Genomic DNA, 230,686 nt, shown 5'->3' with positions numbered 1-230,686 from the left:
AAATTGTTAATAACGCTCAAGCAAACCTGTCTCAAATACTAAATTCAGAAGCAAATATTCATAAACTAATCTATCACCATGTCAGTGACACAGTGATGGTAAAAGGTAAAGGGATATATCTTTACGATGCAGAAGGAAATCGCTATATTGATTGTGCATCTGCAACCTTTAATTTGTCTTGAGGATATGGTCATTCAGGAGTTCTGCAAGCAGTTCAAGAGCAAGCTGAAAAATTAGTTCATGTCACTTCAACATTTGAAACTGATCCCATTAACACCGTTGTCAGAAAGTTATTAGCAGAAAAAGCAGGAGTTATTATTACTGACGCTTTTGGGGATTCACTTAATAATACACTATGTAATGGATCTCAGTGATAACAATCAACAGTCATGTATTGCCGCCTCAACTTTAGAACTGCATGGGAAGTTGCTAGAGAATATCCATTGGTAGGTTTAACATCAAGTAGGAGATAGTATGATTCTTGCAGGTGATATTGGTGCAACAAATAGCCGCTTGGCAGTGTTTAACGACAACCTTGAAGTCGTCGAACAGCATATTTATAAAAGCCAAGAGTACAAAAGTTTCCAGGATATAGTTCGCAAATTCCTGGAAACTCACAAGTACAGTATTAAAACAGCTTGTTTTGGCATACCTGGTCCAGTCAGGGAGGGTAAATGCAAGTTAACGAATGTACCCTGGGAAGTCGTTGATGCTACTTTACTATCTGAAGTAGTTGGCAGTCCCGTTGCTTTGCTTAACGATGCCGAAGCCAATGCTTATGGGTTGGAAACATTGCGGGATGATGAGTTAGTAACATTGAACGTAGGTAGCAAAATACCGGGGGGGAATCGATCTGTCGTTGCAGTTGGTACTAGCTTAGGAGAAGCTTTGCTTATAGATGTAGAAGGTAGATTGCATGCACTGGGGACAGAAGGTGGTAGCGCCGACTTTGGTCCATTTGATGAATTACAGTGGGAATTGATTCGTTATACCCAACAAAAATACAAACGGGTAAGCTATGAAATAATTCTCGGCGGTCAAGGTTTAGTGCAGATTTATGATTTTCTGCGCGACACTGGGAGCGGAGTTAGTCCCTTATGGCTAGAACAAGAGATGCAGGTTGGAGACAAAGCCGCAGCCATCAATAATGCAGCGCAGGGCGGTCAATGCGAGTTATGTGTGCAAGCACTGGAATTATTCGTATCTATTTTAGCCGCCGAATGTGGAAATGCTGCTGTGAAGTATTTCAGCACAGGGGGTATCTACCTTGGTGGCGGCATGGCCCCCAACATTCTCAAATATCTGCAACTACCCTTATTTGTGGAAAATTTTGTTAATAAAGACAAGATGCGTGAGTTTTTAACAGCTATCCCTGTATATGTAATTCTCAATCAATATACAGCTTTGCAGGGAGCAGCTTGGTATGCAAAAAGAAGTATCTCTGGACACTAATTTATGAAGATGATGGGTTGGGTCATCACAGATAAGTGATGGCACAATCCTTGTTCTTAATAACCCCTAACTCAGAAACTTCATAGACGTGTTAGCCCAATGGAAAAGCAATGTCCACATAATGGGTAACTTCTGATATTGACTGAACACTCCTCGTGTTTTTATCTTTGAACCACTCATTGTATTTAAATAATGGAAATCTGGAATCATAACACAGTCAAGGAAAGTATTATTGATTTTGCCTCTGTCGATACAGAGTTACAGTCAAAAGAGCAAACATTAACTTTCTTAAAAAATGAAAATAGCAGCACCAAAAGCTCAGTTAATCAAGAGGAGATTCGCAGCATAGACCAAGAATATATGAGTTGGGGAGATACAGTTCACTATCAAAAAAACCCAATTATTGTGAGTGGTTGTCAGGGAGGTTTATTATTTGATGAGAATAACAACACCTATCTGGATACAGGGATGTGGCACTCAAGTTGTAATTTTGGGTATCGCAATCCTCAGATTGAATCAGCATTGCTTAAACAAATGACTACACTTCCACAAGCTTGTGGAGATTTTCTACATCGGGAAAAACTATTAATTGCGAAAGAAGTAGTTGATGCTATTTATCAAAGAACCGGGGTAAAAGGTCGCGTATCTTTTAATGTTGGCGGTTCTTTAGTTGTAGAAGATGCCTTAAAAATTGTCCGCAAAAATACCGGAAAAAATAAAGTAGCTGTCATGATGGGAGCGTATCATGGACGTTCTCTCGGCACTCTGTCTATTTCCAGCAGTCATCGTTATCGACAGTATTATAACGAATTTCCAGACCGAGCAATTATGTTTCCCTTTGCCAATTGTTCCCAGTGTTTCTATGAAAAAAACAGAGAAACCTGTGAAATATATTGCGCTCGCATGATCAACAAAGCATTTTCTAATGAATACTATGGTATTGCCAGTTCTAACAGTACAGAGATTGGTGCAATCTTAGTTGAACCTTGTCAAGGCAGAGGTTACACCATTCCACCTAAAGATTTTTATCGTAGCTTTATTGAAGAGGCTAAAGAACGAGGCATTTTAGTAATTGCCGATGAAATTCAAGTCAGTATGTATCGCACAGGTAAGTTATTTGCTTTTGAACATTTTGGTTTTGTCCCAGATATTATTACCCTCAGTAAATCTTTTACTAACGGTTTAAGTCCAGTCAGTCTAGTTTGGGCTAGAGAAGATTTAGTGAATCCAGAAGTGTTTACTCCCGGACACGCGCACAGCAATTTTGCTAATCATCCTTTAGGAACAGCAGCGGCCTTGGGTACTTGGCGTTACATGATGGCTCAAGACTACGAAACATCAGTACCAGAAAAAGGCGCTTACTTTCTGGAAAAACTGCGACAGTTACAAGCACGACATTCCTTTGTTTATAGTGTGGATGGTTTAGGACTGCTGCTGAATATGGTTTTTGCCGATGAACAGGGTATACCATATCAGAACTCTGCACAAATGGCAGCAGCGATCGCCCAAGACAACGACTTTACAAGCCAGGGAAAAAACTGGCGGATGATCCTGCAAACTGGAGGATACGACCTCAACACCCTCAAATTTGCACCATACCTAGATATTACCTATTTAGAAATTGACCTCACCATTGATGTTCTCGATCAAGTATTGAAAAAACTGGGATCAATGCTTTCTAATTCTACAGTCGTATCAGGAGGTGTCAAATAGACCTCTCCGAAAATATGGTAGAGACTTTCCGCCGGAACGTCTCTACAAGGGTTTCAAATCACGCACATTTAATTACCGGAGGTGTCAAATGAAAGCCGCAGTCCTATACGGACCCAATCAAGTAGAAATCCGCGATGTCCCTACACCGAGTCCGACTCAAGGGGGAGAAGTGATTGCAGATGTGGGATTCGTCGGAGTTTGTAAGACAGATCAACAACTAACAGCAGCAGGTTTAGACAAAGAACTGATTCTGGGTCATGAGGTTGTCTGTCAACTCCCCCAAGAACCAGGTTATTTTGCCCTTAACAATGAGATTTCCTGCGGTCAGTGTAGCTATTGCCAAGAAGGACTCACCAGCCACTGCCAGAATTTGCAGGAACTAGGTGTCAACTCTCATGGGGGATACGCCCAGAAGATGTGCGTCCCCAAAAATTCCTTACACCCCTTTGCTTTCGGTAATCCCACCTTGGGAGTGCTAATCGAACCTTTAAGTTGTGCGGTTCGCGGTGTGAACAGAATTTTGGCTGCTGCTAACTTGCTCTCAGTTTCACGACCAAAAATTTTGGTAATTGGCGGTGGAATGTCAGGAGCTTTAATGAGTTACTTGTTAACTAATTCTCTCAACTTTGACGCAGAAATTAAGCTGTACGATATTACAAAAACATCAATTCCTTGGGCGGTGAAATTGGGGATTGAACGAGTAGAAGAACCAGAACAAGATACAGCACATTTAGTCATTGAGTGTTCAGGTTCACCAGGTGGTCTGGCCACAGCCCTGCAAGTGGTACGTAAAGCTGGTATAGTCTGTATCTATGGTGTACCCAAGGCAGGAATTGCTTTACCTATTTCCCCACATGAATTATTTATGCGGGAGATTGCGGTCATCACATCCTTTGCTGGTGCTACAGAGCAGACTATGGGCAAAGCGATCAATTACATTCAGAATGATGAAGCATTCTTTGAGCAATTGTTAGGCCGAGTCATCCCTCTAGAGAAACTTCCCGATGAACTGACATCTTGGAGTCCGCAACCCGGCACACGTACTGTTGTAGATATGGGCGCTTAAAGGAAATTCTCATGCAAGATGTAGCGGTAATCTTTGATATGGACGGTTTGCTGATTAACAGCGAGCCTTTTTGGTGCAACGCCGAAGTAGAGGTGTTAAATGAATTGGGAGTACCATTGCAACTCAGTATGTGCAATCAAACAATGGGATTGCGTGTTGATGAGGTAGTCAGCTATTGGTATGCCAAATTTCCTTGGACAGCGGTAAGTCAGTCTGAGGTAGCGGAAAGGATTGTTCATCGTGTCAGCGAACTTGTGGCAACCACCGGACAGCCCATGCCTGGTGCAGTTGAAATTATACAATTATGCCAGCAGATGCACTTGCCTTTGGCATTGGCGACCTCATCACCCATCCTTCTGATTGAGGCAGTGCTAAATAGACTAGGTTTGCAAGATGTATTCGATGTTGTCAGTTCTGCACAAACAGAGGAATTTGGTAAACCCCACCCGGCGGTGTATCTGACAACTGCCCATCGCCTTGGTGTGCAACCGCAAAAGTGTGTGGCGTTTGAAGACTCAATTCGCGGCATCGTCAGTGCTAAGGCCGCTTCCATGCGATGTATTGCTGTGCCAGCAGTAGAAGACAGAAAAGATCCCCGATTTGCGATCGCAGATGTCACCCTCGATTCACTGGCACAGATCAACGAGTCATGGCTGAAGGAGTTTCTCACCTGAATCTGTTGGAGTCAAGCAAATGCAAGCAAAAATCACAGGAAAGTCATGCTAACCATGCAAGCGGCGGTCTGGTACGGCCCAGGACGTGAGAATTTTCGATGGGAACAAGTGAACCTACCTGATCTCAATCCTGGGGAAGTTCTCATCAAAGTCCAAAAGTGTTTCTTTTCTGCCATGCACGTGCGTGCTGTCTTAGTCGGTCATCCCAAACACCAGCCACCGGAAATTTTTGGGCGGATGCTGGCCGGAGATGTTGTAGCTGTGGGGGCTGATGTCACTAGCATCAAAGCAGGAATGCGCGTGACAATTAATCCAGAGCGTCCTTGTGGGGAATGCTTCTATTGTCAGCTAAGAGAATGGGGGCATTGTCTCAATCCGACAACTTTAGCATCAGGCGGTATGGCTGAGTATGTGAGCGTTCCCGCTACCCTGGTGGATGGGATCTTGGAACTGCCTCCAGAGATTGCCTATGAAGAAGGCGCTTATGCCGAAACACTGGCCTGCATATTGCAAGCTATGGACTTGTCCAATATTGCCGCTTCGGATTGTGTCGTTATCGTTGGAGATGGAAGTGTGGGGTTGACATTTGTGCAACTAGCCCGACTCCAAAATGCCGCCAAGATTATTTTTGCTGGCAAACATGATGATTCCCTACAACAGGGATTAGCTTTGGGAGCATTCCGCACTGTTAATGTCAAGCATGAGTCTCTAAGAGACGTAGTGATGCAAGAGACTCACGGCTATGGTGCTGATGTAGTGATTGAAGCAGTTGGTTCTAGTGAAACTTATGAACAGTCAATGACGCTACTACGCTGCGGTGGTACGGCAGTTGGTTTTGGGGGAACACCACCCGGAACAAAGTTTACAGGTGATCCCAATTTGATTCATTACCGTTCGCTGAAGATTTATGGCAGCTATCGATATAATCCTGATCACTTCCGCAGGGCGCTGGATCTGATTTGTACAAAACAAATTGATCTCGGTCCGATCATCACACATTACGTCCCATTCTCCAAATTGACAACTGATGCGGTTGATATCTCTCAACAACCAGATTGCAGAGCGTTGGTAATTGATTTTGCTCAAGAGTTATGATTGTGGCACATGATATTGGTACAACTAAATTTTAAATATAGGTTCAAACATTATTGCAGCACCAGGAGAAGCATACACAATGTCAGATGAAAATTATTTAGCAGCGGAAAATAACCATTCTACTACGTTTGAAATTCCCCCTTTGGCTCAAACAATAGCTGCTGAATTTAGTAGTTTACCTCAAGTATTAGCCATTGTCTTAGCAGGTTCTCAAACTGCTTTAGTTGCAGATGAATTATCTGATTTAGATTTTTATATTTATATCTCAGAGGAAATTTCCGTCGAAATTAGATCTGCAATTGCTCAACAATTTGCCTCGCGTTTTGAAATTAACAACCAGTTTTGGGAAACTGGTGACGAGTGGATAGATAGACAATCAGGATGCGGTGTAGATATTATGTATCGAAACCCGAATTGGATTGAAGAGCAGCTAAATTCAATTTTAGTCAAACATCAGCCCAATATAGGATATACAACTTGTTTTTTGTTTAATGTTTTGCATTCTCAAATCTTATTTGATAGAACCGGGTGGTTTGAGCATCTACTCTCTGTTGCTAAACAACCCTACCCCAATGCCTTGAGAAAAGCAATCATTGCTAAAAACTATCCTATTTTACGAAAAAATATTTCATCATACTGTCATCAGATAGAGTTAGCAGTTGAACGCCAAGACTGGATCAGTATTAACCATCGAATCACTGCTTTATTAGCAAGTTATTTCGATATTGTTTTTGCTGTTAATTATGTTCCTCATCCGGGGGAAAAACGTTTGCTAGAGTATGTGAAAAAGCTGTGCAGAAAGTATCCAAAAAATCTTGCAGAACACTTTCAAAACTTACAGGTTGCGACTGCCTCTAATTCTTCTTCCATACTCCTAAACCGCCAAATTAATACGTTGATTGATGGTCTAGATGAGTTATTAATAGCAGAGGGATTACTGACAGAAGACGGTGAATTAGTCTAAATTAGGCATTTCTAACTATCTTTATGAAGCTGATAAACTTTTAATTTTCAGACCGCCTACCTGACAATAGTTATAATTCTAGGTAATATGCAAGTTGAATATAAAACAGCTTATATTACTCGTCAATAATTCCTTATATTGAGCAAAACCTAAATGACAACGAACAATCAAGAAGTATTAGAGAACGAGAAAAAACCGACAACATTATCAGTAGAAATTATTCCATTTCTCTTGTTGATTATCGCTTTATTCGCTTTATCAATAACAGGAATCTTAGTCAAATTTTCCCTGAGCGAAATGAGTATAAATGTAACACTATTCAATCGCTCTTGGATAGCCGCTGTCGTATTTGCGTTGTGGAATGGGATTTATCAATTACGCACTCAATTATCAGAAGAACCAGTCATACCACAGCAACGTTACCAAATTCGCGATTATGCACTTTTACTAGGAGCATCTCTAGCTTATATGTTAGGTCGCCTCCTTTGGACTTGGTCTCTGACTCAAACCAGTATCGCTAATGCTAATGTGTTGGGTGGTTTAAGCCCAGTATTTACTACATTAGGAGGCTGGTTGTTATTCAAACAGCTTTTTGACCGAAAATTTCTGTTCGGAATGCTTCTGGCAATACTAGGAGCAGCAGTCTTAGGATTTGATGACTTCTTAGTCTCTAATAACGGTCTTCTTGGTGACTTTGCTGCTCTTGGGTGTGCGGTATTATATGCAACCACCTATTTAATTTTAGAATATTTACGAAGCAAATTTTCAGTAGAAACTGTACTTATGTGGCGCTGCTTGGTTGGGGCTGTATTGACGTTACCACTCGTACAGATATATGAAGATCAATTCTTCCCAACTTCTTTATCAGGCTGGTTAATTGTATTTTCCCTAGCTATTGTTTGTGAAGCTTTAGGTCATGGGTTGACAGTATACAGTCTCAAAAGCTTTTCCTCCACCTTTGTGCTGATAGTGTTTTTACTTGATCCAGTCATTGCTGCAATTCTGGCTTGGATACTCTTTTCCGAGAATTTAACTTTTTTAAACTTGGTGGGTTTTACTGTGATTATAGGAGGTATTTATTTAGCCAAAACTGGCAAAGGTGCAGACAAGAAATCTAGTGCAAATATTTCAGCAGAAGAAACTAATGTAACTCCAGCCAACTAAAAGTTAAAAGCATTAATTACTCCCGTTCTACTTAATTAATTAAACAAAATGGATAGACGGACTTTCCTCAAGAACTCCCTCTTCATGGGTATTGTGATCTGTCCTGGTGAAAAACTCCCACAACAGTTAGAAATCAGTGAGGCTCAAGTCAAAGAGTTGTTGACTGTCAAATCTACTAATGCTGCCACATCTATATTTCCACAGAGTGTGGCATCCGGGGAGCCACAGATGCAGGGGATTACTCTATGGACTCGCATAGGTTCATCAAAACCTGGTTTGATTCAGGTTGGTTTTGAGATTTCTACAGATATTGATTTTGGGGCGATCACTTTACAAGGTGTTTCACAAACAGATGCGTCACAAGATTACACTCTCAAAGCTGTTGTCAATTCTCCCCATCTCCAACCTTCTACCACCTACTACTACCGATTCATTTACCAAGGAATAGCCAGCAGAACAGGTCGTTTTCAGACGCTACCTGCTGTCAAAACTGAAGTCAACCAAGTTCGCTTTGCGTATATCTCCTGCCAGGACTACACTAACGGCTACTACAATGCCCATCGCTTTTTGGCAGAAGAGGACATTGATTTTGTAGTATTTTTGGGCGATTATATCTACGAAAGTGTAGGAGACACCAGTTTCCAAAGAGGCATTCGTTCCCTGCAATTACCCAGCGGTCAACCAGTTGCTACTACATTAGAAGACTATAGATACCTTTATCAAACCTACAACAGCGATCCCAATTTGCAAAAGCTGCGAGAGCGTTTTGCCTTTATCAATATTTGGGATGACCATGAGTTTGCTGGGGATTGCTTTGGGACCAATACTCCTGATCAAGTTCCCTTTCATAAATCAAATCTGCGTCAATGGGCAACTCAAGCCTGGATTGAACACATCCCCACTAGCATTAATTTCCAGGCTGATCAGGAGCCACTAGCTGATGTGCAAATCTATCGCACCTTCAAATTTGGCAACTTATTAGAACTGGTAATGACGGATGAACGTCTCTATCGAGATGGTCCTCCCTCTGACAAGCTTGAAGAGCAGCAGCAGCGGTATCTTAAACAAAACCGATACATGATTCCAGACTGTCCCGAACGGAATTATCCCCACAGAACTATGCTGGGAACTACACAGCGTCAGTGGTTCTTTGATAAAATCCTCGATTCTGCTGCTACTTGGAAAATCTGGGGAAATGAAGTCATGACCATGCAACTCAAGTATTTATCAGCATTGACCACAAAGCTTTTAGGGCAATCAACTCCAGATTTGTTTATGTCCTTCGATCAGTGGGATGGTTATCCGGCTGAACGGAATCTAATTTTTCAAACAATCAAAGAGGCTGGCGTGAAAAACTTTGTCACGATTACTGGTGATTTTCACACTTTTGTCACTGGGTATCAGAAAGTGAACTTTGATGACCCCCAGGAGGAGCCGATAGGGGTGGAGTTCCTAGTTGGCTCAATGGCTTCTTCTAACTTCGCAGAGGCTGATAATTCCAGTTCCCAGCAGATAAACCCACCAATTGAAGTGATGACTCAAATGCTCACAGCTAGTAATCCTCACATTCAATATTTTAACTCCACAACCCACGGTTACAATGTCGTTGAAGTGACACCAGAAGCCCTAAGTTGCACATTGAAAGCAGTCAGCGACATTACAACACCAGGGGGAACAATCTCAATTCTGAAAGTTTTTCGAGTACCTCTTGATCAAGTGTTAATTGAAGACTTAACGCCAGCTTAAAAGTTGCAGATTGATTTAGTTATACATCACACTTGTCTGTATTGGTGTCAATAAATTTATATTATACCAACACACCGTACCAACGCTTCAGGAATTTAACCAAATAATTACCCAGTATGTTAAGCCGTGGTGGGACGCATATAGTCTTGTCAAAAATTAGTTTAGCAAATGCTCAGACAAATAAGCTTGACTGGATTTAATTTTTAAAATTCTAGCGGGCAAGATGCCCGCACCAACTATTTGAATTAAATTGGGATAATCAAATAAATATTGGTTCAGGGGTGGGGCTTCTGTCGGATTTTCCTAAAACATAGCATAATATTCAAAATATCCTAGCAACCTAGCTTTCTTGAGCATCAGTGAGAAATCCACACCCTAAATTATGAAAGCATCGCGCTAGGATGTAATACAGTTAACGGCATAGTTTCAGGCGATTCAGTTCCTATGGACATTTCCCCCATCAAGGCTGTACAAGCCCCCTATTACGGCGATAACTTCTACCGGACACCGCCGCCAGATCTACCTTCCCTACTATTGAAGGAGCGAATTGTCTATCTGGGTATGCCACTGGTGCCTGCTGTCACGGAATTGATCGTCGCCGAATTGCTATTTTTACAATCCGACGACCCCGAAAAGCCAATTAAAATCTACATCAACTCAACTGGCACTTCTGGTTACAGTGGCGAACCTATCGGTTTTGAAACCGAAGCCTTCGCCATCTATGACACCATGAAATACATCAAGCCCCCCATCCACACCATCTGCATCGGTTCGGCGATGGGTATGGCAGCAATGCTTCTCAGTGCTGGTACCAAGGGCTGTCGTGCTAGCTTGCCCAACTCCAACATTATCCTGCATCAGCCCAAAAGCTACGCCCAAGGCCAAGCAACGGATATTCAAATTCGGGCTAGAGAAGTTTTGGCAAACAAAGTATCAATGGTTGATATTCTGTCTCACACCACTGGTCAGCAGGTAGAAAAAATTACCAAAGATATGGATCGTCTCTTCTACATGACTCCTTACCAAGCCAAGGAATACGGTCTGATCGATCGCGTGTTTGAAAAAGAAGAACTGGCCAATCCCCCACTCCCCACTAGTGTGCTTTAAGCAGGTGACAGGTGACAGGTGACAGGTGACAGAAAGCAAGCAAAACTTATTTATCCTTTCTTCTACTATTCCCTGTTCCCTTTTCCCTGTTCCCTTAACTAATTAAAACTGGAGTCGTAAAAATGCCTATAGGCGTTCCTAAAGTTCCTTACCGGATGCCCGGAGGACAGTATACAGATTGGATTAGCATTTATGACCGCCTGTACCGGGAAAGAATTATTTTCTTGGGACGGGATGTAGATGACGAAATTGCTAACCAAATTATTGCCGTCATGCTTTATTTGGATTCTGATGATCCAGGTAAAGACATTTATTTATACATCAATTCCCCTGGGGGAATGGTGACATCTGGGTTGGCGATTTATGACACCATGCAACACATCAAATCTGATGTTGTCACCATTTGCGTTGGTTTAGCTGCTTCAATGGGATCTTTCTTGTTAACAGCTGGTGCTAAAGGCAAACGCATGGCTCTACCTCACTCCCGGATCATGATTCACCAACCTTCTGGTGGTACTCGCGGACAAGCTTCTGATATCGAAATCGAAGCCAGAGAAATTCTGCGAATTCGTAGTCAGCTAAATCAGATTTATGCTGATAACACTGGTCAAGCTTTGGCCAAAATTGAAAAAGACATGGATCGTGATTTTTTCATGTCTGCTCAAGAAGCCAAAGAATATGGTTTAATTGACCGTGTGATTGAAGAACGCATCTAAAAAGGGAAAAATAAATTCAAAATTCAAAGTTGAAAATTCAAAAATAGGAATTCTTCATTTTGAATTTTTAATTTTGAATTTTGAATTGGAGTAAAGCAACATGGATATCGGAGATTGCTACCGTTTATTGGGGTTAAGATCAGGGGCCTCTTTTGCTGAAATCAAAGCGTCTTACCGCCGACTGGTACAGCAATATCATCCCGATATCAACCCAGATGATGAAAAATCTAAAGAAAAATTTATTGCCTTGACTGAGGCTTACAAACTCTTACAAACGGTAGTACCGCCAGAGGAAATAGCCCCCAAATCACATAGTTCATTTACTTCATCAACTTCTGTGGGTAGTTACACTGAGGCAACACCCCAACAGTCAGCATCAACAACGACAGTGATGCCACATCCACCGACAGTAGAGGATATAGAACAACGCTTAAAATGGAAAACTTATGAGCAGTTGCAACGGTTTCTGCAAGCAAAACGTTTTCCTCAAGCGATCGCTCTAGTTGAGGCTTTAGCAGCTAGATTACCAGGAGATATGGAAGTACGACAATGGCAAGCCATATCTTATCAAATCTGGGGAAGGGCGCTAATTAATGAAAAACAAATGCCAAAAGCGAGAATCTATCTTAAAAAGGCTATAAAAACAGATCCCCATAATAAAGCTCTGTTTAACGAAGTCCAGCGAGATTTTGAGCGTTTAGGGATTAAATTTTAAAGTTTGATTGTCTCTTCATCAAAAATTTAATAATTAAGTAATTTTACACAAACCTTGACCGAGGATTTATTTAAGTGTTATTACTATGGCTATCGTGTAAACTTACAGGTTAGGCTAAAATCATGTTGTGTTACAGCACAACGTTGAATAGTAAGGCGGGTCTGTAATGTTTTACCGTCTGTTCTTAAATTCTACTCTGGCGTTAGCAAGTGTGTTCACAGTTCAACACGCTGCCCTAGCTCAAAGTGTAGACGTTCCTTTTATTGGAACTGTTCCCGTCCAGGCCACCTTTACCGAGATTATTTTCCCTCCCTTAGAACCCGTAATAGTCGGTGGTTCTAATGGTATACCAAGCAAGTTTGAACCACAAACTCCGGCTACTGTGACGGTGCAAACCAGCACAAATGCCACAATTACCGTTTCTGCTCCTGTGCTTGTTTCTGGGGCTAGTCAAGACCCTCCAGGGACAATCAAAATAGGGTATGTCAGATTTGGTTCTACTACTGTTAGTAGTGATGTTGGGGGCGGAAATGGGTCTTTACCTGCGGGGACAAACGATTTAGAGGTGAGTATGTTGGTAGAACGTCCCACGGCATTTTTAGCTGGAGATTATACTTACACAGTCACTTTAACGATTACTCCATAATTTTTTTTAATTTTTGTTTCTGTTCCTATTTTTTTGTGCCTCGGTGTCAGTCTACTTTTTACCCAAGGATGTATCTTATGATTCGTCGTTCTTTATTAACTGCTGCTTTGATAATCGCGGGTAGTGCTGCTATTGTACCCAAAGCAATGGCTCAAAGTGTTGATGTTCCTTTTACCGGCAGTGTGGGTGGTGTTTGCAACGTTGGTCAGGTTACTCCTGGTTTACTGGGAACGAACAGCCCAAACAATCCAACAAGTCTGGCAGCAATGTTACCAGGAGGATCATTCGGTCAATTTTCCGTTAGTTGTAACCAACAAGCTCTGGTGAGTACATCTGTGCCAGTACAGACTGGAGGACCTGGATTCATACCTATGTTTTCTGGCAGTTTTGTTAATTCACCTTATGGATCTTCCAACGCAAACTCTGGCGGAACTTCCAGTTCCCATTCTATTCCTCCCGGTGGACCTACAACTTTTTCTGTAGATATGTACGTTGATAAAGGTGGTATTCCTCTCACACCTGGTAACTACAGTTATGTAACCACAGTGAGCATTACACCCTTTTAACAACTATCTGGAAACTATCTAGTTAATCAGAATAGTTGCTAAATATCTTGCCGCTATGGGTTTAATCTGTAAGCGGCAGGGTGTTTTATCATCGCTCAGAGAGTGATATATCTACCGTTATAGGAATATTAAATGATTTATGGTTATTTGTTAGCAGCTGCATTGATACAGTTTGTATGTAGCGTTGTTATAACTCTCAAGACAATGGCTCAAAGTATTGACGTTCCTTTTAGTGGAACAGTAGGTGGTTCTTGTACTCTAGGTTTAGTGACTCCAGGTGTTTTGACATTATCAGGTGAACTGCTTGCTCCATCAGCTTTTAAAACGCTTGATCTTGGTGAAGTATATGCTAACTGTAATCAACCTGCAAGCTTAATTGTCTCTCAACCTATACAAACTGTTGGACTTGCTTTCACACCTGTGAAGTCTTGGGCGGGAGTTTACTCATCGGCTTTAAACACTACCACAAATTCCGATCTTGGTTCTTCTCCTTTAGCACTTCCGTCTGATGGTACTAACACCCTCTTGATGGTTGATATGTATGTAGACAAGGGCAGCCCTCTAGAGGAAGGAACTTACGGTTACAAGGTGAGTATAACTATTATACCTTGAAAAAAACTGCATGAGATTTACCTTTCCCTACAATCAATATGCTTTATAAATCTTGGCTTTCTCAAGCTGCTGTCACCTTAACGTTATCTGCACTATCTTTATTTCCCAGTTCAGCTACAGCACAAGTTAGCGTTTCTCCCCTAATTATTGAATCCAAAGCTGAAAGGGGACAGGCGCAAGCAATGATTACGGTTACAAATACCAGTAATGTTCCTACTCGTGTGCGTGTCTACGCTGAACCTTTTACCTATAGTCGTGATGCTGGGTTTGAGGTTTTATCATCTACTCCCACTGATTTAACAAAATATCTGCAATTTTCCCCCCGTGAATTAACTATCAAACCGGGAGAAAGTCGCAGAGTCAGGTTAATTAGTCGGTTAGCTCCTAATTTACCAGATGGGGAATATCGAGCAGTAATTTTTAATGAAAGTCTGAATGAGACTAAAAATAGTGAGGGTAATAGTGTAGCTTTAGTGGCGCGAATTGGTGTAACTTTCTATGTGAGAAAAGGCAATCTTTCCCCTAAACTAACTGCATCTGGTGCAAGTTTTAATCAAGAACAAAAACAAATTCAACTCCTCGTTACTAATAGTGGTCAAGCTACTGCACGTCCTGGGGTAAATTGGACTTTAAAACGTGGAGAAAGCGTTATTAAAACTGGAAAATTAGATCCTGCTTCTGTGGTGGCAGATAGCGAGCGGAATTTATTATTAAAATATCCCAGTAAAGATGATCCTGTGCCAACTCCTGGAGAATATCAACTAAGTGGTGATTTAATCTGGGGAGATGATAAAAATGCCAGTAAGTTGCCATTTAATGTAAATATTACTATACCTACTATCACACCTAGCTCCGAGAATAGACTAACTCCACCAGTAAATAGAAGATAAGTAAAAATTGAGGAGTCAGGAGTCAGAAGAAATATATTTATAGGACTTATATCAATTTTCATTGAGCTTGCACAGAATTGAAAATCTTAAAATTCAGATATAGCAATAGTTTGAACCTGTCTTAATTATGTGCATCTTCAAAGTAAAAAAAATATCTCTCAAACCCTCTTACCTTCGTGTCCTTTGTGTCCTACCCTGCGGGAACTGCTGAGTGCTACGCACCGCTACGCGAACGCAGAACGTGGTTCATTCTTCCGTAACTTCTGCGTCAGTCCTGATTTATCAGGAATTAACAAATTTGAGTTGATATAATCACAGAATATGCAACAGCATCTATGGCATAAAATAAGTATTTGTCTGTTTGCTGCTATCCCAATTATTTGCCAAATTATTACAATACCAGCGCAAGCAGATAGCCCTGTCACCCCTAATTCAGAAACAACTCAATCACCTGATAAAAAAGCTGATAATATCACAGAATTTGTAGTTTTTCCTGTGGGTTTAAATGTCGGTAAACGCACGGTTAAATCTGGGTTTTTGGTGCGAGGTAAAGAAGATGGTGCAGAAGCGGTTGATTTTGCCCATTGGCTATTACCTTATGATGCTGTTATTGAAGCTTTAAAATTAAATGTTACTACCTTAGAAGATGGTCAATTAGAAGTTAAATCACCTGGGTTAGTCACACGCATAGATCTGAAAAAATTTAGAACTGATGCAGAATTAGGATTAGTGCTAACAATTGAAGATTTACAATCTATATTTGGGGTAAAAGCTGAATTTAATATTAATGAATATGCGATTATTTTAGATGTTCCTTGGGAAAATAAATCGACTGAAAATTTAGCAGAAGTTGAAAATTTAATTTTCTTAGAAGGTTTACCAAGAATCAAAAATGAAAATATTAATATATCAGCAATAGAACAAAAAGTAAATATTAGTGGTAGTGATAGACAATTAACTAATTACAGGGGTGAGTTAATAACTGTTGGTAGTGCTTTTGGTGGTTCTTGGTTTTTACGGACAAATCAAAGAGATTTAACTGATCAACAAACTTGGAATATCTCAGACGCGCAATTTTTTAGACCGTCTAATTCAACAGATTATTTTGTTGGTTCTCAGCGCAGTTTTTGGCAAAGTCAGGGAGATTTTTGGGGTTTTACCTACATTAACAGACAAGGTTTTATACCTCCTCAAACTTTTGGTGGTGGTTTGGTAGATGCTCGTCAACGGTTACAAGCTTCTGCAATTGGACGTACCATAGCAGGTAAAGCTGAACCAGGTACGTTAGCGCGGTTAGTACAGGGTTTTGGTGATAGAGTAATTGCGGAAATTTTAGTTGATTCTTCTGGTATTTATCGCTTTGAAAATATTAAAAATAATAATCAATTTGGTAGTAATAATTATCGAGTTTTATTATATCCTCAAGGAAGATTAACCGCCCAACCAGAAATCCAAGCAGCCAGTTTTACGAATGTGCTGGGACAAATACCCGCAGGTACTTCGGCGTTTATCGCTTCCGCTGGAATGAAAAGAGAATCTTCAGGAAACGGAAGTTTGTTAGGAAACTTTTCTGATTTTCAGGGGGGAATTGCTGGTCGTTGGGGGTTATCAGAAAGTTTAACCGTTGGTTTAGGTGGGGTGTATGAAGACTCTCCCAAAGCTTTGGCAGAATTATTCTATCGTCCCACTAATATACCTGTACAAGTAGCATTGTTTGCACTTTCAGGCGAGGATGGAAATGTCAATGCAGATATTCGCTATGAACCATTTTCTAGTTTGAATCTAACATTTAATAGCGATCGCTTTTCTCAACGTTCTCAAATGAATTGGCAAATATTGCCCAATTTGAGTTTATTCGCTTTGAATGATTCCCGTGATGCTACATCTGGGGGATTGCAAATGAACTACAGTGGTAAGAATTTTTCTACCTTTGGTCGTGTTAGCTTTGATAGTAAAGATCGCATACGCTGGAATTTGCTACAACGTCTCGGTCAATTAGAACTAACACAGCGCGGAAATGAAATTGGTACTTTATCAGAATTTACTTATAAAGTATCACAAAACAAGTGGTTTGATTCAGGGAACTCGTTATTATTAAGTTATGAAACCAACAGTCAAAATCGTAGTGATAAGTTGTTAAATGTTGGTTGGCGTTATCGTTCTGGGGAAAGAGCAAATGATGGTAATTATCTTTGGGAATTTCAATTAGGTTATGGACTTGGTTCTCAAGGTGATGGAATTATTGCTTCTTTAGGGACAACAATTTTACCAGGTTTATCATTGCGTGGACGTTATCAAGGTGTATCAGTAACTTCTGATCAATCAACTTTTAGTTTAGATTTAGTATCTAGTCTCAGTTTACAACGAGGTATTAAACCCGGTGATAGACGTTCTGAATACTTCCGCAGTCAAGGAGGTTTATTAATTCAACCTTTTTTTGATAAAAATAATAATGGTAAACGAGATAGTGGGGAAGAATTTTATACTAAAGATGCGGAAACACTGGTAATAGTTAATAATCGTGCCATTAAATCTTTTTTACCAGATATTCGGAGCGATAGGATTTTATTACGTCTTGCACCAGGAAAATACCGTTTAGACCTTGACCCCGCAGGATTTCCCCCCGACTGGCAAGCTACAATTGAAGCATTAGCAGTAGATGTCATTCCTGGTAGTTATACTCCTGTGATGATTCCGCTGATTCTCTCCTACACAGTATCAGGAGTTGTCACTGATGCCCAAGGTAATGCTGTTGCAGGTGCGAGAGTAGAAGCCATAGAAACAACCCAGGGAATTAGGCGTTTTTCTGTTACTAATGGTGCTGGAGTTTATTATTTAGAAACTTTACCCCAAGGAAATTATCAACTAGAAATTAATGGTAAATCAGCTGGTAATTTAACATTAGACGCAGCATCTGAACCATTCCAAGAACTAAATCTGCAATTTTCTGCTAATTAATACCTTATTTCTGAGCATGAATATAATCGACAAAGTAAAATTTAGGAATCAGCCAAAGTTTCAACCAAGAATAAATTCCCATTCCTAAAAGTGCTGTAATTATTAATGGTAAGCCTATCTGAATACGCAAATTATCAGGAAGGACAGCAACCCCAGATACAGCAATCACAAAATAGGACAAAAGAGCAATTTGCAAACGTTGGAAATTTTTCAGAGCATTACGACAACTACTACAATGCTGGGTATGTTGTTTGTAACGATCCAACATGACGAGACGATTATCATTGATTTTGGTTTCTGGATGACTAATTCCTACCTCATTCCAAGGTAGCTGACCTTGACAATATTTATCAAACCAAGTCCGAAACTCAATTACCAAACGATCCGCGCTTGTAGGTAGTTTATAGGCAGTTTTCCAGCTTTCTTTTAATTGTTTTTGCTGAAGTAAATGTTCTTGCTGATTTAGCAACATCATATCTCCATCAAGAACTAGATTCCTAGTTCTGATATGTGACCACCAACGGGGTGTAAAACCATGAAGTGTTTTAGCAAAGTTGCGGGGAAATTGAGCAACTATTCTACATTTACCTGGAGACACAGGAATACAATAAGTGATTAATCCCAGTTGTTTATCTGAATTGGGAATACTAATTGCATATTCCAAGCGACAGGGTGGTTCAAAGGTAATTGTAGTTGGAAAACGCCCAGACGTATTTGCTTCAATTAAAACTGGAGTTGATTTACTGATATTGATAGGTATAGGTTGTGCATTCTCTCTCTTACCTTGTACCCCATGATGAGAAAAAGGAACATGACTGGGATCTGCTACATTTTCTATTAATGTTTGCCAATCGTATTCTAAATCACGCACATAGGAAGACCAGACAAAACCTTTGTTAGCATCTATTTGTGGTGATAAAGGTAGGGGTGTAGTTGCGGCTTGTTCTGCTGTTTTAGCATCAGGCCAGACCCAAAGCAAATCATTTGCTTCCCGCACTGGTAGAGAAAGGACACAGAAATTTTGTTGATTTTTAGCGACAAGTTCAGGATTTTCAGCTTGGGGAATATGAGTACAGATACCTTGGTCATCAAATTGCCAACCATGATAACTACACATCAAATTCCCTGTCTTATCGTCAACACGACCCTCGCTTAAGGGTGCTAGACGGTGAGGACACTGATCTAAAAATACCCGGTAATTCTCAGATGATCTAGGCTTCCAGATCACTAGTCTAATTCCTAATAAAGTTACGGGAACTGGACGCTGTGGATCAAGGTCTTCAATAGGTGAGAGAGGATACCAGTGCTGAAAAAAGTTAAATTCGGCTTGCATTCCACTTCTTTTAATAACTCAGTAAACCAGGGTGTGAGAAAAATTATTGTATGTCTCAATCTGCAATCACTGTAACCGTTAAATTGTTCGCTGCCTATCAAGAGGCTTATGGTCTTACGGAACTAATGCTGGAATTTCCTCATGGTACACCAGTAAAAGCGGTGTGCGATCGCTTCATCTCCGAACATCCACAACTGGGCAAATGGCGTGATGTTACCCGCTTTGGCATTAATCTGATCTTTGTCGAACCAGACACACCTCTAAAAAACGGCGATGAAGTCGTACTCATTCCACCCGTTAGCGGTGGTTGAGGAGGTAGGGTGCAGGGGAGCAGAGGTGCAGAGGAGAACATTCTTTTCCTAGTCCCCAGTCCCCATTCTCCAATATCCGACAAAAATAGTCGGGTATGTTTGACGTGTATTTTTGATCGTGCTAGAGTAATCCAAAGTTGACGGATATACGGGGAAAGCTAGTTTATGACTCAGGCAAAACCTGCGGCACGCTGCGCGAACGCAAACCTAAATAAAGCCAACACTTCTATATTGAAAGCATTGAAGTGTAAAGAATGTGGCGCGGAATACGAACTAAAAGCCAGTCATGTTTGTGAGTTATGCTTCGGTCCATTGGAAGTAAAGTATGACTATGATGTTTTGCGTCAGTCTGTAAGTCGAGAAACTATTGAAGCTGGCCCCAACTCAATTTGGCGTTACCGTCACTTTTTACCCGTTGCTACCGAAAATTATATAGATGTAGGAACGGGGATGACTCCCCTGGTGCGTTCCCACCGTCTTGCCCGTCGTCTGGGTTTAAATAAACTTTATATTAAAAATGATGCCGTCAATATGCCCACCCTGAGCTTTAAGGATCGGGTAGTGTCTGTGGCACTCAGCAGAGCGAGAGAATTAGGTTTTACTACAGTTTCCTGTGCTAGTACTGGCAACTTGGCAAATTCAACCGCTGCGATCGCTGCTCATGCTGGTTTAGATTGTTGTGTATTCATTCCCGCAGACTTAGAAGCAGGTAAAATCCTGGGGAGCTTAATCTACAGTCCAACCCTGATGGCTGTAAAAGGCAATTACGATCAAGTTAACCGTCTTTGCTCAGAAGTTGCGAATACACACGGTTGGGGTTTTGTCAATATTAATCTTCGTCCTTATTACTCCGAAGGTTCTAAAACACTAGGCTTTGAAGTAGCTGAACAGCTAGGCTGGGAACTACCTGATCATATAGTTGCACCTCTAGCTTCTGGCTCTCTGTTCACCAAGATTTATAAAGGGTTTCAAGAATTTACAGAAGTTGGTTTAGTGGAAGGTAAAAAAGTCCGTTTCAGCGGCGCTCAAGCTGAAGGCTGTTCTCCCATCGCTGAAGCATTCAGAGAAAACCGGGATTTTATTAAACCAGTCAAACCAAATACAATTGCTAAATCTATCGCTATTGGCAACCCGGCAGATGGGCTTTATGCTGTGGAAATTGCTAAAAAAACCAACGGTAATATTGAATCTGTCAATGATGCAGAAATTATCGAAGGAATCAAACTTCTAGCAGAAACTGAAGGTATTTTCACTGAAACCGCAGGTGGTACAACCGTTGCAGTTCTGAAAAAATTAGTAGAAGCTGGCAAAATTGATCCAGATGAAACCACAGTGGTTTACATCACCGGTAATGGTTTGAAAACCCAAGAAGCAATTCAAGGTTACGTTGGCGAACCTTTGACTATTGATGCTAAACTCGATAGTTTTGAAAGGGCGCTAGAAAGATCCCGCACACTTGATCGCCTAGAATGGCAACAAGTTCTTGTTTAGTCGATGTCATTGGTAAATTAAAAATTAACCACTGACTGTAGGGGTTTAGCATTGCTCACAGGTGTCAACTTAAGTTCAAATCCTTACCATATCTCGTATCTCGTTATCTCGTTCCCAGTCTCTGGCTGGGAATGCCATTACAGAGGCTCTGCCTCTGCTTTAATAGAAGGCAGAGCCTTCTAGAATTCATTCCCATACAGAGTATGGGAACGAGGAGAACGAGAAGAGTGAAATCCTCTTTTTACAAGGCTTTTACGTTAAGTTGACTCCAATGAGCATTGCTAAAGCCCTACCAACTCTCAACTGAAAACTAAAAATTAATCTTTAGACTATGGCCGTCACAGTTTTAGTTCCCACTGCTCTGCAAAAATTTACAAATAACCAACCTACTCTAGAATGTAGTGGTAACAACATTTCTGAGTTATTCGATTCTTTAGAGCAAGCTTGTCCAGGTATTAAATCGCGTTTATGTGATGAGGAGGGCAAACCAAGACGCTTCTTAAACTTATACGTTAATAGCGAGGACATCCGCTTTTTAGAAGGCACAGAAACAGCATTGAAAGATGGTGATGAAGTTAGCATTGTTCCAGCTGTAGCAGGTGGTTAAGATCAGTAGTCATATTATTTATTACTAATTAGGACTTACGCAAATGTCAAACTCAATGTCTCTTGTAAGGTTCCTCAGATATTGAAAATCTGTGATTGTTACCGAATTATCGAGTGTGACGCACCTTACTAATATGTTAGTTGCGTAAGTCCTGACTAATCATTAAAACAGCAAGGGGAGAGGGAGATTAGGATCTGGAAAGAAGCGATCCAACATTAAATTTCCCCATCCTCTTGTTTTCTACTAAGCTGTAAGTAATGCCTTTAACTCTTCAGTTTTTAATCTTGGACCGTAGGATGTAACAACCTTAGAAGCTGCGGTGGATGCTAATTTTCCGGCTGCTTCATAGCTCATACCGTGGGTAATTCCATAAAGGAAAGCTCCTGCATACATATCTCCTGCACCCACTGTATCTACAGCTTTGACTTGAGGTGCAGCAATTTCAATTAATTTTTCACCGTCAAATACTACAGAACCCTTGGAACCGCGAGTAATAGCAAATCTATTACTCAGAATTTTTAATTTGTCTACAGCTACCTGAAAATCTTCTGTTTCTGCTAGACCTAATGCTTCACTTTCGTTAGCAAAAATGAAATCTAAGCCAGTTCCGATCATGTCTAATAAACCATCTTTAAAAAATTTCACCATGTTGTAATCAGACAGAGACATGGTGGTTTTTACTCCCGTATTTTGAGCTATTTCTCTAGCTTTGATGGCTGCTTCTTTTCCGGTGGGAGATGTGACTAAATAGCCTTCGAGATATAAATATTCTGAATCTGCGATCGCTTCTGGTACTAATTCTTGAGGAGAAAATTCTCCAGTAATTCCCAAAAATGTATTCATGGTACGATCAGCATCAGGAGTTACTAACACCAAACATTTACCTGTAATTCCTGATTGGCGATGGCCATTTTCTAAGTTTGTGTCTACCTGACAAGTGAGTAAATCTTGAATGTAAAAGTCTCCAAATTCATCATTAGCTACTTTACAGGAATAAAAAGTTTTTCCTCCTAGTTGACTAATAGCCACTATTGTGTTTGCTGCTGAACCTCCACAACTCTTATGACAATGAAGATTTTTGAGATTTTCTAAAATATGATTCTGACTTTCTTCATCTAGAAGTGTCATTACACCTTTCTCAATGTTTAACTTTTCTAGTAACTCTGGAGATACTTCATATTCTATATCTACCAAGGCATTACCCACACCATAAACATCATATTTCTTACCCATTTTTCTGTCCTAGAATAATTTCTGTCTGACTCGAATAGAATTGATAATAACAGATATGCAACAGTTCCGAAAAATGCTGATTTATTCCTTGTTGTCTGCGTATGTTTGAGCTTAATTATTCTTAAATTTCTATAAAATCGAGATTCAGATTAAACTGATTTTTGATAGCTTGCGTGGCGTAGCCACACAAACCTCATTAGACTCTTGCCTTTTGCCTCTTGCCTGCCTACACAAGTATATTTAGTAATCAAGCCGGAGTAACTATATTATTTATTATTTGAGTAAAATTTCGGTAAAAGTGAAAATTTTCAAAACGAATAGCTCGGCGCTGGTATGTCAAAATGAAAATGACTGACTATCCCAAGGTGAGCGACTCGCTCAAACAGCTAGATAAAGGATTGACCTGAGCAATGGCAGAAGAAACCAATCATAATCAAGCGGGAGAAGTGGCTCCCAGCACTGTTGATCAACAGGCTCCCAGTGTTGCTGAAGAAAACGCTCCTAGCCGCGACGAACCAGTAGCGTCAAGCCTACCTACAGCTAACACACCAGACCCCAAAGCCGCAAACCCAGCAGTTAACCCCAATGCTGCTGCACCTGCTCAAGAAAAACCAGCTGCTGCTGCTAAACCTGCGGCCAAGAAAGAAAAACCTCCTGCTGTGGAAGATAAACCGTTTGAAGAGTTTATCCAGCAAGAATATTTACCAGCTTTGCAAAAAGCGATCGCTCAGGAAGGAGTTCCAGATGTACAGTTGACTTTTGCCAAGCAGAAGTATCCCCTTGTTGGTTTTAACTCAGCCGAAGAATGCTGGCAAATTATTGGCAGTTGGCAAAACGGACAGCGCCAGTTTAATGTCTATTTCCCCGATGCAGATATTCAAGGCCAAAAGGGATTTTCCTGTAATGAAGGCAAAAAACCCAGCACCCTGGAGTCGTTCTTAATAGATGAGCGCAAAATTACCCTTGATTTGCTGGTATCGCGCCTAGTTTACCGTTTAAACGGTCAAAAATGGCTGGGTAGAAACTAGTAATTGGTCATTGGTTTCGTACAAGTGCCTTTTGTTGCTACAACTCATGAAAATGGTAGGTAACGGCTCCAGTGATGGGGTCGTTGTCTATTCGCACATAACCTGATTTCATCATTTCTTTTAGCACCTTTTCCACTTCTGCAAAACCTGCACCAGTGGCCTTCACACCTTGAGTTACAGTTAAATAACCACCCTTGCTTTCTGCGGCTTCCAGCAATTGAACCATTAGTTGGTTGCCCGTGGGGCGGTAAACTTGAGAATTGACAACGGGTTGATTGAGTGGTAAACCCAAAGGTGATAAACCTGCTTTTAGGCGTAAATTTTGTTCATATTCGTCCACCATTCCCGGAATCAGCAATAAATCTACAAACTGGCCTATGTAAAATAACCCGAAAGTACAAAACCATAATAAACCAGTTCCTATCTTGCCATTGTATAAGCGGTGCAAGCCGCCAATACCCAAGAAACCAGCGACACACAATATATAAGAAGCAACAAGACGGTCTTTAGTGGGCTTGTTTTGTGTATTCATAATTCTTTGTAATCTGTGTGTTATATTATATATTTCTTTTTTTCATTTAAGCTAATTAGTACCCATCTTACTTCAACATTTAACGTTAAGTGTGGGATTGATAATCTTAGCTGACTACCAATTTTCAACTTGTGATTCCGTAAGCACCAAAGATTTGTTGCAACTCTTAACGTTTTTTTTGCCTTTTTTTGCCTTTTTCCCGCCAACACCTTGGTACACTGGATTTCATACAAATGTAATTATTGTCCTCAATTGCACCTTGTGAGAGCATAAGCTTTAGCTGTCTGGTGTACTCAAAATTAAGAAAAACATTCATGGCAATCAAGACATGGTAGATTCCCTCAAAAAACCAGGCTTTGAAGAAATGCGTCCTGGGGTTAAAGTACCCTCCAGGGAAACCCTTTTAACACCCCGGTTTTACACAACAGATTTTGATGAAATGGCGCGGATGGATATCTCCGTCAACGAAGACGAGTTAATGGCCATCCTCGAAGAATTTCGGGTTGACTACAACCGCCATCACTTTGTTCGGGATGCCGAATTTGAACAATCCTGGGATCATATTGATGGGGAAACTCGCCAATTGTTCATTGAATTTCTGGAACGTTCCTGTACAGCGGAGTTTTCCGGCTTTTTACTGTACAAAGAACTCGGCCGCCGCTTAAAAGATAAAAGCCCTGTATTGGCAGAATGTTTTAACCTGATGTCACGGGATGAAGCGCGTCATGCTGGCTTTTTGAACAAGGCAATGTCAGACTTTGATCTGTCTCTAGATTTAGGGTTTTTGACCAAGAGCCGCAGTTATACCTTCTTTAAGCCCAAATTCATCTTCTACGCGACTTATCTCTCTGAGAAAATTGGTTATTGGCGTTATATCACCATTTATCGTCATTTAGAATCCCATCCTGAAGACCGGATTTACCCAATTTTCCGCTTCTTTGAGAATTGGTGTCAGGATGAAAACCGCCACGGTGACTTCTTTGATGCCATCATGAGAGCGCAGCCCCAAATGCTGAATGATTGGAAGGCTAAACTATGGAGTCGGTTCTTCTTATTGTCAGTGTTTGCGACCATGTATCTCAACGACATCCAGCGTAAGGATTTCTACGCTTCCCTTGGCTTGGATGCACGTGAATATGACATTTATGTGATTAAGAAGACCAACGAAACAGCAGGACGAGTCTTCCCACTCATGCTAGATGTTGATAATCCAGAGTTTTATCAGCGGTTAGATGTTTGTGTCAAAAATAACGAAAAATTGACCGCAATTTCTAACTCTAATACTCCCAAATTCCTGCAATTCTTCCAAAAACTGCCAATTTATGTTTCTCATGGTTGGCAATTATTAAGACTGTACCTGATGAAACCCATTGATGCGGTTGCTGCTCACGGTCAAGCTCGGTAATTTAGTCTAATTTTATGAAAGCTTGAGTGGTTCTGTTGTGTACAGAGCCACTTTTTTTGTTTGCTTAAGTATATTTAGGGAGCAAATTCCAGAAAATTAGCGTCAAAAATTGTATATTAACTAAAGATTTAGGTTTAATCCCCATGTTTAAAGGTTTTGGGAGGAAACTACCACTCCTACTGAGTTTTTGTTTATTTAATAGCTTTTTACCTGCTGCTGCTGTTGATGTTTGTTCAACTGAAACTGCTAAAGGAGACTATAAAATAGCTGAACGCTATGACAGAGATAGAGACAGAAGATATGATGACCGGGGTGGGGATAGAGGGAGTGATGGCCGTGCTGGAAGAGATGGCCGCAGTGGACAAAACCAGACTATTTCTGCTGATGGTTCACCAGTAAACCTTGACCTATCGGGTACAAATGGTGAAGATGGGGAAGATGGAGAAAACGCTTCTCGTCCCAGATGTGGTAAAGACTACAGTGAAAAGGAAAACAGGGATATTAATGCTTCTGACGGTGGTAATGGTGGTGCTGGTGGTAAAGGTGGTGAAGGGGGAAATGGCGGTTCTCTCACAGTTTATTACAGCAATTTGGCAGATTTAAAGAAAATTTTTATCCGTGCAATTGGGGGAGAAGGTGGACGTGGTGGCCGGGGTGGTCAAGGAACCGCTGGTTGTAACTGTCCTCGCAGGAGTTGGGAAGTAAAAACCTGCAAAGGAACTCCTGGTACTCCTGATCATAAGTGTACTAATAAAGTTTATCGGTGTTATGACGGGAGGAATGGAAGTGATGGGAGTAATGGCCGGGATGGTCAACGCGGACGTTTAGGAACTTTAAGTATTATTAATAGTAAAGAACCATTGGTAGATGATGCACCTACTCGGAAAGTGGCAATTTCTCAATTAATAAATCAACAATTCAATCTTTCTAAAAATAAATGGCTACAGCGTCAAGGCGCAGTTTCTTTATTAGCGGCTGGTTCTGTTATTGCTGATGAATATCGCGAATTTGATCGGCGTTTAGAAGGAACTTTTAAATTAATTTGGCAAGAAAAACAGCCTATTGCTAACTTTGCTGATCAGAATGTAACCCTGAGTTTAAATGATAATCAACAAGTAGAAATTGCCTTTCCTGAAGATATGTGGGTTGATGGTAGTGCCAAGATTCAGGATAAATTAACAGAGTTTACAGTTAACTATGCAATTCCTCAAAAAGATGTGACACGGTTAGCAGTATCAGAGTTTGCTGGTGCGGGACAAGACCTGAATTTAAAAATAGTTGATTTAGCAGGAAGGTCTGATTTAATCAATACTCAGTTTAAAGTAAAATATCGGGCAAGGGATAACTTTTCTGGTATTTCTGACTATCAAACTTTTTATGAAGGGGAAATTCCCGCTACATTGATAACTCGTGAATATAATCGTTTTATCCTGGCTTTAGGTAAGCTCAAAATACCGAGTGATGCCCTTAGTTCTAGTACAAATGTTGAGATTGAATTAGTAGCAATACGTTCTTTAGGTGGACGTTCTGCACAACAAACTCTGAGGTGGCAAGGTGCGATTCGCAGGAGTAAATAGGGCTTGCTGAATTAATCTCAAAACATGACAGGGAAAAAGTTTTAGCTTTTTTGATTTTTTAAAAGTGCAAAGTTTTTTGGGGAAAGAACTTCAAAACTGTACATTTTTATCTGACGGAGAGGAAAATTTATCTCTACTAGACACTTGAAACTGTTCCCTGTTCCCTGTTCCCTGTTCCCTATCCTCACAGATAACTTTTTCAGCAAACCCTAAATAATTAATAATCAACTTTTAGAAGATTTACCTTGCTCTACAAGCATTTGTGAGAGAATATATCCGGTTAAATCTAGCAATTGATCCAGAAAAACACCGATAATAGCAATGTAGAGTAAGGAATCAATTATGTATCTGGAATTACCGGCTTTATAGCCATTCCATATCAGAAAGCCTAGTCCTTTAGAACCTGCAAGCATTTCTGTGGCAATGACTGTAAACCAGGCTATCCAAAGACCAATTCTCAGAGCCTTAAATATATAATGGATAGCGACGCGAAAATTGTTATCCTGTTTGCGAAATTGTTGGATACCTGTGGCTGTTTCCACAATTATTGCCCACAGGACACCAATAAAAACTACAAAGATAGCTGCGGTTTCGTTTTCTTTAAATAGAATCAGAGCAATGGGTAAAAATGCTATAGAAGGAATGCTATTTGGGATTTGGAATAACCGAGTAAATAGCTGATAAACTATACCATTGATACCAATGACAAAGCCGATGAATATACCCAAAACAGCGGCGGGAATATAACCTACAAATAACCTTTGCAGGGTAGCCAAGATGTCCAATAATATACTATTTTCCATTCCTCAGTTATGATTTGAAACGTCTGGGGAATCCTCAAGCAATAATACTCAATAGCTGCGGAAAGGAAAAAGAAAAAGCAGATGTAAACATCTAACTAACTAAAATTTATCATAAAATAACATTCTCATTTATAAATTAAATAATTTTTCAAGAATTCAATTTTGTTCCCTCTGCATCCTGAGTGATTAAGGATGAAATTGTATCATTTAAATTTCATCCTTTTCGCTGAATTATTTCCCCAGATTCCGTTTCATTTGTTCTAACTCATCTTGAGTTTCCCAACGGCGAAACTGTTCTTCTAGGTCGTCAAACTTGCTAGAATAACTACTAGGTGGAGTTTGCCAAGCATTGGTTTCTAGACGCTGCTGGGTTTGAGCTTTTGCGCGTGCTGTTTGAGCTTCTGCTGCTTTGGCTTGTACCTCCTGACGACGCTGTTGGATTTTGTGTAGTAGTTCTTGGGATTGGGTAATACGTTCCTTTAAACCCTGCATCTGTCCCCATTTTTGATTTCCTTCGCGCAGGAGTGTGGCTTCCCTTGCTTGCGCTGGAGCGGCTAAATCTTCTCTACCAGCGGCTTTTGCTTTTTGTACACGGATATGCCAACGTTGTATTTCTTGCGCGGTGGAGAGAATTTCGTCTTGCGATCGCTTCTCCTGTAATTGTAACTCTGCAATCAGTTTTAGTGTATCTTCTTCTTGCTCCCGCAGCTGTTCTAACAGCATTTCTAACTCCAGCTGGGGGTTATTTCGCAAGAATTCTTCTAAACGCTCTTCTAAAAACCGGCTTAAATCATCAAATAAACCCACTGTGAGAACTCCAAAGTTTGGGTGTATAACTATTTTATTGTAATAATTATTATCGACAGTGGCACTTCTGGTTAATTATCAACTAGTTCTTTATAAATCATTATTTTCAACCTCTTACCACAATTCAGAAAATAATTACCTTAATTTTTCCATTTGCAACTTTGTATCATCACACGATACATAACGGTTAATTTTACATTTTTACCTAGATTTAGTAGCAGTGTCAGCTAGTGCAGTATCAAGGGATTCCTTTTAACCTTAATTAATAATATAGAATTACATCTACTAGCGATAATTGAGATATGCGTTATCAAGTGAAGTTGAATAAAATAGATAAAGTCTATGCTATTTGGTGTCCTGCTTTACCTGGATGCTGGACAGTAGGTGATACGGAACAGGAAGCATTAGATAAGATTAAATATGTAATTCAAGACTACTTAGAAGGACTTGAGGAAATTACTAAAACTACAGAATTCTACTATATAGAACTGTAATTAAATTGCTAGAAATATTTTGTTTTTAACTTTTAAATCTCTTAAATTGGTGTCAACCAATAGGTAACACCCCTAACAGTTTTATCCTTTAAACCAAATTTCGGTAAACTCCCTTCATCCCAACCGAGATAAGTCCAATGAGGAAGATCATTTTCTACAGTTTGAAACCAACCATTTTGATTTAAGGCTTGTCTCTGTGCAGGATTGGATACTCTTAAATCAAGTGCTAAACCCCAAAGATGTTGTGAAGTTCCTGGGGGTGCAACGACACCGAGAATTTTTGTTTCTTTTCCTTGTTGTACCTGTTCTAAAGTTCGACTATTAGCGTATTTTTGCCAAAATCTTAAGTTGGTAGCAAAACTGCGTGTACAATCACCAGAATATCCCGATTTTAGAGAAATATTGACTATATTTCTAGCTTTGTTAAAAGCATCTGCTGCTACTTTTTGTAAGAAACATTCCGTAGTACCTTCTACTAAAGTTACTCGCATATTACTCTGGAATTCCTGTGTTTCTTGTTCGTTGTCTAAAATAACTTTTGGTGGTAGTATAACTCCAGGTTGTTGATTTATCAATACTGCTCCATAGGCACGTAGTAAGATATATTCATAGGTATTAGGTTGGGGAAGATTGGATATTTGATGAGTAACAGTGGCTAAAAAACGCTGTTTTTCATCTACTTGTTGATTGGGAATAAAGGGTATAGATGGTGTTGTGTTAATGTTATTTATTGTGGCAGAATTTTGTAATGGTTGATTGTAGTTGATGTCATTGCTACCAACTAGGGTAAAAAATAGGAAGATAATAATGGTAATAAAAGTTATTTTTCTGAAGCGGCGTTTTAGTTTAGAATTGCGTTTCATTGAACAATCACTTATTAGGACAACTTTGATTTAATCATATTACAAAATTCTATGAATTTAGAGAAAGTGGGTAGATGAGTATTTTCATATTCTATCCTGTCCAATAGTTGTTCTAAGTAAAATAACTTAATTACATCACCAGGATTTCTTTTAGAGTAATTAATATTTTTCGCTCTAAATAGTTCTTTTAAATACGCCTCATGAAATTGGGCATGAGTGTTAAAATTTTGATATTGTCCCATCAATTCAGGACAATCTATGGAAACATCATAATAACGAGTATATTCTAGCAAGGGATTATCATGTGGGTTTCTTGTATATATTTTGCGATTTCCTAAAAACCAAGTTTCTAAACAACGATTTTGGATAATAATTACAAGTTCGATATTACCCATTGCTGGTCTTTCGTCTTTGATAAAATCGTAAATTTCTTACTGATCTTAAAGAATATTCATCTATATATAGATCGGCTGTGTTGAATCCATTTGTAAATTGATTGAAAATAACTTTATTCAAATGATTTTCAACTGGTGCAATAAGTTCTTCTGCCCTTAATATTTTAATTACACTTTCAAAAGGTGATAATTTAGGTAATTATTTTTTGCTAAATAAAAATTTATTACTATTTCTTTCAATAACTAATTCATCATCTTTATATAAAAATTCGCGGATAATAATTGGTCTATCTTTTACAGTCAATGTTTTATTCTCATCCTGGAAAAAAGACTTTTCTATTTTTTTATTTTCAAACTCACCTGACCATTTATAATTATTTCCATCTATATTAAAGTGTAATTCCCATTCCACACCATTTAATGAATCACCATTAGCTATTTTTTAAAATTTAAGATGGATTTGATAATTTGAGTTTTTCCTACACCTGAAATACCAACTAAAAGCGTTAAATCAGAAAAAGTAATTGGTTCTAATTGCCACTCTAGTTCATGGTTATAATAGCTTAGTTGATTAATTTTCATAATTTCAGTTTGTTGTACATATAAAAGATATTATCTTATTTTATCGGATTTTATATTAACATTCCAGAAGTACATCCTGTAAATCCTTAAATCCTGGAAATCCTGATTCTGACAATTAACCAAAATATACGCTAAAATACTTACTGTAACTAGCTTTTTTAACTTTTAAATTTAAATTCCTAACTGCTTATGACCATGCACAATGCTATAGAATTCCAAGACGCTTATGATGTAATCGTCGTCGGTGCAGGTCACTCCGGTTGCGAAGCAGCTTTAGCTACTGCCCGCCTCGGTTGTCGGACTCTGCTATTAACCCTTAATCTAGATAAAATCGCTTGGCAACCTTGTAACCCCGCAGTCGGTGGACCCGCTAAATCCCAATTAACCCATGAAGTAGACGCTTTAGGTGGGGAAATTGGTAAAGTTGCAGACCGCACCTACTTACAAAAACGTATCCTCAACTCTTCACGGGGTCCAGCAGTTTGGGCATTACGGGCGCAAACAGATAAGCGCGAATATGCAGCAGTAATGAAAGGAATTGTCGAAAATCAAGAAAATTTGACAATTCGGGAAAGTATGGTGACAGATTTAGTCTTAGGCGCTAATGATGAAATAATTGGCGTTGAGACTTATTTCGGTGTAGCGTTTGAATGCAAAACTGTAATTTTAACAACGGGTACATTTTTAGGTGGTAAGATTTGGGTCGGTAACAAATCTATGGACGCTGGACGAGCGGGGGAATTTGCAGCAGTTGGTTTAACGGAAACTCTCAACCGCTTGGGTTTTGAAACCGGGAGATTAAAAACCGGCACACCTGCACGGGTAGATAAGCGGTCTGTAGATTACAGTAAAATGGAAATCCAGCCGGGGGATGAAAAAGTCCGCTGGTTTAGTTTTGACCCCCAAGCATGGGTAAAACGGGAACAAATACCCTGTTACATGACCCGCACCACTAAAGAAACCCATCGTTTAATTCAAGAAAATTTGCACCTGTCCCCTGTGTATGGGGGTTGGGTAGAAGCAAAAGGACCCCGTTATTGTCCCAGTATTGAAGATAAGATAGTCCGCTTTGTTGATAAAGAAAGTCACCAAATCTTTATTGAACCAGAAGGGCGAGATATACCAGAATTATACATCCAAGGTTTTTCCACAGGTTTACCAGAAAATCTGCAATTGCTGATGCTGCGGAGTCTTCCGGGTCTGGAAAACTGCGTGATGTTGCGTCCTGCCTATGCTGTAGAGTACGATTATTTACCCGCAACCCAGTGTTATCCGACATTGATGACGAAGAAGATAGCCGGGTTATTCTGTGCGGGACAAATTAACGGAACCACCGGTTATGAAGAAGCTGCTGCTCAAGGTTTGGTAGCGGGTGTGAATGCAGCGCGATATGTGCGGGGTGAGGAAATGATTATTTTCCCCCGTGAACAAAGTTACATCGGGACTTTGGTTGATGATTTGTGTACCAAAGATTTACGTGAACCTTACCGAATGCTCACAAGTAGGTCAGAGTATCGCTTATTACTACGTTCCGATAATGCTGATCAACGCTTGACACCCTTGGGGCGGGAAATTGGTTTAATTGATGACAGACGTTGGGATTTGTTTACCAGCAAACAAGAGCAAATTGTTGCAGAAAAAGAACGTCTGCATTCTACTAGAATAAAAGAACATGACGACATAGGGAGAGCGATCGCCCAAGACACCCAACAAGCAATCAAAGGCTCAATTACTCTTGCTGACTTGTTGCGTCGTCCAGGAATACACTATGTTGACTTAGAAAGATACGCACTAGGTAACATCAGCCTCAAGCAAGCGGAAAAAGAAGGGGCAGAAATTGATATTAAATATTCTGGCTATCTAGCAAGACAGCAAAACCAAATTGAGCAAATAGCCCGTCAAGCAAATCGTCCCTTACCTGCTAATTTAGATTATGCAGCAATTGATACCCTTTCCAAAGAAGCTAGAGAAAAGCTAGGGAAAGTAAAACCCTTAACAATTGGTCAAGCAGCCCGCATTGGCGGAGTTAACCCTGCGGATATCAATGCCTTGTTAATTTATTTAGAAATCCGTAAAACCAAGGAGCAGCCTCAATTTCCGCTATTGGCAGATACAAAAACTAATTGAAGATGAGTATAGTATAGGGTGGGGGATCAGTATGATAGATGACATAGTTATTTTGAAGTGACATCATCAATCATTTACAAATCACAGTAGAATTTAATACCATTGCTAAATCAATCAATCTCCTCTGAGATGAGTGATGAGCAGTGTGATTTCAAAAACTTGATTTCCCAGCAACAGGGGTGTCCTTTCCCCGTCCTAGCAGCCACAAAGAAGATGTCTATGATACCAGAAGCCAGCACCCATCTAATTATTTCCGAAGCAATAGAGGACTTCATCCCTAACGAAGCCTTGTCGATAGAGACTTACGCTGAAGGCTTGATAGATGATCTCTTCACCGATATCGACAACATTCTGGATGGTGGTAGAAAGCGCCCTGCCAAAACTATCAGGACAGAATATGTACCCATGCAAGCAGTGGCAGTGAAGATGCAAGAAGTTGTATTGCCACAGACAGTACACCGAGCAGTTCAGGCGATTTCGCCAATCCAAAAGCAGCAAACGAGTACACTGGTATTCAATCCTCCCTCTGTGACTGCAATTAGGAAAAGGAATCAGAAAAACAGCGGTGGTTTGGGCAATCTGCTCATGCTAGGTTCAACCTTAAGCGTGGCGATGGTTGGCACAATCTACCTAGCAGAACCGGGATTATTTAATAATATTACTGCCAAATTCACTCCGCAGACACTACCAACAGATCAGCAACAATCACCTGTACTTGTACAACCAGACCCCCAGGCAGAGTTGGTTAATTATATGCTGGAAGCCTTGGCAGTTATAGACCAGCAAAGACCCAGTAATGATCAAAGGTCTCCTAAATCTGAGTTCCGTGATGTCAATCTGAACCAAACAAACTCTTTGACTTCACCCATTAACCAACCTGTTGGGACTTTACCCCTACCAGTCGCGGCTAACAATGCCCCACCTGCTCCCAGTCGGGTAACAAATGTTGTGGAGCGCATATATATCCCTGTTTATCAAGCGCCTCCATCTATACGCCCATTACCAGAAGTTTTGCCAATGTCGGTGCAGGTATCCCCACCTGAATTTGTGAAAGATTCCCCCAGGAATGTGCAATCAGCAACCAAGCCCATCCCAGAAAAAATTTCCTCAGCAACTGTGAAGCAGGCAGCTACTTCTCAGTCACCCCGCTTAACACCACCAAAACTACCTGCGGCTACAGCACCAGCACCATTACCGAAGCCAGAATCAGTACCAACTACTACCCAGCAAGTGTATTTACCTGCCTATTCGGCCGAGTTAGAAGGATTGCTAGAGCTAGGTAACAAATCTGCGGCTTTGTTTAAAATTGATAGTGTGACTCGCCGGATTAACCTGGGAGAGAATATCGGTGCTAGTGGTTGGACTCTAGTGGAGGTAAGTAACGGTGAGGCGATTATCCGCCGTAATGGTGAGGTTCGCTCAATTTATGCAGGTCAGAAGTTGTGACAGGTGACAGGAGGCAGGAGGCAGGAGTAAAACCTTCTTGATACTTGATAGCGCAGCGTGGCGGTAGCCATTTTTTGATTTAAATTTTGTACTTCATTTGCAATCTGCCGTGGTTTGTAATTCCCGCATCTGTGCAAAAGTTGCTAAACTCTCTCACCCTGTTACCTGCTTCCTGCACCCCGGTTTTCTTAATTATAAGTCTAAAAGCCGACACAGTATGGCTGTTGGTTTAGGTAGCTAGTACCGCTTCGCGGAAGTAAAAAGTCAAAAAGCTGATAGATAGATTGAGCTTTTCAAAGATTCAGGACTTACGCAAAACAAAACGGAAGTAGGGGTAATTCATGAATTACCCCTACGCAAGAATCAGGTTTTGAGTTCTATCTTGCGTAAGTCCTAAGATTTTAAATAGCTGCTCTATTTACGCCTTAGTGTAGTGGTGCGATGCTCTTAATTAACTTAAATGAGTGTCTATATAAAATCTCCTATAGGAATCCGGTTTTGTTTATGAATTTTTCGTTGAGGCAGGGAATATGCAATAAGAAATATGCAATAAGAAATATGCAATAGGATAGATGTGTACGCAATCTGTTCAAAAATCAAATAGGAGTCCTATATTTTTCAACCGTGAATTTACATAAAATCTTGAACAATTAAAAACTCATAATTGAGAGTAAAATTAGTAAAATTACCATTTTCCATAATTACATAATCTAGATATAGTGGGAGCATCCCAATTTGGCAAAAACATCGCCAATTGTCATTCTGTATCCCTTACGGGAGCCGGAGGCATTGCGTAACGGAGTGAAGCATTGTGCTAACGCCACACTTAGTTTTGCTGTTAAGTCATAGTCTCCCGAAAGATACGCTTCATACCCTGCAGAAAGCAAGCTACACCATGACAGTAAACAGTGAACTTACACGTTTGGGATACTCCCAGAGTAAGATTTATTCAAAAATTAGGCAATTAAAATTTAAGTTAGAGTTGAAGTATGTTAGTCAAAACTTTAACTGAAAGCACAAAAAATTCATAAAAAATAAAAATCAATCAATTTTATCAGCCATGTCAAATTATCGTTCATCCTTGAATTCTTCCATTAACGATTCCAAACAACAGGCATTGAAAAAACATTGTTGCAATGTCATGGAAGTGTTAGTGGCAGAGGAAGTTGAAAAACAAATACAAGCCTTACCTGTGAAAGTTTCTCAGCACATCAAACAACCAGAAGTTGTTGCTTATGCTTTAAATCGGTTACCTGGACTGTATGCAACTAGTAAAAGAGGGTTCCAAAGGCAATGGCATCACGCAAAAACAGAGTTGTCTCCGAAAATTACCATGGCCGTGCGTCAAGGAATTGTAGCTGTACAAAGAGATCCTCTGCGTGTTAACGATCCTCTCAATTTCCAAGAAGACCAGGCAGCTTCAGCTATTGAAGCTTTGGAAAAACTCAAAGTTTTGCTGCAATGTGAAGACCTGTCGTGGGAGCAGTTACCTGATGCAGTTGAGCAAAAACTGCTCAATCTTTCGAGAGGGAAGACAGCCTGGAATAGAACCGTTGCTTCAAACCAGGACACATTTGACTGGAATAACAATCGACATTAATTTACGGCATCACCAGTCAGCATCCTGCTAAGGCTTATTAACACTGGCCTCCAGAGTTTTTACCTGAGTTTGTAATTCTTCTACTACTTGTAAATGAGATCGCTCTAGTAAATAACCAGCACCAATAAAGCTACCAGTTAACACAGTAACCACCCCCACTAACATACTAGTCAACAATTTAACTTGAGAGCGAAGTTGTTTGACTTCGTAAATCCGATATTGCTCCTGGGAAAAAAAATTTAAGTTGGTATCTTGATTTTCTACTACAATTTCTAATTTTGGGGTTTCTATCCTTTTAAACTCAATTTGGCTTTGCAACCAATCAGTGATCAATTTAGGACAATTCTTTTTAAACCATTGCCAAGCAATGATTCTGAACGCAGGTTTAGATATTTTGGAAATCAATTTCAGGCTTCTCTTGAGAGTCCGAGACTGAAACCTTTGGTTAATCAAATTAGTTGCCCCAGCATCATAGAGACAATTCAAGATTAACTTAACTGTTGCTTCCTCTCTGTAAATCAAATTTTCCAATAAGAGAAGAACATCTTGCATCAGTTGCTCTTCTCTTTCGGCTTCTGTTGGCAATTTTGTTAAATCACTTGATGATGGCAATTGTTTAGACATATTTATTGTATAAATTCTTAATTTTTCATTAGTGCTTTCCTTTAAGTATACTGGCATCAGAAAGTATTTGCTAATTTCTGGATACGTTAAGATTCAATTTCTTCACAATGGATTAATAAACGTTCCATACCTTCCGCTAAAGAAATCAACTCTTGCCAAGAAGAACCACTGACTAGATTTTGAGCGTGTGCTAAACGGTTTCGCAAATGTTCAGCGGATTTGAGAAAGCGTTCACCAGAGCGTTTTGACTTTAACCCCAATTTATCAAACAGTTCTGGTTGATTTAATACTAATTCGCGCTTATCGCAAAATTGCAGATAATCTAATAAATCTGTAGCTTCATTTCTTTGTTGACTCTCACACCATAACTTTTGAGCAGCTTCTAAGCGGTCAGGTTTGAGGATTTTTTGCCATGAATCTTGGGGATAATAAAGCCGCACCAGTCGTAACAAATTCATTTCCAGCAACGTCACCAACCCAAACAGCAGCATCCGTACTGGTGCTTTCTGCAAATCACCACAGGTAATAATGCCACTGACTTGATTACAGTCTAATACAAATAATCTGGATTTTTGTGGCAGAATGGGTAACAACTTCATCAAGGGTGTAGAAATGGCAATAAGTTCTTGAGGATGAAACACTCGTTGATAGTCGCGGCATTTTCCAGATTGATTTTTTATTAAAGTAGAACGTTCTACATAACCCGTGATAGTACCTTCTGTTTCCACCCCGACGACATCAAAATCCTGTAACTCCATCCAATCTGTTACTTCGGTGATATCTGCATCAGCTTTTACAGCTTTCAGAGGTTCGGCTACATATTCTATGGTGATACTGTTCTCAAATAAGCTGCGTAAATCTTGAGAACGGGACTTTAGCTGTTTCATTTGCCGTTAACAATAATACTTGAAGCTAGTATTTCATGAAAGTCTACATTTTGACTGTCCTCTATAGCACTGATAAGTAGGGGTCTAGCATTGCTAAACCCTTACAAAAAAATGTAATCCTCTCAACTTATAGCAATGAACAAGGCGCTTAGGACATTCTTAAAAGCTCAGATTCAGTGATGAAAATGGTTCTACTTTTGCCTTTTGCCTTTTACTATAAATTCTCTCAGAAGTCGAAAATCTTATTGTTCACTAATTATTTTGACTCCTGACCACTTACGATTATTCAAAAACCACAGTTTTATTACCATAGACCAAAACGCGATTTTGTAAATGCGATCGCACCGCCCTAGCTAATACAACCCGTTCTAAATCTTTACCTTTTCTAATCAAATCATCCACATTATCTCGGTGACTGACTCTGACTACATCCTGTTCAATAATTGGACCACAATCTAAATCCGCCGTCGCATAATGTGCAGTAGCACCAATAATTTTTACTCCTCTTTCAAAAGCCCGATGATAGGGATTAGCACCAATAAATGCAGGTAAAAATGAGTGATGAATATTGATTATTTGCGGAAAATGTTGAATAAAATTGGCGCTGACAATCTGCATGTATTTGGCCAATACCACTAAATCAATATTGTATTGACGCAGTAATTCTAATTGTTTAATTTCCTGTTCTAGTTTATTATCTTTAGTGATTGGAATATGATGATATTCAATCCCAAATTGTGCTGCTACTTCCTGTAAATGGGGATGATTACTAATAATTAGGGAAATTTCTGCATGAAATTCTTTTGCTTTGTGTCGCCAGATTAAATCAAATAAACAATGGTCTTGACGACTTACCCAAATAGCAATGCGGGGAACAGTATCAGAAAAGTGTAATTCCCATGTAGCGCCTAAAGGTTGTGCAATAGCATTAAAAGCCTGTCCAATTAAATCTTTTGGTAAATTAAAACCTTCTAACAGCCATTCTATGCGGGTGAGAAATAACCCAGCTTCAAAATCTGTATGTTGGTCAGCGTCAATAATATTACCACCATTAGCATAAATAAAATTAGCAAATTTGGCGACTAATCCCCGTTGATCAGGACAAGAAATAAGTAAAGTGGCTGTTTGTTTGATCATATTTGTATCATGTAGATATTGTTTATTGTCCATTAGTTGGAGTAGGTTCTGGCAGTCCCGGTAAAGGTTGTGATTGACTATTTTCACCAGCTTCTTTACCTGCTTCTTTCCACTCGGATAATTCCCTATTTACAGCATTAGCGAAATCTTTAGAAACTAACAAAACCTGGGTATTTTCCTGGTTATTTCCATTGTTGGTATCATTCGGGTCAACTTGGGCATATAAGAAACTATTGTTAAAATTAGGCTTACCTAAAATTAATTTATGATTTTGCTGATTTTTGAGTTGAATATCAATAGTTGCTTGGGGTTGATCTAAACCAAATTCACTCAGTTGATTAGGTGGAGTTGATACGGTTTTTTCACTTTTTCCTTTAACCAACAAATCCATTAAGTAAGAAATAATGGCATCATTAGCAGGTTCAGAAATTGGCGATTTAATTACCCATTTTGGCGGTTCTGGTTTACCGCTACGTTCTAGATTTAATGTTGTATCCTTAGTCTTGACAGATAAAGATTGAACATCATCAGCAGAAAAAGAGAAAATTTGCTGCTGATTTTTTTTAACTTCTTCTCGCTGCGTTGAACCTCTAATTTCATGAAAGTAGACAAAACCACCCAAGCCCAAGGCTAAAAGTATCAAAATTAAAGTTGTACGTTTCATGAATCAGTTATCAGTGGTAATTGGTAAAGATAAAAGTGATTACCCAGTCCCCAGTCCCCAGTCCCCAGTCCCCAGTCCCCAGTACCTATCTTCTTTTCCACCAAATAATAGCGCCTGTTGTCAAAGCAATGAAAGGTAAAAGCAACAAGGAAGAAATACTTAATAAATTGGCTTTTGCGGTTGACATGGTGATGCGGCGATTTTTCGGTTCTTTGGGACGAATTGAAAGGGGTTGTTGATCTTGCTGACTCAACCAAGTTACTGAGTTGAGAAATACGTCTCCATTTAATTGTTGCTGGAATAAGCCATCCCTGGCAAAATCTGAGTTTCCTAACACCACTAACCGGGATTCTTTGGTTTTGTTTTGAGAATTTTCCTCAGTTGGAGAAGCGGTAGGAGTTGGGGAAGCAGTAGGAGTTGGGGAAGTTGTAGGAGTTGGGGAAGCAGTAGGAGTTGGGAAAGTTGTAGGAGTTGGGGAAGTTGTAGGAGTTGGGGAAGTTGTAGGAGTTGGGGAAGCAGTAGGAGTTGGGGAAGTTGTAGGAGTTGGGGAAGTTGTAGGAGTTGGGGAAGCAGTAGGAGTTGGGGAAGCAGTAGGAGTTGGGGATGGTAACTTTCTTTTTAATGCTACGCCTAAAGTTAGCGGTCCTTTCAAATCTTGACCTTCATTAAACTCTAACTTTTCGCTTTGCTGGTTACTTTCTGCCCAACTACTAGGATATGATTTAGTTCTGAGTAGAGGAGTAGATTCGATATCAGGAACTGGGTTAATTAGTATAGGACGTGCGAGGGGATAAAAAGAAATTCCATTGCCAAAATCTTTAGTGATGGGATGTTGTCCATATTCTCTAACTAAAGGTGCAGCAGGTCCTAATCCTGAACTTACCTCAGAAATATCAACAGCTAAACGATTATCTAATTTTACACCCCAATCTTTGAGCAAGTTATCAATTTTTGGATCAATATTGGGGTCAATCATTAACATTAAGTTACCGCCACTATTAAGATAATCTTGCAAGGCTTTAACTTCGCCGTCAAATAATGCTCGTTTTGGTCCAGCAACAACGACAACAGCAGCATCTTCAGGAAGTTTTGTTTGTTCTGTTAAATTGAGAGGTAATGCTGTGAAATTTTTGTCTGTTAATCCTTGTACTGCTTGGGAAATAGAATTTTTAGCAGATGTAATTTCTAGTTCACCGTGACCTTGAAGAAAGTAAACTTTGGCGGTAGTATTGCTAATGATTTGTTGCAAACGGCTAGTTAATCTAACTTCTGATAGACGTTCATTTTCGCGGATTGTCTGTACTAATTGGCGTTTATTATCAAATTCTAGGTAAACTTCACCAAAATCTTTGACACCAAATTTTTCTGCTAATCCTGGTCTGGTTTGGGGGTCGATATATTCAAATTTAAAGTTGGGACTTTGACGACGATAATTTTCTAGTAATTCTTGGTCTAGAAGATTTTCTTCTCTGGTAAATAACCAGACTGTTGCAGGTTTTGGTAAGTTACGCAGTAATTCCTTAGATTGGGGTGCGAGGGTAAATAATTGAGTTTCTGTTAAATCTAGGCGTAACTGGTAGCGTGTACCTAAAAAGTTGATTAATCCTAATATTGTTAATACTGCTAAAGTAGCAACTAAGGCGTTAGTTGTAGATTGGGTAGACCGTTTACTCCAAAACTGACTTTGCTGGGTTTTAAGTCCGATCCAAACAACGCAAATTAGAAAACCAGAAATTATAAATGCTAAAGGTAATATACCCCATTTTTCGGAAATTAAACCGACTGTTAAACCAAGGGTTAATAAGAATAGTCCAAACAAAAATAGCAGGTTGGCAAATTTTTTTTTAGATATTTTTTTCATTATTGGTAATTGGTAATTGGTAATTGGTAATGGGTAATTGGTAATTAATACCAATTTTATGTGAGGCTGCACAGAATGATGACATCAATTTAATCATCCATCTTTATCTGTGTTTATCTGCGTTTATCTGTGGTCAATTATTCTTGATATCTTATTTTATGCAACTTCATATCAATTTGGTATAAGGGGTAATTGGTAATGGGTGAGCAAAAAAAATTGACTAATGACTATTGACTATTGACGTTGAAAACGGAGTGCATCAATTGATTGGGCTGTAAGAAAGATGCCTAATATAATGTAACTGGCAAATAAAATTAAGGCGCTGCTGTCAAAAATACCTTGAATTAAAGTGTTGTAATGTTTGAGTAGGGATAGATGACCTATAGCTTGTCCTATGGGGCCGGGAATAACTTTAGAGATGGAGTCAATCAATAACAGTAAGACCACAACACCAAAGGTGAGAACGGCTGATAAAAGTGTGCTGTCTGTTAATGAGGAAATGAACATTCCTAAAGATAAAATTGCTGCTGCAAGTAAGATTAAACCTAAATGACCAACAATGGGAATGATGGGGGACATGGGAGGATTTGATCCGCTAATGGCGATGGCTTCAAAACCTAGTAATGGTAAAACCATTGTAATAAAAAACGTTAGCACTCCTAATAATTTACCGACGGCTACAGCCCAGTTAGTAACTGGTGATGTAGCTAATAATTCTAATGTTCCCCGTTTGCGTTCTTCGGCATAAAGTCCCATTGAAAGTATGGGCAGGATAAACAATAATAACCAACTGATGCGATCTAAAAATGCGCGGACAAATTCATAGGGTACATCTATTGGTGGAACGGGAATTCCAAATTGCTGCCCTTGAACATCATAAGCAGCAATTGTGGGTAAAATTCCACCGGGTCCGAGTAGAATCATCACCAGAAATAAACCAGAAATAAACCAAAAGATGCCAGCTATACCATAAGCCAAAGGTGATACAAAATAACTTTGTAATTCCCGGCGATAAATGGCAATAATGTTAGCGATGACGATACCCATTTATGCGTTTTCTCCTTCTGTTTCTGCTGTGTCTGTTTCCGGTTGTAAATTCTTTTCTTCTGTGGTCAGTTGCAAAAATACATCTTCTAAACTGGCGCTAACACGTCGCATTTCATATAAATCAAATCCTCCCCGAATCAAAGCGGCAGCAATATCTTTTCCTGGTTCTGTTCCTGGTTCGGATATGACGCGCAGATGGGGGCGGTTTTGATAACTTGTCGGCATTGATTCTACCAAAATCACGCCCGATACATTTTGTAATACCTGTTTGGCCAGCGCCGCTTCTCCTGTGATTTCTAACTCATAACCAGAACCTCCTGTCAACTGGGTCATTAAATTTTCTGGTGTATTGATGGCTACAACTTTACCGCGATTGATGATGGCTACACGGCTACAAGTCATGCTCACTTCTGGGAGAATGTGGGTAGAAAGGATAATTGTGTGGGTTCCGGCTAGACTTTTGATCAGGTTTCGCACGTCAATAATTTGTCGGGGGTCTAGTCCTACGGTGGGTTCATCCAGGATAATGGCTGGGGGATCGTGTACTATGGCTTGGGCAATGCCGACTCTTTGCCGATAACCTTTGGAAAGCTTGCGAATAATGACTTTGCGTTTTTCTTGCAAGTTGCAGCGTTGCATAGCTGCTTCAACTTTTTGCCGGCGATCGCCAGCGGATACCCCTTTAATTCGGGCTACAAAATGCAGAAATCCCTCAACGGTCATTTCGGGGTATAAAGGCGGTGTTTCCGGTAAATAGCCGATTTTCTGGCGGATAGCGAGGGAATTTTCATGGACATCATACCCGGCTATTTTGGCTTTGCCATTGGTTGCTGGTAGATAGCCGGCTAAAATCCGCATAGTTGTGGTTTTACCCGCACCGTTTGGACCTAAGAAACCTAAGATTTCTCCTGGTTCTACGCTAAAGGTGACATCGGTTATCGCTGCGGTAGAACCATATATTTTACTGAGATGTTCAACTTCTATCATTTGGATGTGATTTGTGTGATATGTATGAGCGATCGCATTTAGATAACATAATAAGATCCCCGACTTCTTTTTTATCTTGTCGATAAATTCTAGATTGATGTCAGAAGTCGGGGGTCTGGCTTGCTTATATAGTTATAGCTGTGAAATTAAATATCACAAAAAAATAAAATTTGTATGTAAATACCTTAATACATCATTATTTGTAACCATGTATTAATTTTTATTGTCTATAACTAGTATCAATATTGACTTGGTATTCACTGTATGGTTATGCTACTAATAGAAAAAATTCCACAGTGTCACTACCAAGATTTATCTAATTATGTCAGTAGCTAACTCACTCGAAAATTTGAGAAACATTGACACACTCAAAAAACTATTTTGTAGTCAATTAAATTACGAAAGAGTTAATCAAACCCTTTCCCCTCGTCAACTAAATGAAACAGTTATCAACGAACTAGCAGAAGAACCATTATTATTAGCATCAGCACGAATTAACAACGATTTTCATATTATTTATAGTCGCCTTAAATCAGAAAATTTATCCAGACAAAGTGAAAGAAAAGTAGTTGATGAACTCACCAAAAAACATCCTTATACATTATTTGTATTTTCTAATCAATCACAATCTCGCTGGCATTTTCTCAATGTTAAATACGACAACACCTTACAAAAAACATTGCGCCTTTGCTTCTTAGCGACTTTGCGCGAAACCAAAAACAACCTAAAATTGAAAGAGGTAAAAAATATCTGCGTCCATCTGCGTTGAATAATTACCGCTTGTACCTCACATAATTCATAATTCATAATTGAGGAGGGGTTTAACAATGTGCTTTACCCCTACCCATAACAACAAGAAAATACCACTTTGCGCCTTTGCTGCTTTGCGACTTTGCGCGAAACACCAGACCTAAAGACAAATTATGAATCACGAATGATATAATAAAACAGATAGAAACAATATAAAGTAAAAAATCATGCAAAAAGCATTACACATATATACCCTAGAAGAATATCTAGAACTATAAAAAACCAGCGAAATAAAACATGAATATATTTCCTCGTTCTCATACTCTTCTGTATGGGAATGAATTTTAGAAGGCTCAAATTTCTATTAAAACAGAGGCAGAGCCTCTATAATAGCATTCCCAGTCTCTGACTGGGAACGAGAAAACTAGAAACCATAAAGCACCTCAAAAATAGACAATCATCACTCCACAGAGTACAATCAATTATGAATTATAAATTATGAATTATGAATTATTATGCTTGTACATTACTCGAAGGACAACCTGAAGTCTAAATTAGTCTGAAAGAGTGTAGAGAAACGCAATATTGGTTGGAAATGTTAATTGAATCAGAAACAGTACCACCTCGAAAGTTTAACCTTCTCCTGCAAGAAGCAGTTGAAATTGGGAAAATTTTAGTTGCTTCCATCAACAAACTCAAACAAAAACCAAAATTATAATGTATAAATTATGAATTATGACTTCTGAATTATTATGGTTGTTGCGACACTCCACGTAAATTCTGTCACAGGTAATGATACTAATACTGGTTCTCGGTTGAGTCCGTTCAAAACTATCACCCGTGCCTTAAAAGCCACCACCGCACCGGGAATTATTCAGTTAGCACCAGGGACTTACAGCACTGCAACGGGTGAGGTTTTTCCCTTAATCATTCCTGGGGAAATGTTACTGGTTGGTAATGAATCTAACAAAGGTCAGGAAATTATTATTTCTGGGAGTGGTGAATATCAAAGTCCCAGCTTTGGTATGCAAAATATCACCTTGTTATTATTAGGTGATGCCAGTATCTTAGGTGTAACTGTTACCAACCCTATCAATAAAGGTACGGGGATTTGGATTGAATCCACAGCCCCAACTTTAGCTAATAATACTTTCAGTAAATGTGGAAGGGAAGGAATATTTACCAGCGGTAACGCCAAACCTGCAATTTTAGATAATGTGTTTGTACAAAATGTTGCCAGTGGGTTAATGATGGCACGTTATAGCAAAGGGGAAGTGTTGCGGAATGTGTTTGAAAATAACCCCGTAGGGATAGCTATGAGCGATTTTGCAGCGCCTTTAGTAGCAAATAACAAACTGATCAAGAACCGATTAGCAGTGGGTATTTCTCGTGATGCTAGTCCGGTATTACGACGAAATCTGATTTGTCAAAATACGCAAGGTGGTTTGTTGATCAATGGTAATGCGGTTCCTGATTTGGGCAAACCCCAAGATCCGGCTGATAATATTTTTCGTGATCACAAAGATTTCGATCTTCAAAATTTATCATCTCAACAGGTGACTTCTGTAGGAAATCAGTTGAATCCTGCTCAGGTTAAGGGCGTGGTAAAATTTATTGCCGCTACAGCCGATACTCCTAGCCAAGTCATCAGTACCAGTTTTTCAGACTTAGATGGACATTGGGCAACGGCTTTTGTTGAAGCATTAGTGAATAAAGGTTTTATCAGTGGTTTCCCTGATGGCACTTTTCAACCAGCTACACCAATTACCCGCGCTCAATATGCTGCTTTAATTACCAAGACTTTTCAACTATCTGCTAGTAATAAACTCGATAGATTTAAAGATGTAAAAACTGATTTTTGGGCGGCTTCAGCCATTGCTAGTGCGGCTGATGGAGGCTTTTTGAGTGGCTTTCCTGATGGTACTTTTAGGCCAGGACAAAATTTAACCAAGGTGCAGGCAATAGTATCAATTGTCAATGGCTTAAAATTCAGTGGTAGTAATCCTAATGGGTTAAATGTGTATAGCGATCGCGCCCAAATTCCCAGTTATGCCATTAATGCGGTGACACTTGCTACCCAAAAACTGCTAATTATCAATTATCCCCAACTAGAACTATTAGAACCGTTACGAGAAATTACTCGTGCAGAGGTAGCAGCATTAATTTATCAGGCTTTAGTTGCCAGAGGCCAAGCAGAAGTTATTCCCTCTCTCTATATCGTCAAACCAGATACAGAAATTCCCTCATTTTCTGATTTAGTAGGACATTGGGCAGAACCATTTATTCGGGCTTTAGTGAGTATGAATTTAACTCAGGGTTTTGCTGATGGGAGTTACCAACCAGATAAACCCATGACTCGCGCCCAATATACGGCTTTAATAGCGGCTGCTTTTAACCCCACACCCAAACGCCCAGTAACTGAGTTTACAGATGTCCCAGGCGATTTTTGGGCAGCTAAAGCCATTCAAATAGCCGCTAGTGGTGGTTTTGTGGGAGGATTTAGCGATCGCACTTTTCGCCCCCATCAAAACGTGCAGAGAATACAGGTGATTGTTTCCCTAGTCAACGGACTGGGACTACCAGCCGCTAATAGTGATTTGTTAATTGCTTACACTGATAGAAAGTCTATTCCTGAATATGCCAGAACAGCGATCGCAACTGCCATCCAACAAAATATTATTATCAATTATCCAGACCCCAAGCTGCTTGCACCCACCAGAGATGCCACACGCGCCGAAGTTGCAGCTATGATTTATCAGGCATTAGTCGTCCTCAAACGGGTTAAACCTATTTAGTCATTAGTCAGTAGTCACTTGTCATTAGTCATCAGATTATTAACCTCTCCCTGCCCCCTGTTCCCTGTTAAGAGTTCCCTGTTCCCTGTTCCCTGTTCCCATTTAGTCATTAGTCAGTAGTCACTTGTCATTAGTCATCAGATTATTAACCTCTCCCTGCCCCCTGTTCCCTGTTAAGAGTTCCCTGTTCCCTGTCCCCAGCATTTAATGGTCACTTTGTCCAGAGCTTAAGTTCTACTATATTATTTTGCATAATGGCGATTGACAAGTAGAATGAAAAACACTAACTAACAAATTTGCGGCTTGTGGAAAAAACTTTCATGTAGCTAAAAAGACGTTAAGCTAGATGCGATGGGTGAAACATTTATACCTATTGCCTGGAAATAAAATCCCATGCTAACAACACCCCCAAACCCCTACGCCGAATTGGCCGTCAACTTATTAGTTCATTATAGTTTTGACCTCAATGGGTACAGTGCCAGTGAGTTAATTAACCATTGGCGCAGAGAGTACCCGATTGATTGGCTACATTTAGCAGTTATTGAAGCTTTGTATCAAGGAAGATATAAGGCGATATCAGTACAACAAATATTAACCTTTTGGCAACGGCGAGGGCAGGTGGTTTATCATTTCAACATGGAATTTGAGCGGATGATTTGCAGCAAATTTCCAGAAAGCTTAACCAAAACATCTCCACCCGTTCTACCATCAATACCGCAAGCAACCCGACTTGAGTCTGCACCTGCAAAGAATACTCAAATATTAACTGCTCAAGTTGGCAATTATTACCCAGAGAGTCACAGTCACACTGCATCCCGATATCTAGCAAATGGAGAGCAACAACAGGTGCGTGTGTTAACATCTCCCTCGTTTAAAGTTGCAGCGGATATCAGCAAGAGAAAGTTAGCAGCATCCGTGAGTGAAAAGCTGATGACTCAGGGGAGTTTATCCACAGCGACAGAACTACCCCAATTAATGCCAGCAAATGCCAATAATCCCCCAATTGGGCAATTTACTCCCCAAAGGAGCGATCGCTCTGAGTCGTTTACATCTAAACTCAAAGCAATGACCAGTGAACAGGCAGAAGTTGCTGTGTAGGGAACAGGGAACAGGGAACAGGGAACAGGGAACAGGGGAAGCAGGGGAGCAGGGGAGCAGGGGAGCAGAGGAGAAATATGATCTTGCTCTTGCCTTTTACATGAGTGCCAATGCCCTATTAATTAACCTGCTGAATAATGGCTCTCAAACCCTTGCTATTCAAGAGTTGAACCATTTCACTGGCATTATCTTGACTGCTAAAAACTCCTACTTGCATCACTCTGCGACCTTGTGAGACTTTAGAAAAAGCATCAGGGGCTATAGAACGCACTAATTCCTGTTGTGTGTTGCTGGTAACTGGCACTATGACGCGATAACGTACACCAGACCTAGTAGTTGTATAACCTCTGGGTGCTGTCACTATTCGGGAATTGTTAACAGTTGTCCGTGTCGGGAGGGATGCTTGAGGCGCAGTAAACTCAATTACTCCCGGTTCAACTCGCACATAATTTAATTGTGGTGTGTCTTGTGTTTGCCAGGTGCTTGGTTGGGAAGTATTGCTGGGTAAAGAACCCTGTACGTTAACATTAGTAGCTGGTAGCTGTGGTAATGGACTATTTGGGCGTGTATTTCTGCCCCTGGATAGGATCATAGCCGACGGGTTAAAAGTTTTGGGAATGCTGGGAGCCGCAAAAACAATTTCTGGTTCTTTAGGAACTTCCTGTACAGATATAAAAGTGGGTGTAGAATTCCTGACAATTGGTGCTGTTCTACCGCTAGTATCTACATTACCGATAATGCGATTTTTATTGAGGTTATTGCCGACAGCATAAATTACTTGCTTGGCAGCTTTGGCGTTAATATCAGAACGACGATTATTGCGAAATTCGTTCCCACCAGGTTCTCTGCTACTACCTAAATCTGGCGTAGCTTGGGCAATGATCACCAAACCATCTTCTTGACTGCCTTGAATAAGATTATTCCGCAAAATTGGGCTGGTATTGGCTTGAGCTACAATCCCGGATCTGTTGTCTAAAATTTGATTACCAACAATTACAGGAGCAGCGTTTTGGGCGATGTTAATGCCAAAACCAGTGCGTTGCAAGAGATTTTCCCGAATTTCCGCACGAGAATCACCAGAAATTGTAATTCCATTAGCACCATTGCCCTGAAAATAATTTTTGCTCACCGTCGGAGTAGCATTACCAGTGATGGAAATTCCGTCTTGAGTACTGCTAGTAAAAGTATTTTCCTCAACTACTGTATTCGTAGATTCAATCCATAAACCATAACCACGACTGTTGGTGTTAGTGACTGTAACACCGCTTAAACTAGCTTGATTTGCACCAACAATAGCCACATTTTGACGGCCAAAGCTGCGACTGAGGTATTCACCACCGCCTAAAATATTCACACCTCTGCCTTTGTTGCCAGGGTCTCCTTGAATAGCTACACCCTGTTTGAGGATTAAGGGAAATACTTCACCTGTGTTGGGGCTGTATGTAGCAGGAGAAAGCATAATGACAGTATTTGGTTGTGCTAGTTGCAAAGCTTGGGTAATTGTCTTCAAAGGAGCTATTTCACTACCATTCCCATTTTGATCATTGCCGAGACTGGGGTTGACAAACAGGAGGTGAACCTGAGAAATTGTTCTCTCATTGTTGAGTTTCTGTTCTGTTCTGATGGTAATCTGAGCAATGGCACTGCTAAAATTTGTCTCTAAAAGTGCTATACTTCCTATTCCCAAAGCAACGCTCACACTCAATATTGAGGATGGCAAAACTGAAAGTTTCAGTAGGTAGGCACAAATTAGCTTTGTTGACAGGATATCTACTATACGCTTATGAAACCATTGAAGGGGAGACATGAACTTTATATAACTCCTGAAAAACACCAGTGAATTTTTAACGCTCAACCAATCATGTCGATAATATTCTCATATTTTCACCAATTGGCTATTTTTCATACAGCTTAATTAGTAAATTTTTAACAAAAAACCGCTAAGATGCACATATTATTTAATAGGCTGGAGGTTTGTGTGAGACTACAAGCAGGGTTATTTTAATGGTCGAAGCCCACAGCCAAAAACAACAAATACAACAAGTGGTTTATCGCATTTTAGACGCAAATTTAGACCGCGCTCGCGAAGGGCTGCGAATTATTGAAGAATGGTGTCGCTTTGGACTCAATGATGCCCAGTTAGCTGAAACCTGTAAGCACCTACGTCAAGAAGTAAGTAACTGGCATTCGGCACAAATTAGGGCGGCACGAGATACACCAGGTGATCCTGGTACTGTTTTAACCCATCCCCAAGAAGAACAACGAAGTTCGATCACATCTTTATTACAAGCTAACTTTTGCCGTGTCCAAGAAGCTTTGAGGGTGTTGGAGGAATATGGCAAGCTTCATGATGCCAATATGGGGAAAGTTTTTAAGCAAATGCGCTATCAGGTGTACACCCTAGAAAGCACTTTGATGGGTCATCAACGCCATCAATTACTGTGGCGATCGCACTTGTATTTGGTAACATCCCCGGTAGATAATTTGCTAGAGACTGTGGAAGCATCTCTCAAGGGCGGATTAACACTGCTACAGTATCGGGAAAAAACTGCTGATGATCTGATTCGTTTGCAAAGAGCTAGGAAACTCAAGCAGTTATGTCACGATTATGGCGCTTTGTTCATCATTAATGACAGGGTAGATTTGGCTTTGGCTGTAGATGCGGATGGGGTGCATTTGGGACAACAAGATATGCCTATTGCTGTAGCCCGTCAATTATTGGGTCCCCAGCGTTTGATAGGTCGCTCTACCACAAATCAACAAGAAATGCAAGGGGCAATTACTGAAGGTGCAGATTATATTGGTGTGGGTCCTGTGTATGAAACGCCGACTAAAGTAGGTAAAGCCGCAGCAGGTTTAAATTATGTTAGCTATGCAGCCAAAAATTGTTCAATTCCTTGGTTTGCAATTGGGGGAATAGATGCCAGTAATATTAATGATGTAATTGATGCAGGAGCGCAACGGGTTGCTGTGGTGCGATCGCTCATGCAAGCTGAACAACCTACTTTAGTCACACAATATTTTATTTCTCAACTCTATCGGAAGTAGGCAGGGGACTGGGGAAGAAGCAGGGGAGCAGGGGAGCAGGGGAGCAGGGGAGCAGGGGAGCAGGGGAGAAGATTTTTACCAATTACCAATTACCTACTACCAATTATGAATTATGAATCAAATTACTTTACAAGTGAATGGAGAAACTCGCAGTTGTTTATCCCAAACGCCTTTACCAGAATTACTTCAGCAGTTGGGTTTTAATCCCCGCTTGGTGGCAGTGGAATATAATGGTGAGATTTTACACCGTCAGTTTTGGACAGAAACTAAAATCGAAAATGGCGATCGCTTGGAAGTTGTTACCATCGTCGGTGGAGGATAGAAGAGGCAGGGGAGCAGGGGAGCAGGGGGAGCAGGGGAGCAGGGGGAAAAGATTTTTACCAATGGCCAATGACTAATGACCAATTACCTAATTTAATAGACAAGAATAACGAGATTCGGGATTATATAGCCAACGGTGATAGGTTTTGCGTTTGGCTAATTCTTGTCCTTGACGACCGAGTTTTTCCCGCAGTTGTTTGTCTTGGCACAAACGTTTAAAAGCTTGTAAAACTTCATAACCAGAGTCTGGATTTACCAACAGGCCATTTTCTTCATGGTGAACTGCATCTAAAATACTCCCTAAGCGAGAGGCAAGTACAGGTTTACCAAAGTATTCTGCTTCTAAGTGAACCATTTCCAAATTATCTATGGTTTTGGTTTTGGCTTTGTCTTCCTCTAAGGTAAGCATGGCAAAAATGTCACAAGCTGCATAATAACCGGCTAGTTCCCGTTCAGGTACATAGCCTGCAAAATGCACTCGTTGATCCACCCGCAAACGTTGAGATTGGGATTTGAGTTGTTGTTCACAAGTTCCTTGTCCGCAAATTATGTAGTGAACATCTACACCAATAGTTAATAGTAAAGGGATGTTATCTATTACTCTGTCAAAGCTTTTATGTTTGAGTAACCTACCAACAGAAAGAATGACAATTGCGGTTTCGGGAATGTTGTAAGCCTGACGTAAGCGGATACGTAAATCATCCAGATGACTCAGACTGCTGGGAGTACCAAATTTTTCGGGTCTAACTACTGGGTTAATTACATGAGTAGGAGTGTCTAAGCGAAAAGTATTTCTTAAAGTTTCGCGAATATAGGAACTGTTACAAACAATTCCTTCGGCTCGTTTGAGGGTAATTTTAAATAACGATCGCCATAAAAAATGACGAGATATATCTACCAAATCATTACCGTGGAGGTAGATGAAAAAACGAATAGGTAAGATGTAACTGAGTAACAACAGGGCTGGAAAATCGTAGCCGTGACACCATTCAATGTAGCGGTAATGATAGCGAAAGTATAGTTTAATAGCCAGTAATAAGGTGCAAATAATATTAAATAAATTCAAAAAAGGCTTGAATACATTGCTCAAGAAATTACCACCTAAGAAATTCACCCACAGACTAAAGTTAGTCCAACGATAAACTGGAAACTGTTGTGCTTTATCAAATATTTTATCTCCACAGCAACCAGCAGCCAGTACAATCACTCTGTCTGGATCTTGCAAACAACGATTATAGACATACTCTCCAATTACAGCTTCTTGGGGCTGAAAGATGCGGGAGATAACTAGGATATCTGGATAAGCTGTGTTCTCCCTAATTTGTGTTCCTAGTTGTGAAATATGTTCCATGATTCAGGTTGATAAATAAACTTCAAATCCTTACTTCAACTATTTTGGGATTTTTTATAATACTGTTTAGCAAATGAAAAAATACTTGCTGAAGCAGCTGGGTAAGTTTTATCTCCAAATCAAACTCAAAGCATGGCGTTAGCCATTCGCCACACTGCGCTATCAAACATCAAGCGGCTTTCAATCCTGACCAGCAGTTGCTCCAGGGAAGCCATCCTGTTGGGCGTGAGACCCCAAGACCGCACTGCCTCCTCCTGACTCCTAAATGCTGTTGTCAGATGTTCCTGAGAGAAACTACCAACAATATTCACTATCCCAAATTGGGCGAAAAATTGGTATAAATAAAAATTATTTTCTCTTTATTTTTATGCCAATTTATTACCAAAGGAGGATTTTTTACGGTTTCTAATAGATACAGAGTTTATCGCTGATATGATCGAGTAATTGTATAGAGACTGCTGGACAAATTACTAAATCTAGCTGATACTACTAGATTAGCTCGAATATTGCTAAAATTCATGCCAAAATGCCAGAAAATAGGAAAAATTTAATACATTGGCTAATAATTTCTATGCCGAAATAATGATTTACATCTGATACTGATATTATGTTTGTTGAGCATAGTTACACCATGATTTATTGTCTTTATTTTCATAAGTATTAAATCAGTAAACAGGTAAAAGGCATAAAGTTAAGAGACTTAAACCCAAGTGATACAAGTAACTCTCAACTGATAACTGATAACTGGTTACTTAAAGCCCCTTGCCAATATGTGCTGAATATAGTGTCTCGATCCGGAAAAAAAATTAGTCCCTATGAGAAATAATTTGACCGAATGCTTGTCAGTCAGAAGTCAAAATTATTGCTGATAAGTCTGGCATTCCTCTGAGACGGTAATAATTAATTGATTCCCAAGTTTTACGAGCGCAAAGATGTTTCGCGGTACGGTTATCAACCAAGGAATCTCCCCTCTGTTGATTCCCAACGCGAGATAATACGCGGTAGATTGAATATATAGCTGACAATATTTGCTTGTGGCTGGTGTCTCCTGCGTTGTCAAACTCATCGCAGTAGGAGAGAGATCTTAAAAATACTGTTTTTCTGTGAAGATTATGCGTAAAAAAATACAACGAACCCTCAAACCTCTGTTAAAAATTGCCTTTGTCCTCAGTCTGGTGCTGGCTTTAGCACTGGGTAACGCTGATGGTGCTTTAGCTGCACGCAGTGGTGGACGTATTGGTGGGGGTTCTTTTAGAATGCCTTCTAGCCGCACTTATACACCACGCACCTACGCACCTCCTGGTGGTGGGGGATACTATCCTGGTGGTGGTTTTGGAGGTGGCTTTGGCTTTCCGTTCCTAATTCCTTTTTGGGGTATTGGGGGTGGTTTTGGTGGTGTGTTCACAATTTTGATATTCTTTGCGATCGCTAACTTTTTAGTCCAAACTTTCCGCCGTGTCACCAGTGAAGATACTGGAGAAAGAGGTTATAACAGCAACCCAACAGTTTCCGTCAACCGTTTACAAGTTGGCTTATTAGCACAAGCAAGAGGTTTGCAAAGCGAACTCAACCAAATAGCAGAAAAAGCTGATACCAACACTCCAGAGGGGAAAGCAGAAATCTTGCAAGAAGCCAGTCTAGCTTTACTGCGTCATCCTGAGTATTGGGTATATGCTGGCAGTGGTAGCCAACAAGCGAAATTAAATGCTGCTGAATCACAATTTAACCGCTTGTCATTGGCTGAACGCAGCAAGTTTAGCGAAGAAACTCTTTCTAACGTCAACAATCAGCTAAAATCTGTTTTGGCTAAAGAATTACCAGGTAATGTGGATAACCCTACTCGTCTGATTAGTGAAGGTCCTGGAGAATATATCATTGTCACCTTATTAGCTGCAACCTTGGGTAAATTTGAAATTCCCCAAATTAATAGCGTGGATGATTTACGTCAAGCTTTGCGACAAATTGGTAGTCTTCCTGGTGAGCAACTTTTAGCTCTGGAAGTGTTGTGGACTCCCCAAGCAGAAGGTGATACTTTGACTTCTGACGATTTGTTTGCTGAGTATCCTGATTTGAAGTTGGTTTAGTTGCTTCTTGGGTTACGGTGACTTACCAACCTAATACGCACAATTTAGGGGTTTAGCATTGCTAAACCCCTGCTTCGTCATTCTTGAATATATTTAGGGCTTGCTGAGAAAGTCTTCTAGTGGACGTAGGGAACAGGGAACAGTTTTAGCCGTCTGGTGTAGTTGGCGTTGCTGATTAAGAGTATGATTTTGTTTCACGCAGAGGCGCTCCAGTCACAGAGAGTAAGAGTTTGAAATCATTAATTTTTCAATTTCATACCCTAATTCAGCAATGCCAGGCATAGTTAAATTTTGCGTAGTTCTTCCTTATCAAGTTCATGATAACAAATTGAAAATCAATTGTCAACCTCCCATACTCCTCTTTGCGCGAAACTCATTCCTGTGCGGAAAACACCACCCTAAAACCTGACATCCTTAAACCATCATCTGCTTCATTCCAACTACGACTAGCACTGCGACAAAGTTCCGCACTAAAATTCCACGCACCACCGCGCAAAACCCGACGATGTATATCACCATCCACATCCCACACACTACCATCTGCGGGTGCGCCATCATAATTTTTATGCCAAGGATCAGCACACCATTCCCAAACTAGGCCGTGCATATCATACAACCCAAAGGCGTTCGCTACATCAAAACTGCCTACGTTTGTTGTTGCTTTGCGGAAATTGCTTTTGGGTTCAACTGCGTAAGTGGCACTACCATTACAATTAATTAAATCAGATGTAATTGTTTCCCCAAAATGAAAAGATGTGGTAGTTCCTGCACGACAAGCATATTCCCATTCCGCTTCACTAGGTAAACGATAATTTCTGCCAGTTTTCAGCGACAACCGCAAACAAAATTCTATTGCTTCATACCAAGAGACCTTTTCTATGGGTAAATTTGCATCTTTAAATTTTGTGGAATTGAGGTTCAAAGGTTGGGTTACTTGCGGTAAAGCTGCTACTGCTTTCCACTGTGCTTGAGTAATGGGATATTTCCCCATATAAAAAGGTTCAACTATAACTTTGTGTTGGGGATGTTCATCAGCATTACCTTCAAAGTTTGGTGAACCCATCAGAAAACTGCCACCAGGAATTGATACCATTTCTAAAGTGACATTTTTATTCAATTCTTCTGCAAAGAATTTGGCACTACCTCTATCGCGGTTAACTTCTCTTCCTCCCGTATCTACAGTAATAATCTCAAAATCAAAGGTTTCCAAAGGTGGTACGGAAACGATTCGTTTTTGTGGTGGTGGTTCTGGTTCAGGTGGTGGTGGTGGTTGAGGAATAGAGGAAATTTTTAACTCTATCGGGGGTGATGATTCGATTTTTAAATCATGTTCCAAATCATATAAAACTTCTGTTGCTGACTGATATCTATCACTAGGGAAATGTTGCAATAAGTGATCTAAGATTTTCTTGAGATCATCACTAATAGTAATCCCTTTTTGTTGTAACCGTTCCTCCCATAACCATTTTGCAGTCATAGGATCATAAAGAGGATCTTTAAGTCCATAGGTATGCTGCATCGGTAAATCTTGAGTTAATAACCTGACACAAGTTACACCTAAAGCATATAAGTCACTAGCATGACAAGCAAAACCTGCCATTTGTTCAGTTGGTGCATAACCTAAAGTATAAATAGCTGTTGCTTGTCTAGCGATACTCGTGTGAGTAACTTGTTTTGCACCACCAAAGTCAATTAATACAGGTTTTTTATCTGCATCTCGACGGATAATATTTTCAGGTTTGATATCCCGATGGATCACATTTTTTTTGTGAACAAAATCGAGAACTGGCAATAAGTCTAATAGAAGTTGACGAACTTCTGCTTCATTATAAGCCTGTTCTTGAACTTCTTCTAAGAGAGTTTTACCAATAATAAATTCCTGCACTAAATACAAGCTAGAACCTTGTTCAAAGTAAGCTAATAATCGAGGAATTTGGGAATGATTTTCGCCTAGTTCATATAATCTAAAAGCCTCTTCTTTGAAGAATTCTGCTGCTTTTGCGCGTTGTCCTGTTCCCTGAACTTGGGGGAAAAATTGCTTAATAACGCAAGGTGCGTTTAGTCTGTCTGCATCTTCTGCTGCGTAAGTTTTGCTAAACCCACCTTCACCTAATAACCGCAAGACACGGTAACGGTTTCTGAGGAGTTCACCAAATGTACCATGTCCACAAACGATGCAAAATTTACTGTAGTTAGGGTTGAAGGGGTTTGAACAATTGGGATTTTGACAAATTTGCATGGCTGAGGAGAAGATAGCATTTTGTCGAAAGTCAGCCCCAATATTTAATTAGTTATCAGTTATCAGTTATCAGTTATCGGTGGGAATAAATAAGGGTATATATATGGGCGCACAGATTTCCATTATAATACTATAAATAAAATAGATTTGGGAATTTGTCAAGTGTTTGGTTGATGATTTTTTGTGGTTTTAGTCATTTATATCCCCAATTTATTAAATAAGTGGGGGTTCTAAGTTGATTAATTTTCAGCTTTTCTCTGGTAGGTTACGGAGTGGGATAGATTTCCCTTGATAAAATTGCTTTTCTAGTTTGTTTAGTTGTCACCATGCTAACCCAAATGCCAAAGGTGTAACTGTCTCGATGATGACTGTTAAAAGAGATATTGGATGTAGAAAAAATGCTAAAATTGGACTACTTGCTAAAACTAAGAATGTTATGATTGAACACCATAGTTTTAATGTTTGAATATTAGCTAGGGATTTTCGACAACTGACGCATTTTTCTGTATGGGAATAATCCCTTTCTAGTAAGTAGGTAGGCGGGAAAATTGCAAGGTATGTCATTGCGAACGGAGCGTAGCGGAGTGAAGCAACCGCAAGGGTTTTGATGATTTTACATTTTGTTACATAGTTAGGTTTATTTGTTCCTACCTACTTAGTGCGTCTTTTGGTAATGGTAGGGGAAAAGGTTCGGCTTTGTATTGGTTTACCCACTGACGCAATGCGGAAAGTAATGACGTTCGCGGAGGGTGCTGGAAGCACTATTAGGAATTACGAATTGTTTTGTTTCTCTCCAGAAGCACGAATTAATTCACCTGTAATTGCAACGGTGGCGGTGATAGAAATTAACATGACACTAAGGGCGTTAATATCAGGTTTAACTCCGGTTCTGATGCGGCTAAATATTTCCATTGGTAGGGTATTAGAACCACTACCTGCGGTAAAACTGGAGATGAGAAAGTCGTCTAAACTGAGGACGAAAGCCAGCAAGCAACCAGATATAATACCAGGCATTAATTGGGGTAAGATAACTTTGATAAAGGCTTGAATATGGGTTGCACCTAAGTCTAGTGCGGCTTCTTCGAGGTGGGGGTCTAGGTTATTGAGTCGGGATGATACTACGAGTCCGATGTAGGCAACACAAAAAACTATATGTGCTGCTACAATTGTCCAGATACTTAAGGGGATGGCAAAGGCGGCTAAACAGACGAGGGTGGCAACTGCGATCGCAATATCGGGAATTAATAATGGTAGATAAGATATACCCTGATACAATTTCTTCCCAGGGAAATTATAACGCGCCAACCCCACAGCCATCAAAGTTCCCAAAACGGCGGCAACAGCAACTGCACTAAAGGCAACCAGCAAACTGTTTTTCAAAGCCGATAAAATGCGAGTATCAGTGAATAGTTTTTGATACCATTCCAGGGTGAACCCTTGCCAAGTGGCGCTGTAGGGTGACTGGTTAAAGCTATAAAAGCTTAGTACCAAGATAGGCAGATACATGAACACAAATACCAGTAGGGAAAAAACTGCCTGCCATGTCAGAGACTTTTTTTTGCTTGAGTTAGAGATATTCATGTTTATACTTAATTTTATAATTCTTGTATTAGATTATACGACTTTTATAACAAGAGTCAAGGTTTTGACAGTGAGTTTACAGATTTAGGAAGTAATTTAACAGACAAAAACGATAGACTAGCAAAATGCCAAGGCGGAAATTAATGGTAATTACCTCTAAAGTTTGGTCAATTATAAATTGCATATTTTCAGATATTTTCGGTAATTAGGGTAATTAATCATTGATTTTAATGGTGATGATTTTCTATGGATCTGCCTAATTTACCTCTGGAGTAGAAGATAATTTCCTTACCTCAGATAGACAAAAAATATCTAAGTTACAGCATAAGATTTTGGAGCAATCATCCATATAGTTGGTGTTTTAAGTGATTTACTGCTATAGTGAATCGCTGGTCATTAATTTACATCAAACAAATAAACACCACTAATTTACAATTTTACCTTTTAGGAGGTTGATCATGAGAATTGCTCAGATTGCTCCATTGTGGGAGAGAGTACCACCTCCAGCTTATGGTGGAATAGAATTGGTAGTAGGTTTGTTAACAGATGAATTAGTTCGACGAGGACATGAAGTTACATTATTTGCATCAGGAGATTCTCTAACTTTAGCTAAGTTAGTATCAGTTCATCCTCGTGCTTTAAGACTTGATTCTACAATCAAAGATACCAGTGTTTATGAATTGCTACAACTAGCTTCAGTGTATGAAAAAGCTGATGAATTTGATGTTATTCATTCGCACATGGGACATATCCCACTAGCATACTCAAAGCTAGTGAAAACTCCCACAGTGCATACTTTGCATGGAATTTTTACACCAGATAATGAAAAAATCTTTAAATATGCCAAAAACCAGCCTTATATAAGCATTTCTGACTCCCAAAGAGAACCCAAGTTAGGATTAAATTACGAGGCTACAGTTTACAATGGCATTGATGTTAGTAGTTATGAATTTTATTCTCAACCAGTAGATCCGCCATACCTGGCATTTTTAGGCAGAATATCTCCAGAAAAGGGACCGCATTTAGCCATTGAAATTGCTAAAAAAACTGGTTGGCAGTTGAAAATGGCGGGTAAGGTGGATAAAGTGGATGTAGACTATTTTGAGCAGGAAATTAAACCGCATATTGATGGTAAGCAAATTCAGTATTTAGGTGAAGCTAACCATGCAGAAAAAAATGTCATCATGGGCAATGCTTATGCTACTTTATTCCCTATTACTTGGAGAGAACCTTTTGGGTTAGTAATGGTAGAGTCAATGGCTGCGGGTACACCAGTAATTGCAATGCGAATGGGTTCGACTCCAGAAGTAATTGCTGAGGGAATAACAGGTTTTCTTTGCAATAATACTCAGGAATTTATTAGTGCGATTGATGAGGTAGCTCGATTAAACCGCTATGCTTGTCGGCGATATGTAGAAAACCATTTTAGTGTCAAACAGATGGTTGATGGTTACGAAGCAGTTTATAAACAAGTTCTCAAAGAGAAGTTTGCTAAACACAATGGATATTTACGTCCTGTTGTAGTTAATTAGATCGATTAAATAGAGCGCGAATCGTCTCTATCCGTTGGCGATTTACTCCTAAGTCGCCATAACCTAAGCGGGAAGCTGAACGTAGATGAATCACCTTAGCCTGAGAGTCTAGATAAAATTCTACATCATCAACAAATCCCATCAAAGCAGATTTAAATTCTGCATATAAATAATCCTCAGCTTCAGTAATTATCTTGGTTCTAGGTAAAGATTGAATAATACCTTTGAGTTGAGATAATGCTTGTTCTGCGGTTGAGGTAAAACTCAGTGGTGGGATTTGATGAAGTGAATCTGTACTCTGACTAGAAACACAGTTAGGACTAGAAGGACAGGGTGCTAATCTACCATCTTTAACGCCTAAATTATTAGGTCTTGTGCCTGCGAAGATCATAGGATTAAGTAGGGGTAAAATAATCAGAATTAAAATGCTAAAAACGATCAAACACAAAAAACCTCTTCTTGTTTGTTTAATCCCCACAAAAAATATTCATTTTTGAGTTATTTATTGATTATAAATTAAGCTGGTTAATTGAATATTAAATAATAAGACAAATAGAGCGATCGCTATGACCCTTCTTTTCTATGACCTGCGTAATGTGCTAATAACCACAAAGCATAACGCTCTAATCCAACCAAAATAGCTGTGATTCCCAGCGCCCAAGCAAATAATACCAAATTATTGACATTATTAGCTTTGAGGGCAAAACTGAGGGAGGTGGAGACAGCAGGAGGGTGCATGGCATCTAGTAATATCATGAGTCCTATAGCTAGGATCATTGCTAGTCCACCGGAAATATACCCACCACCAAAAATTAGAAAGGTGATAAAACCAATACCAGCAGCCATCATTTGAGCAAGTATCAAAGTGCGGATAGCATTAGTTCCGTGTTGGGGGTCAAGATAAATTAAAAAGGCGCTGGAAGCAAGAGAGGCAAATAATAGGCGTTGTTGCGTGAGTGCTTCTACAAAATACATAACTAACAGTACAACTGCGGTAGGGGCTGTAGCTAATAATATTTCTCCTTTCAAGTCTAACCTGCGCCTGAGTGTGCGATTTGCCCCTTCTAATGGTTTTAAGCTAGAACGTTGTTGGCTCATAATAGTGATATCGCCTTAACAGCTTGTTACATCAACTTTAAGACTTTGGGGATATGGCTTCTTCTCACGAATGATAGACAATCTTGAGGCTGATGAAAACATAGGTAATCTAATCGTTTTATGATGCCATTAATTACCATTTAGCCTCAAAAAAATTATGACATCCACAATTTCCATCAACGATAATCACTTGTTAAAACTTGCACCCTTAGAAGTTCCCAACCGCTTATTACTTGGTCCTGGTCCCTCTAACGCTCATCCTACGGTATTGCAGGCCATGAATACCACACCATTAGGGCATCTTGACCCCGCATTTTTAGCCCTGATGGACGAAATTCAATCTTTGTTACGCTACGTATGGCAAACGGAAAACCCCCACACCATCGCCGTTAGTGGTACAGGTACAGCCGCAATGGAAGCCACTTTAGCTAACACCGTAGAACCGGGAGACGTGGTATTAATTGGTGTAGCTGGTTATTTCGGAAATCGCTTAGTAGATATGGCGGGAAGATATGGTGCAGATGTGCGAACCATCAGCAAACCTTGGGGTCAGGTATTTTCTTTAGATGAAATTAGCACAGCGTTAGAAACTCATAAACCGGCAATTTTAGCTTTAGTTCATGCGGAAACCTCCACCGGCGCACGTCAGCCATTGGCAGAAGTGGGTGAGTTATGCCGTAAATATGGCACATTGCTATTAGTAGATACCGTTACAAGTTTAGGTGGTGTTCCCATCTTTTTGGATGAGTGGGGAGTTGATTTAGCTTATAGTTGCAGTCAAAAAGGTTTAGGTTGTTCTCCTGGTGCGTCACCCTTTACCATGAGTACGCGGGCAATGGAAAAGTTGCAGAAGCGTGAGACTAAAGTTGCCAACTGGTATTTAGATATGTTGTTGTTGGGGAAATATTGGGGGAGCGAGCGCATATATCACCACACAGCCCCGATTAATTTATATTATGGTTTACGGGAAGCTTTGCGTTTAGTGGCGGCAGAAGGTTTAGCAAATTGCTGGCAACGGCATCAAAAAAATGTCGAATATCTTTGGGAAAGCTTGGAAAGTATTGGTTTAAAAATGCACGTTGAGAAGGAATACAGGCTACCAACTTTAACTACTGTTTGCATTCCTGAAGGGGTGGATGGAAAGGTAGTTGCACGGCAGTTATTACTTGAGCATAACATTGAAGTTGGTGGAGGTTTGGGAGAACTTGCTGGTAAGGTTTGGCGTGTAGGTTTGATGGGTTTTAACAGTCGTCCTGAAAGCGTGGATAGGTTGATTGAGGCTTTAAAGCAGGTTTTGGGTAAGTAGGAAGTAGGGTTTGCTGAAAAAGTTTTGTCGTGGAGATAGGGAACAGGGAACAGTTTTACTCACATCTTGCACCAAGCCCAGGTGATTAGAAAGATACTGCTAGACAAACTAAGTAGGGCTTGCTGAATAAAGATAAAACCGTTTATTAATAAGGGTTTCGCGGATTTTTATCACAAGAAAGTGCAAGGTTTTGGCTTATGGTGTCTCAAAACAGGTACATTTTTCCTTGTCGGATATGGGAAATTGAAGATATCTAGATAGCTGAAACTGTTCCCTGTTAAGAGTTCCCTGTTCCCTCCCCTCACAGACAACTTTTTCAGCAAACCCTAAGTAAGTCGGCGGGAAAAAACCGAAGTATATAACAAAAAGTAAATTCACCAAAACCCTCTTCCCCGTTCCCCGTTCCCTGTTCCCTGTTCCCTCCCCTCACAGACAACTTTTTCAGCAAACCCTAAGTAAGTCGGCGGGAAAAAACCGAAGTATGTAACAAAAAGTAAATTCACCAAAACCCTCTTCCCCGTTCCCCGTTCCCCGTTCCCCGTTCCCTGTTCCCTGTTCCCTTGTCATAACGACAATTTTTAACGCCCACTTACTTATTTCAAACCAATTAAGTTAATAATCGCCTTGAGTAGATTGTCCAGGGATATTGGTTTAGAAATATGCTTCTGAAAACCCACTTTTAGTGCTTGCTTTTCGTCTAGTTCCCCAGCATAGGCTGTCAGGGCGATCGCGGGAATCTGTCCGCCCTGCGCTGGTGGCAAGGCTCTGATCTGCCGCATCAGCATATAACCATCCATTTCTGGCATCCCAATGTCACTCAGGAGGATATCTGGAGGGGATTGAGTTAATGCTGTTAATGCTTCAAAAGCGGAAGCGGCTGTGATGACTCTTGCTCCTTCTTGTTCCAATAGAAAAGCCACAAAATCTCGTGCATCGGCATCATCATCTACCACTAAAACTTGGATACCATGCAAACTCAGGGATGCTTCAGACAATTGAGAATCTTCATTGACAATCGGCACAAATGGCATCAGTGGCAACTTCAGGGTGAAGATGGCTCCCATTCCTTCACCACGGCTCTCTGCTTGAATCGTGCCACCGTGTAGATCGACTAAGTGACGCACAATTGCCAAACCCAAACCTAGTCCACCAAACTTGCGAGTGGAGGTGCTATCTGCCTGCCGAAAATAATCAAACACATAAGGTAGGAAATCAGGAGCAATGCCTTTTCCGGTGTCGCTCACAGTGATTTGAGCTTGAGTATCAATTTGTGACAATTGCACCTCAACTCGACCTCCTGCGGGTGTAAATTTAACGGCATTAGAGAGCAAGTTCCACATCACTTGCTGCAAGCGGGTTGAGTCGCCCAAAACCGATCCTATTTCCGCATCAAGGTTTGTCTTGATACGAATGGATTTGGCTTCTGCTGCCAGTCGCACAGTTTCGAGCGCCGCTTTTATGGTTGATGCTAGATTAATCGGGCTACTCGTGAGACTGAGCTTGCCTTGCAAAATTCGCGAGACATCTAAAAGGTCTTCAATCAGTTCGGCTTGCAGCTGGGCATTACGCTCAATGGTTGCCAGAGCTTGTTTTGTCTTTGGTTCGTCTAGCTTGGCTTTTTGCAGGAGCCTTGACCAACCTAAGATCGGATTGAGGGGCGATCGCAACTCATGAGACAACACAGCTAAAAACTCATCTTTGATTCGGTTTGCGGTTTCGGCTTGTTCTCTGGCTGCACGCTCCCGTTCTAGTAAATGCTCCCGTTCCTGTTCTGCTTGTTTGCGATCGGTGATATCGAGTGCAGTGCCGAAGAAGTCCATTGCTCGCCGAGACTGCCCTTCGCCCTCAAATTGCACTTGCCCGTTAGCAGATATCCACCTATCAGTGCCGTCATCCCAAATAATTCGGTAATCCATCTCATACGTCCCTGATGATCCAGGCGCAAAAGCCGCAGCAATGGCGATCGCAATACGCTCCCGATCATCAGGATGAATCCGCTTCGTCAAACTTGGCAGCGGTAATTCCTCTGCATCATCTGGCTCACCCCAAATCTCCCGCATCCGCTCATCTAGCTCAACTATGTCTGTGTGGTGGTTGTAGCGCCAAGTCCCAAGTCGTCCTATTTTGATGGCAAGCCGCGCCTGCTGCTCATTCTGGCGTAAGACTTGTTCTATCTGTTTGCGCTCTGTGATATCACGAGAAATACACAACAACCGTTCGACTTGTCCATCTGCACTTCTAATTGGAGTCACCTTGACATCCAAATATTTCGGCTCACCTGCCAAAGTTAGACAATAGCCTTGAAATGTTCCCACTCCAACTGTTATGGCGTTATTGAGTGCTGCCTGCGCTGCTGAATGGTCAATTTCTGGCCAGAAGTTGACCCATGAGGAGCGGATAAATGGAGTGATGTCATCAATACCCAGGAGGGTTTGTCCTCCCGGACTCATGTACAGGAGCGATCCCTCTAAATCCAATACCTTGATACAATCCCTACTACTTTCCAGAATTTCCCGATTAAACGCTTCACTTTCTCGTAATGCTTCTTCTGCTCGCTTGCGCTTTGTGATGTCCAGTGCAATCCCTGTCATGCGCTGGCTTTGCCCGTTGTCATCGTAAAAGGTCTGCCCAATCGCAGTTAGCCATCGCTCTCCCCGAATTGGGTGGAGAATGCGGAATTCAACATTGAGGTCGGTGCTGTTTGCTAAAGCTTTTCGGGTTGCTTGATCGACGAGATCGCGGTCTTGCTCAACGATAGAAAACAGCCAATGCTCATAGGAGGGTTGAATGGTTCCTCTCTCAAGCCCATACAGGAGGTAGTATTCATCTGACCAGGTAACTTGGTTGGTGACAATATCCCAGTCCCACACGCCAGCATTGGCAGCTTGTTGAGCAATCCTCAATCGCTCTTCACTTTGGCGTAGGGTTTCCTCGGCTTGCTTGGGTTGCGTGATGTCGCTCACTAATGCCACAAACCCTTCAACCTTTCCCTGCTGATCAAAACGAGGCACGTAAGTACCCCTAACAAAGCGTGTACCTGCACCTTTGTAAAGAAGTTTGCTCTCAAAGGAAGCTTCTTGCCCTGCCAATACTTGTTCAACGTAGGGACGAATCGTTGCATACGCCGCTTCGCCTAGCACTTCCCACATATACTTCCCATACACCTCAGTGGTAGGATTTCCAAACCACTCTTCATATTTTTGGTTACTGAAGCGGTAACGCTGTTGGGCATCGATAAAGGAGATCAGCACCGGAACAGCATTTGTGATCAGGCGCAGTTCGGCTTCTCGTTGCCGTAGCTCCTCCTCAGCGCGGATGCGATCGCGCAACGCAGCTTGCTGTTCACTGACATCGAGTGCCACACCCGCCAGAAGTTGTTGCCCAGCCGCATTACGAAAAGGGAACTTAACGGACATATAATAACTGTCTTCCCCATCTTCATGCTGAATGATTTCCAGTATTTGTATGGGTTGTCCACTGGTCAAAACGGTCATATCATTTGTGTGAAACTGCTGGGCAGTTGTTGCTGGCAGTAACTCAAAATCCGTTTTGCCGATTAAATCTGATTGCCCTCTCTTGATTAATCGCTCCACCTTGGCATTTACATAAACATATCGCCCAGATTCATCCTTAATGAATGCTGCAACTGGGCTATGGTTCATAAAGCTTTGAAACAGTTCCTGACTTTCTTGCAGGGCTGTTTCCGTTTGCTTGCGCTCCATAAACTGACCAATCTGGCTACCAATCGCCGCAATCATGTCTAGTAAATCTTCGTCTGGCTCTTGGACGTGTTGGCTAAAACACTCAATCACAGCGACGATTTCGTCACCCAGTAAAATGGGAAACCCCAAGCCCGACTGTAATCCCACCTGAGACGCGAGTCTCATTCTAGGGAAGTTACTGTCTTGACTTAATTCACTGATCCAGTGTGGTTGACGGCTTGCCCAAACGCGACCTGGAAGCCCAATACCTTGTGCAAAGGTGATTTGCTCGGTTGCTTCCACAAATTCCTGCATATCCACATTTGCAACTTGCCAGTAGTTGATACAACGCAAGAGCGGAAGATGTGAGTCAATCTTCCAGATCGCCCCTAGTTGCCAGCCTAAATTTTCACACAGAGTCTGCAAAATGGCAGGGGTTGCTTCCACAAACGTCTTTGCTTCAGCTAAAATCCGTGTAATGGCATACTGAACATCCCGGCGTTGCTCTGCCCGTTTGCGTAAGCGAAGCTCGTCGTAGAAATCGCTAATGTCTCGAAAATACATTGCTAATCCGTCTGGCGAAGGAAACAGCGAAATATCCAGCCAGCGATTAATGACGAGTGAAAAGGCTTCAAACCTCACTGTTGTTTGATCTGCCATTGCTTGCTCAAATTGCTGGGCAATCACCGAATTTTGGGGGTCAACTTCGGTGAATGCCTCTTGCCAACGTTGGCCAAGGAGTTCCTGAGGCGATCGCCCTAGCATCCGAGCAGCTTCTTGATTGATGTAGGTATAACGCCAGTCGCGATCAAAGGCGACGAACGCATCAGTGATGCTTTCAAGAATATTAAAAATGCGCTGATCGGCTGCTTGCAGGGATTGTTCAAATTGCTTGCGTTCGCTGATGTCAAGCGTTACACCCACCAGACGAACCGGCGTGCCTTTGGAGTCATACACCAGTTGACCTCGGACAATCAGCGAGTGCAAGCTACCATCAGGATGATAGCAGCGTTCCTCCACTTCATAATCTATCCGCTCTGCAATGGAACGCTCAATAGCGGCTTGGACAAGGGGGCGATCATCGGGGTGCAACGCCGCAAATAAGGTTTCGTGAGTGAACTCTGCATCAGGCGGCAAGCCAAAGTGGGCCTTGCATTGAGCCGAACAGGTGAGAACTCCTGTCGTCAAGTCATGCTCCCAGGAACCGAGCTTTGCAGTTTGCAAGGCGATTTTAAAATGCTGCTCTTGTTGTAGCAGTGCCAATTCCGCTTGTTTGCGGTCAGTAATATTGCTAAAGGAAACGACTATTCCATCGTTTAACTTCACAACGACGTTACGAAACCAGCCTGTCAGATATTTACTGTCAGAAAACGTCTCAAATGTTTCAGAAATGCCAGTTTCGGCAACTTTCACGTAGCGAGCAAAAATCCCACTAGTTTGACAATCGGGAAACAGTTGCAGTAGGTATTGACCCAGTAACTCCTCTGGTGTCCGGTTCACACTTATTGCAGCGACTGAATTGGTGTATTCGATTTGGAAGTCAGCGATTTCTCCTGGTGCATCATATCGGATGCTACGCAAAATGATAAATCCGTCGGGCGATGCTTCTAGCACCAACCGAAATCGCTCCTCACTCTCTGATAATGGGACAGGTTCTAAATTTTCTGTAGCAGAGGCAGAGGGATGATTAGAAATCGCAGCATTCACTTCACTCATCAAACGCTCAACTCCGCCTCTGAAAAGTATTCAGCTAACAAAGTTTGGCTCTGCTCAACAAGCTCAACGACAGGTGAACGGCTGAAGTGGATGAACATCATTTTTATTTGCTTGAGTGGCAGAAGTGAGGGCTGCATACTACCGTTTTCCCATCGATTAATCATGCTCAAAGCAACTCCTAGTGTTGCTGCAAACTGCTCTAGGCTTAATCCAGTTAAATGCCGAACTTTGTGAATCAGATGGCTAACTTCTGGTCGCCCCAGCGCAACTGTCTTTTTAACCATGAAAACTCAATAGATGGAGCTATTGGGTATAGCTTCTGGCATCTACATTTTAAAGAGGTGAATTTATAAATCTATCTACCGTAAGAAGTAATTATTCAGGATTTATTAGCTGTTCCTACCCATTGTGTTCACGAAGTGTTCCGACGGTATACAGAATGACAAAACTATACGCTCTCTCACATCTTGCACCAGGCGACTGGAAGTCACGGACGATGTCTATGACGCACTTTTGCTGATAAGACTCAAGCAAGCCATCGCCTACCACCTATCTCAAAAAAGCGATCGCACTTTTGTAGGACTTACGCAAGATTGAACTCAAAACCTGATTCTTGCGTAGAGGTAATTCATGAATTACCTCTACTTCCGCTCTGTTTTGCGTAAGTCCTGTTTTGGTAATGGGTTTGACGTGGGCGATCGCCTCAAGTTAATGTTCGCATTATCGCGCTACAAGCTCTCTTCTGTAAGAGAATCAAGTTTATCTAGTATTATTAAACCTTCTTTTGCGTTGCCAGTTGCAGCCATAGCTTTAAATCTTGTGTGGGCATCAAATTCTGCTAGAGCTATGGTAGAAAGTTCTTCAATCAACTTATTAACACTGATGCCTTTGGCTTGAGCAAGTTGTTTCAATCTATTATGCTTATCGTCTGGTAAACGAATAGTTAAAGTCGCCATTTTTGTTTAACTCCTAATAATGTCTTCAGGTGTTAATATTGATAATTTAGGAAATAATAATTCAGCATTTTGGAAATCTTTGATGTTATGAGTGGCAATAATCTGAGCATTTCCCGCAACTGCTAATTCAATTATCGCTCTCCTGGTCTCCGAAAGCCTTAAGTTGAAATTAACTTGCTAAAGTTGCCTTGTGTCAATAAGGGAAAGTACGCAAACTATAAATACCTAACAGGGCTAAAAGTAGAGAATATTTTCAGTTCACACACAATCTGAAGATATAAGGCTCAGGAGAAAAACAAGTCTAACATCAACAAAGACAGAGCGAATATGAAATAATACATAAGTTGAAATTAACTTGCCAAATTTGCCTTGTATAAGTAAGGGAAATTTCATGACCTATTGGCTATTTCAGGGCAACCCCAAATATTACCGCATCATTGACGGCATCCGCGACTTTGAGCAGATGCCCTGGCTTGTTACACGCTATGCCAAAGACATTTTCGTAGTGGACGTGAACCCAGAGGTTGTTTGAAAATGAACAATGTTTATATTGCCGATATTCGGTCAATTACTCCTCGAAGTTATTCAGCTAAATATATTGCTGACAAAATGTATCCCTCCCATTTGTATGGAGATAAATTAAATATACTGGCAAAAAAACTGGCCGAAAAAATCGGAGTTGAACGTCGTGCCAGCGTCATTGATTATGAGTTGTATCCAGAAATTACGTTAGCTAACCCAGATGACCATCCGAAAGTGTGGGGAACAAGGATTATTAATGAGCTGACAGAAAATATTAATAAGGATGATATTGGCTTTTTGACTCTAAGTTATAATGTATCGTACCATAAAGACATATTGCCCAGTTTAGCTTCACAAATTGCGATAGATGCTCAACTTACAAAATTGGATGGAAATGACGAAGTTGCCTATTATGGTTGTGCATCATCAATTTATTCATTAGACCAAGCAGTTGAGTATTGCAAGAAATATGAAAGACCAGCAATTGTTTTTTCGTTTGATCAATGTACCACAAAATCTCTTCAACTAGACAAAAATGATTTAGATTTCAAGAAAATGTTAGTTACAAACTTGCTTTTTACAGACGGTGGTGTTGGAATGCTTATAATTCCTGAAAAAATGCGCTCACTTTTTCAGAAGCCATTACTAAAGATCATGAATATCAAAAAGAAATATATTCCAGGTGATCTCATCGCTATGAAAAATGGCAAATTATTGATAAGTTCTAACTTGAAAGATATTGTGCCAAAGTTAGTTTCAAATGAACTGGTTAAACCTTTTTTAAGGGAGAATCAACTAAACATTGAAGATCTAAGTGAATGGTCTGTACATCAAGGAGGCACTGAAGTACTTAAGCAATTCTGTGACAATGAATGCCTTGGTTTATCAGATAAACAAATTATGCGCTCTTTAGATTTATTTAGAAAACGTGGAAACACAAGCTCTGCTAGCTGCTTACTGGTTTTAGAAAGTTTTTTTAGTGACAGAAACTCAACTAGATCATCAAATTGTACAGGTATTATGCTAGGATTTGGAGCTGGTTATTATTTTGGTATTTTATTATATAAATGGGATAGTGGAACTTAAACAACTAGTTGACTGACAAAACTTTTAGACGTGACTATTAACAGTAAATGGTCACGATTACTCTCTGAGTCCAAATGATTCTTCCGCCCCAAAATCAGTTAACTCACATCTTGCACCTACCGAATAAGCCCGTAGAAAATAAATAATAAATACAAAAATATGACAGTGGATAATGAAGTAATTCAAGGATAATTATGCTTATCTTCTAGCTCACTGGAGTTATTTACAGACTCAGTTACCACTACCACCTCATTGGGGTAAGGCTGCACAAACTGCTCTTGAATCACTTTTTCCCAACATAGTTGTGTTTCTTATTTTACTGAATATTCAGCGATTAATTCCTCTCGCACGTGGTTGTGGTTTTGACATCTCTATTTCCAGGTGCAAGATGTGAGACTATACGTTCTGGGACTTTTAAAAGGGAGCAATGCAATTTTGTGGGATGACCCCACCGGTGAATGTGGGCATTCTGACAAAAGTAGTAGCAAAGTGATCGCTCTCCTTGTCTCCGAAAGGCTTAAGTTAAAATTAACTTGCTAAAGTTGCCTTGTGTCCGTAAGGGAAAGTACGCAAACTGAAATATGTAACAAGTAAAATGTAATCATGAAAAACAACAGCATATTGAAATATTTTCTGTTGCCTTTGACTGTAGGAAGCTTACTATCTGCTAATTTTCTATTTACAGGTAAATCAGCTTCTGCATATTGTGTTTACAATCGTTCAGATAGAGAAATAACGGGTGAAGATGTTCGTAGGCAGAATGATTCATTTTCTACGCGATGGAAAGAAACTTTACCTCCTGGTGCACATGGTTGTTGCCCTGGTCATCGACCAGAATGCATAAATGCTAGTGTCAGGATTACTTTTAAAGGTATTAGTCAGGTTTGTCAGCGTAATATTGGTGCTCGTGACTGGATAGTAGTCTCTACTAGACGCTCCGGGAACAAAACTGTTTTTGTCTGTGAACATAATAAACCCAAATAAAGTATTGAAAACAATTCAATTTCAATAATTAATTTCGCACCAAACACTTGTAGAGCGATCGCACCCCTAATATTCTTCATATCCTCATAAATGCCATCACTCTCTTACTAACCGTATCAAGGAAGCGATCGCCCTCTCCGCAACTCTCCCAAAACCCTAACCTATACCTTCCACCGCCCCCAAAGCCAATAAAGTTGATCGCTGCGCGGCTGTTAACCCAGTCACCCCCCTGATGTTCATCCCTTCATAAAGGCGATCTACTTTCAGGGTTTTTATGCACTCAAGAGTTCCCACATCCCAAAGCTTAATTCCCTCATCTTGACTAATATGAACCAAGATATTACCAACAGAATTAAAGCAAACAGAACATACTCCACTACTATGAGTATTCAACACTTTTAAACAGGTAAAGTTATTGATATCCCATAAGCAAATTGTTTGATCAGAACTCGCGGATGCCAAAGTACAACCGTCAGGACTAAAACTGACTGACCATACAGTAGAAGTATGTCCTTGCAACACTTTTACGCAAGTAAAGTTACTGGTATCCCATAATCGAATTGAGTGATCAACACTACCACTAGCGAGCATTTTACCATCAGGACTAAAACTCAATGACCAGACTCCATCAGTGTGACCTGGCAAGGTTGTTATACATTTACCTTCACCCACATCCCACAACTTAACCAAGCAGTCCTGACTAGCTGTAGCTAAAGTATTGCCATCTGGACTAAAGCTAACTGACCAGATTTCACCCGTGTGACCTTCTAATGTTTTTACACATTTATGCTTGTGAATATCCCACAACTTCACGCTTGCGTCCCTACTAGCACTAGCCAAGGTTTGACCATCTGGACTAAAGCTAACTGATGTTACTCCACCGCTATGACCATATAAGGTTGTAATACAATCACCAGAAATAACATCCCATAGCTTAATGCTGGTGTCATCACTGCCACTCGCTAATATAGAAGCATCAGGACTAAAGCTAACTGACCATACCCAATCTGTGTGACCTTGTAAAATTTTAGTAGAGTACCCAGATGCAATATCCCATAGCCTAACCAAACTATCACAACTACCTGTCGCCAACAGACAATCATCAGGGTTAAAACTGACCAAATGCGCCCCACTAGAATGACCCTGTAAAGTTCTCACGCACACACCTTTACTTACATCCCATAAACGCACGCTGGAATCCCTACTAGCACTAAATAAGATTTGATCATCTGGACTAAAAATAGCTGAATACACTTCACTGGTATGTCCGTGGAAAATTTTCACACACGTACCTTGCTGCACATTCCACAACCTCACACTGGAGTCATTACCACCTGTAGCTATGGTTTGACCATCTGAACTAAAGCAAACTGACCATACCCAATTTGTATGACCGTGAAATGTTCTTACGCACACACCTTTACTCACATCCCATAACCGAATAGAGTGGTCACTACTCCCACTGGCAAGAGTTTTAGCATCTGGACTGAAACGAACCGAACATACCCTACCATCATGACCTTGCAAAGTTTTTATACAGATACCTGTATCGATATCCCACAAGCGAATATCGCAATCATCACTACCACTGGCTAGGATAGAACCATCTGGATTAAACCTAACTGAACATACCGCACTAGTATGACCATGCAATATTTTGAGGCACTTACCTAAATAGACATCCCACAACCGAATCGAAGTGTCTTGACTACCACTGGCTAGAGTTTGACCATCCGAACTAAAGCTTATAGACCAAACAATACCTGTATGTGGATCTAAAGTTTTTAAACAATCTCCTGTTTGTGTATTCCACAACTTGATTAATCCGTCATGACCACCACTTGCCAGGGTTTGTCCATCTGGACTAAAGGCGACCGTCCAAACCAAACCTTCATGTCCTTTAAATGTCAACAAGTTTTTTCTATCTGCCATTTGCCACAAATGAATTTGCCCATCCATATCACCCGTAACCAACAGTTTTCCATCTGGACTCAAGGCAAGTGAGAAAATGCTCTTCAATGTTGTAGCAAATACAGACTGATCAAAAGTAGTATTTTGGAAATTAACTCCAGCTAAATTTACACCCTGTAGGTCAACTTGCCTAATGTTCAAATTTGAGAAGTCATACCCCTGTAAATTTACTTGCAAATGCGTTAACAAGTTAAGGACATTACCCCCCGCATACCCTGCTAATATTGCAACTTGATGTCTTTGCTGCTCTAATACATCCTGCAACAAAATAACCAGCTTTTGTTGACTGCCCATCTCTAGCAACAATTGCTCAAGCAAGGGTTGCACAATTAATTGCTTTTGTGTCTCCCGAATGTAGTCTTTGGCTGTTGCCTTAATTAAAGCATGGGTTTGGAATAAGCCTAAACGGACAGACTTTTCCCCTACTAATTGTTGACAAACTTGTTTAACCAATCGCTGTGTCGTATATGCCATTACGACTGGTTGTAGAAAGAAATGCTCGCTACTTCTTTCAATTAATGAACGTTGCAACAGAAATGTGATTGCTGAAAGTACGAGACCCTGGGAGGAAGATGTCACTATATCAGCAGCTAACTCGGCAATGGATACTGGCTCTCGATTAATTGCCAGCCAATACATTACTTCCTCTTGTACTGCTGACAAATGGTAGAACTGCCGTTCTAATAAGTCGCCAATGTCTTCAAAAATTAATATCCCGTGTTCCACATACTTTAAAAGCGGGGCAATTCTACCGTCGAAAAGCTCTTGGGTTCCGGCTGCTACCATCTTGAGAGCTAAGGGATTACCCCCATAATGCTTGATGAGTACCTGCCATTCTCGTTCTGTAGCTGTGAATTGTCCTTTTTCCTGGAATAACTGTTTTCCCTCGGTAGGATTTAATCCTTTTAATGGGAGCGACTTCACTCCTGTTCTCTCTCCTTCTAGTGGTATCATTTCTCTGGGTTTTTCTCTAGAAGTGAAGAGAACGCAACTATTATGAGGTACTTCACCAACGCGCTTGAGTAATTGACCATATCCCTCGTAGCCAGGACGATATTGCCCTGTTTGACCACCAGAGAGAATTGTTTCAACATTGTCTAAAATCAGCAGACATCGGTTTGATTGCAAACATTCCATCAGCTTTGATAGCAAACTAGCAAAGCTTTCCGGTATTACCATTTCCTTTCGCAACGCCGACAGCAAAGATTGCAGGATGTTTGTTATTTGCTCGTCTACTGGCGGTGCATTTTGCAGGCTGCGCCACACCACTACCTCAAATTCGCTTTGAATTTGCCGCCCCAACTTCACGGCTAGAGTGCTTTTGCCAATACCACCAATTCCCAACAGTCCAACTAAACGACACCGTTCTTCTAATATCCACTGTCGTAGCTGCAATAATTCTTCACTGCGGCCAAAAAACACGGATACGTCCGGTGCTTCTTGCCAGTCATACTGTGGGTTTGCTTGTCTAGTTTCTAGCTCCTCTAAGGTCGAGGTAGGGCGGGTATAATCGCTTTGAGATAACTCCAGACCAAAGGCAGCGAAGGCAAACTGCAAGGAACTTTTATCGACAGGTTCTAAGCGTGCCAAAATTCTAGATATAGTGTGTAGAGCTAAACGAGTGCGATCGCTCAGTTCTTCTAATGAAAAGCTATCTCCAGCATTCTCATCAAATTCGACTTGAGTTTTGGCAGCTTGAAATTTATCCCAGCCTTTTAGGGTGAGGATTACTCCCCGCCTGCGTCTGCTTGGTTGCTGTTTCATCAACGTTACCTAAAACGGAGTAGATGCGTCATAATTAAACGATACTGGGGTATTCTAACGATACATTCAAAATTCCGCCATTTGGCGTAAAATACCCGTCCTGAATGCTAAAAAAATGGATACCTGGGTCAATACCCTGGCAGGATTGAATGTATCCGGATTTGGGACTACCAACCACCAAATGCGAAAAATATTCAAGCAGTAGGGGCATCAACTGTTGGGCTAGGTGATGTCAGACGGGCTATGCTCGCAATTGCTGTTTGACCCAGGGGAAACGCACTTATAGGGCGGGGATTATCAAAACAATCGGGTCTAAAACCGGACTTAGTCCAAAGTTTTTGGAGCGGGGTATAAATCCCCATTACAAAAACGGACTCCTGCCTCCTGCCTCCGTTAAGTTAAATAATTGACTCAATCTTTTTCGTATCTGATCGCAGTCAAGGACTTAGTAAGTCCTATAAATCTCTCAGACGTGATATCTGCATCTGGAAATAAATATTGCAACATTTTCCGATCCAGCAAGCGGTAATGTTCAAGCTTAGAAGCTGCTTCGCCAACACTTTTGTAGCGTTGATGATTTCCTAGAGCAAAGCGCATAACTAAGCTAATTCTTACAGGTCTGGGAAGCCAATGAAAAAACGGACACATAAAATGTGGTTCTATAGGAAACCAAAAATATGGAGTTTGAAGATATATATTTGGTGCTAATCTCCTGACCTCTTTTGCAAAGCTAACCATCTGTTGCCAATCACCAACATGCTCAATTACAGAGTTTGAATGAGCTATGTGAAAAGAGTTGTCATCAAAGAAATTGAGGTTACAGCCATCACCGTGAATAAATTTATAATGCTCTTCAGTTTCGGGTAATATTTCACCCGGAAAATTAACAATTGTTATATAAATCTTATATTCTTTTAATAACTGTTCAGGCAATACACTCCAATAATTTTTTCTCCCACCAATATCAAGAATACTAACTTCTCCATGTTTCTCATAAACTTTATTAATCATGGATATAAGAGGTAATATCCGCTTGGCTCTAAACTTCGATCCTATAGAGTCAGGATTATCATAATTACCAATATTCTGGGCTAATTGTTTTGATATATTGATTGTTTTCATAATTCTCTCAGGGAAAATGAACTGGCGGAATATTTATAACTAAGTGGTTTATTAAATTTATATGATGTTTTTACAAAAAAAAGTTAGCTTATTAATATTTTGTAATATCAAAGGAAACAGCATCTCAAATAAAAGGTGTATCTAGACCACGCTTTCAAGCACAAACCGGGATGGATTTAGGGTATGAAAGACAGTTATTGGCAGCCAAAGAAATGATATATAGGAATCCGATTTTGTTTATGAATTTTTCGTTGAGGTGGGGAATATGCAATAAGGAATATGCAATAAGGAATATGCAATAGGGAATAGATGTGTACGCAATCTGTTCAAAAATTAAGGCGTTGCTAATTAAGAGAGTATGATTTTGTTTCACGCAGAGGCGCTCCAGTCACAGAGAGTAAGAGTTTGAAATCATTGATTTTTCAATTTCATACCCTAATTCAGCAACGCCAAAATTAAATAGGAGTCCTATAGAACTTACGCAAAATATCTCTCAAACTCTCTTTCCTAAGCTATGCCCAAAAATATGGGATACAAGCCTTGTCCTTCTAAGACCGATGGTAAGACTATTTCGATAGCACAACCCACTGAAGCGTTAGGGAATCTTCGGACTTGAGGACGAGGAGGTATGTCAAATGAAGCAGAATTTAAAATTCTGTTTTATTTTATACAATTTTAAAATTGTTTAGTCGTTATACTCATTGCTTAAGGTTCTACCTGGGAATTGATGAAGTGGCAAGACCACTTCATTTTTATTGCCTAAATGTGGAATTTTCAATCATTAACTAGCTCATCGCGCCATTTTTCGCGGTTTTCTCGTTTTTCTATCTCTCGTACCTCACCATCACGCACTCTGTCTAAATTCCAACTTCCCCACTTTAAAGCTTTCTGTCCTTCTAAATGGTTAATAAATTGTATAATCGGCTCATCAAGGTCGATGGGAGATTTTAAATTAAACTGAATAGTCTCGAAAATTTTGCTATCATTCTTGATAAAGAATTGAGCTACGAATTTACTCAACCACAAAATTAAGCGATTATATAGCCGACCGAAAATACCCTGACGTTTTTTAGTAATGAAAATTGTCAGTCCTTCAGTTTTTCCTCCGGCTATTAAACGCAAAGCAAACATAATGTGGAAATGTAAGAAATCTGTACCAACTGTTACCATCCCTGTAGTACCATACCAATAGCAAAGACTGTAAATTACAGGTTTTTTGTAGAAAGGACGGATCAGTTTCATCAAAAAAGAATCACGGCTATTCTGTGTAGTGTTAGTGAACGTAATAGCATTTTCATTCAGTTCCTGTTTTTCAAAATTAAATTCTGATAGCAGCTTGTGAACTGTATTAAAATGTTGAGCATCGATAGCATTAACCATGAAAACATTTGGGTGACAGTTCGTGATAAACCGTAAACCAAAAGCACTATCATACTCCTCAAGTTCTAACTCAGGAATAAAAGGTAAAGGCTGTTGTGGTGTTTCTCCAGTCCAAACCCAAACCAACCCATATTTTTCGGCGGTAGGCCAAGTTTTAGCCCTGACATTAATTGGTTCATCCAAACAAGGAATATCAACACAAAAACCTTGTGCATCGTATTTCCAATTATGAAAAAAACAGCGTAATTCATTACCCTCAACTTTGCCTTCTGCAAGATGAGCGCCCATGTGTGGACAGTAAGCATCAAAAATAACTGCTTGTCTATCTTCACCACGATAGATTACTAAATCTCTCCCCAAAATTGTCACGGGTTTAACTTCACCAACCCGCAATTTTCGAGAGGATATTACCCAATACCAACCCTCAATAAAACGCTCTGGTTGATTAAAAATTTTCGGTTTCCGTGCGTAGTTCACATTTTCAGCGTTGACATTCATGTTTAGATTTTCACTTGCAGTCAAGCGGTTAATCTAGAAATATCACGCCAAGGTAATAAAAACAGTTATTTTCGGTACTTCATTAGTGATTGGGGATTGGTGATTAGTGATTAGTGATTAGGGATTGGTGATTGGGAAAAATAAAATTTATTATGAGTTCAAGACGTGAAATGAACTAACCACGAAGGAGCGAAGGACACGAAGGTAAGAAGGGAAAAGAGAGTTTTTGGTGTTGCTGCGGTTATTTTTGCAAAATTGGGATGCTCCCGTTTTAGGAAACTCTTAACAGGGAATAAATTGGTGTGTACTTCATTAGACGGGGAAACGCTATATTAGTTGGGTGGTACTTTTGGTTTGCTGAAGATAAACCACCATAACTCTATTCCAATTAAAGCTAAACCTGCGACTGTAGCAGCAACTTTCACACCTAAAGGTTGTTCAATAATTTGAAATTGGTTATGGTGTTGTGAATGGGAACTTGGCATTTCTGCTGATGCGGGGCTTGATGTCAATAACATTAAACAAGCAAGACTTACCCACAGGGTTTTGTGATTCAACATTTAATTGACTCCTGCTTGAAATTTACGCAATCTTAAGGCATTGCTGACTACAGAAACCGAGGAAAGCGCCATTGCTGCACCGGCGATAATTGGGTTAAGTAACCAACCAAAAATAGGGTAAAGAATACCAGCAGCAACAGGAATACCAATGATATTGTAAATAAAAGCAAAGAAGAGATTTTGCTTAATATTATTAATGGTAGCGCGACTGAGTTGAATAGCGGTGACAATTGCTTGTAAATCTCCAGAAATTAGGGTAATATCACTTGCTGCGATCGCCACATCTGTCCCCGTTCCAATAGCTATCCCCACATCTGCTTGCGCTAAAGCTGGTGCATCATTAATTCCATCCCCTACCATCGCTACAATTTTAGATTTTGGATTTTGGATTTTGGATTGCAAAGATTGAACAATAGCCGCTTTTTGATCTGGTCTAACTTGAGCAAAAACCTGAGTAATACCAACTTGATCAGCGATCGCTTCCGCAGTTGGGCGATTATCTCCTGTTAACATTACTACTTCTAAACCTAACTTTTGCAGTGCTTTTACCGCTGCGGCTGAGGAAGGTTTCAAGGTATCAGCAATACCCATTATCCCCTCTAATTCCCCATCAACAGCTATTAAAATTACCGTTTTTCCTCCCACTTCCCAAGCAACTTGATATTCTTGCAGAGAATCTGTAACAATTCCTAATTCTGTTAACCAGCGTTCTGTACCAATTTGCACGAGATGATGATTAACAATACCTTGCACCCCACTACCAGCAACAGCTACAAAATCCGCAACTTCTGCTAACCTCACCTGTTGAGATTCGGCATATTTAACCACAGCTTCCGCTACAGGATGTTCAGAATTTCTTTCTACAGTTGCTGCTAACTTTAATAATTCCAGTTCATTTTGATTAGCTGTACCTTTAACAGTGACGAAATCTGTAACCGTCGGTTTACCTTCAGTTAAAGTGCCGGTTTTATCGAGAACAATAGTTTGAATTTTGTGTGCTAACTCTAAACTTTGGGCATCTTTAATTAAAATGCCATTTTCCGCACCTTTACCAGTTCCTACCATCACCGAAGTAGGAGTAGCTAAACCCAAAGCACAGGGACAGGCAATAATTAAAACACCCACCATTGTGATCATCGAGAGGGTAAAATTACCCGTAAAATTAAACCAGATCACAAAAGTTGCGATCGCGATCGCAATCACAGCAGGAACAAACCACCCTGTCACCTGATCCGCTAACCTTTGAATAGGTGCTTTAGAACCCTGCGCTTCTTGCACTAACTTGACAATTTGTGATAAAAACGTATCCTTTCCTACCCTAGTCACCCTAAACCTAAAACTACCAGTTTTATTAATCGTCGCCCCAATCACCTCATCTCCTGATTGCTTCTTCACAGGTAAACTTTCACCTGTCACCATAGCCTCATCTACCATTGAAGCCCCATCAATCACTTCCCCATCAACCGGAATTTTTTCCCCCGGACGCACCAAAATCACATCATTAACTCTCACCTCGCCGATGGGAATATCCATTTCCACTCCATCCCGCATCACTCTAGCAGTTCTCGCTTGCAGTCCCATCAGTTTGTGAATAGCTTCCGAAGTTTGTCCCCTAGCGCGATGTTCCAAAAACCGCCCCAACAGAATTAAAGTCACAACCATTGCCGCAACTTCATAATAAACATGAGTTTGCAAACCTTGGGCAATAAAAAACTCTGGGAAAAGCGTAACCACTAAAGAATATAAATAAGCAGCACCTGTACCCAATGCAATTAAAGTATCCATCGTTGCCGTGTGGCGTTTTAAAGACTTCCAAGCATTGAGGAAAAAAGACCCACCACACCAAAATTCAACTGGAGTTGTTAACACCAACTGCAACCAAGGATGATGTAAAAAATCTGGAATAAAAGGCAACTTTAAGCCTATCATCATCGGTAAAGAACCGAAAAACAGAAAAACGCTAATTACACCACCTGTCCATAGTTTACGCTTCAGTTCTTGTTGTTCTGCTAACCTACTCGCCTTCTCAGCCTCATCTTCACCTTGTGCTTCTTGTAGCGAAAAAGAAGAATAACCCGCAACCTCAATAGCAGTTTGAATTTCCTCTAAATTTGTCTGTTTTGGCTCATAATTAATTGTTGCTTGTTCTGTACCAAAATTAACATTGCAATCAATTACACCAGGAACTGCAAGTATTGCCTGTTCAACGTTATTAGCACAGGAAGCACAACTCATTCCTTTGAGTTTGAGAGTGAGATTATCCATATTTATTTAGAGTAGGCAACAGGGAACAGGGAACGGGGAATAGGGAATAGGGAACAGGCAAAAGTTTTTTAATTTTGACTTTTGACTTTTGATTTAATTTGTCTCCCCAGTCCCCATCTCCTCAACTATTAAGCAGGAGGATAACCAGCAGCAACTAAAGCTTCTTTAATGGCAGTTTCTGAAGCTTGAGTATCTACATTTACCAGCTTGGTTGTGGGGTCAGCTTCAACGTTAGCGTTAGCATCAACAGCCTTAACTGCATTGGTAATATTGTTGGCACAAGCAGAACAAGCCATTCCCGGAACTGTAAGTTTGATTGTCATAACTTTAAAAAGAAGAAAGTGAACAAAAAATTAAGATTCAACTGGAGACAACTGCTGCAACTTTTGAATTTGAGCAGTTTGCGTTTTGATGATAGCTTGAGCTAAATTACGAATTTGTGGCGCATTAGCATTTTCAGCAGCTTTTGAGGCCATCTTCACAGACATTTGCTGATGATGAATCATCTTTTGTAAAAATTCCTGGTCAAAGTTAGGGGAATTTTCCAAAGATTCTAAACTCATATTTTTGCCCATTCCCTGACCATTGCCCATACCCATACAATTCATGACACCAGCAGGAACTTCTGCACCATACAACTGTTTGTAAAAAGCTTGCAATTGCTCAATTTCTTTGGTTTGCTCGGTTTTTATCTCGGTTGCCAATGCTTTGATTTGCGGATTTTTCGCCTTCTGTAAAGCCAAATCTGCCATTTTCAGCGTTTTTTGGTCGTGGTGAATCATCATGGTGATGAAACGCTGATCTCCCTGCGGCTGGGGCATAGTGTTGGTCATGTCAGCAGGGGCAGATGGTGAGTGTTGGTGTTGTTCGGCTATGGCGCTATTGGTTAGAGATAAAGCGGCAAGTAAACCTAAAAGACCAAAATTTACTGATTTGTTAAGCATAGTTTTTGCTCCTTTCGCTTCCCAAGGAAGGTTTAGGGCATTTCCGCCAAAAATCAGCAATTTGTGTTTTATTACTAATTCTTGGCTGAGAGTCCTGTTACATTAATCCTAAACCCTCCAGTCTGCTAGAGAGTCTAGAGAAGCTTTACAAATCTTAAAATTTTGATGTTGACACCAGTAAGATCAAGTCCAACTCCATACTGTTCTGTTAAGGTTTCAAAATCGCGAAGATCCCCCCAACCCCCCTTTTTAAGGGGGTCAAGCGACAACTATTGTGTCTACTGCTAAAATTCATGTTTGCCAATTATCAGCCTACAGCGAATTAGTATAAAAATCTCCAGATACAGGAATTTCTATAATAAATTCTGAACATCCTTCAGGGCAGCCTTGATAAATCAAACTACCTTTATGAATATCAGTGATGATTTGGTAGCTAGTGAATAAACCTAATCCAACTCCTTTTTTTACTGATTTAGTAGTAAAAAATGGTTCAAATATATGAGCTTTATTTTCTTGAGGAATACCTATACCATTGTCTTTAATACTAATTTTTATGTGATTTTTAGGCATAATTTGAGTATTAATCCAAATTGTAGGTTGAAATGAACTATCGAGAATTGAATTAAATCGTGATTTAAGTGCTTCAATAGCATTCTGTAAAATATTTAGCAAAGCTTGATTGAATAGATTTGTATATCCAATAACTTCAGGTATATCTTCATATTCCTTAAGAATTGAAATACCGACTGAGCCTTCTAACTCAAGTTGATAGAGTAGTGTCATCAGAATGCTATCGATACTTTCATGAACATCAAAAGGTTTGATACCTGACTGATCAAGACGAGAGAAAATATGCAGAGCTTGAATAACTGAACGAATCCTTTCTGCTCCTGTGTGGATGGAAGCAATAATTTTTGTAAAATCGGAATTAATGAAATCTAATTCTATTTCATCGATAAAATTTCTTATTTCTGGGGTTGCATCTGGAAATGCTTGTTGATAAAGCTTAATTAAGCTAATCAGTTTTTGACTATATTCAGACGCAGGACTAAGATTGCCAAGAATAAAACTCAGCGGGTTGTTAATTTCATGAGCAATTCCTGCAGCAATTCGACCTGCGTTAACTAGCTTTTCTTTTTGGATTAGTTCAGCTTGAGTATTTTGTAAGACTAAGAGAGTATTTTGTAGCTGCTCATTACGAGATTTTAATTCTTTCTGGAGGTCTTTGAGCTTTAACTGAGTCTGAATTCTTGCCAAAACTTCATCTAAATAAAATGGTTTAGTAATGTAATCAATACCTCCTACTTGGAATGCTCTAACTTTATCAGTAACATCATTCCCAGCACTCAAGAAAATAATGGGAATTGAACTTGTTGTGAAATCATTCTTTAAAAATTCGCATACCTCATACCCTCCCATTCCTGGCATATTGATGTCTAGAAGAATCAAATCGGGGGGAAGTGTCCTAACAGCCATTAATGCAGCCTGTCCGTTGATTGCTTTGCGAACTTGATAATGGTGCTTGGACAAAAAATCAGATAAAAACCGAATATTTTCTAGCTTATCATCGACAATGAGAATGTCGGCTAGAAATGCTTGAGCTTGTATAGGCATATCAGTATCCTACGGTTTCTGAATTAAATTAATTAAATTTGAATTTAAAACCTTATAGGACTTACGCAAGATTGAACTCAAAACCTGATTCTTGCGTAGGGGTAATTCATGAATTACCCCTACTTCCGTTCTGTTTTGCGTAAGTCCTGCCTTAAAACAAAAAATTTATTAATTGTATTATTATAGTATATGTATCACGGCACTGGCTCCCCCACACGCTAGACCCTACCTAAACAGATACATTTGTAATTTGCTGAAATTCCATAGATTTGCTGCTCAAGTTTGAGTTGATAAAACTGGCAAGTTCCTCTAGCTTTGCATTCAGATCACAAATTGTTTGTTGAGCTTTAATAATGGTTAATTGATGTTCAACCCTTGCCAATACCTCTTCTATATAAAATGGCTTAGTAATATAGTCTGCACCACCTACTTGAAAAGCTTGGACTTTATCGGCAACAGCATCAGCTGCACTTAGGAAAATGATGGGAATATGGGCAGTGTTCGGGTTTGATTTTAGTTGTTGACAAACTTGATAGCCGTTAATATCAGGCATTCTCACATCTAACAAAATCAGACTGGGTGGAGATGCTTCAACAGTAGTTAGAGCCATTGCTCCACTAATTGCTTTACGGGTCTGGTATCCATTACGCTCCAAAATGCTAGAGAGGAGACGAATGTTTTCTATAACATCATCAACAATCAAAATATTAGTCTGAGTGGTTTGTGGTGAAGGTTGATGTTCTGGGCTTTTATTGCTCATAACTTTACGTTGAAAGTGGCAGGTGATAGAGAATGGTAAACAGTGATATGGCAATCCGGTTTGATTCTTGTTCGCGGAGCGTGGCGTAGCCATACTTACTCGTAGAGGCAGGGAACAGGGAACAGGGAACAGGGAACAGGGAACAGGGAACAGGAAAGAAGGAATAAAGGTATACTGATTTTTGAACAAAAATCAAATAGGAGTCCTATAAGTGATAACTGTTAACTGTTAGCTGGCTGAGTTAGTGTCATCAATTGGTCAAATTGATAGGTTTCAATCAATCTGGTTAAAGCCGTAATTAACGCAGTGTGTTCAGGTGGGATTTGATTAATGAGGTGGAGACATCTGCTATCGTTACCTTGGGCGGCGGCGAAATATAACTCGGCCATCCATTCATCCGACATGATACCCAAAGCAACGGTATTGAGAATAAATTCCGGTTTGTGAGCTAAAGAGTTAGGGCTGATCTCATTTACTGAATTTGATTTATGCAGATATTGAATTTGCAGATGTTGGGATAGAGTTTCTAAAATTTCTTCCCTGCTGAATGGTTTGCTAACAAAGTCATCACAGCCTGCGCTCAAGCTTTCCTGTCGCTGTTCAGTAAAGGCGCTTGCAGTTAGGGCAATGATTTTTGTGGGGTTGGGTCTTTCTCCAGGTTCTACTAATTCTTGTTCCCAACGCCGAATTTGTTGAGTAGCTGCATAACCGTCGAGGATGGGCATCTGCATATCCATAAAAATCAGGTGAGGTTGCCATTGCTGCCAAAGAGCGATCGCAACCTGTCCGTTTTCAGCTTCTTGCACTTCCAGACCTAGATTTTTTAAGACGCGGCTCAGTAGCAATCGGTTGGTAGCATTATCCTCAGCAATCAAAATCCGATAGTTCTGCCCCGGAGCAATGCTAACTACATCATCAGGGGTAAATGAATGAAAAGTGGGGGTTGCTGGAGCTAAACCAGCCTGAATGTGAAACCTGAAACTACTACCTTGACCTAGTTTACTAATAACAGCAATTTCACCGCCCATCAATTCTACAAACTTCTGACTGATCTTTAAACCTAAACCTGTACCCTGTTTAGATTTATGTCCCGCTCGTGTTTGCTGAAATGCCTGAAATAAATCACCCAGTTCTTCTGGGGCAATCCCAGGCCCAGTGTCTTCAACTTCAAACCAGAGATTGGTGATTGGGGATTGGGGAGATAGGGAGATTAGCTTTTCAACTGCTGCCTCTTTTCTTACTCTGAGGATGACACTACCTTGTTCAGTAAACTTGATGGCATTGCCTAGCAGGTTGATTAATACCTGACGCAGTTTATTCTCATCGGTTTTGATGTACTGGGGTACTGAAGGATGAAAATCAAAACTCAGTTGTAGACCCTTGGATTGTGCTTTTAGTTGCAGCATGGCTGCCAAACTGAAGAGCAACTTGTGTAAATCAAACTCTGTTTCATAGAGTGTGATTCTTCCGGCTTCGATTTTAGACATCTCTAGCACATCATCAATTAGTGCTAACAGATGTTCACCACTGTTGTTAATGATTTCAATATACTGTTGATGGTCAAAACTCAGGGATTGATCCGGCTGCATCAACTGAGTAAAGCCGAGAATGGCGTTCAGGGGAGTACGCAGTTCATGACTCATATTTGCTAGAAACTCACTTTTTGCCCGGTTAGCCTTGTCTGCGGCTTCTTTGGCTATTTTTAGTTCCTCTGCTTGTTGCTGGGTTTGAGCAAATAATTCTGCCTGCTGCACAGCCACCCCTAGCTGATTACCTATTTGGGTGACAATTCCTATTTCTGCCTCTTGCCACTGTCGGGGATGGCCATTTTGATAAACTGCTAACAAGCCCCAAATTTGCTGTTTACAGAAGATGGGGGTGATAATGTAAGCCCGTGCTTGCAACTCTTCGAGAAGATTGAGATAGCAAGAATCAAATCCTGCGGCGTAGATGTCGCTAACACAGTAATAGCTGTTTTTTTGGCGTAGTAAACCGCCTTTGTTTTCCTGTAAGTAGGTATCACGGATCAATATATCAGAAGTGCTAAGTAAAGTTGTGATACAGTTAGGTTGATTTACGGCCACCTTGGTGAGTTTGGGATCATTTGCTCGTGTCGGTAGCATCATAGTCCAATCATCAGCGACAGACTCAGACACTAATTCTCCACTCCAGTCCGGTTGAAAGCGGTAAATGAGAACGCGATCGCACCCAACGGCTTGACGTAATTCAGTGGTGGTGACATGGAAAATAGATTCTAGATTCAGGGTTTGACGCATTCGTAAAATTATGCCGTTGATGGCTTTTTCCCGTTCTGCCATCACTCTCATCGCCTCTTCCGCCGCAATACGTTCACTAATTTCGCTTTCTAAAGCGTTATTAGCTCTCACAAGTTCAGTAGTGCGCTCCTCAACTCGGAATTCCAGATCCTCATAAGCTTGGCGTTTTTCTTCTTCTGCCCATTTACGTTGTAGTTCAGCAGATGCCCTGGCGGCGAAGACACTGAAAATTGCTTTGGTGCGTTCATCCGTAAGAAAGGGTTTGACATCTATAATGCAGAGATTGCCAATCACCTGCTGATCCCTATCCAGCAAGGGTACACCCACGTAGCTCTGTGCGTCCATTTCTTGGAGTAATGGGGCATTGGGAAACAAATCCTGTAAATTATTTGGATAAGAATACAGTAATTTTTCCTCAACTACGGTTTGGCAGGGAGTACCCACTAAGTCATATTCAATGTTTTCTACTAAATTAGAAACAGACCAGAGGGCAAGGGTACGCAGTTTTGATAGGGAGTTATCTACTGCTTCCGACACCATAACGTAGTTAACATCGAGTGCTGTTGCCAGATTCTGCACTAGAGCCGGAAAAAAATCGTTACCAGTTACAGAAGCAGTTCCAGTCACAATCATTCGCAAGGTTTCCTCGGTGCGTTGCCGTTCTGTTACTTGCTTTTCTAATTCCTGGTTGATGGCTTCTAGCTGTTCTGGTGTTCGCAGTGACAAAAATTGCGGTAGCAGTTCTACTAGCTGTAAAGCTGTATAGCAAGAAACTAGGGCAGTTAAGGCGCGTTCAATGCCGGAAATCCAGTAGTCTGGATGCCACAACGTCCAAATGTCGAGGAGATGCCCTGTACCACAGAGGATAATGAATGCACCAAATAAGACAAAAACATTGGAGAAGGGAATATCATTCCGCTTGCTGACAAAATAGATCAGCATTGCCGGTATCGAGAAATAGGCGATCGCAATTAACGCATCACTCACTAAATGCAATCCCACTAGGGGAGTTTGCCAAAGGTAGCAATGCCCGTGGGGTATATAGTAATTAGACTCTAAGATATGATTGATGTTTGGAAATAATGCCAAAATTTTGTGCATATTGTCAAAATTATATTCTAAACATATATAGGGAATGGCATAATTTACACAATCTAGACTATGTGAATGTTGTCGGTAGCAATTCAGTCCAAATCTTTGCGGAATTAAATAAATTTTTACATTACCAGCACAAAAAAACCATCCATGATGGAACTTTAATCAACAATCTGAAAAAGAATTTTACTGAAGAGAAAAGAAAGATTCTTTATTGTGCAGAAATATTTTATAAATAGACCTTTTTTTGTCAGAATCAGGATTTGTAGGATTAATGGATGAACAAGATTTTTTTATATTTACTCACATCTTGCACCAGGCGACTGGAAGTCACGGCTATACATACAAAACCCACCTGCGTGGGTTTCAAACCCTTGATTTTCTGTGAGTCCGTGCAGACGGACTTAGTTTGTCTAGCAGTATCTTTCTAATCACCTGGGCTTGGTGCAAGATGTGAGTTTACATCTTGTAAATTTTAAAATCCTGAAAATCTTAATTCAGACATAATAACCCCTTGGATTATTCACACATAATATTACCATAACCAGTTAAGAAGTCAAGAGCCTAGTAAAATCGTTGGAGATTTGCGATAAATTGTCAATATTATTGAGAAAAAACTTAGACTTATTGCGAAAAAACTAGATGTTTACCTTTTTTGTGTAAATTATATTTAAATAACTTATAGGTTTAAGTGATATACTTTGCTGATTCTAATCACATCCATAAAGACTTGGCATAATTGCATCTTGTAAATTCGCACCCTTGAGGTTAGCACCTGTTAAATTTGCACCTCTCAGATTCGCACCTTGAAGATTTGCACCTGCCAAATTTGCATATTTCAAATTAGCCCAAGTTAAATCAGCATTCATCAAATTCGCCTCACTCAAATTAGCTCTGAATAGATATGAACTTCCTAAATGTGAGTTGGTTAAATTAGCTTTATAAAAATTAGCTTGGTAAAGGTAAGCTTGCATTAGTTCGGATTCATACAAATTGGCTTCACTCATGTCAGCAGTAATTAAATTAACACCAATTAGGTTAGCAAAACCAAGATTGCTGCGGATGAGTTTTGCTCCTGCCAAATCTGCATCTTTTAAGTTAGCATTGCTCAAATCAGTACCAATTAAATTAGCATCTGTAATTACAGCACCTCTAAAATTAGCTGCCTTCAAATCAGCACCAATTAAAGTTACCTGACTTAAATTTGCCTGTGTCAGTGTTGCACCACTCAAATTAGCAATACTCAAGTTAGCTTGAGAAAGATTGGCTTCTATCAACTTGGCTTGAGACAGGTTAGCACTACTTAAATTTGCACCACTCAAATTTGTTCGCACCAGTAAAGCGTGACTTAAATTTACCTTGGTTAAATTCACACCTTGGAGATTTGCACCCCGGAAGTTTTCCCCTTCTAGGTTAGCGGTGCTAAGGTCAATTTCAATTTGGGGGTTTCGCTGTCTCCAGCCTGTCCAGGTAACTGCACCTGCTTGAAGTAGGGCTAAATGCTCTCGACTTGCCATTTTTTCTCCTTCTATTCCTGACGCTGACTCTGTGGTGTGCGGCCTGGTACATTTTCAATCGCGGCTAAAGCTCCCGCTGCACCTGCTAAAATATCCCGTTCTTCCCCACCTAAATACAGTCGGCCAAAGCTTCCTACCGCTTGCACCTCTAAAATGTTAATTTGTGCTGCTTTCTCGGCTTCGTTGGCTGCGAGTGCAGCGTAAGCAGCTGGTTCAACTTCTAAAACGTACAGTGTTTGTCCTGCGAGTAGTAGCTGGCCTCTGCGTGTGCGGTTGATGAGTTGAGTTTGGTAAGCGTCAATATTGCGAATAATCTGGCTAGAAACGACACGGGGTTTGAGACAGTCTTCTTTTTTCACTCCCAGCATGGCTAAAATAGCTTGGCCTGCGGCTCGTGTTTCCCCTTGAGAACCAGAATGCACTTCTAATAGTCCATACAATCTTTCTACTACCTGTACTCCCGGACGGACAGAGGCTGATTTGAGGGCTACGTCTGTAATTTTATTGATTTCAATACCGGGTGAGATTTCAATCCACAGGGATGTATCCCCTGGTAATGGTAAGAAACCTTGGGCTACTGTTCCCATATATGCGGCGTGTTGCGGTTGCAGATTGTCTAGAAATACGAAACTGCGTAATTCTATGCCCAAAGTTTTGCGCTCCAGTCATGTGTATGCAATATTTGAGTTTACCGATAAAGGCTGCATTCGTAAATTATTCTGGTGATTGGTGATTGGGTTATTAACTTCCCCCTGTTCCCTGTTCCCTGTTTTCTCGTTCCCTGTTCCCTGTTCCCTGTTCCCTGTTCCCTGTTCCCTATGAATTCTGAATTAAAAGGGTGTTTTTGTCTGTAAATGCAAAGTTTCCCCTGTGTGAGGATGTTGAAAAGTGATTTCTCTGGAGTGTAGATGTAATCGGCTCACATTAGCATTGCAACCATATAAGCGATCACCTAAAATTTTTACTCCTAATCCTCGCACATCAGCAGCATGAACCCGTAACTGATGGGTACGTCCTGTGAGAGGGATAAATTCTACACGGGTATGGTTTCCTTGTTTTCCTATGACTCGAAAGTTAGTCAAACTGGGTTTACCTTTTTCTAAATCAACTGTTTGATAAGGACGATTTTCTGGATTTCCCCACAATGGTAAATCAATTATACCCTGGTCTGTGGTGAGTGAACCTGCAAGAACGGCTTCATAAATTTTGTGTATTTGTCGTTTTGCAAATTGTTGATTTAGTTGTGAATGGGTGGTGCTATCGCGTGCCAATATCAAAATACCAGAAGTTTCTTGATCTAAACGATGTACTGTCATCAATTCTAAATCATACAAATTCCGTAACCGACTGAGAACACTATCTTGATTGTAATGATAACGCCCAGGTACAGATAGTAATCCTGGGGGTTTATTCACAGCAATTAACCATTGATCTTCATAAATAATTTCTAACTTTTGAAAATCAGAAGTTTGAGATTTTAATCCTGATAGCAAAAACCCCATTAAAGGCTGACATCTTTCTACACAAGCACCATAAAATTCTCCTTGTACTTTATCCTGTATTGAGGATTCACCCCACCAAAATTCTGCCATTGCGAGAGGTTTTAATTTATGAGTTGCGGCATAATGTAACAATTTAGGAGCGCAACATTCCCCCGTTCCTGTGGGTATTCCTCCTGGTATTAATTGCTGTAAAGATAGAGATTGTCCATAAAAATTAGTCAGGCTATATGCAGCGTGCATTTGGGTTTGCAATTGCCTTGATAGTTCTTTTCGCTGTTGTTTGAGTTCTCTAATTCTGTTATCTGCGGCTGTTATTAGCTCGGCTAAAGGCTGCAACAGTTCATTTTGACGACGTTTTAAATATTTCCTCTCAATTCCCTGCTGACAGCTTTCGGCTTCTAGTTGTGCTATGGCAATTTCAAGGGTTTCTCCTCTCAGGGTTTGTTGGTATTGTTGGCGTTTTTCCTGTCGTTGTTGTTTACTTTGATTATGTTGTAAATTCATTATTTGTAACTGCTGTTTAAATTCAACAGTTAATGTTTCATATTGTTGTCGTTCGGGAATTTGTTTAAGAGTTATTATTTCTTGTTTAATTTCTGCCAACTTTGCTAAAGTCTGTGTTTCTGCTAAAGCAACTTCTTCACGTCCGGGAATGGGGGGAACCCAACCTTTTACTACACTATAACCATTTAAAAGTCCGGAAAATGCTTTAATAATTTTTGGTTCACCGTTGGGTAATTCAACTAATAAAACACCATACATTTTACCTTCACGTGTGTAAATTTGATTTTCGCTCAGTTGCTGCATTAACCTTTTAGCGATAGCTTCTACTAAAGCTGTACGTGGTAATTTGAGAAGTTCACCAGTTTGGGGACATTTACCCTCATAATAATAGCTGGGATGTGGGGTGATAATTTCAGTATTGGGGTTAATAAAATCTGATAATGGGTGTAGAATTATCATATAAATATTTAATTTATTTAGATTTTATATATATTATCGTACCAGCGAATATTTTAATAGGACTTACGCAAGATTGAACTCAAAACCTGATTCTTGCGTAGGGGTAATACCCTTCGGGAAGCAAGCTACATGAATTACCCCTACTTCCGTTCTGTTTTGTGTAAGTCCTGTTTTAATTCAGTGCTGATATTCAACCGGGCTAATTCTTCAGCAGACTCTAACATTAAAGGTGTAAAGTAAATAGATTTACGTTGCAAAAATCGCTCTAATACTTGTCGTCTACCTGTAATATATTCAGTTTCTGGAACCCAAGCATATTCCTGACGAATAGCTTTGGCATACTCTTGGTATTGAACCGTATCAGCCGCTAAGATTGCTAAATCAGCATCCAGTAAAACTTGGCTATCTATATCATCGGCTTGATGATTTTTAGTACACAAAATTAGATTTTGAATTTTAGTAATAGTGCTATTAGGAATTGCTAGTTTTTTCAAAAAAATAGCAGCATATTCGGCACTTTTTTCTTCATTATCTGAAGCATGAGTGTCATATACTATATCATGAAACCAGGCTGCAAGTTGTACAGAAGGCAAGTCTTGGACAGATGTTTTTAAAGTGTCAATTGTAGTCAGAACAGAGTGAATATGTTGTAATGTGTGATAGTATCGACTGGGTTCAGAATAAACTGAAACAAGGTAAATAAAGGCTTTATTTGACGTTATTGGATCAACATTAAAGAGTTGGACTGTGTGCTGCAAATGCTCAAATAAAATCTCTTTGAGGTTGTCTGTAAACATAAATATTGCCTATGATTTTGTTTATCTCGTTCCCAGTCTCAGACTGGGAATGCAATCACAGAGGCTCTGACTCTACTGTAGCTTATAACGCAGCATAAGTAGGTAGGCGTTGAAAATTGTCGTTATGGCAAGGCAAGAGACTTTCAGAGATTTTACATTTTGTTACATACCTTGGTTTTTTCGAGCCGACTTACTTAGTGTGAACTATATGTAGAAGGCAGAGCCTTCTATAATTCATTCCTATACAGAGTATGGGAATGAGTAATGGGAACGAGTAAATTACGAATTACGAATCATGAATTGCTTTCCAAGCTCTTTTTAAAACTTTCCTAGTAGATAATGAAAAATCTCCTTTATTCATCATCCAGTCGTAATAACTGGGATCTTTTGAAAATACTTCTAGCAAAGGTTTGCCTTTATATTTACCAAAGTTAAACAAAATGGCTTTTTTCTGTTCATCATAAATAAGTTTACCTGTGGGGTCTAAAAAATTAAAGGTAGTCAGTTGACTTAAAATGTTGATGTCATTTTTAATTGGCACAGGTACAGGAGAACCATCATTACTATATTCTACATTTTCATACCGTTGAATTTGTGCTTTGAGAACTTCATAAGTCGCACGAATATCAACTGCTGCATCATGCGCTCCTACTAAATCTTGACCACAATAAAACTTATAAGCTGCCCTTAAATTGCGTCGTTCCATTGTGTGAAATATGGTTTGCACATCTACTAAATTTCTCCCAGGCAATTTAAAACATATTCCGACACGTAAAAATTCTTCTACTAGCAAAGGAATATCAAATTTATTGGAATTAAACCCACCTAAGTCACTATCATCAAGAAAATTTAAATAGTCAAGAGCAACTTCAGCAAAGGTAGGTGCATCTTTTACATCATCATCATAAATTCCATGTACTACTGAAACAGTGGGAGGAATAGGAATTGTGGGATTAATTATTTGAGATTTCAGTTCTTCTCTGCCGTCTGGAAATACTTTGAGGACGGCAATTTGCACAATTCTATCTTTAGTAACCTCTACTCCTGTGGTTTCTAAATCAATAAACGCTAGTGGTTTTAATAAGTGAAGTTTCATAATGATTTAGGATTGCTATAAAATTGGTATGTAACCTAACAAATACAGCAAGCAGAATTCAGGAGTCAGGAGTGAAAGCCGCTTGATGTTTGATAAAGCTGCGCTACAGTCATATTTTGATTTTCACTTTGTACCTCATTCACTTGCAATCTGCTGTAGATTATACGCAATTATAAACACGATTTGGAAACTAATTATGTTGCTTAATCGGAAGTTCAATAATAAATTCTGTTCCCTTTCCTGGTGTAGTAATACATTGCAATTTCCCTTCATGCTTGGCAGTAATAACTTGATAGCTAATTGACAGGCCAAGACCGGTTCCTTTACCAATAGGTTTTGTAGTGAAGAAAGGATCAAATATACGATTGCGACTTTCTTCTGGTATTCCCATCCCGTTGTCTACAATATGAATAGCAATCCGATCATTTTTTATCAGCTTGGTTTGAATATAAATTCTCTTATTACAAGTATTTATGTCTGATAAAGAATTTTTATTTCTGTGTTCTTCTAGAGCATCTATGGCATTACTAATAATATTCATAAATACTTGATTTAGTTGACCTGGGTAACATTCAACTACGGGTAAATCACCATAATTTTTGATAACTTCAATTTCAGCTTCTTGAGGTTTTCCTTTAATTCTATGCTGAAGAATTAACAATGTATTATCAATTCCTTCGTGGATATTTACTTCTTTGATATCAGCTTCATCCAGTCGAGAGAAGTTTCTGAGAGATAAAACAATTTCACGAATTCTTTTAGCTCCTACGTCTAAAGAAGCAATTATTTTACTTGTATCTTCAACAATGAATGGTAAATCTATATCTTCCATGTAGTATTGAATTTCATCCACAGGTTGGGGATAGTAGGTTTGATACAGATTTATTAATTGAATCAAATTCTGAAAACATTCTTCAAGTGGTGTAATGTTACCATGAATAAAGTTAACGGGATTATTAATTTCATGAGCTATACCAGCTACTAGCTGTCCCAAACTTGACATTTTCTCATTTTGAATTAATTGAATTTGAGTTTGCTGGAGTTCTTGCAGTGCTTGTTCTAGTTCTTGGGCTTTTTGTGTTAATTGAATCTGAGACTGTTTCAGATTAATTTCCGCTTTTCTTCTATCAACTATTTCCGTCTGTAAATCTTGATTGAGTTCAAAAAGTTCCGAGGTTCTTTCAGAAACTCTGGATTCTAGAGAATAATAAAAATCTCTTAATTTCATGGTCATCTGATTAAACTCATCTGCTAATTGTTCAATTTCATCGTTAGTTTTAATATCTAAATGATAATTTAAATCACCTGCACCAATTTTTGCTACTCCAATTTGCAGTTTATGCAATGAGCGAATAACTGGAAGTATAATCATTATTAGTTTAAACAAAAATATTAAAAATATACCAATAATGCCTAAAAATTGAAAATTTGTATTCATTTTTCTGATTCTTGCAACCCTCTCATTAGCAGTATTATTTTGTTTTTGAGCTTTCTGAGAAATATCAGCTAGGTAAAATGTAATATCTTGTATGTAAGAGTTAATTGCTTGCAAATCCTGTTGAGATGTAACTAAATTATTTTTACTATCTATAGTGTTGGCTAAATGTGTTAAAAAAGCGTGACGACGACGCACAAATGATAATTCTGGTACTTCATCCATCACAAATTCTAACTTATCGAGGTCTATCAGAAAATTAGACCTGATTTTTTGAAACTGTATCATATTTGTAATATTATAGCCTAGAACTACAAAATCTTTGAGTGCTAGGGCTTGATCTTTTAAAGCTTTTTCTAAGCTATGAGTAATACTGAGTGCATAAGCCGTTCTTTTCTGAATTTTTTCCGCAGCTGTCTCGGCTTGATATAGACGAAAAGCACTGGTCATCATCAAACATATCAACGCAGCTAATACTAGAGAAGAACTCAGGAATTTTTGCCAAATCCTCATAGTAATTATTGATTTTTTTTTTGATTTTGTATAGTTAATTTGGAGTGTTTTCATCTAATTTTGTTTGCAATTGCCTAATTGGTTCGTAGTTCATATCATCTACAAGGGTATATCCTACTATTTCTGCTCCTGAAACTGATACAATAGCATTTGGAGCATCAATTAATGCCTTTTTGAGACTATAAATTAATTTCTGGTCGAGCTTGCTAGATATAACTATCGGATCAGTTGGTAATGGTGATGACTCCCAAATCTTTACATACTTTGCCTGAGGAAGTTTGTTTTCTGATTGTGCCTTAAAATAAGCTTCTTGCTGCACTGCTACAGCATCAACTTCGTCAGCAATTAACGCTTCTAAAGCCTGATCATGACTACCTAAAAATTGAACTTCACTAAAGGTTTTGTCAGGATCAATTTCTTCCTTCTTAAATAACTCTACCCAAGGAATCAAAAAACCAGTGGTAGAGGATTTACTGACAAATCCAAATCGTTTATTTGTCAAATCCTTTACGCTTTTGATATGAGCAGAATTGGCAATTATCATGCTAGTATGCCAAGGTCTACCTGTCGCTTTATTAATGGGTGCAAGTATGGGTTCAATATTGGGATTTTTTTGCTTGGCTTTGACATAACTAAGGGAACCCAAATAAGCAATTTGTACTTGTTCTGTTACCAGCAAGTTTATGGCTGTATCATAGTCTGGCTGCACGTGAATATTAAATTTGCGTCTTATAGTCTTTTCTAAATACTCATCTAAAATTTTTAATTGTTTTGCTTGTGCTTGAGAAGATTGAATAGGAATCACAGCGATATGAAGCGTTTTTGATTGCTGACCTACAGCAGAATTTTGACCAGCTGCTAAGGTGTTAGGATTGGAAAGAGTTTGATTTTCCTCACTAGAACATCCCATATTCAAAAAAAACAGTGTTAATATGAGTACCAGTGATGTCCGTAGTCTAGGGTAGGGGTAAATGGAGATTTTCCTCTGATAATAAGCCATAGGTCAAATATTCTTAATCTGAGTAAGGATCAAAAATCTAGGAGAAGTCACTACTAAGTAGAACGACGTGAAAAAACAAAAGTATGTAACAAAATGTAAAGTAGCCTAAAAACCTCTTCACTCTTGCCTTTTGCCTCTTGCCTTTTGTCTTGTCATAACGACAAATTTTAACGCCAACCTACTTACATGACTTCAACATATATGCTTACCATTCCCTATTGTCGAAGTAAATAAACGGTATCCGGGAAAATTATGTGCGATATACACTTTCAATTAACGCGATATCACTAAGGGTTGCTTTGTCTTTACCTGGATTTAAACTAGAGTTAATTCTAGTAAAGCAGTAATTAGTTCATCTTGCTTACCATCTATTAGCAATTCGCAAAGTGCCTGATTTGACTTTAATCCTTTAATCAAAGTCTGTTTACCCTGCGCTGTGATGTGATTTCGTCGCCAATTGAGTTTTTCTAAAGTTTGGTTTTGTGGTAGGATTTTAGCGATCGCTGCCGCACCTATATCACCTAAATTATTACCAGTTGCACCTAAAACCTTGATTTCGTTTGATATTGAGTTGGTTGTGAGATTCCCCCAACCTCCTTAAAAAGGGGGGCTTCACAATAGACATCTCCGGTAATTAAATGTGCGTGGTTTGAAACCCTTGTAGAGACGTTCCGGTGGAACGTCTCTACCATATTTCCGGAGAGGTCTAATAGGGTCTCCAGGATAAATACCGCAGATAAACGCAGATAAACGCGGATAAAAATAGGTTAATTAATACCGCTTATATCCCCGATTTTTTTGATAAATCTGGATGCTGGGTATTATTCCTGTATCATAGCTTTATGTAAGGTAAAATATAGGGTAAGTTATGAATAACGATTTACTCGCTTTTTTAGCAGGTGTGGGTTTACTGATTGCCTATCTCATCTTCTCTGCATTAACGGAAATGGGTACTAAACTACCAGGGAAGAAATGAGTTATTGCTGCTTTACATTTCTCAACTCATGAAATCCCACAAAAGGGCTATAAATAATTTAAGATGAGTTTAAATACCTGTTTTGGGGGAATTGTGGCAAATGCGAGACCCACAGAAAAACCACATCAAAATTGATCCGGCAACTCTGGTTTTAATTACATCGGCTTTGATACTTTTGCCGTTACTGCTTGCTGGTTTTTTAGGTCAGTAAATCCGCTGGTGAAAAAAAGGTTTTCAGGTAAAAATTCAGGATTCAGTCAGGGTTGAGTAGGGTCAAACCCTTACAGGATTCAGGAGTCAGAATGCTTGTCACATCAGAAATAGAGAAAAGCGAGTTTTTGTACCAATCATCACTGACAATAAACCTATTCTATTTGATAATTGCTCTTCCCAATTACCAATTACCAGCCCCAACAAATACAATATTAAATGTCCAAAATTTATCAGTTAATACTGTTGACTTCAACCTGTAAATGTGATATCTTCGTTTTTGATAAGGAAGAACTAGGTTAAATTTATTAATTCAAAAATCGAATGCAGTAGGCGGGCAATGCCCAACCTAAAGCTTATTCCATCGCTTCATTCACAGGGAACCTGTCAATTAACTGCATAGCCCGTTGAGTATTGCGCCGCAGAGAGTCTTGTACATAGGGAACATGGGGAATCTGGGATAATAAATCCAATGTGCGACGTAACAGCCTGACAACATCACCTTCATCCAAAGTTGTATTTGCACATAGTTGCACCCAATCCATACCCAAAGCCCACTGTTCGACAATGGCAATTAATTCAAACTCCAACCAAATAGGCAGAGCCACATTATACCGTCGTTGGACTTGGAACACTTGGCGACGAATTCCCCGCAATTTAGCTAAAGCATCCGCAACTTCATTACTGAGGTCAAAGCGCACTTTACTATCTGGGCGTGGTGTTTCTGTCACCAAAGCCGCAGCCGCAGCAGCTAAATGATGGGGATCTAAATTATCCAGTTCACCACTGGCGATCGCTAAACCTAACCATAATTCATTTTCACCCCGAATCGCAGCGGCCATTTGTCCCAGTTCCGTAGGTGCTAAATTATCCAACCCGCCAAAGTGCTGTAATATCTGAATTAAATTCAGAAACTCTTCCCAATGTTGTTGCGAGTGTTGTTCTACTTGCTCCTCTAAACCTTCCAGTTCAGCTTCTAATTCCACACAACGCGCTCTTTGTTTAAATATATTGGCAATATTTCCTGATTGATGTAAAGGGTGATTTTCTATTTGCGCTTGGACAGCGTTAACCCGACTCAGTTGTGTAGCCACTTCCGGAGGCATATACATAAACTCGCTCGGATCGGGTATGCTTTGGGCGATCGCCGCAGTTTGTGCATTACCACGCACAGACTGACCCCGTTTCAAACCCAATTCTGATGGTGGTAAAATATCATCTGGAACTTCCACCCTGGGCATTTCCGCATATAAGTCAATTACATCGGCAGTTGTAGCCACATACCAGCGGTTATCTTGTCCCAAACAGACCAAGTAAGACATTGGACCCACTTCTGGGGCTTTACCAAACAATACTGCTGTTAAAGGTAAAGTCGCTGTCATGTTTTTATCTTTCAAACTTAACAGCGTCCCAGTCACAGCAAAATCTAACATCATCGACAATTGTTCTTGTCTGTCTTCCCGTGCTTGTTCTTGTAGAGTCTTAAAAATATGCCGTTCTACTTTTAAACGTTGTCGCAATTTTTCATACAGCGCCAATTCATTTTCATCAACTGCGGCTAATTCTGTCTGAATTTTCTCTAATTCGGCTTTAATTTCCGCTATTTCGTCATACTCTGGCTTTAAATACAAAGTCGCCATGTACTGTCCAAAACTGCGTTCTATCAGTTCCCTAGTTTGTTCCAAGGTATGGGTTTGCAGCAAGTTCAGCACCATACCATAGCTAGGAGTAAACTGACTAACCAGAGGATCTGCTGGAGATGTAGCCAAATAAGCTGCTTCTTTTGCCCCTTCAAAGGGAGTTTGTAAAGTCACTACGTGACCTTGTAAATCCATCCCCCGCCGACCAGCACGCCCGGACATTTGCAGAAATTCCGAAGCTTTTAACAAGCGGTGTCCGTTATCAGTGCGCTTGGAAAGGGTAGAAATCACCGTTGTCCGCGCTGGCATATTAATACCCGCTGCCAGGGTTTCCGTTGCAAAGACGACTTTAATTAATCCCTGTTGAAACAGTTCCTCAACTAAGACTTTCCAAGCTGGTAAAATGCCGGCATGATGAGCCGCAACACCTCTGTAGAGTGGTGCAATTTGTCCAGAACGTCCTGCTTCCGGGTTACGAGCTAAAAAGTCATCAATCTGCCTACGTAATATTTGGGATTCTTCGTTATTAACTAGCCATAAATCCCCTACTTCTCCCACGGCTTTATCACAGCCCCGACGGCTAAAAATAAAGAAAATTGCTGGCAGCATATCCCGCTGCTCTAATTGGCTGATGGTATAAATAATGCCAGGTGCTTCTGGTCTACCGGCTTTCCCTCTTTCCCCAGGACCTTTTTTACCACGTTTGATCAAACGGGGGTTAATTTTGGTGTTGCTGTCATTCAGCAGCGGGAACAGCCCTTTGGGATTACAAAAGTGAAATTCTAAGGGGACTGGGCGAAAATCCGAGTAAATTAGGTCTGTGGGTCCATGAACACGATTTAACCAGTCCGTGAGTTGGTCACTATTAGCCACAGTAGCGGAAAGAGCCACAAGTTGCACTTCACGGGGACAGTAGATGATTGATTCTTCCCAGACTGTACCCCGTTGGCGATCGTTCATGTAGTGGCACTCATCTAAGACCACAGCCTCAACGTCTGTCAAAGAGATGCCGATTTGACCTATGGGTGTGCCATAAAGCATATTGCGGAAAATTTCGGTGGTCATGACTAAAATCGGTGCATCCCTGTTAATGGAGGCATCCCCGGTTAAGAGTCCGACTTGATCAAATCCGAATTTTTCCCGAAAATCGCGTAATTTTTGATTCGATAACGCTTTGAGGGGGGTGGTGTAAAATACACGTTTCCTTCGCGCCAGGGCGCGATAAATGGCGTATTCCCCAATTAATGTTTTACCTGAACCTGTGGGCGCACAGACAACTACTGAGCGGCCAGCATTGAGGGAGGCGATCGCATCTAGCTGGAATTGATCCAACTCAAAGGGAAAAATAGACCCTAAATTAATTTCTGAAGACGGGGCGGGATAGTTCACTCAATCATCTTTTGCATCCAGACTATTTATTATCATAACCTGATTAGGGATTTGCTACGTTGAGAGCTAAAGCACAACTTCTGGAGGCGGAGCTATAGGTTTTTCGATAATAACATCTACAATAGAATAATTTCACCGATCATCTCATTCAATGGCCGTCTATTTACCTAGAACTCTATTATGACCATTGCTGAACAGATTTATGCACTCGTCAAAGCCCTTCCCCAAGATCAGGCAGATGAGATTCTGACTTTTGCTGAGTTTATCCGTGCCAAACATCTCAATGCTAACCAAACTGTGAACCAATCTGCAAACCAGTTTTCTTGGGCAGAACTCGTTTATTCACTTGCTGGAAGTTGGAAAGAGGACTTTCCTACATTAGAAGAGATACGCGCTGAATCGGGACAAGACATCTTGCGGGAGAGCCTCTAGATGTACGTTTTGGATACCAACACCTTGATTTACTATTTCAAAGGTCAAGGACAAGTTGCTCAAAATCTTGCCAATATCTCTGCTGAGGAAATTAGTATTCCTACGATTGTTCTCTTTGAATTACAAGTCGGCATTGCTAAGTCCACTTCACCCGCAAAACGCACCCAACAACTTCAGCAATTTCTGAGCCGAGTTAAAGTGATTCCGTTTGATAGAGATGCTGCTCTTGCTGCTGCTACAATTCGTGCTGAGTTGGAGCAGCAAGGAACTCCCATCGGTCAAATAGATGTTTTGATTGCCGGGACAGCCATAGCACTTCAATCAACTTTGGTTACTCACAATGTCAATGAGTTTTCCAGGGTTTCGGGACTGGTAATTGTTGACTGGTACTGATTACCAATCAATAACCTGCAAAGATGACTTGAAAAGCTGATAGGTTAGTGCGATGGCTTCGCCGTAGGCATCGCTCGAATTAATCTCAGGTAATTGATCATGCCATTCTGTAAAAAAATCCTGAGATTGACTGCGGCTCAAACTAAATTGTTTTTCTGCCTCAGCAATGGTGGTGATGGTTTCAGTAACGGCTTGTGTTTGCATGGTAGCTTTCTGTTTTAGTAGTTGTATTTATTTTTTCTCATAAATTTACTCCCAGTTCACGCAGATATTTATTCATATCATTTTCTGCTTTAATGCGTTCAGCCTCTAATTCCCGCAGCTTAATAATTTCTGTCTTAATATCAATTTTTTCATTTTCGGTTTTGGGAGGTAGCACATAGCGATTGATGTTAAGGATATAGTCATTTTGTGCTATCTCTTCCAACGATACAACTTTACTATACCCTTCTTGATCAGTAAAAGAGTGGTAAATATTGACAATTTCGTTAATATGTTCTGATTGTAAATGATTTTGTCGCCCAATTTTTTGATATTTGCTACTAGCATCAATGAATAAAACTTTATTTTTGCTTTTTTCTGCTTTATTGCGGTTAAAAATTAAAATATTAGTCAGAATACCAGTATGATAGAATAAATTAGGTGCAAGACCAATTACTGCTTCAATTAAATCTTCTTCAAGAATCCTTTGGCGAATTGAACCTTCTTTACCATCACGAAATAATACACCATTTGCCACTATTATTGCTGCTTTACCAGTATTTTTTAATGTAGCTAATATATGCTGAATAAAGGCAAAATCTCCATTGTTTTTGGGTGGTATTCCATATCTAAAACGATAGTAAGAATCAAATCCTTCTATGTCATCACCCCAATGACTAATACAAAATGGGGGGTTAGCAATTACCCTATCAAAAATCATTAATTTTTTACCATCTAATAATTGAGGATCGCGAATTGTATCTCCCCATCGGATATCGCAATTAAAGATGTTGTGGAATAGTAAATTAATTTTAGCAATCACCCAAGTTTCTAAGTTTCTCTCTTGTCCATAAAAGGATATATCTTCTATATTTAATCCTCGCTGTTTTATATAGTTGACATAACCAGTAAGAAATCCACCAAATCCGCAGACAGGATCACAAATTGTCATCCCTTTTTCTAATCCTAAGAGATTAACTAACAATTGTGCTATCTTATTTGGAGTATAAGACTCTGCTGAATATTTTCCAGAATCACCCGCAAATTTTTCAATTAGATATTCGCAAGCCTTTCCTAATATATCTGGTTCTGCAAGGTTATTGTACCCAAGATTTAGATAAGAGAAATGCTGAATTAATTGTCGCAGTATCATTTCATATTGTGCAGAACCAAGACTATGATACTTATTTTCAAAGTCAATACTTGTAAAAATTTTCTCCAAATTTGGATTGTGATATTCAATCTCTTGAGATGCTATATTAAGTGCTTGACCAATATCTTTATTAACACTATGTAAGTAACTCCAATGACAACGATCAGTTACTACAAATAAACTCAAGTTATTGTTTTCATCAACAACATCAGATAAATGTTTCAGAAGCAATAGCCTAAGTAGATATTTATTATAATCGCTGGCAGGAAAATGACCGCGTAGAATATCAGCCGCACTCCAAAGCTTTTGTATTAAATCCTTTAAAGTTATCATTGTACTCCTTCTAAAATTTGAGATAAAGCTAATTGAGTTAAATGATTCCGTTGTACTAGTATTTCTAATGTAATTTGAGTGTAATGTTCAGCAGCTAAAAAGAGTTGAGCTAATTGGTTTTGTCTATCCAAACTAGGTAATGGTATCTCCAACTCTCGCAACTGTGAAATTTTTAACAACTGAGTTCCGATAGATTGACTATATAAGGTGCTAATTTGTGTTTCTAACCATTTTGAGCGCATCAACACAGCTAAAAATACTGGATTAAGATTTTCTGCCTTTACCCGTAAAACTGCCAAGTTTTGATGTGGCAAGCTACCTTTTACTTCATCTGTCACCAATGATGCTTTCAGGGGAGTTCCTCTAATTGTAATAACTACGTCATCAGTATGTAATCTGTACCGAGAGAGATTAGAAGAATCAAGTTGAGCAATGCTTAGTTCACCACCTATATATATTTGCTCAAGATTTCGTGAGTTAATAATAGGTTCTTGTGAACCAAGTTCGTTTTCATAGCGTTTGAGAGTAACTCCTTGATATATCTGTACTAAATCTTCAAGTCGAAAAATAGAATTAGACATAAATTATAGCTCTACTTGCAGTATTATCATACTTCATTAAAAGAAATATGTCTATACTGCATTGACAACCTTGAGAAGTGTTGCTAGGATATCTGAAGCTAAGATACAAAACGACGAAAAAACGCCACCTGGACTGGTACTCCAGATAGCGTCTTCTTCTAATTTTCAGAATTTTGTAGCTTGGTTAGCCATTAACGGTCTTGCCGACTGAATTCTAGAACCTCAATATAAATCAAGGAACAATTTTTATGGCTATTAGCTTAGACAATAATAACTCAAGCCAGCCTCAGTTTCAACCAGGTATCCGCCTACAGTTGCCAAACTTGCCAGGTGTGGAATACCAAATTGTGATGATTCCCCAGAGTCAAAACCAGAAACCAGACGCTAGGGTAGTAAAGAATGAACTTAAGCCAAATGCAAAGGCTTGTAACCGCCTCATTGCTATCATCATAGAATATGCTAAGAGTCAAGGAAAAGCTAATAATTTGCCTTACCTCAAGAGCAAAAGCTATGAAGAACTTTGTGTATATATTGAACAATTTTGGCCAGTGCTAATTCCCCAGATATAAGAGCTTATAGTTGTGGCTATGGAATAACAAAGCCTCTAATGGAGGATAACTTGCTATTCCATAGTCATTTCTAGTTTCCCAATCTCATCAGCTATAAATGGAGATATAAGATGACTGTAGAGCGATTAAAATTGCTGGTAGATTTTGCTGCTTACTTAGCAAATGCTGAAAACGAAGCAGCAACACAAGAACTTTTAGCAATTCCTGGTTTACTAGAGCGAGTTAAGCAAAATCAAACAACCCCTAAAGCCGATTTCACAAACTGGAGAAACCTTCGATCTGATGTATGAAGTTTCACTGATGAGTGCATGAAAATATTTATTGATATGAACCTTTGCGCCTTTGCGTCTTTGCGTGAAACTTTCCTTAACTTGAATTTTGAATTAATTTTTTATCCTTTCCCCAACTCCTGAGAACGATGAGCAGCAGCTTTCACAGCTTGAATTAAAGCAGAACGAAACCCAGCCTTTTCTAACTCGCTCACTCCTGCAATAGTCGTCCCCCCAGGACTGGTAACTCTATCTTTCAATTCTGCGGGGTGGATTTTTGTTTCTTCTATGAGTTTAGCCGTTCCCAATACCGTATGCAAAGCTAACTGTTTAGCCACTGCTCTAGGTAAACCCACCGCCACACCCCCATCAGCTAAGGCTTCGATCATTAACGCTACATAAGCAGGGCCACTACCAGATAACCCTGTCACAGCATCCATTAAAGATTCTGGAACTTCGACAACTTCCCCCACAGCGGAAAAAATTTCCTGTGCTGTTTGCTGATGTCTGGGCTGAGTGTAAGCACCTAAACAAATAGCCGTCATTCCTGCTCCCACTGTAGCAGGAGTATTGGGCATAGCGCGAACAACTGGCAATTGGGGAAAAGCTGCTTCTAGAGGTTTTAAAGGCACACCCGCCAAAATAGAAATAATTAGGGGTGAATGTTCTACAGGTAATATATCTGCTAATTCTTGAGCGATCGCACTAAACACTTGAGGCTTGACAGCCAACATTACAGCTTCTTGAGACTGAGATAACACCAGACAATTATCCGTCGTTACAGTTACCCCATATTGCTGCTGTAGGAAACTCCCGCGAGCGGCTTGGGGTTCACTGACTATGACTTCAGAACCCTGATAAATTCCCCGCGCAATAAGGCGGGATAAGAGAGCTTCTCCCATTACCCCGCCACCAATTAAACCAAATTTAATAGTCATTTAGTTAATAGTCATTTAGTTATTGGTCATTAGTCATTAGTCAGCATAAGGACAAGGAACCAATGACTAATCTAACTTCATTATTGTGCCATGCGGTTGACTTCGCTGCCCCAAGTTGGAGTTGCACCTGTGGGACGAACCGGACGTGCTGGTGGTTGGGGTACTTCATGTAAAAAACCGCCTTGAGTGCTGACTTGCACGCAACTGGGTGTAAACAAAAAGATACTTTCGCCAATGCGCTCTTGATGTCCATCAAGCGCGTAAGTACCACCGGCAACAAAATCTACTGCCCGTTGAGCCTGATCTGGGTCCATAATAGTCAAGTTTAATACTACAGACTTGCGCTCTCGTAATGCTTGAATTGCCTGGGGCATTTCTTCAAAAGTGCGGGGTTCGAGGACTAAAACTTCAGAAATTCCATTAATTGCGCCTGGCATACCAATCACATTACTCATAGGCTTTGATCCTGCTGCTGCTACTTCTTCTCCCATTGTAGGAGCGGGTTCGCGCCAACGTCGATTGGGAGCAGGGTTTTCTTGTGGAGCAGGTTGAGCATTTTCTTGCTGATACAGATTTTGGTAGCTATCGGTATCTGGCTCCTCTTCGTAGTATTCGTATTCTACTTGCTCGTTCAAACCCACAAAATCCCTAAGTTTGGAAAATATATTGTTCATTGTCTACGCTCCCAGTGGAAATTACCTTAATTGATCCGGCTGTAAATTTTGGTAGCCAGTATAGATAGTAGCTGCTGCCTTGAGCAATTTTATTGCTGTTTGTATCCTCTAGTACAGGTTTTCATAAAGAAAATACTGTTCTAGAAAGAACTTTATATGGACATAACAATGAGTCAAAATTATATCCTAAAGTTTGGGTAATGAAAAGTTCTTTACCTCTAATTTGGTCTTAGTAATTACATTTGTCAAGTCTATATCTGGCTACCTATTTTTAAGCAACAGGCACTGACTTGATTGTCAGTCCTGAGTTTTTTAAGATACATCTACATCTGGTTAGATCTTGGCAAGTTGGAAGCGATGCCCAAACAAAATAGTCCCTAGCCTTACCATTGTTGCACCTGCTTGTATTGCCAATTGATAATCTCCAGACATACCCATAGATAGATGCTGCATTTTGATATTTCCCCATCCTTGTGATGCAATTTCCTGAGCTAAATTCCTGGTATCATTAAACACATTAAAGATTTTCCCCTCATCCAAGCCACGAGGGGGAATTGTCATCAAACCTTGAATTTGCAAATTTTTACATTGGTTAAGTGCCGCCAAGTCAGCTAATAGATCTGGTATCATCCAACCTGACTTGTGAGGATCGGGGAGAATTTTGACTTGTAGGCAAACCAGGGGACTCACTCCCAGCTGTTGCGCCAGGGTATCCAGACGCTGGGCTATGTGTAGATTATCTACTGAGTGAATCCAATCAAATAATTCCAGAGCTTTTTTGGCTTTGTTGCTTTGTAAATTTCCAATGAAGTGCCAAGTAATATCCGGCAGATCCTGCAACTGCGTTTGTTTACTGGCAGCTTCTTGGATGCGACTTTCAGCAAAATCACGAATGCCTGCGGCGTATGCTTCCCGCATCAGTTCGGTTGGAACTTGCTTACTAACAGCAATTAATCGCACTGAAGAAGGAACCGAGGCACGAATGGTAACAATACGTTCACTAATCAAACTAGTCATTGGAATGTGCGTTGGAAAACACTTTGAAGCTGATCGTACTCTTGGGACTTACCACTACGACGCAAAGTACGCAAACGATTTTCCAGCATCATTCTCGCTTCAGTCCGTCCAATCGACTGAAATTTAATACCTTTAACGTCATTTGTTACCAAAAAAAATAAGCGTTGGGCATAAAGTGTAGTAAACAGATCCTGGTTATCATCAACCATAGAGATCCTATATAGTAAACCCCACGTTGGATGATTGATGTAAGTTTCTGAGTAGTCTGGATTCATTTAATAGTCAAGGTTTGGAGTATATATTCTTTTTTCGCAGTGAAATACAACCATTCCGACGATAATAAATATTCTTTCGCCAAGATTTTTGCTGACAATGCGAAGCTAACGACATTTTGCCAGGTAATGGCTGACATGAAGACCTTGATCTAGTTTCTGGTTCCTGCCTCCTGTTTACTGCCTCCTGCCCTATGGCTTACGCCACGCTGCCCTATCGGGTGATGCCTCCGGCATACCTTCGGTGTTAGCGTTCACGTGGTGTGCCGTAAGCATAGCTCTACGAAGTAGCACGCCACTTGCTTGATGCTGGAAAACCCTTCCACCGCAATGGCTCACCTCTCGCCTCCTATGAAGTTCCTCAGAGCGAAAATCAGCTTTTGGACTTCTCGTTGCACAGGCTTATTTCCATCCTGCCATAATTCTGGCTTTATGGCGCAAATCTCAGCAGATGATGTTGTTCAGGCTGGGATAATTCATAATTCATAATAGAGTGATAGTGCTTTATGGCATATTATATGGCTTCAAAGCAGACATATTACCCGATAGCAGCCATATTTGTACTTATAAGACAAAGCATATAATTACCGTATTAATATCACAAACTCATTTGCCTTGGACATAACGCGGCGTAGTTCCGTAGCGCCGGAGGTGGATATCAAAAAGCTAAAGATTTTGCCACTTGTTACTTTCTGAGATGATGTTTTAAAAGTCCTCTTGTGAGTATAAAAACGTTTTATATCCCCCTAAATTCCCCTTGAAAAGGGGGGCTTGGGGGGATCTGCGGGTGTCAGATACCACACGAAAAAGTTTATGGCTACGCCACGCAAGCTATCAAACAACCTCTTAGATTTTAAAAAGCCCTGTAGTGGTAAGGATGGTGCTAAAAACCAAATTTTAGAGGCAAGAATGATTAAATCAAATTTGTCATCTTGACTAAATTTCGGTGTATAAATTTCTGGAGGCTCGTTAATTTGATGGGTGATGAAAATGAAGAAGTAAAAGTTGATATGATAGTAAGGATCAAATCAATTCTTGGATATCGGTTTTTTTCAACCATTCATGAGTCCGAAGCATTCCCTCTTTTAAATCAATTTTTGGCTGATAACCCAAAATAGTTTTAGCTTTGGTAATGGAATAGGCATAAGGACGAGTGATAAAATCTAGAGATTCTGGCAGAATATCAGCTTTTTTTCGCAATAGTTTCTGTCCTTGACGACGCACTTGCAACAATAATTTAAGTTCATCTTTGGGCAAAGACATGAAAGTTGCTAAACCTTCAATTGCAGCTAAATGTGCGAAATACTCTTTCCAAGAAGTTTCTTGCCCATCTGTGATATTAAATATTTCTCCAGATGGTTCTTTTTCAACAGCCAAAAAAAGAGCCTCAATGAGGTTATCTATATAGAGATGATTACTTACACCTTTACCATCATTGGCATAAGCAAAGAAATTTTGGCGCATCAATAAAAGTGGACGCACTACCCAAGGAATACTACCTGGACCATAAACATCACCAGCACGGATGATAATAATATTAAAATCTGGGGGTGAATTCAATTTTAAAAGTGCTGATTCGGCTTCTATTTTCGTCTGGCAATAGGGGTTATTTTCTCCTGAAAGCAAACCTGATTCTGTAACTTGATTAGGATAATTAAAGCCATAAACTAGCACACTGGAAAGATGCACAAAAATTTTAACTCCAGCATCTTTGGCGGCTTTTGCCATATTCAGTGTACCAACAACATTTATTTCCCGAAATTTATTAATGTCGCCGCTTTCTTCTGACAATTGTTCTGCATGAAAAACAATATCTACTCCCTGACAAGCTTTTTGGGCAATGTTAACATCTGTTATATTACCAATCAGTAAATCAGCGTCCAAGTTAGTGGTATTTTTTTCTCTTTTCCCAGAAGTTTGTAAACCACGAACTTTCAGACCCCGTTCTAAAGCTAATTCAGCAGCACGTAAACCAATAAAATTATCGATTCCCGTAATCAGCAATGTTTTTGAAGCGATGTTCATAAGTCACACAAATTACTCAATATGTAAACAGGAAGGGGACTGGGGACTGGTAAAAGATTTGATTTTTACCAATTACCAATTACCAATTACCAATCACCTATTCCCTATTCCCTATTCCCTATTCCCTATTCCCTATTCCCTAATTCCTATTCCCTATTCCCTATTCCCTGCTCCCTATGAATTATGAATTGATTTTTACTACTTAGATTTGCTTTAAGAGAAGCAAAATGTTGTCCGCCTAATTCAATTTGTTCTGCAACACAGCCATTTTTAAACCTATCAACTAGATAGTCACTATCACGAGCAATAAAATTTGTGCCATGATCTGGTTCTATCAAACTAACTAATTGGACATTTTTAGTTTGTTGATTAGTTAAGTTAGAAAGACCTAAAAAATTAAACACCCCTGATTCATAGGTTCCGCAGGGTACAGAAGGATTATCAACACCAAAGCAATATTCATTTTCTTGAAACCAATCAAATGCAGGATAGCCGTGAAAATGAACAATTGGCGCACCATTTTCAATTAATTCCGGTGTGTATAAAGCAGCTGCTAGACTAATTGCCAGCATGACATAAATATCATAGGAAGGTTTGATATCTAATTTAGCTGACTGATTACCTACTGGTAATTGCAGATGTAAATTATTTTTTAACCCGATGCGAATGATATCTTGCTCAATATTTAAATCTGTTTTATTGGAACCTGAACGAGAACTAAGTAACCAAATATCTGGAATTTGCTTAAATACATAATCTCCGGCAATGAGGATTTTAATATAACGTCTACCTGCTTCATTTTTACGAATTTCATTACTACTAAATCCAGCAACAGGTAATAAGTTTTCCCATTCAGTAGCAGTTATTTCTGGTTTTCCTACATAATAAGGTGGTTCTGCATAAGCCACAAAACCATAAGAAACTCCCGTTCTACCATTGACTATGACATTGACAATATCTCTGTGGGACTTTCTTTTAATAACTTCAGCCAGTTTAAAACCGGGTGGAAATAAACCAGTTGAGGCTAGTTCTCGACCTAATTTCACTAATTTATGAGCATAGCTAGATATATAAGGATTATACTCTGCGATTTCAAATCTACTCATTAATAGGGGAGCAATGGGAACAAAGACTTTAGGAATCAGTGATTTGGAAATAAAATCATCTATCTCGGTTCTAGAGAAAATAGAATCTGATAGATTCATATTGAGAATAGAAATTTGGTCACTAGATACGCCAATGACAATTTCGGAAAATGTTTTTATGAGTGTATTGATACCAATGCTAATCTTTTCTTGATACTTGGTTAAGGGATTTACAAACTCATCATCTATTTTACTAAGAATGATAACTTGAGTATTTGTTGGGTCTTCAACATATTTAGCTGCATGATCTTCTGCCCAACTACTTAATTTGGCAATTTGAACAACCGACATTTTTTGCTGGTTTACTAGCCAGGGATAAGATAAAGTATAAAAAGTTTCGGCTATGAATATCCCTAATTTTCTCAACCATGAATTTGGTCTTTCTACATCTATTACTGCATCAATTTCGGCTCTGACTCCCTTCATTTTTAAAGAACGATTCCAGTTAACTATAGGAATTTTAATATCATAGAAAACTTCTGTTGTTGCTTCCTGCCACGGGATAAGAGTAACGCCCAAGGTTTTTAAATTAACTGCTAATTCTTGGCGAAATTTAATAATAGTTTGATTATGATAACCATGAGGTAAAGGTCTAAATGTAACACTGAGATTTTGAGCCATCATTGTTGGGTTAATAATTGGTGGCTGATATCCTATAGGTGATTCACCTGAAAACCCACCAATTAACCTACCGATAGTTTGCAGACTGATTCCCTGACTCAGAGGTTCAGATGCAGATTTTGTAGCGATATTCATTTCTTGTAATAATGCCAAAATATCTCCTTTGTAGGTGGCTATTTCTGCCTGTATTTCTGGTGTAATTACCCCTTTAGGAGAACGAATATTTAGTTTGCTATTTTCAACCCAGAATTCCACACCTTGTTGAGTGAGTTTCGCTAAAATTTCGGATGCGTTCATACTAAATCTCCCAGGTTTTAACGAACTACAAAGAATAGAGAAAAGAAGACACTCCGCTGAATGATGTTTCCCCCATTCGTGCGAAGTGTCAGTCTTAGAGGAGGAAAAACTTGAAAATTTTATTGAAATTCTTAAAATTCTTTATTGCTTAAATCTGCAAAATTTCTGATTCTGAATTTTCTAATTCTTCAGCCAAACGTTTTGCCAGTTCTTCAATGGTGGGATAATACCACAAATGAATTAGAGATAATTTAAATCCCAGAAATTTTTCAGCTTTACTCGCAAGAATCATGGCTTGTGATGAATCTAAACCGTAGCTATCTAACGGTTCTCGAATATCTATTTCCTCTGGTTTAACTCCCAGAATATAGGAAATATTAGCAACTAGCCAAGCTTGAATATTTGCGGTATTATCAGCCTTTTCTACAGGTGTTGTATAAAGATTTTCACTCATTTATGTACCTCTAATATGTAAGGTATTGGATGAGAGATTAAAGATGGAAGATATTACTTGGTTTACCATTTCTTCCATTGTCTCCCGACTAATTGAAGGTTGAGAAAATACAAAGTTTAACAGCATTTTGCCTTGAAAAGTTGCCACATGAATCACAAACATACCTGCATACAAAGAATGAGAACTTGCAAAACTGATTTCTTCTAGTTCCAATTCACCATAAGTTTTGGGAATCTTGACATTGCCAATATTAGATACTGAAACTGTAGCGGCTACTTGTTGGGGAAAGATCAAACAAAAATTGATAAGGTACTTGGCAATTAATACAATATTGAAAATATCACCATGCTTGATTCCCACTTCTAAATTTTGTTTTACTTTCCGTGCTATTTCCCACAAGGATGTATTTCTTTTTATGGTGTGAAACCCCATCATAGAGGTAGCTAAAACTGCTAGATTCTCTTCACTAATTGCTGGTTGTAAGCGTCTGCGTAAGTCAAGATATGATAAGCAATTTACTCGGACAGATTTTTGATTAGCTTTGATAATTTTTCTAGCTACTGTCAACATAAGTAAGGCACATAAAGCACTCTGTACTGTGGTGTTTTCTTGTTGGCAAGATTGCAAAAACTTTTCTGTTAAGTCTGGGTGAAGTTGTCTGTGAATAATTTCACTACTCCGTTTATGAATGGGTGCATTTTTTTCAAACCCTAATGTTTGTGGTTGGTTGTAAAGTTTTTGAAACCCCAGTTTTAACAGCAGTAAAAATCTGTTGATATTTCCTTTCCAACCTTGTGTATGTTTGGGTAGTAGTTTTTCAATGGGTGGTAATGGTTCTAACGTAGTAAGTTTTTGAATGGTGTGACCAGATGTAAGTCTTTGGTAATAAGTTAAAATTTCTGAGTGAAGTTGAATGCTTGATAAACCATCAGAAATTGCGTGGTGCAAGGTTGTAATTAGATAACTAATTTTTGGCTGAGACTTGATAGGAACTAGTACAACTCTCATCAGACACTTGCTACTATCAATTGCCTGATTCATTTCTTGATTAACAACTTCTTGCCATTGTTCCTCATCTAAATTATGAACAATTTGCAAACGAATTTTTTTTGTACCTGCGGTTAGAAAATGGAAACGATTTCTAAAATGGATAATTCGAGAATTTAGACGAGGATGGCGATATTGAATAATATCTAAAGCTTGTCTGAGAACTGCTTCTTGAAGGTTGCCGTTAATGCGACTAATAGTAACTAAATTCCAGGTTTTAGCACGGCTATTGAGGATTTCCATTGCTGCTTCCAGACTGCTTAATTGTCTGTTGTCTGGCATAGTCATAATCCTACTGGAAGATATTGACTGTATTCATCCGGAATTTGTAGTCCTTGAATTTTTAAGTTTTGGATGCGGTATAAAAATGTTGCTCCTGTCATAATGTTATCAGCAACTTCTACCACTTGGCGATTTTTTGGTTCAGATAAGTATGAACCTCTCACCCAATCATTAAAGCTACCCATTGCGGGTCCACACCAAATTTGATAATCAATTTCTCGACCTTTTTCTCCAGTGTTAGACCAACGAGAAGACAGTCCTAAATACCAACGAAAAATTAGAGCCATTTTCAGTTTACTATTACTCGCTGCTTTGGTTAATTTATCAGGGTTACGTTGTGATAAATAATTAACTGTTTCTTGCCAAACTTCTTGCACACTTTTTTTCAAAATTTGCTTTTCTAATTTCTCTCTTTCTGCTGGGGGAATTTCTTCAATTGAGTTGTAGTTTTTGTAAAGTTCATATAATTTTTGAGCGCGGAGAGGAAAGAGTGTACCACGTTTGAGAACTTGCAATTTTACGCCCATTTCAAACATATCTGCGGCGGGAGCCATCATCACATCAGCCATTTCGGCTTGAGCTAATAATGCTTTGGTGTATTGAGAAGTTCCGGCTTCAATACAGGATTGATTAATGGAGCCTGTGACAACATAGGCAGCACCCATGATAAAGGCAGCTAAGGCTGATTTTGGTGTAGAAATTCCGCCGGCTACGCCAATTCTTACGGGTTTTTCATACCTATATTTATTTTGAATTTCATCTCGTAATTCTAAGATGGAAGGTAATAAACATATCAGGGGACGATTATCTGTATGGCCTCCAGAATCTGCTTCTACGGTGATATCATCCGCTATGGGAATTTTACTGGCAAGAGTGGCTTGTAATTCACTAATTAAACCTTGTTCAACTAATTGTTGGAGGATTTTTGTGGGTGCAGGTTGCAGAAATTTAGTGGCCACTTCGCGGCGGGAAACTTTGGCGATGACTTTATTTTTGATTTGGATTTGATTGGCTGAATTTAAACTTAAGCCAGAGGCTCGATAGTAAACAATGTTGTCAGTTAAATCTAAAAATGCAGAGGCTTCAATAATTCGGACTTGATATTTGAGATATAAATCAATGCTACGACGTTCAATGGCTGGTTCACTAGGACTATGGAGTAAGTTAAAAGCGTAAGGTTTTTGATCTAAGGCTTGCTGAATTTTGTTAATGGCTGTCTCGACACGGGAAGGAGATAAACCTCCGGCACCAAAGACACTTAAAATTCTTTCTTTCCCTAGTGCAATTACCATTTCTTCGGAAGCAATTCCCTGAGCCATTGCACCAGTCATATAGGCATATTTTACGCCGTAAAAGTTGAGAAAGCTTGCATCACCTAATTGTTGAATTGCTAAGGGTGGAACAGCCATTAACATTTCCATTTGGGCTGTTTTACCGTTACTGGCATGAGATAAACTACCTTCGTTTGTGATGCCAATTCTCCCTTCATTTCTAACTATATAACAGGGAGATTCTAAATTCCTCAGTTTTAATTTAATTTTTTCGGCATCAAAAGAAACATTATTAAAATTACCCTGCCAAGTTTGATGATGGTTGATAAATAAGTTAGACAACTGGAGATGATTGTCTTGATTCAAGCTATTTTCTGTATTGAACATTTGAGCGAACCTCTTTACATCTAATCTGCTTGATTTGGGCGGGCAAGACTTCGGTGTGAGCGATCAGTCGAACGCTGCCCACCCTATAAACACGTGCTATTTAATTTTTCTTTCCTTGTTCAACCATCTTTTTATAAACACCTATTTGTTGTTGAATTAGGCAATTTATCTGTTGTAATGATGCTTGGCGTGATTTTAATAAAAAACTGTGAGATTTAGTCATGAGTGCATTGTTATCACTCAATTTTTGATACTGGGGATTGCTGGGATGATGGGGAATAGATTTTAAAATTCCAGATGGTTCTTGAACAAGCTCATTTTCTAGAGGAATTAAAGGCCGATTTTTGAAATTCCTGTTAGTTTCTAATTTGATTGGTGGTTGAAGATTTACCGCATGAACAGAATACAAGGGTGATAAATCTAATTCAACTTGATGGCTGACGAGTTTTGCTAATGCTCTAATCATTGAAGTATGATCATCTACTCCTCTTCTATTAACAGATATAGCCAGATGTTCTTTTTCTTTGAGGGTTGAACTTATCCATCGGGAACAGTTGCTACCAACTCCTACTTCAATAAATATTCTGAAGTTTTCATTGTAAACGCGGTTAATTAAACGAGGAAAATCAAGTTGTTCACAGAGAGATTTTGCAATATGGTGTCCTATAGTCTGACTGTCAAGTGTAATTGGTTCGTGATTTGCGGCAAAATAAAAAGTTGATTCTGGTATATCTTTAATCGGTAAGGTGTTGATTTTTGCTAGTTCATTGTACTCCGAGTGCATTGGTTGACAATGAATTACATGATTTATTGATGTGGGAAAAGCATCACATTTTAGTTTTTCAATTACTCTTTGACAAGCTTGTGTTTCTCCGGCAATGACAACTTCTTCAGGTGTATTAATTAAAGGTATATAGACGCGGTTTTCATGTTTGATGGCTTCTTTAACTTGGGAGACTGGACATATAAGAATGTAGTTACTCCAAAATTCTTGATCATCGCCATTTAAAGGTAGTCCCCAAGCTTGACGAACTGCATTTTTGGGTCCAGATAGTTGGGTTTTAAATAGAGGAGATGAGTTTAAGTAATCACTGGTATTTTTAAAGCTTGTCCAGATACCTTGTGCTAACATCATGCTGGTTTCACCAAGACTATAGCCAAAAGCGCATTGACACTGGATTTGGAAATAATTTTTGAGAATTGCGCTCATGAGTCCAGCAAAGCCAACTTCTGATTCCAGCATTGCTATTGGATCATTTATTAATTGCTGTTCTATGACTTCTAGTTGTCTTTTTGTCAGTTTATTTATGCTGCGGGGATAAATGAGTTTTTCAATGTTAGCAACTCGTTCATAAACGTTGTTAATTACTGGGTCATCATAAATTTTGGGAAATAGTCGGAAGAGATTGCGACCTATGCCAATATAAGAGGTGAAAGAACCAGGATAAACGAAAGCAACTTTACCTTTTTTTCCCTGTGGGTTGGCTGTAAAATAGCTGCCAAGGGGTGTTTGCCAGTCTTTTCCGGTCTCAAAGGCTATGTTAACACCTTGAATTGCGCGGTCTATTTCTCGTGTTAATTCTTCTTGATTCCGTGCCAGAATTGCTATGGCGTAATTTGCATTTTGATGTTTTTGAATTTGATGTTTTTGAAATTCTCTAAATGTTTGGCTGGCAAGTTGGGATAGGGAAGGAGAATTTTGAAGAGTTTTTTGCAGTGTAATAATTTGGTCTAGGAGTGAGGATTGATTTTTGGCAGCGATCGCAAATAAATAATAAGGCATTTGTTCTAAATATTTGCTGCTGCGTTCTATTTGACTGATTTCTTCGGATAAAATTAGGTGTACATAACTGCCATCGACTTCCATGCTATTAATAGCAGCTATTCTTCTATTCGCACCTGATTCTAAAAACCAGGGTTTAGATTCTGTGGCAACATAAAAGGGACTACCACGCCAAACATCTGGTGTTTTTACACCAGTCCACTGGGGAACTGCGGGAATATAGCGGTGATATAAACAAAGTGCTGTTTTAATTAAGCTAATAATTCCTGATGCGGTGTGAGTGTGTCCAATGTTAGCTTTAACACTACCTAAAGCACAGCTTAAATTTGCTTCTCCAGTTTGATAAGCTGTGATTAAACCTTGAATTTCTGCGTCATCTTGTTGGGGAATTCCACTAGCATAAACTTCCAGATAGCCAATATCTTTAGGTTGAATATCTGCCAGATAAAAAGCTGTTTGACAAGCTTGGGTAACTGCTTCCGGTTGGTGTGGAGAATTTTGCACTACACTTAAAGCATCAATTACTGCATATATGCAATAATTCTCTTGTCTGGCTGTATCTTGAAGTTGCAATACTACAGCCGCTGCACCTTCTCCTGCTAAAGTTTCATGAGCGTTTTGGTCATAACTGAGGGTATGTACATCTGTACAAAAATTTTCCTCTTTAGCAAAATCCATTGCTGCTAATAAAACAGCATCTACTTGCTTATTGGTTAATAGCTTTTGTGCTAAATTTAATCCTAAAAAAATTGAATTTTCTTCAGCAAAAGCTGGACTAGTTGCATCCCAAAGCCGCGAAATATAACTTGCTAATTTATTTTGGTGGTGAGTTTGGGATTTACTCACGATGATAACTGCAATTTTGGTTTCTGGTCGCAAGTTGGCATTTTTGAGAGTCTTATCAGCCACTTTTAACATTAATTGTTGTTGCGGTGATAATTGTTGAATTTCTGCTAATGGAATTGGTAATGATGGTGTTTCTCCATAGGTAAGAGGTGTAAAATCCTGTTTCCCTTGGTAAATACTGCGTTCAAAACTATCTAATTCTTGAGAACCACTAACAAGGCAATCCATGCCTATAATTGCCATTTTAGGAAGTTTATTTGCTACAAGTTCTTTCATGATTATTCTCCAGTTTTTGGGAATTAAGGAATATATCACGCAGAGGCAGAGAGTGATATTTTTATGTGAACCTTGCAGAGAGTTAGAAGGGGGAAATATACATTAGCTGTCTGCATCTCTGCGTGAGGTATCTATCCTATTTGCTTGGGTAAAATAGTTCCTTTCGCGCCAATCATGCGGTTATAAATTTGTCCTTGTTTATTGTGGGTGATGACATCAGCAACTACAGTTGATTCTGTCTTGGATTTGACTTCACAAGTAATATAAAATGTTTCACCAAAAGGAACAGGTGTAAATTGTTCAAAGTTTTGAATTTCTGAGGGTAAGCAACCTATTTGATGAAAGTGCTGTGTCCAAATCCAGAGGGAATGAATCTGCACATCTGCTATATAGGGGTTGAATGTCTGAACTGGAAATTGTCCCTGTTGCTGTGCTGTAGGTTGTGGTAAGTTACATTCGATGGTGAGTTTACCAGGACTGGCGTTTAAGACTGATTTTACCCCTTGAAAGATAGTTCCGTGAAATAAGCTACCTCCCCCAGTTTGATAAAGTAATTGATTTGTAGGGAGGAATTGCTCATCCTGATTTAAGTTCAGCAATTCATAGTTAGGAATAGAGGGAAGTTCACGTTTCAAAATCAGATTTGTACTGAAATGATATCTGATTTTACCTTCGGGATTGATACTGCTAATTTTAGCAGCAAATTGTATTTCTTTGTTTTCAATTTTAGCAAGTTCTTGGATTTCTAGAATATATTCACTTGCTAAAGTTTCATCAAAAACGATTCCTTTCAAGACTTTGAAGTTGGGACAATTACAGGCTTTAAAACCGGGATATAGTTGTTCGCAAGCGTTGGTCATCCATAAGAGTCCACAAGTAGCGGGAAGAACGGGACGACCTGCTATTACATGATCGTGTAAAAATGGATTGGATTCTAATGTTAATTGGCGTTTGATGTGATAGGTTTTTAAGTCACTGGGTAAGGTAGGAGGAATATAAATTAATGGGCTACCAATTACTACTTGTTCTGTGTCTGACTTGGTATTTGCCAGTTCATTAACTAACATTTGTGTGCCGATTTCTATGGGTATGGTTTCAATTCCTCTTTCTGCAAAGGCTTTCTTTAATTCTGGTGATACCATACCACTATCCCAGGGACCCCAGTTAATAGCAACAACATGACAATGGGGGTGGTTATGTTTGATGAGATGGGCTGATTTGTTGAGGATTTCGTTAGCGATCGCATAATCTGATTGTCCCACATTTCCATAAAATCCCACCACTGAAGAAAACAATACTAAATATTGCAGTTGGCTTGGTGGTACACAGTGCAGCAGATTTTCTAAACCTTGAATTTTGGCAGCATAAACTGTTTCAAAATCCTGAATTGTTTTTTTCTCAATCCGTTTATCAGCCAAGTTACCAGCACCGTGAATAATTCCAGTGATCGCCCCTAAACGTTCAATTACAGGTGTAAGTTTTTCTGCTAATAAAACGCTATCTGTCACATCTACACTCAGATATTCAGCTTTTCCTCCTGCTTTCTCAATTGCTTTCAATGTATTTTGAATTTCTCGCTGAGAGGAAATCATCTGATATTTTTTCTGTACCATTATGGGGGTTGGTTTTTCTCCTTTAGCTAGAAAATCCTCCATAATTTGCTGTTTCAATTCAGCTTCATTTTCATAACCTTCAGCCCATACAGGTTCTGGTTCTGTACTAGAACGACCTAAAAGAATGAATTTACATTGATATTCTTGGGCTAATTTAATCACACATTGGGAAGTTATTCCTTTTGCACCACCACTGACTAAAAATACTGCATTGGTATCAATGTTAGTGGCTTGTTCGCCCCTGATTAAGGTGGGAATCAAAGGTTCTGCAACTAAAGTAAATCTGCCTTTGTTGCTATATCCTACTTCTGTAACTAATAAATTGGGGTCTTGAAGTTCAGCAAGGATGTATTTTACCGATGTTTCTGCATCTAAATCTGGACTTATATCAAGGGAACGACAAAATACAGATTCCCATTCTTGATTTAAACTTTTGGTCAGTCCAAAGAGTCCCCCACTAATAGGACTAAAATTATTTGTCTTTCCGAGTGCAAATTCCCCATCTAATCGGGCAACACTTAAGAAACAACTACGTCCTTTTGTTGCTGCGTGATTGAGTGGTTCTTTGAGATGTTTGGCAATTAAAAAGACATGACGAAGAATAGCTTTGTCTGTTTCAGAACTACCACTGAATACAGGATGTAGATGAATGAAAGTAGCTACAGAACCAAAATTATCAGCAATATCGGTTAACTGTTGTTGTAAACTCTCTTCACTCCAATCATTTAATCTTACCCGATTAATTTCTACAGGTAGATTTGATTGCACAGAAGGGAAACTTAAAACTACAGTTTTGCAACCTCTGCCTGTTAAAGTGTTAACTAATTTCTGGGTAGTTTTTAACCCATCATCAGTGATTAAAATAATGTGATTTTCAGGAATGGTGAAATCTAAAATATCAGGTGGGGGCAGTTGTTTTAATTTTGCCGGACTACGAAGAATATTGTGATGAAATTGCTGTTCTTTAACATTCGGCTTTTCTTGCGTCAGCAACTTAGTTACACCCTCAGCCTGATTTTGCATATACTCGGCAATTTGTCCCAGTGTACGCAATTGTCCTAATTCTTCTGGGTTCGGTTTGGGTAAGTCAGGGTAAAGTTCTAGCAGTCCTCCTAAAATTTCTACCCGTTTGATAGAATCAATTCCCAAATCTGCTTCAATATCCATTGATAGTTCTAACATCTCTGTTGGATAACCAGTTTTATCACTAACAATGGTGAGAAGAATGTTACTCAAATCTGCGGTAATTGTTATTGGTTTTTCTGTTTCTACTACCTGTGTGATTTCATTTCCAGTAGATTTGTCTAACCCATCTTCGCTGGAGGGAATGAAAATTGCTGTGTCAGCTTTTGTATCACTAACATGGGTTTGAGGTTCCAGAAATTGTGGTTCATGTTCAACAGTTTCGTGAGGAACTTCCACTAACATTTGTGCGGTGACAATTTTTGTTTCTGGAGTCTCTACTTTTTGATTTAGCAACTCTAGAACTAGAGTTTTTATATACTCGGCAATTTGTCCCAGTGTCCGCAATTGTCCTAATTCTTCTGGGTTCGGTTTGGGTAAGTCGGGGTAAAGTTCTAGTAGTCCTCCTAAAATTTCTACCCGTTTGATCGAGTCAATTCCCAAATCTGCCTCAATATCCATTGACAGGTCTAACATTTCTACTGGATAACCTGTTTTATCACTGACAATATTGAGTAGAGTTTGGCTAAGGGCGGAGGTATCAATATTAATTGGAGTTGTGGGAATGGCAGTGATAGTATTTGGATTTTCTTCTAACTTCTTCTCTTGTATGGAAGGGTAAATATTAGCCCCATTCCCGTTAACACTGGTTACAAATTCTTCTTTGTTTTCATTTCCCGGCAGCAGGTGCTGAGGAAGAGGTTTAGAAGGGGGTTGCGTTTGATTTCTATCATCAGAAAACTGCAAAAAATCATAATGTTGTTGCAGTAATTGAAAGTAATTATTGGCGTAGTCTTGTTGGTAGTTGAGATATTTTTCATGAATGCGAATAGTTTCAGCTTGATGGTCATGAAGCCGCATCATGCTACGTTCAGAACTAGAAATTGCTAGTTGTTGTGTTTGCGCTTGATATTCATTTACTTCGCCATTTGCCAACAACGAATACTGGTGCTGCATTAATTCATAAAATGTCTTTGTGTACTCTGTTTGATTTCGCAGAGATTGTTCATGAACGTGTGTAATATCACTTTGTTGACGAGTAAATTCGGCTAAAGATTGTTCTAAGCTGTCAATAACTCTGTCGTAATGGGGAAGTTGAATTTCTACTTTTTCTACTTCTTCTAATTTGCCATTATTGTGATTATTCACTGCCTTACCATGACTGCATTCTTCTGCTAACATCTCCTGGTTTGCGGTAAGGGAAACTTTTGCACTTGCAAAAGCTGGTTGTGGTTCTGGTTGGTGTTCTTTAACTACTTCCAGTTGCGGAGGTTGGGGAGAAGTAGCCCCGACGATGTGACCATTTTCTAAGGCTTGTGCAAATGCTTTTTGTGATTTGTCGGTGATATTGCTACAATTCAAACGCACATTCAAAACCTTCTTTTTATCAACTTCGGGTATTTTAGTGACAATTTGGTAGGGGTCTAGATTTTGCAAAGGTACACCAGCAACCCGCAACTGTATTACTGCTTCTCGTAATACCAAATCGCTATCTTTGCGATAATTCCCATTTAAAGCTACAGCTATATGCGGTTTTTCACCCAAAATCTCTTTCACTAAGTTAGTGAGAACGTTTTTAGGACCAAACTCAATAAAGCAATAACCACCAGCCCCATATATGTTCTCAATTTCCTGTTGAAACAGCACCTGATTTAACAAATGTTGCTTGAGAATTTTTTGAATTTCTCCGGGTTCATGGGGGTACAATTCCCCTGTGACATTGGTATAAACGGGAATCTGCGCCTGATTAAAAGTTACCTTTTCAATTGCTTGGGCAAAAGGTTTTTGTGCATGGGCTACTAATGGTGTATGAAAAGCTGCGGAAACTCCTAATAAAAATGTAGAAAATCCCTTTTCTTGCAAAACATCTTGCACTTTGGTAATTTCTGCTTTCTTGCCAGCTAATACTACCTGATGCTGAGAATTCCAATTAGCAACAGCAATTTGAGGAAAATCTTTAATTAATTCCGATACTTGACGAACATCACCTTTAACTGCTAACATTCCCCCAGCATCAATTTCTGTGGGTGTGGCCATTGCTTGTCCCCTAGCTTTGACCAAAAAGAAATAATCTTCTTCACTTAAAACACCCGCAGCCCATAAAGCTGTCAGTTCTCCAAAACTATGACCGGCAACAAAATCAGCTTTAAACCCAGCTTGTTGTAATATCTTGTACAACCCTGCACTAAATGCGCCAATTGCAGGTTGTGCATATTCTGTTTTTTGCAGTGTTTCTAGCTGCTTTTGTTTGTGTTCTGCATCAAAAACTGGGGGCGGAAACACTACTTCAGATACAGAGTTTAACCCATCTTTACAGAACAAAGTATCTATGTGAGTATAGGTTTGACGCAAGCTAGGAAAGTTAACTACCAATTCCCGCGCCATTTCCAAATATTGCGAACCTTGCCCGGAAAATAATGCTACTATTTTTCCTGTAGTTTCTATCCCTTTTTGGCGGTAATAAATTCCTTTGGGATGTTCCCAAGATGCGGATGTTGGTTTATTTTTGATTAAGTCAATAATGACTTGCAAAAATTCTACCGCTTGTGTTAAAGATGCTGCTACAAATCCAACTCTGGCATGGTTGACGGGAATTTCTACTTTTTCACACTCTGCAATTAGTTGTTGATAATGCCGTTCTTGATCTTCTGATTGCAATTGTCGCTGGATATCTTCACAGCGAGATAATAATTCTTGAGTTGTGGGTGCAGATAATAGGATTGATTTTGCAGAATTGTGTAAACGATACGAGTGATCATGTTCATGTTCATATTCCTCCAAAACAACATGATAATTTGTGCCTCCAAAACCAAATGCACTTACCCCGGCGCGTCTAGGCTGGTTACTAATCCAAGGTCTAGTTTCTGTATTTAAATAAAATGGGGAATTCTCAATATTCAGTTTTGGATGTGGTTTAGTAACGTTAATTGTGGGTGGTAATACTTTGTGATGCAATGCCAAAGCTGTTTTGATTAAACTTGCTGCACCTGCGGCGGCTTTGGTGTGTCCAATTTGTGATTTAACTGTTCCCAAAGCAATGTATTGTTGTTTGGAATTGTTTTCACTAAATACCTCTTTGATAGAAGTGAATTCTGTGGGATCTCCTACCATTGTTCCTGTGCCATGTGCTTCAATTAAACCCACAGTTTCTGGTGAAAATCCGGCATTTTCATAAGCACGACGTAGGGCTTTAACTTGTCCTTCGGAACGGGGGGCGTAAATGCTTTTATACTTGCCATCGCTGGAACTACCGATACCTTTAATGACTGCATAGATGCGATCGCCATCTCTGACTGCATCTTCTAGGCGCTTGAGTACCACCATCCCCACGCCTTCACCTAACATCATGCCATCAGAATCTGCATCGAAAGGTTTAACTTTCTCACCAGGAGAAACCGCAGGAGTTTTACTGAAACACATATAGGCGAAAATCGAATTATCAGTGTCAACTCCGCCAGTTATCATCATGTCGGCACGATGTTCAACTAATTCGCTAATTGCCATTTTCAATGCACCCAAGGAACTGGCACAAGCTGCATCAACTACGCAATTCATCCCTCCCAAATCGAGCCGGTTGGCAATACGTCCAGAAATCACATTAGCTAACATTCCAGGGAAGGCGTTTTCTTCCCACTGCACGTATGCACTTTTGAGTTTTTCAATCACTTTCTGGGTGTCTTCATCTGATAAACCGCTGTTTTTCAGAACTTTTTCCCAAACTGGATATTGCAACCTTGCACCTAATGGTACTGCTAGTTGTCTACCAATTGCTACACCTAATATTACCCCAGTTTTTTCCCTGTTAAACTGTCGAGATTCGGTATAACCAGCATCTTCCATCGCCGCTTTCGCAACTACTAAACCCAATAACTGGGAAACATCTGTCACCTCTAAAATATTCGGAGGTAAACCAAATTCCATCGGATTAAAATCTATATCTGGGATGAATCCGCCCCGTTTGCAGTAAGTTTTATCCGGTGCTTTGGGGTCACGATCATAGTAATCCTCTATACTCCAACGTGAAGGGGGAACCTCAGTAATACAATCTACTTTCTGAACAATTTTTTCCCAATATTCCTGTAAATTTTTTGATTGGGGAAATATAGAAGCCATGCCAATAATTGCAACATTAGTTTGCTGCAATTGGGTATTAATTTTACTAATTAAATTTGTGTTCTCTGGCATATTTTTTTTCACATTGATAAGTTTGAGCAGAGCCTTTTCACAGTTGCTCACTTCATCTTGCAATTGTGCTAACGCAGCTTCAAATTTGGCAACAGCCATGACGATATCTTCACTATTTTGCTCGTGCAATGTCAAACGGCTAATGAAGTTGTTATCCCTGTGAATCAAGTCAATTAAAATTAAATAACTAGAGATAACAATCTTCTCTGTGTAAATAAATTATTGATGGCTCAATTAAATTTAGTAAAATGCTTTGCTCGGCGGCTCAAGCTGGGATAGCTTCATGGAGAAAACTTAATCCCTTCCCCTGTAACTTCATGAGATTGCCGCTCATTTATGTTTATCTTAAACTGGTGTCAAATCTTTTGCAACTCCTATGCAACTTAGATGCAACTTAATTAAGTTGTGTGAAATCTAAGCTTTCTTGAGGCAGAACGGTGAGATATTTGCTTATCCAATTACTATCAATAATTAGCTGATATTTTTCACGTAATTACAAAAGTTGCATATAAATTGCATATCCTTTATTCAGGAGATAGATACCCAAATCCTCAAAGAAATCGAGGATCTGGGCATTACTTTTTGTGCAGTAGTTAACGATGAAAGCGATTTGGATATTTTTATATTTTTTTGAGGCTAAGATATATAAATTAAGGGAGGTAAGAACAAAGAGTTAGATTCAACTTGTTATTGATGACAGTAATTTTTACAAATTGGCAATTTTTGCATCTATCCCAATGTATATTTTTCTGTCAACTGCCTACATTCATCAAATCTGGAAAAAAATCATGCTCTCGATCAATAACAAGATTTCTAGATTCTCTAATAAGTCTATAATCTGAGATTTTGTGTAAAGTTAATAACGAGTAACTATATCCAAGGAATGATAACAAGAGTATTTAGAACAAGTAATCTGCTGATTTTATGCGAGTAAGTAACAAATGATAATAAGCTCTATTGATGAATTTTGAATCTGTTAACCTGCTACCAAATTTATCTATACAGATTTGTTGCATAGGGGTTGAAATTGAGCATTAATCAGTTTATTGTGTGTGATTGAATGATGTAAATGTAAATCCATGCTGTTCGTTTAGCGTAGTTGGTAGATACAGAATTAGGTAGATAAAATATATAAATTCACCTTATTAATTCATCGGTCTATCCACTCTTAACCGCACAGTATCGCAGCAAAATTTCATGCAATTTAACCGGATTGTGTGCAAGGTTCTGCAAGATGGTAATTACAAGAAACTATAAGGGCTTGCTGGCATGAGACTATCTGAATTAGATCCACTCATACCGCTAAATGAGTTGAGAGAAGAACTGCTCAAATTACCAAAAGGCTACTCATTTTATGAAGACGAATTGGTAGAATTTCTATCACGACGCAGATGGCCTGAGAGCGATCGCCGAATTGATAGAACAACTTTCTGGCGGTGGCGCAACGACAACGGAATTGAACATCAAAAAGTATTCAGTCGCTTGGATATCCTCAAATTGTGTCAAATTTGTGATCATTATCGGGTGGATGGAACTCGCAATGAATACTTAGCGATTATGAAAAAGAAAAAAGAAGTGATGCTCAACAAATAACCATGCACTTTACTGGGGCAGAAAATACTAAATAGCTCTACTCACAGCCGATATAGCGAAGGAATTGATGGATATATATATCCATCTTCCTAGCTCTATCCCTGCAAAATTTACCAAATATTTAGAACCAGAAATAATCGAACTAAACTCAAATAAGTCGCACCAACGTTATCAGGGAATGCTATCAAGTGTACTGCTCTGTCTCTTTTATAGAGATAGAAGCTTCTTTCAACCCCATGAGGGGAAAAAAGCGACGTGCTAATTGCTAATTTAAAAGGCATAATTATGGTACACAAAGAAAAGCAGTCATTCACAAAACCTGTGGGTTGGTTGTCGATAACTTTGGCAATTACTACATTTGTAGCTACTGGTGTAGTAACTCTCTACAGCCTTTCACGGTTTCAGTCGAAATCAAAATCAAATGTTCCAGTTCCTATCAGCACTTCTACTCCTACAGTGACTGCTGTTGCTGCCTTAGGACGTTTAGAACCTCAAGGAGAAATTATTCGTTTGTCTGCTCCAGGTTCCCAAGGGGGGGGTGTGAGAGTAGCCAAACTTTTGGTAAATAAAGGTGATAAGGTTCGTCAAGGACAAGTAGTAGCAATTCTTGATAGTTACGCTCCTAATCTTGCAGCTTTAGAAAAAGCTAAACGACAGGTACAAGTTGCCCAAGCTAGTCTCAAACGAGTAGAAGCCGGAGCAAAACAAGGTGATATTTATGCTCAAAAAGCCACAATTGCTCGTTTAGAAGCTGAGTTGCGTGGAGAAACTTCTGCTCAAAAAGCGACAATTGCTCGCTTAGAAGCTGAATTAAATAATGCAGAAACAGAAAATCAGCGATATCAGAAATTATATCAAGATGGTGCTATTTCGGCTTCTGATGCAGACACTAAACGCTTGCGAAGGGATACTGTACAACAACAACTAAATGAAGCCAAAGCTTCCTTAAATCGGACTGTAGAAACTCTGCAAAAACAGTTAAATGAAGGACAAGCTAGACTTAATAGTATTGCTGAAGTTCGCCCCACGGATGTGCAAGCCGCGCAAGCTGATGTTGAAAGTGCAAAAGCATCAGTTAAACAAGCTCAAGCAGAGCTAGATTTAAGTTCTATCCGTTCACCTATAGATGGTCAAGTCTTAAAAATTAATGCTTGGCCAGGAGAAATAATTGGTAGTAATGGCATAGCTCAATTAGGTCGCACTCAACAGATGTATGTAGTCGCAGAAGTCTACGAAACTGATATTAAAAGAGTGCGTTTAGGTCAGTCAGTTGAAATTAGTGGTGACGCTTTTACAGAAAAAATCCAGGGAACAGTTACAGATATTGGTTTACAAGTTGGTAAACAGAATATCTTTAATAATAATCCCGGTGCTGATACAGACAACAAAATAGTAGATGTCAAAATTCGCATTGATAAGCCAACAGATAACCAACGAGTTGCAGCTTTGACTAATTTACAGGTGCAAGTACTTATAAAAATATAAGTATTTAAATTTTAGAGGGAACAGGGAACGGGCAACAGGGAACAGAAAAAACTCATGTTTAAAAACATGAAATTGAAATAATGACACTGTTTTTTTTCGTTGCTCGTCATCTCAAAAAACATCTTTTTGTTTGACTAAGCTTTAAACTCAGCAACTTTTGTTTCTTATCTGTTCCCTGTTCCTTTTTTTGTAAAAGTTCGCAAAAATCAGCCCTAAATTTAGCAGGGTAGGGTTTAGGGTTAATTAGATGAAGCACGTAAATAATTCAGTCACTTTAATCTAGACTTGCAGAGGTTTCAAACATGATTTTGAATATCCCTCTAGCTTGGCTACAACTAGCCAAACAAAGAGCGCGCTTTTTTGTGGCTTTAGCTGGAATTGCTTTTGTTGCTATTTTGATGTTTATGCAAATTGGCTTTCAAGACGCTTTGTATGCTAGTGCTACACAATTGCATAAAAATCTCCAAGGAGACTTGTTTTTAATTAGCGCCCAATATAAATCTTTGACTTCTAATCAAAGTTTTTCCCGCAGTCGTTTATACCAAACATTAGGTTTTGCGGGTGTTGAATCAGTTGATCCTTTATATGTACAGTTTGCTAAGTTAAAAAATCCCATTACTGGGCGCAAGTATCCTATATATGTACTAGGATTTGACCCAGTAAAATCAATCTTTAAATTACCCGAAGTTGAAAAAGATTTTAAGTTACTCCAAATACCTGATCAAGTTTTTTTTGACCGTGCTTCTCGTCCAGAGTTTGGACCTATTGCTGAATATTATCAGCAAAATAAACCTGTGAGTATGGAAATATTTAGTTATGTGGGTTTAGTCGGTTACAAAGTTAAAGTTAGTGGCTTATTTAGTCTAGGTCCTTCCTTCGGTTTTGACGGCAATTTAATTGTTAGTTCTTCCACTTTTATCCGCATATTTGAAGGGCGTGATGCTGACAAAATAGATATAGGCTTAATTCACCTCAAACCTGGTGCTAATCCAAAAAAACTTTTGGCAAATTTATCAGCTAAGTTACCCAAAGATGTCATGATCATGACCCGCAAAGAATTTATTGATTTTGAAAAAAATTATTGGACTTTAAGAACACCAATTGGCTTTGTATTTAACTTGATGGTGATCATGGGTTTTGTGGTTGGCGTAATTGTTGTCTATCAAATTCTTTATAGTAATATATCTACGCATTTGGTAGAATTCGCCACACTCAAAGCCATGGGTTTTAAAAATAAGTATCTCTTGCGCGTCGTTTTTAAACAAGCTCTAATTTTAGCAGTATTGGGTTATATTCCCGGTTTTGCTATATCACTAGGACTTTATGATATTGCCAAAAATGCGACTAATTTACCAATTACTATGGATATTAGCAAAGCATTGATAGTGCTATTTTCGGCAATTTTGATGTGTTTAATTTCTGGATTTTTATCTACAAATAAATTACGTAAGTTAGATCCAGCAGAAATTTTTTAACCACTAAAGTAATCCCGTTTGATTACGGAAAATACCTGTGTAGGCAGTCAAAAAGCAAGAGACAAGAGGATTTTAGAAAATTAAGGTGTACCGATTTTTGTAAGCGCACAGCGCAGGCTACGCCAACAAAAATCAAATAGGAATCCTATATATAATATGATGAAATCAAACGCAATTTTAGAAATTAGTAATCTCAATCAATACTTTGGTACAACCAAATTAAAAGACCAGATTTTATTTGATATTCATTTGACAATTAGTTCTGGTGAAATTATCATCATGACTGGTCCTTCTGGTTCAGGAAAAACGACTTTATTAACTCTGATTGGTGCTTTACGTTCTGTTCAAGAGGGGAGTCTGAAATTTATCGGACAGGAATTATGTGGAGCAAAAAATGATAAATTAGTAAAAGTACGTCGCCAAATTGGTTATATTTTTCAAGCTCATAATTTACTAGATTTTTTAACAGCTAGGCAGAATGTACAAATGTCATTGGAATTACAAGAAAATATTTCCGAATGGGAAGCCCGGATGCAATCAGAAGCGATGCTCCATGCTGTGAAATTAGGCGATCGCATTAATTATTATCCATCTGATCTATCTGGAGGACAAAAACAACGGGTTGCTATTGCTCGTGCTTTAGTTAGTCATCCTAAATTAGTCTTAGCTGATGAACCGACCGCAGCTTTAGATAGTAAATCTGGTCGAGATGTTGTCAACTTGATGCAAGAATTAGCAAAGGAGCAGAATTGCGCTATTTTAATTGTCACTCATGATAACCGAATTTTAGATATTGCTGACCGGATAATTCACATGGAAGATGGTAAGTTAATCAAACAAGTTTCATAATCATGTAAGAATTCAGGAGCCATATCATCAATTTATTTTTTCTGGCAATGGCGCGAGCGATCGCTCGCGCCATTGCCTTGGAAACATATTTAGTTCAAATGCACTATAAATTTCCTGCTCAAGTTTTGGGTGGGTGCGCTTATATTTTATATTTGATGTACATCAATTGCCGTAAAGGTTTGAAGTTTCGCACCGGTAACTAGTCTAAACTCCAGTTTTAAGGATTTGAGCTTAAGTTGACACTAATTAGTATTGCTAAACCCCTACTGAATTATTGGATTTTTACCCCATCAAAAGACTTTTCTTTCTTCTAAATGAGCCTCAATTTCCTGTTTGGTTCGCCACACTGGACGCAACTTTTTCTCAGAGAATAGTGGCAATTGGTCGCCAAGATGAGACGAACCTGGTTGAGTTGCATTTCCGTAGCTGGTAAGAGCCATTGCGCGGACTGGTTGAGAAAATTCCACTGCTGCAACAAAGGAGTCACCACCCACAGCTTGAAAACGTCCCTCTGTTTCTGGGGCAAAATTAACAACTCGAAAAATTCCCAAATATCCATCACCACCGTTGCTTGGTAAATCTATTTTTCCAGCACGCAGACGAAAAACTTTTCCCCAATTAACATCTAAGCTGCCATATTTTTTTTCTACTTCAGTTGCTACTGTTTCTAATAATTCAACCGCAGCTTTAGGGTTAGCTAAACCATCAGGTGTAGTGCGTGGTTGGCTTTCACTCCAAGGTTGACTAAAGGCTTTATCAAAATCTAATTTATCTGCCCAAGCAGTAAATAAAACCGCACCCCTACTATCTGCATCCGCTTGTCTATCCCATTTGGCTAAGACATCAGCGGCTCGTTTTGCTAATTCGTTACCATATTTTCGGGCTGCGGGAATTAAATCATCAAGAATTCGGTCTGCTAATTCCATGCGCGTAGAATGCTTGTAGGTAATCATTTCCTCAAAGGAAATACTTTCATCCTCAGCTAACATTCTGGCAGAACGTTGGGGGCGGAAATACATTGGACCCCGTGGTGCTATATAAGCTGGATAGTTATCTGCTTTGATAGCGGTGGGAAAAGTAGTTGTCCAAGGTGCATCATTAGCATTTTGTAACCAACCACTGGGCGGATCAATTACTTTTGGTAAATCTTGATAAGGGTGAAATTTAGTCCACAATGTTTTGGATGTGTCTCCAGGAATAATGCCTTCCCAATATTTAAAATCTCCCTCTTTCCGCACGGGAACTAGACCGTTAAACAGGTGCATGATATGTCCTTCTCGGTCGGCATACATGATGGTAAACATGGGCAGTTGCAACCGTTGTACTACTTTTTGAAAGGCGGTGAGATTTTTCGCGGTTGCCATATCCCACCACTGTTCTAATATGCCAGCACTATCTTGACCAACAACCCGTAGCGCCACGACTTTACCATTTTTATCGCTGATTACAGGCCCGTGAATTGAGTTTTTAACTGACAATATTTGCTCTCGTAAAGAGCCATTTGCTTGTTTGACTTTTAGTGAAAAGGTTGTTTTTTCAAAGGGGCGAACTTTGTTATCGAAAAGATAACCATCTTTTTGTAATTTCAGTTCGTATGCATCCCAGCCATCATGAGTGTTAACGGTGTGAGTCCAACCTAAATTATCATTGAAGGCGATCGCTAAAACGGGAATACCTACGAGTGTTGCCCCATAAGCATCAATATCTGGTGCGGTAATTTGTGCTTCATACCATAAAAATAAATCTCCCCAAGGCAAGTGAGGATTTGCCAACAACATTGCTTTATTATTAGCAGAACGTTTGGGTGCGATCGCCCAACCATTAGAACCAGGAGCAGACTTTGTATCATTAATATCTGCCAATCTTCCTGGATCAACGACAAACGTATACAGCAGTACCCTTTGCAGGTGACTGAGTACATCCTGCGGTGTAACGGGTAGCACCACTTTTACTTGCTCATCAATTAAATCAGGATGTTCTTTAGCATAGGCATTAATCCCAGCCGCAAAAGCATCTAAATAACTGCGAAACCCAGAATTTTGTGCTTCATACCAAGCATTGGCTCGTTTAGGTACATCCATTGTCAGTACCCACTTGTCCGATTCTAAATACTTCTCTCCCCAATATTCAGCCGCCCTTCCTCGTGCTTGTCCATAGAGACGTAAAAGCAAGTTACCGTGACTTTGCATCTGCGCCCAACCAAATGCTTTAAAAGCACTCTGATGGCTATTACCGTAAATATGCGGAATGCCGTAAGTATCCCAAAGAATTTCTGTTGATTTGGGAATTGAACTAAAACTTTGACTGCTCACCACCAAAGTAAAGATGATACCAAGTAAAAAAGGTAAAAATCTTCGTGCTTTTTGTCGCCAGTCTAGAGAATAATCAAATTTTGTTTTTGCAGCAATAAACATTGTATTCATTTGTAATAAAATTCATAGACTTCTTTAGGTATAACTTGTACAGATGCAGGAATATCACGCAATGGTGCATCTATTTTTGCTGCGGTTGTCGCTTCGGGAATAAAGTAACCGCTATTTTTTTCACCTGTGACTATTAAATTTAATCAAAAACATCAGATGACAGATGCTTTATCCAAGCAAAGCTAGACAAAATTTTGATGGTATATCTATAAAAATGTTGCGAGTTCTAAAATTATTTAACAGACAACAAAATTGTTTTTTTAATCATTATTTTTTATCTCTACTAAGCGTTTTGATATTTGGTTATTCTTTGCCGACGATGGCATCAGAAGAAAAGTCTAATGTCGGTAACGAATTAGAACTATTACAAACCGAAATTACACAAAATGACCCTCTAATTACTTTCACCTGATTGTGATGGTTGCTGATTTTGCTCTGAAGATGCAGGTTGTTCCAAACGTCGCCGCCGTCTGGTAGGTTTAGGACTACTTTCATTATTGGTACTAACTGAGGAAGCTGGGGTTATTTGCCGTCTTCGTCTTCTTTTTCTTGTTTCTCCTGAAGAAGATGAAGTTGCAGCTTGATCTGTTCTTCTTCTTCTTCTGATAGCTTCTCCCAAACGCTGTCCTTTTGTTGCTGATGAAGTGGAAGTAGATTCTGTTGATGCTGCTATATTTCTTCTGCGGCGAATTCTTCTGGTTTCTGTATTCGATTCTCTAGGAATATTTTCACTAACGGATGTTACCAATCTTCTGCTGCGTCTGGGTTTTTCACTCACAGAGTTACTCGCATTGTTAGTAGATGCACTATTTCTTTGTTCTGTTTCTCTTTGTTTCTTGCGTTCTTGCAGTTGGCGATGTCGTTGAGAACCTGCGATCGCATATTCAGTACCAATACTAACACCTTGTCTACCCCCTGACGTGGGTTTGAGTTTCCATTTTTGCGCTCGTTCTAAATGTTCTGCATCTAATTTCTCGTTACCGCTGGATCTCAACAACCGCACCTTAGTAACATTACCATTATCATCCGTATCAACAGCTACTTCAACTCTGCCTTCTACTCCTCTTCTCCTCGCCCAATCTGGATAATTTGTATTACACTCCCGACAAGCAGCGCGGCCATTACCAGATTTACTTTCTATTTTGGGAGTTGTTGGTGCTGTTGCAATGTTTGAACCACTGCCGCTACCGCTGCCACTGCCGCTACCACTGCCGCTACCGCTACCACTACCGCTGCCACTGCCACTACCGCTGCCGCCAGCACCATTACCAAGAATCCCTGATGAGTTTGATGTTACAGTACCATTTCCACCCGCAGTACCTTGAGAGGGTTGTGAAACTTCTTGATTTGCTCGATTATCTCTAATTCCTGCCAGCAACCTGCTTAAATTGGCGCTGGGTTGTGAAAATGCTGGTACCGTCGTGCTATCTCTAGATGACGTTTGACTAAGTATATTTTGGGGTTCAGGTGCTTGAGACTGAGGTTCTAATTTCTTTTCCGAAACAGGTTCTTTAGGTATAGAAGGTAAAGGTTTGAGAGGTTCTATTTTCGGGAATGGAACAACAAGAGATGGTTTAGTAGCTACTACCTTGTTTTGTTGTGGTTGCGGTTTTAATTCGGGTGTAGAAGAACTGTTGTTGATACTCAATACACCAGCGCCACCACCACCACCACCAGGTTGACTATTTGAAGCGGTCAAAATCTGAGTTTTTTCAGCAACATCAGGTTGTGGCTGTTCAGGTTCTTCTATTGGTTTTATTTCTTCTGGTGGAGTTTCAACAAAAGTGATTTCTACAGGCTCTTCTTCCGGGACTTTTGTGAGTAGACTACCAATACCAGAAGCCAGCAACCCAATATGTATAGCCAAAGAGCCAATCAAGCTATAAGTCAAAAAGGTTGTCAGTGTCTTTAATTCTTTTTCTCGTTGCTCTATGGCTGTGCTGGAAAAACTCATATTTATTGCTACCTAGTTTATTGCTACCAATTTTCAGTAACTTTGGCAGAGTAACAGAAATCATATACAAATGTCAATCAATAATTTTGAGTTTTTATATTTGCGGCTTTTAGCCAAAATCTCTTGCTAGACAACAATTACAGCGATTTTCATCCCCACCTAAAACTTATCCTGACTCTAGGATGTAGCAAAAGATTGACATATATTCTCATTTGCTCTAATTTAAGTTGAGAACTTATATCAGCTATACTTGCTGAACTCGTTAGGAAATTTCATCGAAAGGCTTGAAAATCGGACATGGATATCAAAAATCTGTTTACAGCAGGTGGTGTGGTGATGTGGCCGCTGCTACTGTCTTCTGTATTGGCGGTAGGGCTAATTGTTGAACGGATCAAGTTTTGGGTAACAATCAGTACCCGTCAGCAACGGGTAGTCAGAAATGTGTTGAATCTCTATCGTCAAGACAATGTGGTAAGTACAATTGATACACTCCGCAAAAATGCAGATTTACCTATTGCCAGGATTTTTTTGACGGCTTTAGAGTTAGAAGAACCAAATCCAGAAGAATTTCGCTTGGCGTTGGAGAGTGAAGCCCAAGCAGAAATACCGTTATTTAAACGATTTAATACAATTTTTGACACAATTATTGCCCTTGCACCCTTGTTAGGGTTATTGGGTACTGTATTGGGATTAATTGGTTCTTTCGCTTCTCTCAATATTGGTGATGTTGGGGGAACTAAAGCGGCGGGTGTAACTAGCGGTATTAGTGAGGCGTTGGTTTCTACCGCTACAGGTTTAATTGTGGCAATTTTTACCTTAGTTTTTGCTAATACTTTCCGGGGATTTTATCAAAGGCAAATTGCTTTGATTCAAGAATATGGTGGTCATTTAGAATTGCTATACCGTCGTCGCTACGAACGAGGAGAAAAAACCTATGCGTCTACAAGATGAACCGGAAATACCAGCACAGATTAACATTGTGCCGATGATTGATGTGATCTTTGCGATTTTGACCTTTTTTATCATGTCAACATTGTATTTAACTCGTTCTGAGGGTTTACCAGTTAATTTACCTCAAGCTGCTACGGGAAAAACAGATCGTCCTGCCCAGGTAACATTAACTATTAATAATACTGGCAAGATATTTTTGAATAAAGAAGCTGTTAGTTTAGAGCAATTAGCAGCCCAGGTGAGAGAAAAAGTAGAACCATCAAAGCAATTAATGGTAATCCTTAATGCAGATGAAGCCGTTAATCACGGACAAGTAGTAGCAGTGATGGATAAAGTGCGACAGGTGGAAGGAGTGAAATTAGGTATAGCTACACGCAAATAGTTAAGGTGAATCAATTCATATTTTCATGATCCCTAATATTTTGATCAAATCGGCTGCTAAACCTGTATTCAGCTTAGTTGCGTGTTTATTGTTGCTGCTTATTTGTTTAGTATCTAGTGTCACATTGGGAGCAGCAGAAATACCAATAGATAAGATCCTGACATCCTTTGTCAGCTTTGACGGTTCATATCAACACTTAGTTATTCAAACAGTCAGATTACCGCGATCGCTCATTGCTATTTTAGTCGGTGCAGCCCTAGCAGTATCTGGAGCCTTAATGCAAGGTTTAACACGCAATCCCCTAGCAGATCCCGGTATTCTGGGTATCGAATCCGGTGCAGCACTCACCGTAGTTGTCACAATTTTTGTGTTTGGTAGTACATCAGTTACTACTTTGACAATAGCGGCCTTTTTGGGTGCGGGAGTCACAGCGATTTTAGTCTACTTCCTGGGTTCACTGGGAAAGGGAGGCGCTACCCCGCTGAATATCACAGTAGCAGGTGCAGCACTGACAGCTTTAATTTCTTCCCTCACCACTGCCATTTTAATCATCAGTCAACGCACATTAGAAGAAATTAGATTTTGGTTAGCTGGTTCATTAGCTGGTAGAGATACCCCTGTCCTATTTTCCGCACTACCGTTTGTCATCATCGGTTTATTAATGGCCTTTGCTTTGGGTAGACAAATTACTACCATGAGTCTAGGTGACGATGTAGCCAAAGGTTTAGGTCAAAAAACAGCCTGGATCAAAATTATTACCGCCGTCAGCGTAGTTTTACTAGCCGGAAGTTCAGTAGCCCTTGCTGGTCCCATCGGTTTTATTGGTTTAGTCGTTCCTCACGTTGTCCGATTTTTCATTAAAACCGATTATCGCTGGATTTTACATTATTCCGCCGTTGTGGGGGCAACTTTACTGTTAATAGCAGATATTACCGCCCGTGTCATCCTCAAACCCCAGGAATTACCTGTAGGTGTGATGACTGCACTGGTGGGCGCTCCCTTTTTTGTTTATCTGGCTAAATCAAAGGTGAAAAAATGAAGGTTGATTGGTTGGTGATTCGTTCCTCTGCAATATCTTTTCGTATAGACAGGCGTGTACCAATAATGCTGTTATTTTTACTAGCAGTGATTGGGGTAGCGATGGTGATAAATGTGGGTAGAGGTGAATATCCTATCTCTCCCCTAGATATTATTAAAACTCTATTGGGTGTAAATACGGGAAACCCTGATCATTTATTCGTTATTAATACCCTGCGTCTACCTCGTACCGTTGTGGCTTTTATGGTGGGAATGGCGCTGGCCATTTCTGGTACTATCTTTCAAGGTTTAACACGCAATCCCTTGGCTGACCCTGGTATTATTGGGATCAATTCTGGGGCAAGTTTGGCAGCAGTTACAGTTATTGTCTTATTTCCTTCCGCACCTATTTATACCTTACCTTTTTCAGCCTTTTGCGGTGCTTTGTTAATGGCGGCTTTAATTTATTGGCTGGCTTGGAATAATGGCAGTTCGCCGATTTTATTAATTTTAATGGGTGTGGGTTTATCTGCGATCGCTAGTGCCTTCACCAGTTTAATGATTACCTTCGGTGACATTTACAGTGTCAATGATGCTTTAGTGTGGTTAGCGGGTAGCGTTTACGGACGTACTTGGGAACAGGTATTTTCTTTTTTACCTTGGTTGATTATTCTTGTACCGATGGCGTTGACATTAGCCAGACATTTGAACGCTTTAAATTTAGGAGATGATGTAGCGAGAAGTTTAGGTAGTCGCGTGGAATGGCAGCGTAGTTTACTGCTGTTGGTAGCAGTAGCTTTAGCAGGTGCATCAGTAGCGACTGCGGGAATGATCGGTTTTGTCGGTTTAATCTCACCCCATTTAGGCAGACAGTTAGTAGGTTCAAATCATCAAGGTTTGATTCCTACTTCAGCACTGTTAGGGGGAATGATTGTTGTCGTTGCAGACTTATTAGGAAGAACTTTATTTGCACCTATTGAAATTCCCTGTGGCGTTGTTACTGCTGCTGTTGGCGCTCCTTCTTTTCTGTATTTGTTAATTCGTAATCGAAAAAAGTAGGTGACAGGTGACACTGAAGAGAGCATAGAAGATAGCGAATAGATTATTATTTATTACCAATTACCAATTACCAATTATGAAAGGATTATCAACGAAAAATTTATCTTTAGCTTATGATGGTGCAACCATTATTTGGGATTTAAATTTAGCGATTCCTGCGGGAAAAATTAGTGCTTTAGTTGGTGCTAATGGTTGCGGAAAATCTACTTTATTAAGAGGTTTGGCTCGATTGCTTAAACCTCGTGGTGGTGCTGTATATCTGGATGGAGAATCTATTTTTCAACTTTCCACAAAAGAAGTAGCCCAACAATTGGGAATTTTACCTCAAAGTCCCGTAGCACCAGAAGGTTTAACAGTCAGAGATTTAGTAGCCCAAGGACGTTATCCTTATCAAAATTGGTTGCAGCAATGGTCCCAGAAAGATGAAAAAATTGTTCAACAGGCGTTAGAAATTACGGATTTACTCAAGTTATCTGAACGGGCATTAGATACTTTATCCGGTGGACAAAGACAACGCGCTTGGATTGCTATGGCACTAGCTCAAGATACGGATATTTTACTATTAGATGAACCGACTACTTTTTTAGATTTGGCACATCAAATAGAAGTTTTAGATTTGTTGTATGAGTTGAACCAATTTCAGGACAGAACTATTGTCATGGTGTTACATGATTTAAATCAAGCTTGTCGTTATGCTGATTATTTAGTAGCAGTTAAAGAAGGCAGAATTTTTACTGCTGGAGAACCACAAGAAATCATGAATGAGGAAATGGTAAAAGAGGTGTTTGGGTTAGATTGTCGTGTTGTTGCTGACCCAGTTGTAGGAACACCAATGTGTATACCAATAGGACGTAAGGGTAAAGGTTGAGGGGCGACAAAGGAGCTAAAAAGGTTGTTGTATAAGCATCACAGCCCTCAGCCCCTGCTGATAAAATGGCAGCTTATTGCGATAGCTTGCGTGGCGTAGCCATACCAACGCCATCATTTCCAAGACCAATTCTTGACACTCATTTATAGAAACTATCCAACTAGAACCATACAAACCTATCCAAAAATCACTATGTCTTCTTCTAGTTCTTTGATTTTCACAAGAACGACAAACATAAGATTGTTGTCTTTGAGATTGAGTTTTTTACCTTGTAACCATGCAGAAGTCATTGCCAAAGCAATCAATAAAATTATCCGGACAAGTCTATCAGGAGAAGCTTGAAAACCTTCTAAATTATAACCCCCAGTTTTACAATCTTTAAACATAGCTTCAATCCCAAACCGTTAACCATATATTTTGGTAGTTGTTGATATATCTGTGAGATTAGTTGATAAATACCAAGGTTCTAGTTCTTGCTTACCGCAATACTTTCGTTTCCAATAAACGGCTAAATTACAACGACCAAAACCTTTCTCCTGTGTGAGATGAACATTTTCATAAAATCTCCGACCTCCAGGATAAATGGGAATTGAGCTTAGAGGTTGAAATGAGTGTCTTTTTTCTCAGAATGTGGTGTCCTTTTTTTGTCTGAAGATATACTTCAACCCCTGACTATGTAATCATTTCCTTTAATTGTTGGTTGTTTATATTTTACGAAACAACATTAGCCATATTTCCGCTTAAAACAGGATGTTGTTCCCAAATTTCACATATTTTATGAGTATAAACCCACATATTAACGTTGATAGATGGTGTAATTGACCGTGCTTGATGCCACCAAAAAGCAGGAATAAAAAGTATATCTCCTGGAGCAAGTACAGCTTCTAATCCAGTAACATCATCAAATAATGGATATTTTGATAAATTTGGCTTTTGGGGGTCTATAGGACTTGACCATAATTCATCATCCATCTTTGTAGCATATAATTTTTGATACTCTTCTGGGGCAAACAATAAAAATGTTTTTTCACCAAATATCTGTGCATTAAGATTATGATAATTGTCGTTGTGAATAGTTGATTTTTGATTAGCTCCTCCAATCCAGAGACGTAAATCATTACCAGTATTGTCTGGAAAATAATTAGGAAATTCAAAATCCGGTCTGATTTTGTCAAGATGGGCTTTAGCTATAGGCGAATCAAAGGGAATATTACCTAAATATAACCGTTTATGACCATCTTGAGTTTCCGACAAAATACTGTCTATATAATCGGCTATAGAAATTAGTTTCTTTTCTGCCAAACCACCAAAAAATACCTCTATTTCATCATCACTTGCTCTTAAAGGAGCAATTACATCTCCAAACATGGATTTAAATGTCTCTGGTGTCCACTGTTCACAAGCTTTCCACTCATTAGCAACTCCAGTGAGAATCACTGGTTTGTCTGGAATGACAAACTTATTACAAAATTCTGTTATTGATGGTTGATTAATCCGTTCAATAGGCGTTATTTTCATGATTTTTGTATCCTTAAATAATCGTTTTTTCTGTCACATTCATCAAGTTTTACACAAAAGTTTTACACAAGATTATTTTGCCAATTACAATAATTCTCCTGAAGCCAATTCACTGATACTATCCTTAACACCTTGAATGATGTAATTAATATCTTCATCGGTATGAGCAGTAGATAAAAAACCGCTGCTACCTCTACTCAAGATACCTTTATGAATTAAATGATAGTTTAATAAACTTAAACCTATTCTTGAATCCGTATTGGAATTTGCTGACACTCCAGAACTAGCAGGACCAAATAAAGAACCAAAATGTGTCATTTTGATAGGTAAACCGGCAACGGCAAAATAATCATTTAAAGTTTTTACAAACTCTGCTGTTCTTTGATTCAATTTTGTTTGCAACTGAGAACCTTGAAATTGCATATACTTGAGTACAGCTTTTGCTGCTGCCAAAGATAAAGGATGTTTACAATATGTACCTGCAAAAAATGTTGTTTCTACCTGGGGAAAAGAAGAATCTCCATAGTTCCACATACCGCCATCAATTTTATCCATATAAACAGCTTTACCAGCAATCACACTAATTGGCATTCCTCCACCGACAATTTTTCCGTAAGTAGCTATATCTGCCTGAACACCAAACCATGCTTGCGCTCCACCTGGATGAATTCTAAACCCAGTAATCATTTCATCGAAAATCAAAACTATACCTAACTCTGTGGTTAATTGCCGCAATTGATGCAGAAATTCTTTTGGTTGTAAATCGAGACAACCATCTTGTACAGGTTCAACTAAAACAGCAGCTAATTCTTGTCCATGAGCTTTGATTACTTCCAATGATTGAGGATTTCCATAATCCAAAATCAACACATCTTCAACAATACTTTTTGGAACTCCACAACTTAAAGGAACTGTTTGCAATTTTCCATCTAATTCTTGCAACTTTACTAAAGTTCCATCAGAATGACCATGATATGAACCAGAAAAGATGGCTATTTTATAACGCTTTGTTGCGGCTCTAGCAATACGAACTGCTGTCATTACTGCTTCTGTGCCTGTATTACTAAAAGTTACTCTTTCCATTCCTGTCAGGTCGGAGATTAACTCCGCAACTTCACCAGCTAATTCTGTTTGTGGTCCAATTTGAATACCTTGTTCTAGTTGTTCAAGTAAAGCTTGTTTAATAAAAGATGGGTTATGTCCAAAGAGATTGATACCCAATCCCATAACCAAATCTATATATTCATTACCGTCAACATCCCAAATTCTTGAACCTAAAGATTTTTGCGCGACAATGGGATAACAAAGCTCTTTCAATGGCAAACTAAACCCATAGGGATTGCGGCTATCAGCTAAAGTAGCTCGATAGTATTGTGTAATTTGTTTTGATGTTTTTGTCCTAGTATTATAATTGTTAATGAATTGAGACAAGTAATTTTCTGGTGTATTTTGAGGTACAATTTCGGTAGGATATAAGGTTTGTTGTAAGCTAAAGAATTTTTTCTTCATGATAGTTTTCAGGATGTGAATTAATTTACAGAAATTTGCAGGTTTTGTGGTTTTTGGACTAAACTACTACTAATCAAGTGTGAGATATAGGTTTTGCACAGGTTTCCATCTACTTTTGGACAACAAATGGAACTGTGAGCCAGTGCATTTAATGTTTGCTCACAATCAAATTTTAAGATTTTTAAGTTTTTAGTTTGATGGGAGTGCATGAAAAATGGTATCAATGGATATAAAGGATGATCTAGATAATTTTCTGCTATTTTTACTAATTCTTCATACCACTGTTCTTGAGAAATTGCTTGTAGTGGATAACCAAATTCACGAATGCTATTGAATAGCATATTTAAATCGAGATAATGAGAATTGAGTAAGTGAAAAGCTTTTCCTAAAGATTGTTGTTGTTGGGATAAATTAACTATGGCTTTGCTGACATAATCTACAGGAGCGAGATTTTCTAAATATTCTACATTAGGCGCTTTTCCTAATTGAATGCAGCCAATAAGTAAGCGATAAAAAAAGTCATTAGGATTAAATACACCTGTTCTGCTATGTCCTGATACCCTTCCTAGTCTATAAATAGAAACTGGTAAGCCACGTTTACTTGCAATATTAACTAGCTCTTCTGCAACCCATTTACTTTGGGTATAACCACCTTCTGGTATGGGAAAATCATCAAGATTAGACTGTTCTTGAACTGGATGTACTCCAGAACCCATAGGTGCAGAAAAAACGCTAATAGTTGAAATGAAATGTACTGGTTTGATTTTGATTTCACCAGCTAATCTTAAAACTTCTTGCGTACCTAACACATTAGCTGCTTTGAGTGTGGAATATGGATAAGTATGATGTACCCATGCACCATTATGGTAAATAACATCTATTTTTTGAGCTAGTGCTGTAAACTGTGCTGGGGAAATACCTAAAAGCGGTTGAGATAAATCTCCTAGAACTGGAATAATGCGAGAACTTTGTGATTCATTCCCAATTAAATATGCTGTTAAAGCTTGATAAATTTTTTGCTTACCTTCTGCAAAACTATTAGCACGTACCAAGCAATATATTTCAGCTTGACTTTGTTTGAGAAGTTCGTCGAGTAAAAAAGCACCTAAGAAACCTGTTGCACCTGTGAGAAATATACAAGCTGGTTCATTGGTGTATTCTATTGATTTACCCTCAACTGTAATTGTGGGATCAAGAAATGCTTCAGTTTTGAGGTCTAAGGTAGAATTAGTAAGAGTAATTGTTGAGGATAATTTAGCTTGACGGGCTATTTCTAATTGTGCTGCGAGAGTTTCTATAGTCGGTGCAGCAAATAAAGTTTGTAGGGGTAAATCTATTTTGAAAGTAGAACGGATACGGGCAAATAACTGAACTATTAATAAAGAATGTCCACCTAAATCAAAAAAGTTTTCATCAATACTAATTTGGGGAAGGTGCAAAATTTCACGCCAAATTGTTAGCAATTCCTTCTCTAAGGAATTTCGTGCTTCTTTAAATAGCTTTTCCCTTTCTGTTATAGCCGTATCTGCTGCGAGTAAGGCTTTATGGTCAATTTTGCCATTAGTTGTCAGTGGCAGACTTTCTAAGAAAATAAATCCACTAGGAACCATATATTCTGGCAACTTTTCTTTGAGGAAGTTTTGAATGTCGCTGTTGCTGGGTATGTTTTGAGAATCAGCAACTATGTAGCCTACTAAGGTATTTTGTCGCGCTGTAACTACTGCTTCTTGAATATATGGATGTTGAATTAAAACAGATTCAATTTCTCCTAGTTCAATCCGAAAACCGCGCAGTTTTATTTGATTATCAATACGTCCAATAAATTGAATATTACCGTTGGGAAGATAACGAGCTAAATCTCCTGTTTTATATAGTTTGGCATCAGGTAAAAAAGGATTGGGTATAAACTTTTCATCTGTTAATTTAGGACGGTTTAAATAACCCCTTGCTAAACCTGCACCACCAATGTAGATTTCACCAGGTATACCCACAGGTAAGGGTTGTAAGTCCTGGTCTAAGATATATATTTGAACATTATTAATAGAGCAACCAATTGGTACTTCTTGCCCATTTATTTGTGTTGTAGTTAAATTACAATAAGTGGCAACTACGGTTGTTTCTGTTGGACCATAGGTATTAATTAACTGAGGATAAGTACCTACTTGCTTTTGCCAAATTGCAACTTTTTCAGGAAGTGCGCTTTCTCCACCAATAATGATTAATCTTAATGACTCTGGTAAAGTTAAGTTGTGATTTGCCAATTCCGAAACTATTAAATGCCAGTATGCTGTGGGTAAATCTAAAACTGTAATTTGCCAATTGCGGCAATTTTCCATAAATTTAGCCAGAGAACTCAGCATTTCATCTGTACGCAGTACCAGTGTTGCACCAGATGTTAAACAAGGATAAATTTCTTCAGCAGCAGCATCAAAACTAATGGATGCAAATTGTAAAATTCTTTCTCCCGTTTGAATTTGATATTTAACTTTAGCAGCTTCGGTAAAATTGATTAATGATTGATGTTCAATCATTACTCCTTTTGGTTTTCCTGTAGAACCAGAGGTGTAAATTACATAAGCTAAGTTATTAGCTTGTATATTAATTGAGGGATTTGCTGGACTTTCTCTAGAAATTTTCTCCCAGTCAGTATCTAAACAAATAATTTTTTCTTGATATTCACTCAATTTTGCTAATAATTTATTTTGAGTGAGCATTACCGATATTGCAGCATCGGTAAACATATATTTCAATCTTTCTTGTGGATAAGCAGGATCAAGGGGAACATAAGCACCACCTGCTTTTAATATTCCTAATACACCAATTACCATTTCCAGGGAACGTTCCATACAAATGGCAACTGGTATTTCTGGTTTTACACCCAATTTTTGTAAAAAGTGCGCTAGTTGATTCGCTTTTTGGTTGAGTTGTTGATAGGTAATGTGTTTATTTTCAAACACTACCGCTACTGCATCTGGTGTTTTTTCTGCCTGTTCCTCAAATAATTGATGGATACACTTGTCTTTGGGATACTCTGTTTGGGTATTATTCCATTCCACCAATTGTTGATGTATTTCGGCTGATGTCAATAAAGGTAATGAAGATAGAGATTGGTGAGGATTAGCAACTATACCCTCTAATAATGTTTGTAGATGACCTAAAATACAAGTTATAGTTTCTGCATGAAAACGACTACGATCATATAAAATCTCTAGCTTTAATTCTGTACTTGTTCCTACTGACAGACTAAGGGAATAATTTGTTGATTCCGTAGAGCAAACATTATGAATTTGCATCTCTGTAGATTTTGCTTTTAAGGAAGCATCTACAGGGTAGTTTTCAAATACTAAAATTGTTTCAAATAAAGGCAAATCTCTCGGAACTTCACTCCATCCTTGCACTTGCACCAAGGGACTGTATTCATATTGTTGAGCTTCTATTTGTTGCGTTTGAAGTTTTTGCAACCAGGAAATTAATAATTTGTTCCCAGATGTTTGTACACGCACTGGTAAGGTGTTAATAAATAAACCTACCATTGAATCTGAGCCGACTAATGCAGGTGGACGACCAGAGGAAGTAGCTCCGAAAACTACATCTTCCTCACCACTATAACGACTCAGGAGTATAGCCCAAGCTCCCTGTACTAAAGTGTTTAAAGTCAACTTGTGCTGTCGTGCAAATGATTGTAATGCTGTAGTTGTTGCTGATGATAGCTTAATTGATTTTTCTCCACATCCTGTAATTGAATTAGCAAAAGCATTAACTTTTAGTTGAGTCGGTGCAGTAAAACCTTTGAGGTATTTCCGCCAAAATGCTTCTGCTTTAGCTAAATCTTGCTGTTGTAACCAAGCAATATAATCCTGATATGGACGAGAGCGCGGTAATGGGAGAACTTGTCCTTTACATAATACTTCGTAAGCCTGAAAAACTTGATGTAGCACCAAAGCCGCAGACCAACCATCTAAAATTAAATGGTGGCTACTCCAAATAAAATGATAAGTTTTTGGAGCTATTTGAATCAATATCAACCGCATTAAAGATGGTTGATAAATATCAAACCCTTGTTGGCGATCTGCTGCTAGGAATGCTGTTAATTTTTCTGATTGTGCAGTGACAGATAAGTTTTGCCAGTCCTGTTGCTGCCAAGGTAATTCTACAGATTTATGTACTACTTGAAACGGCTCTTTATGCTGTTTCCAGTGAAAATAAGTGCGTAAAATTGGGTGCTGATTGATGATTTGTTGCCAAGCTTGTTTAAAAGCAGCGATGTTAATAGATTGGCTAAATGTGTAACAGCTTTGAACTACATAAACTCCTGATTCTGGTGCGTGGAGAGTATGAAAGAGTATGCCTTGTTGGGTAGGCGAAAGAGGATAAATATTTTCAATATTCTTTTTATTCATTAATAGTTACCTTTTTTTAGTCTAGTTCGGCAATTAATTGGTCAAGTTCTGCTTGGCTAAAATTCATTTGCGGAAAGTCTGAGGGTGTAAAGCCGCCAGCGTTGGGTGACAGACAATGAAGAATGAGCGATCGCAATTTTTCCAGATATTCCTGAGCCAGTTTTTCTACTGTTTCTGGTTGATGTAATGCTTTGCTATAAGTCCAATTTAGACGTAACTTTCCATCTACAATTAAGCTATTAACTTCTAGTAAACTGTTACGTTTGCCCCTTGGACTTTGATTATTTCCTGTAGACTCAAGCGCAGGTTTAAATATTGATGTTTGAGAAATTATTTGGTCAAATTGACCCAAGTAGTTAAATGTTACTTCTGCTTCTGGTAAAGTTTGCACTTTTTCAGTAATTGATTTTTCACTGAGATAACGCAAAACTCCATAATTAATACCTTTGTGGGGAATACTACGCAATTGTTCTTTAACTGTTTTTAATGCTGCTCCTGGTTCAACAACTGCTGTGATATCCAATAAAACTGGAAAAATAGTAGTAAACCAGCCAACAGTACGGGATAAGTCAACATTTTCTAGGATATCTTCTCGTCCATGACCTTCCAAATTTACTAACAGTGAACTGTTAGCAGTCCATTGTTGAAAAGTTTGTACCAGAGCAGTTAACAAAATATCATTAATTTGTGTTTGATAAGTTGCTGGGACTTCAAGTAATAAAGATGTTGTCTCTTCCGGGGTGAGAGTGACTGAAACTGTACAAGCTAAATCTACAGTATTTTCTCCATTAGGATAGTCAACAGGTAAAGGAGAAATGTTTTGATTATGCTGATATAACCAGTAATTAATTTCTGATTTTACAGTTTCCGATTTGGCGTATTTTTGCAGTTTTTCAGCCCACTGTTTTACTGAAGTAGTTTTTGCTGGTAGTTGGATTTTTTCACTCTGTCTAACTTGTTGATAAGCAGTTTGCAAATCTTCAAGTAAAATTCGCCAAGAAATGCCATCAACTGCTAAATGGTGAATGATGATTAACAGTCTATTAGGTTGATTATCTCCCAGTTTGAATAAAGCAACTTTTACTAATTGACCTTGGGATAAGTTAAGGCTTGCTTGTAGTGCATTAGCTTTGATTTCTATTGCTTGGTACTGCTCATCTTCAGGTAATTTTGATAAATCAATAATAGAAAAATTTGATATATTTTCAGGTTGACTAATTATTGATTTCCAACCAAATTCTGTGTTTTCAAACTGCAAGCGTAAAGCATCATGATGCAGAATTAATTGTTTGACAACCTGCTCTAATAAAATAGGGTTACAAGTCTGATCAACCTCTAACATTACTGACTGATTCCAATGATGATAATCAAGGAGTTCCTGGTCAAAAAACCAATTTTGAATAGGAGTTAAGGGGAGAGAACCTGTAACAATGCCTTGTTTAATGAAGATTTTTTTATTTGTACTTGCTACTAATGCTAAATCGGCAATTGTTTGATATTCAAAAATCTGTTTAGGAGTTAGTTGTAAGCCAGCCTGATTGGCTTTAGCAATCACCTGTAGACTGAGAATTGAATCTCCACCTAACTCAAAAAAGTTATCATTAATCCCCACATTGTCTAACCGGAGAACTTCAGACCATATTCGTACCAGAGTTTCTTCTGTTTGAGTGCGTGGTGCTGCAAAAACAGCTTGTAAATCAGGTCTAGCCTTATCTGGTGCTGGTAGTGCTTTGCGGTCTATTTTACCATTGGGTAAAAATGGCAGATTATCTAACAATATAAATACTGTTGGTATCATATAGTCAGGTAAATTCTGCTTTAAGAAATTACGCAGTTCACTAACTGTAAGTGAGTGTTTTTGATCAGGTATAATATAAGCTACTAAGCGTTTTTCCCCCGGTACATCTTCCCGCACTAAAACTACAGCTTGTTTAACTTGTAAGTGCTGGTTTAATTGTGTTTCTATTTCTCCTAGTTCAATCCGAAAACCCCGCAGTTTAACTTGACCATCAATGCGCTCAATAAACTCTATATTTCCATCTAGAAGATAACGAGCTAAATCACCTGTTTTATATAGTTTGCTATTAGGTAGAAAAGGATTGGTAATGAATTTTTCTGCTGTCAAATCTGGACGATTGAGATAACCTCTAGCTAAACCTGCACCACCGATATAAATTTCCCCTGGTACACCAATAGGAACAGGTTGCAGGTGGATATCTAAGAGGTATATTTGGGTATTAGCGATCGCTCTGCCAATTGGTACAATGGGACGTTTATCCTCGTATTTACATTTATAATATGTTGTATCTATGGTTGCTTCAGTTGGACCATATAAATTACACAGTTCTACATTAGGTAAAATCTGAAATAATTTATTTTGTAAGTCAAAGGTTAATACTTCACCTCCACAAAATACCCGTCGCAAGCTGTGACAATTTTTGAGATTCTTCTCCTTTAACAGCACTCGCAATAGAGAGGGAACTAATTGCAAAATAGTAATGTTTTCTTGAGCAATTAAATCTACAAGATAAGCTGTATCTTGATGTCCATCTGGTTTAGCTAAGATTAACTTACCACCTGCTACTAATGGTGCGTAAAATTCCCACACAGAAGCATCAAAACTAAAAGGCGTTTTTTGCAGAACTCTGTCTGATTCAGTTAAGGGAAATGCTGACTGCATCCATAAAGTATGGTTGCAAAGAGCGCGGTGAGAAATCATCACACCTTTGGGTTTTCCGGTTGAACCTGATGTGTAAATAACATAAGCTAAGTTATCAGGCTGTACTTCACGCAGAGACGCAGAGACGCAGAGAATATCAGGATTTATCACTTCACAAGAATCTAAACAAATAATCTCTGCTTGGTGTTGAGGAAATAAATTAACTAACTTTTCCTGAGTTAATAATACCCATATATCGGCATCTTTAGCCATAAATTCTAAGCGTTCTTGGGGATAATTGGGGTCGAGTGGAAGATAAGCACCACCAGCTTTGAGAATCCCTAGTAGTCCTACTACCATTTCTAAGGAACGCTCTACACAAATTCCTACCAATACATCAGGTTTAACACCTATTTTTTGTAAATAGCAAGCCAATTGATTTGCTTGATTATTTAATTCTCGGTAAGTGAATTGTTGCTTTCCAAAAACCACTGCTACAGCATTAGGTGTCCGTTCTACCTGCTCTGCAAATAGTTGATGAATACATTTATCTAAATCATATTCTGATTGGTTGTTATTCCCATCTACTAATAATTGATGTTGCTGTTGCTGTGTTAATAAAGATAGTTCTGTAATTCTCTGCTGGGGGTTGGCAACAATACCTTCAAGTAAAGTTTGAAAATTCTCCCCTATGCAGGTGATAGTTTCAGCGTTAAATAAATCGGTATTGTATTCCCAACCTACCTTAATTCCTGAATCAGTTTCTTCTGTTACCAGAGTTAAATCAAACTTAGCATTACCATTTTCACTTGTTAAAGGTTCTACAGTTAAGCCTGATAACTCTACTGCCGAAATTGGCGCATTTTGCAAAACAAACATCACTTGAAACAGGGGGGTATGGCTCAAGTCACGTTGGGGTTGTAATTCTTCTACTAATACATCAAAAGGTAAATCTTGATGAGCATAGGCTGATAACGTAGTTTCCCTGACTCTATTTAATAATCCTACAAATGTAAAATGATCTGATAAATCAGTTCGCAATACCAAAGTATTCACAAAAAAGCCAATTAAGCTTTCAATTTCTGCCCGATTACGATTAGCAATAGGTGAACCAACTATAATATCTTCCAGACCTGTGTAGCGATATAATAGCACCTTGAAAGCTGCCAGCAGGGTCATAAATAAAGTACAATCCTGTTTTTGACTCAAGGTTTTTAAAGCCAGAGAAATTTCTGGAGATAGTTGAAAATATTGTTTTGCTCCTTGGTAAGTTTTAATCTTTGGGCGTGGTCTATCTGTAGGTAATTCTAAAATAGGTAAACTACCTGCTAGTTGTTGCTTCCAGTAATTGATTTGAGTTTCTAAAACTTCGCCCTGTAACCATTTTCGTTGCCAAATCGCATAGTCTGTATATTGAATAGTTAATTGCGGTAACGGGGAAGGTTTACCCTGAGTGAAACATTCATAAATTGCTGCTACTTCCCTGATTAATATATCCGTTGACCAACCATCACTAACAATATGGTGCATTGTCAACAGTAAAATATATTCAGCTTCATCTAATTGCAACAAAGTACCACGTAAAAGTGCTTCAAATGCAAGATTAAAAGGTTTCCTAAATTTAGCATCAGCTAAACTTTGTACCTTTGCTTCACGTTCTGTTATGGCAATTTCTCTTAAATCTACTATTAGTAAATTTATAGTTTGTTGTGGGACTATTTCTAAAATAGGTTGTCCATCTATAACGTTAAATTTAGTACGTAAAACCTCATGACGCTGGATAATTTCATTAAAACTACGTTCCAAAGCGTCTATATCTAGCTTACCTTTTAGTTTGATGGCAGCAGGAATATTATAAAAGGGATTACCAGGCTCTAATTGATTTAAAATCCACAAGCGTTTCTGAGCAAAAGAAAGCTCTAATTTGTCAGTGTTTTTTCTTGGCAAAATTGTTTGAACTGGTGTATATTCGATATCTTCTTCTTCCAGTAATAACGCCAAAAGATCCAGTTTTTCAGCAGATAAATCCATTATGCTTTCACCTCTTTTACTGCTTTGCGGTTTTGCGGTTTTGTAATGCTTGTTTTGCTTCCTCATCAGACATACCATCAAGCTGTTTGAGGATTTGAGCCATTCTTTCTGTGATTCCTGGTTTGGCTTCTTGGGCAATAATTTTTTGTGCTAATTTCTCTACTGTTGGCGATTCAAATAAATAACGCAAAGGTAATTCTATGCGGAAGGTTTCACGAATGCGAGAAATAACTTGAGTGGCTAATAGAGAATGTCCACCAAGTTCAAAGAAATTATCATGAATACCTACTTGCTCAACGTGAAGTATTTTTTTCCAAATTCCTGCTAAGATTTCCTCAACGGCGGTACGAGGTGCAACAAAGAAATTTTTTAATTCTAAGTTGCTTTTATCTGGTGCTGGTAAGGCTCGGCGGTCTATTTTTCCATTTGGTGTAAGTGGAAGGGTGTCAAGCTGCACAAATGCTGAAGGTATCATGTAATCTGGCAGCTTGTCTTTTAAGAAGTTGCGAATTTCCGAAGTTTGCAGAATGCCATTAGCAACAATATAAGCTACTAATCTTTTATCACCTGGGTTATCTTCTCTCACTACTACTACAGTTTCTTTTACTTCTGGATGTTGGCTCAGTAACGCTTCAATTTCTCCCAGTTCAATCCGAAAACCGCGAATTTTTACTTGGTTATCAATGCGTCCTAAAAACTCAATATTCCCATCGGTCAGATAGCGAACTAAGTCACCAGTTTTATATAGCCGTGCTTTTGTTTCTGTACTAAAAATATTGGGAATAAACTTTTTATCTGTTAAATCTGGACGGTTATGATAGCCTCTCGCTAAACCATCACCACCAATATAAAGTTCACCTATTACTCCTATAGGTACTGGTTGTAAATTGTCATCTAAAACATAAATTTGTGTGTTGGCAATGGGACGACCAATTAATACTTGCTGTTTGTGAATATCAAGTTTGTAGAGAGTAGACCAAATAGTAGTTTCTGTGGGTCCATACATATTCCACACAGCAGCACATTTTTCTACTAAATTTTGTGCTATTTGTTGGGATAAATTTTCTCCACCACAGAGGATTTTCAAGTTTGGACTACCCTGCCACCCAGATTCTAAAAGTAGTTTCCAAGTTGCTGGTGTTGCTTGCATAACAGTAGCACCAGAGTTTACCAAACACTTTAATAATTGACTGCCATCTGTGGCAATTTCACGGCTAACTATGACTAACCGCGCACCAATAATTAGAGGAAGAAAAAGTTCTAAAACAGCGATATCAAAAGTAATTGTCGTGATAGATAAGATTGTATCTTGGTCTGTTAGCCCTGGTTTTTCCAGCATAGAAATCAGGAAGTTAACCACAGCTTGATGAGGTATTTGTACACCTTTTGGTTTACCTGTAGAACCAGAAGTGTAAATTATATAAGCTAGGTTTTGGGTTGTGTTTCTATTAACTAAGTTTTCTTGAGACTGCTGAGAAATCTTTTCCCATTCTTTATCTAAGCACAGAATTTGAGTTTGGTTTTTTGGTAAGACCGTTAATAAATTTTGTTGTGTTAATAAAATTGATATTTGAGCATCTGCCAATATATAAGTTAAGCGTTCTGGAGGATATGCTGGGTCTAATGGTAAGTAAGTACCACCTGCTTTGAGGATAGCTAATAATCCCACTAGCATTTCTAAACCGCGTTCTAGAAAAATACAAACATTTACCCCAGTGCTAACACCTAAACTTGCTAAGTAATGTGCTAGTTGATTGGCTTTTTGGTTTAATTGTCTGTAGGTTAATTGTTTATCTGCAAAAACTACCGCAACTGCATCTGGTGTTTTTTCTACCTGTTCTTCAAATAATTGATGAATACACTTATTCTGGGGATATTTAGCTTGAGTATTGTTCCACTCCACTAGCAGTTGATGTTTTTCCACTTTGGTCAACATTGACAATGAAGCCAGAGACTGATTGACATCTGCAATCATATTTTCCAGTAAAGTTATAAGATGCCCAAGCATCCGAGTGATAGTATCTGCATGAAAGCGATAGCGAGGCGCTGCTGCAAGCAGATCGCAATTGTAAGATATTCTCAGTTCTAACTCAGAACCAGGTATAACTGTTACTGTTAGAGGATAGTTAGTATTATCAACAGAACTAATAGACTGAATTTCTAAATCTTGAATCCCATGTTTTAGCACAGTATCAATGGGATAATTCTCAAATACTAATATACTTTCAAATAAAGGCAAACCTCGCGGTACTTCACTGCAACCTTGTACCTCTACCAGTGGACTATATTCATATTGTCGAATTTCTGTTAGTTGTGTTTGCAATCTTTTCAACCAAGATAACAAAGATTCTTCACCATTAATTGTCACTCGCACAGGTAAAGTATTGATAAACATCCCCACCACAGATTCGGCTTTGACTAAATCTGCTGGACGACCGGAGACTGTTACACCATAAATTACATCTGTTTCTCTACTATAACGATTGAGAAGTAAAGACCATGCACCTTGCACTAAAGTATTTAATGTTAGTTGATTTTGTCTAGCTAAAGTTTGTAATTCTGAAGTAGTTGTTTGTGAAAGTTTAATTACTTGCTGATCATATTGTTCAAGTTGGTTTGATGAATTTTCAACATTTAAATTAATCAAAGGTGTGGGTGCTGTCACTCCCTTTAAGGACTGTTGCCAAAAGGTTTTAGCTTGGTTAAAATCTTGTTGTTGCAACCAACCTATATAATCTCCAAAAGAACTACCCAATACTAAAGGTAAATTTTCACCTTGACAAAGTGATTGGTAAGTTTCCACTACTTCTTTTAAAACTAAAGCTGTTGACCAACCATCTAAGATGAGATGGTGTTTACTCCAAATAAAATAGTAAGAATCATCAGTACAGCGAATTAACTGGAGCCGCATTAAACATGGTTGTGTCAGGTCAAAATGGGATGCTCTATCTTGCTGCAAAAATTCCTGTAATTTCTGCGACTGATGATTTGGGTTGATATCTTGCCAGTCATGCTGTATCAGTGATATTTTGACTTCCTGATGCACAACTTGTAAAGGTTTTTCTAGATTTTCCCAATAAAAAGCTGTGCGTAAAACAGTGTGACGGTTGACTACTTCTTGCCAAGCTTGTGCAAAAGCCACAACATTAAAATTGCCCTTCAGTGAGTAACATAACTGGACAAAATAAACAGCCGATTCGGGAGCATATAAACTATGAAAGAGAATACCCTGTTGTAGTGGTGAAAGTTCATAAATATCTTGGATGTTGTCAGCTTTCATATTGTTTATTTCTCACTTCCTTGGTTAATTTTTGCCAGTAAAAAGTCCAGGTCTTTTTGACTTACCTTTGCTTTAGAAAAATCAGAAGGGGTGTAACCTCCTGCATCAGCCGATTGACAATGAATAATAATTTCTTGCAGTGCTTGGAGAAAACTTTGAGCAAGACTTAATACCGTTTCTGCTTTATGTATTGCTGTGCTATAAGTCCAATTGATTTTTAGACAGCCTCCTGTCACAAATCCATTAATATCAAATAAATGGCGGCGACTTCCTAAAAGGCTACGCTCTACACCACTTGATTCTGATGCTAATTTGAATAAAGAAGATTCTTGTAATACTTGGTCAAATTGTCCTAAATAGTTGAAACACACTTCTGCTTGAGGCATAGCAGCTAAATATTGAACAGTATCGCTGCATAAATAACGCAATACACCATAATCAAAACCCCGATTTGGAATACTACGTAGTTGTTCTTTAATTGCTTTTAAAGCATCCCCAACTGTGGCAATATTTTCTAAATCCAACAGGACGGGAAATATAGTAGTAAACCAACCGACTGTACGAGATAAATCAACATCAGTAAAGATGTCTTCTCGTCCATGTCCCTCTAAGTTGATTAACAGTGTTTTTTCTCCTGTCCACTCTGCAAAAGTTTTTGCTAGTGCTGTTAATAAAACATCGTTTATTTGTGTATGGTACTTGGCTGGTACTTCTTGCAGCAATGCTTGTGTTTCAGTTTCATTAAGAAATACTGACAGAGTTTTACTTGTAGATACAGTATTTAATCCCCCTGCATAATGTACTGGTAAAGAAGAAGCTCGTTTTCTTAAATCAGAACACCAGAAATCTAATTGTGAGTGTAACGTCTTTGTGTTTGCATATTCTTGCAAACGTTCACTCCATTGTTTAAAAGAAGTGGTTTTTGCTGGTAATTGAATTTCTTGATTTTGCTGAAGTTGTTCTATAGCTGTTTGCAAATCCGACAACAAAATCCGCCAGGATACACCATCAACAGCCAAATGATGAATGATGATTAGTAAGCGGTTATTTTGTTGAGAACCTAAATCAAATAGTGCTACCTGTACTAATTTAGTATTTGATAAATCCAAGCTTGCCTGTAATTCTGTGGCTTTGGCTTCAATAGATGTTTTTTGTTGTTCTTGGGTGAGATGAGAGAAATCAAATTTGGTAAATGGTATTTCTGAATTAACACCAACATTGAATGATTCCCAACCATTAGTTGTAGGTTGAAAATGCAAACGCAGTGCGTCATGGTGTGCGAGTAAATACTGTATTGATTGCTGTAAAATATTAGGCTCAATATCTTGCTGTAATTCCAGCAAAAATGATTGATTCCAATGATGCGCTTCTGGTAATTTTTGGGCAAAAAAGCTATGTTGAATTGGTGTGAATGGTACAGAACCAATTACCAATCCTTGTTCTGAATCTGTCTTGGTGCTAGTATCTGCAACTAGGGCTAATTTAGCAATGGTTTGGTGTTCAAAAATTTGCTTGGGAGTGAGTCTTAAACCGACTTGGTTAGCTTTTGCGATCGCCTGAATACTAATAATCGAATCTCCCCCTAATTCAAAGAAGTTATCATGAATACTAACTTGCTCTAAATTGAGAAGTTCAGCCCAAATTTTGGCTAATGCAATTTCTTCTGGTGTACATGGTGCAACAAAAGCAGCTTGTAATTCTGGTTTAACTGCTTCTGGTGCTGGTAAAGCTTTTTTGTCAATTTTCCCATTCGCTGTTAGCGGTAAAGCCTTCAAGGATACAAATTGTGAAGGCAGCATATATTCAGGCAGTTTTTGCTTGATGAAATCGCGCAATTCAGCAGGTTTTAAATGACCTTCAGGCACTATATAAGCTACAAGCTGGTTTTTCCCTGGATGTACTTCTTTCGCAACTACAACTACCTCTCGCACTTGGGAATTTTGGCGAAGTACAGCTTCAATTTCTCCTAGTTCTATACGATAACCATGTAATTTTACTTGGTCATCAATTCGACCTAAAAATTCTAAATTACCATCAGGTTGATAGCGTCCTAAATCCCCAGTTTTATAAAGTCTTGCACTGGGTTCACTACTGAATGGATGAGGGATAAATCGCTCATTAGTTAATTCTGGTTGATTAATATAACCTCTGGCTACATTATCACCACCAATGTATATTTCTCCTATTACACCCAAGGGAACAGGTTGATAATAATTATCGAGTAAATAGATTTGGGTATTGGCTAAAGGACGACCCAGAGGAACTATATTTAATGCTGGATCATTAGAAATTTCTTCCACCGGATAGGTGAGTACACCAACGGTAGTTTCTGTTGGTCCATAGTGATTAAAAATTTTGCATTCTGTTACTAATTCATATACTCGTTTAATCAAATCCCAGGTTGCAGCTTCACCACCAAGAATAAGACGCTGACGTGGTAAAAGTTTTTCGGGATGTGAACCTGATAATAAAGCGGATAAGTGGGAAGGAACTATTTTCAGGCAATCTAGAGAATGTCGGTAATTATAATCAGCAAAAGCAACCGGATCAGTAGCAACATTTTCAGCAATAATATGTAAACATCCACCTGTACATAATGCTGAGAAAATAGCTGTATTTCCTAAGTCTGCTGCGAAGGTAGAAACAATAGCAAAATTTGCCACATCTGGTAAATTTAGGTTTTCTAAAATACCGTTAACATAGTTGACTATTTGCCGATGTTCAACTACAACACCTTTGGGTTTACCCGTAGAACCAGAGGTGTATATGACATAAGCTAAATTCTCAGAATTAGGAGAGTTAAAATTAGCTATTCCTAAATCATTAATTTCTTCATCAGAGGATGTTTTAACAGTATTTTCTGAGAGCAATAAGTCTGAATAACTTAACCCCCCTAGCCCCCCTTCCCTATGAGGGAATGGGGGATTTAAAGCCTCTCTCCTTGTAGGAGAGAGGTTTGGAGAGAGGTTTTTGTGAATACTTTTTGATTGTAAAAACGTGTCATCAACAAACAATACCTTGATATTATTTTCAGCAACTAAAGGCAATTTATCAACTTTTTCTAACAGGTGTGTCTGAGTTAATAAAACAGATACTTGAGCATCTTGTAATCTAAAAGCTAATGCTTGTTCAGGTAATAAAGGTTCTATAGGTAAATAGGCTGCACCTACTTTGAGAATGCCAAGAATACCAACTATCATCTCTAAAGAACGTTCAACGCAGACAGCAACAACTGTTTCCGGTTGAACTCCTAATGATGCTAAATGATGAGCTAAGTTGTTAGCTTTGATATTTAGTTCTTGATAAGTTAAATGGTGATTACCAAAAACAACTGCAATATTATCTGGTGTTTTATTTACTTGTGTTTCAATCCAATGGTGAATGCACTGGTATGGAGGAACAAGCGTTTTATTATTGTTAAATCCGGTTAATATTTGGTAGCGTTCTTGTTGAGACAGGATTTCTAGTTGAGCAATTTTAGTCTCTGGATTTTTAATTGCACTTATTAGCAAAGTCTGAAACTGTGCTGCTAATCTTTCAATATCTTTTTGCTCAAATAAGTTAGCATCATAGTGTAATTCTGCTGTGAGTGAATCGCTTTGTTGCCAGCATAATAGTTTAACCTTGAAGCTTTCAACACAGCTATATATTTTTTGAATCAAGAAAGATAAACCACCAGTAAAATATTGATTTGGCTGGGATACAAATTCAAAAGCAAAAGGTGAAAATGATGATTCCTGAGTATCTTTAGTCTCAGCAAAGAAATCTTCGGAATTAAAAAAGTCTTGCCATTGACTTAGTTCAGTTAATTGCTTATCGAACTGATTTAATATATCAGCAAGTATATTATCTTCTTGTATTTGAATACGAATCGGTAAATATTTAGCTAATAAACCAACTGCTGGCTGTAATTCTTCATAATTTCTGCCATCACAAGACAAAGCTAAAACGACTTCAGATTTGTTAGTCAAACGCCATAGTAAAATTTGCCAGCAAGCCATTAAAACTTTTGAAATATCAACAGAGTTTTTTTGTGATAAAAGAGCAATATTATTTGTAATAGCAGGATCAAAATTGATGCTGATAACTTTGGGTTCAAAGATTGGTATTTGGTTAACTTTCTTTTCGTGTGGTAATTTTTCTATCAGAGAGCTAGACACTTTTTGATTGTGCCAATAATCTCTTGCGGTTTCTGCTTCTTCTCCAATTAATAACTCATTTTGCCAAGCAGCAATATCCGCATATTGTAAAGGTGTATCTTCCAGTTCATGTTCCTGTACATAAGCATCATAAGTGACACTAATATCATACAAAAGATGATGCAGGGATATTCTATCTGAACAAATAGCTGATATTGCTATTAGTAAAAAATATTGAGTTCCAGATTGTTGAATGATATCAATCTGGCTAGTAAAGCCTTTTTGTAAATCAAAATATAATTTATTATGTTCTTGAAATAAGGTGTTAACTTTAATTTGTTGTTGTTCTGTATCTAAATTCTGCCAATCATAATAGTTCAACTTGATAGACACTTCCTCTCCAATGGCTTGCAAAGGAACTGCCATTCCTGCAACTGTAGGAAAGCTAGTACGTAAAATTTCATATTTAGCCCAAACATTGTATATGGATTTTTCTAAAATTGTATATTCAATATTACCCTCTACTAAAACTGCACACTGCACCCGATATGGCTGATGGTTAGTTTCTTGCTGTAATAACCATAAGCGTTTTTGTTGCGGTGAAATTTCAAAGCCTTGTATTGATAGAGTTTGCATAATTTATCTCTAATTAAATTTATTTCCACTATTAAACTGTATAAGGTTGTGCCATCCCTACCAAAACTTTTCTTGCGCCTGTAAATGGCTTACGTCCATGAGCAACCAACATATTATCTAGCAATAAAATATCTCCTTCCTGCCAAGAGAATGTGATTGTTTCTTGCTCATAGATTTGATTAATTTCTTCTAACACAGATGTTTCGATTTCTGAACCGTCTCCATAATAAGAATTACGTGGTAATTCTTCAGCATTTAGCACGGTAAGTAAGGATTGACGGACTTCAGATTTTAAGCTGGAGATATGAAATAAATGTGCTTGATTAAACCAAACTAAATCACCAGTTTGAGGATGGGTAGCAACAGCTTGACAAACTTGGCGGGTTCTCAGTTCATTGCCACCCAGCCATGCAAATTCAATACCAGAAGATTGACAATAAGCTTTGACTTTAGCTTTATCATCAGTTTGAAATACAGTTTCCCAAGGTAAATCAATTCCTTGTCCGTAATTACGGACATACATAATTTTTTTCTGAATAAATTTCTCTTTGATTTCTGGATTTATTCGTTGAAATACTTTCCGACTATCAGCAATTGGTGTTTCTCCACCTTGTTCTGCTGCCTTGACACAAAAGAAGGCGATTTTCATTGGCCAATTTAGAGAATAGGCCATTTCATTATGTAAAGGAATTGATTGATCTGGTGGATATTCTGTTGATGTGTATATCTTACCATCAACTTGACTACGCGGAGTTGAACGATAAGAATATTCTATCAATTCACCAGCTACAGATTGCATAAAATTAGCAAATTCGTTATAGCTATTAATTGGAAAGTTTCTAAAAAGCAAACCTCCATATTGAATTAATTGCTTCTCTATCCAGTCACGATTACTGCTTGCCCAATTAACTAAATTTACGCCATCTACCGCAGGTTGAATGACCAAAGGTAGCGGTTGAGTATGTTGCAGGAAATTAGTAGTTACTAAATTTTCCGAAGATACTGTAATTGATTTTCTTTTGAATGTTTTTAAATTCATATTCTTGATATCTAACTATGGTTAATTTTCGCCAGTAATTGCCTTGCGTTTTATTTTGCCTAATTTCTGAATCCGGTTTTTTTGTAATTCTTGATTTTGGCGAATTTGCTGTTGTTTTTCTGTTTCCTGTAATATTTTTACAAGTTGGTCAAGTTGAATATCAGGTTTTTCTAAAACAGTTAGGAGTAGTGTTTCTAAAACAACTGCCATACGGTTAATAGTAGTGGCATGAAATAAATCAGTTTTATATTCAAAGAAACCTTGTAACCCTTCGGGTGTTTCTGTTAATTGCAACTTTAAATCATGACGAACCGTGCCACTTTCGCTTTCTAAAATGCTCAGGTTTAAACCTGCTAATTTCAAATCTGATTTGGGTGTATTTTGGAGAACAAACCATACTTGAAATAGCGGTGAATAATTTAAAGTTCGTTCTAGTTGTAGTTCTGATACTAACTTTTCAAAAGGTAAATCTTGGTGTGCATAAGCTTCTAGAGCAGTTTCTTTTACCCGTTGTAATAACTCTCGAAAAGTAGGTTTATCAGCAAGGTTAGTCCGTAATACTAAAGTGTTGACGAAAAAGCCAATTAACCCTTCTAATTCATTGCGGTTACGGTTAGCAATAGGAGAACCTACAAGTATATCTTCTTGCTGTGTATAGTGGTAAAGCAAGGTATTAAAAGCTGTCAGCAGAGTCATAAATAAAGTAACTCCTTCTTGCTGACTGAGAGATTTTAGCTTATTAGATAGGGTTGAAGATAGGGTAAAAGAGTGTTTTTTACCTAAAGCAGTTTGTACTTGGGTGCGCGGGTTATCTGTTGGTAATTCTAAAATTATTTTAGCATTTTCTAACTGTTTTTTCCAGTAATTTAATTGATTATCAAGTCTTTCACCCTGTAACCATTGTTGTTGCCAAACTGCATAATCAGCGTATTGAATTGGTAATTCTGGTAGAGGATAAAGTTGACCAGTTGCAAAGGCTTGATAAAGTATTGATACCTCTTTAATTAACACTGCTGCTGACCAAGCATCAGAGATAATATGATGGTTTGTCACCAACAAAATGTGTTCTTCTTGGGTGAGACGTAATAACACAAACCGCAGTAATGGTGCTTGTGACAAATCAAAAGGTATCTGGGCATTTTCTACCTCTAACCTTTGCACTTCTTTTTCCCTTTCAATTTCTGGTAAGTGCTGTAAATCTACAATTGGTAAAGGTATTCTCAATTCAGAAATAATTTTTTGAATTGGTCTCCCTTCAAAAACTGCAAAGCACGTCCGTAAAATTTCATGTCGCCGCACAATTTCGTTAATGCTTTCTTCTAGTGCTGGAACATTTAATAATCCTTCCAGCCTCACCATATCATAACCATTATAGGCTGTTGATTCAGGGTCTAATTGATGAATAAACCACAATCTTTGCTGTCCAAAAGATAGAGATAATTCTGTATTTCTGTCAACAGGTATTAAAGGCAATGAATTTAATTCTGTTTTTTCATTAATTGCCTTTTCTATATGTTTGGCAAGTCCAGCTACTGTGGGTGTTGCAAATAAATAACATAGTGGTATTTCTACCCCTAATGCTTTTCGCACTTGGGAAATTACCTGAGTAGCTAATAAAGAATGTCCACCCAACTCAAAGAAATTGTCATGAATACCGACTTTGTTAATACCAAGTACCTCCATCCAAATTTCAGCCAGTTTATTTTCTATGGGAGTGGAAGCGGCGACAAAATGAGATGATTGTATAAGTTTTGTAGGGTCTGGTGCTGGTAAAGATGCTCTATCTATTTTGCCATTTGGTGTTAATGGCAGTGTCTCTAGAATCACAAAAGCAGAGGGTATCATGTAACCCGGTAGTTGCGATTCTAGAAAACGACGTAATTCTTCAATTGTTAATGAATGTTCTGGTTGTAAAGTTAGATAAGCTACTAAAGTTTTATTTCCTGGTGTATCTTCCCTTAAAACTACTATATTTGTCTGGATTGATAAATGTTGATTAATAATGGTTTCAATCTCTGATAATTCAATACGAAAACCGCGCATTTTTATTTGATAGTCAATGCGTCCTAAATATTCAATTTCTCCATTGGCAAGATAACGACCCAAGTCACCTGTTTTATATAATTTTTCTCCTGGGTTATCACTAAAAGGGTTAGCAATAAATTTTTCTTGAGTTAACTCTGGTCGGTTAAAATAACCCCGTGCGACACCAGCACCACCAATATATATTTCTCCAGTAACGCCTACAGGTACAGGTTGTAAAGATTTATCTAAAATATATATTTGGGTATTAGCCAGAGGACGACCGATAGGAATTGTTTGTTTAGGATCTTGAATTTGATGAATTGTAGACCAAATAGTTGTTTCAGTTGGTCCGTATAAATTCCAAAGTTGTGCAGATCGTGAGGATAATTTTTCAGCTAAATTCTGAGGTAAGGCTTCTCCACCACAAAGAACTTTTAACCGTGATTTTCCTTGCCAACCTGCATCTAATAACATTCGCCAAGTTGCAGGGGTAGCTTGCATGACAGTGGTAGAAGTATTATTTAATTGTTGTAATAACTGTATGCCATCTGTTGCTACTTCTCGACTGACTAAAATTAACTTAGCTCCTATTATTAAAGGCAGAAAAATTTCTAACCCAGCAATATCAAAAGATAGGGTAGTAACTGAAAGTAAACTATCTGCATGGGTTAAGTGTAATTCTTGCTGTATTGCAGTGAGAAAATTCACGACATTGCTGTGAATAATTTGTACACCTTTGGGTTTACCTGTAGAACCGGAGGTATAGATAGTGTAGATTAAATTATCTGATTTAACTTTAACCTTGGGGTTGGTTATTTCCTGGGTAGCGATATTTTCCCAGTCTTGATCTAAACAAATGATTTGAGCTTTGTGAGTAGAAAGACTCTCAATTAAATGTTTTTGAGATAGCAAAATTAGAGCTTGAGAGTCTTCCAACATTAAAGCTAAACGCTGTTGAGGAAATGCCGGATCTAGTGGGATGTATGCGCCTCCTGCTTTGAGAACTGCTAAAATAGCAATTATCATTTCAAGCGATCGCTCTACACAAATACCCACCAATACTTCTGGTTTTACTCCCAGTTTTTGCAAGTAGTGAGCAAGTTGATTTGCTTTGGTGTTGACTTCCTGATATGTTAATTGCTGATTGTCAAATACCACTGCTACAGCATCAGGGGTTTTCTCAACTTGAGCTTCAAATAATTGATGAATACATTGGTCTTGGGGATAATCAACTTGTGTATTATTCCACTCTTCTAATAATTGATAACGTTCGCTAGCAGTAAGCAATGGTAAGTCACACAAACTTTGTTGAGAATTTGCAACTACACCCTCTAATAAAGTCTGTAAATGTCCCACCATTCTATTAACAGTGTCAGCATGAAACAAGTCGGTGTTATATTCTAAAAATCCAATTAATTCTTGCTTTGTATCTTCCACATATAACGTCAAATCAAACTTAGCACTTCCGTTATCTATTATTAAGGGAGCTAAGGTTAAATTTGGCATTTGTAGAACTAACATTGGTGCATCTTGAAAAACAAACATCACCTGAAATAGAGGAGTGTGGCTTAATGTTCGTTCCGGTTGTAGTTCTTTAACTAGCTGTTCAAAGGGTAATTCTTGATGAGTATAAGCAGCTAAAGCTGTCTCGCGGACTCGTTTCACCAACTCTTTAAAACTCAATTCTCCAGATACATCAGTTCTGAGAACTAAAGTGTTAACGAAGCATCCCAGTAAATTCTCAATTTCACTGTGGGTTCGGTTTGCAACAGGTGTTCCAACTGATAAATCTGTTTGTCCTGTGTAACGGTAAAGTAAGGTTTTAAACGCTGCCAGCAATACCATAAACAGGGTAACGCCTTCCTGTTGACTAAAAGATTTGAGTGCATCTGTTAGTATTTGTGGAATTATAATAGTTGTACGCGCACCTTGAAAACTTTGCTGTGCAGGACGGGGATAATCTGTTGGTAAATTGAGAATCGGTGGCGCATCTTTAAGTTTTTGCTTCCAGTAATTAAGCTGATGGGATTTCTCCTGTAAATCTTGTTTTTGCCACCGTGCAAAATCCGCATATTGAATGGGTAATTCTGGCAATTTTGCCGGAATATTTTGACAGAAACCTTGGTATAGTGCTGCTAATTCTCGATAAAATATTTGCCATGACCAACCATCAGAAATAATATGATGCTTTGTGAGTAGCAGAATATGTTCTTGCTCACTGATACGAATTAGCATACCCCGAAACAGGGGTGCTTGGCTCAGGTCAAAAGCTTGACGAGCTTTTTCTGTGACAATTTGATTTACTTCTGTTTCTGAGTAGGTTGGTAATTCAATATTTGTTAGTTTAAATGTAACTTTAGGATCAATAATTTGTAAAGTTTGCTCATCTACAACTTGAAAGCTAGTACGAAGAATTTCGTGTCTTTTAATAATTTCATTAATACTTTTTTGTAAAGCTATAGTATTAAGCACACCTGTTAAATGCAACAAACTAGATTCATTATATAAAGGTGTATCTGGTTGTAGTTGATGCAGTAACCACAACCTCTCTTGACTTAACGATAAAGTTAAAATATCCGATGCTGTTCTTTTCGGAATTGATGTTGATTTTTTAATCTGTAAATTTTTTTGCTTCAGCCGCATTTCAAACAATGCTCGTTGTTCAGGGGATAAGGCGGCAATTCTTTCATTTATATCTTTCATAATGAATCACCCAAATAAGCTGAGACTGGAATATTTACTTGCGTCTTTTATTGACTGATAGTTTTGCTTAAAATCTGTTAATTTATTCAAGCTTGTCATTACCGTATCGAATTCCAATCCAAAATCAACCAGACAAGCTATTTCATCTACGCCCATTTCTGTTAAGCGAGCAATTGTTTGACGACAACTTTCTGGTGTACCAATTAACACTCTATCTTGTTGGAAATATCGCTCAAAAGCAAATTCTAAAAGCTGTTGTCGGTCTTCTTCTGTAAAACTTTCAGGATTGAATTGAAAATTGATGCGTTTAGCTAAGGTTTCAACTAAGCCAAAATGTGTTTTTAGATAATTACAAAAAGGTTGCTTTACTTGTTCCTTAACTAATTGTTCATTCTCTCCTATATAGGTGTGCATCATTAAAGAAACTTTGCAACTTTTGGGATCATGTCCATGTTCTGCCACAGTTCGACGATACAGGGATATTTGCTGGGCTAAATCATCAATAGTTGCATACAACAAAGAAGTTAAAACATTAGCACCTATTTTACCTGCACCAATAAATGTAGCATCTGCTTGACAAGTAACCCAAATTGGTACTTGAGGTTGTATCGGTCGAGGAAATGTTTTTACCTTAACTTTATTACCTGAACCATTAACAAATTCATTTTCTTTACCTTGCCAGAGTTTTTGTAAAATCTCGATGTCACGCCACATAACTTCTTTACGTTCAGTGTAATTTTCTGGACGTAATAAAAAATCATCGGCGTGCCAACCAGGTGCAAAACAAAGTCCAACTCTACCACCAGATAAATTATCAACTACTGCCCATTCTTCAGCAACTCTAACAGGATGTTGTAATGGCATGACAACACTACCTGATCTGAGTTGAATGTTCTTAGTTATCATTGCTAAAGCTGCACTAATTACCGAAGGATTTGGATACAAACCCCCGAAAGGATGAAAATGACGTTCGGGAGTCCATAGGGCTGTAAACCCATTTTGATCGGCAAATTTAGCTGTTTCTAGTAACAGTTTATATTTATCTAATTCTGTTGTTGAGCCGTCGCCGGAAAAGTAGAGGATGCTGAATTCCATATTTTTATGGCATACAAAATTAAAGTTGATTTAACTAACTGGTGATTCTTGAGCTATTTGTTTTTGGAGTTCTTCAAGGGAAAGATTTTCTACTTCTGCTAATAGTTTGGCGATTTCATCAAGTTCTTCTGATTGTGGTTGTTTTTCGACAATGACATTAGCTAATTCGCTAACTGTTGGCGCATCAAAAAGGAGAGTGCGTAGTGGTAATTCGACCTGAAAGGCTTCTCTGAGGCGAGAAATAGTTTGGACTGCTAATAAAGAATGTCCACCTAATTCAAAGAAGTTATCGTGAATTCCTACTTTCTCAATACCTATGAGTTCTTCCCAGATATTCGCAATAGTTTGTTCAATTTCGTTACGAGGATCTACATAAGTATTTTCTTGCAGAGTGCGTGAATATCTACTAGCAGATACTTGAACAGCATTTACTGGTTTTTGAGCAATTGATAAAGATAACACTAATTGGTTAAGCTGCTCAATTCCTGCTTGTAAATCTTGGGTGGAAACTATCACTTGTGGTAGTGAATTAGCTAAAATGCGGCTAAAGGCATCAATTCCTTCTGTAGGTAGAATAGCATTTTTTAAAGTTGTTTCGCGCCAGTTTTTGATTTCATTAGGAACATTAGTATTCACTGCCATGCCAACTTGTTGCCAGGCATCCCAGTTAATAGAAATTGTCAATCTGTTATTTGTTTCTGTATTCCAATGAGCAAAGGCATCTAAAAAGGTATTTGCAGCACAATAATCTACTTGTCCAAATCCTCCTTGAATTGAACTTAAGGATGAACAAAGAACTAAAAAGTCTAAATTCTGATTTTTGAGGACATTATTTAAAACTATTGTTCCTTGCACTTTAGGAGCAAAAACACTTTCGGCAATTGCTGGGGTTTTGAGTTGAATCATCCCAGCACCAGCCACACCCGCAGTATTGATGACACCGTGAATTGTACCAAAGCGTTCTAAAGATTGAGTAATAACATTCTGCATTTGCTGATCATTTGTCACATCAGCAGCAAGTATCAATACTTCCGCACCTAAAGCTTCTAATTCCTGAATTTTTTCGTTTTGCGATGTTAACGAACGTCCTAATAAAATCAGTTTAGCTTGTACAGTTTTGGCTAGGTATTTAGCTAAGGTTAAACCCATACCTCCCATACCACCTGTAATCAGGTAAACGCCGTTTTTTCGTAACCGAATTTTATCTTTGGTAGCTGGTTCTAGAGAAATAGGTTCAAAAGTTTGTACCCAACGGTAATCATTACGGTAAGCAATGATAGCATTTTGTGATTCTGCTGTTATTTCTCCCAGTAATTGCGCTATAAACTCTTCACTGGCTAATGTTGGTAGTACAATATCAATCAAACGACAATTTATATTCTGATATTCTTGGGGAATAACTTTACAAGCACCCAAGATAGTTGTTTTCTCAGGATATAATTCTTCATTTCCTGTGATATTATGCAGATGATTGGCAATCACAAACAGTTGAATTTCTTCACTTATCTGTTGTTGTCCAATAGCTTGCGCTAGATACACAAGACTGTAAAAACCTAAATTTTGAGTTGTTTCCCAAGATAAAGCTTGTGATTGGGTAACACTCCACAAATGAATTATTTGATTAGGTATTTTACCTTCTTCCTGTAACTGTCGCAGCAATTGATAATAATCATCTGCTTGTTTGGGGTTGATAGTGTAGGTACTGCTATCTAGTTGATTAAAGGCTTCTCCAACTTTGACAGTAATTACATCCTGTCCCAGTTCTTGAAATCTTTGCACAATTTTTGAACCAATGCCATATTCGTCTACAAAAATTAACGAGCAACCAGATGTAATATCTTTGGTTTTGATAATGGGGACTCGTTTCCAAGAAGGAATATAAAACCAATCAGTAATATTAGACTTTTTACCTAGCTTGTTTTCACCTTTACCAGATAATTGAGTTTGTACTTCTGGTTCAATCCAATAACGCTGACGTTCAAAGGGATAAGTTGGTAAAGGTACGCGATAACGTTGTTCATGGCTATAAAAACCAGACCAATTGATTTCAACTCCTGCTATCCACAACCGCCCTAAAATATTGAGCAAGAAATTAACATCTGATTTTTCTTCCTGGGGATGACGCAAAGAAGGTAAAACAACCTGTCCCGCTGCTTGTTGGGTATGTTGTTTAACTAGACTACATAAAGTTCTTCCTGGTCCTACTTCTAACAAAATGCTTTCATTTTTTTGTAATAAAACTGATAAACCAGCAGAAAAATTGACTGTTTCTCGTAAATGCTGCGCCCAATAATCAGAAGATATTGCTTGTTCTGGTAAAATCCAATTCCCCGTTAAATTAGAAATAAAAGGAATTTGGGGAGAATTAAGTTTTACTTTTTTCACTTCCGCAATAAATGGTTCTAACATTTCTTCCATCATGGAGGAGTGAAAAGCATGGGAGGTATGTAAACGACGAGATTCTATTTTTAATGCAGTTAGTTTTTCCTGAAATTCATCTATAGCTTGATTAGTTCCTGAAACTACACACAAAGAAGGTGCATTAATAGCTGCTAAATCTAAATTTTCACCTAGTAAATTTTTAATTTCTTTTGCTGATGCAGAAACAGAAAGCATTGCACCTGGTGACATTTGCTGCATCAATTTTCCTCGCACAGCAACCAAAGCTAAGGCATTTTCTAAAGACATGACACCAGCTAAACAAGCGGCTACATATTCACCAATACTATGACCAATAATTGCTTGAGGAGAAATACCCCAAGACATCCACAATTTAGCTAACGCATATTCAATTACAAACAATGCTGGTTGTGCTAAGGATGTTTGTTTTAAGTGTTCTGTTGCTGCTTGTTTTTCAAATTCTTGAGGATAAATAACCGAGCGTAAATCTAAACCTAAATACGGTTCGAGTAGTAGACAACAATTATCAACCTGTTCCCTAAATGTCGGCTCAGTTTGATAAAGTTCCTTACCCATGTCCACATATTGAGCGCCCTGTCCAGGAAACATGAAAGTAATAGCCCGTTTTGTAGGTTCTTCAAAATGAGTTAATACCTGTTGATTATCAGGATTTTCTAGGGTATTTATTGCCTCTTGAATGTTTTGACAAACTACAAACCGACGATAATTAAAAACACTTCTCCCTACTTGCAATGTATAAGCTACATCTGACAAATTCAACTCAAAATATTCGTGAATTGATGTAGATATAATACCTGCTTCCTTTTCTTCCTTTGCGCCTTTGCGTCTTTGCGTGAGCTTTTCGCCTTTAAGATATTGAACTAAATTTTGAGTAGCAGTTTCTAAAGCTGAATCAGTTTTAGCAGAAAGTACCAACAATTGATAATTTCTACCCTGCTCCCTTGCTCCCCTGCTCCCCTGCTCTCTTAAAGAGGGTGCTTCTTCCAAGATCACATGAGCATTAGTCCCACCAATACCTAAAGAACTAACTCCAGCACGTCGGGGTATATGATTTGTATTCCATTCTGTCAATTTAGTATTGACATAAAAAGGACTATTTACAAAATCAATTTCTGGGTTAGGTTGTTCAAAATTTAAGCTAGGAGGAATTAATTTATGTTGCAAAGCCAAAGCGGTTTTTATTAAACCTGTAACCCCAGCAGCAGCGTCTAAATGTCCAATATTTGTTTTGACAGAACCAATAGCACAGAAAGCTTTTTTGTCTGTCTCTGCACGAAAAACATTTGTTAATGCAGATATCTCTATGGGGTCGCCTAAAGCTGTTCCTGTACCGTGAGTTTCAATATAAGTAATGGTTTCCGGTTCTATGTCTGCTAAAGCTATGGCTTCTGCGATCGCCTCTGCTTGTCCATTTACACTCGGTGCAGTGTAACCAACTTTACCAGAACCATCGTTATTGATAGCACTGCCTTTGATGACTGCATAGATATGATCACCGTCTGCGATCGCATCCGCTAACCTTTTTAACAACACGATTCCCACACCATTACCAATAACCGTTCCTTTGGCTTTAGCATCAAAAGCGCGACAATGGCCATCAGGTGATAAAATACCTCCTTCTTGGTGTAAATACCCGGTTTTTTGGGGTACACGCACCGAAGCACCACCAGCTAAAGCCATATCACATTGGTAATTCAACAAACTTTGGCAAGCTAAAGCAGTGGCAACTAAAGAAGTAGAACAAGCGGTTTGTACTGTGAGACTAGGACCAGTTAAATTTAATTTATAGGAAACGCGAGTAGACAAAAAATCTTTATCATTACCAATTAATTTCTGGAAGCTATTAGCTGAACCAATTTGATCAGTATTTAACTGAAAAGATGAATAATTATTTAAACTAGCACCAGCATAAACTCCAATTCTGCTTTCGCATCTTTGCACATCATAACCCGCATTTTCTAAAGCTTCCCAAGCACATTCTAAAAATAACCGATGTTGCGGATCAGTCATTTCTGCTTCTTTGGGGTTAAAACTAAAGAAACCTGCATCAAATAAATCAATATCTTCTAAAACAGACCCTACTTTTATATAGTTAGGATTGTCAAGTAATGATGAATCTACTCCCTCAGCAGTTAATTCTTCATCACTGAATTGAGAAATTGCCTCAACTCCATCACATAAATTTTGCCAAAATTCAGTTATATTTTTTGCGCCTGGAAACCGCCCAGAAATTCCGATAATAGCTATTCCTTCCATTGATTCATAGATTTCCATAGACATTACTTTATTCCTCTCTACTACATTTGCTTGATTTATTTATCAATATATGTCTATAAATTGTCAGATAACATAACAAAAATCCATTAAATATGAATATTATATAGACCATTTTAATGAATTCCCAAGTAATGCTGAATGAGTTCCACTGCCGTTGGAACACCATCCTCTGCCTGAATAGATTTACTCATTTCCATTACCTTATTTTGAATAACTTTGTCATTAACGACAGCTTTAATTGCTACAGCTAATTTTTCAGGTGTTAAATTCTTAAAGTGCAACGGCTGTGAACCTATCCCTAAATCAGATATCCGATAACTCCAGAAAAAATTGTCATAATTGTAGGGAACAATAATGTTAGGAACACCAGCACCTAAAGCAGCTGCAACAGTACCACAACCACCATGATGGACAACTGCTGCCATTTGAGGAAATAACCAATCAAAGGGTACCCATTCTATTGGGAAGACTTCATCTGGTAAATCAAATTCATTGGTTAAATCATCTCCCATTAATACAATCCCTCTTTGTCCAGAAAGCGCCAGTGCTTCTAAAGATAATTTCATCAGTGCCTTTTGATCCCAACCTGCTTTATAGCCAAAACCAATATAAACAGGTGGCGAGTCGGCAGCTATAAAATCAACTAAGTCTTGAGGTGGTTGCCAATTTTTTGGTTTATCTAGAAACCAATAACCTGTAACATTTACCCAATCTGGCCAATCAAAAGGTTTAGGTACAAAAGCAGGACTATAACCATAAATAAATGGTATTTTAGCCTTGCACATTCGACTTAATGGATCTGCAAATCGAGACACAGGAGGTAACTGCAAAATTTCCTGTCGCCATTGATTAATTGGTTTTTGAATATATTGCCATAACAGTTGATTAAAAAAAGTGTAAGTTAGCCAGTTATAAGTTCCTCCAAACTGCCAATTAGTGGGAGTAAAGTGATTAGAAAATGCACGAGTTGGATGCAGAGGTACAACACAAGCTGCATATCCAGGTATACCTAATTTTTCCAACAATTCAAAAGCAGCAAATGCGGGCGGTGAAAATATGATTGCTTCTGCACCGGAACAAACATCTTTTAGTATAGGCAAAAAGCTTTCTTCTACTGGTTGTAAAACATAATTATAATATTCCGCAATAACAAAAGGATTTTGATGCGAACCAACCAAGAAATCTTTATACCACGCCTTACAATCGACAGGAATAAACTCTAAACCCCATTGAGTAACTAAATCTTTAGCATAAATTGTAGTAGCTATTTTTACTAAATGACCAGCCCGTTGCAATCCCAATCCTAAAGCTATATAAGGTATTAGATCGCCATCCGAACCCCATGTTAAAATTGTAATATTCATAATTTGTATTTCATGACGAATCAAATTAATTAAACTGTTTGCGTTGCTTCATTAATAATTGATTGCGTTGGCTCAGAGCTTCTTTTTGTTTACCAACTCTTTCGCGCATTTTTCCTAAAGTTGCTGGTGCTTCTGCCTTTTTGCTTAAATGTTCCGCCAAAGACTTAATAGTGGGATTTTGAAAAATTTCTACAACTGATAAATCCCGGTGCAAAATTTCTCTGAGTTTATTGTTTAGCTGTACAACTAACAAAGAATGTCCACCCAGGTCAAAGAAATTATCATTAACACCAACTTTCTCTAATTGTAATACCTGTTGCCAAACTTTAGCAATTGATTTTTCTACATCAGATTCAGGAGCTTGATAATTATTGGCTAATTCTGGACGTAAATTATCCGGTGCTGGTAAAGCTCGACGGTCTACTTTGCCATTAGGTGTCAACGGTAATGCTTCTAAAACTAGAAACGCAGAAGGAAGCATATATTCCGGCAGTTTTTCTTTGAGAAAATGCCTTAATTCATTCACAGAAAAGTCAGCCTTTTGATCAGGAACTATGTAGGCAAGCAAACGACGATCATTTGATATGTCTTCCCTAACTAAAAGCACCGTTTCTCTGACTCTTGGGTATTGACTCAGTATTGCCTCAATCTCTCCCAACTCGATGCGGAAACCACGAATTTTGACTTGATTATCAATCCGACCTAAGTATTCTAATTCACCATTTGGTAAATATCGTGCCAAATCTCCAGTACGATAAAGCCGCGTTCCAGGTACAAATGGGTTAGAAATAAATCGCTGCTGTGTGAGTTCTTGGCGATTTAAATAACCCCGCGCCAAACCAGCACCACCAACGTACATTTCACCTGGAACTCCCATTGGTACAAGTTGCTGATATCGGTCTAGTAGATAAACTTGCAAGTCAGGAATGGGATTACCAATCACACTTCCTTGCGCCTGAGTTATATCTGTACAAGTTAATGAGCGGTAAGTAACGTGTACGGTTGTTTCTGTAATACCGTACATATTGACTAACGCTGGTGACTTATCTCCATACTGCTCAAACCACGGCTGCAAACTTTGCAGTTCTAAAGCCTCACCACCAAAAATTACATATCTGAGATGTTGTAATTTTTTAGCAGTCTCCACAGATTTATCAACCTGTATTAATTGTCTGAAAGCTGAGGGAGTTTGGTTAAGAACTTTCACCTTGTGTTCAGACAATAACTCATAGAAAGCTTGGGGAGAGCGACTGACTTCATAGGAAACAACAACTAAACAACCACCATACAGCAAAGCACCCCAAATTTCCCACACTGAGAAGTCGAAAGCAATAGAGTGGAATAAAGTCCACACATCCTGCTGATTGAACTTAAACCAGGCATCAGTTCCAGCAAACAAGCGCACAACGTTAGCGTGATTGACTAAAACGCCTTTGGGTTTACCTGTTGAACCGGAAGTGTAAATAATATACGCCAAGGATGCAGGTGTAGTATTACTTGTGGCATTCACTTGACTTTGTTGACAGATACTTTCCCAATCAGTATCTAGGCAGATTAATTCTGTTGTATCTGTGGTTAATTTATGGCTTTGTTTTTGTTGAGTGAGGACGAATTTTAACTGAGCATCTTTTAGGACGAAACTAAGACGATCAATTGGGTACGTAGGGTCTAATGGCACATAAGCCGCACCCGCTTTTAATATTCCCAAAATCCCTACTACCATTTCTAGAGAGCGTTCCACACAAATACCTACCAAGGTATCTGGTTTCACGCCTAAACTTTGCAGGTAATGTGCTAGTTGATTAGCTTTTTTGTTTAATTCCTGATAGGTAAGTTGTTGATTCTCAAATACTACTGCTACAGCATCCGGTGTCTTTTCTACCTGTGCTTCAAATAGTTGATGAATACAAGCAAATTCAGGATATTCAACTTGAGTATTATTCCACTCTACTAACAATGTTTGACGTTCAGGAGGTGTCAAAATTGGTAACTCGGAAATATACTGATTAACATTCTTCACTATACCTTCTAGCAAAGTTTGAAAATGTCCGCTCATTCTGCTAATGGTATCAGCGTTAAATAAATCAGTATTATATTCCAGAGTTCCTGTTAATCCTTCCTCACTTTCAATCATTGATAGCAGGAGATCAAACTTAGCTGTTTCTGTCTCCAATTCCTCAGTTTTCCAAATTGCATCTGCATCAGCATTCTGAAGTACAAACATTACTTGGAACAGTGGGTTATAGCTCAAATCCCGATTTGGCTGTAAGGCTTCTACTAACTTTTCAAAAGGTAAATCTTGATGAGTATATGCCTCAATCGCGGTTTTTCTGACTCGTGCTAACAATTCTTTAAAGCTGGGATTTCCTGATAAATTTGTCCGCAATACTAAAGTATTGACAAAACAGCCAATTAACTGTTCTATTTCAGCACGGTTACGGTTAGCAATTGGTGAACCAACAAGAATATCTTCTTGACCTGTGTAGCGGTATAATAAAGTTTGAAATGTCGCTAACAAGGTCATGAATAAAGTAGCATCTTCTCCTTTGCTTAACTGTTTAATTTCTTCAGTTAAGTTTTTGGGAATTACAAACTTCTGTTGCGCTCCTTTAAAAGTTTGTATAGGTGGTCTAGTTCTGTCTTTAGGTAGTTGTAAAATAGGTAAATTACCGCTTAACTGTTGTTGCCAATAACCTAAATGCTGTTCTAAAACTTTTCTTTGTAAATAATTGCGTTGCCAATACACAAAATCACTATATTGCAAAGACAATTCTGATAAAGGAGAAGGTTGACCAGCACATAAAGCCTGATAAATAGTTGATAGTTCCTTAACTAAAATATTGATTGACAAACCATCACCAACTAAGTGATGTAATGTCAATATTAATATTGACTTTTCTGGGTTTAATTTTAGCAGTTTTGCTCGTAATAACGGCGCTGTTCCTAAATCAAAAGATGACTGAGCTTCTTGTAAAGATAATGTTTTAACCTCAATCTCTTGCTGTTGCTGGTCAAGATGCTGTAAATCGACTTGCAGTACAGTGAAATTAACAACATCGACAACTTTCTGAACAGGTTCACCATCTACTAATGCAAAGCTGGTGCGTAAAATTTCATGTCTTTGAATAATAGCATTAAGACTATTAACCAAAGCCGAAAAATTCAAACTTCCAGGAATATGAACCGCTACAGGAATATTATAGGTAGCTGTTCCCGGTTGCAGTTGATTAATAAACCATAATTGTTGTTGAGTAAAGGTTAGTGGATATTGATGAGTATTTCTCTCAACTTTAGAAATAGGCAAGTATACATGAGTACGGTTGCTATTAATTTGGTCTAGTATGTTGTTTATCAACTCAGCAATACCAGCACCATCAAATAATTCAGCTACAGATATAGCTACCTTAAAATCAACTTCTATGCGATTTTTTAACTCAAATACTTTCAGAGAATCTAAACCTAAACTACTCAAAGGTTTTTGAAAAGCTACCTGTTCAGGTTTGACCCTCAAAACCCTAGCTACTAATTTTTGTAAGTGAGAATTTAATAGTTGTTGTCTTTGTTCTGGTGCTACTGCTAGTAATTCGCTGCGTGTGAGAACTTCCTCTGCTTCTGTTGTTTGGCTAATTTCCAGAATGCTGCTACCAACAATTTCTAATGTATCTTCTAAAAATCTGGCTTTTGTAGCACGACGTTGAATTTTGCCACTGGATGTTTTAGGAATAGTACCAGCTTTGATTAAGACAACTGCATAAACTTGTATTTCATGTTCTTCTGTAATTGCTTTTCTAATAGCAGCGGTCACTTCTTCTATATTTGGTTTAGCACGAAATTCTAATTCTTGAACTACTACTAACTGTTCTTCTTTTTCTACCTCCACCGCAAAAGCAGCAACGCTTCCTGCACGCAACATTTGATGACTGCGTTCTGCTGTGAGTTCAATATCTTGGGGGTAAAGGTTACGACCTCTGATAATAATTAAATCTTTTGCTCGTCCAGTAATGAAGAGTTCACCATCATGCAGAAATCCTAAATCTCCAGTCCGCAAAAATGGACCGGCTCCCGTATCTTGCAGATATGCGTGGAATGTTTGCTCTGTTTCCTCTGGATGGTTCCAGTAACCATGACCAATACTCGGACCTGATACCCAGATTTCCCCAATTTCATCGCTTGCACAACAGGTTAAGGTGTCTGGGTTAGCAATAACAATTTGTTGTTGCGGTACAACTTGACCACAGCTAACTATTTGAATGCCGTTATCTGCGTTAGCAGCATCATCAATTACATGATTGCATTCTAAAGCGGTTTTTTGTAATGTCTTAGTTCTGACTAACGCAGATTTAACGCTACCAGAAACCATTAAGGTTGCTTCTGCCATGCCATAGCAAGGATAAAAAGCTTCTGGACGAAAACCGCATTCAGCAAAGGTCTGAGCAAATCGTTCTAGACTTTCCTGACGAATTGGTTCAGCACCGTTAAAAGCAACAGTCCAACTACTTAAATCTAGTGTTGACCGTTGTTCTGGGGTGATTTTTTCAATACATAGCTCGTAGGCAAAGTTAGGAGCGCCACTGGTAGTTCCTCTATAATCAGAAATTGTTTTTAACCACCGATAGGGACGTTGCAGAAAGGATGCGGGTGGCATCATGATACAAGGAAAACCACCATACAAAGGTTGCAGTATACCGCCAATCAATCCCATGTCATGATAAGCAGGTAGCCAAGTAATAAATTGACTACTAGCTGTATGTTCCATGTATTGGCGGGTAACTTCAGCATTGTGTAACAAATTACCATGACTGAGCATTACACCTTTAGGTGTGCCAGTAGAACCAGAAGTATATTGTAAAAAGGCTAGAGTTTCTAGATTAATTACAGGTTCTTGCCAATCTGCTTCTATGCCGAGATCAAGGTTATCGGTGGTCAGCCAATGAATATTATCTGTATCAAATTTATCTTTAAGTAAAGTTTGCACCTGTGACAATATTCCTGATGTGGTCAGGATAACTGCGGCTTGTGCATCTTTTAAAATTGCTAAAATTCTCGGTGTATTGCGGTGGTTGCGTGGTGGATAAGCGGGAACTGCTACCACTCCAGCATACAAACAACCGAAGAAAGCAGCTAGGTAATCTAGTCCTGGTGGGTACAGGAGTAACGCACGTTCACCAGTTAATTTTAATGCCTGTAATTGAACAGCGATTGCTCTACTTTGACAGTCCAAATCTGCATAAGTCCAAGACTTTCCCTGTGCTTCTCCATCTGGCAGAAAAGTAAAAGCCTCAGTATTTAGTTGTTCCAAAGACCTGTAACGCAGTAACTCTACAAGCGTAGAAAAATCATTAACAGATTGAGTCATTTTACTTTCTCAGCCTCGATGCACACAAGAAAATTGAATTGAAGCAAGTTGAAAAACCTTAACAAAGAGCTAACGCCCCAGTGCGGACCTGTCAGTTTGCAGGTATTAGCAACGTCTCATTTGCTTGCGTCTAGTTAGTCACTGGCTTCCAGTTAGCAAGCAATTATTGCTATTTATTTTCAATTACCCAATTCACCTTATAGCAATTAGTTGAAAATTACAATCATTAACTTATTAATAAAATTTATCACTATTTTGGCTATACATAAGTTTTTTGCACCCTCCTGAATTACCGCTTAAGGTAGATGACAAACTCTAATATCACAGTATGATGAATTAAAAGTTACAATCCAAAATTCTATATAATCGCCTAAAAGCCTTATAAATCAGTATTTTAGTCCAAAATTCATCCAGTCCATAGCGTCCCCTTAAGTCATTAAATCTATAGACAGTCTGAAAAAATACTTGCTTTGTCAAAATCTTTATGATAATACTTCTTAATAGCGATTACCCTAAATGCAAATAAATAGCAGTTAGTTAGTGAAAATAATTCTGTATAAGAGGTAAACTACTATCAACAAAGTTTTGCGTCACAGTTTAGCTGTGAAGGTTTCTGCATAGATGTGGAAACGCACAACTACAACACTTAGGGAAAATTCTGTTTACAGGTGTAGGGGAAGGAGTAACGGAAATGAAGTTTGAGTTAATGAATGAGATACGTTTAGTAGGATTAGCACTAGCTGTTATCGGCAGCTTAGTACAACCAGCCTATGCAGAACAGCAAACAAAAGAAAAATCTAGCGTTGAAGACAAAGAACATTATTCAAGTAGTGCAGCGCAATTACTAGCACAAAAAGGCAATACGTCAGTTGCAAAAATTACAGGTATTAAAGTTAATACCACTGATAAAGGCATTGAAGTAATTTTACAAAGTCCTAATATAGAAGCACTCAAGCCAGTTAATAAAAGCCAAGGCAGCAATTTTATAGTAGAGATACCCAAAACAGTCCTATCACTAGGTACACAAAACAGTTTTAACCAAAAAAATCCAGTTGCAGGTATTACCAATGTTAGTGTTACCCAAACAAACGCTAACACCGTCCAACTAACAGTTACAGGTGAAAAAGGTGTACCAACCGCAGAATTATTTGATGGTGATGAAGGCTTAATTTTTGAACTTGCACCCGTCGTATCTGCTACCACTCCAACACAGCAAAGTCAAACATTAGTTAAAATTAGTGAAGTTAAATTTAACACCACTAGCAATGGATTAGAAATCATCTTAGCTACTCAAGAAGGTGACAAATTACAAGTATCATCGAAAAAAGATGGTAACACATTCATTGTAGATATTCCCTCAGCCCAACTCAGTCTACCCAATGGTGATACAGTTAGCCAAAAACAACCGACTGCTGGAATTAGCGACATTACAGTTAGTAACTTTAATACCAACACCATTAGATTTACTGTTACAGGAACAGATAATACACCCAAAGTAGAACTATTTGATAGTGACGAAGGTTTAATTTTTGGTGTTGCCTCAACTGCATCCACTTCTCAAACAGAAACACCTACAACTCAACCAGAAACCGAATCCACACCAACCCCCCAGTCAGAAAATCAAACTCAACCCGAACAACCAACAGCCCAGAGTGATCAACCTATTGAATTGATAGTTACAGGTGAACAAGATAGATATCGCGTAATTGATGCTACCACTGCCACTAGAACTGATACAGCACTCAGGGATACCCCTCAATCAATACAAGTAGTTCCTGAACAAGTATTAAAAGACCAACAAGCCATTAGACTGAATGATGCAGTTCGTAACGTCAGTGGAGTTAACACTGGTGATACTTTTGGTGGTACAAAAGATAATTTTGTAATTCGTGGTTTTTCCAGTTCTTTTGGTGGCAACATTCTCACTAATGGCTTGGGTAGTAATGGCTTTGCCACTGGTTTTAATGAAACTGCCAATTTAGAGCGGGTAGAAGTTCTCAAAGGTCCAGCTTCAGTTTTGTACGGTAATCTAGAACCAGGAGGAGTAATTAACTTAGTTACCAAAAAACCCCTGTTTCAACCATTTTACTCTGCTGAATTCCAAGTCGGAAATCACTCATTTTATCGTGGGGCAATAGATATTTCTAGTCCTTTAAATGTAGAAAAAACAGCCAGCTATAGATTGAATGCTGCTTACGAAAACTCAGGAACTTTCCGTAATTTTGACCAACGGATTGAACGCACATTCTTAGCACCTGTGGTTAGTTTACAACTAGGTAAACAAACAGATTTAACTTTGGAATTTAGTTATTTGAATGATGAAAGACCTTTTGATAGGGGTCTGATAGCTATTGGTAATAAAGTTGTTGATGTTCCCTACAACCGAATTTTTGGTGAACCAGATGATGTGAGTAAGGTAGAAGAAATTAGTGCCAGCTATCTGTTAGAACATCGGTTTAATGAAAATTTAAAACTACGCAATACATTTAGATTCCTATCAACTGATACTTTTGACTATCGTGCAGATCAATTAGGATTAGATGAGGAAACGGGAGAGGTAACCAGAAATTTCCGATCCAATGACGATATTGCTAGAAAATATGCCTTCCAAACTGATTTAACCAGTAAGTTCAAAACAGGTTCTATAGCACATACTCTTTTGTTTGGCGTTGACTTTGCCAACAGAACATCAGAAGGAACTCAAAGACGATTACCTGCGGGCTTGACTCCCAGCATTAATATTTTTAACCCAATCTATAACCAAATAGCTAGACCGTCTCTTTCAGAACTGACAAATGTAGTTCGGGACAGTAAAGATACCAGCAGTTCTTTAGGGTTATTTTTACAAGATCAAATTTCCTTAACTGACAATTTCAAATTAGTGGTAGGTGGAAGGTTTGATTTTGTAGACCAAGAAAGCAGATTTAACGATGAAACTTCCAACCAATACGATACGGCTTTTACGCCCCGTGTTGGTTTAGTGTACCAACCTATTAAACCCATCTCACTTTATACCAGCTATAGTCAATCATTTCAACCCAATTTTGCGACAAGGGCTGATGGTTCTTTATTAGATCCCGAACGTGGTACACAGTATGAAGCGGGCATTCGTGGAGAATTTTTAGATAGCAAATTGGTAACTAATTTAGCTATTTATCAAATTACTAAATCTAATGTGGCTACTGTAGATCCAAACAATACAGGCTTTAGTATTGCTGTGGGAGAGCAGAAAAGTACAGGTATTGAACTTGATGTAACTGGGCAAATTCTTCCTGGTTGGAATATTATCGCTTCCTATGCCTATACTGATGCTAAAGTCACCACAAGTAACGAAGGACTAAAAGGCAATAGATTGGCCAATGTTCCCTATAATTCTGCCAGCCTTTGGACTACTTATGAATTTCAAAAAGGTAACTTGCAAGGATTAGGATTGGGACTAGGAGCGTTTTTTGTAGGTGAACGTCAAGGTGATCTAGAAAATACTTTCCAACTACCTAGCTATGTACGTACAGATGCAGCCATTTTTTACCAGAGAAATAATTGGCGAGCGGCTCTAAATTTCAAAAATCTTTTTGATATTAATTACATCCGTTCAGCCGAATATAGAGAAGCTATTGCCCCCGGTGATCCTTTCACAGTTGTTGGTTCAATTGCTGTAGAGTTTTAAGGAAATTTCAGGTATATTCCATCATGAATGACAGTGATATGAAAATCAAAAGCTTAACTCACTGGTGGCGATTTGTGTTCACAATATTGTGTACTCTAATCGTAACCGTCGCTTGTCATTATGGTGGTTCTATACCTGTTAATCACCAAATTACAAATACAGCTTGTCGTCAAGTAGAACACGCTGCGGGTATCAGCTGTATTCCAGATAAATTAGAGAGAGTTGTGACGTTAGATCCAGCTTCCTTGGAAAATGCGATCGCACTAGGTATTAAACCTGTTGGTAGTGTAATCTCAGATTTTTCATCATATTTACAAGACCAGTTGATAGGAATGAAAAACATTGGGCAAATTGGTGAACCTAATTTAGAAAGTATTCTTGTGCTTAAACCTGATTTAATTTTAGGACTTGACTATCAACAATACATTTATTCTCTTAGTTTAAAAATTGCTCCTACAATTTTGTTAAAATTTGAAAATAGTAGTCAATGGAAAGAGGTATTTACAAATTTTAGCTTGGCTTTAGGTAGGCAGGAAGTTGGTAAAAGAGTGATAAAAAATTATTACCGTCGTCTTGCAGAATTTAAGCAGAAAATGGGTGATAATTTATCAAAAATTAAAGTTTCTGTAGTGAGAATTTATCCTAATAATATTAACATTTATTTACTTGATTCTTTCTGTGGAACTGTTTTGCAAGATGCCGGATTATCACGTTCAGAATCCCAAAATATTGCTGCATCAGAGGCTAAAAAATTATTTGGTAATTCAGTTCAAGTTTCTATTGGTAATGAATTAATTGAAAAAGCAGACGGTGATGTTATATTTGTCTGGACAGGTGAAAATACGAGTCAAGAGAATGAAACAGCCAACAAGAAATTAGAGCAACTTAAATCAAATCCCCTATGGAAAAATTTAAAAGCTGTAAAAGAAAATAAAGTTTATTTAGTTCCAAGTTATTGGATTGGTAGTAGTATTTTAGCTGCAAATGCAATTTTGGATGACTTATTTAAGTATCTAATTAACACGCCTTGAATTTTATGGAGTTAGTGATAATTATGCTAATTTATCGCTTAATAATTTATAATTGTAATAGGAGTTAAAAGTGAGATTTTTAATAATTTACACAAAATCAGTCATTGAAAATTTAACATTGGTAATATACAGATTTAACTAAATTATCCAATATTCTCACCAGAGATTCCTGATGAATGAATTATAAAAAGAATTAGTTAAAGTAGTTTTTAGTAACTCATCAGTTATGACACCTCATACCTTATTTGTTTGTAAATCTTGTAGTGCTATTTTTGGTCACGATGAAGAAGATGAACGTGCTGAAGGAAACCAACTATTGATTAAGATTCTGGAAGCTCAAAAAAACAATTCAGTTTACAACAATATCAATATTCAGCCTGAGGAGTGTTTGTGGACTTGCGATCGCTCTTGTGTTGTGACATTTGTTTGTCCCCAAAAATATACATATCACTTTGTTAAGTTGACAGAAGAAAACATCAATGAATTGTTGCAATTTAGCCAAATGTATCACGATAGTAAAGATGGATATGTGTTACCCCCCAAAATGCCAGGAAAATTGCGATCGCATCTCTTAGTACGCATCCCTCCTACACCATGAAAATCGGACTACAGCAATACTGGAACTTACTTGTAGAATATCTCAAACCCCAAAAAGGAAGGGTTTTAAAATTTGCGATCGCGCTCCTGGCCAGCATCGGATTAAAATTAGTCAATCCCCAAATTCTGCGTTACTTCATTGATACGGCTGTTGCTGGTGGTTCAGGGCAGAACTTACTCATATCCGCCTTACTATTTTTAGGTGTAGCTTTAGTCACCCAACTGATCACAATTGCTGCTACCTACTACGGTGAAAACGTCGCCTGGAGAGCCACCAACGCCTTACGCGCTGACTTAGTTGAACATTGCTTAAAACTAGATTTATCCTTTCATAAATTCTCGACACCTGGTGAATTACTAGAGAGAGTAGACGGTGATGTTCACACTCTGTCGCAATTCTTCTCCAAATTCACCGTTTACATCTTGGGCAATTTGCTGTTGATGTCAGGTGTGATTGTAGTTCTATTTGCCGAAGATTGGCGTGCTGGTTTGGCGATCGCATTTTTTAGCCTAACAGCATTATCTACTTTAATCCGTCTACGTTCCATAGCCGTACCTTATTGGCAAACTTATCGCCAAATTAGTGCTGATTTTTTCGGTTTCGTAGGTGAACAACTCGCCGGTATGGAAGACGTGCGAGCGAATGGAGCTAAAAGCTATGTGATGCAACGCTTCCACAAAATTTTGCAAGGCTGGCTACCCATCTTTCATAAAGCCCGCTTTGCCAGTACAATTCTGTGGGGTACAACGAACGGTATTTTTACTTTAGGAACTGCGATCGCTTTAAGCGTCGGTGCTTACCTTTGGAGTCAGAATATTATCACTATCGGTACGGTATATATACTTTACTACTACACCAACTTACTCAGCGAACCAATTGAGCAAATTCGCAACCAATTTGAAGAACTCCAACAAGCAGAAGCCAGTATTTACCGCATTCAAGATTTACTGCAAGTAAAATCCCAACTCAGTGCAGGAGGCGAACAACGACTTCCTCAAGGCGCACTCTCCGTAACCTTTGATCACCTTTGGTTTAGCTACAATGATCGGAAATCGGGAGAAGGTGATTTGGTACTGCAAGACATATCCTTTCATTTACCTGCTGGACAACTATTAGGTTTATTAGGACGGACAGGTAGCGGTAAATCTTCTCTCGCGCGCTTATTACTGAGATTGTATGACCCAAAATCAGGCTCAATTCACTTGGGAGGCTTACCAATTAACCAGACTTACTCAACAGATTTACCCCAAAAAATCGGATTAGTCACCCAGGATGTACAACTGTTTCAAACAACAGTGCGTAATAACCTGACCTTTTTTAACCAGGACATTAGCGACGAACGCATCTATGAAACCTTAGAAATATTAGGATTATCAGAATGGTTGCATTCATTACCTCAAGGCTTAGATACAAACTTGGGACCAGATAGTAGCGGATTATCTGCCGGACAAGCGCAGTTACTCGCATTTACGCGCGTGTTTCTCAAAGATCCTGGTTTAGTGATATTAGATGAAGCCTCTTCACGCCTCGATCCCATTACCGAAAAACTGATTGAAACAGCAGTTGATAAATTACTAACTGGACGTACAGGCATAATTATTGCCCATCGTTTAGCCACCGTACAAAAAGCAAATCAAATCTTAATTTTAGAACAAGGTCGAATTAGTGAATATGGTCAACGCGAAGAATTAATTAAAAATCCCAAATCGCGTTTTGCCCAGTTATTACAAACTGGCTGCTCCGATTTATTAATCTAAAAAGATGAAACTAACTCAATCTTATATAAGCAAATCGTAAGGATTCAGCATAGCATTCAGATCCCCGACTTCTGGCAAAAAATCATAATTTACTGATACGATTCAATAAAGCAGTCGGGGATCTTACTCACAAAAAATTCTACAAATTACAAACTCGTAATTATCATGGTGACAAAAAAAAAGCGCAAACATTGGGAATTATTATGGCAACTTATTCGCTACCAACCAAAACTATACATCCTTGATAGTATCTGCTGGATTTTAATTACGGGTTTGCCAGCCCTACCTGGATTAATTATCCGGGAATTTTTCAATCGTTTAACAAACGAGGCACAATTAGGATTATCACCTCTAGCTTTAATTGCATTATTACTAGTCTTGAATTTAGGACATATTGCAGTTATATTTGCGGGGCGAGTTACCAAAACCCAACACCGTTTTTTGATGCGATCATTACTGCGACATAATTTGTTAGACCGCCTATTTAAAAATCCCACAGCACAGCCAATGGTTGTTAATCAAGAGGCGGAAACCACTGTATCTCAGGGGGAAATTATTAGCTATTTTCGTGATGATGCCGAACAAATAGAAGACAACATTGCATGGATATCAGAACTCTCAGGAGAAGCAATATTTGGTATTTTTTGTATAGGGTTTTTATTGAGTATAAACGTGCAGATGACGCTGTTTGTGTTTCTGCCCTTAGTAGCAATGGTAGCAATTATTCAACGAGCCGAAACTCGGATTAAAAAGTATAGAAAAGCCAGCCGCCAAGCTACCGAAAAAGTCACAGGAATTTTAGGGGAAATATTTGGTTCAGTGCAAGCGATTAAAGTAGCTGGCGCAGAAAAAAATGTGCTGGATTATTTTCGCACTTTAAATGACCAACGCCGCCAGACAATGATTAAGGATAGCCTGTTTAATGCTATTCTCAATTCTTCGTTTCAAAATATGGTGAATCTAGGAACAGGGATAATTTTGCTCCTGGCTTCTCAATTAATGAAGAGTGATGTTAATCAGTTAACAGTAGGGGACTTTGCTTTATTTGTTTATAACCTATCATTTGTGACTAGCTTTTTTACTTCTGTTGGGGGTTTCATGGCATTATCAAAACACACAGAAGTGTCTTTTGATCGGATGGCTAGTTTACTATCTGGTGCATCGGCTTATACATTAGTAGCCCCCAATCAACTTTATCTAAATGACCTGAATGGTAGCCAGAAAGATTTACCAGCAATAGAACAACCTTTGAGGAATGAGAGATATAATCTTCAATCTTTGAGAGTTTCTCATCTAACTTATATTTATCCTGGTACAAACCAAGGAATTACAGATATTAGCTTTGAAATTCAGCGCGGTAGTTTGACTGTAATTACTGGTCAGATTGGTTCTGGAAAAACTACATTACTGCGGCTGTTATTAGGATTATTACCTAAACAAAGTGGGGAAATTTCCTGGAATGGAAATATTGTGGAAAATCCCGCTACTTTCTTTGTTCCCCCACGCAGTGCTTATACTCCTCAAATTCCCCAACTTTTTAGTTATTCCTTGCGGGAAAATATTTTATTAGGATTATCTAAGGATGATTCTGACATCGAAACAGCTTTAAACATGGCTGTATTTGAGCAAGATTTAGCAACTATGAATGAAAGTCTAGAAACTTTAGTTGGTTCTAAAGGTGTGCGGCTTTCTGGTGGACAAATGCAACGAGTAGCAGCCGCCCGGATGTTTGTTCGTCAACCGGAATTAATGGTATTTGATGACCTTTCCAGCGCCTTGGATGTGGAGACAGAATTGGCGTTGTGGTCGCGGATATTTGTGAATACAGAACAGGGAGAAAATCCTTGGACACCAACTTGTCTTGTGGTTTCTCATCGTCCTTCTGTGTTGCGTCGCTCTGACCAGATTATTGTCATGAAAGCAGGTAGAGTAGAAGCGCAAGGGAAGTTTGAAGAAATCTTTAGCCATGATACCACGCTTCCAGGAAGCTATATGTCATCTGTTAGGTGATTGTTATTTCTCTAATGGATAGCTGTAGCGACCTGCAATGCTAATCGCTCAAACCTGCAATCATCACACTTTCAAACCAGGATTAAATGCAACTATAATTGTGCTTCAGCCAGAATTAACTGCAACTGAGCCAGGATTATCTACAACTATAAAAGTCAAAAAAACGAATGTTTTCTTAACTGCTAAACTGGTAAGGCTAATATCAGGAGAATCTAGGGGCTTGAATTATGTCTTATGGGGGAAAACATACCTACTTTAAGGATGAGGTAACGATTTTCCTGTTGATGTGAAATATGAAATATAAGTATTCCAGATCCCCGACTTCTCAAAGAAATTGGGAAGCCATCTATTTTCAATTTTGAATTGGTATTATGGTGCAAGATTTGATTGTTTGTCTCCAAGAAGCAACTTTATACTTTATATGTAAAAAGTCTTGGGTTCCTAAAGAGCCTAATGAATGCTTTGTCAATCTTCCCTGCGGATGTCAGAATCCTGGAAAAGAAATTAAATGTGAAGATTGTCAATATTTGGAGGGTTGTTTGTCTAGTTGGAAGCTGAATCAAGACTATGTTAAACAAGGGAAATCTGTGAAAAGAATGTAGAGACGTTCCCTGGAATATCTCTACAATAACGTCTCTACAAGGTTGATGAAAAACTTCCCAAGGAGAAAAAAAATGTAGCACTTTAAGATACTTAACTAGCAGAATTTACATCTAAAAATAAGCTTGCTTGTGGTTGTTTTCGTAAAATTGAAGCTGGGCAATTTGTAGTAATACACCCGTGTAACATCTCTTTTACTATTTTGGCTTTGCGTGTTTCGGGTGCTAGGCAGATAATTTTTTTAGCTGCACAAATCATGGGAATAGTCACAGTAAAGGCGTATTGAGGAACGGTTTCTAAGTTGGAAAAATATCCTGTTTTGACTTGTTGCTGACGGTTGATTTGATCTAGTTTCACTAATTTGACACTAGCCGCATCTTCAAAATCTGCTACAGCGGGATCATTAAAGGCTAAATGTCCATTTTCTCCTACACCAAGAAGACATAGATCAATCGGTTGAGCTTTTAATAGTTTGGTATAGCGATCGCACTCCGCAACAGGTTCTAAAGCATCCCCTTGTATATAGTGAAATTGCTGTGGAAATACCCGTTTTTCTACACGCTCCCGCAAATAACGCCGGAAACTTGCAGGATGATCAGCATTAATTCCTAAATATTCATCAAGGTGAAATAAGGTTATCCTTGACCAATCTATCTCACCTAAAGCAATTAAAGCATCAAGAAATTTAAGTTGTGAATTTCCTGTGGCTAATAACAAAGCAATTGTATCCTGTGCTTGGAGCAGGTTATATAAATACTTCTGTGCAATTTCGGCAACATCCTGCGCCATTTCTGTTTCAGAGTTGTAAATCTGCACTAGGAGATCATCGACATGAAAAGATGTTGTAGCAGCTGGCATTTTTTTACAGTTATTTGTCAGTAAATGAAGTACACATCTTAATATTATAAATCTTGTGGGGTGGGCATCTTGCCCGCCCTTGTTTACCTCACTCAGATAAAATATGCTGTAAATAAAAGGTAATGGGTAAAAACCTTTTCCCAGCCCCCAGTCCCTGTTCCCTGTGATCTAATTGATAATTTACGTTAAACTAAGTAAATTAACTTAACAGTTTTTTACAACTTAGCAAAAAATCATGCTGACAGCAATTCTCTTTGATCTAGATGGCACTATTGTAAATACTGACCCCATACACTACCAAGCTTGGAGAGAAATGCTGTTAAGTTGCAGCATAGAAATTGATGAAACTTTCTACAAATCCCGGATTAGTGGGAGACTAAACCCAGAAATTGTTAAAGATATTCTACCGCATTTATCATTAGCAGCAGGTCAAAAATTTGCCGATGAGAAAGAAGCCCTTTTCCGTCAACGTGCTTCACATTTGCGACCCCTGGACGGTTTTTCTGAACTGTTAGCATGGACTCAAACACATCAAATACAACGCGCATTAGTTACTAATGCCCCCAGGTTAAATGCAGAATTTATGCTGGAAGTTCTAGGAATTAAAGAAGTTTTCCATACCATTGTTTTAGCAGATGACTGTCTAGCAGGTAAACCCGATCCTGAACCCTACAAAGTTGCTCTTAATAAGTTAGGAATTACAGCAGAACAAGCTATTGCTTTAGAAGATTCTCCTTCTGGTATTCGTGCTGCTGTTGCTGCTGATATCTGTACTATTGGGATTGCCTCTACCCATGATCCCCAAGTCTTAGAAGAGGTTGGTACATTCATGGCCATTCCTGATTTTACTGATTTACGTTTATGGACTTTGCTAAATTCCTTTATAGAAGCAAATGTGGGTGAGTTATCATCTACTATTTGATGACTTGTTAATCATCCTTCTGATGGGTAATATACTTAGCTGATTACCCATTTTCTCATTATTTATTAATAGGAGTTTTGCTTTGCCATATTTGTTCAAATTCTACCTGAGAAATTTCAAATTCTTCGATATTCTTATCATCTAATTTTTTATCGCATAGCATCCCATGATTATCTGCTAAATGGCTCTTATCATAAAATAATACGTTGCCATTTTCATAAACTTCGATTTGTCTATGGGCATATAAATTACTATCGATTTCCATAAAGTAGGTACTGCAACCCCAGGCATCATATTCACCCCCAAGAGATACATCCCAAGACCATTTGTAATATTTCTTTGTTTTTTGTAACGTAAGCATATCGCGCTCCTATTTGATTTGTCATGGCTTCGAGGCAGGTAACTGGCAACAGGTAATAGATTTACTCAGATAAAATTTATGACTGCCATAGTAATTTAACTCCTAATCTACGGATAGTTACTTTAAATTTTATGAATTACGAGGACAACCTCTACAATACCTATTTTACCCATTAGACCTCTCCGGAAATATGGTAGAGACGTTCCGGCGGAACGTCTCTACAAGGGTTTCAAAGCACGCACATTTAATTACCGGAGATGTCTATTAGCTAGGATAAAAATTGATCATAATAATATTATACTTGAAATTAAGCAATTTTTTTGAGTCTGAGTATTTAGTTAAGTCGGATTATTTCCCGTACTTCCATTAAAATTTTGCCCAGCATATTTTTACCACTACCATCATATCCACAACCCCAATAATAATCTATTGGTGAATTTTCTACTATTTCCTCATTTCCTGTAGACAACAAAATTTCCTTAATATCTACATGGGTAGAGAATTTACATAGCACTGCTTTTCTCATAATATCATCTTTAACTTGTTCCCAATCTGAACGCAGAGGACGAGTTCTTTGTCTACCCATTTTTGCAGCGTCTCTGGGAGTTTTAACAAGTCGAATCGCTTCTAAATGATGTGTACCAATAAATTTTTGTGCTTGAAAGTAATGTTCACTTGTAAACCAGTACAAATCATCTAACATAAATCCATGTGGTGAAAAGTTAGAAAAGCAAGCATATTGATCACGAGTATGATAAAAGTAGATTGTCATGGCGTTTACTCCCCAAAATCATTTTTGTCTTGACATTACTAATTGAACAGATTTTTTTGATCTATTTGTTTGGACATTTTTAAATTTGCTTTTCGCTAGTAGCTAAGTCTCTTTGTTCATAGTGACGGCAGTCCTGACAAGGGCCGCTGGGATTGACAGCACAACGGACGTAACCAGATCGAGCATTAAATTTACAACTAATATCACCTACCAAATAACCTACACCTTCTAGATAATAGCGATCGCCCTCAACAGGTCTAATATATTGTTGGATCTGGGAATAGTTGTGAGCTATTTGTCTGCTGCGTGTGCGTGTCCGCTGCTGGGTTTTGCGAATCACCCACAAAGACCATAGAGACGGTAAAAAACCAATGATTATCAACACTATTGTTTTTAACATTTTATATTTACCTCTTTTGTGCGTTATCTCGTTCCCAGTCGCTGACTGGGAATGCCATGACAGAGACAGAGTGTGTGGTTTCACTAAAGGCAGAGCCTTCTAGAATTCATTCCCATACAGAGTATGGGAACGAGAATAACTAACAAATATTCTAACTCCTGACTTAATTACGAATTATCCGTCAGTTGTTTGACATGAGCAGGGAATCGAGCATTTTTTAGAGACTGCACAGCTGAAAAAGAATCTTGTACCCAAAATTGCTTGCCAAAACGCACGAGTTGACGAGAGTTTCCGGCTTGTACAATACCAATTACTGGGACTTTGGCTTTATCTTTATCTCCTGATTGTTCCTTCAAAATTGATCTGAGGCGATGTTGTACATCGATAGTACCAGCTTCCTGTGGATTTAATTCCACTACTACCATCTGGACTTTTTCAACTTGTTCTGCATCTTCAACGATAAATTGAGTTTGATCATCCCGTTTGTCTACTTTTCCCCAAATGATTAATCTAGCATCAACTTGTAATAGTGAACTAACTCTTTCATAATTTTTAGGAAAGACAATTGCTTCTAATGCTGCTGTTAAATCTTCTATTTGCAAAATTGCCATTGGATCACCTTTTTTAGTCACCACTTTTTTGACGTTATTCAGCATCACAACTGCACAAAGCATGGTATTATCTTTCTGTTCTCCTAACTGTGCTAAGTTAATGGGAGCAAGAAGAGATGATGATTGTTTAATATTTTTCAGTGGGTGTGCAGATACATAAAAGCCTAATAATTCTTTTTCCATCCGCAACTTTTCCTGGGGGGGAAAATCTAAAGTTGCTTCAGCTTTGGGAGCAGATTCAAAAGCATTTTTAGCTGGTTGTTGATTATTACTTGTAAGTCCACCACCCATGAAATCAAAGAGATTTCCCTGTCCACTAGCTCTATCTTTAGCGCGGGATTGCGCCCAATCATAGACTAATTCTAAATCTCTAATTAATTGTTGGCGGTTGGGTTCAATTTTGTCAAATGCTCCACATTGAATTAGTGATTCTAAAGTCCGACGGTTAACAGCACGTAAATCAATGCGATCGCAAAAATCACCCAGGGATTTAAATTCTCCTCCCTCTTCTCTCGCTTCTAAAATCCCAGCGATCGCATTTTGTCCCACATTTCGCACCGCCGAAAATCCAAATAAAATTTTGTCTTCTGCTGGGGTAAAATCTAACCCTGAACGATTAATATCTGGTGGATCAATTTCAATCCCCATAGTTGTGCAGTTGTTCAGATATTTCTGCACTTTGTCTGTGTCACCACTGTTAGCTGTTAACAGCGCCGCCATATATTCTAATGGATAATTGGCTTTTAAATATGCCGTTTGATAAGTGACATAACCGTAGGCAGTAGAATGGGATTTATTGAAACAATTAGAGGCAATTAAACCATTTTTAATCGCAAAATTATGGTCTTGTTCAACCCCAAGATCATAAACATTGGCTTGACCTAAGTATTGACGTGAAATTATTTTAACCATATTACTTAACTTTTCAAAATTTGTTTATTTATAGGACTTACGCAAGTGTGACATCAAACATCTCTGGCAGGGTGCGTCAGATGTCACAGATCTGTTTATTGACAGGATTTATGCAGTCTGACGCACCCTACTCATATCCCAGTTGCGTAAGTCCTGATTTACTGATTTTAAGTTAACTTTTATCAGTTCAGTTTGATTAATAGCTCTAAATTAATTAATATGTAAAAAATCTAGGGCTACAGCTATCATATATTAGTACTTAGATAAGTAGGTAGGCGTTGAAAATTGTCGTTATGGCAAGGCAAGAGGCAAGAGACTTTCAGGAATTTTACATTTTGTTACATACCTTGGTTTTTTCGAGCCGACTTATTGAAATTTATAGAACCCATTTGGTATCTTTTACAATGTAGAGAAATCAAACCAAGAGGTGTATACACAGTAGACCCTCTTGCGGGGAAGGGCTAGAGAGGGGACTAAAGGGTGGGGTAAAACGGCTGTGGGACAACGATTTGAGCTTAAGTTGACACTCATGGTCGCTCACAAACTAAAACAGTTCCCTTTTCTCCACGAGTAATCCGCAATTCCTCATCTAGATAAAGGATTTCCAAACGTCCTTTGGGAGAACGATTCATCATAAACGAAATTTCTCCAGTTTGAGGGTTCATAGTTTGCGGAGGAACTAAACCAAACATCAACCTCAAAAAACCAGACATCAAAATATCTTGCCAACTTCTTTTTTCCGGCTTACCTTGCTCACCGAAAACCACCCTCCACTCCTCCATTTTGGTTGGAGATTGCGGTTTTAAAATTCCTCCCGTAAATTGCACTTGCAGCACCGTATCACTTACAGATTGACAAATTCCTTGGTTGCGAACAATCCCAGATATTTGAGGAACAGATTCATCAATAGTCGTAAATTCAACAACAATATCATGAGTTCGCAGTTCTCCATTTCCTAATGGAAACACAGGTTGAAAAACGCGGTCAATCACAACTTTTAGTTTTGTTGGTTGAAACATATTAAAAGCCAGACGACCCAAGGTATAGGCATATCTGCCATCTGCAAGTTTTTCACCTTGAGGAAAATTCGGCGCACTGATCAACAACCATTCACTATCCATTAAACTCCCACTGTGGGCTGGTGCTGTCGTTGGGTTGAGAGATTGGAGATTTTCAATTGCTGCAATTACATTTTTGTCCTTGGTATTGCCACCGCAAGCAGCCAGGGCTTGACGCAAAGCTGCTTTAGCTGCTGCACATTTTCCTGTATCTACTACCATAGTATTAAAATGTTTTAGCTTTAACTGATGCAACTTTAGACAAACGGCTGAGTTTTGAAATCTACCTGCCAGGATGATTAAAAAATTGTTACTTTAGTTGTGGATAAAAAATCAAAATCATTGTTGATTCCACCATGTCCAACAGCATTATCCAGTCAGAGGCATCTCCTCAAGTCCCATCTCCAACCATAACAACAGAAGCACTCCCCGCTGGTGGACTCGACCCAGAACGCTTTGATTGGCAAGAGGTTTGGTATCCTGTCCATTATGTAGAAGATTTAGACAAATCCCAGCCGACTCGCTTCACTTTGCTAGAACGGGATCTTGTTTTGTGGTGGGATAATAAACAGCAGATGTGGCGAGCATTTTTAGACCAATGCCCCCATCGGTTAGCGCCACTATCGGAAGGCAGAATTAACGAAGATGGATTGTTAGAATGTCCTTATCATGGTTGGGCTTTTTCAGGAACGGGAAAATGTTCAATTATTCCCCAGCAGGTTGAAGGAGGAAAAGCGGAAGTTTCTCAACGTGCTTGTGTGGCTTCATTCCCGACCACAGTTCGCCAAGGAATGTTGTTTGTTTATCCTGGTACTGCGGAAAATGCAGCTAAAACCAAGGTTCCCATTGTTGACATTTTAGACGAAGAACCGGACGGCTGGATTTGCCTGAATACTTTTCGAGATATCCCCTATGATGCTTTGACGTTGATGGAAAACGTCCTTGATTCCAGTCACATTCCTTACACCCATCACCGTACCGTCGGCAACCGAGCGAATGTATCTCCTGTGGAATTGGAAGTTGTAGAATCTGGAAAATGGGGATTTAAAGGAGTTTGGGAACAAGGACCCCGCAAAGGTACTTTAGGAAAACAATATACTACTTTTATTGCCCCTGGTTTAATGTGGCATGACTTGACTTCTAAACAGTTTGGTAGGACTTTAACGGTGGTTTATGCCACTCCTATACGCAAGGGAGAATGTCGATTATTTGCGATTTTTCCTTTCAAGTTCTCTTCCAAAATACCAGGACTGTTTTTGCAGTTGACTCCGCGCTGGTATTCACATCTTGGACAAAATAGCGTTTTAGAAGATGACCAAATTTTCTTGCACCATCAAGAACGGTATTTACAAAAAAGTGGTGGTAGTAGCAATTTTACTAAGGCGTTTTATTTGCCAACTAAGGCAGATATGTTTGTCTTTCAGTTGCGTTCTTGGGTGAATCAATATAGTGTTGATCCTTTTTTGGGCAAGACTTTATCACCGCCATTATCGAAGGAAGATTTATTAGACAGATACCACGCCCACACAGAAAAATGTGCTAATTGCCGGACTGCGCTGGCTAATTTGCAACGGTTACGAGTGGGAGTTGCTGCGCTGACTGTGTTGGTTTGGGCGTTGCTTCCCTTGCTGATGTTTATTTATGATCAGAAGGATATTTTCACTATTAGTCTTCTTACATTAGTTGTGATCAGCGGTGCTGGGATTTGGTTTGGTTTGGGTAGGTTAGAACGGCGATTTTACCGAGGACGCTTAGTTCCACCGAGAAATCTGCCTGAGAAAAACTAGAATAATGTTCAATAGTGCTTAATATCAGAGAAATGTTAGATATTTGGGGACTATTATGCACGAAAAATTTGTTCTTAATCCCTTTGGTTGGTCTTGGATACCTGAATAACTCTTTCCCCCCAACTGCTGAAAGTACCCCTTCTTCAGGTACAGAGTGTAGAAAACATCAAAAAATTTCTTAAGGATTAGACTATGGCAACCGAACAATTAACTGAAGATAGCGACAATCTAGATTTAAAACAGCTACTGATAATACTCAATGCTGTTAAAAAAGGTGACTTTTCTGTTCGGCTGCCCATAGACCAAACTGGCATTGCGGGGAAAATAGCCGATACGCTCAACGATATTATTGACCAGAATGAGCGCATAGCTACAGAGCTACAGCGCATCGGCAATATTGTTGGCAAAGAAGGTAAGATTACCGAACGCGCCTCTTTAGGAAATGTACGCGGTTCTTGGTCAGATTGTGTGACTTCTGTCAATACTCTAATTACAGATTTAGTCCAACCGACTGCCGAAACTACTCGTGTGATCAGGGCTGTAGCCAATGGCGATTTATCCCAAACGATCGCTACAGAAATTGATGGCAGACCCCTCCAGGGAGAGTTTCTCCAAACTGCCAATATCGTCAACACAATGGTAGATCGCCTTGGTTCTTTTGCATCGGAAGTCACGCGGGTAGCGAGGGAAGTGGGAACTGAAGGGAAATTGGGTGTGCAAGCCGAAGTCAAGGGAGTGGCTGGTACGTGGAAAGACTTGACCGATAATGTGAACTTAATGGCAGGTAATCTTACCGGACAGGTGCGAAACATTGCCGAAGTTGCCACTGCGATCGCTAATGGTGATCTTTCCAAAAAAATTACAGTCAATGTTAAAGGTGAAATTCTCGAACTCAAAAACACCGTCAACACGATGGTAGATCAGCTTAACTCCTTTGCATCGGAAGTGACACGGGTGGCTAGGGAAGTGGGAACTGAAGGCAAACTGGGTGTGCAAGCCGAAGTCAAGGGAGTGGCTGGTACGTGGAAGGACTTGACCGACAACGTGAACTTGATGGCAGGTAATCTTACTGCCCAAGTCCGTAATATTGCGGAAGTAACGACAGCAGTAGCTAATGGTGATCTTTCCAAAAAAATCACTGTTGATGTCAAAGGCGAAATTCTGGAGTTGAAAAATACCGTCAACATCATGGTAGATCAACTTAATTCCTTTGCATCGGAAGTGACAAGGGTTGCTAGGGAAGTGGGTGCAGGAGGAAAGTTAGGTGGTCAAGCCGAAGTCCGGGGGGTAGCGGGAACCTGGAAAGACTTGACAGATAGCGTGAATTTCATGGCGGGAAGCTTGACGGCACAAGTGCGAAATATTGCCGAAGTAACGACAGCGGTAGCAAACGGCGACCTTTCCAAAAAAATCACTGTCGATGTTAAAGGTGAAATTCTGGAGTTAAAAAATACCATCAACACAATGGTGGATCAACTTAATTCCTTTGCATCGGAAGTGACAAGAGTTGCTAGGGAAGTGGGAACAGAAGGAAAACTGGGTGTGCAAGCAGAAGTCCGGGGGGTAGCGGGAACCTGGAAAGACTTGACGGACAACGTGAACTTGATGGCAGGTAATCTTACCGGACAGGTGCGAAACATCGCTGAAGTTGCCACAGCGATCGCTAATGGCGACCTTTCCAAAAAAATCACCGTTGATGTTAAAGGCGAAATTTTCGAGTTGAAAAATACCATTAATATCATGGTGGATCAACTCAGTTCCTTTGCATCGGAAGTAACGCGGGTGGCGCGGGAAGTGGGAAGTGAAGGTAAATTAGGCGTACAAGCTGATGTTAAAGGCGTTGCTGGGACTTGGAAAGATTTGACCGACAGCGTGAATTTCATGGCGGGAAGCTTAACGGCACAAGTGCGGAATATTGCCGAAGTGACGACAGCTGTGGCAACTGGCGACCTTTCCAAGAAAATTACTGTTGATGTCAAAGGCGAAATTCTGGAACTCAAAAACACCATCAACACAATGGTGGATCAACTTAATTCCTTTGCATCGGAAGTAACGCGGGTTGCTAGGGAAGTAGGAAGTGAAGGAAAGCTGGGTGTACAAGCCGATGTCAAGGGTGTGGCGGGTACTTGGAAAGACTTGACCGACAGCGTGAATTTCATGGCGGGAAGCTTAACGGCACAAGTGCGAAATATTGCCGAAGTGACGACAGCTGTGGCAACTGGCGACCTTTCCAAGAAAATCACCGTCGATGTCAAAGGCGAAATTCTGGAACTCAAAAACACCATCAACACAATGGTGGATCAACTTAATTCCTTTGCATCGGAAGTGACAAGGGTGGCGAGGGAAGTGGGAACCGAAGGAAAATTGGGTGTGCAAGCAGATGTCCAAGGGGTAGCAGGTACTTGGAAGGACTTGACCGATAACGTGAACTTGATGGCGGGTAATCTTACCGGACAGGTGCGAAACATTGCCGAAGTTGCCACTGCGATCGCTAGTGGTGATCTTTCCAAAAAAATCACTGTGGCTGTCAAAGGCGAAATTTTAGAGTTGAAGAATACCATTAATATCATGGTGGATCAACTCAGTTCCTTTGCATCAGAAGTAACGCGGGTTGCTAGGGAAGTGGGAAGTGAAGGTAAATTAGGCGTGCAAGCTGATGTGAGAGGCGTTGCTGGGACTTGGAAAGACTTGACCGACAGCGTGAATTTCATGGCAGGAAGTTTGACGGCACAAGTACGGAATATTGCCGCAGTCACCACAGCAGTAGCGAATGGCGACCTCTCCAAAAAAATCTCAGTGGACGTGAAAGGCGAAATTTTAGAGTTGAAGAACACCGTCAACACAATGGTGGATCAACTTAATTCCTTTGCATCGGAAGTAACGCGGGTGGCACGGGAAGTAGGAACCGAAGGGAAGCTGGGAGTACAAGCGGAAGTTAAGGGGGTGGCTGGGACTTGGAAAGACTTGACCGACAGCGTGAATTTCATGGCGGGAAGCTTGACGGCACAAGTGCGGAATATTGCAGAGGTAACGACAGCAGTAGCTAACGGCGACCTTTCCAAGAAAATTACCGTAGACGTTAAAGGCGAAATTCTAGAGTTAAAAAATACCATTAACACAATGGTCGATCAACTCAACTCCTTTGCATCGGAAGTAACGCGGGTAGCGCGGGAAGTGGGAACTGAAGGTAAATTGGGTGTGCAAGCTTATGTCAGGGGAGTGGCAGGCACTTGGAAAGATTTGACCGACAATGTGAACTCGATGGCGGGGAATTTGACGGCACAGGTGCGGAATATTGCCGAAGTTACCAAAGCGGTGGCGAATGGCGACCTTTCTAAGAAAATCACCGTAGACGTTAAAGGTGAAATTCTCGACTTGAAAAATACCATCAACACAATGGTGGATCAACTGAGTTCTTTTGCATCAGAAGTCACGAGGGTGGCGAGAGAAGTGGGTACAGAGGGGAAATTGGGCGGTCAAGCACAGGTGCAAGGCGTAGCAGGTACTTGGAAAGATTTGACCGACAATGTGAACTCGATGGCGGGGAACTTGACGGCACAAGTGCGCGGTATTGCTAGAGTTGTGACAGCGGTTGCTAATGGGGACTTGAAGCGGAAATTGATGCTGGATGCCAAGGGAGAAATTGAAACCTTGGCAGAAACAATCAACGAGATGATTGATACCCTAGCAACCTTTGCCAATCAAGTCACCACAGTGGCGCGGGAAGTGGGTATTGAAGGTAAGTTAGGCGGACAAGCTAAAGTACCTGGTGCGGCTGGGACTTGGAAAGATTTGACCGACAACGTGAACGAACTCGCGGCCACCCTGACAACTCAGTTAAGAGCGATCGCTGAAGTGGCAACAGCTGTGACTAAGGGTGATTTAACTCGCTCAATTGCGGTTGAGGCACTAGGGGAAGTAGCAATCCTCAAAGACAACATCAACCAGATGATCGCCAACCTGCGGGAAACAACGCAGAAAAATACAGAACAAGACTGGTTAAAAACGAACTTAGCCAAGTTTACGCGGATGCTGCAAGGTCAGCGAGACTTGGAAACTGTATCGAAACTAATTCTTTCGGAATTAGCACCGCTGGTAGGAGCGCAACAAGGCGTATTCTATTTGATGGACAGTGGGGAAAATTCGGTATATCTCAAACTGCTAAGTAGCTACGCTTATCGCGAACGCAAACATCTGGCTAACCGCTTTCATTTAGGTGAAGGCTTGGTAGGACAATGCGCTTTAGAAAGAGAACGCATTTTGCTTACGGAAGTGCCGAGTGATTATGTGAAAATTTCCTCTGGTTTAGGAGAAGCAGCCCCACTGAATGCTGTAGTGTTACCGGTGCTATTTGAAGGACAGGTGACAGCGGTGATTGAATTAGCCTCTTTCCGCCGCTTTAGCGAAATCCATCTGACATTCTTTGATCAACTCACTGAAAGTATAGCGATTGTTCTCAACACAATTGCCGCTTCAATGCGGACTGAAGAATTGCTCAAGCAATCCCAGTCTTTGGCGGAAGAACTGCAAACCCAGCAAAGCGAACTGAGAGAAACCAACAAGCGTTTAGAACAACAAGCTCAATCACTGAAAACATCCGAGGATTTACTCAAAGGTCAGCAAGACAAGTTACAACAAACCAACGCCGAATTAGAAGAAAAGGCGGATATGTTAGCTCTGCAAAAGAAAGAAGTCGAGCGCAAAAATCAAGAAATTGAACACGCTAGACGGTCTTTAGAAGAGAAGGCTGAACAACTAGCTCTCTCCTCAAAATACAAGTCTGAATTTCTCGCTAATATGTCCCATGAACTACGGACACCGCTGAACAGCTTATTGATTTTGGCTAGGCTGTTGGCAGATAACGTTGAGGGCAATCTTACCGCCAAGCAAGTCGAATATAGCTGCACAATTTACTCAGCAGGTACTGACCTTTTGGCGCTGATCAATGACATTCTCGATCTGGCGAAAATTGAATCGGGAACTATGTCAATTAACATGACCCAAATGTTGTTGACAGAGTTGGGCGACCATATTGAACGCACCTTTAGGCAAATAGCTCAGGATAAAGGCATCTCCTTCTCAATTGAATTGGCTTCGGAATTACCAAGAACCATCTATACCGATGCCAAACGTTTACAACAAGTGCTGAAAAATCTACTCTCCAATGCTTTTAAATTTACAGAGCATGGAGAAGTCAGTTTGCGGATTGAGGTGGCAAAGCAGGGGTGGAGCCTCAATCAGGAAACTTTAAATCGCTCCCAAATTGTGATCGCCTTTTCAGTAACCGATACGGGTATTGGCATTGCCCCAGATAAACAAAAGGTGATTTTTGAGGCGTTCCAGCAAGCGGATGGCACTACCAGTCGTAAATACGGCGGTACGGGACTAGGCTTGTCGATTAGCCGGGAAATTGCCCGTCTCTTTGGTGGAGAAATTAAACTTGTTAGTCGCCCCGATCAAGGTAGCACTTTTACCTTCTATTTGCCGCAATTCAGTTCGGCGGTAGGAGTGATTTCTGAGCCTAAATCGCCACTCCTGAGTGCTTATTCTCCCTCACCAATTCTGAATGACGATCGCACTAATCTTGAAGAAGACGACTATGTGCTACTAGTTGTCGAGGATGATATTCACTTTGCGCGCATCTTGCTAGATATAGCGCGGCAGCAAGGATTTAAAGTTATAGCCGCCCAAAACGGTAGCGTTGGCTTAAGCCTAGCACAGCAATTCCAGCCTTCAGCCATTTTGTTGGATGTGCGGTTGTCAGAGATGGATGGATGGACGGTGTTGGATCGCCTGAAACATGATCCAAACACGCGTCATATTCCTGTACATATCATGACAGTTGAAGAAGGGCGACAACGGAGTTTGCAATTAGGAGCGATCGCATATGTGCAGAAACCCGTAACTAGAGAAACAGTATCTGAGGCATTGAATAAAATTAAAGGTTTTGTTCAGCGCCGGGTGAAAGATTTGCTGGTAGTTGAAGACGACGATAATCAGCGCCGCAGCATTATCGAGCTAATTGGCAGCAACGATGTGACGATCACGGCTGTTGACACTGGTGCTGCCGCTCTAGCAGCTGTTCGTTCTCAGCTTTTTGATTGTCTTGTCCTCGATTTAGGACTACCGGATATGACCGGTTTTGAACTGATCGAGCAGCTTAAGCAACACCCTAATGGTGAAGCTTTACCAATTATTGTCTATACCAGTACAGAAATTTCCCTAGCCCAAGAAACTGAACTTAAGCGGATAGCCGAGACAATCATTGTCAAAGATGTGCGAACTCCTGAACGTCTCCTGGATGAAACAGCATTAGTCTTGCACCGCATTCAGGCAGATTTACCTGAACCGAAGCGTCAACTGCTGGAACAATTGCATTCAACAGACGGCTCCCTCACGAGCAAGAAGGTGTTGATTGTAGACGATGATATTCGTAATATCTTCGCTCTAACTAGTATGTTGGAACGCTATCAAATGCAGGTTTTATACGCCGAGAATGGCAGTGAAGGTATGAGAATATTAGAGGATACACAAGATGTTGATGTTGTTTTGATGGATGTGATGATGCCAGAAATGGATGGTTATGAAACAACACGCCTGATCCGCCAAAAGGACAGATTTAAATCGTTGCCGATCATTGCACTTACTGCTAAAGCCATGCAAGGCGATCGCGACAAATGTATTGAAGCAGGCGCATCAGATTACATCACCAAACCCGTAGATATTGAACAGTTACTTTCACTCTTGCGTGTTTGGCTATATCGGTGAACTAGAGTTGGCTAAGAAAGTCTCGTGGAGACAGGCAAGAGGCAAAAGGCAAAAGGCAAGAGGAAGACATATTTCTCCCTGCTCCCTGCTCCCCTGCTCCCCTGCTCCCTGCTCCCCTGCTCCCCTGCTCCCCTGCTCCCTGCTCCCCTGCTCCCTTCGACTTCGCTCAGGGCAAGCCTGCCCCCCTGCGGCCTTCATGATCGGTCTTTAATCGGACTCGATATGCTGAGTAAGCAAATCGTAAAAGTTGCCCCCTGATTGAGTGTGCTTTCGGCTGTGATGGTGCCATGATGAGCTTCTACAATCTGCTTGGCGATCGCTAATCCCAGACCGTTGCCATTACCTTGACGAGAGGGATTAGTCGTGTAAAACTGCTCAAAAATCCGGGGTAAATCATTCTCACTGATACCTGTCCCCTGGTCTTGAATTTTCACAACTGCTAGTTTGCCCTCGTTGTACCCAGAAATAAAGACCTGGGAATTTGCCACTGAGTGTTTTATAGCATTGTCGAGTACATTTAAAATCGCTTGTAATAGCCGCTCCGGATCGCCCATTACCATCAGGTCCACTACATTTACTCGCGCCGATATACTTAGGGTTTGCATTCGCGGTTCCATTGTCCCAACAGCACGGTTAATCAGATTACGCAGTGAGATAGGTTGTTGTTCCATATGAGAAACACCCGCTTCCAAACGTCCTAGATCCAGTAGATCATGAATCAGTCGTGATAAGCGTTTGATCTCATTCTCGATAGTTTGGAAAAAGCGATCGCGCAATTGGGGTTCTTCGTATGCTCCATTTCTCAGTGCGTCTACTGTTACCTGAACATTGCTGATGGGTGTGCGAAGTTCGTGAGATACATTTGCCAGAAAAACCCGACGCTCTTGATCTAGCGAAGCCAACCGTTCACTCATCCGGTTTAACTCTGCCGCTAATTGATCCAACTCATTCTTTTCATGGATATCAAGCTTATCGCCAAAATGACCGCTGCCCAAACGAATCGCAAAGTTACGCATGGTTTCAATCGGTTTGGAGAGACTGCGAGCAAAACGAGTGCTGATCAGCGCACATAGCAAGATTGTCAGCGATAGTGTCCCCAAAACGCTCCAAATCACTTTAATAAACTGCTCCTGAACCCGTTTGAGAGTGATAGACATTCGCACTATGCCCAGCAGTTTACCGTTACGCACAATTGGTCTAGCTACGTATAGGCGATCTTCTGTTGATAAAACTCCTTTAGTCACACCTTGTTGTGAACGATTTTGCAGAGCTTCCAATACACCAGGAACCTTGTACCAGTCTGTTACCTTTTTATCTAACTGGGGATCAGAAGTAGCTAGTAGATGACCTTGTTGATCAAAAATGCGAAGCGTCACATTTTGTGGCGCACCAAACCTCTGTACCAGCAATTTTACTCCCTGAAGATTGTTTTCGACTAAAGCATCTCCTGCGCTCTCGCTCAAGGCAATTGTCCAGTTATCCAAATCTGCTTCTCGTGTTCGCGTCAAGTAGATATGGAATGACCACAGGATGTAGCCTGCCATCAAAGAAGTTCCCAAGGTTATTAGTAGTAGGTATGTGGCTAACAGCTTGGCATGAATGGTATTTAATTTTCTGTGAGGAAACCAGTCTTTCATTGAGGTTCATTCCCGGAACGACGGCGCAACACGGCTTTTATTCGTGCCAGCAGTTCACGGGTATTGAATGGCTTGGTGACATAATCATCTGCACCTGCCTCCAAACCCCAAATTTTATCAATATCCTGGTCTTTAGCTGTGAGCATCACAATAGGAACATCTGAAAATGCCCGAATTCGCCAGCATAGTTCCATCCCGTCAACCTCCGGTAGCATCAGGTCGAGCAAAATCACATCTGGTACTTGCTTGTGAAACTGTTTCATGGCACTATGCCCGTCTGCTGCCGTTGTTACGGTGTAGCCTTCTTTTTGCAGAGTGTAGGTAAGGCTTTCGCGTAGGGGTGCTTCGTCATCTACTAGTAAGATATGGGGCATTTTACATCTCTACTGTCTTCTTATTACAGACTGTCAAGGCATTCTGTCCCTGACATCCTCCCCAGGCAATAAATTTGACAAACTGGAGAAACAATGGAAAGTATAACAGGTGACAGGTGACAGGTGACAGTGTTAAAAGCCTCTCATTGTCTAAGTTTGAGTTTTGGTTGATGTCCTAATCGCCTTGTCTACGGCTATAAAACACAGGAGCCAGAATCCAAAACACAATTGTGGGGGTTTTAGTTTGCCATTAATATGGCATAGGGCCACAGCGCAGGCAAAATTCTTGTTCAATTATCGATTTTCAATGCCGTGTCCCGACGACCTGTATTTTATCCACTTGAGAAGTGTTATGCTAACGTATTCAGAATCTTCAATGCTGAGTTATTTCTTGATAAACAGCCATGTAAGTACCTCAGCAAAAGTAATTACACATTTTGTTTTGCCAAAAAATAGAAATCCCTGTAATCTTGTTCTGTTCCCTGTTAAGAGTTCCCCGTTCCCCGTTCCCTTCCCTCAAATGCAATTTATTCTGCACGACTACTCAACTGTTAATCAGCCTTCTTTGGGCTGAAATTTGTAACTTTAGATAGTTGCAATATAGTGGGCAAAAGGTAGAGAGTGGTTGACTAAAAGCTGAACAGCGTTTTTTTATATCAAAAAAATATTTTTTTATGGTATACGGTGCAAAAGTAAACATTCTCATGGTTGATGACCATTCAGAGAATCTGCTGGCTTTAGAGGCGATACTTCAAAGTCTTGGTCACAATCTGGTGAAGGCTACATCAGGGGCCCAAGCTTTGAGATGTCTACTTACTCAAGATTTTGCTGTAATTTTACTCGATGTCCAAATGCCAGACATCGATGGATTTGAGACGGCAGCTTTAATTAGACAACGAGAGCGATCGCAATATACCCCTATAATTTTCTTAACAGCATTTAGTAATAGTGAGTCGATGGTGTTTAAAGGCTATTCCCTGGGAGCAGTAGACTATCTGTTCAAGCCCATTGACCCGGAAATATTAAAATTTAAGGTAGCAGCATTTGTAGAATTGTTTGAGAAAACGTTAGAGGTAAAACAACAAGCCGCACAACTGCTCACCGCCAATGCCCAACTCAAAAGAAGCGAAGAACAGTTTCGTTGTTTAAGTGCTTGCTCACCTGTGGGTATTTTCCTAACAGATATCGCCGGAGTATGTACATATACAAACCCTCGCTACCAAACTATTTTGGGTATTACTCCAGAAGAAAGTTTAGGAGAAGGGTGGTTGCGATCGCTACATCCACAAGACCGAGAACAGGTGCTTGCAGACTGGTTGATATGTATCCGCGAAGGCAGGGAATATTCCCATGAGTTTCGCATACTGAAGCCAGCAGGAATTGTGCGTTGGGTAAACTTTCACTCATCACCAATGCTTTCTGAGCAAGGCAAAATCATCGGTTATGTGGGTACAGTCGAAGACATTAGCGATCGCAAACAAGCTGAAGAAGAACATACCAAATTGATCCGTGAGCAAGCAGCACTCAGAGAAGCCGAAGCCGCAAACCGTATGAAAGATGAGTTTTTAGCTACCCTTTCTCACGAACTCCGCACACCTTTAAACTCGATACTTGGTTGGTCTAAACTGCTCCGCAATCGCCAATTAGATGAGAAAACTATTGCCCGCGCGTTGGAAACAATTGAACGCAATGCACTTTCGCAGGAACAACTTATTGAGGATATTTTGGATGTCTCACGGATTATTCATGGCAAGTTATCTTTAAATATCTGCCCCGTTAATCTAGTATCTGTAATTAAGGCGGCATTAGATACTGTGCATCTGCAAGCTCAAGCTAAAAATATTTTATTTAGTTTTCTTGTCGTCACCGATACGGGGGAACATAGGAGAATAACCCCCATAAATCAGGAAGAACTTACCTCTATTTCCCCCGCCTTAACTTTTAGCGTCTCAGGTGATCAAGAGCGTTTGCAGCAAATTGTTTGGAACCTACTTACTAATGCCATTAAGTTCACGCCCCAAGACGGTAAAGTAGAAATTAGCCTGTCTGTTGTCAGTAGCCAAGAAACACAACAAATAGAGCAGAAGTACGCTCAGATTCAAGTTAGTGATACTGGCATTGGTATCAAACCAGACTTTATAGAATGTGTTTTTGAGAGCTTTCGTCAAGCTGATGGCAGCATAACCAGAACCCAAGCGGGACTGGGACTGGGGTTGGCAATTGTCCGTCATTTGGTAGAACTACATGGAGGAAGCGTCTATGCAGAAAGTCCTGGTGAAGGGCTAGGATCGACCTTTACTGTGAAATTGCCTCTTTTAGAAGCAGAAAATAGTCTGCCCCTGAAGGCATCTGGTGTGACTAAAGAAATAGTGGAAACAATAGATGCAAATTTTTCCGTGTCCCTCTGCCCATTACCTCTTGATAATTTACAAGTACTGATTGTAGATGATGATACTGATACACTATCTCTTCTCACATTAGTGTTACAGGACTCTGGGGCTAAGGTAAGGGCGGTTACTTCTGCTTCCGAGGCATTCTCAGAAATTCAACAATGCCCACCAGATGTATTAATTAGTGATCTTGGAATGCCTGAAGAAGATGGCTATACACTAATCCACAAAGTGAGGCTTATGGAAGCAGAACAAGGAGGGCGGATTCCTGCTATTGCGTTAACGGCCTATGCCACAGAAGGAGAGGCCACAGAATTACTAGCAGCAGGCTTTAATATGTGTGCTTCTAAGCCGATTGAGTTAACTGCATTGATTAATATGGTGACAAAACTGATGGGACGAAAGTGAAAGGTATCGGCTCAATAATCTAAGTGGTATTGTTGAGAACCGAAATAAAATATAAAACATGACGCAAAAGCTTCTTGCAAATGACAAATCAGTATTTAGTTTAATTAAACAGACGGTCTAAGGGAGCATAGATACACTCTCAAAATCCTGTTTGCGCCTTTGCGTGAGATCATCCCACCAGCCAACAAAACACCATCCCCAGTCCTGTAAATGCTAAAATCAATGACTTGATTAATAAAGAGAACAATTATGGCATCCATCCGCGAGTTGCACGAACAGCTAGTAAAAAAAGAACGTTCTGCCGTTGAAATTACTCAAGAAGCCCTAGATCGCATTCAAGCATTAGAACCAAAACTGCACAGTTTCTTAACTGTCACGGCACAACAGGCTTTAGAACAGGCTCGTGCTGTGGATGCAAAAATCGCTGCCGGGGAAGAAATCGGTATTTTAGCAGGGATTCCCATCGGTGTAAAAGATAATATGTGTACCAAGGGTATTCGTACTACCTGCGCTTCTAAAATTCTAGAAAACTTTATCCCACCCTATGAATCCACAGTAACGCAAAAATTAGCTCAAGCTGGGTCAGTAACGGTTGGTAAAACCAACTTGGACGAGTTTGCAATGGGTAGTTCCACAGAAAACTCCGCTTATCAAGTCACTGCTAATCCTTGGGATATTTCACGGGTTCCCGGTGGTTCTTCTGGTGGTTCGGCGGCGGCTGTAGCGGCTGAAGAATGCGTTGTATCCATAGGTTCAGACACGGGGGGTTCGATTCGTCAACCGGCTTCTTTTTGCGGTGTTGTAGGCATGAAACCGACTTACGGGTTAGTTTCCCGTTATGGTTTGGTAGCTTATGCGTCATCTTTGGATCAAATTGGTCCCTTTGGTCGGAGTGTGGAAGATGCGGCGATTTTATTAAATGCGATCGCAGGTTACGATCCCCAAGACTCCACCAGTTTAAAAGTAGAAATTCCTGATTACACTGCCAATTTAACACCAGATTTAAAAGGCAAAAAACTGAAAATTGGTGTCATTAAAGAAACCTTTGGTGAAGGTTTAGATCCAGAAGTAGAAGCATCTGTAAATCAAGCGATCGCTCAATTAGAAGCTTTAGGTGCAGAAATTCATTATATTTCCTGTCCCCGTTTCCGCTATGGCGTACCCAGCTACTACATTATCGCCCCATCGGAAGCATCAGCCAACCTAGCTCGTTACGATGGTGTTAAATATGGCTTACGTTCTCCAGATGCAGACAACCTGCTTTCCATGTACACCCGTACCCGTGCTACCGGCTTTGGTACGGAAGTGAAACGCCGGATTATGATTGGTACTTATGCCCTGAGTGCCGGTTATTATGATGCCTACTACTTGAAAGCACAAAAAGTCCGCACATTGATTAAAGAAGACTTTGAAACAGCCTTTCAACAAGTTGATGTTTTAGTTTGTCCCACTGCACCAACTACAGCATTTCAAGCCGGTGAAAAAATTACCGATCCCTTGAGTATGTATTTAAATGACTTAATGACTATTCCCGTCAATCTTGCCGGGTTACCTGGTATTAGCGTACCTTGTGGTTTTGACAGCAAAGGTCTACCAATTGGATTACAGCTAATTGGTAAAGTATTAAGAGAAGACCAACTTTTACAAGTAGCCTATGCTTATGAGCAATCAACTACTTGGCATCTGCAAAAAGCGAAAATAGCTTAAAAAGTCAGTTGGCAGTTGTCATTTGTCAGTTGTTTTTTCTTTGCCGCTGACTACTGACTTCTGACTTCTGACTATTATATGTAACTTCTTTAACCTCACCCGCATTTCCTAATAGTTGTAGTTCTTGATCATTTACAGACACCAACACCACACCCGCATTACCAGAACGCACAGTCAAAGCATTTTTTGCTGTCCAGGTTTTGCGTTCTCCTTTGCTTAAAGTTCCTTCAAAGTCAGTTTTGCCATCAGCTTTTACTTGTACCCATGATTTACCTTTAAGTTCTAAGGAAACTACAACATCGGAAATAGGTGTATTAGTTGGAGAAGGTGACGGTGTGGAAATAGGTGTATTAGTTTGAGAAGGTGACGGTGTGGACACAACTTGACTAACAGGAGACTGTACAGTTTTTTGTTGAACGCTCAATATTGGGTTTTGTCTATAAGCCAGTGACTTACCTGTAAATTCAGATTTGAGTAAATAAAAAAGTCCCCCAGAAGCAGCTATTAATAAGAAAATGTAAGGAACAAAAAGTGGTATATATAAAGGTGATGGCAGGGTTGAATTATTAGATGCTGGAGGGAAAAGATTAATTTCAAACCTTTTGGCTAAAGCCATGCCATCTAGTCCTAATTTATCTGCATAGCGGCGGATAAATCCTTGCACAAACACAGGCTCAGGTAACTCCTCAAATCGCCATTCGTCTAAAGCTTGTAAAAAACCTAGTCGAATATGTGTGTGCATAGCGACTTCTTCTAGCCGTATAGATTTTTCTTGTCTGATATGTCGTAAATTGGCAGTTATTTCTTTTAGCTGTTCTTCTTGGGATTCATTTAAAACAGTCACTTTCCTCACCTCACGAGTAAATACTAAAACCATCGGTATAAAATTACTGTTCCTACAAAAATTTCTGTTTATTTATGACTATCTAAACAGAAAGAAGGGAAGGAGAAAGGTTAAAAGCAAATGCCTATTTGTATGTGTTCTAGTGTACACATTTCATGATGGCTGCTTTTTATTTCTCCATAGTTGCAAAGCTGGATATACATCCTATACAAATAAATCACTTTTCACATCTGCTATAAGGATTATTTACTTACTACTTTTAGTAGGTTTATTAACAACGTTATCTTGCTACGGTAATTATCTATATTTTGTTCCCATTCCCTATTCCCCGTTCCTAGTCTCCATTCCCTATTAGTAATAATTATGAGTTTTTGCTGTTAATCGTCGAAAATGATACCTGAGAATCCGGATGTCGCAATTAATTACAGAAGAAATGACACAGGTAAAATCATTTTTTCATCTAGCACCCGGAGAGACTGAGATCATGACTATGGCATCTGCGTACTTATTCAATATTCCTGGCAATCCTACTATTCACATTAGTAAAGATGAATTGCGATCGCTACTGAGAGAGATAGAATCTGAACTGCATCGTAGTAAAGTTTATCGCCTAGCGGTAGCTAATGTGCAGAAGTTACTTGGTTCATCGGATGAACAAGCCACAAATTTATTTAAAGCCGTCGGTAGAGAAGCGATTACTTTAGCATTTCAGCAATTTGCCCGCAAACAGGAGTCTGTTACAAATAACGATCTTCCGGTAGATGACACTGAGTTATCAAATGTAAATCTCGAACAATCTAGTAATTCACCACTAAGCTTAAAAAGTCTGGCATCAAACCCACAAACAGAATTAGTAGATACTACTCCCAGCAATTTGCCATCAACATCTAAAACTGAATCAAAATCGGATTTAGTAGCAAATAAAACCATAGAAGAACAAGAACCGAAAACAAAAACACCAATACAATGGCTATGGCAAAATCAAAAACTTTCTAAACGTGAAAGATCAGCACAACTAGCAGCAGAACAGCGGTTAGAAAGTCTGCGTCAAATTGGAGAACAACTTAAACAGGCACGGGAATCTCAAGGTCTAACGCTGCAAAAACTAAATATTTACACTCATATATCAACTCATCAAATGGAAGCAGTGGAAAATGCAAATTTAGATATATTGCCAGAAGATATCTTGATTCGTGGTTTTATCCGCGTTATGGCCAATGCTTTAGGATTAAATGGCACAATTTTAGCTAATTCCTTACCCGTACTCAATCAGTCTAAATCCGTTTTACCATCTTGGTATCAAGCCAAAAATTATCCAGGACAATTAAATTTAGAAATTGGTCCCCTACATTTATATGTAGGCTACACAGCCCTTGTAGCTGGAGCAGTGGGAGGATTATCCCTAATTTCTCAGCAAGCAAACAATCACACAGTCCAAAATTCCCAAGTGATAATTCCCACATCTTCATCATTATGTGAATCAACTCAAAAGACGGAAGCAAATCTTAAAGCAGGGATCAAGTCTAAGACTATTGGTGTTTGTTTGGGGTCTGATATTTCTCCACCAGAAGCATTTTGACACTCGCAACCCTGCTAGAGTTGGAATTTTTTGTCTGCTGGCTATTAACTTTCTGGAAATACACCCAGGACTTGATACAATGGAATTCTCACTAATATCAATATTCAACAAACGTCTACTTTAGAAACAGCCCAGCTAAAGCCCCAATTTTCATGAACAGCGACACCCAACTCAGCCTCTTTAACGAATCAAACTTTAATCAAAAAGACCTGATTCCCACAGACGCGAAAATTCCTATTCCCTCTGGCACTTATGCAAATATGGCGGACTTAGCACAGCACTGTAACAGTTGCCATCGTTGTAGTTTAGGTGAAAATCGCACTCATGCTGTAGTTGGACGCGGCAACCTCCAAGCTAAAATCATGATTATTGGGGAAGCACCAGGGCAAAACGAAGACGAAACTGGTTTACCATTTGTGGGTAAATCTGGACAACTGCTAGATAAAATCCTGGCATCTGTAAATTTGAGTACCGAGCAGGATGTATATATCAGTAATATAAACAAATGTCGTCCACCGGAAAACCGAGTTCCCATCCCTGACGAAATGGCGGCTTGTAAACCTTATTTATTAGAACAAATTCGCCTAGTTGACCCAAAAATCATTTTATTAACAGGTGCAACTGCTGTTAAAGGAATTACAGGCAGTAAACAAGGAATTACGAAAATTCGCGGACAGTGGATAGACTGGGAAGGGCGTTTATGTATGCCTATTTTCCATCCTTCTTATTTGTTGCGTAACCCTTCTAGGGAACAAGGCTCACCCAAATGGTTGATGTGGCAAGATATACAAGCTGTTAGGGCTAAATATGATGAGATTCGAGAATAAATTTAGCTCCCCGACTTCTTTTTTGATCTAGTAAATAAATTATAAATTGATATCAGAAGTCGGGGATCTTGATGTTCAATTACTAATTACCAAACCTAACAAATATCATAACTATTCAAAGAGACATGATAGATATTCTCATTCTTTCCAATGGACCAGGGGAAGTTACAACTTGGGTGCGTCCGGTAGTAAAAGCATTAAGAGAACAATTAGGAAATGATATTTCTCAGGTGAGAATTTCTGTGATTTTATCACCTTGTCCTCATGCTAGTGGTAAAGAAGCAAGTATAGCTAGTTCCTATCCTGAAGTAGATAGAGTTCAAGCACCTGAGCGTTTTTGGCAGTTCTTATTAACAGGAAAAACAGCAGAAAATTGGGAATGGAGAAAAAAAGGTGTAGTTGTATTTCTGGGAGGAGATCAAATTTTCCCGGTTATTATTGGTAAAAAATTAGGATATAAAACCGTAGTTTATGCAGAATGGGAAGCACGTTGGCATAATTTTATAGACAATTTTGGAGTCATGAAAGCGCAAGTTATAAAAAATGTCTCACCTAAATATAGTCATAAGTTTACCGTAGTCGGTGATTTGATGTTAGAAGCCGCAGGGGAGCAGGGGAGCAGGGGAGCAGGGGAGCAGGGGAGCAGGGGAGAAGAATTAATTGGGATGTTACCAGGTTCAAAAGCAGCAAAGTTAACTCAAGGTGTACCATTAACTTTGGCTATTGCAGAATATATTCATACTAAAAGACCAGAAATTAAATTTTTTATTCCCGTAGCACCTACTTTAGATTTAGCAACTTTAGCTGATTTTGCTAATCCTGAAAATAACAAATTTACAAAAGTTTTTGGTTGTCAAGGTGCATCTTTAATAGATAATGTTCTCAAAACTTCCACAGGCTTAACAGTGGAATTACGACAAGAAAACCCAGCTTATCATTTATTATCTCAATGTGCCTTATGTTTAACTACTGTTGGTGCAAATACCGCAGAATTAGGCGCTTTAGGAGTACCAATGATTGTATTATTACCCACCCAACAATTAGATGCAATGCGTTCTTGGGATGGTTTACCGGGACTATTAGCAAATTTACCGGGTGTAGGTTCAAGTTTTGCTAAATTAATTAATTGGTGGGCTTTTAAAAATAAAGGTTTATTAGCTTGGCCAAATATTTGGGCGCAAGCGGAAATTGTACCAGAATTAGTCGGTAAATTGCAACCGCAAGCAGTGGGAGAAATGGTTTTAGATTTATTAGAAAATCCAGAAAAATTAGCAGTAATGAAAGATAAATTACGCAGTGCTAGAGGTGAAGGTGGTGCAGCGCAAAAGTTAGCAAATTTAGTCCAAAAAGAGATAGAAACCTTGTGAATCTTAACTATAGATCCCCGACTTCTTTTTTTATCTTGTAAATAAATGAGAATTTTATCTTAGAAGTCGGGGATCTGGAATTTTATCCTTAACTCCTATCAACAATGCTAATTCCAACCATTTCCAATAACAATCTACATCAATAAAACCGATTTTTATTAACCATTGCAGTTGGGTTTCTACATCTAACAATTTATTAGATGGGTCATCATTTTCTGGTAATGTACCAATTTCTTTTAAAAACTTTTCATGCAATGCTGGTGTAGGTGATGCAACGTGTTCTAAATTGCAGAAAATACCCCCAGGATTTAAGTTTTTAAAAACTTCTGTATATAAAGAAAGTTTCCGTTTATGACTGAGATGATGAATAGCAAAACTAGAGACAATAGCATCAAATAAACCTACATCTGGTAAAGGTTCATCTAAATTATGGGTGATAATTTCCACTGTTTTATCTTCAGCAAAGCGCGTTTTTACCGCTTCTAACATCGTAGGAGAAAAATCAATAGCGACGCTTTGCATTTGGGGACGGTCTATTTTTAATAGTGCGAGTAAGCGACCATCCCCTGTTCCTAAGTCGAGAATGCGTTTAACAGTTTTGGGAACTTGAGATAATAAAACCGCTTCCCCTTCCGTGCGGTGCGGTATTTTATCTGCTTTTCCTAAATAGCTTAAAGCGTGTTCTGATGATGTCCAAAGATTGATATTATTCATGTTGTTTTGTTGGTTTGGGGAATTTTTCGGCTAACCAAGTAAATACAATAATACCCAATACATCGGCAGCAAAATCCATAATATCAGCACTGCGATAAGGTACGAAAGATTGAATTATTTCATCAAATATACAAAATACAAAAACTATTGATGGTGCAAGTGGTAGAGGAATATTGAATATTTGCAACTTACGTTTTTTTAATGCTTGATGACTGAGATAAGCTGCAATTCCTAGTAAAAGAAAGTGCATAATTGTATCATAGTGGGCAAATATTGCTAGTTCTGTGGGCATAATTCTCAGATAAGCTGAGATAAAGATAGAAAGTAAAATTCCCAAATAAACCCAAAAGGCAAAAACCCAACGTTGATGAGTTGTCATTTGTATAATTTTTAAGGGTGTTTTTGCTAACTACAGGAATATCAAGAACTATTCCGCAATTTGGTAAGTTTGAGATTGGGAATTTTTATCTAGCTATTAACTAAGCGTGTAAATTGGCCTGTTCTTGTAACCAAGAGTCCACAGGTTGTCCGTCTTTGCGTTTGAGTTCAATTTCGATTGCTATCACTTCTTTAGAACCGGGAGGTGCGGGTTTTTGATGGAAGATAATATCATACTCTAGGGGGTTTTGATTATGTTCTCTTAACCAATCTTGGACTTTTGTTAATGCAAAAAATGATTGTCCTTGGGCAAACATTTGGGTGATTTGCATTTGTAGGGTGTAGGGGTTGATGCGTCCCATTTTTTTGACTCCTTTGATTATGATTATCTCACGCAGAGGCGCAGAGGCGCAGAGAGGAAGATTGAGTTTAAGGTTTTTATTCTTCTGCGTTAAAATCTACTTTATCATAAATATCTGCTAATAATATTTGGCAGGGAATAGATGCTAAATTTAAGCTATCGTTCTCATCTGTAAATTCAGAAAATATCCATTTATTATTATCAGTTCTAAAATATTGTTCAACGTGCATTGTATATTGATCAATTAAAATATATTCTTGTAATGTGGTAATTGTGCGATAAGCTGAAAATTTTTCATCTCTATCTTTGCTGCTGGTAGACTTGGATAAAACTTCTGCAATCATTACAGGATTTACTAAAGTGTCTTTTCTTCTTTCTTCATAAATTAAGGGATTTTTTACAACCATAACATCAGGATAGGTGTGAATTTTTTTGTCAGGAATCCAAAGACGTTGATCTGTAACGAAAACTTGATAAGGTTGACGTTTGAGAGCAAAATTTAGTTCTGCATAAAAATTGCCAGCGAGTTGGTTATGATTTGGTGTTCCGCCTGTCATTGGTATAATTAATCCATTGATATATTCATGACGTATTTCTGAGTTTACCTCTAATTCTAGGTATTCTTCAGGTGAATAGTAGCGTGTTTCTTGTGCAAGAGTCATAATTTTTATCTCTTAACTCTGTTATAATTATAATGCGTTATTTTCTATGTATTCACAAAATTAAAAATATGAGTAATAAATAACGGATGGATAAAATGGAAAATCAAATGATTGAATATGCAGTTATTTACGAACGTGGTGAGACAAATTGGGGTGCTTATGTTCCTGATTTACCCGGTTGTGTCAGCATTGGGGATACTTTAGCAGAAGTACAGGAAAATATTAAAGAAGCTATAGAATTGTATTTGGAAATATTGAAAGAAGATGAAAAACCTATACCAGAACCTTCTAGAAAAGTTGGTCAAGTTTCTGTGAATATCTAGATACAATTACTGCTGAATTTGATCTGATATTTATTGACAGTTAGGAAAGGGTAAAATTCACATGACAATTAAAGAACAAATTACGCAAGAATTGGAAAAATTACCTGAACCTGTGTTACAAGAGGTTTTAGATTTTGTGCAGTTTTTACAAACCAAACACCAGCAAAACAATATGCTAGAAATCACTCTTATGAGTGAATCATCGCTGCAAAAAGATTGGTTAAAACCAGAGGAAGATGCAGCATGGCAGAATTTATAAAAGGTGATATTGTTATTGTTCCCTTCCCATTTTCAGACTTAACTCAAACAAAACGTAGACCAGCTTTAGTTATAGCTACACTTCAGGGAAATGACCTGATTCTTTGCCAAATTACCAGTCAATCTGTTAGTGATATGTATGCTATTGGACTAGATAATAGTGATTTTAACTCAGGTGGGTTAAGTCAGCCAAGCAATATCAGACCAAATCGGCTTTTTACTGCTGATAAGCAAATTATCCTATATAAAGCAGGTCAAATTAAAAGTGAAAAATTAACAGAAGTGATTAACAAAATCTTGGAAATTCTACAGTAGTAGACAAATCCCCGACTTCTTGAAAAAAATCGGGGATCTAAATCCTATGTCAACGCTGCTAACAAATCATTTTTCGCAGTTTCCAAAGCTTGCGGTAACTTACTTGCATCCCTTCCCCCAGCTTGCGCGAGGTTGGGTTTTCCACCACCACCACCACCGCAAATTTTCGCTACATTACCAACAAATTTTCCTGCTTGAATTCCTTTTTTATTCACTTCAGAACTAAAAGCTGCAACGATACTTACCTTTCCCTCTTCAGGAATAGAACCTAAAACCACAGCACCGTTACCGATTTTTTGCAATAATCTTTCCGCAGCAGATTTTAATGATTCTGCGTCCACATCTTCCAGTTGAGAAACAATAATTTTATGTTCTCCCACTGTTTCCGCAGTTTGTAATAAACTGTCAGATTTAACTATTGCTAATTGTGATTTTAGGGTTTGAATTTCTTTTTCGTTGTTGCGGAGTTCGGTTTGTAAAGTTGTAATTCTGTCTGGTATTTCTTCTGGTTTGACTTTAAAGCGATCGCTCAAATCTTTGACCACTTTATCACGCACATTCAAATAATCCAATACCGCAGCACCAGACACCGCTTCTATTCTTCTCACTCCTGAAGAAACTCCCGCTTCCGAAATGATTTTGAAAACGCCAATTTCCGCAGTATTATTAACATGAGTTCCCCCGCATAATTCCATCGAAACACCAGGGAAATCAATTACTCGCACTTCATCACCGTATTTTTCCCCAAACATTGCAACTGCACCTTTAGCTTTTGCTTCTGCTATAGGTAACACTTCGATTTTTGCAGAATGCGCTTCGGAAATCCAACTATTTACTAATTCTTCAATTTGTTGAAATTCATCCGCAGTTAAAGCACGAGGACAGTTAAAATCAAACCGCAATCTATCAAAAGAAACTAAAGATCCAGCTTGAGAAATTCCCTCATCAACGACTTTCTTTAATGCAGCTTGTAATAAATGAGTTGCTGTATGATTAGCTTGAGCGCGACGACGACAACCAGTGTCAATTTGTGCGGTGATATTGTCACCTATTCTCAGTGTACCACGTTCAATTTTACCGAAGTGAACAAAGAAATCAGATTCTTTTTTGACATCTTCAATTCTGACTAAAATTCCATCACCGGAAATATATCCCTTATCTCCAATTTGTCCACCAGATTCTGCATAAAATGGGGTTTTATCTAAAACAATTTGTACTTCTGTTCCTGCTTCTGCTGCTTCTTGAGAAACACCACCAACTAACAAAACTTCGATTTTCGCGGTTGTTGCTAATTGGTTATAACCAATGAATTGTGTAGAATGGATATGTTCTGCAAGTTTATCTAAAGAACCTTGTACAGTTAAATCAATTGTTTCATGTGCAGCTTTTGCACGTTCTACCTGTTTTTGCATTTCTGCATTGAAACCATCAACATCAACAGTTAAATGATGTTCTTCTGCAACTTCTTGAGTTAATTCCAATGGGAAACCGTAGGTATCATATAAGGTAAAAGCACTTTCACCACTAATAGAAGTTAAACCTTTTTGTTTTACCTCTTGGATAATTTCTGCTAACAGCTTTTCACCTCTATCTAAGGTTTTCAAGAAATTAACTTCTTCTCTTTGTAATTCTGCTTTAATTGCAACTTCTCTTTGTCGCAAATTCGGGTAAATTGATTCAGAAAGAGAAATTGCGGTTTCTGCAACTTGGTTAATAAATTCCCCAGAAATACCAATTAATCTTCCATGTCTGACAACGCGACGAATTAAACGCCGTAAAACGTAACCTCTCCCAACATTAGAAGCGCGAATTTCATCAGCGATCATGTGAACAACGGAACGGACATGATCACCAATTACTTTTAAAGAAACTTTGGTATTTTCATCACTTTGATGATAATCAATTTTCGCAATTTTTGCCGCAGTTTCAATAATCGGGAAAATCAAATCTGTTTCATAATTATTGGGAACTTTTTGGAGAATTTGCGCCATTCTCTCTAAACCCATTCCCGTGTCAATATTCTTATTTTGCAACGGCGTTAAATTTCCTGAAGTATCCCGATTATATTGCATAAATACCAAGTTATAAAACTCGATAAATCGGGTATCATCTTCTAAATCAATATGATCATCTCCTAATTCTGGATGAAAATCATAATAAATTTCTGAACAAGGACCACAGGGACCAGTGGGGCCAGAAACCCAGAAATTATCATCCGCACCCATGCGCTTAATGCGTTTTTCATTGACACCAATTTGATCGCGCCAAATTGCAACAGTTTCGTCGTCTTCTTCAAATACACTGACGACTAAATTTTGAGGAGAGAAACCAAAAACTTGAGTAGATAATTCCCAACCCCAAGCGATCGCTTGTTCTTTAAAATAATCACCAAAGCTAAAATTACCTAACATCTCAAAAAATGTATGATGGCGTTTTGTTCTGCCTACATTTTCGATATCATTGGTACGAATACACTTTTGAGAAGTGGTAGCGCGTTTAAATTCCGGTGTGCGCTGTCCCAGAAAAATCGGTTTAAATGGTAACATCCCTGCAATAGTTAGCAGCACCGTGGGATCTTCCGGTACAAGGGAAGCACTCGGAAGCGGTTGGTGTCCCCGTTGGGTGTAGAAGTCGAGGAATAAAGCGCGAATATCGTTACCGCTAAGATACTGGGGAGTTGAAGACATGAGAAATTACAAAAATAGTTTTAATCAAGAGTGACACAGGCCGAAGACCTCTCTCCAAACCTCTCTCCTGGTAGGAGAGAGGCTTTAAATTTCCCCCTCCCCTACTAGGGAAGGGGGTTAGGTCAATGAGAAACCGCTAAATTTCCAAAAGCAGCGTCATTCTATTTTTGCATTTTGTTTTGTGATGTTGCCAATGGCAGTATCTCAGTTTGGCAAAATATTTGTGAAAGAATCTAAAACTCGACTGCTTCAGTGTTTAGAACAGTGTAAATGTCCAAAAACTACCTATGTCCAATAGCTCATATCCTCAAGCAGTTTATATTACTCTAGCAAGATGACTACATTGCTTAGATCAAGGATGCTAAGAATGTAGTAAAAATCAGGTTACGTAATGGCTCTGAAAATGAAAGTATCGAATCTTGCTAGTGAAAAATGTGCAGACACTATTACTGAATCTATCCACACTATGATGCCTGATGCTAAAGTTGATGTTGATGTTCAGGCTAAGACAGTTACGGTGGAACCCACCGCTTCTGAATCCATAGCTTCTGAGGAGTCAATCAAACAGGTAATCGTTGCGGCTGGATATCACATTGAAGGTTATTCATAGAAGTCATAACTTTTAAAAAAGTTAGCTAAATGACAGACTACTTAACTAACGAATAAGTTTTTGACAATCTTCAACCGAAACCCCTTTTCTCATCGCGTCCACTAAAGCTTGATACGCATCCCAATTTTCCTGAATCAAATTTTTAGCTTGTAGCAAGTAAAAACGCTGTTTTTGATCAAAAACCGTCTCTGCAAAACCCAAAGCTTGCAAAAACTGATTTAACTTGGCTTTATCATCACCACCACCCTCAGCAGAGTTAAAAACGAGAGTTTCTGCTGCAATTCCCGCCATCCAAATATTACAATAGCGTTCTACCATGGAAACGCCAATCTTCCCCCTTTCTAACTGTTTTGCAATTTCGCTATCCTCCAAAATTACCCCACCTTGTCCCGGTTGTCCCAGCTTCCAAGCTTCCCACGCGCTGAGAGTATAACCAGTGACCGGAATTCCCAACAGATGAGCAACGAGAAAATGACCTGCTTCATGATGTATAATTCGTTCTTTATATTCTGGAGAAAATCGCGCTAACCAATCTAAAACTATCGTTCCTCCCTTTCCTTGGAAACTGAAATTATCTAAAGTTGCAATCCCCAAAAATCCCATTATAGTTAAAGCGGGAATAGTTGGAGAAAGATTGATTAATGGTCCCAACAAAGTGGAAAGTGTCATTAGGAAGACAGATATAGCAATGAGATTGATAGCGGTTTGATTCATGGGTAGGTTTTTAAAGAAGTTTTTAAATTTTTGAATGCATTTTAAATATAATAAAATTATACCCTAGTTGATAAAAATTTACATAAAATTCAGTTTTTTCTCATTCAACCGTAACAACAGACAAAAGGGAACAATGTATTAATTATCAAATTATAGACAGTTTACAACCATATGTGGTGGTTGATAAAAATGAAATTAAAGTAGAAGCTTTGGGTAAAGATGATAAATTGCGTTTAGATTCAGTGGGTTTAACTTTAACAATTGCAGATATTTATGAAAATGTAATACATATTAAAAATTGGAAATTAAAAATTAAAAATTAAATCCTCTCGTTCCTTCCTAGCCAGAGGCTAGGAATGCTATCCTTGAGGCTCTGCCTCAAATAAAAAAACAAGGTAAAGCCTTCAATAATTCAGTGAGTTTAACTTTAACAATGGCAGATATTTATGAAAATGTAATACAAATTAGAAATTAGAAATTAAAAATTAAATAATCTCGTTCCTAGCCAGAGGCTAGGAATGCTATCCTTGAAGCTCTGCCTCAAATAAAAAACAAGGCAGAGCCTTCAATAATTCATTCCCATGCAGCGCATGGGAATGAGACAACAAAACCAAAAGGTGATCAAGCTCCTAACTTGAGTTATGGGGTTCCCTACACGCCACACCCCACACCCTAGCTTCTACAGCCTTCTTTTTAACAATTCTTAAGAGCGACGGACAAAGCGCCCAATTGCAGCAGCTGTGCGGAGAGCAATTTTTTGTTGAGCATATTGTGTTGATGAATACATTTGAATCGGTGTTTGAGTATGTTGCCAATATGCTTTATCTGTTAAAGTGGGAGCTTCGCCTCCCAAAGCTTTGAAAATCAGTTGTTTACGCCACGGTTTTATTTGCGATCCTGATGCGTGTGACATAATATTCACACTAGCACCTCCGAAATCCATTCCCAGACGACTGACAGTGCTGAGTGGTTCAGAAGTCAACATGAGCGCCAAGTTAAGAACACATTGATCGCTTTGGAAATAGGGATAACGCCCTAAAGAAAGACAGAAATCACTGAGATTGATGTATCCTTCGGACTCAAAAGTTTCTAGTAATTTCTGCCACAACGAAAGTACGGCTTTTTGGTTTTGCTTCAGCCCAATAAAGCCAGCATTGTAGTATCGGTCTGTTTGACGATGATATGTATGACCATAGCGTTCAGCAAGTTCTTTCCAAGATAATCGATAAGGATGATTGACAGGCATATAGTCATAGGCATCCTCACAGAGGGTAATTCCGCGACTTACCCACTCCAGGTAGAAATCCCAACTACATTTGTTGACAATATCAGGATCGAAATAGAATAATCCTTCAACTTCTGGGCAATAATTTTCCCAAAGTTGAAGCATAAAATCGGGCTTGTAGTTAGTAAAACACTTGGAGGTTTTTAGCTGAATGAATCGAATTACACAATCAGACGCTACAGAAAACTCTTGATAACCTTGGCCATTTTTAAGAGGTTTAGCCCAAGCTGGCAGAGTTCCACGATATCCTGCCCAAACCACACCGCGAAAGCCATGATTATAAAGAGAATTGGTTAAAACCCCCACGCCGTAATGATAGTCACCTTCAAACAAAGTACAAACCGCTGCGAGCATAGGTATTATCCATTAATATGTCTCCTGTCTGTGATGTATAGATAACTTTTTCAGTGAGACAGGAGCAAAGTATCATCAACAGTTTTACTAAAAGCTAATACAGTTAATCGTTACCATTTTTACTATCGAGAAAATAAAAAGGTATTGGGGATTATATAGTGAAAATGTAACTAGATTTACAACATGATTTTCAAACATGATTTTCACTATATATAGCGATCCTATTTGAGTTGAGAACTTATCGGTGATAGCGTAGCGTGACGTAAGTCATGGGAAGGGAACAGGGAACAGGGAACAGGGAACAGAAAGTGTTCATGAATCATTTAGGATTGCTATATAACTGTATTTAGCTATTAACATTAATTATCTATTAAAGGGTTCTTTCATCTATCTAAAGTAACACAATAATAGATTTTTTTGAAGGAATTAATTGCAGCATAATTCAGTAGTTAGTAGAGACGATTTATATGCTACCCACTGCGTGACTGGAGACATTCCTTTCCAACCTAAAAATTTACCAATTGGTTCTGCACGTTGAATGGAAATTCTGGTAAAATTTCCCCCTGCTTTTTCATACCATTCAAATAACGTTTTTTCCCCTTCCAAGGTCACAACATTAGCCACCATTCTCCCCCCAGGACGCAACCTGTTCCAACATAGATCAAATAGTCCTGGTGCGGTGACACCACCACCGATAAAAATAGCATCAGGTGTGGGTAATTCTTGGATAACTTCTGGTGCTTTACCAGCTATAATTTGTAAATTTGGTGTACCTAAAGCAGCAGCATTATCAGTTATATAATTTAGTCTATTAGCATTTTGTTCAATAGCGATCGCCCGACACCGGAAATTACTCCGCATCCATTCTATAGAAATAGAACCACAACCCGCACCAATATCCCAAAGTAACTCCCCCGGTAAAGGTGCTAAAGTTGATAATGTCACTGCTCTAACTTCCCGTTTTGTTAACTGTCCATCATGGTGAAAAGCATTGTCAGGTAAACCGGGAAATCTCGATAAACCCACTATTCCCACATCAGCAATACATTCCACAGCAACAGTATTTAAAGCAGCAATTTCTGTTTCTTGCCAACTAGCGGATCTACCTGTGAAAATCCGTTCATGAATACCGCCCATCCTTTCTAAAATGGTAATTTTACTATCACCATAACCCCTGTTTGTCAACATTTTTGCCACAATTCCCGGTGTATTTTTTCCCTCACTTAAAATCAATAATTTCCCACCTGGATAAATGTAAGATTGCAGTAGGGAAGCAGGACGGCCGCATAAACTCAAAGTTTCCACTTCCAGGAAATTCCATCCTAACCGGGAACAAGCCAGACTAAAAGCCGAAGGTGCAGGAATAATAGTAATTTCAGAAATAGGAATATGTTTAATAATAGTTGCACCCACACCGTAACACATTGGGTCGCCACTAGCTACAATGCAAATTGACTCACCGCGACGGTTGATAATTTCTGTGATGGAAGTATCAAAAGGAGATTTCCAGGTGATTTTTTCCCGTCTATCATTAGGGGGTAACATAGCAAGATGACGTTCCCCACCAATGATAATTTTAGCTTGCTCAAGGACAGCAAGAGCGATCGCGCTTAATCCCTGGATTCCATCTTCACCTATTCCGATTATTGATAACCACTTTTTCATGATTCGTAATTCGTAATTATGGAATTTACGTCAATTTTCAGGTAAAATATTATATTCTATACCGATCCTAAATAATAGAATTCCTATATATAATTTTCGATATGCTTTAAGTTCCGTATATATCTCTGTGCATCTTTATAAGCTAACAGATGCAAATTTTTTTCTCTTGAAGTGGAAACACCAGAGGGAATAAGTTAGTCTGTTGTTCAACAGCAGCAACAGATTTTTTCATAACCTATGACGACCAAAGCTCAAGTTATTAATCCTGAGGATAAGTTAAAGTGTGTTGGTGTCAGCAGTGTCACTAGGATGTTAATGGGAATATTTGCCGCTGTTCCCATAGCTTTCAGTTTGCCAGCAGAGGCTTTAGAAGTAAAGATCCTACCTGAGAAACCACAATTGGGAGATACAATTTCGGTATTAATTGAAGCAGATAGTCAAGAAATACCAAGTAATCCTACTGTGACAGTTGGAGAAAAAACATATCCTGCCTTTGAAATTGCCCCAAATAAGTACCGATCCTTTATTCCTACCACTCCACTGGAAAAAGCTGGAGTCAGAAAAGTTACAGTGACAGGAAATGGACAGGAGCAACGAAATCTAGCAGTTTACGTAGGCGATCGCAAATTTCCCGTCCAACGCATCAACCTACCACCAGGAAAAGCCGGAGTTAGAGCCACAGAATATGAACTAAAACGGGCAAAGGAGTTTAAAGCTCTACAAACACCGGAAAAATATTGGAATGGTGTTTTCCTCAGACCAAATAAAGGAAGAATGACGACAACCTATGGTGTAAGGCGCTACTATAATGGTAAATTTGCAAATGATTACTACCATCGTGGTCTAGACTACGCTGGTGCATCCGGTTCAGCCGTAATTGCTCCAGCAGCTGGCAAAGTAGCTTTAGTTGGCACAGTATCCCAAGGATTCCGAGTTCATGGTAACGTAGTTGGCATTGACCACGGTCAGGGAGTCACCAGCATTTTCATGCACCTCAGTCGCATTAATGTCAAAGAGGGTGATATTGTCAAAGCTGGTCAGCTAATTGGTGCAGTAGGTTCTACCGGTGCTTCTACTGGGCCTCACTTACACTGGGGTCTATATGTGAATGGACAATCTATTGATCCCACATCTTGGAAAGCTAAGATCTTTGATTAGTAATTCCTAATTCGTAATTCCTAATTCGTAATAGAAATAACAATTATGAATTAGGAATTATGAATTATAAATGATATGGCTTAAATTTAATCGTGAGAATTTATGAGTATTAAAAAAATTGTTGAACAAGCTCTCCAGGACGGTTATCTGACACCAGCAATGGAAGCAGAAGTTGGTAGAATCTGTGATAACGCCTCAGATCTCTCAATTGAAGAGTACATGGCGCTTGATCTATTGATGGGTTCATTGCTGACTGGTGAAGTAGTAGCAGTACCTCGCAAACAGTTTATTAACGTTATGGAAGAATTGGTACTGACTGAGGTAATCGCTAAAGTAGCCGAAATTGAAGCCAGCTGTGAAAGCTCTTTAGATGTGGGAGATATCACTGCTTACGCCCTCAACCGTCTACCACCCCTGTATGCTACGACAGAAGAAGGCGCAAATTACCAACGCCAACGCGCTAAAACAGAACTTCAGGAAATTATCTCTCAACAAGTAGCCAAAGCTATTGATCGTTACTTGGATCAACCTGAATTCTTCCCAGAACGTCAAGCTTTAGGGAAAACTACTGGTAACGATGTTCTTAGTCAAGTCAGTAACTTACTTCAAGTCTACGCACCTAATTTTGAGCAAAACGCACAGGACTCTTCAAAATAGTTGACAGGTGAATAGGGAATAGGCAAGAGGCAAAAGGCAAAAGGCAAAAGTTGATGAATTTTACCCAGTCCCCAGTCCCCAGTCCCCAGTCCCCAGTCCCCAGCCTCCTGCGGTTTCAGTCTCGCACTAATACTGTTGTGCCTAAGCTAACTTGATCATATAACATTCGCACATCAGGATTACGCATTCTTAAGCAACCATGAGACACAGCTGCTCCCACTAAGTCAGTATCAGGTGTACCATGAAAGCCAATTTCGTTTCTGCCATCTGACCAAAAACCAATCCATCTGTCACCCAAAGGACTATCCGTACCTGCTTCAAATACTTGCCCAGTAATCGGATGCTTCCAAATTGGGTGATGTTCCTTATGTATGACTTGAAAATTACCTGTTGGTGTTTCCCAACCTTTTTTACCTACAGCAATGGGATAACTAGCGATCACTTGGTCATAGCGGTGAACATAGACCCGGCGATCGCTTATATCAACTACAACTTGTACCTGAGTAGACCCTAGTCCCTGAACAGATTTGGCCTCAGCCACACCGGGAAAGAAAAAGCCCTTCGGTCTGTTGTTTGTTTTCTGGTTCTCTCCTTGTCCTTGTCCTGGCACTACCAGCTTTGTCTTTTTTGGTGTATCCGCAGCACTAGCCACATATTTTTTACCAGCAACAGAATTTGATGGAGACGAGGGAAAAGAAGCACCCAAAGCCGTTTCCCCAATGCTAATCCCTTCAGATTGGTTATGACTAGAGTCATTGGGGGCAGTAGAATTTTTCCTTAATGTAGTGGAAAAAGACGGATTTAACTGCGCTGTGGTTTTCATGTTGTGCCAATGGACAGCGAGAGACAAAATTGCTGTGCCAAAACAGAGGAACATCACCATCCGCGCTACAGATTCATTTCTTGCCATTGCCATTGCTTATTGTTTATCCCTGACATATCTGGCTCATTAAAATTATGGACTGCCTAGAGCAGCCAATTAGCAAAGAATTTATCAATAATTATCAGTTGTCTCATTACGCTGACAATATCTTCATCATCTATAGATAGTCCTTTTTGTCAAGGGGCAGTAGTCAGTTGTTTACATGAATACAATTTACTGACTGTTTTACCATACCCCACACCCAGATTAGGGATTTCTGCTATATACTTCCGTGTTCCGATCATAAATCCGTCACGTAACTTAGGAACATCTGGCAGATTATCAGGTCTAATGATAAGGGATTATTTAAAGCCAGTACGATCTATGAGTCAATCGATTACTGTATCCTGGTCAGCTGTTGATGCAACTTATTCACAAGCATCGGTGCAAGTTGACAAACTCTCAAATCACGATCTTATTTTGCGCTGTCAAGCAGGATTGCGTCCAGATAAAGCTGCCTTCGCAGAACTGTTGCGACGCTATCAGACTCAGGTGGATAGGGTTCTATACCACCTGGCTCCTGACTGGTCTGACAGAGCCGACTTGGCTCAAGAAGTTTGGATTCGCGTCTATCGGCATATTAACCGATTGCAAGAACCTGCTAAATTTCGGGGTTGGTTAAGCCGTATTGCTACTAACTTGTTCTACGACGAGTTGCGTAAACGCAAACGGGTTGTCGCTCCCCTCTCACTGGATGCTCCCCGCTCGCTAGAAGATGGTGAGATGGATTGGGAAATTGCCGGTGATACACCAGGCCCAGAGGAAGAACTCACAACTAGAGAATTTTACGAGCAACTGCGAGAAGCGATCGCCGATTTACCAGAGGTGTTCCGTACTACAATTGTCCTGAGAGAAATCGAAGGTCTGCCCTATGAAGAAATTGCCGAAATCACCGGCGTTTCTCTAGGAACTGTAAAATCGAGAATAGCTAGAGCTAGAACCAGATTGCAATCCCAGTTGCAACCTTATCTCGATACGTAAATCAATTGACGATCATCTTCCTCAATTCCATGATGGTAGAATTGAAAATTAGTAATAATTGTGGTAATAAATAGATTTTTCTGCCCTTTACCAGCAAAATTGCTTAAATTCTCAAATTTATCCGCTGTGTTTACCCGTGTATGACTTGGTAAAAACGTTAGAATGAATACTGATTCTCAGTTTAATGACCGTTCCCCCTCACAACTCCCTGGTGACGTATCCAATGGAATGGCTGATAGCGATAGCGTGGCGCAAGCCATATATACCAATGAATCAACGGGTACTAAGGATATGGAGAACCGTGATTGCTTACAGCACAACGAAACTGACCGCTTCGAGTTATTGAGTGCTTACCTCGATGGCGAAGTTACTGCTACCGAACGTAAGCAAGTAGAACAATGGCTGGACACGGATGACTCAGTTAAGTGCTTGTATGCACGACTTTTAAAGCTGAGGCAAGGTGTACGAACCATGCCCATACCAGCATCTGAACAGTCACCAGAAGTCACATTCCAACAAGTTTGGAAACGCTTACGCCACCGTTACCAGTTAGGTTGGATGTTTGGTGGTGCAGCTGTAGCGGCTTGTGTCATTGGTACAATATCTGGCTTCATCCCAGGTAATACATCCAAATGGGAACTTGCACAACAAAAAATACAACCAACAGCAGTAATAAAACAGCCAGCAGCGCCTGTTTCACCGCTAATGGTAGCCTTGAATAACCCTGTCATTGAAATTCCCAAAACGGCAGTGGCTTTACCAAAAAAGCCCGTTAATCAGTCGAAAACTTTAGAACGAGACACAGAATTAGACATCAACTAATTTAGAGGTGACAGGTGACAGGTGACAGGTGACAGGTGAGACTTTAAAAGCTTTGACGTTAACTGTTCCAACAGCCGTCCATCTGAGGAATACCACCGAATCGGTCAACCTTTTCTGGTGTCATTAAGTACGCCCAAGCCCAACCCAAAGATAAGCCGATTGGCTCAAAAATCTCTATAGATTGCCGATTATAGAGGTTTTTTGATGTTGGTCTTGTGGAATCATAATCTTCTAAATCATCCAACGCTGTTAAAATCGCGGAGTCAGCAAAATAGAGCAAATAACCGTGAACTTTGCCATCTCCTAAAGTCATCGCGGGATAACCCATTGGTAAAGTAAACAATTTACCTGATGTTATTGCTTTTTTTGCTCTTAATACTTGACGTTCACACAAGTGATAATTAGCTTCACCTGGTTTGAGAGTACCATATACAAAAACTCGTAAAATTTGAGGTATGTTGATATTTTCTCCCGTCATATCATGTCCGGCTGAAATGAAAACTTAATTACGCATTACGCATTATTTTTCAACTCCCCTTTGTTGCCGAAATATCAATTAACCAGCGGACAGTTTGCGGGCAAAAAATCACAATTAACAACACAATAAACTGTAAGACCATAAAAGGAATAGCACTTTTATGAATATCCAAGGTACTCACTTCTTTAGGGGCAACACTTTGTAAATAAAACAAAGAAAATCCCACAGGTGGAGAAATAAAAGCCGTTTGTAAATTAATGGCTATTACCACACCAAACCAAACCATATCAATATTTAAAGCTTGGGCTGCTGGTACAAATAAAGGCATAGCAATAAAGCAAATTTCCATAAATTCTAGAAAAACTCCCAGAGCAAAAATTGCTAAATTACTCACAATTAAAAACCCCCAATATCCTCCAGGTAAACCTGTTAATAAATTAGTAATGAGAGTTTTTCCACCCAAAGCATCAAACACCAAACTAAACATCGAAGAACAGAAGAGAATCATGACCACCAAAGAAGTAATTACTGCGGTAGAATGAGCAGCATCACGAATTAATTGTGGTGTTAAACGTTTATTAAAAGCTGCAAGAACAGAAGCCCCAACCGCACCAACTGCACCTGCTTCTGTGGGAGTGGCAACACCAAAAAAAATACTGCCTAATACTGCAAAAATTAAAAGAATAGGAGGAACAACCGCTTTAAAAACTTTCTTAATTAATTGACTACCTTGAGGAATTTCCACATCCGCAGGGATAGGTGGAACTTTTTCCGGTTGAAAAAAAGCTAGTCCTAAAATATAGAGAATATAAGAACCAGATAACATTAATCCGGGAATTAATGCCCCTAAAAATAAATCTCCGACAGAAACACCAATTTGATCACTAAGAATTACTAAGACTAAACTCGGAGGAATTAACTGGGCTAAAGTACCAGAAGCAACTATTACCCCAGCAGCTAATTTTTTATCATAGCCATAGCGTAACATTACAGGTAATGATAACATTCCCATAACAATTACTGTGGCAGCGACAACTCCCGTTGTTGCGGCTAAAACCGTTCCTACTAAAACAACTGCTAACGCTAATCCTCCCCGTAAACGACTTAAAACAATCCCAATAGTTTCTAATAACTCTTCCGCTAATCCAGACTTTTCTAAAACCGCACCCAGAAAAACAAAAAAGGGAATAGCGAGTAAAGTAAAATTAGACATTGTACCGAACCAACTATTGGGTAATAGTAGTAGACGAGCAGGATTAAAAGCCCCTACTGCTGTACCAATAAGTCCAAAAACAATGGCTGTACCGGCAAAGGAAAAAGCGACAGGAAAGCCACTCATGAGAATAAAGAAAAAGCCGACAAACATGAAAATTGCTAACCATTCAAAACCCATAATTTCCCCTATTCAATATTGATATTTTCGGATGTCTCTAAGCGAATTTGTTCCGCTACTTGGTGATAGCCTAATAATACTGCTAGATATTTAATTGCTTGAGAAATACTTTGTAAAAGCAGCAATAATAACCCTATCGGAACCATAGTTTTTATCGGTGCGCGGGGTAAACCATTAGCATCAGAAGATATTTCCCAAGTTCCCCAACTACCATCACTTGACCTTCCCCAAGACTGTAAAACTGGGTTGAATGTTACCCAAATGCCAATTAGACAAAAGGGAATTAAAAATAAAATTGTTCCTACAAAATCAACTAAGGCGCGTTTTTTTTCACTCATATTAGTGTAGAGAAAATCAACCCGCACATTTTCTCCATGCCGTAAAATATAAACAAAACCTAGTAAAAAAGTTAGAGAAAACAAATACCATTGCAGTTCTAATAAAGCGTTAGAAGATAATTGCACTCCAATGAAACGCCCCAGATAACGAGCTACTACATTAAAAAAACCAACTCCTATTGTGAGTAAAACTAGCCAATTGGATAACCATCCCAATTTATCAGCACAATTG

170 protein-coding genes (2 of these 170 only partly in view) are annotated in these 230,686 nt (G+C 39.2%); 77 read left to right on the top strand and 93 right to left on the bottom strand.

Going from position 1 to position 230,686, the window contains the following annotated elements:
• From H6G06_RS08275 to H6G06_RS08195, 17 genes are all read left to right on the top strand, one after another.
• Positions 1–182 carry the 3' portion of a hypothetical protein gene (locus H6G06_RS08275; protein WP_190558933.1) on the top strand. It extends 37 nt beyond the left edge of the window, so only the last 182 of its 219 coding nucleotides appear in the window; the start codon falls outside the window, past its left edge; the stop codon is at positions 180–182.
• A gap of 292 nt (positions 183–474) precedes the next feature.
• Complete coding sequence (gene glk, locus H6G06_RS08270; RefSeq protein WP_190558931.1) at positions 475–1,452, top strand: glucokinase; 978 nt, start codon at positions 475–477, stop codon at positions 1,450–1,452.
• A gap of 192 nt (positions 1,453–1,644) precedes the next feature.
• Positions 1,645–3,165, top strand: a complete 1,521-nt coding sequence (locus tag H6G06_RS08265; protein ID WP_190558929.1) for an aspartate aminotransferase family protein — start codon at positions 1,645–1,647, stop codon at positions 3,163–3,165.
• A gap of 88 nt (positions 3,166–3,253) precedes the next feature.
• Positions 3,254–4,231 carry an alcohol dehydrogenase catalytic domain-containing protein gene (locus H6G06_RS08260; RefSeq protein ID WP_190558927.1) on the top strand — a complete coding sequence of 326 codons (978 nt, stop codon included), beginning with the start codon at positions 3,254–3,256 and terminating at the stop codon, positions 4,229–4,231.
• An 11-nt stretch (positions 4,232–4,242) separates the two neighbouring features.
• Positions 4,243–4,905 carry a hexitol phosphatase HxpB gene (hxpB, locus tag H6G06_RS08255; protein WP_190558925.1) on the top strand — a complete coding sequence of 221 codons (663 nt, stop codon included), beginning with the start codon at positions 4,243–4,245 and terminating at the stop codon, positions 4,903–4,905.
• Positions 4,906–4,950: 45 nt separating this feature from the next.
• Complete coding sequence (locus H6G06_RS08250; RefSeq protein WP_199306627.1) at positions 4,951–6,000, top strand: zinc-dependent alcohol dehydrogenase; 1,050 nt, start codon at positions 4,951–4,953, stop codon at positions 5,998–6,000.
• Positions 6,001–6,079: 79 nt separating this feature from the next.
• Positions 6,080–6,964, top strand: coding sequence for a DUF4037 domain-containing protein (locus tag H6G06_RS08245; protein WP_190558923.1), 885 nt, complete (start codon positions 6,080–6,082; stop codon positions 6,962–6,964).
• A gap of 153 nt (positions 6,965–7,117) precedes the next feature.
• A complete protein-coding gene (locus tag H6G06_RS08240) occupies positions 7,118–8,128 on the top strand; it encodes a DMT family transporter (RefSeq protein ID WP_190558921.1) in 1,011 nt (336 codons plus the stop codon).
• A gap of 48 nt (positions 8,129–8,176) precedes the next feature.
• Complete coding sequence (locus tag H6G06_RS08235; protein WP_242039630.1) at positions 8,177–9,874, top strand: alkaline phosphatase D family protein; 1,698 nt, start codon at positions 8,177–8,179, stop codon at positions 9,872–9,874.
• A gap of 444 nt (positions 9,875–10,318) precedes the next feature.
• The gene (locus H6G06_RS08230) at positions 10,319–10,981 is read left to right on the top strand and encodes an ATP-dependent Clp protease proteolytic subunit (protein WP_190558919.1); all 663 of its coding nucleotides are present in this window, start codon (positions 10,319–10,321) and stop codon (positions 10,979–10,981) included.
• A gap of 122 nt (positions 10,982–11,103) precedes the next feature.
• Entirely contained in the window at positions 11,104–11,697 is a 594-nt protein-coding gene (locus H6G06_RS08225) for an ATP-dependent Clp protease proteolytic subunit (protein ID WP_190558917.1), read from the top strand.
• Between the two features lie 100 nt (positions 11,698–11,797).
• The gene (locus H6G06_RS08220) at positions 11,798–12,412 is read left to right on the top strand and encodes a J domain-containing protein (protein WP_190558915.1); all 615 of its coding nucleotides are present in this window, start codon (positions 11,798–11,800) and stop codon (positions 12,410–12,412) included.
• Between the two features lie 166 nt (positions 12,413–12,578).
• Positions 12,579–13,058 (top strand): hypothetical protein, encoded by a 480-nt coding sequence (locus H6G06_RS08215; protein WP_190558913.1) that lies wholly within the window; start codon positions 12,579–12,581, stop codon positions 13,056–13,058.
• A 77-nt stretch (positions 13,059–13,135) separates the two neighbouring features.
• Positions 13,136–13,624, top strand: a complete 489-nt coding sequence (locus tag H6G06_RS08210; protein ID WP_190558911.1) for a hypothetical protein — start codon at positions 13,136–13,138, stop codon at positions 13,622–13,624.
• Between the two features lie 132 nt (positions 13,625–13,756).
• Entirely contained in the window at positions 13,757–14,236 is a 480-nt protein-coding gene (locus H6G06_RS08205) for a hypothetical protein (RefSeq protein WP_190558909.1), read from the top strand.
• Positions 14,237–14,274: 38 nt separating this feature from the next.
• Complete coding sequence (locus H6G06_RS08200) at positions 14,275–15,126, top strand: fimbrial biogenesis chaperone (protein WP_190558907.1); 852 nt, start codon at positions 14,275–14,277, stop codon at positions 15,124–15,126.
• A gap of 321 nt (positions 15,127–15,447) precedes the next feature.
• Positions 15,448–18,084 carry a carboxypeptidase-like regulatory domain-containing protein gene (locus H6G06_RS08195; RefSeq protein ID WP_190558905.1) on the top strand — a complete coding sequence of 879 codons (2,637 nt, stop codon included), beginning with the start codon at positions 15,448–15,450 and terminating at the stop codon, positions 18,082–18,084.
• A gap of 4 nt (positions 18,085–18,088) precedes the next feature.
• On the opposite strand, the gene H6G06_RS08190 is transcribed toward H6G06_RS08195, so the two are convergent.
• Positions 18,089–19,417 carry an aromatic ring-hydroxylating dioxygenase subunit alpha gene (locus H6G06_RS08190; protein WP_190558903.1) on the bottom strand — a complete coding sequence of 443 codons (1,329 nt, stop codon included), beginning with the start codon at positions 19,415–19,417 and terminating at the stop codon, positions 18,089–18,091.
• Between the two features lie 50 nt (positions 19,418–19,467).
• Here H6G06_RS08190 and H6G06_RS08185 point away from each other — a divergent pair, with 50 nt between their 5' ends.
• From H6G06_RS08185 to H6G06_RS08175, 3 genes are all read left to right on the top strand, one after another.
• On the top strand, positions 19,468–19,728 hold the full coding sequence (locus tag H6G06_RS08185) for a MoaD/ThiS family protein (protein ID WP_190558901.1): 261 nt from the start codon (positions 19,468–19,470) through the stop codon (positions 19,726–19,728).
• Positions 19,729–19,893: 165 nt separating this feature from the next.
• Positions 19,894–21,219: a threonine synthase gene (thrC, locus tag H6G06_RS08180; protein WP_190558899.1), complete on the top strand. Its 1,326-nt coding sequence runs from the start codon at positions 19,894–19,896 to the stop codon at positions 21,217–21,219.
• Positions 21,220–21,550: 331 nt separating this feature from the next.
• Entirely contained in the window at positions 21,551–21,826 is a 276-nt protein-coding gene (locus H6G06_RS08175; RefSeq protein WP_190558897.1) for a MoaD/ThiS family protein, read from the top strand.
• A 243-nt stretch (positions 21,827–22,069) separates the two neighbouring features.
• Here the strand turns inward: H6G06_RS08175 and H6G06_RS08170 are convergent, their stop codons facing one another.
• Complete coding sequence (locus tag H6G06_RS08170) at positions 22,070–23,059, bottom strand: adenosine kinase (RefSeq protein WP_190558895.1); 990 nt, start codon at positions 23,057–23,059, stop codon at positions 22,070–22,072.
• 410 nt (positions 23,060–23,469) lie between these two features.
• On the opposite strand from H6G06_RS08170, the gene H6G06_RS08165 reads away from it, so the two are divergent.
• The gene (locus H6G06_RS08165; protein WP_190558893.1) at positions 23,470–24,087 is read left to right on the top strand and encodes a DUF2996 domain-containing protein; all 618 of its coding nucleotides are present in this window, start codon (positions 23,470–23,472) and stop codon (positions 24,085–24,087) included.
• Positions 24,088–24,124: 37 nt separating this feature from the next.
• Here H6G06_RS08165 and H6G06_RS08160 read toward each other — a convergent pair whose 3' ends face one another.
• Positions 24,125–24,619, bottom strand: a complete 495-nt coding sequence (locus H6G06_RS08160) for a TM2 domain-containing protein (RefSeq protein ID WP_190558891.1) — start codon at positions 24,617–24,619, stop codon at positions 24,125–24,127.
• 328 nt (positions 24,620–24,947) lie between these two features.
• Between H6G06_RS08160 and acsF the strand changes: the two genes are divergently transcribed.
• Positions 24,948–26,024 (top strand): magnesium-protoporphyrin IX monomethyl ester (oxidative) cyclase, encoded by a 1,077-nt coding sequence (gene acsF, locus H6G06_RS08155; RefSeq protein WP_190558889.1) that lies wholly within the window; start codon positions 24,948–24,950, stop codon positions 26,022–26,024.
• Positions 26,025–26,167: 143 nt separating this feature from the next.
• Positions 26,168–27,601, top strand: coding sequence for a collagen-like protein (locus H6G06_RS08150; protein ID WP_190558887.1), 1,434 nt, complete (start codon positions 26,168–26,170; stop codon positions 27,599–27,601).
• A gap of 224 nt (positions 27,602–27,825) precedes the next feature.
• Here H6G06_RS08150 and H6G06_RS08145 read toward each other — a convergent pair whose 3' ends face one another.
• Both H6G06_RS08145 and H6G06_RS08140 read right to left on the bottom strand, forming a co-directional pair.
• The gene (locus tag H6G06_RS08145; protein ID WP_190558885.1) at positions 27,826–28,404 is read right to left on the bottom strand and encodes an ABC transporter permease; all 579 of its coding nucleotides are present in this window, start codon (positions 28,402–28,404) and stop codon (positions 27,826–27,828) included.
• 231 nt (positions 28,405–28,635) lie between these two features.
• Entirely contained in the window at positions 28,636–29,211 is a 576-nt protein-coding gene (locus H6G06_RS08140) for a TIGR04376 family protein (RefSeq protein WP_190558883.1), read from the bottom strand.
• 302 nt (positions 29,212–29,513) lie between these two features.
• On the opposite strand from H6G06_RS08140, the gene H6G06_RS08135 reads away from it, so the two are divergent.
• Entirely contained in the window at positions 29,514–29,705 is a 192-nt protein-coding gene (locus H6G06_RS08135; RefSeq protein ID WP_190558881.1) for a type II toxin-antitoxin system HicB family antitoxin, read from the top strand.
• A gap of 41 nt (positions 29,706–29,746) precedes the next feature.
• Here the strand turns inward: H6G06_RS08135 and H6G06_RS08130 are convergent, their stop codons facing one another.
• From H6G06_RS08130 to H6G06_RS08115, 4 genes are all read right to left on the bottom strand, one after another.
• The gene (locus H6G06_RS08130; protein WP_190558879.1) at positions 29,747–30,568 is read right to left on the bottom strand and encodes a D-alanyl-D-alanine carboxypeptidase family protein; all 822 of its coding nucleotides are present in this window, start codon (positions 30,566–30,568) and stop codon (positions 29,747–29,749) included.
• A 14-nt stretch (positions 30,569–30,582) separates the two neighbouring features.
• A complete protein-coding gene (locus H6G06_RS08125) occupies positions 30,583–30,963 on the bottom strand; it encodes a hypothetical protein (protein ID WP_190558877.1) in 381 nt (126 codons plus the stop codon).
• A 199-nt stretch (positions 30,964–31,162) separates the two neighbouring features.
• Entirely contained in the window at positions 31,163–31,375 is a 213-nt protein-coding gene (locus H6G06_RS08120) for a hypothetical protein (protein ID WP_190558875.1), read from the bottom strand.
• A gap of 23 nt (positions 31,376–31,398) precedes the next feature.
• A complete protein-coding gene (locus H6G06_RS08115; protein WP_190558873.1) occupies positions 31,399–31,545 on the bottom strand; it encodes a P-loop NTPase family protein in 147 nt (48 codons plus the stop codon).
• A gap of 189 nt (positions 31,546–31,734) precedes the next feature.
• Between H6G06_RS08115 and mnmG the strand changes: the two genes are divergently transcribed.
• The 3 genes from mnmG to H6G06_RS08100 all read left to right on the top strand — a co-directional run bounded on the left by mnmG (position 31,735) and on the right by H6G06_RS08100 (position 36,718).
• The gene (gene mnmG, locus H6G06_RS08110; RefSeq protein WP_190558871.1) at positions 31,735–33,672 is read left to right on the top strand and encodes a tRNA uridine-5-carboxymethylaminomethyl(34) synthesis enzyme MnmG; all 1,938 of its coding nucleotides are present in this window, start codon (positions 31,735–31,737) and stop codon (positions 33,670–33,672) included.
• A 213-nt stretch (positions 33,673–33,885) separates the two neighbouring features.
• Positions 33,886–35,118, top strand: coding sequence for a hypothetical protein (locus tag H6G06_RS08105; RefSeq protein WP_242039629.1), 1,233 nt, complete (start codon positions 33,886–33,888; stop codon positions 35,116–35,118).
• Between the two features lie 1,060 nt (positions 35,119–36,178).
• Positions 36,179–36,718: a late competence development ComFB family protein gene (locus H6G06_RS08100; protein ID WP_190558869.1), complete on the top strand. Its 540-nt coding sequence runs from the start codon at positions 36,179–36,181 to the stop codon at positions 36,716–36,718.
• A gap of 27 nt (positions 36,719–36,745) precedes the next feature.
• Here H6G06_RS08100 and H6G06_RS08095 read toward each other — a convergent pair whose 3' ends face one another.
• The 7 genes from H6G06_RS08095 to H6G06_RS08065 form a co-directional block, all read right to left on the bottom strand.
• The gene (locus H6G06_RS08095) at positions 36,746–37,342 is read right to left on the bottom strand and encodes a hypothetical protein (protein ID WP_190558867.1); all 597 of its coding nucleotides are present in this window, start codon (positions 37,340–37,342) and stop codon (positions 36,746–36,748) included.
• 86 nt (positions 37,343–37,428) lie between these two features.
• Entirely contained in the window at positions 37,429–38,229 is an 801-nt protein-coding gene (locus H6G06_RS08090; protein ID WP_190558865.1) for a hypothetical protein, read from the bottom strand.
• 282 nt (positions 38,230–38,511) lie between these two features.
• Positions 38,512–39,366, bottom strand: coding sequence for a formyltetrahydrofolate deformylase (gene purU, locus H6G06_RS08085; RefSeq protein ID WP_190558863.1), 855 nt, complete (start codon positions 39,364–39,366; stop codon positions 38,512–38,514).
• Positions 39,367–39,388: 22 nt separating this feature from the next.
• Positions 39,389–40,030, bottom strand: a complete 642-nt coding sequence (locus H6G06_RS08080; RefSeq protein WP_190558861.1) for a DUF4340 domain-containing protein — start codon at positions 40,028–40,030, stop codon at positions 39,389–39,391.
• Between the two features lie 85 nt (positions 40,031–40,115).
• Positions 40,116–41,891 (bottom strand): GldG family protein, encoded by a 1,776-nt coding sequence (locus H6G06_RS08075; protein WP_190558859.1) that lies wholly within the window; start codon positions 41,889–41,891, stop codon positions 40,116–40,118.
• Positions 41,892–42,125: 234 nt separating this feature from the next.
• On the bottom strand, positions 42,126–42,938 hold the full coding sequence (locus H6G06_RS08070) for an ABC transporter permease (RefSeq protein ID WP_190558857.1): 813 nt from the start codon (positions 42,936–42,938) through the stop codon (positions 42,126–42,128).
• A complete protein-coding gene (locus H6G06_RS08065) occupies positions 42,939–43,925 on the bottom strand; it encodes an ABC transporter ATP-binding protein (RefSeq protein WP_190558856.1) in 987 nt (328 codons plus the stop codon). It lies immediately after the preceding gene.
• Between the two features lie 322 nt (positions 43,926–44,247).
• Between H6G06_RS08065 and H6G06_RS08060 the strand changes: the two genes are divergently transcribed.
• The 4 genes from H6G06_RS08060 (at position 44,248) to H6G06_RS08045 (ending at position 48,568) form a co-directional block, all read left to right on the top strand.
• Complete coding sequence (locus H6G06_RS08060; protein ID WP_242039628.1) at positions 44,248–44,694, top strand: hypothetical protein; 447 nt, start codon at positions 44,248–44,250, stop codon at positions 44,692–44,694.
• Positions 44,695–45,228: 534 nt separating this feature from the next.
• Positions 45,229–45,393 carry a four helix bundle protein gene (locus H6G06_RS08055; protein ID WP_338422924.1) on the top strand — a complete coding sequence of 55 codons (165 nt, stop codon included), beginning with the start codon at positions 45,229–45,231 and terminating at the stop codon, positions 45,391–45,393.
• Between the two features lie 34 nt (positions 45,394–45,427).
• On the top strand, positions 45,428–47,470 hold the full coding sequence (locus tag H6G06_RS08050) for an S-layer homology domain-containing protein (RefSeq protein WP_190558854.1): 2,043 nt from the start codon (positions 45,428–45,430) through the stop codon (positions 47,468–47,470).
• A gap of 393 nt (positions 47,471–47,863) precedes the next feature.
• Positions 47,864–48,568 carry a hypothetical protein gene (locus H6G06_RS08045; RefSeq protein WP_190558852.1) on the top strand — a complete coding sequence of 235 codons (705 nt, stop codon included), beginning with the start codon at positions 47,864–47,866 and terminating at the stop codon, positions 48,566–48,568.
• Between the two features lie 118 nt (positions 48,569–48,686).
• Here the strand turns inward: H6G06_RS08045 and H6G06_RS08040 are convergent, their stop codons facing one another.
• A complete protein-coding gene (locus H6G06_RS08040) occupies positions 48,687–50,375 on the bottom strand; it encodes a DUF1565 domain-containing protein (protein WP_190558850.1) in 1,689 nt (562 codons plus the stop codon).
• Positions 50,376–50,572: 197 nt separating this feature from the next.
• On the opposite strand from H6G06_RS08040, the gene H6G06_RS08035 reads away from it, so the two are divergent.
• On the top strand, positions 50,573–51,616 hold the full coding sequence (locus tag H6G06_RS08035; protein ID WP_190558848.1) for a thiamine phosphate synthase: 1,044 nt from the start codon (positions 50,573–50,575) through the stop codon (positions 51,614–51,616).
• Between the two features lie 109 nt (positions 51,617–51,725).
• Positions 51,726–51,938 (top strand): sulfur carrier protein ThiS, encoded by a 213-nt coding sequence (gene thiS, locus H6G06_RS08030; protein ID WP_190559146.1) that lies wholly within the window; start codon positions 51,726–51,728, stop codon positions 51,936–51,938.
• 87 nt (positions 51,939–52,025) lie between these two features.
• Here the strand turns inward: thiS and H6G06_RS08025 are convergent, their stop codons facing one another.
• A complete protein-coding gene (locus tag H6G06_RS08025) occupies positions 52,026–53,288 on the bottom strand; it encodes a glycosyltransferase family 4 protein (protein WP_190558846.1) in 1,263 nt (420 codons plus the stop codon).
• Positions 53,289–54,400: 1,112 nt separating this feature from the next.
• Between H6G06_RS08025 and H6G06_RS08020 the strand changes: the two genes are divergently transcribed.
• Positions 54,401–55,372 (top strand): DUF1517 domain-containing protein, encoded by a 972-nt coding sequence (locus H6G06_RS08020; RefSeq protein ID WP_190558844.1) that lies wholly within the window; start codon positions 54,401–54,403, stop codon positions 55,370–55,372.
• A 373-nt stretch (positions 55,373–55,745) separates the two neighbouring features.
• On the opposite strand, the gene H6G06_RS08015 is transcribed toward H6G06_RS08020, so the two are convergent.
• Together H6G06_RS08015 and H6G06_RS08010 are read right to left on the bottom strand one after the other, a co-directional pair.
• Entirely contained in the window at positions 55,746–57,611 is a 1,866-nt protein-coding gene (locus H6G06_RS08015; protein ID WP_190558842.1) for a bifunctional serine/threonine-protein kinase/formylglycine-generating enzyme family protein, read from the bottom strand.
• A 771-nt stretch (positions 57,612–58,382) separates the two neighbouring features.
• Complete coding sequence (locus tag H6G06_RS08010; RefSeq protein ID WP_190558834.1) at positions 58,383–59,192, bottom strand: ABC transporter permease; 810 nt, start codon at positions 59,190–59,192, stop codon at positions 58,383–58,385.
• A gap of 458 nt (positions 59,193–59,650) precedes the next feature.
• Between H6G06_RS08010 and H6G06_RS08005 the strand changes: the two genes are divergently transcribed.
• Complete coding sequence (locus tag H6G06_RS08005; protein ID WP_190558832.1) at positions 59,651–60,724, top strand: glycosyltransferase family 4 protein; 1,074 nt, start codon at positions 59,651–59,653, stop codon at positions 60,722–60,724.
• Here H6G06_RS08005 and H6G06_RS08000 read toward each other — a convergent pair.
• Positions 60,717–61,115 carry a DUF1499 domain-containing protein gene (locus tag H6G06_RS08000; protein WP_190558830.1) on the bottom strand — a complete coding sequence of 133 codons (399 nt, stop codon included), beginning with the start codon at positions 61,113–61,115 and terminating at the stop codon, positions 60,717–60,719. The two genes, H6G06_RS08005 and H6G06_RS08000, sit on opposite strands and share 8 nt — an antisense overlap.
• Before the next feature lie 173 nt (positions 61,116–61,288).
• Positions 61,289–61,822: an HPP family protein gene (locus tag H6G06_RS07995; protein ID WP_190558828.1), complete on the bottom strand. Its 534-nt coding sequence runs from the start codon at positions 61,820–61,822 to the stop codon at positions 61,289–61,291.
• A 157-nt stretch (positions 61,823–61,979) separates the two neighbouring features.
• Between H6G06_RS07995 and H6G06_RS07990 the strand changes: the two genes are divergently transcribed.
• A complete protein-coding gene (locus H6G06_RS07990; protein WP_190558826.1) occupies positions 61,980–63,128 on the top strand; it encodes an alanine--glyoxylate aminotransferase family protein in 1,149 nt (382 codons plus the stop codon).
• A 593-nt stretch (positions 63,129–63,721) separates the two neighbouring features.
• On the opposite strand, the gene H6G06_RS07985 is transcribed toward H6G06_RS07990, so the two are convergent.
• The 3 genes from H6G06_RS07985 to H6G06_RS07975 all read right to left on the bottom strand — a co-directional run bounded on the left by H6G06_RS07985 (position 63,722) and on the right by H6G06_RS07975 (position 69,501).
• A complete protein-coding gene (locus H6G06_RS07985; RefSeq protein WP_206754711.1) occupies positions 63,722–68,545 on the bottom strand; it encodes a PAS domain-containing protein in 4,824 nt (1,607 codons plus the stop codon).
• Positions 68,545–68,829: a helix-turn-helix domain-containing protein gene (locus H6G06_RS07980; RefSeq protein ID WP_190558822.1), complete on the bottom strand. Its 285-nt coding sequence runs from the start codon at positions 68,827–68,829 to the stop codon at positions 68,545–68,547. The genes H6G06_RS07985 and H6G06_RS07980 overlap by 1 nt, the downstream gene beginning before the upstream one ends.
• Positions 68,830–69,273: 444 nt before the next feature.
• Entirely contained in the window at positions 69,274–69,501 is a 228-nt protein-coding gene (locus H6G06_RS07975; RefSeq protein WP_190558820.1) for a toxin-antitoxin system HicB family antitoxin, read from the bottom strand.
• A gap of 391 nt (positions 69,502–69,892) precedes the next feature.
• Between H6G06_RS07975 and H6G06_RS07970 the strand changes: the two genes are divergently transcribed.
• From H6G06_RS07970 to H6G06_RS07960, 3 genes are all read left to right on the top strand, one after another.
• Positions 69,893–70,033 carry a hypothetical protein gene (locus H6G06_RS07970; RefSeq protein WP_199306625.1) on the top strand — a complete coding sequence of 47 codons (141 nt, stop codon included), beginning with the start codon at positions 69,893–69,895 and terminating at the stop codon, positions 70,031–70,033.
• 2 nt (positions 70,034–70,035) lie between these two features.
• Positions 70,036–71,109, top strand: coding sequence for a 3-oxoacyl-[acyl-carrier-protein] synthase III C-terminal domain-containing protein (locus tag H6G06_RS07965; RefSeq protein WP_190558818.1), 1,074 nt, complete (start codon positions 70,036–70,038; stop codon positions 71,107–71,109).
• 603 nt (positions 71,110–71,712) lie between these two features.
• Positions 71,713–72,093 carry a hypothetical protein gene (locus H6G06_RS07960; protein ID WP_190558816.1) on the top strand — a complete coding sequence of 127 codons (381 nt, stop codon included), beginning with the start codon at positions 71,713–71,715 and terminating at the stop codon, positions 72,091–72,093.
• A gap of 156 nt (positions 72,094–72,249) precedes the next feature.
• Here H6G06_RS07960 and H6G06_RS07955 read toward each other — a convergent pair whose 3' ends face one another.
• From H6G06_RS07955 to phnD, 17 genes are all read right to left on the bottom strand, one after another.
• A complete protein-coding gene (locus tag H6G06_RS07955) occupies positions 72,250–75,828 on the bottom strand; it encodes an NB-ARC domain-containing protein (RefSeq protein ID WP_190558814.1) in 3,579 nt (1,192 codons plus the stop codon).
• A 411-nt stretch (positions 75,829–76,239) separates the two neighbouring features.
• Entirely contained in the window at positions 76,240–76,950 is a 711-nt protein-coding gene (locus tag H6G06_RS07950) for a class I SAM-dependent methyltransferase (RefSeq protein WP_190558812.1), read from the bottom strand.
• 774 nt (positions 76,951–77,724) lie between these two features.
• Positions 77,725–78,828, bottom strand: a complete 1,104-nt coding sequence (locus H6G06_RS07945; protein ID WP_190558810.1) for an aromatic ring-hydroxylating dioxygenase subunit alpha — start codon at positions 78,826–78,828, stop codon at positions 77,725–77,727.
• Between the two features lie 332 nt (positions 78,829–79,160).
• The gene (locus H6G06_RS07940) at positions 79,161–79,388 is read right to left on the bottom strand and encodes a hypothetical protein (protein WP_190558808.1); all 228 of its coding nucleotides are present in this window, start codon (positions 79,386–79,388) and stop codon (positions 79,161–79,163) included.
• A complete protein-coding gene (locus H6G06_RS07935; protein ID WP_190558806.1) occupies positions 79,389–81,653 on the bottom strand; it encodes a heavy metal translocating P-type ATPase in 2,265 nt (754 codons plus the stop codon).
• Between the two features lie 128 nt (positions 81,654–81,781).
• Positions 81,782–81,976 carry a heavy-metal-associated domain-containing protein gene (locus H6G06_RS07930; RefSeq protein ID WP_190558805.1) on the bottom strand — a complete coding sequence of 65 codons (195 nt, stop codon included), beginning with the start codon at positions 81,974–81,976 and terminating at the stop codon, positions 81,782–81,784.
• 30 nt (positions 81,977–82,006) lie between these two features.
• Positions 82,007–82,597, bottom strand: coding sequence for a DUF305 domain-containing protein (locus H6G06_RS07925; RefSeq protein WP_190558803.1), 591 nt, complete (start codon positions 82,595–82,597; stop codon positions 82,007–82,009).
• Positions 82,598–82,909: 312 nt separating this feature from the next.
• Entirely contained in the window at positions 82,910–84,211 is a 1,302-nt protein-coding gene (locus H6G06_RS07920; protein ID WP_190558801.1) for a hybrid sensor histidine kinase/response regulator, read from the bottom strand.
• A 229-nt stretch (positions 84,212–84,440) separates the two neighbouring features.
• Complete coding sequence (locus H6G06_RS07915) at positions 84,441–84,971, bottom strand: response regulator (RefSeq protein WP_190558799.1); 531 nt, start codon at positions 84,969–84,971, stop codon at positions 84,441–84,443.
• 221 nt (positions 84,972–85,192) lie between these two features.
• Complete coding sequence (locus H6G06_RS07910) at positions 85,193–88,336, bottom strand: GAF domain-containing protein (RefSeq protein WP_242039627.1); 3,144 nt, start codon at positions 88,334–88,336, stop codon at positions 85,193–85,195.
• Positions 88,337–89,052: 716 nt separating this feature from the next.
• Complete coding sequence (locus tag H6G06_RS07905; RefSeq protein ID WP_190558795.1) at positions 89,053–89,859, bottom strand: pentapeptide repeat-containing protein; 807 nt, start codon at positions 89,857–89,859, stop codon at positions 89,053–89,055.
• A gap of 11 nt (positions 89,860–89,870) precedes the next feature.
• Positions 89,871–90,509 (bottom strand): beta-carboxysome protein CcmP, encoded by a 639-nt coding sequence (locus tag H6G06_RS07900; RefSeq protein WP_190558793.1) that lies wholly within the window; start codon positions 90,507–90,509, stop codon positions 89,871–89,873.
• Between the two features lie 180 nt (positions 90,510–90,689).
• Entirely contained in the window at positions 90,690–92,324 is a 1,635-nt protein-coding gene (locus H6G06_RS07895; RefSeq protein WP_190558791.1) for an RluA family pseudouridine synthase, read from the bottom strand.
• Positions 92,325–92,464: 140 nt separating this feature from the next.
• Positions 92,465–93,121, bottom strand: a complete 657-nt coding sequence (locus H6G06_RS07890; protein WP_190558789.1) for an HD domain-containing protein — start codon at positions 93,119–93,121, stop codon at positions 92,465–92,467.
• 286 nt (positions 93,122–93,407) lie between these two features.
• On the bottom strand, positions 93,408–94,217 hold the full coding sequence (locus H6G06_RS07885) for a 3'-5' exonuclease (RefSeq protein WP_190558787.1): 810 nt from the start codon (positions 94,215–94,217) through the stop codon (positions 93,408–93,410).
• Positions 94,218–94,407: 190 nt separating this feature from the next.
• Positions 94,408–96,165, bottom strand: a complete 1,758-nt coding sequence (locus tag H6G06_RS07880; RefSeq protein WP_190558785.1) for a sensor histidine kinase — start codon at positions 96,163–96,165, stop codon at positions 94,408–94,410.
• A 34-nt stretch (positions 96,166–96,199) separates the two neighbouring features.
• The gene (phnD, locus tag H6G06_RS07875; RefSeq protein WP_190558783.1) at positions 96,200–97,165 is read right to left on the bottom strand and encodes a phosphate/phosphite/phosphonate ABC transporter substrate-binding protein; all 966 of its coding nucleotides are present in this window, start codon (positions 97,163–97,165) and stop codon (positions 96,200–96,202) included.
• Between the two features lie 457 nt (positions 97,166–97,622).
• Between phnD and H6G06_RS07870 the strand changes: the two genes are divergently transcribed.
• Positions 97,623–97,766 carry a hypothetical protein gene (locus tag H6G06_RS07870; protein ID WP_190558781.1) on the top strand — a complete coding sequence of 48 codons (144 nt, stop codon included), beginning with the start codon at positions 97,623–97,625 and terminating at the stop codon, positions 97,764–97,766.
• Positions 97,767–98,707: 941 nt separating this feature from the next.
• Here H6G06_RS07870 and H6G06_RS07865 read toward each other — a convergent pair.
• On the bottom strand, positions 98,708–101,380 hold the full coding sequence (locus H6G06_RS07865; protein WP_190558779.1) for a DEAD/DEAH box helicase: 2,673 nt from the start codon (positions 101,378–101,380) through the stop codon (positions 98,708–98,710).
• Positions 101,381–101,560: 180 nt separating this feature from the next.
• Between H6G06_RS07865 and H6G06_RS07860 the strand changes: the two genes are divergently transcribed.
• Positions 101,561–101,812, top strand: coding sequence for a DUF2281 domain-containing protein (locus H6G06_RS07860; protein ID WP_190558777.1), 252 nt, complete (start codon positions 101,561–101,563; stop codon positions 101,810–101,812).
• A complete protein-coding gene (locus tag H6G06_RS07855; protein ID WP_190558775.1) occupies positions 101,813–102,205 on the top strand; it encodes a type II toxin-antitoxin system VapC family toxin in 393 nt (130 codons plus the stop codon).
• Here H6G06_RS07855 and H6G06_RS07850 read toward each other — a convergent pair whose 3' ends face one another.
• The 3 genes from H6G06_RS07850 to H6G06_RS07840 are packed head-to-tail and all read right to left on the bottom strand — an operon-like array spanning position 102,206 to position 104,473.
• Positions 102,206–102,409, bottom strand: a complete 204-nt coding sequence (locus H6G06_RS07850; protein ID WP_242039626.1) for a hypothetical protein — start codon at positions 102,407–102,409, stop codon at positions 102,206–102,208. It lies immediately after the preceding gene.
• 37 nt (positions 102,410–102,446) lie between these two features.
• On the bottom strand, positions 102,447–103,892 hold the full coding sequence (locus H6G06_RS07845) for an N-6 DNA methylase (RefSeq protein ID WP_190558773.1): 1,446 nt from the start codon (positions 103,890–103,892) through the stop codon (positions 102,447–102,449).
• A complete protein-coding gene (locus tag H6G06_RS07840) occupies positions 103,889–104,473 on the bottom strand; it encodes a restriction endonuclease subunit S (RefSeq protein ID WP_190558771.1) in 585 nt (194 codons plus the stop codon). Before H6G06_RS07840 ends, H6G06_RS07845 begins: the two co-directional genes overlap by 4 nt.
• Positions 104,474–104,721: 248 nt before the next feature.
• Here H6G06_RS07840 and H6G06_RS07835 point away from each other — a divergent pair, with 248 nt between their 5' ends.
• The gene (locus H6G06_RS07835; RefSeq protein ID WP_190558769.1) at positions 104,722–105,042 is read left to right on the top strand and encodes a hypothetical protein; all 321 of its coding nucleotides are present in this window, start codon (positions 104,722–104,724) and stop codon (positions 105,040–105,042) included.
• Positions 105,043–105,152: 110 nt separating this feature from the next.
• Positions 105,153–105,332, top strand: coding sequence for a hypothetical protein (locus H6G06_RS07830; protein ID WP_242039625.1), 180 nt, complete (start codon positions 105,153–105,155; stop codon positions 105,330–105,332).
• Positions 105,333–105,433: 101 nt separating this feature from the next.
• On the opposite strand, the gene proC is transcribed toward H6G06_RS07830, so the two are convergent.
• From proC to H6G06_RS07775, 11 genes are all read right to left on the bottom strand, one after another.
• On the bottom strand, positions 105,434–106,249 hold the full coding sequence (gene proC, locus H6G06_RS07825) for a pyrroline-5-carboxylate reductase (protein WP_190558766.1): 816 nt from the start codon (positions 106,247–106,249) through the stop codon (positions 105,434–105,436).
• Positions 106,250–106,329: 80 nt separating this feature from the next.
• Positions 106,330–106,923, bottom strand: a complete 594-nt coding sequence (locus H6G06_RS07820; RefSeq protein ID WP_190558764.1) for a cell division protein SepF — start codon at positions 106,921–106,923, stop codon at positions 106,330–106,332.
• 333 nt (positions 106,924–107,256) lie between these two features.
• Entirely contained in the window at positions 107,257–107,940 is a 684-nt protein-coding gene (locus tag H6G06_RS07815) for a YggS family pyridoxal phosphate-dependent enzyme (RefSeq protein ID WP_190558762.1), read from the bottom strand.
• Entirely contained in the window at positions 107,937–108,215 is a 279-nt protein-coding gene (gene pipX / locus H6G06_RS07810; protein WP_190558760.1) for a transcriptional coactivator PipX, read from the bottom strand. Before pipX ends, H6G06_RS07815 begins: the two co-directional genes overlap by 4 nt.
• Positions 108,216–109,235: 1,020 nt before the next feature.
• Positions 109,236–110,237, bottom strand: coding sequence for an NAD-dependent epimerase/dehydratase family protein (locus tag H6G06_RS07805; protein WP_190558758.1), 1,002 nt, complete (start codon positions 110,235–110,237; stop codon positions 109,236–109,238).
• Positions 110,238–110,383: 146 nt separating this feature from the next.
• Positions 110,384–112,300, bottom strand: coding sequence for a TubC N-terminal docking domain-related protein (locus H6G06_RS07800; protein WP_190558757.1), 1,917 nt, complete (start codon positions 112,298–112,300; stop codon positions 110,384–110,386).
• A gap of 148 nt (positions 112,301–112,448) precedes the next feature.
• Positions 112,449–112,754, bottom strand: coding sequence for a phosphopantetheine-binding protein (locus H6G06_RS07795; protein ID WP_190558755.1), 306 nt, complete (start codon positions 112,752–112,754; stop codon positions 112,449–112,451).
• Entirely contained in the window at positions 112,755–114,083 is a 1,329-nt protein-coding gene (locus H6G06_RS07790) for a phthiocerol/phthiodiolone dimycocerosyl transferase family protein (protein ID WP_190558753.1), read from the bottom strand.
• A gap of 2 nt (positions 114,084–114,085) precedes the next feature.
• Positions 114,086–115,741, bottom strand: coding sequence for a PfaD family polyunsaturated fatty acid/polyketide biosynthesis protein (locus H6G06_RS07785; RefSeq protein WP_190558751.1), 1,656 nt, complete (start codon positions 115,739–115,741; stop codon positions 114,086–114,088).
• A 100-nt stretch (positions 115,742–115,841) separates the two neighbouring features.
• On the bottom strand, positions 115,842–118,646 hold the full coding sequence (locus tag H6G06_RS07780; protein WP_190558749.1) for a PfaB family protein: 2,805 nt from the start codon (positions 118,644–118,646) through the stop codon (positions 115,842–115,844).
• Between the two features lie 131 nt (positions 118,647–118,777).
• Positions 118,778–125,725, bottom strand: coding sequence for a type I polyketide synthase (locus H6G06_RS07775; protein WP_190558747.1), 6,948 nt, complete (start codon positions 125,723–125,725; stop codon positions 118,778–118,780).
• A 1,170-nt stretch (positions 125,726–126,895) separates the two neighbouring features.
• On the opposite strand from H6G06_RS07775, the gene H6G06_RS07770 reads away from it, so the two are divergent.
• The 5 genes from H6G06_RS07770 (at position 126,896) to H6G06_RS07750 (ending at position 131,231) form a co-directional block, all read left to right on the top strand.
• On the top strand, positions 126,896–127,219 hold the full coding sequence (locus tag H6G06_RS07770; protein ID WP_190558745.1) for a hypothetical protein: 324 nt from the start codon (positions 126,896–126,898) through the stop codon (positions 127,217–127,219).
• A gap of 285 nt (positions 127,220–127,504) precedes the next feature.
• Positions 127,505–128,704 (top strand): ABC exporter membrane fusion protein, encoded by a 1,200-nt coding sequence (locus H6G06_RS07765; RefSeq protein WP_190558743.1) that lies wholly within the window; start codon positions 127,505–127,507, stop codon positions 128,702–128,704.
• Positions 128,705–129,006: 302 nt separating this feature from the next.
• Complete coding sequence (gene devC / locus H6G06_RS07760; RefSeq protein WP_190558741.1) at positions 129,007–130,179, top strand: ABC transporter permease DevC; 1,173 nt, start codon at positions 129,007–129,009, stop codon at positions 130,177–130,179.
• Positions 130,180–130,335: 156 nt separating this feature from the next.
• Entirely contained in the window at positions 130,336–131,028 is a 693-nt protein-coding gene (locus H6G06_RS07755; RefSeq protein WP_190558739.1) for a DevA family ABC transporter ATP-binding protein, read from the top strand.
• A 47-nt stretch (positions 131,029–131,075) separates the two neighbouring features.
• A complete protein-coding gene (locus H6G06_RS07750; RefSeq protein WP_190558737.1) occupies positions 131,076–131,231 on the top strand; it encodes a hypothetical protein in 156 nt (51 codons plus the stop codon).
• Between the two features lie 87 nt (positions 131,232–131,318).
• Here the strand turns inward: H6G06_RS07750 and H6G06_RS07745 are convergent, their stop codons facing one another.
• Complete coding sequence (locus H6G06_RS07745; RefSeq protein WP_190559144.1) at positions 131,319–133,442, bottom strand: acylase; 2,124 nt, start codon at positions 133,440–133,442, stop codon at positions 131,319–131,321.
• A 172-nt stretch (positions 133,443–133,614) separates the two neighbouring features.
• Here H6G06_RS07745 and H6G06_RS07740 point away from each other — a divergent pair, with 172 nt between their 5' ends.
• Positions 133,615–133,863, top strand: coding sequence for a hypothetical protein (locus H6G06_RS07740; protein WP_190558735.1), 249 nt, complete (start codon positions 133,615–133,617; stop codon positions 133,861–133,863).
• Here the strand turns inward: H6G06_RS07740 and H6G06_RS07735 are convergent.
• Entirely contained in the window at positions 133,846–135,405 is a 1,560-nt protein-coding gene (locus H6G06_RS07735; RefSeq protein ID WP_190558733.1) for an energy transducer TonB, read from the bottom strand. The genes H6G06_RS07740 and H6G06_RS07735 overlap by 18 nt on opposite strands.
• Positions 135,406–135,702: 297 nt before the next feature.
• On the opposite strand from H6G06_RS07735, the gene H6G06_RS07730 reads away from it, so the two are divergent.
• From H6G06_RS07730 to H6G06_RS07710, 5 genes are all read left to right on the top strand, one after another.
• Positions 135,703–136,356 carry a MotA/TolQ/ExbB proton channel family protein gene (locus H6G06_RS07730; protein ID WP_190558731.1) on the top strand — a complete coding sequence of 218 codons (654 nt, stop codon included), beginning with the start codon at positions 135,703–135,705 and terminating at the stop codon, positions 136,354–136,356.
• Positions 136,340–136,738, top strand: a complete 399-nt coding sequence (locus tag H6G06_RS07725) for an ExbD/TolR family protein (RefSeq protein WP_190558729.1) — start codon at positions 136,340–136,342, stop codon at positions 136,736–136,738. Before H6G06_RS07730 ends, H6G06_RS07725 begins: the two co-directional genes overlap by 17 nt.
• 25 nt (positions 136,739–136,763) lie before the next feature.
• A complete protein-coding gene (locus tag H6G06_RS07720; protein ID WP_190558727.1) occupies positions 136,764–137,777 on the top strand; it encodes a FecCD family ABC transporter permease in 1,014 nt (337 codons plus the stop codon).
• Positions 137,774–138,814 (top strand): FecCD family ABC transporter permease, encoded by a 1,041-nt coding sequence (locus H6G06_RS07715; RefSeq protein ID WP_190558725.1) that lies wholly within the window; start codon positions 137,774–137,776, stop codon positions 138,812–138,814. The genes H6G06_RS07720 and H6G06_RS07715 overlap by 4 nt, the downstream gene beginning before the upstream one ends.
• Positions 138,815–138,890: 76 nt before the next feature.
• Positions 138,891–139,682 (top strand): ABC transporter ATP-binding protein, encoded by a 792-nt coding sequence (locus tag H6G06_RS07710; protein WP_190558723.1) that lies wholly within the window; start codon positions 138,891–138,893, stop codon positions 139,680–139,682.
• A gap of 176 nt (positions 139,683–139,858) precedes the next feature.
• On the opposite strand, the gene H6G06_RS07705 is transcribed toward H6G06_RS07710, so the two are convergent.
• The 13 genes from H6G06_RS07705 to H6G06_RS07645 form a co-directional block, all read right to left on the bottom strand.
• Entirely contained in the window at positions 139,859–140,068 is a 210-nt protein-coding gene (locus H6G06_RS07705) for a hypothetical protein (RefSeq protein WP_190558722.1), read from the bottom strand.
• 325 nt (positions 140,069–140,393) lie between these two features.
• Positions 140,394–141,200, bottom strand: coding sequence for a cupin-like domain-containing protein (locus H6G06_RS07700; protein ID WP_190558719.1), 807 nt, complete (start codon positions 141,198–141,200; stop codon positions 140,394–140,396).
• Positions 141,201–141,284: 84 nt separating this feature from the next.
• On the bottom strand, positions 141,285–142,709 hold the full coding sequence (locus H6G06_RS07695; protein ID WP_190558717.1) for an aspartate aminotransferase family protein: 1,425 nt from the start codon (positions 142,707–142,709) through the stop codon (positions 141,285–141,287).
• 20 nt (positions 142,710–142,729) lie between these two features.
• Positions 142,730–147,109, bottom strand: coding sequence for a non-ribosomal peptide synthetase (locus H6G06_RS07690; RefSeq protein ID WP_190558715.1), 4,380 nt, complete (start codon positions 147,107–147,109; stop codon positions 142,730–142,732).
• 16 nt (positions 147,110–147,125) lie between these two features.
• Positions 147,126–151,799, bottom strand: coding sequence for a non-ribosomal peptide synthetase (locus H6G06_RS07685; RefSeq protein WP_242039624.1), 4,674 nt, complete (start codon positions 151,797–151,799; stop codon positions 147,126–147,128).
• A gap of 16 nt (positions 151,800–151,815) precedes the next feature.
• A complete protein-coding gene (locus H6G06_RS07680; RefSeq protein WP_190558713.1) occupies positions 151,816–155,079 on the bottom strand; it encodes a non-ribosomal peptide synthetase in 3,264 nt (1,087 codons plus the stop codon).
• A 5-nt stretch (positions 155,080–155,084) separates the two neighbouring features.
• A complete protein-coding gene (locus H6G06_RS07675) occupies positions 155,085–159,854 on the bottom strand; it encodes a non-ribosomal peptide synthetase (protein WP_190558711.1) in 4,770 nt (1,589 codons plus the stop codon).
• A gap of 31 nt (positions 159,855–159,885) precedes the next feature.
• Positions 159,886–160,893, bottom strand: coding sequence for a TauD/TfdA family dioxygenase (locus tag H6G06_RS07670; RefSeq protein WP_190558709.1), 1,008 nt, complete (start codon positions 160,891–160,893; stop codon positions 159,886–159,888).
• A 21-nt stretch (positions 160,894–160,914) separates the two neighbouring features.
• Complete coding sequence (locus tag H6G06_RS07665) at positions 160,915–165,621, bottom strand: non-ribosomal peptide synthetase (protein ID WP_190558707.1); 4,707 nt, start codon at positions 165,619–165,621, stop codon at positions 160,915–160,917.
• Between the two features lie 6 nt (positions 165,622–165,627).
• Positions 165,628–166,716, bottom strand: a complete 1,089-nt coding sequence (locus H6G06_RS07660; RefSeq protein ID WP_190558705.1) for an LLM class flavin-dependent oxidoreductase — start codon at positions 166,714–166,716, stop codon at positions 165,628–165,630.
• 30 nt (positions 166,717–166,746) lie between these two features.
• Positions 166,747–171,417 (bottom strand): type I polyketide synthase, encoded by a 4,671-nt coding sequence (locus tag H6G06_RS07655; RefSeq protein ID WP_242039623.1) that lies wholly within the window; start codon positions 171,415–171,417, stop codon positions 166,747–166,749.
• A 110-nt stretch (positions 171,418–171,527) separates the two neighbouring features.
• The gene (locus H6G06_RS07650; protein WP_190558703.1) at positions 171,528–172,778 is read right to left on the bottom strand and encodes a glycosyltransferase; all 1,251 of its coding nucleotides are present in this window, start codon (positions 172,776–172,778) and stop codon (positions 171,528–171,530) included.
• A 25-nt stretch (positions 172,779–172,803) separates the two neighbouring features.
• On the bottom strand, positions 172,804–178,134 hold the full coding sequence (locus H6G06_RS07645; RefSeq protein WP_190558701.1) for a non-ribosomal peptide synthetase: 5,331 nt from the start codon (positions 178,132–178,134) through the stop codon (positions 172,804–172,806).
• Positions 178,135–178,825: 691 nt separating this feature from the next.
• Here H6G06_RS07645 and H6G06_RS07640 point away from each other — a divergent pair.
• The 5 genes from H6G06_RS07640 (at position 178,826) to H6G06_RS07620 (ending at position 187,197) form a co-directional block, all read left to right on the top strand.
• A complete protein-coding gene (locus tag H6G06_RS07640; protein ID WP_190558699.1) occupies positions 178,826–181,801 on the top strand; it encodes a TonB-dependent siderophore receptor in 2,976 nt (991 codons plus the stop codon).
• Positions 181,802–181,824: 23 nt separating this feature from the next.
• Positions 181,825–182,832 carry an iron-siderophore ABC transporter substrate-binding protein gene (locus H6G06_RS07635; protein ID WP_190558697.1) on the top strand — a complete coding sequence of 336 codons (1,008 nt, stop codon included), beginning with the start codon at positions 181,825–181,827 and terminating at the stop codon, positions 182,830–182,832.
• 226 nt (positions 182,833–183,058) lie between these two features.
• The gene (locus H6G06_RS07630; RefSeq protein WP_190558695.1) at positions 183,059–183,430 is read left to right on the top strand and encodes a DUF1636 family protein; all 372 of its coding nucleotides are present in this window, start codon (positions 183,059–183,061) and stop codon (positions 183,428–183,430) included.
• On the top strand, positions 183,427–185,187 hold the full coding sequence (locus H6G06_RS07625) for an ABC transporter ATP-binding protein (RefSeq protein WP_190558693.1): 1,761 nt from the start codon (positions 183,427–183,429) through the stop codon (positions 185,185–185,187). The genes H6G06_RS07630 and H6G06_RS07625 overlap by 4 nt, the downstream gene beginning before the upstream one ends.
• A gap of 165 nt (positions 185,188–185,352) precedes the next feature.
• On the top strand, positions 185,353–187,197 hold the full coding sequence (locus H6G06_RS07620; RefSeq protein WP_190558691.1) for an ATP-binding cassette domain-containing protein: 1,845 nt from the start codon (positions 185,353–185,355) through the stop codon (positions 187,195–187,197).
• 693 nt (positions 187,198–187,890) lie between these two features.
• On the opposite strand, the gene H6G06_RS07615 is transcribed toward H6G06_RS07620, so the two are convergent.
• Positions 187,891–188,655, bottom strand: a complete 765-nt coding sequence (locus tag H6G06_RS07615) for a glucosamine-6-phosphate deaminase (RefSeq protein ID WP_190558690.1) — start codon at positions 188,653–188,655, stop codon at positions 187,891–187,893.
• 235 nt (positions 188,656–188,890) lie between these two features.
• Between H6G06_RS07615 and H6G06_RS07610 the strand changes: the two genes are divergently transcribed.
• Entirely contained in the window at positions 188,891–189,577 is a 687-nt protein-coding gene (locus H6G06_RS07610) for an HAD family hydrolase (RefSeq protein WP_190558689.1), read from the top strand.
• Positions 189,578–189,635: 58 nt separating this feature from the next.
• On the opposite strand, the gene H6G06_RS07605 is transcribed toward H6G06_RS07610, so the two are convergent.
• The 5 genes from H6G06_RS07605 to H6G06_RS07585 form a co-directional block, all read right to left on the bottom strand.
• Positions 189,636–189,938: a hypothetical protein gene (locus H6G06_RS07605; RefSeq protein ID WP_190558687.1), complete on the bottom strand. Its 303-nt coding sequence runs from the start codon at positions 189,936–189,938 to the stop codon at positions 189,636–189,638.
• A gap of 334 nt (positions 189,939–190,272) precedes the next feature.
• The gene (locus tag H6G06_RS07600) at positions 190,273–190,710 is read right to left on the bottom strand and encodes an NADAR family protein (protein WP_190558685.1); all 438 of its coding nucleotides are present in this window, start codon (positions 190,708–190,710) and stop codon (positions 190,273–190,275) included.
• A 79-nt stretch (positions 190,711–190,789) separates the two neighbouring features.
• Positions 190,790–191,110 carry a DUF6464 family protein gene (locus tag H6G06_RS07595; protein ID WP_190558683.1) on the bottom strand — a complete coding sequence of 107 codons (321 nt, stop codon included), beginning with the start codon at positions 191,108–191,110 and terminating at the stop codon, positions 190,790–190,792.
• 167 nt (positions 191,111–191,277) lie between these two features.
• Positions 191,278–192,633 carry a helix-hairpin-helix domain-containing protein gene (locus tag H6G06_RS07590; protein WP_190558681.1) on the bottom strand — a complete coding sequence of 452 codons (1,356 nt, stop codon included), beginning with the start codon at positions 192,631–192,633 and terminating at the stop codon, positions 191,278–191,280.
• A gap of 527 nt (positions 192,634–193,160) precedes the next feature.
• Entirely contained in the window at positions 193,161–193,913 is a 753-nt protein-coding gene (locus tag H6G06_RS07585) for a PAP/fibrillin family protein (RefSeq protein ID WP_190558680.1), read from the bottom strand.
• A 134-nt stretch (positions 193,914–194,047) separates the two neighbouring features.
• Between H6G06_RS07585 and H6G06_RS07580 the strand changes: the two genes are divergently transcribed.
• Positions 194,048–195,478, top strand: coding sequence for an aromatic ring-hydroxylating dioxygenase subunit alpha (locus H6G06_RS07580; RefSeq protein ID WP_190558678.1), 1,431 nt, complete (start codon positions 194,048–194,050; stop codon positions 195,476–195,478).
• Between the two features lie 192 nt (positions 195,479–195,670).
• Positions 195,671–202,246, top strand: a complete 6,576-nt coding sequence (locus H6G06_RS07575; RefSeq protein WP_190558676.1) for a HAMP domain-containing protein — start codon at positions 195,671–195,673, stop codon at positions 202,244–202,246.
• Between the two features lie 194 nt (positions 202,247–202,440).
• Here H6G06_RS07575 and H6G06_RS07570 read toward each other — a convergent pair whose 3' ends face one another.
• Positions 202,441–203,883: a sensor histidine kinase gene (locus tag H6G06_RS07570; protein WP_190558674.1), complete on the bottom strand. Its 1,443-nt coding sequence runs from the start codon at positions 203,881–203,883 to the stop codon at positions 202,441–202,443.
• Entirely contained in the window at positions 203,880–204,257 is a 378-nt protein-coding gene (locus tag H6G06_RS07565; protein WP_190558672.1) for a response regulator transcription factor, read from the bottom strand. The genes H6G06_RS07570 and H6G06_RS07565 overlap by 4 nt, the downstream gene beginning before the upstream one ends.
• Positions 204,258–204,931: 674 nt before the next feature.
• On the opposite strand from H6G06_RS07565, the gene H6G06_RS07560 reads away from it, so the two are divergent.
• Entirely contained in the window at positions 204,932–207,055 is a 2,124-nt protein-coding gene (locus tag H6G06_RS07560) for a hybrid sensor histidine kinase/response regulator (protein WP_190558670.1), read from the top strand.
• 249 nt (positions 207,056–207,304) lie between these two features.
• Positions 207,305–208,762 (top strand): Asp-tRNA(Asn)/Glu-tRNA(Gln) amidotransferase subunit GatA, encoded by a 1,458-nt coding sequence (gatA, locus tag H6G06_RS07555; protein WP_190558668.1) that lies wholly within the window; start codon positions 207,305–207,307, stop codon positions 208,760–208,762.
• A 25-nt stretch (positions 208,763–208,787) separates the two neighbouring features.
• Here the strand turns inward: gatA and H6G06_RS07550 are convergent, their stop codons facing one another.
• On the bottom strand, positions 208,788–209,639 hold the full coding sequence (locus H6G06_RS07550; RefSeq protein ID WP_199306624.1) for a RodZ domain-containing protein: 852 nt from the start codon (positions 209,637–209,639) through the stop codon (positions 208,788–208,790).
• A 376-nt stretch (positions 209,640–210,015) separates the two neighbouring features.
• On the opposite strand from H6G06_RS07550, the gene H6G06_RS07545 reads away from it, so the two are divergent.
• From H6G06_RS07545 to H6G06_RS07535, 3 genes are all read left to right on the top strand, one after another.
• Positions 210,016–211,185 carry a helix-turn-helix domain-containing protein gene (locus tag H6G06_RS07545; RefSeq protein WP_338422922.1) on the top strand — a complete coding sequence of 390 codons (1,170 nt, stop codon included), beginning with the start codon at positions 210,016–210,018 and terminating at the stop codon, positions 211,183–211,185.
• A gap of 152 nt (positions 211,186–211,337) precedes the next feature.
• Entirely contained in the window at positions 211,338–212,012 is a 675-nt protein-coding gene (locus H6G06_RS07540) for a uracil-DNA glycosylase (RefSeq protein WP_190558666.1), read from the top strand.
• Positions 212,013–212,137: 125 nt separating this feature from the next.
• Entirely contained in the window at positions 212,138–213,379 is a 1,242-nt protein-coding gene (locus H6G06_RS07535; protein ID WP_190558664.1) for a glycosyltransferase family protein, read from the top strand.
• A gap of 54 nt (positions 213,380–213,433) precedes the next feature.
• Here the strand turns inward: H6G06_RS07535 and H6G06_RS07530 are convergent, their stop codons facing one another.
• From H6G06_RS07530 to H6G06_RS07515, 4 genes are all read right to left on the bottom strand, one after another.
• Positions 213,434–214,093, bottom strand: a complete 660-nt coding sequence (locus H6G06_RS07530; RefSeq protein ID WP_190558662.1) for a class I SAM-dependent methyltransferase — start codon at positions 214,091–214,093, stop codon at positions 213,434–213,436.
• Positions 214,086–214,472, bottom strand: a complete 387-nt coding sequence (locus H6G06_RS07525; protein ID WP_190558660.1) for a VanZ family protein — start codon at positions 214,470–214,472, stop codon at positions 214,086–214,088. The genes H6G06_RS07530 and H6G06_RS07525 overlap by 8 nt, the downstream gene beginning before the upstream one ends.
• 100 nt (positions 214,473–214,572) lie before the next feature.
• A complete protein-coding gene (locus H6G06_RS07520) occupies positions 214,573–214,833 on the bottom strand; it encodes a hypothetical protein (protein ID WP_190558658.1) in 261 nt (86 codons plus the stop codon).
• A 76-nt stretch (positions 214,834–214,909) separates the two neighbouring features.
• Positions 214,910–215,494 (bottom strand): Uma2 family endonuclease, encoded by a 585-nt coding sequence (locus tag H6G06_RS07515; protein ID WP_190558656.1) that lies wholly within the window; start codon positions 215,492–215,494, stop codon positions 214,910–214,912.
• 95 nt (positions 215,495–215,589) lie between these two features.
• On the opposite strand from H6G06_RS07515, the gene H6G06_RS07510 reads away from it, so the two are divergent.
• The 3 genes from H6G06_RS07510 to H6G06_RS07500 all read left to right on the top strand — a co-directional run bounded on the left by H6G06_RS07510 (position 215,590) and on the right by H6G06_RS07500 (position 216,390).
• A complete protein-coding gene (locus H6G06_RS07510) occupies positions 215,590–215,817 on the top strand; it encodes a type II toxin-antitoxin system HicB family antitoxin (protein WP_199306623.1) in 228 nt (75 codons plus the stop codon).
• A gap of 61 nt (positions 215,818–215,878) precedes the next feature.
• Entirely contained in the window at positions 215,879–216,076 is a 198-nt protein-coding gene (locus H6G06_RS07505) for a DUF2281 domain-containing protein (protein WP_190558654.1), read from the top strand.
• Complete coding sequence (locus tag H6G06_RS07500; protein ID WP_190558653.1) at positions 216,061–216,390, top strand: type II toxin-antitoxin system PemK/MazF family toxin; 330 nt, start codon at positions 216,061–216,063, stop codon at positions 216,388–216,390. The genes H6G06_RS07505 and H6G06_RS07500 overlap by 16 nt, the downstream gene beginning before the upstream one ends.
• Before the next feature lie 44 nt (positions 216,391–216,434).
• Here H6G06_RS07500 and alaS read toward each other — a convergent pair whose 3' ends face one another.
• A complete protein-coding gene (gene alaS / locus H6G06_RS07495; RefSeq protein WP_190558651.1) occupies positions 216,435–219,077 on the bottom strand; it encodes an alanine--tRNA ligase in 2,643 nt (880 codons plus the stop codon).
• A 391-nt stretch (positions 219,078–219,468) separates the two neighbouring features.
• On the opposite strand from alaS, the gene H6G06_RS07490 reads away from it, so the two are divergent.
• Positions 219,469–219,687, top strand: a complete 219-nt coding sequence (locus H6G06_RS07490) for a heavy-metal-associated domain-containing protein (RefSeq protein WP_190558649.1) — start codon at positions 219,469–219,471, stop codon at positions 219,685–219,687.
• A gap of 45 nt (positions 219,688–219,732) precedes the next feature.
• On the opposite strand, the gene H6G06_RS07485 is transcribed toward H6G06_RS07490, so the two are convergent.
• The gene (locus H6G06_RS07485; RefSeq protein WP_190558647.1) at positions 219,733–220,401 is read right to left on the bottom strand and encodes an ATP-dependent Zn protease; all 669 of its coding nucleotides are present in this window, start codon (positions 220,399–220,401) and stop codon (positions 219,733–219,735) included.
• Positions 220,402–220,574: 173 nt separating this feature from the next.
• On the opposite strand from H6G06_RS07485, the gene H6G06_RS27285 reads away from it, so the two are divergent.
• Complete coding sequence (locus H6G06_RS27285; protein ID WP_242039621.1) at positions 220,575–220,724, top strand: hypothetical protein; 150 nt, start codon at positions 220,575–220,577, stop codon at positions 220,722–220,724.
• A 380-nt stretch (positions 220,725–221,104) separates the two neighbouring features.
• Here H6G06_RS27285 and H6G06_RS07475 read toward each other — a convergent pair whose 3' ends face one another.
• Positions 221,105–222,040 (bottom strand): hypothetical protein, encoded by a 936-nt coding sequence (locus H6G06_RS07475; RefSeq protein ID WP_190558645.1) that lies wholly within the window; start codon positions 222,038–222,040, stop codon positions 221,105–221,107.
• 426 nt (positions 222,041–222,466) lie between these two features.
• A complete protein-coding gene (cbiE, locus tag H6G06_RS07470) occupies positions 222,467–223,705 on the bottom strand; it encodes a precorrin-6y C5,15-methyltransferase (decarboxylating) subunit CbiE (RefSeq protein ID WP_190558643.1) in 1,239 nt (412 codons plus the stop codon).
• 237 nt (positions 223,706–223,942) lie between these two features.
• Here cbiE and H6G06_RS07465 point away from each other — a divergent pair, with 237 nt between their 5' ends.
• Together H6G06_RS07465 and H6G06_RS07460 are read left to right on the top strand one after the other, a co-directional pair.
• Positions 223,943–224,863, top strand: coding sequence for a M23 family metallopeptidase (locus H6G06_RS07465; protein WP_190558641.1), 921 nt, complete (start codon positions 223,943–223,945; stop codon positions 224,861–224,863).
• 102 nt (positions 224,864–224,965) lie between these two features.
• A complete protein-coding gene (locus H6G06_RS07460; RefSeq protein WP_190558639.1) occupies positions 224,966–225,520 on the top strand; it encodes a late competence development ComFB family protein in 555 nt (184 codons plus the stop codon).
• A 115-nt stretch (positions 225,521–225,635) separates the two neighbouring features.
• Here the strand turns inward: H6G06_RS07460 and H6G06_RS07455 are convergent, their stop codons facing one another.
• Entirely contained in the window at positions 225,636–226,436 is an 801-nt protein-coding gene (locus tag H6G06_RS07455) for a L,D-transpeptidase (protein ID WP_190558637.1), read from the bottom strand.
• Between the two features lie 330 nt (positions 226,437–226,766).
• On the opposite strand from H6G06_RS07455, the gene H6G06_RS07450 reads away from it, so the two are divergent.
• Positions 226,767–227,423 (top strand): sigma-70 family RNA polymerase sigma factor, encoded by a 657-nt coding sequence (locus H6G06_RS07450; RefSeq protein ID WP_190558635.1) that lies wholly within the window; start codon positions 226,767–226,769, stop codon positions 227,421–227,423.
• A gap of 162 nt (positions 227,424–227,585) precedes the next feature.
• Complete coding sequence (locus H6G06_RS07445; RefSeq protein WP_190558633.1) at positions 227,586–228,245, top strand: anti-sigma factor family protein; 660 nt, start codon at positions 227,586–227,588, stop codon at positions 228,243–228,245.
• Positions 228,246–228,303: 58 nt separating this feature from the next.
• Here the strand turns inward: H6G06_RS07445 and H6G06_RS07440 are convergent, their stop codons facing one another.
• The 3 genes in view from H6G06_RS07440 to H6G06_RS07430 are tightly spaced (at most 49 nt apart) and all read right to left on the bottom strand, a layout consistent with a single transcriptional unit that may run on beyond the window.
• Positions 228,304–228,723, bottom strand: coding sequence for a gamma-glutamylcyclotransferase family protein (locus H6G06_RS07440; RefSeq protein WP_190558631.1), 420 nt, complete (start codon positions 228,721–228,723; stop codon positions 228,304–228,306).
• 49 nt (positions 228,724–228,772) lie between these two features.
• Complete coding sequence (locus H6G06_RS07435; RefSeq protein WP_190558629.1) at positions 228,773–230,116, bottom strand: TRAP transporter large permease; 1,344 nt, start codon at positions 230,114–230,116, stop codon at positions 228,773–228,775.
• Between the two features lie 8 nt (positions 230,117–230,124).
• Positions 230,125–230,686: the 3' portion of a TRAP transporter small permease subunit gene (locus H6G06_RS07430; RefSeq protein WP_190558627.1), read on the bottom strand. Its footprint extends 62 nt past the window's final position; the window shows 562 of its 624 coding nt (coding positions 63–624); its start codon lies off the right edge, out of view — the gene reads right to left on this strand; its stop codon occupies positions 230,125–230,127.

This window comes from Anabaena sphaerica FACHB-251 (assembly GCF_014696825.1).
GTDB lineage: Bacteria > Cyanobacteriota > Cyanobacteriia > Cyanobacteriales > Nostocaceae > RDYJ01.
Note: the sequence above shows the minus strand (reverse complement) of the source record. Positions and strands in the feature narration are given on the sequence as shown.

Bases quoted from the DNA above. Each gene is read 5' to 3' on its own strand.
- glk (WP_190558931.1), top strand. From the start codon at position 475: ATGATTCTTGCAGGTGATATTGGTGCAACAAATAGCCGCTTGGCAGTG.
- H6G06_RS08265 (WP_190558929.1), top strand. From the start codon at position 1,645: ATGGAAATCTGGAATCATAACACAGTCAAGGAAAGTATTATTGATTTT.
- H6G06_RS08260 (WP_190558927.1), top strand. From the start codon at position 3,254: ATGAAAGCCGCAGTCCTATACGGACCCAATCAAGTAGAAATCCGCGAT.
- hxpB (WP_190558925.1), top strand. From the start codon at position 4,243: ATGCAAGATGTAGCGGTAATCTTTGATATGGACGGTTTGCTGATTAAC.
- H6G06_RS08250 (WP_199306627.1), top strand. From the start codon at position 4,951: ATGCTAACCATGCAAGCGGCGGTCTGGTACGGCCCAGGACGTGAGAAT.
- H6G06_RS08245 (WP_190558923.1), top strand. From the start codon at position 6,080: ATGTCAGATGAAAATTATTTAGCAGCGGAAAATAACCATTCTACTACG.
- H6G06_RS08240 (WP_190558921.1), top strand. From the start codon at position 7,118: ATGACAACGAACAATCAAGAAGTATTAGAGAACGAGAAAAAACCGACA.
- H6G06_RS08235 (WP_242039630.1), top strand. From the start codon at position 8,177: ATGGATAGACGGACTTTCCTCAAGAACTCCCTCTTCATGGGTATTGTG.
- H6G06_RS08230 (WP_190558919.1), top strand. From the start codon at position 10,319: ATGGACATTTCCCCCATCAAGGCTGTACAAGCCCCCTATTACGGCGAT.
- H6G06_RS08225 (WP_190558917.1), top strand. From the start codon at position 11,104: ATGCCTATAGGCGTTCCTAAAGTTCCTTACCGGATGCCCGGAGGACAG.
- H6G06_RS08220 (WP_190558915.1), top strand. From the start codon at position 11,798: ATGGATATCGGAGATTGCTACCGTTTATTGGGGTTAAGATCAGGGGCC.
- H6G06_RS08215 (WP_190558913.1), top strand. From the start codon at position 12,579: ATGTTTTACCGTCTGTTCTTAAATTCTACTCTGGCGTTAGCAAGTGTG.
- H6G06_RS08210 (WP_190558911.1), top strand. From the start codon at position 13,136: ATGATTCGTCGTTCTTTATTAACTGCTGCTTTGATAATCGCGGGTAGT.
- H6G06_RS08205 (WP_190558909.1), top strand. From the start codon at position 13,757: ATGATTTATGGTTATTTGTTAGCAGCTGCATTGATACAGTTTGTATGT.
- H6G06_RS08200 (WP_190558907.1), top strand. From the start codon at position 14,275: ATGCTTTATAAATCTTGGCTTTCTCAAGCTGCTGTCACCTTAACGTTA.
- H6G06_RS08195 (WP_190558905.1), top strand. From the start codon at position 15,448: ATGCAACAGCATCTATGGCATAAAATAAGTATTTGTCTGTTTGCTGCT.
- H6G06_RS08190 (WP_190558903.1), bottom strand. From the start codon at position 19,417: ATGCAAGCCGAATTTAACTTTTTTCAGCACTGGTATCCTCTCTCACCT.
- H6G06_RS08185 (WP_190558901.1), top strand. From the start codon at position 19,468: ATGTCTCAATCTGCAATCACTGTAACCGTTAAATTGTTCGCTGCCTAT.
- thrC (WP_190558899.1), top strand. From the start codon at position 19,894: ATGACTCAGGCAAAACCTGCGGCACGCTGCGCGAACGCAAACCTAAAT.
- H6G06_RS08175 (WP_190558897.1), top strand. From the start codon at position 21,551: ATGGCCGTCACAGTTTTAGTTCCCACTGCTCTGCAAAAATTTACAAAT.
- H6G06_RS08170 (WP_190558895.1), bottom strand. From the start codon at position 23,059: ATGGGTAAGAAATATGATGTTTATGGTGTGGGTAATGCCTTGGTAGAT.
- H6G06_RS08165 (WP_190558893.1), top strand. From the start codon at position 23,470: ATGGCAGAAGAAACCAATCATAATCAAGCGGGAGAAGTGGCTCCCAGC.
- H6G06_RS08160 (WP_190558891.1), bottom strand. From the start codon at position 24,619: ATGAATACACAAAACAAGCCCACTAAAGACCGTCTTGTTGCTTCTTAT.
- acsF (WP_190558889.1), top strand. From the start codon at position 24,948: ATGGTAGATTCCCTCAAAAAACCAGGCTTTGAAGAAATGCGTCCTGGG.
- H6G06_RS08150 (WP_190558887.1), top strand. From the start codon at position 26,168: ATGTTTAAAGGTTTTGGGAGGAAACTACCACTCCTACTGAGTTTTTGT.
- H6G06_RS08145 (WP_190558885.1), bottom strand. From the start codon at position 28,404: ATGGAAAATAGTATATTATTGGACATCTTGGCTACCCTGCAAAGGTTA.
- H6G06_RS08135 (WP_190558881.1), top strand. From the start codon at position 29,514: ATGCGTTATCAAGTGAAGTTGAATAAAATAGATAAAGTCTATGCTATT.
- H6G06_RS08130 (WP_190558879.1), bottom strand. From the start codon at position 30,568: ATGAAACGCAATTCTAAACTAAAACGCCGCTTCAGAAAAATAACTTTT.
- H6G06_RS08125 (WP_190558877.1), bottom strand. From the start codon at position 30,963: ATGGGTAATATCGAACTTGTAATTATTATCCAAAATCGTTGTTTAGAA.
- H6G06_RS08115 (WP_190558873.1), bottom strand. From the start codon at position 31,545: ATGAAAATTAATCAACTAAGCTATTATAACCATGAACTAGAGTGGCAA.
- mnmG (WP_190558871.1), top strand. From the start codon at position 31,735: ATGACCATGCACAATGCTATAGAATTCCAAGACGCTTATGATGTAATC.
- H6G06_RS08105 (WP_242039629.1), top strand. From the start codon at position 33,886: ATGTCTATGATACCAGAAGCCAGCACCCATCTAATTATTTCCGAAGCA.
- H6G06_RS08100 (WP_190558869.1), top strand. From the start codon at position 36,179: ATGTCAAATTATCGTTCATCCTTGAATTCTTCCATTAACGATTCCAAA.
- H6G06_RS08095 (WP_190558867.1), bottom strand. From the start codon at position 37,342: ATGTCTAAACAATTGCCATCATCAAGTGATTTAACAAAATTGCCAACA.
- H6G06_RS08090 (WP_190558865.1), bottom strand. From the start codon at position 38,229: ATGAAACAGCTAAAGTCCCGTTCTCAAGATTTACGCAGCTTATTTGAG.
- purU (WP_190558863.1), bottom strand. From the start codon at position 39,366: ATGATCAAACAAACAGCCACTTTACTTATTTCTTGTCCTGATCAACGG.
- H6G06_RS08080 (WP_190558861.1), bottom strand. From the start codon at position 40,030: ATGAAACGTACAACTTTAATTTTGATACTTTTAGCCTTGGGCTTGGGT.
- H6G06_RS08075 (WP_190558859.1), bottom strand. From the start codon at position 41,891: ATGAAAAAAATATCTAAAAAAAAATTTGCCAACCTGCTATTTTTGTTT.
- H6G06_RS08070 (WP_190558857.1), bottom strand. From the start codon at position 42,938: ATGGGTATCGTCATCGCTAACATTATTGCCATTTATCGCCGGGAATTA.
- H6G06_RS08065 (WP_190558856.1), bottom strand. From the start codon at position 43,925: ATGATAGAAGTTGAACATCTCAGTAAAATATATGGTTCTACCGCAGCG.
- H6G06_RS08060 (WP_242039628.1), top strand. From the start codon at position 44,248: ATGTCAGTAGCTAACTCACTCGAAAATTTGAGAAACATTGACACACTC.
- H6G06_RS08050 (WP_190558854.1), top strand. From the start codon at position 45,428: ATGGTTGTTGCGACACTCCACGTAAATTCTGTCACAGGTAATGATACT.
- H6G06_RS08045 (WP_190558852.1), top strand. From the start codon at position 47,864: ATGCTAACAACACCCCCAAACCCCTACGCCGAATTGGCCGTCAACTTA.
- H6G06_RS08040 (WP_190558850.1), bottom strand. From the start codon at position 50,375: ATGTCTCCCCTTCAATGGTTTCATAAGCGTATAGTAGATATCCTGTCA.
- H6G06_RS08035 (WP_190558848.1), top strand. From the start codon at position 50,573: ATGGTCGAAGCCCACAGCCAAAAACAACAAATACAACAAGTGGTTTAT.
- H6G06_RS08025 (WP_190558846.1), bottom strand. From the start codon at position 53,288: ATGGAACATATTTCACAACTAGGAACACAAATTAGGGAGAACACAGCT.
- H6G06_RS08020 (WP_190558844.1), top strand. From the start codon at position 54,401: ATGCGTAAAAAAATACAACGAACCCTCAAACCTCTGTTAAAAATTGCC.
- H6G06_RS08015 (WP_190558842.1), bottom strand. From the start codon at position 57,611: ATGCAAATTTGTCAAAATCCCAATTGTTCAAACCCCTTCAACCCTAAC.
- H6G06_RS08010 (WP_190558834.1), bottom strand. From the start codon at position 59,192: ATGAATATCTCTAACTCAAGCAAAAAAAAGTCTCTGACATGGCAGGCA.
- H6G06_RS08005 (WP_190558832.1), top strand. From the start codon at position 59,651: ATGAGAATTGCTCAGATTGCTCCATTGTGGGAGAGAGTACCACCTCCA.
- H6G06_RS08000 (WP_190558830.1), bottom strand. From the start codon at position 61,115: ATGATCTTCGCAGGCACAAGACCTAATAATTTAGGCGTTAAAGATGGT.
- H6G06_RS07995 (WP_190558828.1), bottom strand. From the start codon at position 61,822: ATGAGCCAACAACGTTCTAGCTTAAAACCATTAGAAGGGGCAAATCGC.
- H6G06_RS07990 (WP_190558826.1), top strand. From the start codon at position 61,980: ATGACATCCACAATTTCCATCAACGATAATCACTTGTTAAAACTTGCA.
- H6G06_RS07985 (WP_206754711.1), bottom strand. From the start codon at position 68,545: ATGAGTGAAGTGAATGCTGCGATTTCTAATCATCCCTCTGCCTCTGCT.
- H6G06_RS07980 (WP_190558822.1), bottom strand. From the start codon at position 68,829: ATGGTTAAAAAGACAGTTGCGCTGGGGCGACCAGAAGTTAGCCATCTG.
- H6G06_RS07975 (WP_190558820.1), bottom strand. From the start codon at position 69,501: ATGGCGACTTTAACTATTCGTTTACCAGACGATAAGCATAATAGATTG.
- H6G06_RS07970 (WP_199306625.1), top strand. From the start codon at position 69,893: ATGACCTATTGGCTATTTCAGGGCAACCCCAAATATTACCGCATCATT.
- H6G06_RS07965 (WP_190558818.1), top strand. From the start codon at position 70,036: ATGAACAATGTTTATATTGCCGATATTCGGTCAATTACTCCTCGAAGT.
- H6G06_RS07960 (WP_190558816.1), top strand. From the start codon at position 71,713: ATGAAAAACAACAGCATATTGAAATATTTTCTGTTGCCTTTGACTGTA.
- H6G06_RS07955 (WP_190558814.1), bottom strand. From the start codon at position 75,828: ATGAAACAGCAACCAAGCAGACGCAGGCGGGGAGTAATCCTCACCCTA.
- H6G06_RS07950 (WP_190558812.1), bottom strand. From the start codon at position 76,950: ATGAAAACAATCAATATATCAAAACAATTAGCCCAGAATATTGGTAAT.
- H6G06_RS07945 (WP_190558810.1), bottom strand. From the start codon at position 78,828: ATGAATGTCAACGCTGAAAATGTGAACTACGCACGGAAACCGAAAATT.
- H6G06_RS07940 (WP_190558808.1), bottom strand. From the start codon at position 79,388: ATGTTGAATCACAAAACCCTGTGGGTAAGTCTTGCTTGTTTAATGTTA.
- H6G06_RS07935 (WP_190558806.1), bottom strand. From the start codon at position 81,653: ATGGATAATCTCACTCTCAAACTCAAAGGAATGAGTTGTGCTTCCTGT.
- H6G06_RS07930 (WP_190558805.1), bottom strand. From the start codon at position 81,976: ATGACAATCAAACTTACAGTTCCGGGAATGGCTTGTTCTGCTTGTGCC.
- H6G06_RS07925 (WP_190558803.1), bottom strand. From the start codon at position 82,597: ATGCTTAACAAATCAGTAAATTTTGGTCTTTTAGGTTTACTTGCCGCT.
- H6G06_RS07920 (WP_190558801.1), bottom strand. From the start codon at position 84,211: ATGCCTATACAAGCTCAAGCATTTCTAGCCGACATTCTCATTGTCGAT.
- H6G06_RS07915 (WP_190558799.1), bottom strand. From the start codon at position 84,971: ATGAGCAATAAAAGCCCAGAACATCAACCTTCACCACAAACCACTCAG.
- H6G06_RS07905 (WP_190558795.1), bottom strand. From the start codon at position 89,859: ATGGCAAGTCGAGAGCATTTAGCCCTACTTCAAGCAGGTGCAGTTACC.
- H6G06_RS07895 (WP_190558791.1), bottom strand. From the start codon at position 92,324: ATGATAATTCTACACCCATTATCAGATTTTATTAACCCCAATACTGAA.
- H6G06_RS07890 (WP_190558789.1), bottom strand. From the start codon at position 93,121: ATGTTTACAGACAACCTCAAAGAGATTTTATTTGAGCATTTGCAGCAC.
- H6G06_RS07885 (WP_190558787.1), bottom strand. From the start codon at position 94,217: ATGAAACTTCACTTATTAAAACCACTAGCGTTTATTGATTTAGAAACC.
- H6G06_RS07880 (WP_190558785.1), bottom strand. From the start codon at position 96,165: ATGAGGATTTGGCAAAAATTCCTGAGTTCTTCTCTAGTATTAGCTGCG.
- phnD (WP_190558783.1), bottom strand. From the start codon at position 97,165: ATGGCTTATTATCAGAGGAAAATCTCCATTTACCCCTACCCTAGACTA.
- H6G06_RS07860 (WP_190558777.1), top strand. From the start codon at position 101,561: ATGACCATTGCTGAACAGATTTATGCACTCGTCAAAGCCCTTCCCCAA.
- H6G06_RS07855 (WP_190558775.1), top strand. From the start codon at position 101,813: ATGTACGTTTTGGATACCAACACCTTGATTTACTATTTCAAAGGTCAA.
- H6G06_RS07850 (WP_242039626.1), bottom strand. From the start codon at position 102,409: ATGCAAACACAAGCCGTTACTGAAACCATCACCACCATTGCTGAGGCA.
- H6G06_RS07845 (WP_190558773.1), bottom strand. From the start codon at position 103,892: ATGATAACTTTAAAGGATTTAATACAAAAGCTTTGGAGTGCGGCTGAT.
- H6G06_RS07840 (WP_190558771.1), bottom strand. From the start codon at position 104,473: ATGTCTAATTCTATTTTTCGACTTGAAGATTTAGTACAGATATATCAA.
- H6G06_RS07835 (WP_190558769.1), top strand. From the start codon at position 104,722: ATGGCTATTAGCTTAGACAATAATAACTCAAGCCAGCCTCAGTTTCAA.
- H6G06_RS07830 (WP_242039625.1), top strand. From the start codon at position 105,153: ATGACTGTAGAGCGATTAAAATTGCTGGTAGATTTTGCTGCTTACTTA.
- proC (WP_190558766.1), bottom strand. From the start codon at position 106,249: ATGACTATTAAATTTGGTTTAATTGGTGGCGGGGTAATGGGAGAAGCT.
- H6G06_RS07820 (WP_190558764.1), bottom strand. From the start codon at position 106,923: ATGAACAATATATTTTCCAAACTTAGGGATTTTGTGGGTTTGAACGAG.
- H6G06_RS07815 (WP_190558762.1), bottom strand. From the start codon at position 107,940: ATGACTAGTTTGATTAGTGAACGTATTGTTACCATTCGTGCCTCGGTT.
- pipX (WP_190558760.1), bottom strand. From the start codon at position 108,215: ATGAATCCAGACTACTCAGAAACTTACATCAATCATCCAACGTGGGGT.
- H6G06_RS07805 (WP_190558758.1), bottom strand. From the start codon at position 110,237: ATGAACATCGCTTCAAAAACATTGCTGATTACGGGAATCGATAATTTT.
- H6G06_RS07800 (WP_190558757.1), bottom strand. From the start codon at position 112,300: ATGAACGCATCCGAAATTTTAGCGAAACTCACTCAACAAGGTGTGGAA.
- H6G06_RS07795 (WP_190558755.1), bottom strand. From the start codon at position 112,754: ATGAGTGAAAATCTTTATACAACACCTGTAGAAAAGGCTGATAATACC.
- H6G06_RS07790 (WP_190558753.1), bottom strand. From the start codon at position 114,083: ATGCCAGACAACAGACAATTAAGCAGTCTGGAAGCAGCAATGGAAATC.
- H6G06_RS07785 (WP_190558751.1), bottom strand. From the start codon at position 115,741: ATGTTCAATACAGAAAATAGCTTGAATCAAGACAATCATCTCCAGTTG.
- H6G06_RS07780 (WP_190558749.1), bottom strand. From the start codon at position 118,646: ATGAAAGAACTTGTAGCAAATAAACTTCCTAAAATGGCAATTATAGGC.
- H6G06_RS07775 (WP_190558747.1), bottom strand. From the start codon at position 125,725: ATGGCTGTTGCCAAATTTGAAGCTGCGTTAGCACAATTGCAAGATGAA.
- H6G06_RS07770 (WP_190558745.1), top strand. From the start codon at position 126,896: ATGAGACTATCTGAATTAGATCCACTCATACCGCTAAATGAGTTGAGA.
- H6G06_RS07765 (WP_190558743.1), top strand. From the start codon at position 127,505: ATGGTACACAAAGAAAAGCAGTCATTCACAAAACCTGTGGGTTGGTTG.
- devC (WP_190558741.1), top strand. From the start codon at position 129,007: ATGATTTTGAATATCCCTCTAGCTTGGCTACAACTAGCCAAACAAAGA.
- H6G06_RS07755 (WP_190558739.1), top strand. From the start codon at position 130,336: ATGATGAAATCAAACGCAATTTTAGAAATTAGTAATCTCAATCAATAC.
- H6G06_RS07750 (WP_190558737.1), top strand. From the start codon at position 131,076: ATGGCGCGAGCGATCGCTCGCGCCATTGCCTTGGAAACATATTTAGTT.
- H6G06_RS07745 (WP_190559144.1), bottom strand. From the start codon at position 133,442: ATGTTTATTGCTGCAAAAACAAAATTTGATTATTCTCTAGACTGGCGA.
- H6G06_RS07740 (WP_190558735.1), top strand. From the start codon at position 133,615: ATGCTTTATCCAAGCAAAGCTAGACAAAATTTTGATGGTATATCTATA.
- H6G06_RS07735 (WP_190558733.1), bottom strand. From the start codon at position 135,405: ATGAGTTTTTCCAGCACAGCCATAGAGCAACGAGAAAAAGAATTAAAG.
- H6G06_RS07730 (WP_190558731.1), top strand. From the start codon at position 135,703: ATGGATATCAAAAATCTGTTTACAGCAGGTGGTGTGGTGATGTGGCCG.
- H6G06_RS07725 (WP_190558729.1), top strand. From the start codon at position 136,340: ATGCGTCTACAAGATGAACCGGAAATACCAGCACAGATTAACATTGTG.
- H6G06_RS07720 (WP_190558727.1), top strand. From the start codon at position 136,764: ATGATCCCTAATATTTTGATCAAATCGGCTGCTAAACCTGTATTCAGC.
- H6G06_RS07715 (WP_190558725.1), top strand. From the start codon at position 137,774: ATGAAGGTTGATTGGTTGGTGATTCGTTCCTCTGCAATATCTTTTCGT.
- H6G06_RS07710 (WP_190558723.1), top strand. From the start codon at position 138,891: ATGAAAGGATTATCAACGAAAAATTTATCTTTAGCTTATGATGGTGCA.
- H6G06_RS07705 (WP_190558722.1), bottom strand. From the start codon at position 140,068: ATGTTTAAAGATTGTAAAACTGGGGGTTATAATTTAGAAGGTTTTCAA.
- H6G06_RS07700 (WP_190558719.1), bottom strand. From the start codon at position 141,200: ATGAAAATAACGCCTATTGAACGGATTAATCAACCATCAATAACAGAA.
- H6G06_RS07695 (WP_190558717.1), bottom strand. From the start codon at position 142,709: ATGAAGAAAAAATTCTTTAGCTTACAACAAACCTTATATCCTACCGAA.
- H6G06_RS07690 (WP_190558715.1), bottom strand. From the start codon at position 147,109: ATGAATAAAAAGAATATTGAAAATATTTATCCTCTTTCGCCTACCCAA.
- H6G06_RS07685 (WP_242039624.1), bottom strand. From the start codon at position 151,799: ATGGATTTATCTGCTGAAAAACTGGATCTTTTGGCGTTATTACTGGAA.
- H6G06_RS07680 (WP_190558713.1), bottom strand. From the start codon at position 155,079: ATGAAAGCTGACAACATCCAAGATATTTATGAACTTTCACCACTACAA.
- H6G06_RS07675 (WP_190558711.1), bottom strand. From the start codon at position 159,854: ATGCAAACTCTATCAATACAAGGCTTTGAAATTTCACCGCAACAAAAA.
- H6G06_RS07670 (WP_190558709.1), bottom strand. From the start codon at position 160,893: ATGAATTTAAAAACATTCAAAAGAAAATCAATTACAGTATCTTCGGAA.
- H6G06_RS07665 (WP_190558707.1), bottom strand. From the start codon at position 165,621: ATGAAAGATATAAATGAAAGAATTGCCGCCTTATCCCCTGAACAACGA.
- H6G06_RS07660 (WP_190558705.1), bottom strand. From the start codon at position 166,716: ATGGAATTCAGCATCCTCTACTTTTCCGGCGACGGCTCAACAACAGAA.
- H6G06_RS07655 (WP_242039623.1), bottom strand. From the start codon at position 171,417: ATGTCTATGGAAATCTATGAATCAATGGAAGGAATAGCTATTATCGGA.
- H6G06_RS07650 (WP_190558703.1), bottom strand. From the start codon at position 172,778: ATGAATATTACAATTTTAACATGGGGTTCGGATGGCGATCTAATACCT.
- H6G06_RS07645 (WP_190558701.1), bottom strand. From the start codon at position 178,134: ATGACTCAATCTGTTAATGATTTTTCTACGCTTGTAGAGTTACTGCGT.
- H6G06_RS07640 (WP_190558699.1), top strand. From the start codon at position 178,826: ATGAAGTTTGAGTTAATGAATGAGATACGTTTAGTAGGATTAGCACTA.
- H6G06_RS07635 (WP_190558697.1), top strand. From the start codon at position 181,825: ATGAATGACAGTGATATGAAAATCAAAAGCTTAACTCACTGGTGGCGA.
- H6G06_RS07630 (WP_190558695.1), top strand. From the start codon at position 183,059: ATGACACCTCATACCTTATTTGTTTGTAAATCTTGTAGTGCTATTTTT.
- H6G06_RS07625 (WP_190558693.1), top strand. From the start codon at position 183,427: ATGAAAATCGGACTACAGCAATACTGGAACTTACTTGTAGAATATCTC.
- H6G06_RS07620 (WP_190558691.1), top strand. From the start codon at position 185,353: ATGGTGACAAAAAAAAAGCGCAAACATTGGGAATTATTATGGCAACTT.
- H6G06_RS07615 (WP_190558690.1), bottom strand. From the start codon at position 188,655: ATGCCAGCTGCTACAACATCTTTTCATGTCGATGATCTCCTAGTGCAG.
- H6G06_RS07610 (WP_190558689.1), top strand. From the start codon at position 188,891: ATGCTGACAGCAATTCTCTTTGATCTAGATGGCACTATTGTAAATACT.
- H6G06_RS07605 (WP_190558687.1), bottom strand. From the start codon at position 189,938: ATGCTTACGTTACAAAAAACAAAGAAATATTACAAATGGTCTTGGGAT.
- H6G06_RS07600 (WP_190558685.1), bottom strand. From the start codon at position 190,710: ATGACAATCTACTTTTATCATACTCGTGATCAATATGCTTGCTTTTCT.
- H6G06_RS07595 (WP_190558683.1), bottom strand. From the start codon at position 191,110: ATGTTAAAAACAATAGTGTTGATAATCATTGGTTTTTTACCGTCTCTA.
- H6G06_RS07590 (WP_190558681.1), bottom strand. From the start codon at position 192,633: ATGGTTAAAATAATTTCACGTCAATACTTAGGTCAAGCCAATGTTTAT.
- H6G06_RS07585 (WP_190558680.1), bottom strand. From the start codon at position 193,913: ATGGTAGTAGATACAGGAAAATGTGCAGCAGCTAAAGCAGCTTTGCGT.
- H6G06_RS07580 (WP_190558678.1), top strand. From the start codon at position 194,048: ATGTCCAACAGCATTATCCAGTCAGAGGCATCTCCTCAAGTCCCATCT.
- H6G06_RS07575 (WP_190558676.1), top strand. From the start codon at position 195,671: ATGGCAACCGAACAATTAACTGAAGATAGCGACAATCTAGATTTAAAA.
- H6G06_RS07570 (WP_190558674.1), bottom strand. From the start codon at position 203,883: ATGAAAGACTGGTTTCCTCACAGAAAATTAAATACCATTCATGCCAAG.
- H6G06_RS07565 (WP_190558672.1), bottom strand. From the start codon at position 204,257: ATGCCCCATATCTTACTAGTAGATGACGAAGCACCCCTACGCGAAAGC.
- H6G06_RS07560 (WP_190558670.1), top strand. From the start codon at position 204,932: ATGGTATACGGTGCAAAAGTAAACATTCTCATGGTTGATGACCATTCA.
- gatA (WP_190558668.1), top strand. From the start codon at position 207,305: ATGGCATCCATCCGCGAGTTGCACGAACAGCTAGTAAAAAAAGAACGT.
- H6G06_RS07550 (WP_199306624.1), bottom strand. From the start codon at position 209,639: ATGGTTTTAGTATTTACTCGTGAGGTGAGGAAAGTGACTGTTTTAAAT.
- H6G06_RS07545 (WP_338422922.1), top strand. From the start codon at position 210,016: ATGTCGCAATTAATTACAGAAGAAATGACACAGGTAAAATCATTTTTT.
- H6G06_RS07540 (WP_190558666.1), top strand. From the start codon at position 211,338: ATGAACAGCGACACCCAACTCAGCCTCTTTAACGAATCAAACTTTAAT.
- H6G06_RS07535 (WP_190558664.1), top strand. From the start codon at position 212,138: ATGATAGATATTCTCATTCTTTCCAATGGACCAGGGGAAGTTACAACT.
- H6G06_RS07530 (WP_190558662.1), bottom strand. From the start codon at position 214,093: ATGAATAATATCAATCTTTGGACATCATCAGAACACGCTTTAAGCTAT.
- H6G06_RS07525 (WP_190558660.1), bottom strand. From the start codon at position 214,472: ATGACAACTCATCAACGTTGGGTTTTTGCCTTTTGGGTTTATTTGGGA.
- H6G06_RS07520 (WP_190558658.1), bottom strand. From the start codon at position 214,833: ATGGGACGCATCAACCCCTACACCCTACAAATGCAAATCACCCAAATG.
- H6G06_RS07515 (WP_190558656.1), bottom strand. From the start codon at position 215,494: ATGACTCTTGCACAAGAAACACGCTACTATTCACCTGAAGAATACCTA.
- H6G06_RS07510 (WP_199306623.1), top strand. From the start codon at position 215,590: ATGGAAAATCAAATGATTGAATATGCAGTTATTTACGAACGTGGTGAG.
- H6G06_RS07505 (WP_190558654.1), top strand. From the start codon at position 215,879: ATGACAATTAAAGAACAAATTACGCAAGAATTGGAAAAATTACCTGAA.
- H6G06_RS07500 (WP_190558653.1), top strand. From the start codon at position 216,061: ATGGCAGAATTTATAAAAGGTGATATTGTTATTGTTCCCTTCCCATTT.
- alaS (WP_190558651.1), bottom strand. From the start codon at position 219,077: ATGTCTTCAACTCCCCAGTATCTTAGCGGTAACGATATTCGCGCTTTA.
- H6G06_RS07490 (WP_190558649.1), top strand. From the start codon at position 219,469: ATGGCTCTGAAAATGAAAGTATCGAATCTTGCTAGTGAAAAATGTGCA.
- H6G06_RS07485 (WP_190558647.1), bottom strand. From the start codon at position 220,401: ATGAATCAAACCGCTATCAATCTCATTGCTATATCTGTCTTCCTAATG.
- H6G06_RS07475 (WP_190558645.1), bottom strand. From the start codon at position 222,040: ATGCTCGCAGCGGTTTGTACTTTGTTTGAAGGTGACTATCATTACGGC.
- cbiE (WP_190558643.1), bottom strand. From the start codon at position 223,705: ATGAAAAAGTGGTTATCAATAATCGGAATAGGTGAAGATGGAATCCAG.
- H6G06_RS07465 (WP_190558641.1), top strand. From the start codon at position 223,943: ATGACGACCAAAGCTCAAGTTATTAATCCTGAGGATAAGTTAAAGTGT.
- H6G06_RS07460 (WP_190558639.1), top strand. From the start codon at position 224,966: ATGAGTATTAAAAAAATTGTTGAACAAGCTCTCCAGGACGGTTATCTG.
- H6G06_RS07455 (WP_190558637.1), bottom strand. From the start codon at position 226,436: ATGGCAATGGCAAGAAATGAATCTGTAGCGCGGATGGTGATGTTCCTC.
- H6G06_RS07450 (WP_190558635.1), top strand. From the start codon at position 226,767: ATGAGTCAATCGATTACTGTATCCTGGTCAGCTGTTGATGCAACTTAT.
- H6G06_RS07445 (WP_190558633.1), top strand. From the start codon at position 227,586: ATGAATACTGATTCTCAGTTTAATGACCGTTCCCCCTCACAACTCCCT.
- H6G06_RS07440 (WP_190558631.1), bottom strand. From the start codon at position 228,723: ATGACGGGAGAAAATATCAACATACCTCAAATTTTACGAGTTTTTGTA.
- H6G06_RS07435 (WP_190558629.1), bottom strand. From the start codon at position 230,116: ATGGGTTTTGAATGGTTAGCAATTTTCATGTTTGTCGGCTTTTTCTTT.